This window comes from Rhodoferax sp. ZS1R8 (genome assembly GCF_056521325.1).
Map to the genome: position 1 here is coordinate 738,328 of NZ_JBWMBA010000002.1, position 225,795 is coordinate 964,122.

The following is a 225,795-nucleotide window of genomic DNA, read 5'->3' on the forward strand; positions in this document are numbered from 1 at the left end:
TGCAAAACCGACCGCTTCCGCCAGACCGGCGAATGCATCCGTTTCAAGGAAATGGAAAGAAAGCGCGAAGAAGATCGCAACATCCAGCAGCGCTGAGGCTATCTGGCGGTGCATCGCGGCGGCGTAATTTCTGCACTGCTTCATGGCGGTGGGGTCCCCGCTTTGTGGCACACTGGACCGCTAAAAAGCGCGACGCCGTCGTTGATAACTGAGGAGAACGCTGCAGTGAATATCAAAAGCCAAAAAGACTTTTTTTCCGGCCTCATGTTCATGGGGGTTGGGGTAGCCTTTGCGTGGGGTGCCAGCGGCTACACCATAGGTAATGGGGCCCGCATGGGGCCGGGGTACTTTCCACTGGTGCTGGGTGTGTTGCTGGCCTTCCTGGGCGGCATCGTCACGTTCAAGGCACTTGTCGTAGAAACTGTGGACGGCGACAAGATTGGCGCCTTTGCCTGGAAACCGCTGGTCTTCATCATCTTGGCCAACCTGGTCTTTGGCGCCTTCCTGGGGGGGCTGCCCAGTATTGGATTTCCGTCGATGGGCCTGATCGCTGGCATTTATGCGCTGACCTTTATCGCCTGCCTGGCTGGTGATGAGTTCAACGCCAAGGAGGCCGTTGTGCTGGGCACCGTACTGGCCATCTTCAGCTACTTTGCCTTCATCAAGTTGCTGAACCTGCAATTCCCCGTGTGGCCTGCCTTCATTGGCGCCTGATTAAAGGACTATTCCATGGACTTGTTCAACAATCTGGCGGTGGGGTTTGGCGTGGCGTTCACGCCAGTCAATCTGATGTATGCCTTCATTGGCTGTTTTTTGGGGACGGTCATCGGCGTGCTGCCGGGCATCGGGCCTTTGGCAACCATTGCGATGCTGTTGCCGGCCACCTATGCCCTGCCTCCGGTTGCCGCATTGATCATGCTGGCGGGTATTTACTACGGCGCGCAGTACGGCGGTTCCACCACCGCCATCCTCGTTAACCTTCCCGGAGAATCCTCATCGGTGGTGACCACCATCGATGGCTATCAGATGGCGCGTAACGGCAGGGCCGGGCCGGCCTTGGCGGCTGCCGGTCTGGGCTCGTTCTTCGCCGGTTGCGTGGGCACATTGATTTTGGCGGCCTTTGCCGCGCCGTTGACCGAGTTGGCCTTCAAGTTCGGCCCGGCCGAGTATTTTTCGTTGATGATCTTGGGGCTTATCGGTGCCGTTGTGTTGGCATCCGGTTCGCTGATCAAGGCTATCGCCATGATTGTGCTCGGCCTGCTGCTGGGCGTAGTCGGCACGGACGTGAATTCCGGCGTGCCACGCTTTAGCTTCGGGATCCCCGAGCTGACGGACGGCATAGGATTCATCGTCATCGCCATGGGTGTGTTCGGCTACGGCGAAATCATCAGCAATCTGGGCAAGCACGAGAGCGAGCGCGAAGTATTCACCGCCAACGTGACCGGCTTGTGGCCGACCCGTGACGATTTCAAGCACATGATTCCAGCTGTATTGCGTGGCACGGCACTGGGATCGGTGTTGGGCATTCTGCCGGGCGGCGGTGCCGTGATGGCAGCTTTTGCGGCCTACACACTTGAGAAAAAAATTCCGCTAAAACCAGGCGAAGTTCCCTTTGGAAAAGGCAACATCCGTGGCGTAGCGTCACCCGAATCGGCCAACAACGCGGGTGCCCAGACGTCCTTCATTCCGCTGCTGACGCTGGGCATACCGCCAAATGCCGTGATGGCGTTGATGGTCGGTGCCATGACTATCCACAACATTCAGCCCGGCCCGCAGGTCATGACCGGTAACCCCGAGCTGTTTTGGGGCCTCATCGCTTCGATGTGGATCGGCAATTTGATGCTGATCATCCTGAACCTGCCGCTGATCGGCATCTGGATTCGGCTACTGAGCGTACCGTACCGTTGGCTGTTCCCGTCCATCGTTTTGTTCTGCGCCGTGGGCGTGTATTCCACCAACAACGCGACCTTTGACATCTGGATGGTGGCGCTGTTTGGCTTTATCGGGTACCTGTTCATCAAATTGGGTACCGAGCCGGCGCCGCTGTTGCTGGGTTTCATCCTGGGGCCGATGATGGAAGAGTATCTGCGCCGTGCACTCTTGCTGTCGCGTGGCGACTGGAGCGTGTTTGTGACGCGGCCACTGTCGGCAAGTTTGTTGGCCGCGGCAGCCCTGCTGTTGGTCGTAGTGCTGCTGCCTTCGGTCAAGTCCAAACGGGAAGAGGCATTTGTTGAAGACTGATGTGTTGTTGCCCCAGCACGCGCAGCGGGTAGCGCTGCACAATGAGATCCATGCCAGGCCTCCCGAGGCCATGGATGTCCCGCTCAGTATTTCCCATGTGGTCATGGTCTGCGACGCCAGCCAGCGTGAGGCTAGCTGGGGTCACATGGCGGCTCTGGCGCGTGACCACCACTTGCCCGAGCCGGTGGCGGGCTCCACCCATGTGCGCATGGATGTGGGCCCATACCGCGTGCGCTGGGAGCTGCACACCGAATTTGTAACCTGGACCTTTATGCGCCGGCTGCAGACCGAGCGCTTTGGCGAACGTGAACCGGAGACCGCGCTCGACGCCGTGCCCCAGCGCTGGTTCGCTGCGTTGCCTGGCGAATGCCTGGCCAACCTGCACCTGTGGGTGCTGCCCAGTGCAGCGTTTGAATCTTCGGGCGCCATGGTAAAGGACGTGTTGTACGAGGACACGCTGGTAGCTGCCACGGTGGCCGACGGCTTTGCCGAGGTCTATACCGACTTCGCGGTGCATGCCGACGGGTTCTCGCGCATGGTGCTGCTGGCCGGTGCGATGGCCCCTCGCAGGCTGGGGCGCCTGGTGCAGTGCCTGTTGGAGATCGAAACGTACCGCATGGCCGCGTTGCTGGGCCTGCCCGCCGCGCGCGAAGCGTCGTTGGTGTTAGCGACTGCGGAACGCGAATTGGCTGAGCTGGCGCAGGCTATACGTTCGGCCACGCGCAATGACGAGCCCATGCTGCTGGACCGCCTGACGCGGCTGGCAGGTGCGGTGGAGAGCCAGCACGCCGCCACGCACTCTCGCTTCTCGGCCAGTGCCGCTTACTTCGAGCTGCTGGACAAGCGCATTGCAGACATTGCCGAGTCGCGTCTGGCTGGTATGCAGACCATTGGTGAATTCATGGACCGACGTCTGACGCCTGCGCGCAGTACCTGCGCCTGGTCGGCGCGGCGGCAAGACGCGCTGTCGCAGCGCGTATCGCGCATCAGCAACCTGCTGCGCACGCGGGTGGAAATCGAACAACAGCAGAGCAGTCAAGCCCTGCTGGCGGCGATGAATAGCCGTCAGGATATCCAGATCAAGCTGCAGGCCACGGTGGAGGGGCTGTCGGTTGCGGCCATCACGTACTACATCGTCGGCCTGGTCAGTTACTTGGCCAAGGGCGCGCAGCACTGGGGTTGGCTGTGGAGCCCTGAATTGACGGCTGCAGGCGCCATTCCAGTAGTTGCAGGCGGCGTGTGGTGGTCTCTGCGCCGTATGCACCAACGCGTATTTCGTAATAAATAGCTTTTGGCAATCGAAATCATTTAGTTAATCAACCCACTAAATGATCCAGAACGCCTAAGATTCAACCTGTTCAGCTTTTAGAACAATCAATTCAAGAGGAAAAAACCATGTCTTTGATCAATACCCAAGTTGTGCCGTTCAAGAACGAAGCCTTCCACAATGGCAAGTTCACTACCGTGACGAACGAAACCCTGAAGGGCAAGTGGAACGTGTTCATTTTCATGCCTGCAGCTTTCACGTTCAATTGCCCCACTGAAGTGGAAGACGCTGCTGACAACTATGCAGAGTTCCAGAAGGCAGGCGCAGAGGTCTACATCGTGACCACCGACTCCCATTTCGCCCACAAGGTGTGGCACGAGACTTCTCCCGCCGTGGGCAAGGCCAAGTTCCCGCTGATCGGCGATCCTACCCATGTGCTGACCCGTGGTTTTGGCGTGCATATTGATGAAGACGGCATGGCACTGCGCGGCACCTTCATCATCGACCCTAGCGGCACAATCAAGACGATGGAAGTCCACTCCAACGAAATCGCCCGCGACGTCAAGGAAACCGTGCGCAAGCTGAAGGCAGCCCAGTACACCGCCGCCCACCCCGGCCAAGTGTGCCCCGCCAAGTGGAATGAAGGCGCCAAAACGATCACTCCATCCCTGGATCTCGTCGGTAAGATCTAAAGCTAGCGATATTGGCAAGACCCCAAGTCCAGGGGTCGGATCCGCGCAGCGAAGCGCAGACCGCTCTGACCCCCATATCGCGGGTCGTTGCAAAGAATCGACCTGGCAGCAAGCCGGACAGCGTCAAGGTGCATGTGCACCTTGCCGTCCGGCTTTTTTATTGGCGAAATATGCCGCTAGCCCTCATGGGCCGCGCGTAAGCCGCTATCAAATTTATAGTGAAAAAGGATCCCGCCATGCTCGACCAAGAACTCAAGACACAGCTCGCCAGCTACCTGGAACGCGTGAAACTGCCGTTTGAGATGCTGGCGTCGCTGGACGACAGCGAAACCGGACGCGACATGCTGAGCCTGTTGCAAACCATCCAAAGCCTGCGCAGCGACATGATCACGCTGCGGCTGGACGGCCAGGATGCGCGCAAGCCATCCTTCACGCTACAGCGCACAGGCTCTAGCAGCAGCCTGCGCTTTGCTGGCCTGCCCCTGGGCCATGAATTCACATCCCTGGTGTTGGCCCTGCTGTGGACCGGCGGCCACCCACCCAAGGTGGAGCAGAGCGTCATCGACCAGATCACCGCGCTGGAGGGCGACTTCAATTTCGAGGTCTACATGAGCCTGACCTGCCACAACTGCCCAGACGTGGTTCAGGCACTGAGCCTGATGGCGATCCTGAACCCCAAGGTCAGGACCACGGTCATCGAAGGCGGCGCCTTTCAGGATGAGGTCAAGGCCCGCGAAATCATGGCCGTACCCATGGTGTTTTTGAATGGCCAGATGTTTGGCTCCGGCCGCATGATCCTGGAAGAAATCGTTGCCAAACTCGACACTGGCGCCGCTGCTCGCGATGCCGAAAAGCTGTCGGCCAAGGCTCCTTACGACGTGTTGATGGTCGGCGGCGGCCCTGCCGCAGCTGCTGCGGCTGTGTACGCGGCCCGCAAGGGCATACGCACGGGCATTGTGGCCGAGCGCTTTGGCGGCCAGGTGAACGACACGCTGGCGATCGAGAACTACATTTCAGTGCTTGAGACCGATGGCCCCAAGTTTGCGATGGGTCTGGAGGCACACACACGCGCCTACGACGTGGACATCATGAACCTGCAACGGGCCGAGACAATCGTGCCCGGCACTCTGCCCGGTAGCCTGATCGAAATCAAGCTGGCCAATGGCGGGTCGCTGAAGGCCAAGACCGTGATTCTGTCCACCGGCGCCCGCTGGCGCAATGTCAACGTGCCCGGCGAGCAAGAGTACAAGAACAAGGGCGTGGCCTACTGCCCGCACTGCGACGGACCGTTGTACAAAGGCAAGCGCACGGCCGTGATTGGTGGCGGCAACTCGGGTGTGGAGGCCGCTATCGACCTGGCAGGCATCGTGGCCCATGTCACGCTGGTGGAATTTGCCGACCAGTTGAAAGCAGACGCCGTGCTGGTCAACAAGCTCAAAAGCCTGCACAACGTCACCATCCACACCAATGCGCAAACGACCGAGATCACGGGCGCAGATGGCAAGGTCAACGGCCTGCGCTACAAGGATCGTGCCACTGGCGCCGAGCATCTGGTCGCGTTGGAAGGCGTGTTTGTGCAGATCGGCCTGGTGCCCAATACCGAGTGGATGAAAGGCACGGTCGAGCTCAGCAAGTTCGGCGAGGTCATCGTGGACGCCAAGGGCCACACCAACCTGCCCGGCGTGTTTGCAGCCGGTGATTGCACCACCACGCCGTACAAGCAAATCGTCATTGCTGCGGGTGAGGGCGCCAAGGCGGCGCTGAGTGCTTTCGACTACTTGATCCGCACGCCAGCAGTGGCCTGATTGCCGTAAGTGGGCGCGCGGCCCCCCCCCGGGGCTGCCGCCTCGGTTGCGGGATCGAAATAGAATCTCAGTGAGCAGGTAGGGCCGCGCAACTGGGCCGTGGACGCTGCTTCGCCAACCCTGGAGATCGCAAATGCACGAAGGTTCATGCCACTGTGGCGCAGTTCGGATGAAATTACCCTCCACACCCGAAGTGGCTACTGACTGCAATTGTTCACTTTGCAAACGCATTGGTGGGCCATGGGTCTTCTATGAATTCGGCACGGTCGAAATCACGGGCCATCCCGAGGCTACCGCATCGTATGTCTGGGGCGACAAAACACTGCGCACCGTCCATTGCACAAGCTGTGGCTGTGTCACCCATTGGGAGCCCCTGGAGCCGACTCCGGGCTGTAAGCACGGCGTTAACCTCGGCAACTTTGATTCGGCGCTGATGGAATCTGTCCGCGTTCGCAAGTTCGACGGTGCAGACACCTGGAAATTCCTCGACGAATGAGCGCTTGGCTCAAAAAAATGCTTGGCAGCTTCGTACGGGTCGCCCGTCTGTCGCGTCAGTAACTGTATGCGTATACAGTTATGCGGTTTGGCGCACATGCGCCGAACCAACCAGAGGAGTGATTCACGATGCTCGACCACATGACCTTCCGCGTGACCGATATTGCACGCACCAAAACCTTTTACAGCGCTGCTCTAGAGCCCCTGGGTTACAGCGTCTGCTTTGAAGGCAACTACGGTACGAATATACTGGGGTTTGCCTATCCGGATCCTTCCGAACCGGATGGCAAGAAGGCCGATGTCTGGTTCCTGGACGGCCCTTCGCCGTATGGTGGCCCATCAAGCAGCTCTGGCTGCCACCTCGCCTGGCGGGCAAAGAACCGTGCGCAAGTGGATGCGTTTTACAAGGCTGCGATCGCCGCTGGCGCAAGGGACAATGGCCCCCCAGGACTGCGGCCGGACTACCACGCCCATTACTACGGGGCGTTTGTCATTGATCCGGAGGGCAACAATATCGAGGCAGTTTGCCATTTGCCTGAGTAGGCAACACTCGGCAGGGCGGACTACAGGGCTGCGCTACCATTCAAGGCCGGACCAGTAGCGCCGCCACACGACCACATGCCACCTTCGATATGGCTATCTTTTGCCATAGCGACCACAACCTTTCATGCCCGCCAGAATTTACCTTGCCCCTATGGAAGGGCTTCTTGACTTTGTGTTGCGCGACATCCTGACCCGCGTGGGTGGGGTTGATCGCTGTGTGTCCGAGTTCATCCGCGTGACCCACACGCTGCTGACCGAGCGTACATTTTTGCGCATCATGCCCGAGCTGGCCAATGGTGGATGCACGCCTTCGGGTGTGCCGGTGCGCGCGCAGTTGCTGGGGTCAGACCCTGTGAGCATGGCCGAAAACGCCGCTCGGCTGGCCGAGCTGGGGCCGCACGGCATTGATCTGAACTTTGGTTGCCCTGCCAAGGTCGTCAACCGGCATGGCGGTGGCGCCATGCTCCTGCAATACCCCGAGCAACTGCACGCCATCGTCAACGCCGTGCGCCGTGCCGTGCCCGCGCAGATGCCAGTCACGGCAAAAATGCGCTTGGGCTTTAACGACGATTCGCGCGCCGTGGAATGCGCGCAGGCGCTAGAGGCTGGCGGTGCCGAAGAGCTGGTGGTGCATGCCCGTACCAAGGCCGACGCCTACCGCCCTCCTGCGTATTGGGAACGTGTTAACGACATCCGCCTTGCCGTAAAGATTCCGGTGGTGGCCAACGGCGAAATCTGGACAGTAGACGACGCCCGTCGCTGCCGCCAAGCCTCCGGCTGCGACAGCCTCATGCTGGGTAGGGGGATGGTGACTGACCCTGGGTTGGCGCTTGCCATACGCCTTAGTGATGCTGGGCAAGAGGGCTCCGCTGACCTGCAGGTACCGTGGACCGACATACTGCCGCTGATGGGTGGCTTCTGGCAACTGGTTGTCGCCCGCCTGGAGCGGCGCCAGCAGGCTGGGCGCTTGAAGCAGTGGCTAAATTTCATGCGCCACCGCCATCCACAAGCGCAGGACGCTTATGACACTTTGCGCACGCTGCATGACCCGGAGTTGGTAACGCAGTGGCTACATGTGCAGGGTGCTTTGGATGCGAAGTTGCTACAAAAACAGTAGCACCTGTCAAGCGCGCCTGGCGATCCATACCGCCATTCAGTTAAGCCTTGATGACCTGCGACACCCAGCGGCAAGTTCAGAAAAACGCTGGGCTCTCAACGCAAGTTCCATGACGGCAACCGCATCGCTTGTATGTGATGTATCGCACATACTCCGCGCAACTTAGCAACTACCGTTGCGTCTCATCAACTGAAGAGCTTGTATTTACAAACCCTTACAGAGGTTACCAAGTGTTCGATCGACTTGTCACAAACTTTAGCAACTTCCACACATAAACTAACCGGCAGTAACAAACGGTAATAACAAATGAAGCATTACAAAAAGCTCGTGGGAGTCGCTCTAGCTGCAGCTTCTGGTTTGGCGTTTGGCGTCACCATCAATGGCAGCAACCAACAAAAAGTGACAGTCACTGGTGGTGCAGTCAACACGGCTATCGGCGCTGGAAGCCAGGCCACCATGAACCTCGGGTCCAACACCGGTGCACAGGTCATGGGTTCCAACTCACAAAGCGTGGATGTCAAGGGCGTGGTCGTCAACAGCGCGATCAACGGTGCCTCCAGCACGCTCAATGTCGCATCTAAAACACGCGCTGGGTCCTCGGGCAGTCAGCACGTGCAAATCAATGGAGCTGTGTTCACCACCGCTACGGGGCGCGGTGTGCATAGCGAGGTTAATTTAGGTGGCAAATAGCCGCCGGTTAACCAAAAGAATCGGGGTGGGGCCCTTCTAACGACCCCACCCTGGTAAAGGCGGTTTAGCGCGGGGTTAGTCGCAGTTAAACCAAGATAGTCCTCTTTTTGTTCTAAGGGAAATTGTATGAAAATTATCGCAACAGCTGTATTTACTTCCATGGTTTTGGTATCCGGCGCTATGGCCGAAATCAAAATTGGTCAGGAGAACAACCAAAAGGTAACAGTCCAGAACGGCGCTGTTGCCAATATGGCTATCGGCCCCATGGCTACTGCCAAACAAAACCTTGCTTCCAACAAGGGCAACGTCAATATTGGCGGTAGCAACAAGCAGGAAGTCACCGTCAAGAATGGTGCTGTCGCCAATATGGCTATCGGCCCTGGTGCCAAGGCCGAGCAGAACCTGGCCTCCAACGACGGCAAGTAATTCCTTTACAGGGTGTATCTGATTGCCCCTGCGGGCTTAGGCCAGGCGGGGGCAGTTTTTTGTTTGCTGGAGGTGTCTCATGTTGTTCAAAGTGTTCGGTATTTCGCTGGCTTTTGTCGCTGTCTCGGGCGTGGCTATAGCGCAGCAAAAGCCGCCGGCCGGACGGGTGGGCCTGGACCCCTCGGCCAACTCCAAGTTGTCCACCGTTCAGTCACGCGCCCGCATTGAGGCCGACGGCACCGAGGCCGTGGTTGAGAAGTCTCTCGTTACTGGCCCTAGCGGGTCCAGCTGCACGACCAACGTTGGCGGCAAGCCAAACAATGCAGCGCCCCAGACTGGCGACCGTTTCGGTCCCAACAAAGGGTCCGACCAAATAGTGGTCGTCAAAGGTCCGGTTATCAATCTTTGCAAATGAACGTTCGAATAATTACTTTGGAAAAAGGGGCGCAGTTTTGAATCACATTTTGCGGGTCTGTACGTTGGGCCTGGGCGTTGCCGTTTCGGGGTGCACACTTACTTCGGGTCTGGAGCATCGGGTGGATCTGATCGAGAAAGGCTCGATCGAGCAAGCGCCTCTGGTCGCACCGCTTAAGTCGGTTTCGATCCTGCGGGACGGCTTGGCGTGTATGGATCAAATGCTGCGCGAAGAGGGCGCTCCCACCACGCTGATCGCCATCAAGAATATTCCAGATTCCTCAGGCCTGTTCAGCACCGGTACAAAGGACATGCTGATCACCGCTCTGTCGCGCATGTCCCGTACCAGCGATGCTTTCCGGGTGGTTGATTACGAAACCGATCCATTGCGCCAGGACACCGTGCAGACGATGACCAACCTGCTGCTGTCGGCCGGGTTGATTGATTTGCAGAAGCCTCAGATATACATCAGCGGTTCCATCAGCTTTGGGGATAAGACTGTCATCTCCAAACGCAAGAGCATAGGCGTGTCCACCGCAGTTACGGATACCGGCTACAGCTGGGACACGCTGGGATCGGTTGTCGGTATGGACTTGCACCTGGGCGACATGACGACGCGAACGCTATATCCTGGGTTGGATTCAGCGAACGAACTGGTAGTTGCCACCGGAGGCCGGGCGATCGAGATCGGTGCCAAGGCGACTGGCTTGCCCAAGGACGTTGAACGGATCGGTGTGCAGTTTGACATGTCTGCTGACAGCAACCAGGGCGCGGGCGCCGCCATTCGCGCGCTCGTTGACTTGGCCGCCATCGAGTTGGTGGGCAAATGGTCGCGCGTACCCTATTGGCAGTGTGTGCAGTACGACCACAACCATCCCGAGTTCGCGCGCCAGATGCGCCAATGGTATGACGACATGTCTGTGTCGCAACGGGCGTACAACCTGCAACGCGCTTTGACCGCGTTGGGCTACTGGAAAGGTGTGCCAGACGGCGACATTACCGATGACATGCGCACTGCGTTGATGCGGTACCAATCTGCGGTTGATTTGGTCCCCAACGGTCGCATCACCTTTGAAACCTATATGCGTCTGCTGTCCAGCTACGTGGTGGCGGGGAAAGATGGCAAATTTGAGCGCGTGGGCTGGGGCAAAGACGCCGACGGATCGGCGAGCGAAACCCGTGTAGAGGCTGCTCTACCACTGCCCCAAACCGTAAAACCCAAAATGCTACGCCCATGGTCAGAGACCAAAATCACGTTGATTAACAACAACAAAAATAGCCTTAGGGTCGGGGACCCGGTTACGTTGCGCGTGGTGCCATCGCGCACCGGCTACCTCTATTGCTATTACAGGGACGCGGGCAACGTGGTCAGCCAAATCTATCCCAACCCCTTGCAAAAAGCCAAGCAGGTGCAGGGCGGGCGCAGCGTATTGATACCCGACATTACCAACCCCAATACATTCCTGATCGAAGCCACCAAGCCTGGCGACGAAGAAGTTCTTTGCGGTATTGGAGAGTTGCCGGCCGATGCCTATTTGCCCGATCCTTATTCGGCGGCAAACCTTGAGCCTATCGTCTCGACCCGCGATCTCGATGTCGTAAAAGCTTCATTGGCCAACCCGGCGTTGGCCGGCAAATTGTTCTCCACCGGTCTGAAGTGGCAAGTTGTAGGGCTGCCACCTGGCAGCGCAAAAACTGGAGCGAAAAGGGGGTCATCAAAAGGGAGTACGCCATGAGCCGATCCACAACCATGTTGATGCTCTTCTTGGTGCCCATGATTGGCCAGGCAGCCGTCGTCCAGCAAAGTTCCACGGTGAATCCGCATGAGGAAGCAACGTGCCGTGGCAATCTCAAAGCCAATAACAGTCACGGTCGCTCGCGTGGGGTGATCCGGTCAAACGGCAGACTCTACCGACTGCACCAAGTCGACAGTGGGGGCATGTTGGCTATGGGCTATACATACTACGGTGCGCAACGCCCGCATCGTAAGGCCGCTGCGCGCAAGGCGTTCGGCCTCAGGGCTGTCAGAAAGAGCCGCCGCAGCGTGCTGTCGACCGGTTACACCTACCGCACACGACACAGCGGCATCCAGTCCGCGCGCTGTGCAACCCGCACCCGCAGGGTAGTGCCATGAGGCGCACTTTATTGGCGTTGTGCGGCTTCTTGGCGGTGGGTGTTCACGCAGCCATCATTAATGCACCCGAAGCCGCAAGCGCGCAGACAACGGACGCTGACGCACCCGCGGCCCCAAGGAGTTCCATCCAGATGAACAGGGGCGGTGGCGGCTCCCTAAGGCAACAAGACCTCTTGCGCCGTGCGAACGAAGGGGATCTGGATGCCATGGTGGGGCTGGGGTACAGCTACTACGTCGGGCGCCAGCCTCAAAATATGGCGAGCGCGCGCAAATGGTTCAACTTGGCCGCCGACGCAGAAGACCCGCGTGCACTGATGGCGTTGGGGTACTTGACTAGCCTGAGTTACGGCGGTACGCGCGACTTGGTTGAGGGCAAGGAACTGTTGCAGCGCGCTGCGCTTCGAGGTTTGCCCCGCGCCACCTATATTTTGTCGGTGCTGGAGGCAAAGGTGCCCGGTAGCCGAAAGCGAGCCGAGGCGCGGCGCCTGCTGACGCTGGCCGCACAGGCCGGCGACTACGTTGCCCAAAACGCGCTGGGCATAGAGTACGAAATGGATGGTGACGTTCGCAACGCCCGCACCTGGTACACCACTGCCCTTGCCAGCGGCAGTGTGGTGGCAGAGGGCAACTTGGCGCGGTTGGAGAACGCTACCCGCAGCGGTAGACGGGCCCAGTTTGATCGGTTGCGCGATGGCGTGGCTGATGGCGATCCATCGCTCGTCTACGAGCTTGCGGTGCGTTACCACAAGGGAGATGGTGTGCCGCGCGACCTGAATGAGGCGCTACGCCTGTACCGCCAGGCGGCGGGCTTGGGTCACCGTGGAGCAGAAGAAATCCTGTCCTTGATCTTGAGCAAACCCCCTGCTGAGGCAGGGCAATCCTTCTCTCCAGCATGGATGATTGAAGTTGGTGCCAAGATTGGCGGCGTATCCGACAGGAACGATCGAGCCATGTCGAGTCTGGAGCGACCGAAACGCCACGAAGACCTGCTGGAAGGCCTAGTCGATATGGTTTTCGAGACTTTGCCTGAAGCCGGTGCAGACACTGCTTCAGCCAATGCAAACGCAGCAACAGCCGCTAAACCAGACGCCAAGTCTGCAACGGTTCCCCGGCCGATCAAGGCCGAGAAAGTTCGTAAGTAAGAAGGAGAATTTCAATGGCATTTTTTCGCAAGACCCAAATTTTCGTCATTTTGGCAGCCTCTTTTGGCGCAGCCTACAGCCAGTCCGTCGTGATTGACGGCGGCAATATCCGGGTGGACGCAGGTACCGGCAGCAAGGCAACGGTCACTACCAACAAGGCTACCGCCAGCAAGAAGAGCAAGACCGAGGTTATTGCCGGCGACTCTTCAAGCAGCGTGGTGATCGATGGTAAAAACGTGGTCACTACTGCAGTCGGTAATGGTGCAACTGCTGAAACTACTATCGGAAGCCATCGTACGGTCGTAAGCGGAAGTGGCACAACCACTGTAACGAATGTTGGCAGGTCGGCCAGTGTGTCCACCATGGGCAAGGGCGGCAAGGTGTTTGTGAACAGTGACTTCTCAGGGCAGGATTTGAGCCGTGCCAACTACGCGGGTGCATCGTTCACCAATGTGGAGTTGGTTGGAACCAATTTCAGGGGGGTGGATCTGTCCAGGGCTACGTTGACCAATGTTGATCTCTCCAACGCGGATTTGCGTGGAGCGAATTTGGCGGGCGCACAAATGACCAATGTTGACTGGGAGGGGGCACTCCTGGACGGAGCGATCTGGGTGGATGGCCGCCGTTGTGGGCCCACGTCCGTCGGCCGCTGCAGGTAGGCCACCAAACGCGGCTTCGGCGAATGTGGGACGGGCGGGCATAGCCGCGGTATTGGTCGACCCGCGGGTAAAAAATGTCTGTTGAAGCGCATGCCCCATTTTCTGCAGTTGCGACAAGAGTCGCAGAGTCCTCAGACGCCGTTTGCATTGCCGTCCTAGCCACACAGGTCTTTTTGGACACCTATGCGACCGATGGCATCCGGCTATCCATTGCCCAAGAGGCTCTTGAACACTTCTCTCCAAGCGCAATCTCCGCGCAGATTGGGCAGCCCCATGCTACCTTCATCGTTGCAGAGCTGTCGGGTCACATGGTTGGATTTGCGCAGCTCACCGTTGGCTCCAAGCATGTACTGGTCCCCGCAGAAAAAGTAGCGGAGTTGGACCGGCTCTATGTGCTGGAGCGGTTCAGCGGCAAGGGTATCGGCACGCTGTTGCTGCGCTGCGCGGAAGATCGCGCAGCATTGCAGGGGGCATCAATGCTATGGCTCACGGCCTGGGAGGGCAACCATCGCGCACTTGCCTTCTACGCCAGGTGCCGTTACTCCGACCTTGGAGCAACCATGTATGTCTTTCAGGACGAGCAATTTGGGAACCGGGTGTTCGCCAAGGCGCTACATGCTTCAACCGAAAGTTGACCTACCCTTTACGGACTTGTCCGTCAGTCCTCATGCCCATCCATCGCCGACGCATTGTGCTCGCCGGAGCATCCCTCCCGTTTATCACGTCCTGTGCCACGGACATCCACTTGCTCCGTGAGCGGCCCGTTGTGGCGCTGGCCCAAGACTTGGGCGTTTGCTCCGCGGTATACGCCATGCTGCGAAGGGGCACACCGGCCGTGCCTATTGCAGTCTCAGCATGCGATACACAGCCCGATAGGAGCAAAATTACGCGGCTGGTCGGGTATTGGCCGGAACCTTACGTAGCGCCTGCGAACCGGGCGCACCCTGTTGAGACCATCGAGTGAATGAGCATGTCCCAGAAAATTTTGTCATCCCTTTTTGCCCAAAAGTCTTGGGCCAACCGCGAACTGTTTGATGTTGTGGCTTCGGTCTCGCCAACGGAGCACGGGGATCGCTTGCACGCTGCGATTCGCACGTTGAACCACATCTATGTCGTCGATCGCATCTTCCGCGCCCACCTGTTGGGCGAGATGCACGGTTACGCTGCCACGAACACGACGGAAACGCCCGAGTTGGGCGAGCTGCACTTCGCTGTTGCCGAAACCGACGGTTGGTTTGAGAAGCATGTTGCGGACATTACAGAATCCGACCTCGCACAAAGCGTGGTTTTCCAGTTCACCGATGGCGACTCGGGCACCATGACACGTGAAGAGATGCTGTTCCACGTGCTGACCCACGGGTCTTACCACCGCGGCAATGTAGGCCAAATCCTCAAAGACATTTCGGTCTCGCCCCCACGTGATTTGTTGACCAAGTTTTTGCACGTTCGTGAGCCATCGCGCCGGCATGCCTGAACGTGGCGCTTCGGGGTAGCGCGTCAGCGCTGGACGTGCTATATTTTTAGTAGCGTATTACGCCCATCGGACGAGGGCTGCGGGCTATTTTCTTAAAAATATTCCTGGGTATTGGTGCAAATACCAGTCCACCACCTGCTCATGCCCAAGGCTCAAGAATTCCTTCAGGCGCGGCACCCACATAAAACCCAGCACGCTGGTGGCCATCAGCAAACCGAAGGCGGTGTAGACAGCATCCACGCTCCAATGGGCCAGCGCCAGGCCAACCAATGCTGGGCCCAGGGCTCCAGCTGTTTGCGCGGCCATGGACGATGCAGCAAATATGCGTACCCGGTGGGTTTGTGGAATCGCCAGCGCGCGGTGCGTGGCGCCCACCAGGCCCATGCTGGCGTTGCAAAAGCCTGTGAGCGCCAAGCCCATGACCACCAGATACGGTGACGTGGCAAACCCCACCATCGCCAGCGCAAGACCCTCGCAAAACCCCAGACCCAGGCGCACCCGGTAGCGCCCAAACTGCTGCACCAGTAACTCTGAACCAAAGACGCTGCCCATCAGCACGCCCACTGACAGGGCACCCAGGCACACCCCCAGCCAGTTGCCGCCCAGACCCAGCGCATGCACCTTGATGGGAATCAGAATACCAACGGCCGGGCCCTGGAAGATCCACACCACAAAATTCACCGCCGTCCAGCCGCGCTCCATTGGCACCTGCCACTTGGCGGATATGCCGCTGCGCAGTCCTTGCCACCACTGGGCAAGGCCCACACCGTGCATTGCCGGCATGGCACGGGTAGGGATGCGGGTAGCGCCGACTATGGCAAACACCAGCAGCACGGCATAGACGCCCAATGCTCCCACCACACCGCCCACACCCAATGCCAAGCCTGCCAGTAGCGGGCCGCCAATGCCGCTCAACGATTGGCAGGTTTTACGCATGCGTATCGCACCGGCCAGTTTGTCTGCTGCTAGCAACTCGGCCAGGATAGTTGCGCGCGCCTGATCCACAAACGCCGCCGCTACAGCCTGCGCTGCTGCCAGCGCCATCAGTAGCGGAAGGCTGAACTTTCCCCATGCGGCCAACACGATATAGGCCAGCGCAATGGCAAGCATGGCAGCCAAAGCAAACTGGATCTGCCGTGCCTTGCAGATACGGTCACCAAACGGAGATGCCAGCGGAACTGACAGCAGCATAGCGACGGCCAGTGTGGTGCCGTAGATGGCAACACCGCTCGCGCCGGCGCTGCTGGTCACCCACCAGGGGATTACTACCAGCGCGCAAAGCTCTGCCAGTTGTACCAGGGCATCTGTGAATAGAAAACTGCGCAGCGCAGTAGGCAATTGGGGCACGGGGGGTATCAGCTCACTGCAAAAACGGTGGGTAAGTCTTTTTTGGACTGGGGCAAATATACTGCGGCTTTGCTGCCTTCCCGCGCTACGGTCTCGCTGGGCTACGCTGCCAAGTCGGTACCATGTCAGCTGCTTTCATCGACACCAATACAACGAGGAGACTGCCTTGCCCACGCTATTGAAAACTGCCACCGTGCTCTCTGCCATGTCACTTGTTCTGGCTGGTTGCGCCCAGACTGTGAATGTGCCAGAGGACACGCGCCCACACGACGCCCGCAACGACTTCGTGCCCGCCAATAGCGAGTTCGCGGCGATGGCTAATAGCTCCACGCCCACAGACCGTTGGAACGGTGTGCTGGGTGGTGCGGCCTACCGTGTAGAGGTGCCCACTACCGGGTGGAATGGCAAGCTAGTGATGTACGCGCACGGCTATGCGGGCACCGGCAAAAGCCTGGTGGTGCAAGACCCGCCGATACGCCGCTACCTGATCGACAACGGCTACGCCTGGGCGGCGTCCAGCTACAGCAAAAACTATTACGACGTGCGTGCTGGCGTGGAAGACACGAATGCGTTGGCCCTGGCCTTCAACGACATCGCCGCCCGCAACGGGCGTCCGTTGGCAGCTCCTAGCAAGACCTACATCTTTGGCCGCTCGATGGGCGGCCACATCGCTGCTGCGGCGGTAGAGACCGAGACCTTGGCCACTGCGCGAAACAAGGTTCGCTACGACGGCGCCGTGCCCACTTGCGGCGTGCTGGACGACGAAGGCCTATGGGCCTATTTCGGTGGCTACCAGTTAGCCGCGCAGCAGTTGGCGGGCCTGCCGGCGGCGTCGCTGCCCGTGAGCAACTGGCAACCGATCTCTGCCCACGTGCGCATGGCGTTGTTCAACAGCACCACGTCCTTTGCCACCCCGACACCCCAGGGCCTGCTGCTCAAGAGCATTGTCAAAAATTTGACTGGTGGTGAGCGCCCGTTGTTTGATGAAGGCTTTGCCAACGACAGTTTGCAGAACGTGGTCTGGGGAACTTTTGGTGACGATGGCACCGTGCGCGGCATTCTCAATGCCAATGGTGTCGATACGCGTGGCCTGCGCTACCGCTTTGATGCGCCTGAAGCCGTGGTGGCTGCGTTCAACGCGTCCATCGGCAAGTCCACGCCCGCGCCCGATGCCAACCGCCTGCGCCGCGATGGTCTGCGCTGGATTCCCAAAGTGCATGCGGATTTCAATGTACCGGTATTGACCATCCATACGCTGGGCGACATGTACGTGCCCTTCGGCCAGGAGCAGAGTTACGCCGCGCGCGCCACGGCCAAGGGCCATGCCGGCCTACTGGTGCAGCGCGCCATACGCGCGCCCAGCCATTGCGACTTCACCGTGGCAGAGCAGGCACGGGCATTTGCGGATTTGGCCCGATGGGTAGAGCAGGGTGTCAAACCCGCCGGCGATGACGTCACCACACCCCCCACCATTGCCAGCGCCAACTACGGTTGCACCTTTACCGACAACACGCTGGCCGCGGACGATACCGCGGCCGTAAAGGCGGCGCGTACCCCTGGCAAATTACCGGCGTGTAACGCCCGGCCTGCGGCAGGGGTCACCACACCGACCAAGACATCTTCATGAAAACCGCCACGTTTGCAGCCTGCATTGCGCTTGCAATACCCGCGTTCGCACAAACCACTTCACCACTAGTCTCTGGCATAGATACCAAGGCATTCGACACCTCGGTGCGCGTGCAGGACGATTTCTACGGCCACATCAATGGCCTGTGGGCCAGGACCACGACCATCCCGGCCAGCAAGGCGCGCTGGGGCACGTATGACCAACTGCGCGAAACCGCCCAAGAGCAGGTGCGCACCATCCTTGACGAAACGGTAAAGAACCCAGGCGCCGCGGGCAGCGAGACGCGCAAGATCGCCGACCTGTACATGAGCTTTGTCGACGACAAGGCGCGCAACGCTGACGGTATCAAACCGCTGCAGGCGGACCTGGACCGCATCGCTGCACTGCGCGACAAGAAGGACTTGCCGGCGCTGATGGCCTACCTCAGCCGCAGCGACGTAGCAATGCCGTTTGGGTTGGACATTCACCAAGATGCCAAAGACGCTACGCGCCACGCCGTATACGCAAGCCAAAGCGGTCTGGGTCTGCCCGACCGCGACTACTACCTGAAGGACGATGACACCAAGCTGAAGGCTGCGCGCACGGCCTACCTGCAGCATGTGCAGACCATGCTGGCCATGGGCGGCGATGCGCAGGCAGCGGCCCACGCGTCCGATGTGCTGACGCTGGAAACCGCGTTGGCCAACGTGCAGTGGAGCCGGGTGGAAAGCCGCGATGCACTGAAGACCTACAACCCCATCGCCTTGGACAAACTTGCAGAGCTGACACCAGGCTTTGACTGGCAGGCGTATCTGGACGCTGCTGGTCTCAAAGGCAAGACAGACTTTGTGGTTGTGCGCCAGCCAAGCTACTTCGCGGCCATGGCCGGCGTTGTCAACACGCAGCCACTGGAGGCCTGGAAGAGCTACCTGACCTGGCATCTGCTGGCCAGCTACGCACCGTATCTGTCGACCGCTTTTGTAGAAGAGCGCTTTGCCTTTACCGGCAAGACACTGCGCGGTGTACCCGAAAGCGAGCCGCAGTGGCAGTTGGCGCAGCGCTTTGTCGACAACGCCATGGGTGAGGCGGTAGGCAAGCTATATGTCGCCAAGTTTTTCCCGCCAGAGAACAAGGCCAGGGTGCAGGCCATGGTCGATAACTTTCTGGCGACCTTCCGCGAGGGTATAGACGCGCTGGAGTGGATGGGCCCAGGCACCAAGAAAGAAGCCCAGGCCAAGCTGGCTGGCTTCCGCGCCAACATTGGCTACCCCGACAAATGGCGCGACTACTCCGCGCTGCAGACCCGGCCGGATGACCTCGTGGCCAATGTGCGGGCCACGTACCAATTTGCGTACCAACGCAGCGTGGGCAAACTGGGTCGGCCGGTGCGCCGTACTGAATGGTCCATGCTGCCGCAGACCGTTAACGCGCAGTTCAGCCCACTGAAGAACACCATCACCTTCCCGGCCGCGCTGCTGCAGCCACCGTTCTTCAATGTGAACGCTGAAGACGCCGTCAACTATGGTGCGGTCGGCACCAGCATCGGCCATGAGATCAGTCACGGCTTTGACGACCAGGGCAGCCAGTACGACGGCCTGGGTAATCTGCGCAACTGGTGGACGGCCGAAGACCGTGCCAGTTTTGCGACCCGAGCCGAAGGCCTGGTGCAGCAGTATTCGGCCTTCAGCCCGGTGCCGGGGTATTTTGTGAACGGTAAGCTGACGCTGGGCGAGAACATTGGCGACAACTCTGGCGTGGCCGTTGCTTACAAGGCCTACCGCCGATCGCTGGGCGGCAAGCCGTCCCTGGTGTTGGATGGCCTGACGGGGGAGCAGCGGCTGTACATCGGCTTTGGCATCAAATTTCGCTCGCTGCAGCGAGAGGATGCGGCCATTGTGCAGGTCAAGACCGATCCCCATTCGCCCGGTGAATTCCGCGTGCGCGGCACGGTGGCCAACCAGCTTGGCTTCTACGAGGCCTTTGGCATCAAGCCTGGTGACAAGATGTACTTGCCGCCTGAACAGCGCGTCGTCATGTGGTGAGTTGCCACCAGGAATTGCCGACCATGAATCCACTTGCAGAAGCGTCCACCCCCACCATCCGCGGCTACCACGCCCACATCTACTTCGCGCAAGACACCGTGGCGCAAGCCCGCGCACTGTGTGAGGCCGCGGAGCAGCGTTTTCGCGTGGCCATGGGTCGTGTACACGAGCGGCCGATAGGCCCGCACCCGGATTGGAGCTGCCAGCTCGCCTTCTCGCCTGCCGTGTTTGCCGAACTGGTGCCATGGTTGTCCATGCACCGCGGCGGCCTGGTGGTGTTTGTGCACCCCATCAGCGACAACGAGGTGCTGGACCATACCGACCGCGCGATGTGGATGGGCGCAGTGCGCCCGCTGGACTTGAGCGTGCTGAGCGTGGGGCCGGGGAGCCTGGATTAGCCTCCACGTTCGCCCACTGCACGGGGCTATCTGCTCCCCCGTGGAGGCGGTTACCTTTTCTGGGTTCGACCCAAAGTGGGCGTAGACTAGTGCGAAATTGGCGCCCCGAAGCAGGCTTTGAGTGCCTTGAAAACCGGTGGCTCACCTATTTTGAATAGTTATCATGAAATCGCCATGGACTTTTTTTCTGACCATATCTCCCGCCTTGTTTCTAAGCGTCGCACTAGCGAGTAGCGTCCCGGCTATCGCGCAAACTCCAGAGAAGACGGCTGCCAAGGGTATCTTGTACGAAGTCAAATCGGCGACGAATACCGTTTATTTGTTCGGTTCCCTTCACGTGGGAAAAGCAGATTTCTATCCTCTATCTGAGACTGTCGAGGTGGCTTATCGCCAGACCGATGTGCTGTCCGTGGAGTGGGACGTTTCTGACAACGCCGCAGTGATGAAGTTGCCGCCATTGAGCATGTATTCCCCACCAGACAAACTGGAGAATCATGTGACCGCAGCTACATGGCAAAAGCTTCGGTCGGCGACGGGACCCGCAGCTGAAACTTTCCAGTCGCTCAAGCCCGCGTTCCTGTCGATGAAGTTGATGATGCAGGCGTACACGCGGCAGGGTTACGATCCCAAAATGGCGGTTGATCTGCATTTCATTGAGCGTGCAAAAATCGATAAAAAGAAGGTTGTCGAACTTGAGGGCTTCGACCTTCAGTTGCGAATTCTGGGTGGTTTGAGTGATGAGGATGGAAATGCGATCCTTGATCAAACGCTCGATGGATGGCGTAGCGGTGAGGCGCTGCGTGAAATAGCTGACGTGGTTAGTGCTTGGAAATCTGGTGACGCGGCCAGGGTAGCGACGCTGGTGCGCGATGCTGCCAACAAAGATGCTGGCTCAAAAAAAGTCTGGAAGGTCTTGCTTGATGATCGAAATGTCGGCATGGCAAAAAAAATTGCCACGGCGCTAGAACATGGCGATAAACTTTTCGTAGTCGTTGGTGCAGGCCATTTGGTAGGTGAGAACAGTGTGACGGATTTGCTGATGAAACACGGACTGCAAGTGCGGCAAATCAAGTAATTACACGATAGCAAAGTTGCGAAGAGCTGCATCTAGTCGCAACGCTAGACACGTTACCGGCGTGCTATGGCAAGACGTTTTTTTGCCACTGCGCGATGCGCTGCGCATGGGGTGCTGTGAATTGCCCGCACATTTTCCTTCTCGTGTGGACGTGAAGCAATGAAGCCGCCGGTCAGGGGGCGCCAAGTAATGCATGTTTACTTCCAATGACCAGTCATTCACAAAGGACCGCATCTGCCCCTAAGTGTCTGAGGGACCTGTCCCTGAGCGTCATACTCGACGCCCGGTCCTGGACGTTCAATTAGTCCGAGCGCCCTACAGACCTTGTACGCGGCTCCAGAAGCCCATCTGCACGCTTCCTGGTTCCATTAGCGACAGGTAGTGCTGGCAGGCCTTCGCAAAACCCCCAGGCTCGTTGCCGCTGTGCCAACTCTGGCACAGGGCTTCGGCGCGGGCGGCGCTTTCGGCCAGCACGAGATCCACGTACTCGCCTCGGCCGTTGTGCAGGATGGCATGTTCTACAAACCCTGGCTGGCCTTCGTACAGGCCCTGCACCATCTCGCGGGCGGCGGACGGCAACTCTGCGGCGGTAGAGCCCGCGCGCAGCCGGAAGTGCGAAAACTCGAGTCCTCCCCAGGTCGGGCCTGTACCGTGCACGGCCACCGGCTGACCGATGCGTGGCGCGGCGTCCGCCTGCATCAATCCGAAGTACGCCCCGCAGGCGGGAAAGGACGTGGCCTTTCCAATGGCCTCATGTGCGGCTTCCAGTGAGCGCCAGGTCACTAGATCGGCGTAGTGCCGATCAGCCAGCTTCAAAGTCTGGCGGGCGATGAAGCCAGGCTGTTGGTCCAGGAACTCGCGTTGCATGGCTGTAGAGGCTTCAAGCAGGGCAGCTTCGGTGGCATGGGGGTGCAGGGCGAACTCGGCCCATTCGGTGGTGTGCGGCATGACGATGTATCTTTTGTGGGTTGAACAAGACGTAGATGTTGCGCACTTGACTGCCATAACACGGCAGTCAAGTTGGGCACAATGCGGCCATGACCCTTGTCCCTCGCGCTACGGCCGGCAATCCGTCGCTTCTGAATCGGCTGGAGCGGCTGGACGCACTCACCGCCTTGCTTTCCGACGGACTGCCACATGCAGTGCCGGAACTGGCTGAAATGCTGCGAGTGAGCGAACGGACGCTCGCGCGCGACCTGCAGTTGCTGCGCCAGCGCGGGTTGTCGCTCGAGAGCACAAGTGGACACGGCGGAGGGGTGCGCCTGTCGCGCGATTCGGTTCATTTGAGCTCACTGCTGTTGCGCGAGGAGCAGGCGGTGGAACTGCTGCTGGCCATGGCGGCTAGCGAGGCGCTGGGGTTGTCGCTTTCGGCCGAACTAGCCGGCGTGCGCGCGCAGCTGGCGAGAGCCTTTGCACCGGCGGACCGGGCGCGCATCCGCGAACTGCGCCAGCGCATCCGGGTGTGCACGCCCGCGTCGGATGCGGTGCGGCAAACCCTGCGCCCAGAGGGCCCACGCGTTCGCCGCGTGGTGCACGCCGCGTTCGTGCGCTACCAGCGGCTGGCGATTGCCTATCGCGCGGTGGACGGGCGCAGCAGCCAGCGTCGTATCGAGCCACACGCGCTGCTTCTGGCTTGGCCGTTCTGGTACGTGCTAGCCTGGGATCTTGATCGCAACTTGGTGCGCACCTTTCGCTTGGACCGCATTGAAAGCTCGGAACTACTGGAAGAGACCTTTCGCCCCAGGCCGCTGCAGGCTTTCTGGGACCATTGTGAGGGTGTCGGTTTAACACTTTAAGGTCCTAGAATTTGCCCATTGGGTCGGAGCCCGGCAACTCTTTCACCACGGGGCGTTGCACTTTGAGGGCGGTGCGATGGTGTAGAAAATGTTTGTCCATGACCGCTGATCCATTGAAGCTTTATCTGATGTAGACGGTTTTAGACGGCTGCTCTGCTCGGATGCTGTCGAAAGTGAGTGGGCCTGAATTTACTCATCTGTTTCCGTAAGCAGTCCTACGAGAACGACTGCAGTTGGGCCTGTGGACACCCAGGCGTCCAAAATCGTGCGCAGGTAGCTTACGCTGCCGGTACCAACATTGGGTTGGTCATAATCCGGTCCAACCAATGGGAGCCCCAAAACGAGTGTTTTCTAAATGATCTATCGGTGCTTTAAGGTGCTTATTGGGCTGGGTGCGGCCGTTCTGGTGGGGTGTGCGACACCTTTGCCCGCCGCAGTTCCGCCGCCAGCGAGCCTTGTTCCGCCGCTCCTGGTTTACGCCACCCCGGCGGTGCCGCCAGCTCCGGCGCGACCCTCCGCACCCGCGGGCAGTGACACGAGCGCGCTAATGGGTGATCAGACCCAAACGCCTCTGGTAGCCGGTGAGCCCTGGAGGCAGCGGGGAATAGCCTCCTGGTACGGTAAAAGGTTTAACGGCCGGCGCACGGCCAGTGGCGAGCGCTTCAGCGCTGGGGGTTTTACCGCTGCGCACCGCACCCTGCCCATTCCCAGCTACGTGCGAGTGCGCCGGGTGGCCAGCGGGGAGGAGGTCACTGTGCGTATCAATGACAGGGGGCCGTTTCATCCGGGGCGTGTGCTGGATCTCAGCCACGCGGCGGCAAACAAACTCGGCATCTTGGGATCAGGCAGTGCGGAGGTTGAGATGGAGCTCATGACTGAAGAAGAATGGAGATTCTCGGGGAGTAACACCAACCCCAGCATCTTGCGCAAATAGCTCACGCCACCTTTGTATTGACTGGCGGTATGCATGAAACCTAGGCAAGCTTTTCCCAGCCCACCAGGGCCGCGTGCTGCAACAGCATGATGGTCTTGCCGTCCTGAATCGTACCGGTCCCGATCTGTGCCAGCGCGTCTGGCAGCGTCAGTTCGATCACTTCAATATCCTCCCCCTCGTGCACATGTCCGCCACCCTGTGAAAGCTGGTCGGCCGCCTCGTACGCCGCGGCGAAGAAGTGCAGCTTCTCGGTGACGGAGCCTGGGCTCATATAGGCCTCAAACAGCTTGCGCGGGTTGCGGATCCGGAAACCCGTTTCCTCCGCTGCCTCGCGGCGTATGCAGGTCTCGGGGTCCTCGCCGTCCAGCAGGCCGGCGCAGGCCTCGACCATCATGCCGTCTGCGTTGCCATTCACAAACGTCGGAAAGCGGAATTGGCGCGTCAGAACGACGGTGTTGCGGCTGGCGTTGAACAGCAGCAGCACGGCGCCGTTGCCACGGTCGTAGGTCTCACGGCTCTGGCGCTGCCAGCTACCGTCGCGGCGCAGGTAGTCAAACGTGGTTTTCTTCAGCACATACCAGTTGTCGGACAGCAGTTCGACATCCACAACTTTGACACGGGAAGGGGTTTCTGGGGTATGGACTGGTGTGGTGGATGGCAGGGTAGGTGGCATGGTGGTGATTCGTGCAAAAACGTGCAGTTTAGTATAATTTCATGCAAGTAAAACGAAACGCCATGCTGACCACCCAACGCAAAAAACTGATTCAGGACCGCCTGTTGCAAGACGGCGAAATCATCGCCAAAAGCCTGAGCCAGGAGTGGGGTGTGTCCGAGGACACGATCCGCCGCGACCTGCGCGAGTTGGCCCAAGAGGGCAAGCTGCAGCGCGTGCACGGCGGCGCGCTGCCGGCGTCCAGAGCGCTGGCCACGCTGGATGCGCGCGAGCATATTGGGGCGGCCGACAAGCAGGCGCTGGGGCGGGCCGGCGCGGCCATGGTCAAGTCCGGGCAACTGGTGTTTCTGGATGGCGGCACGACGGCCCTGCAGTTGGCCCGGCATCTGCCCCACGACCTGCGCGCTACCTTCGTCACGCACAGCCCCACCGTAGCGCTGGAGCTGGCGACCAAGCCGCTGCTGGACATCATCATGCTGGGCGGCACGCTATACCGGCACTCCATGGTCAACGTGGGTGCGGCCGTGGTGGCCGCGGTGGCCGGCTTTAGCGCCGACCTGTACTTCATGGGCGTAACTGGTGTGCACGCGACGGCCGGCCTGAGCACTGGCGACTTTGAAGAGGCGGCGGTCAAACGCGCGCTGCACGCGCAGGCGGCCGAGACCATCGTGCTGGCATCTGCCGAAAAGCTGGGCACAGCGTCGCCCTATGTGGTGGCGGCCGTCGGGGCGGTGTCTGCCATCATGGTGCAGCCAGGGGTGTCCGCAGATAAGGTCCAGGCGCTGAACGCCGCTGGTGGCCGCGTGGTGGTGCTGGAGTAAGTCCTAGGATTCGATACAGTTTTGATAGCTGCTTACGCTTGTTGCACGAGGGCTACAGCCCCATTTGTCATATGACTTCAGCTGAAAAGGGCCTCAAACCCCGCCACCGGTTCGAAGCGCTTGTTGCGAAACAGCAGCCGCGTCACGCCTGGCAGCGCGCGCTGCGCGACCGAGTGCCGCGGGTCGCCTGGGTAGCACAGCACGCGTGTGCCGTTTTCGTCAAATGACTCGGGCAGCACCAGCGGCGGCGGCTGCTTGCGCGCTGCATCCATGACGCTGGCCACCGTGTGGTGGCGGGACAGGTGCGACAGGCTCATGATCTGCGGTGGCGCCAGTTCGATCTGGCCATCCCAGTACTGCTGCAGCGCGGTGCGCGGCGCCAGCCACACGCTCTCGGTGGCCTCGTAGGCATCGTGGGTAGCTTCTTGCTCCGCTGGCACGGCCGCCACAAAGAAACGGGTGTCAAAACGCTTGTTGGTAACCGACGGCATGCGCGGCGTGATCCAGCGGCTCCACGGCAACACGTGCTGTGTCTGCAGCCGCACCTGTAGCTCGGCCAGCAACTGGTTGAAGGGCTTGGCCGTGTCATGCAGCAGCGCGGCGCGGGCGGTGGCGATGTCGGGGGTGAACAGCACGCGGGATTCTTCAAAGGCCTCGCGTAGCGCTGCTACGTACAGCCCGGTCGCCGTACTGACCGGCGTTTGCGGCTCGCCCAGTGCGGCGTGCAATTGGCCCGGGTCCTGGTCCAGGTGGGCGGCGGCGTCCAACAGGGCGTCGTTGGCATCGAGCTTGCCGCCAGGGAACACGTAGGCACCGCCCAGCACGTCCGACAAACCGTGGCGTTTGACGAGGAACACCTCCAGGCCACTGGGCGCATCGCGCAGCATGACGACGGTGGCGGCGTCGCGGGGTGGGGCGGTGGGTACTTCGGAGTTCAGTTCCATGGTGTTATGACAGGGTGTCTCGGTGTTGACGCAACGGCGGCCAGCGGTGATTTACAGTGTTTGCTGAATCGCGATTCTGCGCCGCAGATCTGCCTTGCTGTGTTGTTTGCCAATAAAAGGAAGTGTGTCTATGACGATCGATTTCAAAGGGCGTGTTGCCATTGTGACGGGTGCGGGCGGCGGCCTGGGTCGCGAACATGCCTTGGCACTGGCGGCGCGTGGCGCCAAGGTGGTGGTCAATGACCTGGGCGGCGCACGTGATGGCTCTGGCAGTTCGCTGAGCGCCGCCGAGGCCGTGGTGGCCGAGATCCGCGCTGCGGGCGGTGAGGCCATTGCCAACGGCGCATCCGTCACAGACTGGGACGCCGTGCAGGCCATGGTGAAGCAGGCGGTGGACACCTGGGGCCGCGTCGACATTCTGGTCAACAACGCCGGCATCCTGCGCGACAAGAGTTTTGCCAAGATGGAGCTGGCTGATTTTCGCCTCGTCATGGACGTGCACCTGATGGGTGCCGTGCACTGCTGCAAGGCCGTGTGGCCGCACATGGTGGAGCAGAAGTACGGCCGCATCCTGATGACGACGTCCAGTTCCGGGCTGTACGGCAATTTCGGCCAGTCTAACTACGGCGCGGCCAAGCTGGCAGTGGTGGGCCTGATGCAGACTTTGTCCATTGAAGGTGCCAAGTCCGACATCCGCGTCAATTCGCTGGCGCCCACGGCCGCCACGCGCATGACACAAGACCTGATGACCGAGGCCGTGCTGGCCGCGTTGAAGCCCGAGGCGGTGGTTCCCGCCATGCTGGTGTTGGTGTCCGAAGGCGCGCCCACGCGCACCACGCTGTGCGCTGGCGCCGGCAGTGTGGAGGCCGCCCACATCACGATGACACAGGGCGACTGGATTGGCGTTGGCAGCGATGCGCCGGAGCGCTTGGCAGCCCAGCTGCAGACCGTGCTGGACCGCAATGGCGAGACCGTGCCGCCCAACGGCTCCGCGCAAGGCTCGCACGAGGTGGCCCGCGCGATGGCCAAGCTGGTTTGAAGTCTGCCTAAGAACTGAGCGGCCCTGCTACGGTGGGCCGCATGTCGGGCTGTTCGCTGGCGGACAGGGCCATGCGCTCGGCCTGGTCGATGATGGCGGCGGCGTCGGTCTTGTCGGCGTGTATCGATACGGCGCCGATGCCGAACAGGGGTACAAAAGAGTGGTAGTCGCCATCGGGCCCCAGTATGTTCAAGGGCTTGCCCATCAGGTAGTGCAGGCGCTGCAGGGTTTTCTCCACCAGGCGCGTCTTGCTGTCGGTGGAGATCACGACCACAAAGCAGCGTGGGTGGTAGAGCCCCACCACGTTGCGGAAGCCCACCGAGCGGCGCAGCCGGGCCGACATCGCTGCCAGTATCTGCTTGTCGGCGTTGTGGCCCGCGGCTTCGGCCAGTTCGTACAGGTTGCGCACATGCAGGCAGATAACCGTGCATTCCTGGTGCCGGCGCGCGCTGCGCCAGAACGCATCATCCATCTTGGACAGCAGCACCGAACCCTTGGGCAGGCCGGTGGCGGCGTCGTCCCCCTGATCGAGACCCGCCAGGCGTACCAGGCGGCGGTTCAGCCGGTCACGGCGCAATCCCAGGTAGGTGCCCACCATGAAGTAGCCCACCGTGCAGACCGCGGTCAGTGTCCACATGCCCATGCCCAGGTCGGCGTGCAGCGCGTGCGCATACAGCCCGGCGATCATGCAGGCAAGCAAAGCGCTGGCACCGAGTATGCCCATAGCCAGCCGGTCTCCCAGCGCAACAGCACGCAAGGCAATCACTACGCTCAGCAGCACGGCTAGGGCAGTGATACCAAAGGCAATGGCCAGCAGGCTGGGCCAATCTTCCGGCGGGCGTAGCAGCGTCAGCACGACCATGACCACGCCCGCCCCAAACTGGGTCCAGGCGCCCCAGCGCACGGTGTGGCGCACGACGCGGTCTTCGGCCGCAACCCCCATCCACAACCCCAGATAGCTCAATGCCAGCGCGCCGCTGAACAGGCCTAGGCTGTTTTGCAACAGGTGCAGTATCTGGGATGAGAGCGTGGGGAACAGCGCTTGCGCCAGATCGGTCAGCGCGACGCATGCCGCGCCGGTCAGCACCACGAACACAAAGGCGCGGGCCGATGCAATGCTGCGCCGTATCACGGCATCCGCCAGAGCGAACGCAGCCAGTGTCGCCACGCCTCCCAGCATGGCCGACCAAAGAATGAGTTCGGCGGGCTGCATGCGGGATTATGGTGGTAACTTAACCTTGGCCAGCAACGATTTTTGGGCTGTGGTAACTTTGCGCCCCACAGAAAGTTAAGGGCCATCGGCATGCATTCAATTTCACAGGCCCTGGGGTCGCTTACCGCATCGCGCATACACGGCATCCGCCGTGGTGTGGAAAAAGAAAGCCTGCGCACGCTGCTTAATGGTGGCCTGGCGACCACGCCCCATCCGAAGGCGCTGGGCTCGGCGCTAACGCATGCCAACATCACAACAGATTTCAGCGAATCGCAGGTCGAATTGATCACCGGTGTGCATGCTGGCGTGCAAGATTGTGTGGATGAACTGGTGCAGGTCCAGCAGGCAACGATGCGCGCGCTTGGCGACGAGATGCTGTGGGTGTCCAGCATGCCGTGTCGACTTCCCGAAGACGACGCCATACCACTGGGGCAGTACGGCACGTCTAATGTGGGCCGGTCCAAAACCGTGTACCGCATGGGCCTGGGCTACCGTTACGGCCGGCGCATGCAGACCATCTCGGGCATCCATTACAACTGGTCATTGCCCGATGTCAGCAGCGAGCAGTATTTTGGCCTGATCCGAAATTTTCGCCGCCATGCCTTCTTGTTGTTGTACCTGTTTGGCGCGTCGCCTGCCGTGTGCTCCACCTTTGTCGCCGGGCGCCCGCACCAGCTGCAGGCGCTCAATGCACACACCATGTACTTGCCCTATGCTACGTCGTTGCGCATGGGGCGCCTGGGCTACCAGAGTGATGCGCAGGCCACGCTCGCCGTCAGCTACAACAACCTGCAGGGCTATGGCGGCTCGTTGGAGGAGGCGCTTACGCAGGCCTATCCGGCGTATGAAGCCATCGGTGTGCGCGGACCGGACGGTGAATACCGCCAGTTGGCCACCAGCCTGTTGCAGATTGAAAACGAGTTCTACGGCACGATACGCCCCAAGCGTGTCATCTTCCCCGGCGAGCGCCCGCTGCATGCATTGCGCGAGCGTGGCGTGGAATATGTCGAGGTGCGCCTGATGGACCTGGACCCGTTCGAGACGGTAGGCATCAACGCCCAGACCATGCGTTTCCTGGACGTTTTCCTGTTGCACTGCCTGCGCAGCGACAGCCCGAACGATTCGCCCGAAGAGATTGTTGCACTGGCGTACAACCAGCACAACGTAGCCGAGCGCGGCCGCGAGCCGGGGCTGCTTTTAGAGCGTGGTTCGGGCACCGTCACGTTGAAGGACTGGGGACTGGAGTTGGTGGAGCAACTGGGCCCCATCGCCTTGGCGCTGGATGCAGCGCACGGCACTGGTGACTACAGCACCGCGGTGCAGGCCGCCGTTCACGGCTTGCAGCACCCCGACACACTGCCGTCGGCCCGTGTGTTGCAGGCGATTACCGAACAATTCGACGGTTCGTTTGGCGCCTTTGCGCGGGCGCAATCGCTGCTCATACGCCAAGCCATGCTGGATATGCCGATGTCCGAGGAGCTCCAAGCGCGCTTTGAGACGCTGGCACGCGAGTCCTGGGAGGCGCAGCGCAACATCGAGGCAGCCGACACCATGCCGTTTGACATCTACTTGCAGGAGTATTTGTCGCACAACCGCCTGGGCGCGGCCAAGGCGGCGTAGTCACTGTTGGCGTGAATGAAAAAAGGGTCTGAGCGCATGGCACTCAGACCCTTCTCTACTGCGGTCCTGCCACTTTGCAGTGGCCGGATGCGTGGCTGTGATTAAGCAGCAACCTTGGCTGTGCGAACGGCCTTCTTGGCAACCGTAGCGGTCTTGGCTGGTGCTGCTTTCGCAGCCTTGACAACCTTGGCTGTCCTAACTGCCTTGGCGCGCGCGGGCTTGCCTGCCAGTTTGATTGCCAGTTCGCCGGATTTGGCTTCGATTTTGGCAGCGACCTTGGTCACGGCTTGGGCGGCTGGCACAGCGGCGGTAGCCAGGCTGCTCAGCGTGGTGACGCCGGTAGACTTTTCGAAACGGCCGGCGTTGGCAGACACTTGCACGACGCCCTTGCCAGCCAGTTCCACGGCCTTGTTGACGACCAGGTTAGCGTTGTCAGAAGTCACTTCCACGCCACGGACGTAGTAGGCAGTCAGCTTTTGCTCAGCAGACAACGCATTCTTGCGGGTCTTGGCGCTCAGGCGCGAACCGGCCTTTTCCAGGGCAGCCACAAAGCTTTGGTCCATGAACACGGCAGCGCGCTCATTGCCCACGCGGTAGGCGTTGATGACGTTCTTGGCAGTGTTGCCATAGGATTCGATCAGTTCGTTGGTGACGGTTGCGAGTTTTTGGTTGGCCATGAAAATGCTCCTGAAGAAAAAATGAAAAAGATGAGAAACCTCTTTGCTGGGTTGGATTCTGTCGGGTCGTCCTAGTGCAGGCACCTTAATTCGGGCAGTTTTCCTAGAGGCGTGTGCCTAGTACGCCTCCACGATCCACCGCTACGCGGGGCGCTGCCCATAGGGGACTAACTCATCGTGGGTCGGCCCGGGCGGAGATTTGGCCCAGTCTGCGCAAACTGTCCGACAATCGAGTGTTCCCCCAATCAGCATCCAAGAAGAGGTTTTAGGCGTATGGCGATTCAGTGGTTCCCAGGTCATATGCACCTGACGCGCAAGGCAATCGAAGAGCGCATCAAAGAGATTGATGTGGTCATCGAACTGCTGGATGCACGCCTGCCTGGCTCCAGCGCCAACCCTATGCTGGCGCAGTTGACCGCTGGCAAGCCGGCGCTCAAGGTGCTGAACAAGCAGGACCTGGCTGACCCGGCCCGCACGCTGGAGTGGCTGGCCCACTTCAATGCTCTGCCCGGCACGCGTGCGATAGGGTTGGACGCCAGCATGACAGCACCCGCCCGCGCACTCATAGATGCCTGCTTCGCCCTGGCTCCCAGCCGTGGGCAGAGTATGACCAAGCCCATGCGCGTGCTGATCTGCGGGATACCCAATGTGGGCAAGTCCACGCTGATCAACACCTTGAAGGGCAAGCGCTCGGCGGTGACCGGCGATGAGGCTGGCGTCACCAAGATCGAGCAGCGCATCGTGCTGCAGGACGGTTTCTACCTGTTCGACACGCCCGGCGTGCTGTGGCCGCGCATCATCGTGGCCAAGAGCGGCTACAACCTTGCGGCCAGTGGTGCCATTGGCCGCAATGCCTTTGACGAAGAAGAGGTGGCGCTGGAACTGCTGGACTACCTGCGCCAGCATTACGCCCCGCAGGTGGAGGCGCGCTACAAGATCACGGGCGTGGCGCAGCAGACCGACGAGCAGATTCTGGAGGCGATAGGGCGCAAGCGTGGCGCGCTGCTGCCCGGTGGCAAGATCAACCTGCAAAAAACTGCGGACCTGGTGATCCACGACTTCCGCTCGGCCGTCATGGGGAGCGTTACGCTGGAGACGCCCACAGAATTCGCACAATGGCTGGCCCACGGCCAGAAGCTCGATGCCGAGCGTCAGGTCAAGAAAGAGGCTATCGAATTCGACCGCGCGATACGTTTCAAGAAGGTACCGCGGCCACCCCGCAAAAATGGTTCCGACAACGAGTCTTCAGATTGAATCGGCCGCTAGCCCTTGTGGGAAGCGCGTAAGCAGCTACCAAATTTATAGCTACTTGGTCCCCTTTTCGCTACGGTGGGGAGTCTTCGCGGGAGATTCGCCCTGGGCGCGGGACACCGGGGCGTTGCATGGGCGACAATCCACGGCCCATGAGAACCCTATTGCCCCTGCAACTGCTGTTTGCCCCCGACAGAAATGACCCCGATCCGCTGATCATCTACCACGGCCATAGCTGCCCTGATGGTTTTGCGTCCGCGTCGGCTGCCTGGTTATTTTATGAAGGCAAGGCCGAGTTTCTGGGGCTGGACCATGGCAACGTGCGTACGCTGGACGACCTGCCGGCGCTGCAGGGCCGGGCGGTCTATATCCTCGATTTTTCGTTCTCGGCCGACATCCTGCGCGGCATTGAAGAGCGCGCCGCCAAGCTGGTGCTGCTGGACCACCACAAGAGCGCTGCCGAGCAACTGACCGGCTTCGCTTGCCGCTGTGGCGTCGTGCACTTCGACATGGACAAGTCCGGCTCGCGTCTGGCGTGGGAATTCTTTCAGCCCAACCGACCCCTGCCAGACCTGGTGCGTTTCATTGAAGACCGTGACATCTGGACCTGGCAATACCCCGAGAGTGCCGGTTTCCTGGCCGCCCTGGACATGGAGCCGTTTGATTTTGCCCACTGGGCAGCGATGGCCGCCTTTACCGAGGAACAGGTCGCCGCATTCATGGCCCGGGGTCAGGCTATGGATGAGAAGTTCAACAAATTGGCCAGTGGTATTGCAGAGGGCGCGCAACCCCTTTGTTTCAACGGCCAGCACGGGCTGATGGTCAATGCGCCGGGCGTCTTCCACAGCGTCGTGGGTGACATGCTGTCGCGCCAAAGCGGCAGTTTTGCGCTGCTGTGGTGTGTATCGAAAGAGGGGATTGTGAAGGCTGGCTTGCGCTCGCAGCGTGACTTTGACTGCATCGCGCTGGCCCGCAGCATGGGCGGCGGCGGCCATGCTCAGGCCTGCGGCTTCAAGATGGGCAAGGAGCGCTTGCCCGAACTCTTGAGCGGCGTGTTTACTTCGTCTTGATCTTGCCGCGTGGAATCACTGCGGTGACCGGAGCCATCGGGCGGTCCGATGTTGAGTTTTTGGGCTCAGACGTGTCCTTCTTGGGCTTTTTTGCCATTTTTTCCTTGCGCTGATCACCTTTAGCCATATGTCCTCCGAATTCAATCCCGACATGGGATTCAAGGGAGGATATTACGGCAGAAACAGGCCAATATGCAGATGCCCCCGCTTGTTGTGGCGGACGCTTGCGTCTACCATGCGCATCCACACCATTTACGGAACGCGCGCCATGGCCCAAGACCTGATCCCCAGCACCCAATGGCAGGAAAACGTGGCCCCCGATGAAACCGAGCGCTATGCCCGGTATGGCCAACAGTTCGCCGAAATACAGGCCAGAAAATCAAAAAAGTATGGCAATGGCCGGGCACTGCACCGCAAGCAATTGACTGCGGCCAAAGGCACGCTGGAGGTGTTGGCCGTTGTGCCCGAGTTTGCGCGCCACGGCTTGTTTGCCAAGCCCGGCAGCTTCGAGACATGGGTGCGGTTGTCCAACGGCGGCCTGGACAAGGCCCCTGACCGCACACCCGATATCCGTGGATTTGCGCTGCGCGTGCTTGGCGTGCAAGGTGAATCGGCATTGGGCAACGGACTTGCCGTAAGCCAGGACTTTGCGCTGATCAACCAGGAGGTGTTTGGCTTTAGCGGTTCGGATGATTTCGTGCAGTTTGTTGTGGCGGCTTCGCAGGGCGGCGGCAAGCTGCTGAAGCATCTGTTTGCCCGGTATGGTGTGTTCGGCGCACCGGTGCGTCTAGTCAATATGGTCAAGACAGTTGGCAAATCCTTTAGCGGGTTTGCTACCGAGCCCGTATTCAGCGCTGCGCCTATGGCCTGCGGCCCCTACGCCGTGCGGGTGCGCATCCTGCCCGCTGCCGGCAATGGACCGGCCCGTGCCGACGCCAAGCAGGACTGGGGCGCGGACTTTACCGCCAAGCTACGCGAGCAGAGTTTGGAATGGGATCTGCAGTTGCATCCGTTTGTGGATGCCCAGCGCACACCTATTGAAGATGCCTCTGTCAACTGGCCCAGCCCCTACACGACGGTGGCGCGTTTGACGCTGCCCAAGCAAGACAACAGCTCTGCGCAGGGGCAGGCGTTTGTCCAGCAGGTGGAGTCGGCTATCTTTGACCCGTGGCAGGCGTTGGCAGCGCACCGGCCGCTGGGCGATGTGATGCGCGCGCGCAAGGCGGTATATTTCATCAGCCAGCAGGCGCGGGGCGCTACTTGAAATAGTGGGTTTGGTGCCCAGCTACAGGGTCTGATAACGACGTATGGACTGGAGCGTGCCATGGCTTTTATTCTTTTGTGTGGCTTGGCGCTGCTCCTGATTGCAGGCTTGCTGGGCCAGCCCTATTGGCTGGCCTACCGCCGCAGCCGCGTGCGCGCCGCGGCTTTTCCTGCCACCTGGCGCAAAATCCTGCAGCGGCGCGTGCCGCTGGTGCGCAAGCTTCCGGCCCATCTCCAAATGCAGTTGAAGAAGAACATGCAGGTCTTCATCGCCGAGAAATCTTTTCTAGGGTGTGCGGGCCTGCGCATTACCGAAGAGATGCGTGTGGTCATAGCCGCGCAGGCTTGCTTGCTGATATTGAACCGCGCTACTGATTACTTTGCCAACGTGCGCCAGGTGCTGGTCTACCCCGGGGCTTTCTTTGTCAACCGCACCTCTATGGACTATGCGGGTGTGCAGCAAGAAAACCGCCAGGCGCTTGCTGGCGAATCATGGTCCCAAGGGCAGATCATTTTGTCGTGGCAAGACACGGTGGAGGGCGCAGCCGTGCCCGACGATGGCCGCAATGTGGTGATCCACGAGTTTGCCCACCAACTGGACCAGGAAAATGGCGCTGCCCGCGGCGCACCGCCGCCCACCTTGGGGGACCGGGAATACGACGCGCGGCGTTGGTCGCAAGTATTCCACGCTGCGTACGCCCAGCTGCAATCCGAAGTTCTCAACGGCGTGCAAGGGCTGCTCAACCACTACGGTGCGCAAGACCCGGCCGAGTTCTTTGCGGTGGTGTCCGAAGTCTTTTTCGAACAGCCGCGGGAGCTTGCAACCGAATATCCCGCGCTGTACCGCGAGCTCAGTGGCTACTACAAGGTCGACCCGGCAGGGTGGTGAAGCGGGTCTATATCCCTTCAAGCATGACCATGGTGCGGCGCGCGGATTCGCGGCTGATCGGCAAGATCGCTTGGTATTCAGCAGAGTCGTAAAAACGGTTGGCCGAGTCGGCATCTGGGAAACGAATGAGCACCATCCGCGTCGGAGACCACAGATCGGTTTCCTTCAATGTCAGGTTGCCGCCACGGGCCAGGTATTCGCCGCCATACTGTTCTACCAGCGGTTTGGCCTTGAGCTTGTAAGCTTCATAGCGCTCCGGTTTGTCAAGCAAGGTATCGACGATGAGGTAGGTGGCCATGGAAGTTTCCTTTTTTTCAGTTGGTCAATTTAAAAGTTTTCTCGCGGTGGTGTGGACGCTCAGTACAAACCCCGGACACGGGCCTGCAAACGGCTCAGGCCCAGCAAGGCGTCGGTGAAGGGCGTTGCTACGGCGGTCAGTGTGCCCAACTCTTTTACTACCGTGACCAAGGCATCGAGTTCCACTGCCTTTCCCGCTTGAATGTCTTGCAGCATCGATGTTTTGAAAGCACCTAGCTTCAATGTCACCTGGTGACGGTCCGACGGCTGCTGCTCAATCGGGATACCAATGCGATTGCCGATCTCTTTGGCTTCCAGCATCACGCTGGAGACAAAGTTTCGCACCAGCTCGTCGCCCAAAATGAGGTCGGTGGTGGCGCCTGTCAGTGCGCTGATGGGGTTAACCGTCATGTTGCCCCAGAGTTTGTACCAAACGTCTTTTTGGATTTGTGGTGAGACTGAGGCGGCAAACCCTGCCTGCACCAGTAGCGCTGCCAGGGCCTGTGCGCGGGCGCTGACGTTGCCCGAGGGCTCGCCGAGAATCAGGCCATTGCCGAAGTGGTGGTGTATGACGCCGGGCGCATCTACCGAGCAACTGGCATGCACGACGCAGCCGACGACCGTGGCCGCGGGAATGGCGGCGGCGATATCGCCGTTGGCATCAACCGACTGCAACTGTGTGCCAGACAGTGCGCCGCCGAAGCCCTCGAAAAACCACCACGGCACGCCGTTCATCGCGGTCAGCACCACAGTGTCCGGGCCTATCAATGGGCCTATCTGCAGCGCAACTTCGCGCAAGGCCGGCGCTTTTACCGACACAATGACAAGGTCCTGCGGACCGAGCTCCGCTGCCACATCGCTAGCCCTGACGGGGTGCTGTTCGGTGCCGATGCGCAGGCCTTGGGATTGGAGGGCCGCGAGTGTAGAGCCGCGCGCAAATACGCTGACCTTGCAGCCCGCCCGCGACAGACCCGCCCCTATCCAGCCACCTATGGCGCCGCACCCGACGATGCATGCAGTGTTAAAGGTGATGTTCATGTCATGTGGCTTTCAAGTCGACAAAATTTGCCGCAACGCCGTTTTTTGCAAAAACTGTCAAAAGCGTGCCTTTGAAACATTCGCGGAAGTGCATTTGGGCTTGGCTGGATGCGTTATGAACAAAGTTATCCACAAAGTGCTCCACAAAAATTGTCGAGGCTGGCATCACGGTGGTTCCTTGTCGTAAAACTGGTTGGGAGATAATTTTCCCTATCACGGACATACGCGTCATTGGTAAATTTGGCAACGAACTCCCCGGGTTAACCCTGTATTGGAATGGTGTTTCAAATGCTGGTATGTTAGAAAATCCAGAAAAGGCGCGAGCCGTGGTGCTTTGTTATCCACAATGCTGACCGAGCGGGGAATGGGACACAGGTCAGGCAAATGTTAAAAGGCCAAGCCGGGTTGCGTCAGGAATTCAAGCTCTTCTGGGGTCGAAAGACGCCCCAATATCGCGTTGCGATGCGGGAATCGGCCAAATCGGTCAATGATGGCTTTGTGCCGTAGCTCGAATGCCAGTGTTCCCTCCATTCCTGGCTGCGCAAACAACGCCATCCCCTGGGCATGAATCAGCTGGGACTCACTGTGCATGTAGGGCATATAAGCAAAGGTGCGTCGTGCGGGTTCGAGCACATAGTCTTGACCACTGGCGACCAGTTCCTGTGCCAGCGTCAGCGCTTGAGCGTCCTGAAGGAAAGATGTGGGGGTGTCGCGGTAGATGTTGCGCGAAAACTGGTCCAGAACAATGATTTCGGCCAGTCGCCCTTGCGGCGTGGCGCGCCATGAGAATAATTCTCCTCTGGACGCAGACGTCAAAAGCGCCCCAAACCGTTCACCCATTCGGGCGTCCAGCAGGCTGTCTTTTGCAAAACGTTGTGCTGCGCTCAGTTCTTCAAACCAAAATTGGAGGATATCTTGTGCTTGCATGGGGTTGCGTGGTACGTGCGGCGCCGCGAGTTTGCCGATGGTAATGCTTAGATGCCCCGGGCAAATGGCCTCGCCCGACTTTTGTGGCAGAACTTTGGGCACGCGTCAACGCTTGTGCGGACTACAGCGTTGCTACAGTTAGACACGACGAAGATGAGCTCCCAGAGGCGGATACGCCAGCTTGTATACTGGTTTTGACGGTTCTTCTCGTTCGGACGGTCGCCGTGTTTTTAGAAGTTATCAATTTTCACTTTGGAGTTCTTATATGAATAAAGTTCTTGTCGCTCTGTTGGCTGGTATGGTTGCTGTGGGCGCGTACGCTGCTGACGACGCTAAGAAGACCCGCGCTGAAGTCAAGGTCGAAGCTGCTGCAGCAACCAAAAGTGGCGAAGTTGCCATGGGCGAAGCCAATGGCATGGCCAAAGCCGCTGAAGCCAAGCTGACCAAGGAAGAAGCTGCTGCTGTACGCGCCAGCGTCAAGGCTGAAGCCAAAGACGCCAACAAGAAGGGCGACACCGCCGGTGGCGAAGCCAACGGTTTGGTAGCCAAGGCTGAAGCGAAGCTGTCCAAGGAAGAAATGGCTGCTCTGCGCGCCAGCGTGAAGGCTGAAGCCAAGGACGCCGTCAAGAAGGGCACCGTCAAGATGGGTGAAAAATAAACAAACAGACCTCGACCCGCTCGAGGCGTTTGTTTCCAAGAAGGGCCTGCGGGCCCTTTTCCTTTTATAGCTGTTCTTCAGGCACCAGCGGGCTCAGTATCCACGCCTTGAAACGCAGCCAGAACGACGTGTCGGGTTCGGTTGTCAGAAGCACTTCCCTGTCGTCATCCATGCCCAGCCATTCAATACCATTGCCGCTCTTGGCCAGGCGTACCTGGTACGCGCTTTGTAACCTGTCGATGTCTATGACCCGTATGATTTCGCGGGCGATTTCAGGGCAGTCGATGACGGCACCGAATTCGGTGTTCACAGTGGCTGATCTCGGGTCCAGGTTCATGGAGCCGATGAACGAGGTCTGGCGGTCCATGACGAACAGCTTGGCATGCAGCCGCCCTAAAGATTTACCGAACAGGAAGGGCCGCTTATTGTCCTTCACCCGTGTCGAGCTCAGTTCGTACAACTCAATCCCTTCTGCAAGCATCTGTTCCCGGTAGCGACTGTATCCCGTGTGCACCACAGGCTCGTCGGTAGACCCCAATGAGTTGGTCATCACCGTTACCTTGACCCCTCGCTCGCGAAGTTGCTTCAAGAATTTCATTCCCTTAACGCCCGGAACGAAGTACGGAGAGGAAGCAACCACTTCGCGTTTGGCCCTACCGACAGCTTCCAGCACGTTATAGGTCACACTGGTCTCCAGCAGTTCGCCGCCGGCAGTCCCCTCAAACGGTTTGTCGGGATGGTCCGCAAATACATAAGCCGTGCCCCAATGCAAACCCAAACGGCCAGCGTCCAGGTCGTCTGCTATGGGCGCATAGCCAAGCACGTCTGTTGTGGCAAGGGGAAGGGGCGCCGGTGTCTTGACCGGGCCTGTTTCGTTTTCAAAGAAGGCCAACAACTCTTCTTTCGTGTGTTCAGTCTTGGCAATGGATTCCAACGGGTACACGGCCCGGCTGTTCCAGTAGCGGTCAAACAATGCGCCCATGGCGGGCAACACGTTTCCGATGACAAACGCGTCGAGGTCCACGAAGTTTTCGGCCGCGCCGCGCAGGTAGTATTCATTGGCGACATTGCGCCCTCCAATCACCGCCATGGCACCGTCCGCAATAAAGAGCTTGTTGTGCATGCGGTGGTTCACCCGCGAAATGTCGCCTAGCGATGCCAGGAAGCGGCTAGTTTGACCACGATCTCTGGCGCAGCAGAACGGGTTGAAGAGCCGCACCTGAATATTCGTGTGGGAGGCCAGTGCGAGGAACAATGGATCCAGGCCACCTGTATAGAGATCGTCGATGAGAAGGCGAACCCGAACACCGCGCTTGGCAGCATCTCGCAGCGCACGCAAAAACCAGCGCCCGGTTTCATCATTTTCAATATGGTAGTACTGCACATCCAGTGACTCTTCGGCGCGCTCGGCCAGCTGCACACGCGTGTCCAATGAAAATGTGCCCAGCGGCATCAACCGAAAACCCGACAACGCGGGTCCGGGCAAGGATGCATTTGCGATGCGGCCGAGTGTGGTGTTGTCTGAACCTTCAATCGCCTCAGAGGTAATGGCTTCACGGTTTACGCTCGGCAACGCGGTGGCGCAGCCTGTCAGGATCGCGCCGAGCCCCACCAAAGTCAGTACGACCAGTAAGCTGCGTAGAAGGCCCTTGCCACCCGTTCCGCTATACTGGTTTTGAACTCTTCGATATGTGAGGCTGCGCGATGGGACCATGGTCTAAAGTAGTTGTGTCGATTGCTCTGGTGGCTGGCAATGCTTGCGCACATGCGGCTTTGGACGTTGGAGAGATCGCTCCGAAGTTTACGACACAAGCCGCCATCGCAGGCAATGTGATCAAGTACTCACTGGCCGAAGAACTGAAAAAAGGCCCAGTCGTTTTGTACTTTTTTCCGTTGGCATTTTCTGAAGGCTGTTCCATCGAAGCCCACAATTTTGCAGAAGCTATCGATCAGTACAACGCGCTGGGTGCCACGGTGATTGGCGTGTCGCGTGACGATATTGAAACCCAGAAAAAATTCTCTGTTTCGGATTGCCGTGGCAAGTTTGCCGTAGCGTCTGATGTCGACCAGAGCATCATGAAATCCTATGATGCGGTGCTATTTTTTCGCAGCGACTATGCCAACCGCGTGTCCTTCGTCATCTCGCCCGAAGGCAAGATCATCTACCAATACAACAGCCTCAACCCGGCCAAGCATGTATCCAACACGATGGCCGCGCTTAAGTCCTGGCGCCAGTTTGGCGTTGTGAAGTAAAGCCAGCATGCGGTGCCTGGACCGTTTGGGGTAGATCCCGTTTATTGCACGCTCGCTGGGTAGCGCTCGCCTACCCAGCGCTCAAACTGCTGGCACATGGCCTGGTCGGATTCGCTGTTGTCGGCAATCAGTTCTGCACCATGCACGATGCGGATCGTAGCGTCCAGATTTGGAGCGGGCGGGGGTGGGTAACTACGCGAACGCGCCTGTGCGATCTTGGTCTGCGCCTCGGCCCAAGCCTCCTCCACAGTCTGGTTGCAACTGTCAGCCAGGTATTTGGCGTTAAATGGCTCGCCGGTCAGGCTCATCAGCGTGTCGTTATGGCTGATGCTGTTGCCGCGTGACCAGTAGTGCTGGGACAGCGCGGGGCCAATGGCGGGGTTGTCGGTCAGATAGCCATAGGTGCGCTCAAAGTAGGCGCGGGTCTGGTAGACCGCCATGTTGGCCAGCAGGTAGCCATGGTAAGCAGCTGCAGATTCCTGGTTCAACAAATGCGGGATCGCCAGCAGCGGGCGGGGACCTACGGCCACACCCAGGATGCGCAACTCAGTCGCACGGGCCAGCGCCAACACCGTGTCCGGAGTCAGTTCATCATCGTTCAAGCGGTACAGCGCGCGCTCAAAGTAGGGCACGACCAGAATGCTGCGCTCACCAAACGCGGCGAAGGGCTGCGTGGTCTGGATACGGGCGTGGATCAACTCATCCGGAACCGGCTCTCCCTTGGCGTTGTGCGCATAGCGTTTGAGCCAGTCGGCATCGTCCAGCAAGCTGTCGCAAAACATGGATTGCGTCTCGGCATAGGCCATGGATGTAGGCGCGAATTCTTGTGAGAAGCAGGGCGCGTTCTGCGTCACGTTGGCAAAATGTGCAGCGTGGCCGCCCTCGTGGAACAGCGTGTTGATGGCGCGCGCGCCGCTGCCGATCTGGTCTGGCTGCGCACCTGCCGTGAAGTTGATCTGCCCGGCAACCCACTTGTTTTGCGCGTCATAAAACGGGGGAATGGGCCCATGGCAAAAACCGTTCTGGTACTTGCCTTTGCGCTCCAGCAAGTCCAGTTGCATCGTGGCACCGCGGTAGGCAATGCCCAGTCGGCGAAAGCTCTGCAGCCAGCGCTCCAGGCCCTTGGCAAACGACAGGTAGGGATCGAACTGGCGCGTGACGTCGCCGCTGACAAAGAAGCGCAGGTTCCATGGCTCGGTGGCGGTCGATCCGTGGGCCTGGGTCAGGTCGTCCAGCGCGCGCGTATTGGCCGCGCGGGTGCGCTCCTCAAAATCGTCCAATATCGTGAACAACTGGTCGGCGGACATCTGCTCGTTCTTCTGGACCTTGTAGTCAAAGTAGTTGGGGAAGCCCTGGGCACGCGCAAAGGCGTTGCGCTTTTTCACAATATCCAGCCAGCCATTGGCCAGCACCCAGCGCTCCAGCTGCATCAACGCGTCGTGTGAACTCTTGCGTGCTGCCTCGTCGCGGTTAGTGCCGATGTTCGTGGACAACATGCTGAGCGTGGCGTCTTCGACCTGGCCGGCCTCGTTCGTGTGCTGCAGCACCAGTTCGCGGCGCTTGGCAAAGAGGTCGGACTCGAGCTGGATCAGTTCAGCCATCATCGTGCGGGCGGCGTCGCTGTCGATGATGTTGCTCTCAAACAGCGCCAGCCAGCCTTTAAGACCGTGGCGCAGGGCGGCCGTGGCCTCGTCCACGTCCCCCAAACTGGCCAGCGCCTTGCGCACCGTGGCTAAGCGGGCTGGATCGGAGATGAAATTCTTGTACGCCCCTTCTGCTCGGGCAAAACCTGCGTCATCGCTGGAGACCGCCATGTAGGTGTCCCAGAACAGGTCTTCTTTGGTCTTGTGAACGGCCAAATATTCAGTGTTGAGGGTATCAAACACCGTGCGTGCGTTGTGCATTGTTGTCAGTCTCCTTGCGGGAGTTCTGATTCTAGACCTCGCCGGTACCCGTGGCACCGGTAGGGTGCTCAGGCCTTTGTCTGCAGGGCTTTGCGCTTGGAACGGGCGCGAATATTCAGCACCTCCACCCCCAGCGAGAACAGCATGGCCACATAGACGTAAGCTTTGGGCACGTGCACATCAAATGCCTCAGCGATCAGCAAGGTCCCCACCATCGTCAAAAAGGCCAAGGCCAGCACCTTGATGGACGGGTGCGCGTCGACGAAATCCCCAATCGGCTTGGCCGCAAACATCATGACGGCCACCGAAGCAATCACTGCCGCCACCATGACGCCGATCTGGTCCACCATGCCGACGGCGGTGATCACCGAATCCAGCGAGAACACGATGTCCACAATGCCGATCTGCACAATGGTTCCCCAAAACAGTGCCGAGCCAGTCTTGGCGGACTTGTCGCCGGCATTGACCTCGTCTGAGTCCATGGCCTCCACTTCCATGAAGATTTCATGCGAAGCCTTGTACAGCAGGAACAACCCTCCGCCCAGCAGTATCAAATCGCGGCCGCTGATCTCTTGGCCCAGTGTGGTGAACAACGTGGTGGTCAGTGTCATGACCCACGCCAGACTGAATAGCAACGCAATGCGTGAAACCATTGCGAAGCCCATGCCCAGGCGTCGACCCAAATCGCGGCTCTCGGGCGGCAGGCGCCCCACCAGAATGCTGATGAAGATGATGTTGTCGATACCCAGCACGATTTCCAGTGCTGCCAGCATGAAGAAGGCTATCCAGGTGTTGGGATCAGTCAGGAGTTCCATGGCAAAGCCGTCGCGTGTAGAGATAAAGAGAAGAGTCTAGTGGCGCGGTTCTGGTGCCGTCCCCAAATCGGGTGTTGTGTCCTCAACACCCTTGGGGAATTGGCCGCGTGGGCATGTTTATTGACTACCTTCCATTAGGTAGGTTATACTGCACCCATGGAAACCAAAGAACACATACTCGCCAGCGCCCAACGGTTGGTGCAGCAGCGCGGCTTCAATGGCTTCAGCTACGCCGATGTGGCCGACGAAGTGGGTATCCGCAAAGCCAGCCTGCACCACCATTTCGCCAGCAAGGCGGACCTGGGCGTTGCTCTGGTCGAAGCCTATGCGGCGCAGTTTGACCAGGCCTTGGCGGCGATAGAGCAAAGCCGTGGCAGCGCTGCCGACAAGTTGAAGGCCTACGTGGCTATCTACCGCGCTACGCTGGACAGTGACCGCATCTGCATGTGCGGCATGCTGGCCACCGAGGTGCTGACGTTGGACGCAGCCATGCTGCCCCGGTTGCAGCGGTTCTTTGCCCGCAATACCGAATGGCTGGCGCAGCTGCTCGCCGAAGGCCGCACGCAGGGTGTGCTGGGCTTTGACGGCGCGGCCGCGGACCACGCCCGCGCCGCGTTGTCGATGTTGCAAGGCGCATCGCTGGTGTGCCGCTCCAGCGGTGACATGGATGCGTTCGACCGCACCACAGCTATTTTGATCAATGGTTTTATGAGGAAGGGCTGACCTTTTTTTTGGCCCAAAAGACTACCTACTGGTAGGTATAGGAGTGAATATGAATCAGGATTTTTCTGGCAAGAGCGCATTGGTTATCGGGGGCTCCAGCGGTATAGGCCGCGCCGTGGCCCATCGCTTGGCAGACGGCGGAGCGCAGGTGTTGGTCGCCGGGCGCAGTGCGCAGAAGCTGGCGCGCACAGCTGCCGAGCGCGAGGCGTCTATCAGCACCTTGCAGGTCGACATCGCGACGCCCGGGGGCTTGCAGGCGTTAACGGATGCGGTGCAGTCCCGCAGCAAGCCGTTCGACCTGCTGGTCAATGCAGCCGGCGTGTTCTCGCCCAAGGCCTTTCTGGACCACAGCGAGGCAGACTACGACAGCTACCTGGCCATCAGCAAGGCCTTGTTCTTTGCAACCCAGGCGGTGGCGCGGCGCATGGTGCCCGCGCAGCGCGGGGCCATTGTCAACATTGGCTCCATGTGGGCGCAGCAGGCGATACTGGCCACGCCGTCCTCGGCCTATTCCATGGCCAAGGCCGGCATTCACGCGCTGACCCAGCACCTGGCCATGGAGTTGGGCGCGCACCGTATCCGCGTGAATGCAGTGGCGCCCGCCATTGTCGATACCCCCGTGTACGACAGCTTTGTGCCGCCGGAGCAACACGATGCCGTGCTGGCCAGCTTCAACGCCTTCCACCCGCTGGGCCGCATTGGCCAAGTCGATGACGTGGCCACCGTGGTTGCTTTTTTGCTATCGGACAAGGCCAGCTGGGTGACCGGCGCCGTGTGGAATGTGGACGGCGGCGTGATGGCCGGGCGCAACAGCTAATCTGCAGGCCGTTGTGTCACTGCGGCTGTACGGCAACCAGCGACGTGACCGTATCTCCTGCACCCGGCGTACAACCCGGGGCGATGGGCTCCCAACCCCGGTGCACGACGATGTGCCGGGGCGTGTAGCACAGCTCCAAGCGCTCTGCCTGGGGCCATCGGGTGCGTACAAACGCGTCGATGGAGGCTGGCATGCTGACCTGGAACTGTGCAGCCTCGATGTTGTGCGCTGGGTGGTCGTCGGTATGCAGCCAGGGCAATAGCCCCGCCAGTGCCGCCACGGGACCCCAGCCCAGGTTGAAGATACTGGGCTGGTAGTTTTGTTCGCGCAGCCATGTCTGTGCTTGACCCCGCGCTTCGCTGCCAATATCCAGCGCTCCCCAAGCCGTGGCCATCAGTTCTGCCAGCCACTGGTTGCAATTCTGATAGCGCTGGTCAAAGGCGTAGGCATTCGCGCTGTAGCTGCCGCCCAGGAGCTGCAAGGCCTGCTGCTCATCGATGGCAGAGCGTTCCAGCGCCAGGGCGGCATCCTCGGGTAGCAGCACGATGGACACATAGCCCTCTGCCGGGTCCAGCGCACCCATCACAAAGCCCGACATCCCCTGGTCAAAAATGCGGGGGCGCTTCTCGTCGCACGCGTAGTACAGCTGGCGCACTGACCACGGGATATGGGGGCTGGCCTTGAGGCTCACGCCGGCGTGGGAATAGCGGTGTCCAAAGCGTTGCAGCGCAAGACCTGAACGCGCCACGATGGCCACCGTATGGCCCGAACGGTCCAGCTCTGTCTTGACCGCCGCTGCAACCTGGATCAGCCGATCTTGGGTTCCGGCCCCCGGTTCGGTCTGGCCTTGGCAGTAGGCGAGGGAGCCAGCCCACACCCCATGCGTCACCACGGTGCAGGCAAGGAACACAAGTGCACTGCGTACCGTGCGCACGCTACACGCCAAGCGGGCGGCTCTCCAGTTCACCGAACCATGCGTCATCCAGCACCAGGAAGAACGGCGTTGCGGCCCTGTCTGTCGTAGCCGAGGCAAAGGCCAGGCCATAGGGCCGGTGCTCTGCCAACACGACCTGGCCCACCGCCAACTGGCCGCGCTCAGCCGCCTGGCGGGGGAGCAACAAGAAGAAGGCGCTGGCCGGATCAGCTGCGGGTGTCTGGGCCTGCAAGCGCACACGCAGCATGTCCGGACGGTCCGCCACTGCCACCATCTCCACCACGGTGTAGGGACCTTGCGCAACCTTGTCCTTGGTAGATGAACTGTTGCTGGATTTCTCAATGGACGCCGATGAACTGCCTACCGATGTGGACGACGCACTGGACGCAGACGAGGTACTGTCGGCCAGGGCAGCGTGGCTTGCCAGCGCAAATACGAGGGGGAGGGCGAGTGGGAGGCCAAGCGCGCGCGCCAAGGAAAGGCTTGCCTTGAGAAAGTTTTGCATGGGGATGGTCTGCAGTGATGTGCTGCGGCGAGCATAGCCGCATTTGCGCGTACTCGGCCATCAATGTGCGGTGTTGCACAGACCCTAAATGCCTGCAAACGTAAATTTGCTCCGTGGCTCCGCATCAACTTCTGTTTGCGCTGCTCTCACAACGAAAGGACACCCTATGAACGAAACAGTTTTGTCACCCAGCGATGTGATCGACACACTGAACGGTCTCATCGAATTGAGCCGTGACGCCCAAAAGGGCTTCCAGGAGGCCGCTGAAAAGATTGACTCTCCGGATACCAAAACGTTCTGCCTGGAACAAAGCCGCGTGCGCGCCCACTTTGTAGGCGAGCTCCAGACCCTGGTCCACGTACTGGGCGAGGAGCCCGAGAACAGCGGTACGGTCACAGGCGCGTTGCACCGCGGTTGGTTGAACCTGAAGGCCGCCCTGGGCGGTGGTGATCACGCCATTTTGTCCGTCGTTGAAACTGGCGAAGACTTGGCCGTGCGCGCTTACCAGAAGGCATTGGCGTCAAAGCTGCCTTCCGATGTGCGTGAAATTGTTCAACGCCAAAGCTACAGCGTCAAGCAGGCGCATGACACCATCCACGTGATGCGCGATCGCCTGTCGACCTAAGTCTACAGCCTTGCCGTCACCTGTTGGTTAAAGGCCTAATCGGCCGCTAGCCCTCGTGCAATGTGCGTAAGCCGCTATGGAAAACGTAGCGGCTTTTTCATTGGCGCGTTTGCTTGAGTTCCCGTTCCAGCTTGGCAAGCACACCCCTGATCTCGTGGCCCACCGCGATCTGCGGGTTGGAGAATCCATCCGTTTTGTGGCCTTCAATCTCACGCTGCTGGATGATGGGTCCGGCCGCCGCGAAAGCCTCTTCAAATGAATAGGTTTGGCGCAATTGCTCATCAAATAGCGCGCGGCCGAAAAAGGTCAGCTCAGACCGGCTGCCACAACCATACGAAGTGTGGGTTGCATCGGCAGCGGTCATGACCAGCGTGCTGTCGCTGGCCAGTGGCTCTACCCAGCCCCCCGCATAGCAAGCTGATACCGCAATCACGCGGTTGTGTACGCCGGCGTCGTCCAGCATGCCCCGCAGCATGTGCGGTGTCAGCTCCGCCACATCCAGCGGCCAGTGCTGGGTGGCCAGCTTGAAATCAGACCCGCCGTGCGAGCTGAGGTAGACCACCAACACATCGTTTTCGCGATCCATCTGCCGGGCCAGCGCCTGCAGGCTGGCGCGCAGGTTCTGGTTGGTGGCCCAGGGAATGCTGTCGGTCACCGACGGGTGGTTGACCAGTTGCACGACATGGCCCCCAGCGCCAAAGCGCTGCCGCAACACGTCGGCGACCATGGCACTTTCGCGAACAAACACACTTTGTGAGTAGGGCGCGTAGACCAGTCCGAACACGTTGATGCGGTCTGCCTGCCGCGGGGTCACGGCGGCCAGCGTCTCGGTCAGCAGGGTTCGTTGGTCCTCAAAGACGTCCTGACTCAGCGTCAGTGTTTCCGATGTGCTGGCTTGTTCCTGCTCTGCGTAGTCGGCCTGCCAGGGACGGCTGTCGATTTGGGCGGTGGCGAAGCCTTCGATCAGCAACACGCCAACGATGATCAAGGTTTGGGCACTGCGGGATGTGGTCACAGCAGCGCTCACGCGCCACGCCACCAGCATGGTCCACACCCAAACCAGGGAATACAGCAGCCACGCCAGCCATGCGCCTTCCAGCCACCAGGTCGGCAATTGCTCCCGTGCGGCCAGCGCATTCATCAGCGCGCCGACGGCCGCCATCGGCACAACGGCCATGCTCCATAGCCCGAACCATGCTGGAACCGGCGCAGGGTGCGTCTGGGGCCTGCCTGAGCCCCCCAGACTCGCCCACACCGCAAATAGCAAAAAACTCGCGGTGCACAGCGGATAGAGCCAACCCAGTAGCTGGAAGGAGGCGTCACCCTCAATCTCCAGCCGTGCCATCCCCACCTGGGCCGCTGCGGAGAGGGCAATCAGCCAGAACAATTGCCGTGGGCTGGGCGTGGCGCGTCCTATAGGTGCCGGCAGGCAGCAAGCTGCCCTGAGGCCTGCAACTATCCATCGCAGCAAACTCAACTGCTCGGGCGGGGGAGGAAGGGAAGTCGGAGGCCCGCCAACTGGTACAGGGCCGGCGAAATCTGGAGAAGTGGCTGTTTGCGGGGAATCTTCGGACGTAGGATGCATGGCGGGCTTGGCTAATGGCGGGTTCAGGACAGTATTGTCCCCGACCGCGCCAGGCCTCCCCTTTACAAGCCTATAGGCAACGGTGACATGATCCGAAGTGTGAATTGGTCCTTGAATGTGATCGTCCAGAACACGGGTTCATGCGGCGTGTTGGGAACGATGGACGCGATGTTGAACGGGTAGATGTGGACGACGCTTTCACCATCGGCCGGGGCGCCCGCATGGTAGTGGCGGTACGCAGCTACCGAGCCCGGCAGCATCTGCAGAACCTGAGACACGGACTCCACCACGCGGATGCCTTGTTCGGTCTGGCCAAATACTTGCACCAGCGTGTGGCCGACCTGGTTCTCCGGCATGCCCTCTGCAAAAAGAATGGCGCCGGAATTGATGTGTACCGCCTCCATGGTAGGAGGATTGGTCGCGCGGAAAAATGGAACGATAGCCATAGGGTGGACTTTAGGAATCAGTTGACAGTTCTGCAGGGCTGGTTTCGCGTGCGTGCTCGCGTTCCCAGTACGTGGGGCGACCGTAGTGGCTGTGGAGTTCAAGTTCACGGCTGCGGTTGATGTCATCCGTCGACTCGTAGCGCGGCCCGTTTTTGACCGTCTCGCGGCTTAAGTTGACGCTGACGCTGGAGTCGGCCCAGTTCACAGCAGTGATCCACTCGGGGGGCACCAGCACGCTATGGCCCAGCCACCAGTTGCTGGTGTCTACCACCAGGTAGCGGATGGCCCAGGTCCCCTCGTCAACCAGCAGGCTTTGGACATGGCCAATATCGCCATCGGTCGCGTGGATGTGGTAGCCGACAATGGCTTTGCAACTGCGCAGATGCGGGTCGTCACTGTGCTGGCGGGCACGCTCGGCCAATGCATCCAGTTCGGCGGTGACCGCCTGTTCAGCCTCCAGCGGGGGGTACAAGCCCTCGCCCCAGCCGTCTGTTGCCCAGTAGTAGGGGTAGCGGTAGTAGTCGGCATAGGCTGCCTCGTGCTGCAGCGATACCGGCCGGTCGGTGTCGATGTCCGGACTGTTTTTTACCTGTTCCCTGTTGAGGCTGACGCGCAAACGCTTGCTGTTCCAGTCCGCACGCTGCGCCGCGTACGGCGAGATCAACACCTTGCGGCTGGTCAACCAGGAGCCTGTGTCAACGACAAGGTAGCGCACCACCCACGACTTGTCGTCAAAGAAAACGTCAGCCACGTTGCCGACCTCACCGTCGGTCGCCGCTATGGTGTAACTATTGAGTTCTTGCGTATTGCGCAGCATGGAGCACCTTCGGATTGTTGGCAACAAAATGGCCAACGTATGACAGTGCGCCGATGGTGTCGGTGGGCTGGACAAGGGTCTGTGCGGCGCCACACGCAAACCTGTGAGGCGCACCTTTGTTGTGCGCCGTACAGACCTTTGGGTTCACCATCCACAGACTTGCATACACATCTGAACAATGATCGGCCACGGCCGCTCTGTGCAACCTTGTGGAGGGAAACCATGCGACACATCACCCATAGCGCCCGCGTTACCACCCCCATGCCCTATGTGGCGGTGGGCGGTCGCATGCAGAACATTCCCGTTGGCCCCGTGTTGGTCGAGTCCTTTGGCGCCCGCTCAATGGATATCGTCTGGGGATCGGATGGGCAAAACTTTGTTTCGCTGCCGATTGAAGTGGTGGAGAATGCCCGAGACGATGGCAAGCTGATCTTGCTGGATTGATGTTGGCCGTGGCGGCGCAAGTTTGCGCTACAACGCCATCATTTCCCGACGGAAGGGTATTGCATCCAGCGGCGCGTCTGGCGCATCAACATTGCGCGCCGCCCTGTGTCCCGCATACACCGCGGCAGCCACAGTGCCAGGCGCCAACGCGTCGCCGACGCACTCCACCGTCTTGATACCCGCGTTGTGCCATTCGTCTTGCCGTGCTTGCAGCGCCGTAAACAAATCATCAACCGGGTCCCGCATCGTGACCAGTAGCAGGCTGGCGCATTGCAGCGGCCTGCGCCTCTCGGTATAGGTGTTGGCCAGTTCCACGTGCAGTCCACCATCTGGTGTAGCCGACACGCTGGCTATGGATGTGGAGGTGTGAACATCCACATCCATATTCAACAGCCCGGCCTGTATGCGTTGCTGCTCCATTGTCAGGTCCGTGAACTCAGACACCTTCACCGATGGCGTGACCAGATGCACCTCCAGCCCTTGCTTGCGCAAGCGCTCAGCCAATGCACCGGCCATGTAGTAGTGGTCATCGTCATAAACAAGCACAGGCGAGGGCAGCTGGCCTCCGGCAAACACATCGTCGGGGCTGAAGACTCGGGGCAGCACTTGCGCGTCATCAACGCCCGCAATGGCTGTGCGGTGCTGGCGACCCAGGCCATCCTTGCGCCAACGGGCGCCGGTGGCGATGAAGACGCGGTTGAAGCCAAACTCCAGCACTTGATCCGCCGAGACCCGGCTGTCCAGGTAAAGGCTCACATTCACCATTTTTTGTATCTGCAGCATGCGGTGGTCGGCTACACGCATCCACGTGGCCAAGCCCGGCAGGGCGGCGTCATGGATAAGTCTGCCGCCGACACGCTTGCCAGCGTCGGCCAACGCCACTGCGTAGCCGCGTTGGCCTAAGGCACGGGTCAATTCCAGGCCGGTAGGCCCGGCGCCGACCACCAGCACGGTGTCTTTGGATTGCGCAGGCGCAATGCGCTCCGGGTGCCAGCCTTTGCGCCACTCTTCGCCCATGGTCGGGTTTTGTGTGCAGCGTATCGGAACGCTCAGGTTGTCGCCCGTCACGCAGATGTTGCAGCCTATGCACTCGCGGATATCGTCAAAGCGACCTTCAAAAATCTTGCGCGGCAAAAAGGGATCGGCAATCGAAGGGCGGGCTGCACCAATCAAATCCATGACACCGCGTTTAATGGCCGAGACCATGGCGTCCGGCGATGTGTACCGGCCCACGCCCACCACGGGCTTGGTGGTCAGCGACTTCACATGGGCGATGTATTGCTCCTGGTAGCCCTCGGCCGAGAAGCGCGCGGTCTGGCTGTCGTTGGACCAGTCGGCGATATTGACGTCCCACAGGTCGGGCAGCTCTGCCAGCAGGGCGATGGCATCGCGCCCTTCGTTTTCGGATGTGATGCCCAGCGGCCCCAGCAGTTGGTCCACGGCCAGGCGCACGGCAACGGCGCAGCGGTCACCCACGGCGTCCTTGGCGTCCTCGATCAACTCGCGCAAAAAGCGCACGCGGTTTTCCAGGCTGCCACCATATTCATCGGTGCGGCGGTTCGTGCGGCGCGACAGGAAATGCATGGGCAGGCCCAGGTCGTGGCCGGCGTATACGTAGACGATGTCAAAGCCGGCATCGCGCGCGCGCAGCGCGGCGGCGCGGTGCCAGCGGCGCACGTTGGCGATGTCGGTCTTGTCCATGCTGCGCGCCTGGATGGGGTCGGTAGCCTTGACCGGCGTGTGCGACGGCGCCATCGGTATCTCGCGGCTGTAGCGGTTGGGCGTGGCGTAGCCGTTGAAAAACAGCTCGGCCCCGGCCAGCGCACCGTGGGCGTGGCAGGCGTCCGTCATCAAACGCTGCGCGGGGATGTCGCTGTTGTCCCACAGGCGGCCTTCAAAGTGCGGCGCGATTTCGGAAAACGGGCTGATCTCGATTTCTTCGGTGCAGACCACGCCCCACCCGCCCTCGGCCTTGACGCCACGCATGGCCGCCAGAGACTGCGGCTTGCCGTGGCCCATGCCGTTGCAATGCGGCACCTGGTAGAAGCGGTTTTTGGTTTTGACTGGGCCGATCTGTATGGGCTCGAAGAGAATGTCGTAGCGAGGGTCGCGCTGGGTCATGCTGCGAAGAAAAACGGAAGGCTAGGGCGCTGTGTTGCGGCAGTATTTCTGGAACAGCTCGTCGGCCTTGGTGTGCAGGCCTTCGGCTCGCTCTGCGTCGGTAGGGGTGTCGATCAGGCGCAGCAGGTCGACCGAAATGCCGTGTGCCAGGTCGCCAGACTCGCTGACGATGTGGTCCAGTACCACGCGCTTCCACTGCTCGTCTTGCGACTGCAACACGTAGCGCACGTGGGGTACCAACGGGGCGCCGATGCCGGCCAGAAAGGGCAGGAATACCTTGGCCACGGGCCAGTTGGCGTCTTCCACCCATTCGAATATTTCGGTCAGCACTGATGCGACCGCCGGGTAGCCCAAGGCGACCAGTTTTTTGGCGTTGTCGGTCTCGTCCTTGGCGCCAGGGACGAGCTCTGGCAGGCTACGTCCCATGGTGCTTGGCGACGGGGTGTCGCACTACCGTATGTAGAGATAAGGCGATGACGGTGTAAGCCATATGCTGTGCTCCTGCTGCGAATGCTGCAGTTCGGAATGAACCGCAGAGCCAGAGGTTAGCTGAATTTAATGCGCCTGTCGTGTTTCTGCGCGCATTGGCCCCGGTGCGGCGGCGTCTCCAGCAATTCTTCAGTGCCAAATGGGGCGCTAGCCCTCGTGGAACGAGCGTAAGCCGCTATTAAAAATATAGCGGGCTCAGAGCGGCTGTAGGTCCGCAAACTTCTGCGCCAAAAAGTCTACGAACGCTCGCACGCGGTTGGGTATGAAGCGGCCGCTGGGCAGCAGCGCGTGCAGCGGGTAGGGCTCGGTCTGCCAATCGGGCAGCAGGCGCACCAGTTGGCCATCTGCCAGATCGTTGCGCACGTCGACCGCAGATTTGAGCAGCACGCCCATTCCAGCCACGGCCCAGTCGCGCGCCAGGGATGCGTCGTCGACACTGCGGTCGCCGTTGACACGCACGTCGGTCCAATGGCCATGCTGCGCAAAACGCCACAGCCGGTGCCGCTGGCCACCGCGCTCGAACACCAGGCAGTTGTGCTGCAGCAGGTCCAGCGGCTTGTGCGGCGCAGGGCGGCGTGCCAGGTAGTCGGGTGACGCGCACAGCACTGGGCTGGAGTGTGCCAGGGTGCGCGCCACGAGGCGCGAATCGGGTGGTGTGCCAAAACGCAACGCCACGTCCACCTCGTCGCGCACCACATCCAGCGGGCGGTCCCCGACACTCAAGTTCAGTTGCAGGCCCAGGTGCAGGGCCAGGAACTCGCTGAACCACGGCAGCAGCGTATTGCGCGCCAAGTCCGACGGCGCGGCCACGCGCAGCGTACCGACCAGCGCGCCGCGCGCTTCGGTTATGTGCGATTCGCCTTCAGCCAGCAGGTCGAAAGCCCGTTTAGCGTAGTCCAGCAGCGTCTGCCCCTGGGCGGTCAGACGCATGGCGCGCGTGGAGCGCTCAAATAGCCGCGTACCTAGCTGCGTTTCCAGTCGTTTCAGCGTGGCGCTAGCCGCAGCAGGTGTGATGCCCAGTGCGCCGGCAGCACCGGTCAGGCTGCCACTGCGCGCGGTGTGGATCAGCACATTGAGGTCGGCTAAATTTTCAATTTTCATTTGTAAATGATACTTTTGTTTTGCACTTATCAAAATTGAATTGGCAATCTACAGTTGCGTCTTCTTCCACTTATTCCTACAAGGAACCCTCATGAAAGCTGTTGGTTACCACCAAGCCCTGTCCCTCGACAACCCCGCTTCGCTGCAAGACCTGGAGTTGCCGGATCCCACGCCCGGTGCGCGCGACCTGCTGGTGCGTGTCAAGGCCATTTCCGTCAACCCGGTGGACACCAAGGTGCGCGCCAACACCGCACCCACATCCGGTCAAAGCAAAGTGCTGGGATGGGACGCCGTGGGCACCGTCGAAGCCGTTGGCAATGCCGTCACCCAGTTCAAGGCGGGTGACCGTGTGTACTACGCGGGTTCCATCACCCGCCCCGGTGCCAACAGCGAACTGCACGCCGTGGATGAGCGTATCGCCGCCAAGGCGCCGGCATCGCTGACCGACGCCCAAGCCGCCGCACTGCCGCTGACGACCATCACCGCATACGAGCTGCTGTTCGATCGCCTGCGTGTGGCCAAAGGCGGCGGCGCCGGGCAGACGCTGCTGGTCACGGGCGGTGCCGGAGGCGTGGGCTCCATACTGATCCAGCTGGCGCGCCAGTTGACGCAGCTGACCGTGGTTGCAACCGCATCGCGGCCCGAGACCCGCCAGTGGTGCCTGGACCTGGGTGCGCATGCCGTCATCGACCACTCGAAGCCGCTGGCCGCCGAGCTGAAGGCCGCTGGCATGGGCCCGGTGGACTGGGTGGCCAGCCTGACCCATACGCCGCAACACTATGCGCAAATCATCGAAAGCCTGAAGCCGCAGGGCGCGCTGGCAGTTATCGACGACATGGCTGGGCTGGACTTGATGCTGCTGAAACCAAAGTCGCTGGCGCTGCACTGGGAAATGATGTTCACCCGCGCTATGTTCGAGACGCCGGACATGGGGGAGCAGGGCAAATTGCTCGCCGAAGTGGCGGCACTGGTCGATGCGGGTCGCATCCGCACCACAGTGCAGGCCAACTTTGGCACGATCAACGCAGCCAATCTGCGCAAAGCCCACGCGCTGATCGAGAGCGGCAAGGCCCAAGGCAAGGTGGTACTGGAAGGCTTTTAAAGCCCGGTAGCGCGCCGATGGGGTGCGGATTTTTCGGCGGATGTTCACCTTCAAAATAGGCGGAGAAGTTCTCTTATACTGTAATTATTAACAGTATTTGTTTTCCCCGAATCCGGCGGTATGGTCTGTGTTGGGCGTGTGACCGGGCCCGGCATGAGAACCGTTGGCCGTTCTTATATTTTGGAAGTGCTCCATGCTCGACGACACCACTGCGCCAACAGGACTCTTTACCGACGATAGCCGCGTCACGCGGTGCGTGTGGTGCCGCGCAACCCCCCACTACCAGCGCTACCACGACGACGAATGGGGTATCCCTGTCCACAACGACGAACGCCTGTTCGAGAAGATTTGCCTGGAGGGTTTCCAGGCCGGCCTGAGCTGGCTGACGATTCTGAACAAACGCGAGGCCTTTCGCAAAGCCTTTGCGGATTTCGACATGGACAAGGTCGCCAAATTTGACGACAACGACACCAAGCGGCTGGTGCTGGACGCCGGCATCGTACGCCACCGCGGCAAGATTGCATCGACCATCAACAATGCCCAGCGGGCCCAGGAACTGCGCCAGGAATTCGGATCGCTGGCCGCTTACTTCTGGCAGTTTGAGCCGCAGGCCACGACACGGCCTGGCCAGATCACGCACCAGACGCTCAGTGGCATGACCACATCGCCGGAGTCCATCGCGCTGTCCAAAGACCTGCGCAAGCGCGGCTGGACTTTTGTGGGCCCGACCACCATGTATGCCTTTATGCAGGCCATGGGGCTGGTCAATGACCACCTGGAAGGCTGCAGCGCTCGGGAGCGGGCCTTGGTCGCGCGCTCTGCCTTTAGCGTGCCGGTGGCATCGCGCACCGGTTGACTGGGGCGCGATACGCACCACCCATGCAGACCAAAGCATTCTCGTTAGAACACAGGTTCTTCTCCTGGCTTGCCGCAGGAGTCGTGGTCGCGCTGGTGATCGTGACTGTGCTGGTGGTCTATACCTTGTTGTTGGGCAGAAGCCAGTACATCGCCACTGCCAAAGAGACTTCCAAGACCATTGCCGATCTGATGCAGTCCAACCTGCACGCCAGCGTTCGCGATATTGACTTGGCACTGCGCCGGGCAGAGGTGGAATTCCGAAGCCAGCATGCGGAGCAGCGATTTGGCACCGAAGCCTTCAGTGCCTACGTGCGCGGGCTGAAAGAGCGCATACCGGATGCGGCGTCCATCCGCGGCGCCAATGCTGATGGTCTGGTCGTTTACGGGGAGGGTGTTGACCCCGCACACCCCGTGCAGCTGACGGCCAACAACACCGGCAAGGAAATGTTTGAACATACGCAGGTCGACCGTAACCTGGTGTTGGGCCTGCCCGTCAAATCCCGCATCACCGGCCAGTGGGTTTTGCCAGTGGCGCGTGCGCTGAGTTTTGAGGACGGCCGCTTTGGCGGCATGGTGTATGCCAACATCAACATTGCGCAGATCGCCAGCATGTTTTCTGCGCTCAGTGCGGGCACCCATGGCGAGATCACGCTGTTTGACGCCACGCGCAGGGTCCTGCACCGGTCTGGGGCTGCTCCGGGCGATGTCCAGGGGTTGTTCGAACTGCCCCCCGGGATCGAACCCCTGCTGCTGGGTGGGCAAAACATTGCGCCATACCTCGGAGACGCCGGCAAGGATGGCCAGCAATACATCACCAAGCTCAACGCCATCGCGCCGTACCCGATGTACCTGGCGGTGCGCTCGGGAGTGGATGGTGTGCTGGGGCAGTGGCGGCAGAGGGCCCAGTTTTCCATCTTGGCCCTGCTGATGTTGTACCTGATGGCGGGCGCCATGCTGTTGATGGTCAAACGCGCCATGCGTCGCCAGCAGCTGGCGCAAGACCAGGTGGAGCAGCAGACCCGCTTGCTGGACGAGGTGATCAACCAGCTGCCCTTTGGCGTGGTGGCGTACGACGAACGGCACGTCGTGCGGTTGCGCAACCGCAGGTTTGGTGAGTTGCTGCAACTTTCGCCGGAATTCTTGCAGCGCGAGCCGCTATGCCTATCCGATGTGGTGGCCCTGCTGTACGCGCGGGGGGAATTTGGAACCACGGACAGTGTTGAGTCGGTACTGAGGCGTTATGTGGATTTGATCGATGCGCGCCAGACCATTTTGCTTGAGCGTCGGCTGCCGGATGGCTCCCACATCGAAGTCCGTGGCGTGCCCATCTTTTCAGGCTGGACATTGCTGACCTACACCGATATATCAGCCCACAAGGCATCCGAGCATTCATTGCAGATGGCGCGCGATGCGGCTGATGCGGCCAACAAGGTCAAGGGCGAATTCCTGGCTGCCATGAGCCATGAAATCCGCACCCCGATGAATGGTGTGCTGGGCATGCTCAAGCTGCTGCAGCACACCGAGCTGTCGCGCCGCCAGCTGGACTACACCCGCAAGGCCGAGGGCGCAACGCACGCGCTCTTGGGCATCATCAACGACATCCTGGATTTTTCCAAGGTGGAGGCCGGCAAGCTGGAGCTGCACAACGAGCCGGTTGTGCTGGGCGAGCTGATGCGAGATCTGTCGGCGGCGGTGTCGGCCAGTGTGGCCACCAAGGAGGTGGAAGTGCTGTTTGCGCTGGCGCCGGATGTGCCGCCGGTGTTGCTGTGCGACGCGCTGCGGTTGCGCCAGGTTTTGTTGAATTTGCTCGGCAATGCAATCAAGTTCACCGCGCAAGGCGAGGTCGTGTTGGGTGTCTCAGTGGTGGAGCGCCGTGCGGACCAGGTAGTGTTGGAATTTTCGGTACGCGACACTGGCATTGGTATCGCCGCTGACCAGATAGACCATATTTTTGAAGCCTTCCAGCAGGCCGAGTCATCGACCACACGGCGCTTTGGTGGTACCGGCCTGGGGCTGGCCATCAGCCGGCAATTGGTCACCCTGATGGGGGGCACGCTGGAGTTGACCAGCGCGCTGGGCCAGGGCAGCCGTTTTTACTTCAGCGTGCCGCTATCGATAGCGCCGGACGTACCCATTCCCACTCCGGTGCAGAAGGTGCCAGCTGGCCGCGGGTTGCGGGTGCTGATCGTGGACGACAACGCGCTGGCGCGCGAGATCTTGCAGAACATGGCCACATCCATGGGCTGGCTGGTGGAAACACTGGACAGTGGCGAAGCAGCGGTACGACGACTGGGCACCGAAGGTGCAGAGGGCTATGACCTGGTGCTGATGGACTGGCGCATGCCCGGCATGGACGGCTGGGAGGCTACCCGCGGAATTCGCCAACTCAAACGCAATGGCAAACCGCCGGTGGTCATCATGGTCACTGCAGTGGGTCGGGAACTGCTGGCCGAAAAAGCCAAGCAGGACTCCGATCTGCTGGATGGCTATCTGGTCAAACCCATTACCGCGTCCATGCTGTACGAGGCCGTGTCAGATGCGATGGTCGACCGCACCGGCGAGCGCCCACCGCAGTTGGCGCAGCTGACAGGGCAGCAGCTTCAAGGCCTGCGGCTGCTGGTGGTGGAAGACAATCTGTTGAACCAGCAGATTGCCCAGGAACTGCTGCAAAGCAATGGCGCGCAGGTAGAGATCGCCGTGTGCGGCCTGGACGGAGTGGAACAGGCGCTGGCGGCGCAGCGGCCCTTTGACGCCATCCTGATGGATTTGCAGATGCCCGATATTGATGGTCTGGAGGCTACGCGCCGCCTGCGCAGCCATGCTGCCATGCAGGCCGTGCCGATCATCGCCATGACGGCCAACGCCATGCATTCCGACAAAGAGGCATGCCTGGATGCGGGCATGGTCGACCACGTGTCCAAACCCTTTGACCTGGAAAGCCTCATTGCAACCATTCTTCACCATGTCCAATTGCGTCGGTCAGCCACTTTTGTCGACCCCGAACCACGACGGGAACCCGCCGCTACGGTCGTCATTGACGTGCAGGGGGCCGTCAGTCGTCTGGGCGGTAGCCGGGAGTTTTACGACAAGGTGGCGCACTCGTTTCGGGAAGAGGCCGCACAACAGCTGACCAGCCTGCACAGCCTGGTCGCTCGTGGGGATTACCAACACGCCATGCACTGTGCGCACACCCTCAAGGGCCTGGCCGGAACGGTAGGGGCCATGGGCCTGTCGGCCCACGCTGAGCAAGTCGAAAACGCGTTGAGTCCCTTGCACAACGCACCGGCTGATGCGCAGTCCGCAGAGGGTGAGCCGGTGCTGTTGGCCAGCCTGCTGGAAGGCCTTTCCGCAGAGCTCACGCGCACGTTTGCCGCGCTGGACGGTATTCGATAGGCACTTGGCTTACCGCCTCGATCCGGTGAGTGCTACGCGGTGGCCCCCCCCGTTGCCGCTGCGCGAGGCCTTCGGCAAGGCCTGAGCTTGTGTTGGCTCAGCGGTCATCCTTGTCATCTATTACCACCAGTTCGTTGATAACGGCCTCCACGTCGTCGATGGAGCGTACCGTACGCTCTATGCGTTCGGACTGGTCGGCATCACGCACACAACCGGTGATCCACACCCAGCGGCGTTGCCCTTCAACCCACACGCTGGTATTGGCAAAGCTGCCATCAGCGACCAGGGCCTTGTGCACCCGGGGGATGATTTCCTGGTCGTACTGGTAGGCATTGGGCAAGCGGCAGCGCCCGGATTGGTAGCAACTTGCGCCGCGCTCTGCCCGGTAGTGGGCCGCAGCCCGCATCTCGTTCAGCGTGATCTGTGGGCCTTTGGACACGGGGCAGGCAGCTATACCGCTGGTTACCTGTACAAAAGGGTCGTTGAAATAGTTGCGGCGCTCTTCCTGTGCGTGGGCGCAGGGGCTACCGGATAGCAGTAGCGCGACGGACATTGCCCACAGCGGGCTGGGGCATGGGCAAGTCAGAAGATAGTGATCGTGTTGCCCAGGAGCGCCCGGTACGGCACGCAGTAGGTATTGGATCATCGCTGGGGTCCGATAGATGTGCGTCCTTGAGGTGGGTCAGGGGGTATTAAAGGCCCACCATGTCTTCCCGCTGCCCATTGATGTACAGCCTTTTGCCCTGGCGCGGGTATTCACACACATCCTGCTCCAGCCGCTGGCCGGCGACCAGGCACACCAGGGGCTCAGTGCCGGTGTTGGTCAGGCCGTGTGCGGCAGATTGTCTGCCGAAGCCCATGAAGTCCCCCGCCGCCACCGGATGCAACTCGCCATCAATGTCGGCTGTTCCGTGGCCCGACAACACGTACAAGAATTCTTCCTCGTACCAGTGGCGGTGGTACTCGGTGCTGTCATGGCCGGGCAGTATGGTGACCAGGTGCACGCCGACATGGGCCAGGCCGACGGCATCACCCAGCGAACGGCTGCTGCGAACCGCGTTCGGGTTGAGTGCATGGACCTTGGTCTGTGCGGGCAGGGCGGCAATGGCTGCTGCAGTCAAAAGTTCGCGGGGGGATATCGTCACAGTGTTCCTTGGCAGCCAACGCGGCTTGGCAAATTATGGCGCCGCGGCGCACAGACGCGCCATTTAAAATTGTGACCTGTCGTTCCCTTGCTCCCTTGAAAGCGCACCCGCTCATGCCGTTCCCCTTGTCGATTTCCCCCCTGTGGTTGCGCCGGGCACAGTGGTTTGCCGGAGTGCTGTTGGTGGTATGGGTCGTGGGCTGGCTCGCTGTGCCGCCACTGGTCAAGCGGCTGGTGGAGGAGAAGGGCAGCCAGGCGCTGGGCCGCGCCGTCTCGGTGGGGTCTGTTACGTTTCGACCCTGGTCTCTGGAGCTGATGCTGTCCGATGTAGCCGTGGCCACGACCGACGGCAAAGCCAAGCAGCTGACCGTGGCACGGGTGTATGCGGATGCGGAGCTGGAGTCGGTGCTGCGCCTTGCGCCGGTGCTGGATGCCATCACGGTCGATGGCCCCGTGCTGCGCGTCACTCACAACGGCGAGGGGAAATACGACATTGACGACATTCTGGAGACGCTGAACAAGGCACCGTCTTCCCCATCGGGGCCGCTGCAGTTTGCGCTGTACAACCTGAGCCTGAACGACGGTGCGGTAGATTTTGTGGACCACACGCCGACTGGCGTGCGCCAGCACAGCGTGCGCGCACTGCATCTGGCCGTGCCGTTTTTGAGCACGTTGGAATCCAAACGTACGGTCAAGGTGTTGCCACGCCTGGCGTTCACGCTCAATGGCAGCGCCTTTGATACGGCGGCTGAGGGCACGCCTTTTGCACAGACCAACAAGGGGGACGCTTCGCTGAAGATCCGCCACCTGAACTTGGCGCCTTACGTGCCCTATCTTCCCAGCGGCCTGCCGGTCCGCTTGCAAAGCGCAGTGGTAGACGCAGATCTGCGCTTGGCCTTTGAGCAGGCAGCCAAGCAACCCAAACTCAAACTGAGTGGCACCTTCAAGCTGTCGGGTCTGGCGCTGGCTGACGCCATGGGTACGCCGCTGCTGGCGGTGGATTCGGTTGCCGCCGAGCTGGCCGATGTGCGGCCGCTGGAGCGGGTAGCCAAGCTGGCCTCGCTGGAAGTCGTGGCACCCCGTCTGCAGGCGAGCCGCGACCGTGCCGGGCGAATCAACCTGGCGTTGGACCGCGCTGGCTCCGGGCCGAAGGCCACCAAAGATGCTACCAATTCAGTAGCGGCTTACGCGCATCCCACGGGGGCTGCAGGCTTAAAAGGCATACAGTCTCCAGCGAAGGAGCTGCCCTGGATGGTGTCGCTGGATCGTTTCACGCTGCACCGCGGGGAAGTGGCGTGGGCCGACGACAGCACCCCCCAGCCCGCACGGCTTGCGCTGGCGCAGCTGGAGCTGCAGGCCCATGCACTGCAATGGCCGCTGACGGCGGCGGCTGCCCGCTTCGAAGGCTCAGCCAGCGTGCCTGCCAAGGGCGGCCAGACCGCAACACTGGCGTTCAACGGCGAGGGCACGGTGGCGCAGGCAAGGCTGCACGCCACGGTGGGTGATGCTGAACTGGGACTGGCGGCACCGTACGTCGCACAGTTTCTGCTCCCGGGCGTGCAGGGCCTGCTGGACGCCGAGATCGAAGCACGCTGGGCAACTGGCCCCAACGGCGACACGCTGCAACTGGCTGCGCCGCGCCTGGCCGTGCGAGACTTTGCGCTGAAGATGGCCGGCAAGGAAGCTGGCGCTACCGGCAGCACCGCCGCTGAGCGTGCGGCGGCCGAGATGCCCCGCTTCAAGCTGCTGGAAATCACTGGTGCGCAATTGGACCTGACTGCCCGTAGTGGGGCGGTCGCCAAGGTGGCGCTGCGCAACCCCAGCGCGATGCTGCACCGTAGCGCCGAGGGTCAGTGGACAGTGCAGCGCTGGTTGAAGGCGCAGCCGACCACCGCAACTGCAGCTACGTCGGCCACAGCAGAAGCCGCGCCTGGGCCCTGGCAGGTGCGCCTGGGTGAACTTGTAGTGGACGATGGGACCGTCAAGCTGGATGACCGCAGCCTGGCCCGGCCGGTGCGGCTGGAGCTGACGGGCCTGAAAGTGCAGCTTACATCTGCGGCGCTGGATGGCAGCAAGCCAGCACCACTGGCGCTGTCGGCCCGTGTCAAATCCGGCCGCACCGAGCCCGGCACGCTGAGCTACCGCGGCACTGTGATGTGGGCACCGGTGGCAGTGCAGGGTAGCGTGGATGCCGTTGATCTGCCGCTACACGCGGTGGCGCCATATCTGGCGGAGAAGCTCAATATCGCCGTTCTGCGGGCCGACGCCAGCTTCAAGGGCCAGGTGCGCTATGCAGCCACCGCCACAGGGCCCGAGGTACAGGTGCAAGGCGATGCCGCGCTGGAAGATTTCCGCGCCAACACCGTTGCGGGATCGCCCAGCGCCGGCATGCCCACGGCGGAGTCGCCAGACCTGGGTATGACCGAAGAATTGCTGAGCTGGAAGTCGCTGACCGTGCCTGGCATTGCACTGAACATGGCACCCGGTGTTGCGACCCGCGTGCAGGTGCGCCAGGCGGCGCTGTCGGATTTTTTCGCCCGTGTCATTGTCAGCCCGAGTGGGCGTATCAACCTCCAGGACCTCGTCAAAACGCGGCAGTCCGAGGCTGCGAATGCCGCTATTGCCGCTGCACCCACAGTGCCTGCGAGTGTGCCCACACCAACAGCCCCTTCGCCGCTGGACCCGGTCATCAGCATAGGGCCGATCACGCTGGCCAACGGCAAGGTGCTGTTTTCAGACCGCTTCATCCGGCCCAACTACTCGGCCAACTTGAGCGAGCTGCAAGGCGCGCTGGGCCGCTTTGCATCCCAGGCCACAGACGGCAGCGTGCAAATGGCCGAGCTGGAACTGCGCGGCCGGGCGGAGGGCACTGCGTCGCTGGAGATCACCGGCAAGGTCAATCCCTTGGCCAAACCGCTGGCGCTGGACATCAAGGGCAAGGTGCGCGACCTGGATCTGCCGCCACTGACTGCCTACTCCATCAAGTACGCGGGTTACGGCATTGAACGCGGCAAGCTGAGCATGGACGTCAACTACACCGTGCTGCCCAACGGCCAACTGACTGCCAGCAACAAGCTGGTGTTGAACCAGTTGAGCTTTGGCGACGCAGTCAAGGATGCACCCAACAGCCTGCCGGTAAAGTTGGCGGTGGCGCTGCTAGCCGACAGTGATGGCGTCATTGACATCGATCTTCCCATCAGCGGCTCGCTAAACGACCCGCAGTTCAGCTTTGGTACGCTGGCCTGGAAGGTCATCACCAATCTGATCGGCAAGGCGCTGACATCGCCGTTCAGCCTGTTGGCCCACGCCATGGGCGGCGGTGGTGTCACCGGTGATGAGGCCAGCACGGTGGCCTTTGCGCCTGGCAGCAGCAGGTTGTCGCCCGAAGCTGGCCAGGGCTTGGACCAGATTGCGAAGGCCTTGGCTACACGACCCGCACTGCATGTGACGGTGGTGGGCACGGCGAGCCTGGAGCAGGAGCGCGATGCCCTCAAGCGCGAGCGACTCAAAGCCTTGGTGCTGGTTGAGAAACGCCGCCGGGCCGTGGTCTCTGGCCAAGATGACGGCGCTGCGGCCGACGTACTGGGCGATGCGGAATACCCGGCCCTGTTGGCACAGGTTTACCGCCGCGCCGACATCAAGAAACCGCGCAATGTGGTGGGCCTTGCCAAAGACCTGCCGGTGGCTGAAATGGAGACCCTGCTGCTGGCCAGCATTCCGGCCAACGAAGACGCGATACGCGAGTTGGCATTGCAGCGTGGCGTGGTAGTCAAGGACTATCTGGCCAGCCGCAAGCTGCCGACGGAGCGTTTGTTCGTTGGCGCCGCCAAAACGGTGTCGGGCGACGCAGACTGGAAGCCGCGCGCCGAACTAAGCGTCAGCCAGCGTTGAGCAGCTGTGGTCTGTTAATGAAAGCCGTTGCCAAAACGCAGCCGGTGCAGCTCGGTCAACAGCCCTGGCGGAGGGGGGGGCGATGAGGCCGCAGCGATGAAGCGGGTGGCATCGCCATCCAGCGCAATGGTGTAGTCCGCCGCGCCGCAGTGCACGAACACACTGCTCAGGTCATAGCTGCGGTTGGTGTAGATGCACTGGGGCGCGCGCTCCACCGTTGGCAAAAACACGCCCTGGTTAGCACCTGCACAGTCCTGGCCGTTGCCCATGGCACGGCGCAGCGATGGCAGCAGGTCGGATTGAGAAAATCCTGCCGATTCTTCCCGTTCCACCAGCCCGGTACCCAGCACCGCCATAGGGATGCGCGCAAAGCCGCGGTCACCGTACAAATTCTGCTCTTTGAGGCTCAGCGGCACCATGGCCCTATGGTCCGCGGTGATGATCAGCGTGCCATGGTCAAAGAAGCCGCGGGCGCGCAGGCTGCGCACAAAGTTGCCCAGCTGCCGGTCCGCATAGCGGTAGGTCAGTTCCTGCGAATGGGCGCCGGTTTCAGGGTCGACGTTGGGCAGGTGCGTGGTCACGGTCTCCAGCGCCATGAAAGTGGGCGTGGCCTTGTGCGCTTGCAACTGGGCCAGTGCGCGGGCATACAGCGCATCGTCCGATGCGGCGTCGAACTGGTAGCGTTTGAGCCCTCGGTAGGCTGGCGCTTCGTGGCCTTCTACGGTATCAAATCCTATGCCCTTGAGCCATTTTCCTTTGCCCAAAAAGTCCAGGTTGCCGGTCGTCAAAAATACCGTGTCATAGCCCAGCCCGTGCAGCATGCGCGGTACGCTGTCTGCCGGGTTGCGGAACTGTTCAAACAGGGTGCGGGTTTCCTTGCCTTTTGGAATGGGTGGCTCGCCGGTCAGCAACGCCACCAGGCCTTGCTCGGAGGTCACCCCATTGGCGTAAAAATTGGTGAAGCGAACGCCGGTCTTGCTAACCGCGTCAAACTCCGGCATCCAGTCGTTGATACCGGAAAAAAGCGCGCTGTGGTACATGGACAGCGACTCGAACACCAGCAGGATGACATCACCACGCCCGTGGGCCGCCTTGGAGCAACTGGCGCTCTGGGGCGGTGGTGCTGCAGCCACGGTACTGGCGAATGCCTTGGAATACGGTGTGTTACTGGTCTGGCGACTGAAGAAAACCTGGATCGAATTTTGTAGAAAAGCGTCGTGGTATTCGCGCGTTTCTACCAGTTCACAGCCGACCACGCCGGCGGCAATCAGCAGATACAAAAACACCGGTGGCACGGAGCCGCGGGTGTCCCTGAGGTAGCGCACAAAAATCACCAGCACCAGGGCCAGTAACACAATGCCGGCGAGCAGTGTCCAGGCGTTGTGCAGCACTTGCTGCAAGAAGCCCCAGACGGCCCCCAGCTCGCCAGCGAACTGGCGCAGTTCGGACCATGTGAGGCGGGTCCACAGCGCATTCGTTACCACCAGATCTACCATCGCAATCACAAGGCAGAGCACTAACGCCAGCCGCAGCATCAGGCGGGGAAGACGCAGTCGAGAGATGCACGACAGCAGGTGGATGGTGAGCAGCAGCAAGACAAGTTCAAATTCGTGTGTCACCGCCTTGGGAGACAGGCACCACTGGCAGTCCAGGTAGGTGCGCGACACCACTTCGAGCGCAAACAATTTGTAGCCAACCATTGCCAGCACCAGCAGAAGAACATGCAGGCATGGGTCGCGCCATAGCTTGCGCGTCGTGCGTTCATGGCCCCCGGCTGGGTTACTACTACCCTTTAACTGTTTGGAATGCAAAAACCAGCCCTCACCTACCGCGAAATGTTGTCGTCGCGTGCTGCGCGTGGAGATCTGCAGGCTCGGTAAGCCGTCCAGGCGCGCGGGTGTGAACTATATGCGAGGGAAGAGCCTTCTACCTCCCATAGACGGGGGATTTACAAAGGTATTGGTTACGAGTTGCTAATGCGCAAACACGCAAATTTTGTGAAATTGCGTTCCAGGGCTGAGCGTGCGGATACCTCAAGCACCCAAGAACAGCGCTGGGTCCACCATCTTGCGGTTCAACACTACGCCCCAATGCAGGTGTGGGCCGGTTGCGCGTCCGGTTGCGCCGACGGAAGCTATGCGGTCACCCGTGTTGACGGTATCGCCCACCTTGACATGGATGGCACTCAGGTGGCCGACCATCGTCAACAGGCCGCCGCGGTGGTCCAAAAACACGGTGTTGCCGCCAAAGAAATAGTCAGCGGTGTCGATGACACGCCCCGGCATCGGCGCCAGCACCGGCGTGCCCGCGGGTGCTGCAATGTCCATGCCGCTGTGCGGGCTGCGGGGCTGGCCATTGAACACGCGACGCAGGCCAAATGAACTGGAGCGCCGTCCCGGTACCGGTGCTGCCATACGCGGCAGGGCGCCTCCGGGTGAAGGCTCGCTGAAGGTTGCCAACACAACAGCCATGTGCTCGCGTTCCCGCTCAAAGCGTGCCTCATCGGCTGTCGACAGGTCGACTTTGCCTGGGGCTACCTTGAGTTTCTGTGTTGGGTAAAACTTGGGCACGACCGTGAAATCCACCTGACGCCGTGCTGCGTTTTCGGACTGCACCACGATGCTTGCGGGCCCGGGTTCTGTGGTCAGCGCGATGCCAACCCATGCGGTCCATTGCTGGGCATTGCCCAATACGAGCAGCGGTACGTCGCCCCAGTGTGCGGTTGGGCGAAGCTGGGCGGGGCCAAGGTCCAGGCGGGCAATGCCGCCAGGGACGGCCGAGGCCTGGGGCCACTGTGTTGGCTGGGCAGGCGCTGCTTGCGCGGTCCGAAGTGTCAACAGACCCAGGCCGGCGATTACAGCGCGGCGCCGGGTTGGCCCAGGATGGGCGGGGAGTTGTGGAGCAGAAGATGGCACGGATGTTGTCAGGATGAAAGCGAGACACACCATCCCGCGGCGCCACCGAGAATACCAGCGTCTGGTGTTTCCCCCGACGCTATGATGCTTAGCATCCCCGTATTTCCACACTCATGTTGTGACCACCATGCACATTCCAGTACCCTTTTGGGGACCCACGTCGCGCAGCGTTCTGAACCACGCGATCCGGCATTTGACACATTTTGTAGCGCTCGCAACGGTGGCCACTGCGGTCGGCGCACAGACCCGGTGGAATGCCGATGTGGGGTTGGTCATGGTCGGCAAGGTAGTCACGATGAATGACGCGGGGGATGTGCTGCCTAATGCCCGGGTCTGGTTGGCTGGCGGCAAGATCATGGCCATTGCACGTGCCGGCGAGGCATTGCCAGACGGTGCCAAGGATGCGCCGGTGGTGGACAGCAAAGGCGTGATCTACCCCGGCATCATTGACCTGCATAACCACCCTGAGTATGCGATTTACCCGCTTTTTCCCATCCATCGCAAGTACCGTGACCGCTATGAATGGCGTTGGTACGACGACATCTACAACAAGCGCATCACCTTCCCGCAAGAGGTGCTGACGCGCCCGTACTACCTCGATCTGGGTATTGAGATCGGTCGCTACGGCGAATACAAGGCTCTGGCCGGTGGCACCACCAGCTTGCAAGGCGGTCGCACCAACCTGGCCTACTCCAAGGAAGAGTGTCTGGTGCGCAATATCGAAAACTCTCCGGTGGAGTCGCGCGTGGCCGCCAGCCGCGTGGATATCGGCCGCAGTGCCAAGGAATGGACGGCCATGCAGACCGAGCGCGCTAAGGGCCCGCTGGTCGTGCATTTGGCTGAAGGCCCGTCGCCCCGCATGGCCACCGAATTTGGCGCCATCAAGGACAGCAACCTATTGGGCCCTGAGTTGATTGCCATCCACGGTGTCGGCCTGACCGAGCCGCAGCTGCAGGAGATGGCGTCGGTAGGCGCCAAACTCGTCTGGTCTCCGTTGTCCAACTTCATGCTCTATGGCCAGACCGCCAATGTGGCGGCCGCCAAGCGTGCAGGTCTGTCCATCAGCCTGGCGCCGGACTGGGCGCCTTCGGGCAGCAAGTCGAGTCTGGGTGAGCTGAAAGTGGCTGATCTGGTCAACAAGCATGCGCTGCACGGACTGTTCAGCGACCGCGACCTTGTCGAAATGGTGACGCGCAAGCCTGCCGATGCGATGGGCTGGGGCCAGCGCCTGGGTCAGATCAGCGAAGGCTACCTGGCCGACGTGTTGGTGGTTGATGACCGCCAGGCAGACCCGTACCGCAACCTCATCACTGCCATCGAAGACAACGTCCAGTTAGTGACCGTGCGGGGGGAACCCTTGTATGGCGATGTGGCCTTGCTCAAGGAGGTGCGCGGCGGTGACGACATTGAGACCGCGGCCACCTTCACCCGGGCCAAACGCAGCAAGGCGATGACGCCCAACTGCCCCACCACCAGCCTGCCGCCCATGGGCGTGGCCGAAACCCGAGCCCGCATCCAGCAGGGCCTGAAGTTTGACGCCGCACAACTGGCCGCCAAGCTCACACCCGAGCAACTGGCCAAGGACTTTGCGCAGTGCAGTTTGCCGGTCCCTTCGGGTGCGGCTGCCACAACGGCCGATGCCAAACGTCTGCTGGCCTGCCGCTTTGGCCTGCCGTTCGAGAAGACTCGCCTGAGCCCACTGACCACGAATGAAGACCCCGAGTTTCTGTCGCGTCTGATGAAAAACCCCAACCTGCCCAAGTACCTGAAGGCATTGCCTTCCTACTACCGGCAATAGAAACACCCCATGGCACACATTCTGATCGCCGAAGACGATGACTTGCTGCGCGATGCGCTGTCCGCCCAGCTGACACAGGCCGGCCATAGCGTGGCCAGCGCGGCCCACGGTTTGCAGGCCCGCGAACTGCTGGAGAGTACCCGCTTTGACGGTGTGATCCTGGACCTGGGCCTGCCCAAGCTGGACGGCATGGCCGTTCTGCAGTGGATACGCCAACGCGTGCTGGCCCTGCCGGTGCTGATACTGACGGCCCGCGATGGCGTCGATGACCGTGTCCTTGGCCTGAACGCCGGCGCCGACGATTACCTGACCAAACCCTTCATCATGGCCGAGCTGCAGGCGCGGCTGGCCGCCATGCTGCGCCGCTCGCGCATGCCGGCCTTTGGTGGATCGTTGGAGATTGCTGGCCCCCACACCAGCAAGCTGCGGCTGGACGCGGTTCAGCCCCGCGCCTGGTTGGGCGACGACGAGATGGAGCTGACGCAGCGGGAATGGTCGCTGCTGTCCCTGCTGGTGGCCAACGCCGGCCAGGTCGTCAGCCGCGAGGACGTGTTGAACGCCTGGCAGTCCGAGCCCGGTGAGCCCACGGGTGGCGTGGCATCGAACGCGCTGGAGGTCTACGTGCACCGCCTGCGCCGCAAGCTGGCCGACTCAGGCCTGGGCATACGCAATGTACGCGGCCTGGGCTATCTGTTGGAAACCGACGGCAGCTGATGCATCTATGAAACCAGCTGGCCGCTCTGTGTTGCCAGGGCTCTCCCTGAAGCGCCAGTTGCTGCTGTGGCTGCTGTTGCCGCAGCTGCTGCTGTGGTCGGTAGGTGGACTGCTGGCCTGGCGCATTGCGCTGAGCTATGCCGACACGGGCATCAACCAGTCTCTGAAGCAATCCGTGCGTGCGCTGGCCCGGCAGGTCAAGCCGGTGGGCTCCGGCCTGTTGGTGGATTTTCCACGCGCCGCGCAGGATGTGCTGGAGCAGGACCCGACCGACCGCATGGGCTATATGGTGTCGTCCCCGCCCGGCAGCTTCGTGCTGGGCAATGGCCAGCTGCCGCCGCCGCCAGAAGGCGTGCTGATACAGACGGGGGAACCCCTGATCTACGACGCCCGCCTGGACGCCAAGAAGGTTCGAGTGGCTGTGCTGGAGGTGACCTACGGAGAAGCCAATTCGCCGCAGCGCCTGCGTGTGCAGGTGTCCAAGAGCCTGGCCGTGCAAGAGCGCGTTGCGCGCGAACTGGTGTTTGACATGCTGGTGCCGCTGGCTGCGTTGGGTGTGCTGCTGGGTCTCATCATCAACGCCGGCATTGCGCGCGGCCTGCACCCGCTCAAGCGCCTGGAAGCGCAGTTGGGCGACCGCGCGGGGCTGGCCCTGTCTGCCCTGCCGCCCATTGAATTGGCCCAGGCCCCGCACGAGGTGCATTCGCTGGCGCTCGCGGTCAACCAGCTGCTGGACGCCGTGCGCCGCAGCCTCAGCCAGGAGAAGCGCTTCGTCAACGACGCCGCCCACCAACTGCGCACCCCGCTGGCCGGTCTGGTCAGCCAGACCGAGTTGGCGCTGAACGAAAGCGAACTGGGTGCCGTGCGGGAGCGTCTGGGCAAAGTGCATGCGGGCGCCTTGCGCAGCGCCCACCTGGTGCACCAGCTGCTCTCGCTGGCGCGAACCGAGGCCGATGTCACGCTGCAACCGCTGGATATGGCGCAGCTTGCACGCGAGGTGGCGCGTGAGTGGACGCCACGCGCACTGACTGCCGGCGTGGACCTGGGCTACGAGGGCGAAGGCAGTGTGCAGGTGCAGGGCGAGAAGCTGCTGCTGCGCGAGGTACTCAACAACCTGATCGACAACGCGTTGCACTACGCTGGCACCGGTGCCACGCTGACCGTGCGTGTTCGGCGTGAGGCGGCCAACTGCGTGCTGGAGGTGGAGGACAACGGCCCCGGCCTGTCGAGCGCCGATCTGCCCCGCGCATTCGAGCGCTTTTGGCGCGCCAGCGAGTTGCCCGGTGGCTGCGGCCTGGGCCTGGCCATCGTTGCCGAGATCGCGCACCGCCATGGCGGGCGGGCTAATGCCTTGGCGACACAGCCCACTGGGCTTACGGTGCGGGTGGAGCTGCCCCTGCCCGCCTAACCGATACATTCAATGCCTAATTGGGCTGTAGCCCTCGCCAGATGAGCGTAAGTAGCTATCAAATATATAGCGATATTTCGCCGTGGCTGTTCATCCCTTCGATCCGGCTGTAACCACAAAGAACTCGGTTTCATGCCCGGTTAACGCCGGGGCGCCGCTATGCTCAATGCCAACCGTTCCCGGTTGACCGGCTTCTTTGCCGCCACCGCCGCCACTATTGCAGCCACCTTTGCCCATGCGCATTGACCACTCCGCGTTCTTCTCGTCGCTGTTCCTGTCCCGCCTGGCCGACCAGATCTTGCTGTTCCTGGTGCCACTGGTTGTCTTTCAGACGACGCAGAGTGCAGCGTGGTCCGGCATGGCGTTCTTTGTTGAGACCTTGCCGCGCTTCCTGTCCTTTCCGGTGTGTGGTGCGCTGTGCGACCGCATCGCTCCGCTGCGCCTGCTGCGCGGCAGCCAGACCTTGCGCGCCGCCGTGTGTTTGGGCGGCGCGCTGGCATCGGCGCTGACCGGCGGCGTCGTGTGGCTGGTGTTGCTGTCTGCCGTGTGCGGCGTGCTGACCACTCAGGGCCTGATGGCGCGCGAGGTCATGCTGCCGCAGATCTTTCGGGACGAGCGCATGGACAAGGTGCTGGCCCACGCCCAGATTGCCGACCAGCTGGGCATGGTGCTGGGGCCCATGCTGGCGGCGCTGGCTTTGCAGTGGTGGCATTGGGAGTGGGTCGTCGCGGTCACTGCCGTGCTGTTTCTTGCTGCTGACGGGGCCATGCACCTCTGGCGCACAGCCAGCAACGCGCAACTGGTGGAACCCCAGCCTGCAGATGGCATGCACTGGCTGCAGCCCTACCGGACCGCGTTGGCGCATGTGCTGCGCCTGCCCGGCCTGGCGCCGCTGGTTGTGCTGACGTCGGGCGTCAACCTGGTCATTGGTGTGACGATGGCCACTGCCGCGGCGGTGGTCACAGGCCTGTTGCAGCAGCCCACCCAGACGTATGCGCTGCTGCAAACGGCCGGCGCGGTGGCGACGGTTGCTATCTTGCTGATAATTGCGCGCAAGGCGATGGCGTTGCGGACCCTGGGACTGCTGTCCTATGCTTGCATCTTCGCCGGTGCGCTGGTCATGGCTTTGAGCCACAACATCTGGGTGTATACGCTGGGATTTCTAGTCGTCGTGGGGTTTGACAAGATGTTCAGCGTCTATATCCGCGTGCGCCGCCAGAGCGTCATTCCGTCCCCGGACCTGGGTAAAACAACCGGACTCGTGGTGATGCTGAACAACCTGAGCCAGCCGCTGGCCGGTTTGCTGGTGGGCTTGTTCGCCCGCAGGGTGGATGCGCAAGGCGTGATGCTGGCGCTGACGCTGGGCATGGGTGTGCTGGGTGCTGTTGCGTTGGTGTTGGGCCGGCGTATCGGTACAACTACGCATTGATTGGCCACCGGGCGGGCCGCACACTGGGCTTTTACCCATGCTGATGATCGCCGGCCAGGCACTCCGCAAGGTCGCCGCTGGCGAGGCTTTTGTCATACCCGGTGGCGTAGTGCACAACGCCGGCGTGAGCGGGATGTCGAAAGCGATGGGGCTTGGCCTAGCGTGGTTTGGTACTGGCAGCCGGCACCAGCTTGGACATGGCGTCGCTAACAGCGGTCTTGTCGTTGTTCCAAAACTCACTGACGACCCCGCGCAGTGCTGCCTGCGCTGCGGTTGAAACGGCCATGCCGTGGGCAACCGATGGCACCAGGGTAGAGGCCTTGGACGCGGCCACAAAATCTTTGCTGGAGACCTTGGCGCAGGCATCGAACTTGTCCATGTCCATGTGCAGACGTGCGGGGATCGAGCCTTTGCGCAGATTGAATTTCTCCTGAAACTCTTGCCCCATCAGAAGGTAGGCCAGATAGCCCTGGGCCTTCTGCGCCTCCCAGGCTTTGAGCTGGAACATCGCAAATGAATCCACATTGAAGGTGTAGGCCTTGTCCGTGCCCGGCGCCGCAGAGCAGCTGAAGTCCACGCCGGGTTGCTGCCCGGCTGCCAGAAACTCGCCCTTGGCCCAGTCACCCATGAACTGAAACCCGGCCTTGCCCTTGATGACCATGTCCGTCGCCGCGTTCCAGTCGCGCCCGCTGGTTTTGTCGTCTGTGTAGGATTTGATACGGCGAAACGCTTCCAGCGCCTGGCGCATGGTGTCGCTGGCCAGGGCGCGCTTGTCCAGCTCAACCAGCGCCTGGTTGTAAAAGGCTGCGCCGCCAACGCCCAGCACCACAGACTCGAAGACCGTAAAGTCCTGCCAATCCTGGCCACCGTGCGCGACAGCCACAAACCCGGCGGCCTTGATCTTGTCGGCTGCCGCAAAGAACTCGTCGTAGCTGGTTGGCAAAGCGGTGACACCCGCCTTGCTCAGCACTGCGGAGTTGGCCCAGAGCCAGTTGACGCGATGTACGTTCACGGGTACCGCCACATAGCGGCCCTTGTGCTTCATCTGGTCGGCAATGACCTTGGGTAGCAGCGCGTCCCATTTCTCAAAGGCGGCCATCGCGTCCAGATTGGTCAATACGTTCAGTTCCGCCCACTCCTGTATGGCCGGCCCCTTGATCAGGGCGGCCGCCGGTGCTGTGCCGTTGAGCACGCGCTGCTTGAGCACGGTCATAGCGTTTTGTCCTCCGCCACCGGTCACGGTGAAGTCTTTCCAGCTGTGGCCGCGGTTGGTCATCATGCCCTTGAGTTCGGCCAGCGATTTGGCCTCGCCGCCAGAGGTCCAGTAGTGCAAGACCTCGACCTCTCCAGCATGGCCCACTGCGCTGATCCACAGCGCCAGACAGAGCATGGCACAGCGCACGCAATGGCGGTTTGTGAATGGCAGGGCGGCGTTGTCTTTCATGGATTATTCCGGTTGAACATGAACCTTGGGGGAAAGATCAACAAGTGTTTGTGCTGAGGGGGGTGTGGCACCAGCGGCCAGGCAGGCGCCAGCGCCAGCGGCCACAGCTGCGCGCAAATGCACATCCCAGCCCGCATGGGGCGCGTGCATGGCACTGCTGAGAAGTCCGGCCAGGCTGCAGTCGCCCGCGCCTATGGTGTCGACGACGGTAATGCTGGGCGGGGTTGCGCGCAAAGCCCGGCTTCCTGCATACAACACAGCGCCTTGCGCACCCAGCGTGTAGAGGAAGGTTGCCGAAGGCCGCATGGCGCGCAATTGCAGAAGGCCCGCTTGCGCATCGTGCGTGCGAAACAGTCCGCACACGTCCTCCTCGGAAACTTTGACCAGGTCGGCAATGGCAACCATGCGCGACAGGATGGGGTCGTAGTTGCGATCCATCACCTTGCGAAAGTTCGGGTCGTAGCTGATTTTCACGCCACGTGCGCTGAGGCGTTCAGCCAGTGCCACCAGGCGTTCGGCCAGTGGCTGGCGGGTCAGGCTGATGCCACCGAAATGCGCCCAGCGCACGGCTTCTTCCCAGCTTTGCGGCAAAGCGGCCTCATCGAAGTGCAGGTCGGCACTGTCATCGCCGACAAAGAAGTAAGCCGGTGGCTGCGTTTGGTGCACGATGGCCAGTAGCGGTGATTTGGCAACGCGCTGCAGGAATCGCAAGTCAAGGCCGGCTTGGGTGCTGGCATGCCACAAAGTGTCGCCAAAACAATCGGTGCTGATGGCGCCGCCGAATGCGCTGGCAATGCCAAAGCGGGCCATGACCTGTGCCGCATTCCACGGTGCGCCGCCGGGCACACTCTTCCATGTGTTCGAACCTGTGCGCAGCATGTCGGTAAGAGCTTCACCGAAGGCTACAAAGTGGGGCAGGGCGCGGTCGCTGTTCATTGCGTGTGAACCGTAAAGGAACCCATGGCACGCAAGACATCGCAACACGCGCCAATGGTGTGGTAGTCGACCTTGCCCGCCGGACTCTTTTCACGCGTGTGGTTCAGGTTGGCTGGGTCCAGGATGCGGAACCAGGCGCCATGCTGGTGGTCTACAAAATGCTGCCAGCAGTAGGCCCAGATGGTGTCGTACCGAACCCAATACTTTGCGTCGTGGGTACGCATGGCCAGCAGTGCCGCTGCGGCCAGTGATTCGGCTTGGACCCAGTGGTATTTATCGGCATCGCAAATCCCGCCGTCGGGCCCGAATCCATAGTGCAGTCCGCCATGTTCGGCATCCCAGGCCTTGTCGATACCGGCGTCAAAGAGGGCTATCGCACGCGGCAGATGCCAGTCTGCGGGGGCATGCGCGTCCAGCTGCAGCAGCAGTTTAGCCCACTCGGTCAGATGGCCGCTCTGGTAGCCCCAGGGCCTGAAGATATTGGACTTGTCGTGCAGGTTGTAGTCCCAGTCCACCGACCAGTCTTGGTGGTAGTGCTCCCAGACCAGGCCATTGGCGAGAGCAGCCTGGCGGCAGGTGATGTTGTACGCCAAGCACTCGGCACGTTCGATGTAGCGCGACTCGCCGGTCGCGGCGTACGCGGCAATCATGGCTTCGCAGGCATGCATGTTGGCGTTCTGGCCACGGTAGGGCGCCAGTGTCCAGTCCTGCGTTGCCTCATCGGCGTAGAGGCCTGCAGCGGGCTCCCAGAAGTGCGTGCCGGCCAAATCAAACGTCTCGGCCAGCCAGCCACGCGCCGCTTCAATGCCACAGGTACTTGCATGGGCGTAAGCCAGCATCACAAAGGCCATGCCGTAGCAATGCCGCGTGCCATCTAGCACCGTTGCCCGGCCTTCGTGCCAGTCGATCATCCATGCGTATCCACCGGTGTGCGGATCGTGAAAGGCGTTACGCAGGAAATCTACCGCATGCCGCACGCTGCTTTGGTAGTGCGCCGCACCGGTGAGCTGGTACAGCATGGAATGCGTGATGACAAAGCGCGTGGCGTTGACCAGGTGGCGCGTGCGCTTGTCGTACACCGTGCCGTCGTCCAGGTAATAGTGGTACATGCCGCCACTGGCGTCATGGGCCCTGGGGGTATAAAAGTCCATGATCCAGCGGGCATGCTGACGCAGGAAGGCGGCCGAGCGGAAGTCAGGTGGTGCGGGAACCGTCACAGTGGAATTCTCCCGCAAGCGGCGCTCAGATGCGCACGCCGGTGCCCGCGTCGAACCAGCTGACATGGTCTGCCGCCACGCCCAGACCGATACGGTCACCGGCCTTGACCCGGGTCTGGGCCGACACCCGTACCGTGACGTCACCTGCGCTGGTCTTGACGACCATGTAGGTGTCTGCCCCCGTAGGTTCGACCACGCTGACCTCGCCACGCCAGGGTGCATCGTCCACCAGCGACAGGTGTTCGGGCCGCACGCCCAGCAGCACATTGCCGGCCTGCGGTGCGGACATCGGCATTTGCGCGGACGCGATTTGGAAACCTTTGTCGCTCTCTGTGGTGCCGTTGTGGCCGGGAATCAGGTTCATCGTTGGCGAACCAATGAAAGTGGCCACATAGGTGTTGGCCGGGCGGTTGTAGATTTCGTCTGGCGTGCCCAGTTGTTGCAGCACGCCACCCTTCATGACAGCAATGCGCGAGCCCAGCGTCATGGCCTCGATCTGATCGTGCGTCACGTACACGCTGGTGATGCCGCTCAATTGGTGCAGGCGCTTGATCTCGGCGCGCATCTCCACGCGCAGCTTGGCGTCCAGGTTGCTCAAGGGTTCGTCAAACAAGAAGATCTGCGGTTGGCGCGCCAGCGCGCGGCCCATGGCAACCCGCTGGCGTTGCCCGCCGGAGAGCTGTGCGGGCCTGCGGTCCAGCAGCGGCTCGATCTGCAGCATGGCCGCCACCTCGCGGATGCGCTGGTCGCGCTGCGCCTTGGGCACCTTGCGCATTTCCAGCGCGAAGCCGATGTTGTCGTAGACGCTCATCGTGGGGTACAGCGCATAGCTCTGGAACACCATTGCAATATCGCGCTGGGCTGGCGCTACGCCAACCACATCTTTGCCGCCAATGCGCACTTGGCCCTCGGTCGGGTCTTCCAACCCAGCGATGATGCTGAGCAGCGTGGATTTGCCGCAGCCGCTGGGGCCGACCAGTATCAAAAACTCGCCGGGCTGTACATCGATATCGATGCGTTGCAGCACTTCAATCGCCTTGTTGCCGTTGCCAAACGCCTTGCGTACGCCAGAAATTTGTAGAGAAGCTGCCATGTCTGTGTTGTTGTGATGCGATGAAAATGAAGGGGGATGGAGGGCTTAGCCCTTCACAGCGCCGGCTGTGAGTCCCTTGACGAAGTACTGGCCGGCCAGGATGTAGACCAGCATCGTGGGCAGGCCGGCAATCAGTGCAGCGGCCATGTCCACGTTGTAGCTTTTGACACTGCTGGTGGTGTTGGCCATGTTGTTCAGACCTACCGTGATGGGCTTACTGTCGGCACCGCTAAAGGCCACGCCGAACAGGAAGTCATTCCAGATATTGGTGAACTGCCAAATCAATGTGACCATCAGGATGGGAATGGACAAGGGCACCACAATGCGAAAGAAGATGCGCCAGAAGCCCGCACCGTCTATGCGCGCGGCGTTGACCAGCTCCTTGGGGATGGCTGTGTAGTAGTTGCGAAAAAACAGGGTTGTGCCGGCCAGGCCTGCAATGCAGTGCACCAGCACCAAGCCTGTCAGCGAACTGGACAGGCCCAGGTAACCGAGTACCTGGCTCATCGGCAGCAGCACCACCTGGAAGGGCATGAATACGCCAAACAGCATGAAGCCAAACAGCAGTTCACTGCCCCTGAACCTCCACATGCTCAGCACGTAGCCGTTGATCGCGCCCCAGGCGGTTGAGATCAGCACGGCGGGCACAGCAATGGCGACCGAGTTCATGAAGTACGGCTGCAAGCCACGGCAGTCCACACCGGTGCAGGCTGTCGACCAGGCCGACAGCCAGGACTCGACATTCAAGCCATGTGGCAGGCTCAACAGGTTGCCGGTGCGAATCTGCTCGGCGTCTTTGAACGATGTGGCCAGCATCACATACAGCGGGGCCAGAAAGAAGCACGCGGCCAGCAGCAAGGTGCCGTAGATCAGAACGCGTGGCAGGTGTTTGGCAATCATGGGAGGGTTTTCCAGAAGCTGATCAGCGGTCATGCGGCTTGGCACGCAACTCGCTGTAGAGGTAGGGGACGACAATCGCAGCTACTGTGGCCAGCATCATGGTGGCGCTGGCAGCCCCGAGGCCAATTTGCCCGCGGGTAAAGCTCATCACATACATGAAGGTTGCAGGCACATCGGTCGCGTAGCCGGGGCCACCCGATGTAAGCGCCATCACCAGGTCAAAGCTCTTGATGGACAGGTGCGACAGCACCAGCACAGTCGAGAACACCACAGGCCGCAGGATGGGCAGAATGATGCGCCAGTAGATCCGGGGCAGCGATGCGCCGTCGATCTGCGCGGCCTTGATGATGCTGTCGTCAATGCCACGCAAGCCTGCCAGCGACAGCGCCATCGCAAATCCGGCCGATTGCCAGATGCCTGCGATGACGACGCAGTAAATGGCGGTGTCGGATTGCACCAGCCAATCAAAATGGAAACTGCTCCAGCCCAGGTCGTGCATAAGTTTTTCCAAGCCCAGGCTTGGGTTCAAAATCCATTTCCATGCAGTGCCGGTCACGATGAAGGACAGGGCCATGGGGTACAGATACACCGTACGCAGCACGCCTTCAAAGCGCACTTTTTGATCGAGAAAGATGGCCATGCCCATGCCCAGTGCCATGGAGCCGCCGACATACATGGCGCTGAACAGGCCCAGGTTCTTGAGGGCCACATACCAGCGGTCCGAGGCCCACAGCTTGGCGTACTGGTCCAGTCCGACAAAGGCGTCGTAATTGGGCAGCATGTTGGAGCCGGTCACCGACAGCACCGCATTCCAAATCATGAAGCCGTAGATGAATGCGAAGCCGATCACGAAGCCGGGTGCAATCACCAATTTGGGCAAAATATTTTCAAAAGTTTTCATGAAAAAAACGGCGGTCGCGAGACCGCCGTGTAAACGCCTAACCCCCGAGAAAAATTAAGAAATTACCACCAGATTTCGTACTGCACACCCGCAACTGTGCGCGATGTCTTGCCACCGGCGCCAAAGCTGCTGGCGTTGGCCGCGGCGGCTGCATCGTTCCAGTTTGCCATGGTCACATACAAGCGCAACTCTGGACGGCTGTAGAAGTTGGGGCCAACCGACAGCGTTGGTGCAATCGTCAGCTTGTCCAGACGTTGGTCTGGGCCATTGCCCGTGCGGGTGGTGGTTGCAGCGTCGACCAAAAGCTTGAAGTTCTTGGAGAACGCGTAGGAGATACGGCCACCGATGGAGGTGTCCTTGGTCTCGATACCGGTTTTCTCATCCTTGTTGGTTTGGTAAGACAGCACGGTTTGGCCACCCAAGGCACCCAATTGCCAGCTCAAGGAATCTGCAATGCGTGTAACCTTTTTGCCAGCCGACACGCCGTCGATACCCTCGAACTCACCGTCGATACGTGCATGACCGCTGGAGGTTTGCAGGAACAGTGCGTTGTTCAAACCTTGGGTCAAGAAGTCGGACTGGTTGTGCACCAGAGAGATACCCGCACCGGTGCTGGAGTCGGCCAAGCCCGAACCGTTGACACCGGTCATCAAAACACGCAGTTTGCCGCCGGGGTTGGTGGCAATGTCCGAGATGTCGGCATTGAAGCGGGTGGCGTTGACGCCGGCCACGGCTGCGGTGTCAAACTTGTCGCCGGTGAAGACGCCCAAGCCCAGCTTGGCGCCACCCAACGGGATGTCCGTCACGCCAGCGCCCTGGTTATCGCCGTAGTTGAGCAGGATGTAGTCCAGGATGTGGATGTCTTGCAGACGCAGGCGGCGCTGGCCAACCCAGAACTTTGCTTCGGGCGCAAAGCTCAGTCCGCTGATTTCAACGAAAGCCTGCTCGGTGCCCACATTGCCGCTGTTCCATTTGGCAGGCATGTACTGCACCTTGTAATTGGCGCCTTCGGTCTTGAAAGTCTTGATCAGGTCGATTTCAATGCCGTTGTCGCCTTCGTTGCCCAGGCGGTAGCCTTGCATGTCGCCGCCGAGCTGGAATCTGCCCTTGATGCCGTCCGACGTGCTGAACACGGGGCCACCGCGCGAGTAGCCGTGGAATTCAAATGTGCCGTCGTCAGCTTGTGCGCCGGTGGCGCAGAGTGCAGCGGCCACTGCAATGGCGCTGATGGAAAAAGTATGTTTCATGATGGGATGTTGTTAAATTTTGGAAAAAAGTGTCCCCGGAGGACGGCTTGCGCCGTCCTCGGACCTGCCTTGCGGATGGGGTTGGGCTACTTGGTAGCGGCTGCGGCGATCAGGCGTTTTTGCCCTTCGGCGACGGAGATCTTGTCGTCGTTCCAGAACTGGCTGACCACGTCCTTGATCGCGCCTTCGACTGCTGGTTTGATGGCCATGCCGTGTGCCACGGAGGGCTGCAGGCTGCCAGTCTTGGCGGTGTCAACAAAGTCTTTGCTGGAAAGCTTGGCGCAGTCGTCAAACTTGTCGAGCTTCATGTTCAGGCGCACGGGGATGGAGCCCTTGTTCAGATTGAACACTTCTTGAAACTCGGGGCCCATGATGGCGGCAGCCAGGTCGCCCTGGGCCTTTTGCGAATCTGTCGACTTGAGCTTGAACATGGCAAACGAATCGACGTTGAAGGTGTAGGCGTTGGCCGTGCCCGGTGCAGCTGCACACAGGAAGTCTTTGCCCGGCACCTTGCCAGCCGCCAGGAACTCGCCCTTGGCCCAGTCACCCATGAACTGGAAGCCGGCTTCGCCTTTCATGACCATGGCGGTTGCCAGGTTCCAGTCGCGGCCGGGGGAGGCAGCGTCGGTGTATCCCTTGATCTTGCGGAAAGTTTCTAGCGTCTTGGTCATCGTGTCGCTGGAGAGGGCCTTGGGGTCCAGGGACACCAGCGCCTCGTGGTAAAACTTGACGCCACCGATACCCAGCGCAACGGACTCAAAGGTCGTGAAGTCTTGCCAGTTCTGGCCACCGTGGGCCACGGCGATCAGGCCAGCCTTCTTGATCTTGTCGGCGGCTGCGAAAAACTCGTCGTACGTCTTGGGCATGCCAGCCACGCCTGCTTTCTTCAGCACTTCGGGGTTGGCCCAGACGAAGTTGACGCGGTGCACGTTGACCGGCGCGGCCACGTAATTGCCCTTGTACTTCATGCCATCGGCTACGATCTTGGGCAGCAGGCTGTCCCATTTTTCTGCTTTGGCGACAGCGTCCAGATTGGCCAGAACGCCTTCAGATGCCCACTCCTGGATGGCGGGGCCTTTGATCTGTGCGGCAGCGGGTGGGTTGCCCGACACGACTCGACTCTTCAGCAGGGTCGCAGCGTTGTCACCGCCGCCGCCAGCCACTGCAAAATCTTTCCACACATGGCCCTTGGCCTGCATGATCTTCTTTAGCTCAGCGACCGACTTGGCCTCGCCACCGGAGGTCCAGTAGTGCAGCACTTCGACTTCGCCAGCGTGCACCGCAGCGGCTGCCGCCATGGCCAACACGGCCATCGACAGGCCCGTCAGGCGCATACGTGAAACTTTCAACATGTCGTCTCCTTGTGTGCTCATCTGGCGTCTAGGCCACGAGCGGGGTTGAATTCGAAGAACACCGTTGTTCTTGAATTAATTAATTGTTAATTAATATTTAATGCACCAACATAGGACTAACCCTAGGCCGTGCAAAACCGCCACAGTTTGGGTTGGCGCATGGCGGAAAAAAATCAATCAACCCGCGCGCCGGACGCCTTGACCACCTGCGCCCACTTGGTGTGTTCGCTGTCAATCAGCGCCGCAAACTGCGCGGGCGTGTTGCCGCTGGGTATTGCGCCCTGGGCCAACATCTTCTCGTTGATCGCCGGGCTGCTCAGCGCGCGGGCAACCTCTTGCTGGATGCGGCCGACAACTTCGGGTGGTGTGCCAGCCGGGGCCAACAGGCCAAACCAGCTGGTGGCCTCAAAGCCCTTGAGGCCGGCCGCTTCTTCGATGGTGGGTGCGTCGGGCAGGGCGGCTGAGCGTGTAGAACTGGTCAGGGCCAGGGCCTTGATCTTGCCGCTCTTGATGAGTTGCATGGCGGAGGGCAGGTTGTCAAACATCACGTCCACCTGGCCACCCACCAGGTCCAGCAACGCGGGGCCGGAGCCGCGGTAGGGAATGTGGGTCATGAAGGTGCCGGTCTGGCTTTTGAACAACTCGCCGGCCAGGTGGATGGACGTGCCATTGCCGCTGGAGGCCATGTTCAGTTTGCCGGGCCGGGCTTTGGCCAGCTTGATGAAATCACGCACGCTGTTGATGCCGTTGGCGCGGGCTAGCTCGGCGTTGACCACCATCACATTGGGCACGCTGGCCACCAGCGTCACGGGTGCAAAGTCCTTGATGGGGTCAAAGGGTAGCTTGGGGTACAGCGCGCGGTTGATGCCATGCGTGCCCACCGTGCCCATCAGCAATGTGTAGCCGTCTGCGGGAGATTTAGCGACCGCCTCGGCCCCCACATTGCCGCCGGCGCCAGCCTTGTTTTCCACAATGAATTGCTGGCCAAAGGCCTTGGACAGCTCAGGCGCCACGGCGCGCGCCAGGATGTCGGTGGTGCCGCCCGGTGCGAAGGGTACGACGATGCGCACTGGCTTGTTGGGCCAGGCAGTTTGTGCATGAGCCGCCATGCCATTCACACCCAGCATGGCGCAGGTGCTGGCCAATGCGGCGAGTTGTACAACGAGTCTCCGGTTCGAACGCATGGGGCCCACGGCTGTCTCCTGTAGAAATGGTGTTGGTGGTTCATCATAGCGAGGCAGCTCCCTGCGGTTGTCTGCACTTTGTGTGATCATGGCTGCATGAATCTTGATTGGATCAACCCCTACGCATCTGCCCGTTCGGCCGTCATGGGCCGCAATGTTGTCAGCACCTCACAACCCCTGGCGGCGCAGGCTGGCTTGCGCATGCTGCTTGCCGGGGGCAACGCGGTGGACGCGGCGCTCGCTGCGGCCATGGCCTTGACAGTAGTGGAGCCCACCGGTTGCGGGTTAGGCAGTGATGCCTTTGCCATCGTGTGGGACGGCAAGGAACTACATGGCCTCAATGCATCAGGCCGCGCGCCGTCAGCGTGGAGTGCTGACCGGTTCAAGGGCCAAGCGGTGATGCCGGACAAGGGTTGGGATACGGTGACCGTGCCCGGCGCGGTGTCGGCGTGGAGTGCGCTGTCGCGCCGCTTTGGCCGTCTGCCGTTTGCTGACCTGGCCGCGCCGGCCATCGCCTATGCGCGCCATGGCTTTGCGGTGTCGCCGACCATTGCGCGGCAATGGGCCTTGGGCGCGGCGCGCCTGGGTGACCAGCCGGGCTTTGCCGAATGCTTCATGCCGCAGGGCCGCGCGCCGCAGGCCAGCGAGTTGTTCCGTAGCGAAGCCCACGCCCGCACACTGGAGGCCATCGCCGACACCCACGGCGAGGCGTTCTACCTGGGGCCGTTGGCCCACGCCATGGCTGCGCACGCCAAAGCCTGCGGCGGCGCGATGACCGCAGATGATCTGGCCGCGCACGGCGTGGACTGGTGCGGCACGCTGGCACAACCTTTTGCCGCTTCAATGGTGCACGAGATACCTCCGAACGGTCAAGGTATTGCCGCGTTGATGGCGCTGGGCATGCTCAAAGCCCTGGGTATCGGCCGGCAGCCGGTGGACCATGTGGACACGGTGCACTGCGCGATAGAAGCCATGAAGCTCGCGTTGGCCGACTTGAACCACTACAACGCCGACCCCGCTTCCATGCGTGTGGCGCCCAGCGCATTGCTGGACCCCGCATACCTGGCCGAGCGCGCCACGTTGATTGACTTGCAGCGTGCCGGTGACCCCGGCTACGGCGCCCCCAAACCTGGCGGCACGGTGTATGTGGCTGCGGCCGATGCGTCGGGAATGATGGTGTCCTTCATCCAATCCAACTATATGGGCTTTGGCTCGGGCGTCGTCGTGCCCGGCACTGGCATCAGCCTGCAGAACCGGGGCAATGGCTTCTGTGTGGAGCCGGGCCACGCCAACGAAGTCGGGCCGGGCAAGCGGCCGTCGCACACCATCATCCCCGCATTCGCCATGCATGCAGACGGCACACCGCAGATGGCGTTTGGCGTCATGGGTGGCCCCATGCAATCGCAAGGCCATTTGCAGATGGCTTTGCGCGTATTGCTCTACGGCCAAAACCCGCAAGCCGCCGTCGATGCACCGCGTTGGCGGGTAACTGGCGGCCGCGGTGTGGCCGTAGAGCCCAACTTTGACCCCGATGTCGTGCGCGCACTTAAAGAGCGTGGCCACGCGGTGCAGACGGAAGGCGGGGCCGGCATGTTTGCGTTTGGGGGCGCACAGCTGATCCTGAAACACGGCGACACCTATATCGCCGGTTCGGACCCACGCAAGGACGGGCAGGCTGTGGCCTATTGATAGGTTGCCAAATCGGGCTGTAGCCCTCGTGCAGCGAGCGTAAGCAGCTATAAAAAGAGTAGCGTTTTTTCCGGCAGAAGGGCAGGTTTCTCCTAGCACAATTCGGGCGCGCAAAACGCAGCCAGCGCAAGGGTGCACAAAAACGAGGCACGGTCTGCACAGCCAATCCTGGCGCGGCTTTCCGGGCTTGTGAACACGCTTATCCACAACCTAGCCCACAGCGGGCAGGGGCAAGTTTATTTTGCGTGAAAGCGGTTTCGGCCGCGCTGGCACTAAACTTATCGGATGAGTAAACCTACGACAAAGAGCAGTGCCAAACCCGGCTCGACACGCGACCCTGGGACGGTGACCATTGAAATGGTGGCGCAGCTGGCGGGTGTGTCACCCAGCACCATCTCCCGCATCCTCAATGGCACGGCCGTTGTCAGCGAGGTCAAGCAGCAGGCCGTAAAGGATGCCATTGCCAAGCTGGGCTACGTACCCAACCCGGTGGCCCGCGGCCTGGCCGGCGGGCGTACCTACAGCATTGGCGTCATCACGCAAACCATCGACAGCCCGTTTTACGGCGCATCCTTGCGCGGCATTGAGGAAGAGCTGGATCCGGTGGGCTACAACCCACTGTTCGTCAGCGCGCACTGGGACGCTGCAGCCGAAGCGCGCTGCATCGACGTGCTGCGCTCGCGCCGCGTGGACGGCATCATTGTGTTGACGGGGCGGCTGACCGACCAGGCATTGAAGGCCTGCGCCAAGCACCTGCCGGTGGTGGTGACCGGCCGTACCTTGAAGGGCCCCGGTGTCTTTTCGCTGGATTTCGACAACTTCGCCGGTGGGCAAATGGCCACCGAGCACCTGATAGGGCTGGGGCACCGCCGCATTGCGCTGATCACCGGGGACCCCTTGCACCCCGACTCCAACGAGCGCACCCGGGGCTATCGGGCTGCATTGGACAAGGCCGGCATCGCCTACGACCCGGCGCTGGTGATTGTTGGCGACTATACGGAGAGCAGCGGCTTGCGCGCCGTAGAGCGGTTGACGGAAGGCGGGCAGTCGTTCACAGCCATCTTTGCCGCGAATGACCAGATGGCGTCGGGGGCGGTGCTGGGTTTGCACCGCAAGGGCGTGCGGGTGCCCGAGGATGTCTCCATCGTCGGATTTGATGATTTGCCCACATCGCGCTATGCGGTGCCACCGCTGAGCACGATCCACCAGTCGTCATACGAGCAGGGGCGCCTGTCGGCCCACGCCATGCTGCAGTTGCTGGCTGGCGCGCGCCCGACCGTCACGGTTCCGCTGCCCCGGCTGATTGCGCGTGAATCGACCGCGCGTTTGTCAGGCAAAAGCAACACAAAAACGGCTTTTTAGGGGCTGCTGGCCGAGGTATAGGGTTAGCCCCAAGTTGACACTTGAAAGCGATTTCAACGATCATGAAAGCGCTTTCAAGAATCAGTCCCAAAGTGAGGATACATAAAGGACTGACGATTTAGCTTCTGACCGTATCCGCTCGCTTCATCCATGAAAATCTGGAGACATTGAATGAATAAATCACCCTCGCCGCTGCGCATGCGCAACGGGCGCCCACTGTTTCGCCTGGGGACGCTTGCTGCGGCGTGCGCATTGCTCATGGCCGAGTCCGGCGGTGTCTATGCCCAGCAGGCCGCAGCTGCGTCGCCGGCCGCCACTGACACGGGAGCGCTGCAAACCGTGACGGTAACGGGCATTCGCGCCAGCTTGAATTCTGCGATGAACCTCAAGCGCGACGGTCAGGGCGTGGTCGACGGCATCAATGCTGAGGAGATCGGCAAATTTCCCGATACCAACCTTGCGGAGTCATTGCAGCGCATCAGCGGTGTGTCGATCGACCGCTCCATTGGTGAGGGTTCCAAGATCACGGTGCGCGGCGTCGGCCCTGACTTCAACATGGTGTTGCTGAACGGCCGCCAGATGCCTGCGTCCACGCTGCTGGACACCAATGCGTCCAGCTCGCGCGCCTTCGATTTTGCCAATCTGGCATCCGAAGCTATCTCGGGCATTGAGGTTTACAAGACCAGCCGCGCCGCCACACCGGCCGGTGGCATTGGTGCCACGGTCAACATCAAGACGGCGCGTCCGCTGGGCAGCCCCTCGGTGGCGAGCATCGGTTTCAAGGAGGTGCTCGATACCTCCAACAACAACCTGCCCAGCCATCTGCAGGGCAAGAATGCAACGCCTGAGATCTCTGGCATCTACAGCGAGACGTTTGCCGATGGCAAGTTTGGCATTGCTATCACCGGCAGCCACCAGGAGCGTAGCCTGGGCTACAACCAGGCCGGCGTGCCCAATGGTTGGCGCGCGATCAATGCAGGTAGCAATGACTGGGGCTCCGTTGCCCCGTCCCAAAGGCCGGGCTCCGATGTTCAGCTGTACTCCACCCCGCAGAATCCCAACTACTCGATGACTGGCGTGCAGCGCCAGCGTGACAACGGCCAGTTGACGCTGCAGTTCGCACCCAGCGCCGATATCAAGGCTACGGTGGACTACACCTATTCCCAGAACAAGTTGCAAAGCAAGCGCAATGATCTGGGTGTTTGGCAGAACTTTGGCGGCGACGTAACCAAAGCTACATGGTCGGCGGGCCCAGTTGCAGGCCCGCTGATCTACACCGAGGCCTATGCAAACCCCAGCGACATCGCGATGGGTGCGGCAGAGTTCGCTACCAAGAGCGAGAACAAATCGACAGGCTTCAATGTGGAGTGGAAAGTTTCCAACCGTCTGAAGCTGGAGTTCGATACCCACCGCTCGTCGGCAGAATCAGGCGCAGACAGCCCCTACGGCTCCAGCTCGGTCCTGGGGGGCGCGCAGTTCACCCGTACCGGCAACACCATCGATTTCAGCCGGGACTTTCCCGTCATCAGCATCACGGGCGGGGATGTGGACCCGTCCAAGATGCTGGTCACCGGCTCATCGTTCCGCAACAGCTACATGCTGTCCAAGGTTGACCAGACCCAGGTCAAGGGTGCATTCAAGATTGACGAGGATTCGGGCCTGAACTTTGGCCTTGCCAGCACACGGGTAGACAACCGCTCAGCCTACGCCAACGTAGACAACGGCGCCTGGGGTGGCCAAGGTACGCCGGCCAACTATGCTGACAGTTCATGGCGTCGCGACACCCTGCGCCAGTATTTCTCCAAGATCAGTGGTAGTGACAACCCAGCGCTGTTCAACCAGATACTTTTTGGTGACTTCGCGGCGCTCCGTCAGCAGGCTCTCACGCAGTCTGGCCATCCCGAGTGGTACAAGGCGCCAACCGAGTTCACAACGGACCGGCGCGTCACCGAGAAGTCCATGAGCGGCTTCGTGCAGTACAACCGTGACTTCGACACCGCACTTCCCATGCGCGCGGCCGTAGGTGTGCGTTACGAGAAGACGGACATCGTATCTTCGGCGCTGGTGCCCACGGCCACTGGCATCATCTGGGGTAGCAACAATGAGTACACCGTCACGTTTGGTGCGCCAGGCTTCACGACGTTGGAAGGCAGCTACAGCTACCTGCTGCCCAGTCTGGACTATGACGTCGACTTGTCGAAAGACCTCAAGTTCCGCGCCAGCTATGGCGAGACCATCGGGCGCCCTGGTTGGGGTGATATCCAGGGGGGCCAAACACTGGATGCGTTGGCGCGCGTAAACGGCGGAACCGGTAGCCAGGGCAATCCAGACCTGAAACCGTTGAAGTCGCGCAACATCGACCTGTCGCTGGAGTGGTATTACGGCAAGGGCAGCTTTGCATCGATCGGCTATTTCCGCAAATCCATCGAAAACTACATTGGCAATTCCCAAGCCGTGGCGACGCCGTTCAACCTTCGCACGCCGGCCAATGGCCTGTTCTGGAACGAAGCGGTCGCCAAAGGTTGTGCAGCAACGGATGTCACCTGCATCCGCAACTACATCTTCAAGAACAAGAACGGCCAGCAAGGCGTTGTGCGGGGACCGGATGACGCCAACGGCAATCAGACCGGCACCATCGCGGGGCAGGCTGGTGATCCGGTCGCAAACTTCCTGATCAACACGCCGTCCAACCAGAGGGCCGATACGCTGACCGGCTGGGAGCTGAACGTGCAGCATATGTTTGGCAACAGCGGGTTCGGCGTATCCAGCAACTACACCAAGGTGGGGTCTGGTCTGAAGTTCGACAACAGCCAGACGACTGAGCAGTTTGCGCTCTTGGGCGTCAGCGACTCTGCCAACCTGGTCGGCTTTTACGAGAACGAAAAATGGTCGGTGCGGGGAGCCTATAACTGGCGCGGTGAATTCTTGTCGGGACTCAACGACGGCTCCGGAGCCAACCCGTTGTACACCGAAGCCTATGGCCAGCTGGACCTGAATGTCTCCTATAAATGGGACAAACACCTGTCGCTGCAGTTTGAAGCCATCAACCTGAATGACGGTATCCAGCGCCTGCATGGACGCTCGCAGTCGCAAGTGAACTACGTGACCCAGACAGGGCCCCGTTACATGTTTGGACTGCGCTACAAGCTGTGATGATGAGCGGCCATTGCAGCAGCCGCTGCAATGGCCGCACAATGGGATTGCCATACCGAGCCGCTGAACCCCGAGAAATCCCATGTCCCTTCCTGCCTTGCTCAACAACGTAGACCACAAGGACCTGCGCATCATCACCACGCGCGGTGCCCTGTACGGCGACAACGTGATGACCGCCTTGTCGTTTCCGCATGAGTTCCGCAACCTGCAGGCTCATTACCCCATCGTGTTCTTCAAGTCTGAGGACGGGACCAGCTTCCATTCGGCAGCGCTCCTGGGTTTTCAGGAGGGAGAGAACCTTTTTCTCGGGGATGGCAGCTGGGACGCTGCCTATGTGCCACTGACAGTTGCACGCCAGCCCTTCCTGATTGGCAACGTCAAGGGTGAGATGCTGTTGCACGTGAACCTGGACAGCCCGCGGGTGAGCAGCACCGAGGGGGAGCCGGTTTTCCTGGAGTACGGGGGGCACACGGATTTTTTGGAGCAGGTGAGTTCCATGCTGCGCGCCATCCACGACGGCCTGGAGCAGGCACCGGCATTCAGTGCCGCGTTGGTGGAGTTAAATTTGCTGGAATCGTTTGTCTTTGATGTGGAGCTGATGGACGGATCGCAGCACCGCCTGGCCGGTTGCTACACGATCAACGAAGAGCGCCTGCAGGCGCTGGATGGTCAGGCCCTGGAGCGGCTGAGCCGATCCGGGTTTCTGCAGCCTATTTATATGGTGATTGCGTCCTTGTCGAACCTGCAAGCACTGGCAGAACGCAAACGCCGTGTTCACGATGCTGGCAGCCGTTAAGCCGGTCCGCACGCTTTCGGGTCTGGATCCGCAGGCGTTACCGGACGCGGTGCTGCACTCCACAGAGCCATTGGTCCTGAAGGGCTTGGTGGCGCACTGGCCCATGGTGCAGGCCGCGCAGCAGTCGCCGCCGGCGGCAGGGCAGTACCTTCGCCGCTTTTACCGAGGAGCCGTTGTCGAAGCCTTTGTGGGCGCCCCCCAATTTGAGGGCCGTTTTTTTTACAACGACGATTTGACGGGTTTCAACTTCCGCACAGAACGGCTCAAGCTGGATGCCGTGCTGGACGACCTTGACCGCCATGCCTCAGACGCGCAACCGCCTGGCCTATACGTGGGGTCCGCCACGCTGGACAGTTGCCTGCCGGGATTCCGTGTGCAGAATGACGTGAACCTGGGCGACAGGGACGCGCTGGCCAGTGTCTGGATCGGCAACCGCACGCGTATTGCCGCCCACTACGATGCGCCCGACAACCTGGCCTCTGTGGTTGCTGGGCATAGGCGCTTTACCGTGCTGCCACCCGAGCAATTGGCCAACCTGTATGTCGGCCCTTTGGATCTCACACCGGCGGGCCAGCCTGTAAGCCTGGTCGACTTTGCCCGTCCGGATCTGGAGAAATTCCCCAGGTTTGCAGACGCGATGGAAAGCGTGCAGGTAGCCGAATTGGAGCCCGGCGACGCCATCTTCATCCCCAGCATGTGGTGGCACCACGTCGAGGCACTGGACTGCTTCAACGTCCTGGTGAACTACTGGTGGAAGCAGACGCCGGACTATATGGACCCGGCAATGAATGCGCTGATGCTGGCCATCATGAGCGTGCGCCATTTGCCGCCCGCGCAGCGCGAAGCCTGGGCCAACCTCTTTGACCATTACGTGTTTGATGCCGATAGCGAATCCCTTGCACATATTCCTGCAAACGCGAGGGGCATTCTGGGCGCCTTGGATGCGAACACCACACGCATGCTGCGGGCGTATCTGCTCAAAAAAATGAACCGCTGACAGGAGACTGAATTGAACGAACAAGGCTACGCCGATAGCGACGCCAAACCCATCAAACGCATCGTGATCGCAGGTGGAGGTACGGCCGGCTGGATGGTGGCCGCGCTGATGTCCAAAACGCTGGGCAAGTCGCTGCATATCAAGCTGGTTGAGTCGGATGAGATTGGAACCGTGGGTGTGGGAGAGGCCACGATCCCCACACTGCTGACTTTCCACGAACTGCTGGAAATCAACGAACAGGAGTTCATGGCCGCCACCCAGGCAACGTTCAAACTGGGTATTGGCTTTGAGAATTGGCGCAATGTTGGCGAAAACTACGTCCACTCTTTTGGTACAACAGGTACGGACCATTGGACCGCCGGTTTTCAGCACTTCTGGCACAAGGGCAGAGAGCGCAAACTGGCGGGCGATTATGGCGACTATTGCCTGGAACTGAAGGCGGCACTGGCAGGCCGGTTCGCCCACCTGCCGCGCACCGGTATGAACTACGCTTTCCATCTGGACGCAACGCTGTACGCGCGATTTTTGCGCAAGTTCAGCGAAGGCTTTGGCGTGCAGCGTGTGGAGGGCAAGATTGTCCACGTGAACACACACGCGGACAGCGGCCACATCCGGTCCATCACGCTGGACTCAGGGGCGGACATTGAGGGCGATCTGTTCATCGATTGCACCGGCTTTCGGGGTTTGTTGATCGGTGAAACCTTGAAGGTCGAGTACCAGGACTGGTCTCACTGGCTCTTCAATGACGGCGCTGCGGCCGTTCAGACCGAGTCGGCTGGCGATGCCGTGCCTTATACCCGCTCCATCGCCCACGCTTGTGGCTGGCAGTGGCGCATTCCGCTGCAGCATCGGGTTGGCAATGGTCTGGTGTACAGCAGCCGCTACATCGACGACGAACAGGCCAAGACCACACTGATGGGTAGCCTGCAGGGCAAGGCCTTGATGCAGCCTCGGGTGCTGAAGTTCCAGCCCGGCCAGCGCCAAAAAACCTGGCACAAGAACTGTGTCGCCATCGGCCTCGCAAGCGGTTTTATTGAGCCACTGGAGTCCACCAGCATCCACCTGATCCAGCGCGGCATCATCCGGCTGATGCGCTTGTTTCCGGTGCGCGGAATCTGCCAGGCCGATGTGGACGAGTACAACCAGCAGACGCTGAACGAGATCGAACACATCCGCGATTTTGTGGTGTTGCACTATAAGGTGACGAACCGGACTGATTCGCCCTACTGGAACGCCTGCCGCAACATGGAGGTGCCGGCGTCGCTGCAGCACCGCATAGACCTGTTCCGCGAAACCGGGCGCGTGTTCCGCATTCCCAACGAACTGTTTGCCGAGAACTCCTGGATACAGGTGATGCTGGGGCAGGGCATCATGCCCAAGCAGCACCACCAATCGGCAGACCTGATGGGAGATGCCGAACTGTCGCGCTTTCTGGACGGTATCAAGTCCAGTATCGACAGGACGGTGGCGCAACTGCCCACGCACCAAGCCTACTTTCAAAAATACTGCGGCGCGCCCAAGGTCTGACAATGCACGACTTTCACAAACCCTCTAGTCTTAACCGCCGCACGGTGCTGGCCACCGGTGCGCTCGCCGCCGCTGGCGTGCGTGCCCAAGCGCCCACTGTGCTCAATGTTGCAGCCTTTCCTCTGGTTGATGAGATCGCCCGTGCTGCGCTGCCGCAGTGGAAAAAGCTGCACCCGGATGTGGAAGTCAAGATTCAGACCCGGCAATACCAGGACCACCACACGGCCATGACAACGGCGCTCTCAACATCCGGCAATTTGCCCGATGTCATGGTGCTGGAGGCCAGCTTCCTGGGCCGCTTCTCCCAAGGGGCGGGGCTTGAGGACCTGTCCCGAGAGCCGTTTGCCATCGGACGCTTCCAGGACCGCATGGTGCCGTTCGCCTACCAACAGGCGACCAACAGCAGGGGTGCCGTGGTCGGCATGCCCACCGACATCGGCCCTGGCACCTTGCTCTACCGCAAGGACATTCTGGAGCGTGCAGGCGTCGCAGAGGAAGAGTTGACGCGCTCTTGGGACAGCTATGTGGCCGCGGGTGTGCGCATCAAGGCCAAGACCGGTGCGTATCTGATCGGCACCGTGCAAAGCGTCAAGGATATTTTGATCCGCTCTGGCATCCAGCCTGGTGAGGGCCAGTATTTTGACAAGGATTCCAATGTGCTGGTCACGTCTGATCGATTCGTGCGCGCCTTTGAAGTGGCCCGTGAGGCCCGCAGCCACAAGCTGGATGCACGCACCACCGCATGGTCCAACGAGTGGTCCGAAGGCTTTAAGCGCGGTACCGTGGCGACTGAGGTCACCGGCGCCTGGATGGTGGGACAACTCAGCAACTGGGTGGCTCCCAAAACCGCGGGCCTGTGGCGCGCCGCGGCGCTGCCGGAGGGCTCTACCGTCTCGTATGGCGGCTCGTTCTATTCCATTCCGCGCCGCTCGGACCCGGCGCGCAAGGCACTGGCGTGGGAGTTCATCCAGTTCATGACGCTGAACCGTGACCGCCAGTTGGAAGCATTCACCCAATACGATGCTTTCCCAGCGCTGCTGGACGCCCACAATGCAGCATTTTTCGAAGAACCGGTGGCTTTCCTCGGGGGGCAGCAGGCGCGCATGCTGTGGCGCGACACCGCGCGCAAGATCACCGCGGTCCAGGTGCACAAGCAAAGCTCGTTTGCCGATGAGGTCATCAACACTGAACTGGACAAGGTGATGCTCAATGGCAAGAACATCCGCACCGCACTCGCCGATGCACAGCGTCTGCTGGAGCAGCGCGCACACCGCTAGCCGCCTGAAGGTAAACCATGCAAAGACTCTTCTCTCTGTCCGCTTCTCTTGTGCTGCTGGCCCTCACGGCCTGTAGCGGTGCGGGCAGTACCTCCGCTAAAGCGCCCGAACCTGCAATGCCCACCCCTATGATCACCAACCCCACCACGCTTTCCGTACCTGCCGACCACGTTCTGGTGTGGTCGGATGAATTTGCGAACGATGGCTTCCCGGATGCCAGCAAGTGGGTCCACGAAACGGGACGCAACAAAGAAGGCTGGTACAACAATGAAAAGCAGTATTACAGCGGCCCGCGCCTGGAGAACGCGCGCGTCCACGATGGCGTACTGACCCTCACCGCACGCAAGGAAACACGCGCCGACCAGGCAGACTGGGGCGGGCAGGCCTACTCGTCGACGCGGCTGGCAACATTGGGCAAAAAAGACTGGACATACGGCTTCTTTGACATCCGCGCCAAGCTGCCCTGCGGCAAAGGCACATGGCCCGCCATCTGGATGGTGGGCAGCCAAGGCACATGGCCCGCAGGTGGCGAGCTGGACATCATGGAGTGGGTCGGTAGCCGGCCCGAGCGGGCGTTCAGTACCGTTCATACGACGGCCGGCAGTGGCGGCAATGGAAAAGGTGCAGACACCACTGTGGTGGACGCCTGCAATACCTTCCACAACTACCAGATGTACTGGACGGCACAGCAGATTGTTTTTGCCGTCGATGGCAAGGTGCACTTCATCTATAAGAACCCGGGAACCGGTGTGGATGCCTGGCCCTTTGACGCGCCGCAATTCATGATCCTCAATGTGGCGGTTGGCGGGGACCTGGGTGGTGCGGTGGACGACAGCATTTTCCCAGTCCAGATGGACGTGGAGTACGTTCGGGTATACCAAAAAGCTCGGTAACATGAACACCCTGCCCCACGGAAGAGAAAATGTCTAACGCACAACTGTCGGTTGTATTCTTCATACAAATGTTTGTCGTGCTGGCTACTTGCCGGGCAGTAGGCTGGTTCGGCCAAAGGTATCTGCACCAACCGCAAGTTGTCGGCGAAATGATTGCCGGTGTTCTGCTGGGACCAACCCTTTTTGGCCTTCTCGCACCGCAGTGGCACCATGTGCTCTTTCCTAAAGAATCTATCACCGTGCTCTATGTCGGGGCGCAGTTGGGCGTAGGGCTTTACATGTTTTTGGTGGGCCTGGGCTTTCGTACCGACCAGTTCAAAGCCAACGCTGGCGCCGCCGCTGCAGTGTCTATCTCCGGTATGGCTGCACCATTCCTCGTCGCTGTTCTGATCACCCCGTGGTTGATGACTGTGCCCGGCCTATTCTCGGGCAGTGCTAGCCAATTTAACGCCACGCTGTTCATGGGCGCGGCTATTTCCATCACCGCGTTCCCAATGCTGGCCCGCATCATCCATGAGCGCGGCTTGAGCAACTCCAAAATGGGAACCCTGTCTCTGTCCGCAGGCGCGATTGATGACGCCGGTGCCTGGTGCGTGCTGGCCATCGTGTTGGCCAGCTTTGGTGCCGGCCCAGAGCTAGCTATCAAGACCATCGGGGGGGGTGTTGTATTTGCAAGCGTGGTGTTGCTGTTGGGCCCGCGGTTGCTCGCGCCCTTGGGTCGCACCGTGGAGCGCGACGGCAAGTTCAGCTCGACCACGATGGCGATGACGTTGATGGCATTCATGTTGTGCGCTTTTATCGCCGATGGCATCGGTTTGCACGCTGTGTTCGGCGGCTTCCTGCTTGGTACAGTGATGCCACGCGGTCTGTTTGCCACCGAACTGCGAAAGCAGATCGAACCCTTTGCCGTGGTCGTTCTGTTACCGATGTTTTTTACTTTTTCCGGCCTCAATACCCAGCTCACGATGATCAACAACCCAGAGCTGGCACTGATTGCCCTGGCTGTTCTGGCGGGATCGATCCTTGCCAAAGGAGGTGCCTGTTATGTGGCCGCCCGGCTGTGCGGGCAGGACAATCGCACCGCCCTGGGTATCGGTTCGTTGATGAACGCGCGTGGGCTGATGGAGCTGATCATCATCAACATCGGCTTGCAGAAGGGCGTGATCGGCACTGGTCTCTTTTCCATGCTGGTGCTGATGGCTATTGTGACTACGTTGATGGCTTCCCCTGTATTTGAGTGGGTGTATGGAAGGCAAGCCCGCGAAACCGGCGAGCTGGAATCTTTGGATTGCGTTGCCGCCGCCAACGCTTGAGCTTGCAGTGGTAATTCTTGCCCGTTGTATTACGGCGCTGTTAGCCGCGGCCGCGTGGGTGGTATCCGTTGCGGCGGTAGCGCAAACCACTCAACAGCCCTTGGTGTGGCCCCAGCAAGTGCGCGCCGCCGTCAGTCTGGCCTATGACGATGCGTTGAGCTCGCAGTTGGATGTAGCCGTGCCTGCGCTGAACCGGCATGGCCTGAAAGCCAGCTTTTATCTCACGCTGGGCAGTGACACCGTAGCCAGGCGCTTGGCCGATTGGAGAGAGGTCGCAGCACAGGGTCATGAACTCGGGAATCACACGCTGTTTCACCAATGCTCCGGCTCGGCACCCGATAGGAGCTGGGTAAATGTGGACAACGATTTGGACACGACCAGCGTCGCACAACTCGTCGCGCAAATACGCTTAGGAAACACCCTGTTGCGCGCCATCGATGGCCGGCAGGCACGCAGCTTTGCCGCGCCGTGTGGCGACTTGAAAGCGTCGGGAGAGCCCTACCTGCAACAACTGCAGGGTGACTTCGTCGCGATGAAGTCCGCCTTTGGAGGCCTCGTGCAGGATATGCAAGCACTCGACCCCTATACGGTCGGGGTCGAGGCAGTGTCAGACGTCAGCGGTGCCCAACTCATTGCCCTGGTGCAGCGCGCCGCATCGGCGGGCACGATGGTCAACATCACCTTCCACGGCGTGGGTGGGGATTACCTGTCGGTATCGCGCGAGGCGCATGAAGAGCTGCTGGCCTACCTTGCCAGCCACCGCCACATTTACTGGACTGATACCTTTGTGCGCATCATGCAGTACGTCAGGGCCCAGCGCGTCACGCCAGTACATACGTCGCAATAGCCCGCGCTGGTAGTTCCGTGGCGCAGTGGGCGTCTCGCACGCGCAGCGTAAAAGCTATAGCGTTCTCGGTACGGTTCAAGACCACCACGGCAGTGCTGCCGTCCGGGTTGACGAAAGCAGTCGTTTCCAGGTCTTGCCGGCTGGCCGCGCACAGTACACGGTACGCGCCTGGCTGGACGAAGCGGCTGAAGTGTCCAATGTAGGCAAATGAGTTTTGGTGTTGCAGGGTTCCTGTGGCGCGGTCCGCCAGAATCGGCGCGCTGCACAGGTTGCCAACATGGTTGGGCCCGCCGGTTTCGTCCAGCAGCAGGTTCCAGTCGATCCAGCCGGTGGTCCAGCGGTTGAGGTCATTGACCATTGAGCGCGCATACCGCTCGCCCAGGGCCCATGAGCCGTGGTGTGGACCGCCCTCTTGGCATCCCTCGGTGAACAGCAGCGCCTTGTCTGGCCAGGCATCGTGCACCAGTTGCACGTGGTCGAAGTGGTCTTCGCCGTACCAGTGGAAGCCACAGCCCCACACGTACTGCGCCGCCAGTGGATCGGAGTACACCACGCTGGCGCGCTCCACCATCAAGTCGCGGTTGTGGTCCCAGATGACGATCTTGATGTGTCCCAGACCGGCATGGGCCAGCGCTGGCCCCAAGTGGTCGCGCACAAAGTCGCGCTCTTCTTCGGCGGTGTAGATGCAGGAATCCCAGCGCTGCGTGGCCATGGGTTCGTTTTGCACTGATACACCCCATACCGGGACACCTTCGGCTTCGTATTCGCGTATGAAGCGCACGAAGCATTGGGCCCAGGCCGGGGCGAAGGCTGGCAGCAGTTTGCCGCCGTGGTTCATCTCGCCGTTCGATTTCATCCAGGCGGGGGGACTCCAGGGCGACACCAGCAGCTGCAGTGGCCGTGCAGATACCCTCTGTGCTGCCTTGATGAACGGCAACAGCGCCTTGCGGTCTCGGTCAATGCTGAAGTGTTTCAGATCGACGTCGCCGGCCACTTCGGTGTGGGCATAGTTACCCAGCGCAAAGTCGCAACTGTTCATGTGCACGCGGCACAGGCTGTAGCCGTGGCCAAGGGTGGGGTGGAAGTAGTCTTGCAGCACCTGGTCCCCCTGGGCGCTGGGCAGGGCTTTCCAGGTGACGGCAGCGGCTTCGGTGAAGGCGGCGCCAAACCCCAACACGACCTGGAATCGCCGATCCGTGTTGACCAGCACATGCGGCATGTCCTGAGGAGCCGGTTGGCTTCCATCCAATACCAACTCGGCTTGTGCAGCAAGGTACGGGCCCTTGTCTTTGGCGGTTAAGAAGTAGCGAACGCGGGTCATCGGGTGCCCATCAAAACGCCTTGCTGGTCAAATGCCAGCGCCTTCAGTGGCGCCCCCACCACGAGGCCCACTGTCTGACCCGCAACGAGCATGGCTTCGTTGCTCGCTACCTTGGCAATCAGCAGTGCGGTGATGCGGTCAACCCGCAGGTGCACCATGGCCGAGTCTCCCAGTTGCTCCACCAGTTCTACGGTAGCCGGTATACCTTGTTCGGGCGCGCCCACGCCCAGGTGTTCCGGACGAATGCCAATGCGGTGGGCGTCGGCGTGCGTGCCCTGCGCCAGGCTTTTCCACAGTTCGGTGTGCGCAGCAGACGCGGTGCCGGCTTGCGGCCGGTCAATGAAGTTGATGCGCGGCGAGCCGATGAAGCCGGCAACGAATTCGTTGGCGGGCCGGTTGTAGAGATCCATCGGGCCGCCAATCTGTTCGATCCTGCCCTGGTTGAACACGGCGATGCGGTCGCCCATGGTCATGGCTTCCACCTGGTCGTGCGTCACGTAGACCATGGTCGTACGCAACTCCTTATGCAGGCGCGACAACTCGATGCGCATGTTGACGCGCAGCGCAGCGTCCAGGTTGGACAGCGGCTCGTCAAATAGAAAGACCTTGGGTTTGCGCACGATGGCGCGGCCAATGGCGACGCGCTGGCGCTGGCCGCCCGAGAGTTCCTTGGGGTAGCGCTCCAACAGATCGGTGATGCGCAGAATCTCTGCCGTACGGCCTACCTGCTCGGTGCGCTGGGCCTTGGACACGCCGGCCATCTTCAGCGCAAAGCCCATGTTTTCAGCAACCGTCATGTGCGGATAAAGCGCGTAGCTCTGGAACACCATGGCCGCACCCCGGTCGGCTGGGCGCATGTCGTTGGCCCGCACACCGTCGATCAGCAGATCGCCGCCAGAGATTGTCTCCAGCCCGGCAATCATGCGCAGTGTCGTGGACTTGCCGCAGCCCGAAGGTCCTACAAAGACGAGGAATTCGCCCTCCCGAATGTCCAGGTCAATGCCCCGGATGACTTCTATCGTGTCAAAGTTTTTGCGGATGGCCCGCAGCGAAACCTGGCCCATGGTGGTGTCCTTGTTGGAAATTGGCGGGGGTCAGCGTGAAGCCGCAGCGTGCTGCGATTGGGCTGTGGCGAGAAAGTCCCGGTACCAGCGGGCGCTGTCCTTGAGTGTGCGCTCCTGGGTTGCGTAGTCCACATGTACGATGCCGAAGCGTTTCTCGTACCCAGAGGCCCATTCAAAATTGTCCATCAGGCTCCACACCATATAGCCCTGCATGCGCACGCCCTGTCGCATGGCCTCTGCGACCGCCGCAACGTGGTGCTGGATGTAGCGGGTGCGTGCCTGGTCGTGCACGCGTCCGCCCTCTAGCACATCCTTGAACGCGCCGCCGTTTTCGGTCACGTACAGGGGTGGTACAGCGTAGTCACGGTGCATGCGCACCAGCAGTTCGGTCAGGCCCTCGGGGTAGACCTCCCAGCCCATGTCGGTAATTTCCAGGCCGCTGGACTCGGCTTTCCAGGACTTGTCCGCACTGACCACCGACCGTGTGTAGTAATTCACACCCAGGAAGTCGATGGGCACCGCGATGTTTTTCAAATCATCCGCTTGCATGGCCGGGGCATCGGGCCCCAGGTGGTCAAGCACATCTTGCGGATAGCGTGCCTTGAACAACGGGTCCATGTACCAGCGCAACAGCTTACCGTCTTCCAACTGGGCCTGCGCCTGGTCGGCGGCGGCCGTGGTGGCCGGGTGCATCGGCGACAGGTTCAACACAATGCCTAGCGTGGCCTTGCTGTCTTGTGCACGCAGGGCTTGTACCGCCAGCCCGTGGCTCAGCAGCAGGTGGTGCGATACCTGGGCGGCCGTGGCGCGGTTCTTGATGCCAGGGGCGAACACGCCGGTCTCGTGGCCTAGTACTGCCACGACCCAAGGTTCGTTGTGCGTAGCGATCGAGGCCAGGCGGTCTCCCATGCGCGCCTGTATGCCCTCTGCATACTCCACAAAGCGGTGCACTGTGTCGCGGTGTGCCCAACCGCCTTTGGCTTGTAGCGCATCCGGCAGATCCCAGTGGTTCAGCGTCAGGTAGGGTTTGATCCCCCTGTCCAGCAAGCCGTCGACCAGGCGTTCATAAAAGTCCAGACCCTGCTCGTTCCACGCACCTTCACCGGTAGGGCGTACGCGTGGCCATGCGATGGAGAAGCGGTAGGCATCCACGCCCAGGTTGGCAATCATGTCCAGATCCGAGGCACAGCGCAGGTAGTGCTCGCAGGCCGCGTCGCCGTTGCTGTGGTCGGCAATCACGCCAGGCTGGCGGCAGAAGCTGTCCCAGATGGAGGGGCCTTTGCCGTCCAGCGCAGCCGCACCTTCGATCTGGAAGGCACTGGTTGCAACGCCCCATACGAAGTCGTCTGGAAACTGGGATTTGGTAAGAGAGGGCACAAACGTGGTCATGGATTCGAAAAATGAAATAGGGAAGGGCGCAAGCGGGCTTACTTGACAGCGCCTACGGTCAGCCCGGAAATCAGCTGCTTGGAAGAAATGACGAACAAAACAATCAGCGGCAATGTGGCGATTGCAGAGCCTGTCATCAGCGCGCCCCACTCGGTGTCCACCGGGCTTTGCAGGCTGCGCAGTGCCAATGGCAGCGTGTACATGTCGGGTGAGCGCATGACGATCAGCGGCCCGATGAAGTTGTTCCACGACGCAATGAAGGTGATCAAACCCAGCGTGCCCAGTGCAGGTTTGAGCAGCGGCAGCACGATGCGCCAATAGATGCCCAGCTCGCTGCAGCCATCCATGCGGGCGGCCTCCACCAATTCACGTGGGATGGACGATGTGACAAACTGCCGCATCAGGAAAATGCCGAACGCACTTGCAGCGCCTGGTATGTACAGCGCACGGGGCTGGTCAATCCAGCCCAGCATGTCCATGATCATGAAGGTCGGAATCATGTTCATGAATGAGGGCAGCAGCATCGTGCCCATGACCAGCCCGAAGAATGCGTTCTTGAAGCGGAAGTCAAACATCGCAAAGGCATAGCCGCCCATGGAGCAAAACAGCAGCGTCAGCGCCGTGGATGCCAGCGCCACGTACACGCTCCAGCCCAGGTTGCGCCAGAAGGCGATCTTCTTGGTCAGGATGGCCAGGTTGTTGAAGAAGTCATCACCAAAGAAGACAGGCGGTGGCAGGCTGAAGATTTCGGTGCGCGAGTGTCGCAAAGACAAACATGAAATAGAAGGGCGCCAGCATGAACAGCATGCCGATCCCCACCACGCAATAGGCGGCCCAGGGGGCCAGACGGTCGGTTTTCATTGGGTTTTGCATGCCTGTGTCATTGGCCGCGCTGGCGGAAGATGCGGTTGGTGATCCAGGTCAGCAGGGCCACTACTACGAACAGCAACCACGACATGGCGCTGGCAGCACCAAAGTCATTGAAGTCAAATGCCATGCGGTACAGGTAGACGGCCGTTGTCATGCCGGCCTGGTCTGAACCGCCCTTGCCACCCGTCAAGATGAAGGGCTCCTCGAACAACTGCAGGCCGCCGATGACGCTTAGGGTCACGCCAAAGAACATCATGGGTTTGAGGCTGGGCAGCGTGATGTACCAGAACTTCTGAAAACGGCCGGCGCCGTCCATCGTGGCAGCTTCGTACAGATCGGGCGGTATGGTCTGCAACGCTGCCAGGTAAAGCACCAGGTTGAAACCCACATAGCGCCAAAACACGATCAAAGCGATGGCAGGCTTGATGTTGTCGGGCTGGTTCAGCCAGTCGACCGGAGTGCCGGGCACCAACCAGCCCAGCACCGGTACCTGGTGCAGCATCTGTAGCGCCACATTGATCAGACCGAAGTCGGTAGAGAACAGCGAACTGAACAGAATCGCAATGGCCACCGATGACGTGATGTAGGGCATGAAGTAGGCGCCGACCACACCGTTGCGCAAGCGCCTGAACGAGGAGTGGATGAAATAGGCCAGCGGTATAGCCACCAGATGCTGTGGTACGCCCGATACCAGCGCCAGCCAGGCCGTGTTCTTCAGCGACTTCCAGAACCATTCGTCGCGCAGTGCAAATGCAAAGTTGTCCAGGCCAACAAAGGCCATGGCATCCAGGCCGCTGGTGGGCTCCCAGGTCTGGAATGCCAGGTACATCGAGAAGCCCAGCGGAAATACGCCGAAGACCACAAACAGAATCACAAATGGGCTTAGCAGCACATAGGGCGTCCAGGTCGGCGACAAGCGCAGGGGTGCCGGTAGCTTCATAGTGGGATCGGTAAGAACATGGACAGTGATAAACGATTTGCCTTCATTTTGAAAGCGCTTTCATAAATGTAGCATTGAGCGCAAGCAATGTGACCTAGGGTATCTACCCGGTTAGTGAAAGACCCCGTGCACCCGAGAACAAATGACCGCCTATCGCAGGGTGCGAATGCAGGCTAGGGAAAACCATAGCTTGGATTGTGACGTCAATGCTAGAAAATGAAAGCGCTTTCATGAATAGGGCATTGAAAGCATTGCGTAACGCCGTCGGCCACGCGAACGCGTGAACTTCGGCAGATGTTTTGATCGGGGCTGGGGCCAGTGCAGCGGGGGCTGCCTGGCCCTTTTTTTTTGTTCAGGTGGCGTCTTGCGGCAACTGCCGAGCCCGCTTCCAAAACAGGCCCAGCAGCGGCTTCACACTGGTGCCATGCAGACAGATGGACAGCGTGACCACGATCAGCGTAAGCTGCATCAACTGCAATGCCAGTGGCTCTGGCAAGCCGTGCTGGATGGCGAACATCAGATAGTACAAAGAGCCCACACCGCGAACACCAAACCAGGCCGACAGGCCGCGTATCTTCCACGTGGTGCCGGTGCCCACCAGACCTACCATCACACTGAGCGGGCGCGCCACGACAAACAGGAACATGCTCAAGCCCACGGCTGCCCAAGTCCACGAATTGGTGAACAGGGTGCCGCCAATCAATATGACCAGGACCATTTCGGACAGGCGCTCTAAATGCTCCTTGAAGACCAGTGAGCCTTCGCTGACGGTCTCCAGTGGTTCTTCACCCTGTTGCGGCTTGTTCGCTTTGGCCAGCCGCTGTTCGGTTTGGCGCAGCGCCACAGCGGCAAAGAACACCGCCAAGAAACCCCAGGCATCTACGAGCACGCAAGCACCATAGACCACGCCGATCAAGCCCAGACCCAAAAAGTCATCCATCAGCGCCATTTGGTTCGGACCCTGGCGCAACTTCCAGCCAATGCGCGCCAGTGCAACGCCGCCGACGACTCCGATGGCTATGGCACCTACGGTGGCCCACAGCACCTCCACCAGCGCCCAGCGCATGCCGGATTCGCCCAGATCATGCAAACCCAAGAGGCCCAAGCCCAGCATCACAAACGGGAAGGCGCTGCCGTCGTTCATGCCGGCCTCGCAGGTGAGCGTAAAGCGCAACTGGTCGCGGTCACCGGGGTGGCGGATTTGTACATCGGTGGCCAGCACCGGGTCAGTGGGTGCCAGTATGGCCCCCAGCAGCACGCCGGCGCCCAGCGGCAAACCCAGCACCAGCACGGCAAAAGTTGCTACCAGTGCCACCGTCACCACCATGGACACTGTGGCCAGCAAGATGGGCGCGCGCCAGCGGGCAAAGGTGAATGCGCCTGGCATTTTGACGCCGGCCGAGAACAGGGATATCAGCACCACCACTTCGGTCAGCACTTCCAGCAGCGCAGACTCCTTGAGCGGGTTGAAATGGAACAGGTGCAACGCACTCGGCCCCACCAGCATGCCCACGCCCAGGTAGATGATGGCCGGTGTCACCGGCAGCCGCTGGACCAGGCTGGCCGTCAGGCCGCGCACCAGCAGCAGGCCTCCGATCAACATAAACCATTGGGGGTTAGTCATGGGAGGGCAACCAGGGTGTCTGGCAGAGGACGTCGATGGTAGGTGGGCATGGTGGTAATCGGATACTAGTAACGCGGGCGCAGTCGGCGCTCCAGCAACTCAAACACGGCTTCACTGACAAAGGCTAGCAGGGCAGCGGGCAGGGCGCCTGCCAGCAGCATGGCGCGGTCATTCAGGGCCAGGCCGGTGACGATGCGTTCGCCAAAGCCTCCGGCGCCGACAAAGGCGGCAATGGTAGCGGTTCCTATGGCAATGGCGGTAGCGGTGCGGATGCCGGCCACGATGGTGGGCAGTGCCAGCGGCAACTCCACAAAGCGTAGCTGCTGCCGGGCTGTCAGGCCCAGCGATTGGGCTGCCATGCGCAGGCCCGGCGGCACCTGGGCCAGGCCGGTAGCGGTATTGCGCATGATGGGCAACAGCGCGTACAGCGTCAACGCTATCAGCGCGGGCAGTGTGCCTATGGTGCTGAGCAGCGAGATCAGCACGGCCAACAGCGCAATCGACGGCACAGTCTGCAGCAAACCACTGCTGCCCAGCACCACGGCTGCCAGCCGCGGATGCCCGTGTGTCAGCACGGCGATGGGTACGCCCAGTAGCGTGGCCAGGGTAACGGCTACCAGCACCAACAACAGGTGCTGCGAGGTCAGGCGCGCCAGGTCGGGTGCGAACAGCTTGGCCCAGAAGCCGCGCTGGCCGGCATCGGGCCCAGGCCCGGCAGGCGTGGCGGTGGCCGTAGTGCTGTTGCGCGCCATGGCCGCCAGATGATCCCGTGCGATCACATCAAACGCCAGGCCCTGCAGTTCGGCGCGCGCGTTCATCGCGATCATCGCGGCCTCGTCCACGCGGCCGGTTAGCATTTGAAGGGATTTCCATTCCTGTGGATGGCGTTGGGGCACGTCCAGGCGATACAGCAGCACGGCGTCGTAGCGCGGGAAATACTGCAGATCGTCCACGAGCACGCGCAGACCCAGCGATTCGATCTTGGCATCGGTGGTGTAAATGTCAATGACGTCCACCTGCTTGGCCCCTATCGCGTCATACGCCAGGCCATGGTCCAGCCCCTGCGGGCTGTGCGGCAGTTTGTACCGCGCGGCAAGGCCGCGCCACCCGTCGGCCCGACCGATGAATTCGTTGGACAGACCTAGTTTCAGTTCCGGGTGGGCGGCAAGGGCACTCAGCGTGGTGATGCTCTTGGCATCCGCGGCGCGCATCGCCAGTGCGTAACCATCGTTAAAGCCCAGCGGCACGGCCACCCCCAGACCCAAGGGCGCCAGGGCCTGGTGCATCTGCTCCAGTGTCAGCGGCGCGCTGCTCTTCAGAATCTCCTGGCTGATCGTGCCCGCATATTCGGGGTACAGGTCGATCTGGCCGGCGCGTAGCGCCTCATAGACGATGGCAGTGTTGCCCAGACCCGCACGGACCTGGGGTGGCGTGCGTGCGTGGGGTGCGGCTTGCTGCGCCAGCAATTCCGCCAGGATGTAGGATTCAGTGAAGCGTTTGGACCCGATGCTCAGCGGCGTTCCGTCACCATCCGCGGCCGTGGCCTGCGTGCTGCCGCCCAACAGCACCAGCAACGACACCAGCGCCGCCGCCAGGCCGCCGAGCCAGCGCAGTATGAAGTAGCGGTAGGGTCTGTTGTGCATGGTGTGGCGCTGCTTAGAGCCTGCGATTTAGCCGCACAGCCGGGCGTTGAGCTCTGCGGCGTCTGGTGCATCCAACGCCGTGTTGTGGTGCTCCGTCAGCGGCCCGCCGCCTGGTAGCACGCCGCCGTCCGCTTCATAGCCCACGGCCTTGAACTTCCAGATGCTACCGATGTGCTTGAGGTTGCCCACGTGCAATCCATCTGCCGCGTGCACGCTGTACACGTTGGCATTGACGGCATGGAGCGCCAGCGGTCCCATGGGCGGGCAGGTAGTGGGGGCTTAGTGCGTCACAAACTCGTAGACCACTTCTTCGCTCTCTACCATGTCCAGAATATCGTTGAGTGTGTCATTGTCTTCGGTGCTGCTCCAGGTATCTTCTGGATCGCCGGCGAACAGCGGTTCGATTGCCAGGTCCAGGTACTGGGCATTGGACAGCTTGAGAACCTGCCCGCCTTCGGAGGTAGTGGAAAGCTCCCAGTCATCGGGTACGGACATTTCCAACTGGATGGTGACTTTGAGTTTTTTCATGGTGTGACTTTGTAATGTGAGGCGGCGAGATTAACCTAACTGGCCTGTACCATGCCACAAAACATGGAGAGGCTGTTATGGCAATCGATACAACCCTGGCAGCACGGTCGGCGCGCCTCGTTCAGACCCTGCAAATCGACCCCGCGCAACACCCGCGCGGCAAGGCCTACCTTAGCGCGGCCAGCGGCTTGGTACGGGTGCGCGAACGGCTGTACGTGGTGGCAGACGATGAGCTGCACCTGGGTGTGTTCGACGGGTCTGCAACCGGCTCGCTGCTTCGCCTGCTGGACGGCGAGCTACCCCAGGGCAAAGACAAGCGCAAAAAGGCCAAGCCCGATTTCGAGAGCCTGGTCCACCTGCCGCCGCTGCCGGGTTGCCCAGCCGGTGCTCTGCTGGCCCTGGGCTCTGGCTCCAAGCCCAACCGTGAGATCGGCGTGCTGGTCGCGCTAGACGTGCACGGCCAGCCCAATGGCCGCATGGCGACCGTGGACCTGGCCGCGCTGTATGCGCCGCTGCACAAACGCTTTGCCGATCTCAATATCGAAGGGGCTCTGCTCGTCAGTGGCGAGCTGTTGTTGCTGCAACGGGGCAACAAGGGAAACGCGCTCAATGCCAGCATCCACTTCGATTGGAACCAGACGGCGCCCTGGCTGGCAGGCTTGCAGCCCAGTCCCCCACCGCCCAAGCGGGTGCAGATGCTCGACCTGGGCGGTGTGGACGGGGTGCCCTTGGGCTTTACCGATGGCGCTGCGCTGCACGGCGGTGCCTGGGCGTTTACCGCGGTCGCAGAGCGCACCGACAACAGCTACGTGGATGGTGCTTGCGTGGCCTCCGCCATCGGCACAGTCGGCGCAGATGGCCATCTACAACACCTGTATTTGATAGAAGGCGCGCCCAAGGTCGAGGGTCTGGCCGTGCGGGCCGATGGGGACACGTGGGTCTGCACGCTGGTGACCGACCCGGATGACCCCAGCATGGCTGCCCAGGTGTTGGAGGTCATGCTGCCCGCCTCAGGCGTTTCGCCCGGCTCGGAGCGAGCCGCGCAGGGTCGGTAGGAGGGGTATGCAAGCGGAAGGCTTGCGTGTCAGGTGCATCGGCTTTTGCGAGCTGGGCGTCCTGAAAGCCCGGTGGCGATTTATCCTTGGCTATTGCTGGCGACGTGCCCGGCGGTCCACCACATACCAGGCCAGGGCGCCCACCACCGCGGCCACCATGCACACCACATGCAAGTCATTGATGAGGATGATGCCGCGCAAGGGGCTTTCGCGGCTGATGGGCAGCAGCGGTAACACGTCCACATGCATGATGCTGTCGATGAAGATGTGGCTGTAGGTACCGATGAAGGCGCTGGCAAAGGACACGCCCCAGCCAATAGGCAGGTGCCGTGGCTCGCGCAATATGTGCAGGCCCAGCTCACCCAGATGTTTGCCGGTGGCGCCACACAGCAGACCGATCAGGGTTGCGCCCAATAAAGTGTGCGAGAAACCATGCAGCTCGCCCCGCCCTGTGGTCAGTACGAACAGCGGCTGCAGGTCAATGACGATCTGCGACCAGCCAAACACCATCAGCGAAAACCGCTTGTTCAGCACGGCCTTGAAGGTTAGGCCAGGCCCCATGTGCAGCGGCGTAAACGGCATCTAGGCAGGCACCCAGCCCAGCGCAGCGACCGGTGGCAGGTCTCTGCTCACGCAGTGCCAGTGCTCTGCGGCATCGGCGCTGATCCACAGGCCGCCGGTCGTGGACGACATGGCCAGCGTTTGCCGATCAGGAGCCAGCTCCAGGCTGTGGCGGTAGACCAGGTGGTAGGCGTGCTCCTGCGGCAGGCCGCTGGCGAAGGTGGTGAAGGTCTTGCCGCCATCGTCCGTGCGGTTGACGACCATTTTTCCTTCCAGCGGATAGCGGTGCGTGTCGGCCTGGGCCGGCACAAACCAGGCGCGCAGCGGGTCCACCGGATCACAGGCCACGGCAAAGCCAAAGCCGGAGGGCTTGGGCGCAGCAATGCTGTTCCACAATTTCCCCCCATCGGTCGAGCGGTACAGGCCGCAGTGGTGCTGCGTCCACAACACATCGGGCTGGGCGGCGCACTGCACGATGCGGTGCGGGTCTTGGGTGTTGGGGTCTTGCTCACTGTCAGGCGGCAGGTAGTCGGCTTTCATGCCGTCGGCGGTCAGGCTCCAGGTCCGTCCGGCATCGGTGGTTTGCCAGACGCCGCCGCATGAAATGCCCAGCGTGATGTGCTGCGCATTGCGCGGGTCTACCAGCACCGAGTGCATGCCGGGGTAGTCGTTGCCGCCGCCAAACCAGCCCAGGCGCTTGGGGTGTTCCCATAGCGCGGTGTTCAGCTTCCAGCTCTGGCCACCGTCTTCCGATTTGAACAGCCCCGCGGGCATGCAACCGGCCCACAGCGTGCCGGGCTCTGCAGCAGATCCGGGCGCCAGGCTCCACAGCATTTCCACATTCCATGGCGTGGGGTCGTCAGCCAGCGGGCCTTCGGTTGGTTTGATCGGGAAGGCCGGTGCGGCCATCTCGGTCCAGGTCGCGCCCTGGTCGGCGCTCTTGCGCAGCTTCACGCCAAAGTGACCCATGCGCAGTGCCGCGTACCAGTCGCCGTTGCGCGGATCTGCCAACACCTGACTGACAGGGTCACCGGCAAAGTGGTGTGCGGCAACGGCCCATTGCGTGCCTTGGCCGCGGACAACGAACAGGCCCTTGCGGGTGGCTACCAATAGTGTTTGCATTGTTGTGTCTTTCGGTAATAGATCAGCCACCTGTCAGCGCCTGGATGACCAGCACGGCGTCGCCGTCGCTTAGTTCCTGGTCCAGCTTCTGGCGGTTCAGCACCATGGTCTGGTTGATGAAAACGGCTACGTGCTTGCGGATGTGGCCCTGGTCGTCCAGCACGTAGTGGCGCAGCTCCGCAGGGGCGGCGGCGAGCGCCGCGTCCAGCACCGCGCGCAGGCTGCCGGATGGCACGCGTTGCGGCGCACATTGCACGTGGCGGCGCAGGCTGGCCGCAAATTCCACATTCACCACACAAGCCCCTCTCGTCCAGACCGCGCAGTATCGCCATCGCGGTCTGGCTTGGCAAGCGACAGGCGCATCACACCAGAGGCAGGGCGGTGCTGCTTTTAATCTGCTCCATGGAGAATGCCGAAGACACGCCGGCCAGGTCCACCAGACTTATCAATTTTTTGTAGAAGCGGTCATACCCATCGATGCTGGAGGCCGCGACCTTCAGCAGGTAGTCGACATCGCCGCTCATGCGGTGGAACTCTTGCACCTCGGGCAGCGTGCTGACCACGGCGGCAAAGCGGGCCAGCCATTTCTCGTCGTGCTGGCCGGCACGGATGCTGACAAACACCGTAACCGGCAGGCCCACCTTGTGCCGGTTGATGACGGCCACGCGCCGCTCGATAAATCCTTCGTCCTCCAGCCGCTTCACGCGCTTCCAGCATGGTGTGCTGGATAGCCCCACCTGCGCGCCCAACTGCGCCATAGACAGCGTGGCATCGCGTTGCAGCGCATCCAATATCTGCATATCGAGTCGGTCTAGCATGATTTTCTCAATATTTGATTTGGCAAAGGATATTTATGCTCTATTGTCCGGCAATTCGGTGAAATTTGGAATGCTTTCTCCACCGCAGTTTTCTACACTTGTGCCACACCCGCCAGCAACTGCACTGACACCATGACCCATACCTTGTACCTGGATTCCAATGCCACCACCCATGTGCTGCCCGCAGCATTGGATGCCGCTACCCGAGCCATGCGCGAGCAGTTTGGCAACCCTAGCAGCAGCCATTCGCACGGCATCGTGGCCAAGGATCTGCTGGAGCAAACCCGTGCCACAGCGGCGCAGGTCATAGGTGCGGGTGATGGCCATGTGGTGTTTACCAGCGGCGCCACCGAAGGCATACAGACGGCCGTGTTGTCGGCCCTGCGCGCCATTGGCCCGCGCCGCACGGAGCAGGGCCGCCAGCTGCTGGTGTATGGCAGCACGGAGCATAAGGCTGTACCGCAGGCGCTGGAGCACTGGAACCACGTGCTCGGGCTGGGTCTGGAATTGCGCGTCTTGCCGGTCGACAGCCAGGGCGAGCACGATCTGCAAACGTTGGCCCAGTGGCTGCCCGACACCGCGTTGCTGTGCACGATGGCTGCCAACAACGAAACTGGCGTTATCACAAACCTCTCGGCCATAAAAGATTTGCTGGTGCAATCTCACAGCGAGGCCCTGTGGCTGGTGGATTGCGTTCAGGCGCTGGGCAAAGTCGATCTGGACCTGCAGCACAGCCGTATCGACTATGCGCCGTTCTCCGGCCACAAACTCTATGCGCCTAAAGGCGTGGGCATGCTGTATGTACGCCGCGGTGCGCCGTTCACGCCGCTGATGGCCGGCGGTGGGCAAGAGGACGGCATGCGCAGCGGCACCGAAAACATGCCCGGTATTGCGGCGCTGGGCGCCGTGCTCCACGCCCTGCAGCAGGGCGACACCTTTGCAAGCCACGCCACGTTGCGCGGCTACCGTGACCGCCTCGAGCACAGCCTGCGCACTGCCTTCCCTGCCATCGTGTTCAATGTGCCGCTGGCGCGCAGTCTGCCGACTACGTTGAACTTCTCTGTGCCTGGCATCAGCAGTAAGGCGATGCTGGATGTGTTTGATGCTGCAGGCGTCCGCGTCAGCGCTGGCAGTGCCTGCAGTTCTGCCAAGGCTGCGCCCAGCTATGTTCTGGAGGCCATGGGCCTGCCCCAGTGGCGCACCACATCAGCGGTGCGCCTGTCCATTGGCCCCCTGGCCAGCACGCAGTTGGTAGACGCCGCCTGCGCTGCGATTGCCCGCTGCGGCCAAGTGCTGATGGCCATGCACGAAGCCGACGTAAATGCGCCGCTGCCGTCCGAGTCGGCTTTGGTGGACGCAAGTTCTTGTAGTGCAGAAGAGGTCGCAGCCATGACACTGCAGTGGAGCCAGCTGGGTGCGTTTCTGTCTGCCCACCCCAGGGCGCGCCTGCTGGACGTGCGTGAGGCATCCGAGCACCATGCGGGCCGTGGCATGCGCTACGGCAATCTTGCCGCGATCAACGTCCCGATGAGCACCATCTCCACGCTGCCCGCCGCCTGGATGACGACCAAGGGCGCCCCGGTGGTACTGGTCTGCCGCAGTGGCAAGCGCAGCCTGAAAGCCGCGCAATGGCTGCACAGCCAGGGCTTTGCCCAGGTGCGGCATCTGCACGGTGGTCTGGCGCTGCGTCCCGCGTCCGTCACGGCTGCCTTAACACACTTGTCCACCTAAAAAATCGCAGACGCTACTGCCGCCTAAAAACAAGGCACGGTCTGGCAGGCCTTGGCTGGCGTGGGTTTTTGGGCTTGTGAACATGCTTATCCACAAGCCTGCCCACAGAGGGCAGGGGTAAGTTTCTTTTTGTATTTGGCTATTGACTTATCAAGGCAACGTGAAGTCAAACGTATAGACATGTTGCCCAGCGGTGATCTGTATGCCCATCTGGCCCGTCAGACCCGTCAACTCGTCTGTACCCGAGTCCGGCACCACTTGCACCAGCAATTGCGGCGTACCGCGGTGCATGACACCGGTGTGCATCAGCACAAAACTGCCCTTTTTGCCCATCAGGTTGCCGGTAACGCGCTCAATGGCTACGTAGCCCGCAGAGCCTTTGACCTCGGTGGTGGCGGCCAGCATCTCGCCGACGCTGTGTGCGTTCAGGTCGCCGTGGAAGGTTTTGTCCAGTGTGTTGCGGCCGAGCTTGGCAGATTCTGTTGCCTGTGTGGCGGGCTGGGGTACGAGCTTGACGTCGAAATTTCCGGTGATGTGTTGTGTTTGTTGCATGCAGTCTTCTTTCAAAGCGCCGTTTTTGGCACAGTGCGGATTACACAGGCCCGAGCCCGTGCATGATAGGAAAAACGCGACAGCGGTTTCTGACCACCCCCAATGACATCGTTTTCATCCGTCCCCTCTGCCCAACCACGCGGCGTGCTGCGACCAAGCTTCAGCCAGGGGCAGTTTGAACACCACCGACAACTGCCGTGCGCTGCCCTTTCGATTCTGGTGGAGCATTACTGGCATGTGCGCTGGGATCTGCGTGGATTGCCCGCCCAGCAGCAGGCCACGCTGCCGCATCCCAATGTGCACCTGGTCGTGGAGCATGGCCAGGCGCGCGTATGGGGTGTGCACCACGGCCGGTTTGTGCGGCAGTTGCAGGGTCAAGACCAAGTGTTTGGTATCAAATTCAAGGCGGGTGGTTTCTATCCGTTTTACCGCCAGCCGGTGGCCCAGTTGCAGAACCAGTCGTTGGACGTAGGTGCCTGTTTTGGACCTAACGGTGCCGACCTGACGCACCAGGTGCTGGCCGCGCCCGACTTTGCGGCGATGTGCGCAGCCGCAGAACACTTCTTGCTGCACCACCTGCCACCCACCGACCCGCAGGTTGCACGCGTCAGCAAGCTGCTCGTGCGCATTGCGCAAGACAGCGCCATCACTTCGGTGGAAGACGTGCTTGCCCTTTGCGGTCTGAACAAACGCGGTCTGCAGCGCCTATTCCAGAAGTATGTGGGCGTAAGCCCCAAGTGGGTGGTGCAACGCTACCGCCTGCACGAGGCCATTGCCCGGGTGCAGGCTGGCCAAGTGCTGAACTGGGCCGAGCTGGCACTGGAGTTGGGCTACTTTGACCAGGCGCATTTTGTGCGCGACTTCCGTCAGCTGGTGGGCATGGCACCGGGCGAATACCAGAAGAGTTTGGCCGACCCGCAGGGTCAATAGGCACAAGCGTATATTGGTGCGATGCATACCCACCACAACCCCAGACCCCACCAACGCGCCGACCTGGTTCGCATTGCCACCAACGCCATGACCGAGCGCGGCTTGTTGCCCGAATTCTCGGACCGTGTGGAGCAGCAATTGGCCACCATCACCGGCACGCGTGCCGATGACGACCCCGCCATCCATGACCTGCGGGACATGCTGTGGTGCTCCATCGATAACGACGACTCGCGAGACCTGGACCAGCTCACCGTGTCCGAACCCTTGACCGGTGGCGCCGTGCGCCTGTGGGTGGCCATTGCCGATGTGGACGCACTGGTGCCACGCGACACCCCTATTGACCAGCACGCCAGCACCAACACCACGTCGGTCTACACCTCGGCCCGCATCTTCCCCATGCTGCCCGAGCGCCTGTCTACCGACCTGACCTCGCTCAATGCCCACCAGGACCGCCTGGCCATGGTGACCGAAATGGTGTTCAACGCCGACGCCTCGCTGGCCGGCTCCACCGTGTACCGTGCGCGGGTGCGCAACCAAGCCAAGCTGGCCTACGACGCCGTGAGCGCCTGGCTTGATGGCAAAGGTGCGCTACCCGCCGCTGCGGCCGCGGTGCCGGGCATGGACACCCAGTTGCGCACGCAAGATGCGCTGGCCCAGCAGCTACGGGCGCGCCGCCATGGCGAGGGTTCGCTGGAGTTTGAAAGCTTCCAGCCGCGCGTCACGTTTGACGGTGAGCGCGTGGCCGACATACACCTGCAGGTGCACAACCGAGCCCGCCAGCTGATTGAAGAGGTGATGATCGCCACCAACACCTGCACCGCGCGCTACCTGGCCGGGCAGGGTGTGACCTCGTTGCGCCGCGTGGTGCGTTCGCCCGAGCGCTGGCTGCGCATCGTGGGTGTGGCCAAGGACTATGGCGAGGTCTTGCCGGCCGAGCCTGACTCCAAGGCGCTGGAGGCTTTTCTGGCCAAGCGCCGCCGGGCCGACCCGTTGCGTTTCCCCGATCTGTCGCTGGTCATCGTCAAGCTGATGGGCCGCGGTGAATACGTGATGGAATCACCCGGTGCCGAGCCTGTAGGGCACTTCGGCCTGGCGGTCACGGACTACACCCACTCCACCGCGCCCAACCGGCGCTTCCCCGACCTCATCACCGCGCGCCTGCTCAAAGCGGCGCTCGCCAAACAGCCTGCGCCGTATTCGCATGCCGAGCTGGAGGCCCTGGCGCTGCACTGCACACGCCAGGAAGACGCGGCCCAAAAAGTGGAGCGTCAGGTGCGCAAGTCCGAGGCTGCGCTGTTGCTGGAGTCGCGTGTGGGCCAGCGTTTTGATGCCATCGTCACGGGGTATGCCTCAGACGGCGTGTGGGTCCGTCTGCTGAACCCGCCGGCGGAGGGCAAGTTGCTCAGGGCAGTGGATGGGCTCAAGGTAGGGTACAAACTGCGCATCAAGCTGGTGTCTACCAACGTGGAGCACGGGTTTATTGATTTTGAGATGGGCTAACAGGCCTGTAGAAGATCAAAACTATTGAGATAGCGTAGAAATCCACGGAACACCTATCAGTTGCGCCGAGCACATGCTTGGATGCGCTAAGCGCTCTGGCGCACCGATGGACCGGGTTTAAAGATGCACTGTCGCTAGCAACGTCACTATGGCGTTGTCTGGAGACCTATTATGACGATTGCCGCACAACCCGTGACCGACGACGACGGTCCCCTGTCACCCTGGTGGATGCGCGCGGTGCTCATCGTCATGGTGATTGGCTTCTGCGGACTGATGGCCATCACCCTATTTGCCTACCGCAACGCGCCGCCCGTGCCCGAGTTGGTGCAAAACGCACAGGGCGGTACCGTCTTCACAGGCGATGATGTACGTGAAGGCCAGACGGTCTTCCTCAAATATGGCCTGATGGCCAACGGCAGCATCTGGGGACACGGCGCCTATCTGGGGCCGGACTATTCAGCCGATGCACTGCACCGACTGGGCCAACACATGGCCGAGACGGTTGCGCAGCAGCGTTTCCAGCGGGCCTTTGCGGCGCTGACACCGATCGAGCAGGCTGCGGTCACGGGTGAGGCCGCTGCCACGCTGAAGACCAACCGTTTTGATGTAACGACCCAGACGCTGCGGTTTACGCCAGCCGAGTCCGCCGCCTACCTGGCCCAAATCAGCCATTGGAAAAATTACTTTCACGATCCCGCGCGCAACGGGGGCCTCAAGCCCGACCTGATCACCGACCCCACCGAGCTGCGTCAGTTCGCCGCCTTTGTGACCTGGGCGGCCTGGGCCTCGGTGGCCCAGCGCCCGGGCGAACCCTATTCCTACACCAACAACTTTCCGTATGACCCCAGCGTGGGCAACGTGCCCACCTCGGGCGCGCTGTTGTGGAGTGCGCTGAGCCTGACCGTGCTGCTGGCCGGCATTGCGGTGGTGTTGATGGCCTTTGGCAAGTTTGACTTTCTGGGCTGGATCAGTCACGAGCCCCGCAAGCGCCTGTTCCTGATGCCAGGTGGTGCCAGTGCTGGCCAAAAGGCGCTACTGAAGTTTTTTGTGGTGGTGGCCGTGCTGCTGCTGGCGCAAGCCCTGGTGGGCGGCGCCGTAGCGCACTACCGTGCGGACCCCGGCAGCTTCTACGGTTTTCAGCTTGAGAAAATATTCCCCAGCAACCTGCTGCGCACCTGGCATTTGCAAACGGCCATCTTTTGGATCGCTACCGCCTATGTGGCTGCGGCTTTGTTCCTCGGGCGCACGCTGCGCAGTGACGAGCCTGGCTGGCTCGCACCCTGTACGCACATTTTGTTTGTCGCGTTCGCGCTGGTTTTTGGCGGCAGCTTGTTCGGCGAGTGGCTCGGCATCAATCAAATGCTGGGTGACTGGTGGTTCTGGTTCGGCAACCAGGGTTGGGAATACCTGGAGCTGGGCCGCGTGTGGCAGTACCTGCTGGTGGGTGGCCTGTTCGCGTGGTTTGCGATGGTGTTTACGCTGGTGCGCTCCGGCACGCTGGCCGACTCGGCCGTCAAACCCATTGTCAAAATGTTTTTGGTGGCGGCGCTGGCCATACCGGTGTTTTATGTGCCGGCGCTGTTTATCGGCGCCAAGTCCAACTACACGGTGGTCGACACCTGGCGCTTCTGGATCATCCATTTGTGGGTGGAGGGTTTCTTTGAATTCTTCGCCACCACCATCGTGGCGCTGACCTTTTACCAACTGGGCTTGACCCGGCGCAACGTAGCACTGCGCGTGATTTACCTCGATGCGATTCTGTATTTTCTAGGCGGGCTGATGGGCACGGGCCACCACTGGTACTTCACGGGTCAGTCCAACGCCACGATGGCGGTATCAGCCATCTTCTCGGCGCTGGAAGTGGTGCCGCTTACGCTACTCACCTTGGATGCTTGGGACTTTATCCGCACCACGCGCGGCGATCGCGATGCTGAAGGCGCCACAGTGGTGGTGCCACACAAGTGGACGTTTTACTTCTTGATGGCGGTGGGTTTTTGGAACTTTGTCGGCGCTGGCATGCTGGGCTTTTTGCTGAACCTGCCCATCGTCAGTTACTACGAGGTGGGCACGCTGCTGACCCCCGCCCACGGCCACGCGGCGCTGATGGGCGTGTTCGGCATGCTGGGCATCGCGTTGATGGTGTTTGTGTTGCGCCAGTGCAGTGAAGACCGTGTCTGGGCGAGTCTGGAGGCATACATAAAGGTGGCATTCTTTGGCACCAATGTTGGGCTGGCCTTGATGGTAGGCCTGAGCCTGTTTCCAGGTGGCGTGTTGCAGGTCTGGGACGTGCTGCAAAACGGCTATTGGCACGCCCGCAGCCTGGACTTCATCGGTACGGAGCGCGCCCACCTTATCGAATGGATGCGCATGCCGGGCGATGTGATTTTTATCGTCTTTGGCGCCGTGCCGCTGGTGATCGCAACGCTCAAGGCCTATTGGGGTATGCGTAGTGCGCCGACAAGCGGCCTTTAGACTGGTTCTCTCGTGCACGTAACCGTCTATAGCACCCGCACTTATGACCGCCAGGCACTGGAGCACGCCCCAGGCTTTGGCGGCCACAGTTTCAATTTTTTGGAGGCTAGGCTGGAAGCCAGCACAGTGGCTACAGCCGCCGGAGCGGACGCCATATGCACGTTTGTCAACGACCAGTTAGATCGCACGGTGCTGCAAGGCCTGCATGACTTAGGTGTACGTCTGGTGGTACTGCGCTGTGCGGGCTTCAACCAGGTCGACCTGGTGGCTGCGCAGAAGTTGGGCATCGCCGTGGGGCGCGTGCCCGAGTATTCGCCCCACGCCGTGGCCGAGCACACGTTGGCCCTGTTGCTAACGCTGAACCGCAAAATCCACCGCGCCTACGCCCGTGTGCGCGAAGGCAACTTCGCGCTGGATGGTCTGATGGGTTTTGATGTGCACAGGCGCACCGTGGGCGTGGTCGGTACCGGTCGTATTGGCGAAACCTTCTGCCATTTGATGACCGGCTTTGGTTGCACGCTGTTGGCGCATGACCCCGTGCCCAACCCGGCTTGCCTGGCGATGGGTGTGCAATATGTACCCCTGTCCGAGCTGTTGGCGCGTAGCGATGTGGTCAGCCTGCACTGCCCGCTGACACCCCACACCCACCACCTGATCAACGCCCCCGCCTTTGCGGCCATGAAACGCGGCGCCATGCTACTCAACACCAGCCGTGGTGCGGTGGTCGATACCCGAGCCGCCATTGCCGCCCTCAAGTCTGGCCAGCTGGGTAGCCTGGGGCTGGACGTGTACGAGGAAGAGGGCGGTCTATTCTTCCGCGACCTGTCTGGCGCGGGCATTCAAGACGATGTGTTTGCCCGCCTGCTGACGTTTCCCAATGTCGTGGTGACCGGGCACCAGGGGTTTTTCACCGAGGACGCGCTGGCCGCCATAGCCAGCGCCACACTGGACAATTTGGATGCCTTTGCGGCTACGGGCAAACCCAGACACCCTGTGGTGTTGGCTTAGCGCGAGGATGGTACCGGCCTCAGTCGGCTAGCACGCCGGCCACCAGCGCAATGCCCAAAGACCACAGATCCACACGGTCGGATGCGGCCTCGGCCTGCTGTTCGCGCAGCGTGCGTTGGCGGTCTCGCTCCAGCATGATCAATGCGTCGGCCAGGTCTGGCCGTTTGCCGCCGTCGGCAGATCCAACCGCCGGCGCTTTGCTGGCTTTGGCATAACCCTGCAGGGCTTGCTCCACGGCCTGCGGGTCCAGCAGCGAGAAGGCCGAACGGCAGTGCGGGCAGGCCGCGTCTTTGCGGATGTCCACCGGCGCACCGCAGCTGCTGCAGTGGATCACGGCAACGCGCCGGGCCAGGTCTTCGATCTCGGGGCGGGTCAGCTGGCGGACAAAACCTTTCTCTACCATGAACGACGAAAACGGGCTAAACCGCCCGTGGCCACTGCCGCACCGGTAGGTGATGTAGCGCCCGCTGCGTACCAGGTCAAAGCCCTGCGTCAGCGCGCCGCGGCAACGTGGACAATCCAGATGGTTAGCCAGCGGCTGGTGCGCCGCGCCACGCTGCTCGTGCAGCAGCTTGAACAGGTCCGCCACTGCGGCTGGCGACAGCTTCAGGTTCTCTTGCGGGTCAAACCACATGCCTTGGCACTGGAAGCACAGGTCTATCTCCACGGGATGGCCGTTGTTGCCGGGCAGCGCCTGAGTCTGCATGGATGCGCGGCACGAGGGGCAGGCAGTGGTGACATGTTGCATGGGCCGGTATCTTATCCCTTGATCGCACAGCAGCACTGGTTACACTGATCTGCATGCGACCCAGCAACGAACGACCGATTCGTCGCCAAATATTTTGGCTGGCAGCTTTGCTCGTGCTTGGGTCCGGCCTGCTGTTGGCTGCCAACCTGTATTACGAACGCAACCAAGCCGTGCAAACTGGTTTGCGCGCAACGGAATCACTCGCTTTGGTGTTGGCAGAACAAACCACACGTACGATTCAAACGGTAGACCAGCGCCTTCAGCTGGCAGCCAGTAGCTTGACCCAATTGAAAGCCAAGCAAACGCTGAATGAAGACTCCGCGCGTACATCGTTACGCCAACACCTGAAGGAAATGCCGTTTGTACGGGCGATATGGGTGCTCGACGCACAGGGTCGCATCCAGTACGACACGGATATTGGAAACATCGGCATCAGTCTCGCGGACCGCGCGTATTTTCAAATCTACAAGAGCCAACCGCAGACTGTTTTTTTCCTGGGTAAACCGATCCGCAGCCGATCTACCGGTACTTGGCTCATCAGCGCCGCCCGGCCCATGCTGTCCGAAAGCGGGCAATTCGAAGGCGTCATCGTCGCTGCGATAGAGCCACCCTATTTTGATGAACTGTGGCGCCAAGTAGAGCTGGGCGAGGGCGGCTCGGTGGCGCTTTTGCACCGCGACGGCGAACTGGTCATGCGCAGCCCATTCAACGATGCCGCCATGGGCAAGAGCTTTGCCAACAGCCCCTTGTTCAGAGAGCACTTGCCTAAGGCCGCGTCAGGACATTTCCTGGACCCAAGTCCCATCGATGGGCTGCACCGCCTCTTCGTATTCCGCACCTTGGCCGTGCAGACGGACTTTCTGATCATTGTCGGCACGTCACAGGACCGCCTGCTGGCGCCTTGGCGTCAATACGTGGTGATGTCTACTTGCATTTGGCTGGCTGCGTCCACCCTCATAGCACTCTTGTGCTGGACCCTGGCAAAGAGTTGGCTGAAACAAGATCGGGCGCGCGCCGACGTCGAACACATGGCGCGGCGGCTGAGTATGGGTACGGATGCGGCAGGCGTCGCGGTGTGGGATTGGGACATCACAACAGACGTTTGGTACACGACGCCGACCTACTTTACGATGCTGGGATACGAGCCTGAAGAAGGGCTCGGCAATCGCCAGCAATGGCTGGAACGGCTGCACCCCGAAGACCGTGACGCGGTGACAGCCAAAATCCAAGACGTTCTTGCCGGCCACGATACGCCTTACCAATACGAAGCGCGGCTTCGGCATGCCGACGGATCTTGGCGGTGGATGAGTGTTGTCGGGCGTGTGCTGGAGCGCGGACCCGATGGCAGAGCCACGCGCTTGTTGGGCGTGCGCACAGACATCACGCAAGCACGGCTGGCGAGCGAGCAATTGCGTCTGAGTGAAGAAAACCTGGCGATCACGCTGCAGTCTATTGGTGATGGGGTTATCGCCACGGACCGATCGGGCCGCATCACACAAATGAACGCCATGGCTGAGCGCTTAACGGGCTGGACGTTTGACGAAGCGCGGGGTCGGCCTCTGGCAGAGGTTTTTCATATTGTCAGCGCGCAGACCCGGCTACCAGCCCCCAACCCTGTTGAAATGGTGATGCAGCACGGCCGTGTCGTTGGGCTCGCCAACCACACCGCACTGATTGCACGTGACGGGCGCGAGTACCAGATTTCAGATAGCGGCGCGCCTATCCGTGATGCCCAGCAAGCGATTGTCGGTGTCGTTCTTGTTTTCAGTGATGTCACGGAGCAGTACCGCGTACGCCAGGCGCTGGCCGAGAGCGAAGAACGTTTTCGCACGATGATTGAATGGACACCAGGCCCTATTGCCGTACACGTGCGCGGCGTCATCGTCTACGCCAACCCCGCTGCGCTGCGCCTTTTTGGCGCCCAAGCCCCGCACGAGTTGGTAGGCCAGCCCATTCTCGACCGCGTGCATCCCGACTTCCGGGATGTGGTGATGCAGCGCACCCAGGCGGTAGCGCAGACCGGAATTGCGGCGCCGATGTTGGAGGAAGTGTTTTTGCGTCTCGACGGTTCGCCGCTGTATCTCGAGGTTCAAGGAATTCGCATCATGTACAACGGCGAGCCTGCCGTACAAGTTTCCATGCATGACACCAGCGCCAGGGTGCAGGCGGAGCAGGCATTGCGGCATACCAAAGAGACCTTGCGCCAAGCAGCCTTGCACACGCAGACCATCCTCGACAATTTGATGGATGGCGTCATTACCATCAATCCCCGAGGGGTAGTGGAGTCCGTCAACGTGGCGGCCGGTGTGGCGTTTGGCTATACGGCGAGCGAGATCATTGGGCGCAACATCTCCATGTTGATGCCCGAGCACCACCAACTGCGCCATGACGATTATTTGAACCACCATGCCCGAACGGGCGAACGAAGGGCCATAGGCAAGACACTGGAGCTGGAAGGGCGTCGCAAGGGCGGTGAGCTGTTTCCGATGAGTCTGCAGGTGTCTGAAATATCGGTCGGCGGAAAAACGACCTACGTTGGTGTGGTCCGCGACATTACACAACACCGGCAGGATGTGGAAGAAATCCGCAGATTGGCCTTCTTTGACGCGTTGACCGAGCTGCCCAACCGGAGACTGCTTACGGATCGGTTGCGCCAGGCAGTCTTGAGCGCAACCCGCACTGGGCAGCACGGCGCTTTGATGTTTTTGGATCTGGATCACTTCAAGCAATTGAATGACACCCGCGGTCACGACGTGGGTGACCTGCTGCTGCAACAGGTTGCGCACCGTTTGCAGGGGTGTGTGCGCGAGGGAGACTCTGTGGCGCGGCTGGGTGGCGATGAATTTGTTGTGCTGTTGGAGTCGTTGAGCCAGCACGAACCCGAGGCCGCAACGCAAGCCGAGCAAATTGCCAACAAGATTTTGGATGCGCTGGGGCAGCCCTATGTATTGCGCGATGCAAATTACGAGAGCACGCCGAGCATTGGCATCGTGGTGTTTTCGAAAGAGCACGAAAGCATCGAGGAACTGCTCAAAAAGGCCGATGTGGCCATGTACCAGGCCAAATCCGCCGGACGCAACACCGCCCGATTTTTTGATCCGACCATGCAGGCGGCTGCCACGGCGTATGCCGAGTTGGCGGCCGATCTGCGGCGCGGCTTGGCAGACCGTGAGTTCGTTCTGCATTATCAAATTCAAGTCGACAGGGCCGGACAAACGATTGGTGCCGAAGCCCTGGTCCGCTGGGCGCACCCCACGCGGGGACTGGTGTCGCCCGCGCACTTTATTGCACTGGCTGAAGAAACTGCATTGATTTTGCCCTTGGGGCAATGGGTATTGCGTACTGCGTGCCATCAACTCAAGCAATGGGCGGCACACGATGCCTCCCGGACGTGGGCTATGGCGGTCAACGTCAGTGCCTCCCAATTCGCGCAAGCTGACTTTGTTGCCAACGTCGCTGCTGCGTTATCAGAGTCCGGCGCGGCCCCGCACTTGTTAAAGCTGGAGTTGACAGAGAGCATGTTGGTAGACGACGTCATTGACGTTATCGCCAAGATGAACCAGATCAAAGCCATGGGTGTGGGTTTCTCGCTGGATGACTTTGGCACCGGCTACTCGTCACTGTCATACCTGAAGCGCCTCCCACTGGACCAATTGAAAATCGACCAGTCCTTCGTGCGGGACATATTGAACGATGCCAGCGACGCTGTCATAGCGCGCACCATCATTGCATTAGGCCGCAGCCTGGGGCTTAAGGTCATCGCGGAGGGCGTCGAGACAGCAGACCAGCGAGATGTCCTGATTGAAATGGGGTGCGAGGCTTTCCAGGGTTACTATTTTGGGCACCCTGTCTTGGCCACGCAGCTTGTTTTAGGTGGGCCGGGCCCACGTTGAACCCTGGGTCTGCGCCGCCTTCCATGCATCAAAGCCGCCGCGCAATGGGTAGGCGTTGCGGTAGCCCTGCTTCTGCAGGCTTTGCGCGGCCTGCACGGCGCCTGCATCCTGCGGGCAGGCGCAGATGGTCACGATAGGGTAGTTCTTGTCGACACCGGACAAGGACAGCGCCAGCGCCTTGTATTCGGTCAAGTGGGCATTGGGGATGTAACCGGCTTCTGCGGCCAGACCTTGGGTGCGCAGGTCGATGATGTGTGGTGGGTGCTGGCTGGCAACTGCCCGCAGAAACTCGTCCAGATCAATGTGGCGCATGGACGCCAGGCGGTCGAATTGCAGCTTGCGCCAGTATTTCCAGCCGATGATGGCAGCCACCACAGCGCCCCCAATCACAGCCAGATGGATGCCGTGCGCAGCCGTCCATGCCAGCAGACCTTCAATCTGCGCCTGGAAGGCGTAGCCTGCCACCAACGCCAGCCCAGCCCACAAGCCCGCGCCGACGGCCGATGCCATGAAGAAAGACGACGGCGCCATGCCCAGCGCTCCGGCAACCGGTGGCGCCACAGTGGCAAAACCGGGTATGAATTTGCCAAACACCAGCGACCATACCCCCCATTTGGTAAAGCGTGCCTCGGTCTGGTTGACGCAGGAACTGGGGTTGATCGACATTCGGCACAGCAGCGACAGCACGCTGTAACCAAAGCGTCGGCCCAACTGGTACCAGACCCAGTCCGCCAGCAGCGACGCGACTACCGCCGCCAATAACATCGTGGACAACGCCGCCATGCCTGCAGACTGGCTGCCGGCCAGCACCATGGTGGGCACCGACGGCACGGGCAAGCCCAACTGCTGCAGCAAGACGTTGACAAAGACCAGCAGTCGGCTGTCCTGCTGCAGAAGTTGGGTAATCCAGCTACTGTCCATGCGTGTTTTTCAGAAAGGGCATGGACCGAGTATCACACTGCCAAGGTCTGCGCCGTGAAAGCGCAGGCGGTGTCAGTTCTCCAGCGTGATCTGTTGGTGCTCTATGTATTGCTTGTATTCGCTCAGCGGAATGGCGGTGACGCCAGCGGCGCCGTTCTCTTCGCGCCAGCTCAGTGTGGCGCTGTCGGGCGCCAGTTCTATCTCGGCGGGGCCCTGAGGAATCTCGATGGGAACGCCGTCGCCGGCGCGGTAGGTAACGTTGTCGTGGATCGTGGCGTGCTGGGTCATCGTCGTGCTCCTTGGGGTGCTTGGTGGTTAAGGGGCGCACTGCGGCGCGACAGAATTTGATTACATTCCCGCCGCACCCCAAAGTCTGTGGGACGCCGCACCGTTAGAGGTCGAATTGGGCTGTAGCCCTCGTGCATAGCGCGTAAGCCGCTACCAAAAACATAGCGGTTTTATGGCGGCTAGCGGCTCAAGGGCATTTGACTGCGCTGAGCGTGGCCACCGCCGCCTCAATTTCCGCCGGCTGCAGCGCCGCAAAGCCCAGCAGCCATCCGTCGTCAGCCGCTTCGGGCTGGCTGTAGAAGACCATGAGCCCACAAGCCGCTGCCGCATCCCAAGTCCTTGACTTTGCCCCTGCCAGCCCAGCCCAGACCGCCGACTACATGCGGCACAAGCTCAGCTTCCATGCCGACGCCTGGGATGTGGCCGAAGACCTGCGCAACGGCGTTGACACGCTGGTCGTCGTCGACACCCGCTCGCCCGAGCTATACGCCAAAGGCCATGTGCCCGGCGCGATCAACTTCCCGCACCGGCTGATGGACGCGCAAAGCAACGCCAAGCTGGACCGCAGCAAGGTATACGTGACCTACTGCGATGGCATTGGCTGCAACGGCTCTACCAAGGGCGCCTACAAGCTGGCCGCGCTGGGCCTGACCGTCAAGGAAATGCTGGGCGGACTGGACTTCTGGTTGCGCGATGGCCAACCGGTCGCCACAGGCAGCGCCCCCAGTGCGATGCCTGTGGACGCCCCCGCCATCGAGTGCGCCTGCTAGAAGCTGCCATCGCGCCGCCAACCCTGCAGCACGTGCGGGCGGCGGTGCCGGCTTATGCCGAAGCGCTGGCGCCGCTGTGCGCAGCCCATGCTGCGTATGAGCGCATGCCCTACAGCGCAGCAGGCCATGCGGACCGCTTGCGCGCCGCGCTGGCGAGCGGCCGACTGCATGCGTGGTTGTTGCTAGAGCAGGGCGGTGGTGGGGCTGCCGTCGGTTACGCGAGCGTCACGCTGGATTTTGCGACGCTAAGCGGCCATCGTTTTGCACACCTGGATTGTTTGTACCTGGCTGCGGCGGTCCGCAGCCAGGGTGGAGGCCAGCTGCTGGTGCAGGCCGTAAAAGCCTTTGCCCATACGCAGGGCTGCAGCACGCTGCAATGGCAAACGCCGGATTGGAATGCAGGTGCCATCCGTTTCTATGCGCGTCTTGGGGGCTACGGCATCGACCAAGCAGCGGTATGCGCTTGTGCTGTAGGGTTGAGTGCCAAACTGGCCGCTAGCCCTCGTGGGATGTGCGTAAGGCGCTACTAAAAGCGTAGCGTTTTCTCAAGCCAAGCGCGACATCTAGAGTTTCAGCCTCGGCTGGTCATGCTGGATTTGCCGGACCGTTGCATCTTCCATCGCTCTGGCGCCTCCCGTCGTGCGGGCGGCATGGTCTTGCAGCGGGTATCTACAGCTTGATTTCGACCCCAAAATTCAGGCTGCTGCGCCCACTGCGCAAGCTGCTGGTGGAATAGCCATCGCTGGTTTGCGTCAGCGATTCGCCGTCCACGGGTGCCAGATTGTTCACCGACACGCGCGCCGACAGTTTGGGGCTCATGACGAACTGGGCAAACAGGTCCACGCTGCGGCTGCGCGATGTGTCCAGCGTTTGCGACAGGGTTTGCCGTGTGGTGTAGCCCGGCGTAAACGCCAGGCTGCCACCCAGGACCACGGGCATGCCGCCCATCGCAGTCATGCGGTAGTCAAAACCAAAGTTGCCCGACCAGGGTTGTTGGCCGTCCAGCCGGTTATCGGGGCCGGGCAGGGCGTCCACACTGGATTGGTAGAAGTTGACCGAGGCGCGCAGGTTCAGCGGCAGCTTGGCATCAAACAGGTCGGGCAGCAACTCGCCGCCGCGGCCTTTGACTTCAAACTCCAAGCCCCGGGTCGTGGCCTTAGAGAAGTTGAGGGGCTGCGACACCCAGCGCGGTGCAGTGGACCAGCCCACGCTTTGCAAACCGGTCACATTGCGGATCAGGTCATCGACCTTGCGGTAGAACACGCCCACGCTGATCAGGCCGCCAGCGGGCAGGTATTTCTCGAACGCAATATCCAGCCCGGTGGCCAGCTCGGGCAGCAAGGCGGGGTTGCCGGTGCGGTCGGGCGACTGCTCGGTATTGGTCTTGCTGGTGTCGGAGAACTGGCTGCTGATCGAGGGGCGTGCCATCAGGGCCGACAAATCAGGCGCCTTGTAGCTTCGGGTAATGCTGGCGCGGATCAGGTCGCGGCCCGTTGGTGTAAGTTTGTAGTTCAGGTGCACCATCGGGGTCAGCACATCGCTGGTGTTGCGCAAGGTGGCGGCAATGCCATCGCTTTGGCTGACTATTTGCTCCGAGCGCACGCCCAGGTAGGTAGACCACTGGGGGTTGATCTCCCACTCGTCTTGCACGAACAGGGCCCGCCGGGCAATGCGGGCTGCGAAGGGCTGGCCCTCAAATTCTGAAACCAAGGGAACGCCCTTCTCGGTGACGGCGCGCGTCTCTTCGCGTTGGCGCCATTCCAGGTCCCATCCGGCGGTGAGGTTGTGTTCGGTATTGAGCAGGCGGCTGTAGTTGCCCGCCTGCGTGACGCTCTGGTCTGCAGTGTCTGCAACCGTGCGCCGCTGGGGTGCACCCAGGCGCACGGTCTGGCCGTCAAACGACCCTTTGGAGTGGGATACGCCAGCCTTCAGCTCCAGCCGCTCACTGGTGCTGAAGTGGTTGACCCACTGCAGATTGCTGCGCACATTTTGCCAGCCGCCGCGGAATTCGCCGTCGTCTTCCAGCGCCGGGGTGCCCGCAAACACCTGGCTCTGGTAGGTGTTCTGGTTGTTCCAGATGCCCTTTTGCAGAAAACTCTGCCAGGTAAGGGTTTCGTCATCGCTGATACGCCAGTGCAGTCGGGGTCCTATGTTGATGCCATGGCCAAACACCAGAGTTTCGCCCTGTTGCCGCACGAGCGATGCCTGGCCATCCAGCCCCGGGGCGTTGCGCCAGGCAATGCTGTCGTTGCGGTTGCGCCATTGAAACAGCGAGACGGGCAGCGACAGCGAAAACCCGTCCCACTTCTCACCCAGCGTGAAGCTGCCCGACACAGTGGGCCGGTCTACGCTGTAGCCCCCACCCACCCGCAGATCGCGCTGCGACACCTTGGGCGCGTCCTTCAGAATGATGTTGATGGCACCGGCCACTGCCTGTGCGCTCTGGTTGGCCGTGGGGCCCTTGGTCACCTCAATGCGCTCCACCTGCGCCGGGTCCAGTTGGTCCAGTGCAAACCCCGGTGGGGCCGGGTCGCCGTTGAGCAGAATCAGCGTGTAGCCCGACCCCAGGCCCCGCATGCGCGGCGCATTGCCCTGCATGGTGATGCCGGGCAGGCGTTTAAGCACATCGGCCACGTTGGTGTCGCCGTATTTGTCCAACTCCTCGCGGCCGTAAATCTGTTTGGCGACTTGCGAGCGGCGTCGCAGGTCGTTGTCGCTGGCCGGCTTGCCCAGAATCTCCACGCGCTCCAGCTTGCCGCCCGGTGGGCGGCCTCCCGGCTCAACGGCACCGCCGGGAATCTCTTGTGCCCAGGCAGACGCCAGGGCGAGGCTGAGCAGGGTCATGGTGCACGCACAGGTGCTGAAATGTGGCTTCAAAAGTGAACTCCAGATTGGGAATGGTTGCGGGGCTCAAGAGAGCCGATGGGCGTGATTGTGAATGCGCTTTATTGCAATTTCTGCGTCGCACGCACAATCGTCATCGCGTAGATGGTTTTTAACTGGTTTGCATCACGGAGCAGTTGCGCCCTTTGGCCTTGGCCGCATACATTGCGTTGTCGGCGCGGCGCAGCATGTCTTCGCGGTTCTGGTCGGATGCCAGCCAGCCCGACACGCCAAAGCTTGCGCTCAGCGCAATCGCCTCGCCACCCGGGCTGGTGAGCGCCATCCCCGCAACGGCCTCGCGCAGGCGCTCGGCCATGGTCATGCCATCGGTCTGCACGTTGGCCTCTGGCATCAAAATCAAAAACTCTTCACCACCGCAGCGACTGACCTGATCGGTCTCGCGTGCGCTGGCTTGCAGGGCCTGAGCTACGGCGATCAGCGCCGTATCTCCCATGGCGTGGCCATACTGGTCGTTGATGCGCTTGAAGTGGTCCACATCAACCGCTATCACTACCATGGGCTTGCCGTAGCGCACCGAACGGTCCCACTCCAATTGCAGCCGCTGCTCCATGGCGCGGCGGTTAGGCAGACCGGTGACGGCATCGTGGCTGGCCTGGCGGCGCAGGTCTTGCTGCGCGCGAAAGCTCACCAGAAACATGAATAGAAAATTGAACGCTGCCGCACTCACCAAAGTCACCATCCAAGTGGCCGCTGACGCCGTGCCCGACCCTGCGAGGTCTAGCCCGCTTCGCGATATGCCGCGGGATAGGAAATACCCATTCAGGCACACCAAAGCCAGCGCCGGGAAAGCGGCCACCGCCGATACCGGCCAGCCAAATTCTCGGATGAAGGGTTTGGCACATTGCACAAAAATAGCGATGAGCACAACGATGTTGAAGAAGCCCATGACGGCCAATCGGTGGTCCGTGTTGTACGGCCCGACCCACCCAAAGCACACGGCGGCCGCGGCTGCAATGGCGAGCAAGACTCTGTCTGGGGGACGCAGTTTTAAAAACAGCACCACACCCCGGCCCGCCAAGATCAGGCTCAGCAGCGTGGTCGCGCTAGACCCTGTGTGTGTGAGCCAAACCGGACCGTCTGGCCGCCAGCCCAGCAGTGCGGCCGCAGCAGCGGTGGCCAGTGCGTAACCCGTCCACTGAGCAATGGCTGGGCGTGCGTCCTTGACTGCAAAGCCGATCAGGGCCCACAGCAGGGCATACAGGGCGAGTTGAAGGCTGACGAGCATCGGCATATTTGCTATCGTACCGCTTGCGCTCTAACGCATCTACCCCCGCAATGCCACCAGGGTTAAGCCTGCCACACGCCAAATCCTGCGGAGCGCAGATCGATGCCGATATCGATCTCCTTGTCCACCGCGTCCTTGTAGCTCATGGGGTTGAAAGCCTCGTACAGATCGGGCAGCAGGCGCAGGCCGTAGTGCTGCACATAGCTGTTGGACTGGATGCCAGCCTTGTGCTTGTCGAAGCGCACGTCCGGGTCCAGGCCCGTCATGCCTACGTACACACAGGGCTTGCCATCGATGTAACCGGGGTTGTTTCTGCGAAAGCGCGGCTCCAGCAACACGTCTTTGGAGAGTTCGACCACATAGACGTGGTGGTGCTTACGGCGGGGCATGGCGAACGAGGGAGCTGGGCGTCAGCCCCGATCCAGATCGCGGATCAGGCTCGTCACCTTGGTGGTGATGATGTCCACCGCCGGCCCGTTGGCGCCGTGCGGCAAGATCACATCGGCATTGCGTTTGGTGGGCTCGATGAACTGCTTGTGCATGGGGCGCACCGTTTCCAGGTATTGGTTGATCACGCTTTCGGCGCTGCGCCCGCGCTCGGCCATGTCGCGTTGCAGGCGGCGGATGAAGCGCACATCGGCCGCGGTGTCGACAAAAATTTTGAGCGACATCATGGCGCGCAAGTCGGCGTCATACAGCGCAAACAGACCTTCGATGACGATCACCGGAGCGGGCTTGACGGTGATGGTCTTGCTGGAGCGGTTGTCTGCCGCAAAGTCGTACTCGGGCATTTCAATCGCCTGGCCATTGCACAGCGCCTGTACGTGCTGGAGCATCAAAGGCCAGTCAAACGCTGCAGGGTGGTCGTAATTCGTCTTGCGCCGGTCGGGCGGCGACATATGCGATTGGTCGAGGTAGTAGTCGTCTTGCATCACGACCGCAGCCATCTCCGGGCCGATGGAGGCCAGCACCTCGCGCGTGACGGTGGACTTGCCGCTACCGCTGCCGCCGGCGACACCGATCACGAAAGGCTTGTTGTTGGGTGGGGTCATGGGGGTGTCAGTGTCCAGGCTGGCAGAGGCCACGATTTTACAAGCCGGATGTTTTGCACGCAGATGTGGCGCATGCCCCGGTAGACTCGGCTCCAACAGCGCATCAACACCGTGAACACTCTAAAACCCGCACCACCCACGCCCCGCATGCTGTACCGCAGCCTATGGAACCTGGCGACGTTGGCCATCGGAATCGTGCTTTTGATTGTGGGCTCTTTTTATTACCAGGCGCCGGATTGGGACATCCCCATCAGCCTGATCATGGCCGGGTTTTCTTACCTGTCAGCGGCGTGGTCGCTGCAGGTCATTGTGTTTCGTGCCTGGAAACATTGGCCGTTGATGTTGTTTGCAACATGGTGGACCGTAGACGGGTGTTATGCGCTGTACTGGAGTTTTCAGAACCCCGCGGCGCTGGAGCTGATGCGCGACGTGAACTGGCCCGCTTCGCTAGCCTTGTATTGGATGTGTGGTTTGGTCTGGTCGGTAGATCGATGGAAAGACATTCGTCCACACTAGCCAGCGGCTATTGGCTGAAAGACGGTGCGCCAGAGCCCTTCAAGAATTGATGTGAATGTGAAAACTGTAGCCATTGCCCTGCTCAGCGTGGCCCTCACGGGCTGCGCTACCCAAAAGTTTGCGCCTGTGCCTGTATTGGTATCCGGCAAGACGGTTGTCTTTCAGGGCCTGATCTCTGCCAGTACGGCGGACGATTTCATTCGTGCCGTCGAGCAGCATGACGCCAACAGGGTGCTCATCGCGTCGGGCGGCGGCCACGTGGCGCCCGCCTTGCGCATGGCGCGCGTCATTCACTACCGCGGTATGGATGTCGAGGTCTTTGGACAATGCTTTTCTTCCTGCGCGAACTACATCTTTCCGGCGGGTAAGAACAAGTCCATCACCGCCCTCGGCCTTGTGGGCTGGCACGGCAACATGCAGCACCTACTGCACCTGCACCGCACCGGCCAGGCGCCAATAACCGGCGGCTGGCTGGAAGAAGTTACCACGCTGGCCGCGCAAGAGGCGGAGTTTTACAAAACCATTGGCGTGGACCCTTTCATCACCTGGTTTGGAAAACTGCCGCCCTACGACGTGCGCGACACCTACTTTTTGGCTCCGTCTGACATGGCCCGCTTCGGCATACGCGACGTGGCCGTACGCGCGGACTACGCCCAGACAGACCTGGCCCCGTACAACGCATCAGGCTTGGAGAAGGTCCGCTTTGTTCACGTCCAGTGGGAATCCTTGCGCCCGCCGGCGTCTGTGTCCCCCTGACGTTATTTTGAGAATGATGAACCCTTTGGTGAAAACCGCGCCTCTAGGTAAGAGTCATCCACTCTCCAATGCACTTTCACCATGTATTGCAGCACTTCAGTCTCGGTTCACCTACTGCGCGGCGGCGCCGCCATTGGTTTGATTTTTGCGGCCATTTACATGAGTCCCTATGGCATCGTATGGTCCGCCCTTGCGGGCATTGGGGCGGTTGTGCTGCTACGCGGTTGCCCCATGTGCTGGTTGATGGGATTGTTTGAGACCATGCAGCGCAGGCAGCGCTAGGTTGGTGGCGCAATGCGCCGCAATGCGCGCACCTTCTGCCACAGCACGGCCTTGGGCAAATGCATGGACATAACCTGCATGCAACGCTCCAGCCAACCCGCCCGGTTTTGCAAGCGTTCGATGGCCTTGCCCAAGTCGCGCGCGACCGAAGGGCCATAGGCCTGCTGCGCCTTCTCCAAAGCGGCGCGCAACGTGGGCAGCGGCAGGCCCATCATGGCAAGGTCAATGACATCGCGGCTGAACACGCCGTCATCGGCTTGGCGGTCTGAATTGGCCAGCAGTTTGGAGGTAGCCAGGTCCAGGCGGGTGAGGGTGCTTACCCCGCAGATGGTGTCGTTGTCGGCCGCATCCGTTTGCTCCAGCGTGATGCGCGCCTCGCGCACGATTTCGAACTTGATGGCTTGCCCGTCCATTTGCACCTGGGTGCGAATGCCGTATTGGTCTGCGCGGATTTCTCGCAGGGCCACAAGGGGCAAGGCGTTTGCGTGGGTGATGGCTGCCAGACCGTCGGGGCCGGTCAAAAGCTGCCGCAGTTCGCGGTAGCCCGCAGCGTCGGACACCAGGAAGTCGATATCCACCGACTCGCGGTATTCGCCATACATCAGCGCGATGCAGGTGCCGCCGCCAAACAGGCAGCCGTGCTGGAGCAGCATGGCACCGTCGAGGGCGCCCAGCACATGGGCTATGCGCTGGTGGTGGGGGCGTTCAAACTGCATGGTTTTCACCGGAGCCGCTGCTAGCACCGGGTGTCAAGGCCAACCTCAGCGCTTGCAACAGTGCATGCTCGTCGGAGGACATGGCTTGCAGGTCAATATGACGGGCGTTGCGCTCGTAAATGTCGAGCGCTTCTGTGGGCGTGAGCGTGTCGGTGCCATGCACTTGCCACGCGAGCGACCGCAACTGCGGGTAGTCGGCCAGCGGCACACGTGCTGGTATCCAGCCCGCGCGGTCTGTCTTCTGCGCCGTGGCCGCGGCATTGCCGTCAGACGCCAGGCCCGCACGCAGCGCCATGCCCAGCGCAGCCATCACGCTGCCCCAGGCGCCCATGGCAACTGATGGTTCGCCATTTTCGATGCGGTGCAGCGTGACCCGCGACACCGCTGCAGCTTCGGCAGTCACCGTGGCGCTCAGGCGCAAGGCCTTTCGCTGGCCGCGGATCTGCTCGCCTAGCGCTTGCAACTGGGCAGCAAGAGGGTCGCCGGGAATCGCTTCGTCTTGATCCATTATGTTTCTTATTATTTACAAAAATTGCTTTTTGTCAACTATGAGAAACACTTTATGATGGGGTCGAACCCTTAAAGAATTGATTCCAATGTGAAGACTGTAGCCATTGCCTTACTCAGCCTAGCCCTCACGGGCTGCGCAACTCAAAAATTTGCACCTGTGTTGGTCTCCGGCAAGACCGTTGTATTCCAGGGCCTGATATACGCCAGTGCGGTGGACGAATTTGTGCGTGCCGTCGAGCAGCATGGCGCCAACCGGGTGCTCATTGCATCCGGCGGCGGCCACGTGGCGCCCGCCTTGCGCATGGCGCAAGTCATATACGACCGCGGTATGGATGTAGAGGTCTTTGGCCAGTGCTTCTCGTCGTGTGCGAACTACATTTTCCCGGCAGGCAAGAACAAGTCCATCACCGGCCTGGGCCTGGTGGGCTGGCATGGCAACATGCAGCATCTGCTCTACCTGCACCGCACCGGCAAGGCACCCCTCACCGGCACTTGGCTGGAGGAAGTGACGACGCTCGCCGCGCGCGAGGCCGAGTTTTTTAAGACCATCGGTGTAGACCCCTTCGTCACCTGGTTTGGGAAGCTTGCGCCCTACAACGTGCGTGACACCTATTTTCTGGCTCCGCAGGACATGGACCGCTTCAGCCTGCACAACGTGGCGGTGCGCCCGGACTACGCGCAGACAGACCTGGCCCCGTACAACGCGTCCGGCGTAGAGAAAGTCCGCTTTGTTGAAGTGCAGTGGGAGTCGTTACGCGCACCGTTGTCAGAGTCACCAACACCATGATGTACAAGCAGATGATGGTAAAAACACCATTCATTGTTCGGGTCACGCGCCCACGGTTGCTTGCAGCTATGTTGGCATTGACTCTGGGCGGTTGCACCACCCTGCGCGGGGGAAAGCTGTGGGCACCCGAGACATTTGGCTTGGTCCGCGTGTCGCAAAACTTATACATCGAGGCTGGTGCAGATGCACCCACCCAGGCGACACTGCAAGACGCCATGCGCCGCGCCGAGGCGGCCATGCAGGCAGCGTATGGTGAGGTGTTGTCGCGCCCCGTAGTTCACGCCTGCCTGACTGAGCAATGCCTCTACCGATTTGGCGGTCAGGGTACCTTTGCCAAGGTTTATGGCAACCGCATTCTGCTGTCGAAGCGGGGTATGAACTGGCATTTCATTGCGCACGAATGGTCGCATGCAGAACTGAGCAAACGCCTTGGTCTTTCAGCCTGGCGGGGGATGCCACAGTGGTTTGATGAGGGCGTGGCGGTGGTGGTGAGCGAGGCGCCTGAGCATTCTGAGCAGCATTGGCAGTATCTGGATGCCCGCGGTATTGCCAAACCCGGCCGGGACGAACTGCTCACCTACAAGAAGCTGGCCCAGTGGCTAGCGGCGGGCGAACGCTTTCAGGACGGCAAGAATGCCGAGCGCCGCGCGCGCGGCGAGCCAGAAATTCACGCGCTGTATGCAGCGGCCGGCCATGAAGTGCGACCCTGGCTTGCGCAGGTGGGCACTGCTGGTTTGCTCGAGTTGATTGCCCAGTTGAACGCAGGGGAAGATTTTTCCGCGGTTTACGCCAAAAGATGAAGCCTTTGGCGCAAGAACGCTTCGGCCAATCTTCGAGATTGGCTTTTGCGTATTGCTCCTATTTATGTATCAAATGGGCCTCTAGCCCGCGTGGGACTCGCGTAAGCAGCTACTAAAAGCGTAGCAATCCCAAGGCAAACTAGACCAGCGCCAGAACTTGTGCCTTGAGTGCCGGCAAATCGTTTTGAATGGTTTGCCAGACTATCGCCAAGTCCACGTTGAAGTAGCCGTGAGCCAGCGCATTGCGCATTTCGTAAACGAAACCCCATGGAACTGTTGCGTGTTGTGCGGCAAAGTCGGGGTGATTCTTGGAGACGTTATTGCAGGCCTCGCCGATAACTTCCAGATTGCGAATCACCGCATCGCAAGTCCTGCGATCCGCCATGAATCCAGCTAGATCCATTCCCGCCGTGTATTCCTGGATATTGGCTATTGCTTCATGGATGTGCTGCAGGTAATCCGCTACTCGCAACGGGTGCGCACGACTCATACGGCGATGGCCTCACGCAGAACCTGATCGCGAAAGCTGGCGGGCAGGCTGTTGGGAGTGAGGACGTCTACTTCGATACCCAGCAACTTCTTCAGTTCAAACCGGATAGCGCCAATGTCCATCAGAGTGGTTTGCGCAGTGGGTTCAACCAGCAAGTCCAGGTCACTACCCTGGACATCATCGCCATGTAATGCGGAGCCAAAAACCCGCACGCCGCTAACGCGGTGGCTCAGCGCAATTTCCCGGATGCGGGTGCGGTGAAGGGACAGGGCATCGGAGGGGCGCATGGGTGGAGTTTAACGTTGCTGGGTTCCTTTGTGTCAAACAGGCCTCTAGCCCTCGTGGAATATGCGTGAGTAGCTACCAAAAGCGTAGCAGATCAAACCTTGTACCATGGCGAAAAGCAAGGGATAGTCCGCCATGGCCACCAACACCAACCAGAAGCTAGCCGTCCTGATCGACGCCGACAAGCAACCCCGCTTTTGATCCGCGCAACTATGGCGTTGCCACACTGGGGGAGCTGATACGCCAGCAGGCGACGTATCTGGAGGTGAAAGAAGTGAAGTCGGGGAAAGGGGATGCGGCGCAGACGCATTTGCATGTGCGGCGGAAGGCCGCTGGGGCCAAAGTCTAGGATCGCTGGAGAGAAATAGGCCGGCAGCCCTCGTGCAATATGCGCATGCAGCTACGAAAAACGTAGCAAATCAAGTAGTACAGGAAGTCAGTATCAACCCGCAGTGTGTGTGCGGCTGGTTGCCTTGGATTTGCTATACGGGACGACCAAGCCGAATGCATCTGCCATTTTTTGCGCTTGTTTGGCGGATTGCTCCAAAGCCTTTTGCAACGCCTTCGGCGTGGGCGTCAGACGATTTTGCCGAGTTTGTTTAGTTTTCGCCATGTTGTAGGTTCCATCACTGTGAGTTGGTCAGCGGACTTCGCCGCTATGGCCCGAGCATGGGGAGTGTTTGAATTATCGAACAATGTCCACTCGTCTGCCAACGGTACGTACAAGTCGAAAAAATTATGGAGGCTCCGCCCGAACCGTCGCCGCACAACGTCCGCAGGCACATCATGCCCACCCTGCGCCACGCGATGCTTGACTCGTCGAACGGCCAGTTGCGCATTGGACAAAGAGAAGTAAAAGATTGCGACGGCGTAGCCTTGCAGTTTGAGCGCGCTCAGAAACGCAGCAAATGTGCGGCTGGATAGCGTGGACTCAAAAGCGAAATCGGCCTTCGCTTCGCCCAACTGCCGCAAGCGCGTGAGCATGATGCGCCCAGCTTCAAACGCTACGGCATCCGTGTTGCGGCCCGACAACCCACGCGCGATGTAGTCGGCATTTACAAAGGTCTCAATGCCGAGCGCCGCCAGGATGGCGTCAGCGTGCGTTGATTTGCCAGCGCCGTTTGGGCCAGCAAATATCACAACGCGTGGGGCTGGTGTGGTTTGGCTTGGCATAGTCAGTCAAACTGACGGGTCTAGCCCGTAATACCCACAACTTGGCGCTTGGCGCCGTCCAATGTTTGGCCTTGTTCGGTCTTCCATTCAATCCACCCGTTTGCAGAGCGACCCAACACAGCAATGGCGGCCATGCTGGGGCTGGAAAACAGGTGGTCGCGGGTGAATTTGTAGTGACTACCGCTCAGTTGTAAAACGCCGTCAGTAACTAACTGCTGGCGAAATCGTTCTTGCGAAGTGCCTTTGATGGAGGCAACGATCTCAATTCGTGCAGTGGAATCTTTGTGAACTACAAACCCTTCCGAGGTGTATTCGCCCACGCCATAGGCCTCTGGACCCTTGCAATAGAACAGCTCGGGTGGCCTAAGCTCGACACCTAACCGCGCAGGGGTACCGGTTAGTGGTTCAAAAACGGGTTGGCCCAGTGTTGCCAGCAAAGTAGCGGCGGTTTCATGGATCTCGTGGCAGTCCGCCTCAAGCGGGGCGGGTGTGTGGGGTCGAGCGCCGGCGTTGCCGTTTTCCAGGTTGTAGCGCCCAGCCTTGGTAGCCTCGGCAATGGCAAACCATTCCAGAAACAGCGCGTGCGTCTGCGTCATGCTGTTGGTGAGCGATATGACCACCAGCGCCCGGTTCCAGAAGTCTTTGCTTTGGTTGTGTTGAACCAGCCGATTGCCCACGTTGCCAGACTGGCCGATGTACACCCGAGGCAATCCAGCCTCCGATAACTCGCCCATCAAAAAGTACACGCCAACCTGCTGAGCCTCCGGCATCTTGAGGAAGTCTGCCAATTGGCTGCGTGGCACTTCGATGACGCGGACGATGCGGGTTGTGATTTCGGCCACGCGCATGCCGCGCGGGTCACCAGCGGGGAGGAAGATTTGGATGGTTTGGGGGCGAGGCATCACAGTACAGCAGCAACAAGTATTTCAAGGCGCTTTAGCTCGGGAAGAATTTGCATGTAAATTAGATCTTGCTCGGTTTTTGGATCAATCGGTTGAGTAGCGCGACGAGAGTTGTGCGCATGCCCTCCACGAATCTCACCATAGGTATCCATTGTTTGAAGCCAAAGATTGTCCAGGTGCGTCCCGTTTAGGCCTACTGGTTTTAGTAGGGAGAGCACATTTTTGCTCTTCACCCCATTGTTACTTCGCACCTCTTTTCGTAACTCCTTGTCCATATGCGAAACTAGCGAGTCCACGAGTTGTGAACTGCAACCGGCGGTCTTCCATGCCAAAATATTTGCAGTAAAGCGCGACAGCGCATCTTCTATCAATAGTTCGATAAAGCGCTCAATCTCCGCGTGAGCGAGAAGCCTGAATGCACTCATGCGGTCATACTCCGCGTCGGTGTAAGTGCCCGTAGGATCTAAGGGCGGAACGAATCGAAAATGCAGGTCATCGATACGCTCATTTAGCTCCGCAAATCGCGGGGTCAAACTCGTATCCGCAAATCAATTCGACCTGTTTCTGGGTCGATGGCTGGTGTTCTTACTTTTACTTGAAGGACGGTCGATAGGCTTTCACCCCACAGTTGAAGCCTTGTCGACAGAGCTCCGATGCTTTTTGTGGTCGTTTCTACGGCAGTCCTAAAAGGACGTGAACTCTCACAAAGACGTTTGAACTCAGTGACAATGATTGCGGGGTTTTCTTGCGCTTTTTGCCGTATCCCTATGTCACGGAAATAGTAGACCATCACATCGAATACTGCACGATTAAAACGGCGCTCGAAATCTTTTCCGTTCCACTTCCTGAAAGCGTCTTCGGCGAATATTTCCCAAGTGGTTTGAATCGCGGTTTCAAGTTCAGTGCTCTGTGCGCGCACTAGGCCCTCCATTGCGGCCCAGTTCTTGTTGAGCTTTAGGCTGGTCTCATCAAGGAACAACTTGAGATTGCCTGTGTAGTCTTGTAAATAGTTAACGAGGCCGAAATATCGAATAGTTAATTCGACATCACGCATTCGAAAATCGGGCAGTTGTTTCGAGTTGAATAGTCCCATGACAGCGGCACTTTGGGTTGTGAAGTCAGTGGCAAATTCTGTAAATTGGCCAGGGCTTACCACTTGCCGTAACTCTTGAGGAGAAAGAGGAAGGCTGCCACTATTCAGTCGAAGAAAAACTAAATATAGGTATTCCTCGGATGGCCAGTTTCTGAGAACAACCGTGCGAATTGTCTGATTTTCAAAAAATCGCAGATCATCATTTAGTGTCTGATCCTCGGTTGCATCGACAAGCGAAATGTCATTCAAATCTGGGCGCAGTGCAAGCCCGCTTAGTCGAAGTTGTTTGAATTCGGGGTCTTGAGAAGTGGCGCTGAACTGGCGCAAGGTGAGTAGTCGTTGCTTGCCATCCAAGACGATGTACGCCCCCTTTTTTTCTTTACTTTCGGCAAGAACAATTTGGGGTACTGGTAGCCCTAAGAATAGGGATTCAATAAATTCACTCTTCCTCTTTGAAGTCCACGCGTCTCGGCGTTGAAAACTTGGGTCGAGTTTGATGTTTCGTTTTTTTAGTTGAGAAATAAGTGTTTCAACTGTCCAGTCCGTAGACGTGACAACAGCGTCATAGTTCTTTCCGGCGAGTAATGCGCTGGCATCCTCTTGCGAAAGAGTGTCTTCGTCTTGATAGTCTTCGTCATCGAATGACGCTTGCTGATGTGCTGCTTTCACTTTTTCCCTTTAGTTCGTACTACTTCCCCCAACTATCCTTCAACCCCACCGCCAAGTTAAACACCGGCTTGGACCCCGTCACATGGTCCACCCGATCCGCCACAAAGTACCCATGCCGCTCAAACTGAAACTTTTGATCAGGTAGCGCATTGGCCAGCGATGGCTCAACAATCGCAGTCACCACCTTCAAGCTGTTCGGGTTCAGGCTCTCGATGAAATCCTTGCCACCCGCATCGGGTTGCGCGTCCAAGAACAGCCGGTCGTACATGCGCACTTCGGCGTTGACGCCGTTGGCCACGCCCACCCAGGTGATGGCGGCTTTCACCTTCACGGTTTCGCTGCCGGGGGTGCCGCTCTTGGTGTCGGGCACTAGACTGGCCAGCACGTCGGTGATGACGCCGTCGATGTCTTTGATGCAGCCGGTGCATTCGATGACATAGCCGCCCTTCAGGCGCACCTTGTTGCCGGGGAACAGGCGCTTGTAGCCCTTGGGTGGCACTTCTTCAAAATCTTCCCGGTCAATCCACACCTCTTTGCCGATGGTGAAGTGGCGTGGGGGTGGGGGCGTCACGCCCTCGGGTGGATGGGGCAGGGTGGGCTGGGTGCAGGGCTCCAGGTGGCCAGCGCCCATCACCTCGTCCCAGTTGGTCAGCGTTAGCTTGACCGGGTTCAACACGGCAAAGCCGCGGTGGGCTTTGGCTTCCAGGTCTTCGCGCAGGCAGCCTTCCAGCGTGCTGTAGTCGATCCAACTGTCGCTCTTGGTCACGCCAATGCGTTCGGCAAACATTTGCAGGCTTGCAGGTGTGTAGCCACGGCGGCGCAGGCCGACTATTGTTGGCATGCGGGGGTCGTCCCAACCGTTGACCTTGTGGTCGTACACCAGTTGCGCCAGCTTGCGTTTGCTGGTGATGACATAGGTGAGGTTGAGCCGTGCAAATTCATACTGGCGCGGGGGCGGGCTGGCCAGCAGGCCACCCTCGGTCAGGCGCTCCAGCAGCCAGTCATAAAACGGGCGTTGGTCTTCAAACTCCAGTGTGCACAGGCTGTGAGTGATCTGCTCCAGCGCGTCTTCAATAGGGTGCGCGTAGGTGTACATGGGGTAGATGCACCAGGTGTCGCCGGTGTTGTGGTGGGTGGCGCGGCGTATGCGGTAGATGGCCGGGTCGCGCATGTTGATGTTGGGGCTGGCCATGTCGATCTTGGCGCGCAGCACCATCGATCCATCCTCATGCCTGCCGTCGCGCATCTCGCGGAAGATGCGTAGGTTTTCTTCGGGCGTGCGGGTGCGGAACGGGCTGTCGGTGCCGGGCTTGCCGAAGTCGCCGCGGTTGATGCGCATCTGCTCCACGGTTTGCTCGTCCACGTAAGCAAAGCCTGCAGTGATCAGGTACTCGGCGGCCTGGTACATAAAGCCAAAGTAATCGCTGGCCTGGTAGGGCTCGGCGGTGGCGCTGCCGTTCCAGTCAAAGCCCAGCCATTTGATGGCGTCGCGGATGGAGTTGACGTATTCAACGTCTTCCTTCTCGGGGTTGGTGTCGTCAAAGCGCAGGTGGCAGACGCCGTCGTAATCGCGCGCCAGGCCGAAGTTGATGCAGATGCTCTTGGCGTGGCCTACGTGCAGGTAGCCGTTGGGCTCGGGCGGAAAGCGGGTGCGGATTTTGGCAGGGTCGGGCTGGCCTGCCGCGTGGTGGGCGGCGTCCCCTGGGCTGCCAGCCCAGCGGCGCTGGGCGTAGGTGCCGTTGTCCAGATCGTTCTGGATGATCTGGCGCAGAAAATTGCTGGGTTTGGCGACGTCGTTGCCGCCAGGAGTGGCCGTGGTGGTGCTGGGCGTAGGTGTGGGAATGCTCATCCGCCCAATTTTAGGCGTGCTGAACCTTCAAGTCGGCCCAAATGGGCGTAAGTTCGGTCTTTTCTGGCTCGCTTAGGCTTTCTGCCAACAGCATGCATTCGCGTTGCAGCTCAAACACGCGCAAACGCAGTTCGGCCCAGGCCAGGTCCATCTCAAAATGGTCTTGTGGCGTCAGTTGGTCCGGGGCCAGGCCCCACACGCCTAAGGCGTTCCAGGCCATGCGCAATCTGGCCAGGCGCTCTTCGGCCAGCAGCACAATGGCCGAGCGCGTTTTGCTGCCGTTGGGCGATTGCAGGGCTTGGGTGGTCCGCTGGGCTTTTTCCAGTGTGGCGTTGATGTGCTGCAGGGCATCGGCTGGCACGCGAATGTTGGTGGGTATCTTCTCTTTTGCGTCCCGCGCCATGTTGAACACCACGCTGCTGAAGCGTGAAGGAAATTCGCCAGGAACCACCCTTAGCGCGAAGCTGGCGCGAAATAGTGGCGCTGTAGGCGACTGCGACAGGCCCATGGTGGTCTCCACCGCAGCCAGCAGCATGCCCAGGGGCGAGATGTCTTCGCCGTGCAGGCGGGCGGGGTAGCCCGCTCCATTGGAGCGCTCGTGGTGTTCGCCCACGGCGCGGCACAGCGTTGCGGGGTAGTCGGTAGTGGCGTCCAGCAGCAGTTGGGCGATACGGGGGTGCACCATCATGTGCTGGTGGCCGGTCAGGTCCAGCGCCTCTTGTCCGTCCAGGTATTGGGGTTGGATATAGGCTTCGCCAATGTCATGCAGCAGGCCGCCCAACATGGCTAAGCGCATATCTACGGGCAGGCTCTGGGCTTGTGCCATACCACCGGCCAGTGCCATGGCTTGCACCGCATGCTCTACGGCACCGGGGCGGGTGGCCAGGGCCGTGGTCAGCAGCAGCTGGGCCACCGAGTGCAGTGGGATCTGCTTGAGCTGCTTCTCCAGGATCGTGCCCCATGGGCGCAGGGCATGGGCCATGCTGTGGTCGCTGTCCAGAAATTTTTTGAGCTGTTCCATCAGGTAGAAGGGCGTGACGCCGTCTTCGGCCATCAGGCAAGCTTCTATGGGGTTGAGCAGCTTGCGCTCCAGCAGGCGCTGTTGCAGCGCGGCGGATACAGGCAGGCCCTTGGCCCACAGCTTCAGTCCACGCACATCCACGATGTCTTGCGAGGCAACGATGGAGTAAGTCTTGCTTGCCCTCAGGATGGCGTCCAGAAAGTCCGGGTGGGCTTGTGAGTCGCCCGGTGCAAAGTTGACAGCTTGCATGTGTATTCGACCTTCTAAACAGCCGCTTCGGGGCCAGCAAATGTGTAAACAGTTGTAATCCGCTATGGAGAGTTTCGTCCGCCTCTTGCGGTTTTTAAAGGCCGTCTGGCGTGGCAGCGACACCGCCCATCCGGTATGGCTAAAAAAAAAGGGCGCACCCATGGGGGTGCGCCCTTCAGCTTTAGGCAACCGGGGTTGCCTGCGCTGAGCTGTTATTAGCGGATAACGGCCAACTCGGTCAGCTTGCCACCCTTGATGGTCTTCAGTGTCAACGCGCCGTTCTTGATGTCGCCCTTTTCATCAAATGTGATGGGGCCGGTCACGCCTTGGAAGTCTTTGGTAGCAGCCAAGATAGGCAGGTACTTGACTGGGTCAGCAGAACCGGCCTTGACCATGGCAGCAACCATCACGTTCACAGCGTCATACACGTAGGGTGCGTACACTTGAACTTCGGTACCGAACTTGGCTTTGAAAGAAGCCTTGAACTTGTCCATGCCAGCCTTGCCTGCACCTTCAACACCACCGGCTTCCGCGCAATAGACTTGGTTGTCAGCAATAGCGTCGCCGCCCAGCTTGACCAGCTCTGTGGAGCAGATGCCATCGCCGCCCATGAACTTGGCGTTGATGCCCAAGGATTTCATCTGGCGCAGCATCGGGCCGGCAACAGCGTCCATACCGCCGAAGAACACGACGTCAGCCTTCTTGCCCTTGATGGTGGTCAGGATGGAGTTGAAGTCGGTAGCTTTGTCGGTTGTAAATTCGGTGGCAACCACGCTGCCGCCAGCGGCTTCAACAGCCTTCTTGAATTCTTGCGCCACGCCTTGGCCGTAAGCGGTACGGTCATCGATAACGGCGATAGCCTTGCCCTTGAGGGTGTTGACAGCGTACTTGCCCAGTGTGCCGCCCAGTTGTGTGTCGTCAGCAACCATACGGAAGGCTGTCTTGAAACCTTGGCGTGTGTACTTGGGGTTGGTAGCGGAAGGAGATACTTGGGGAATGCCAGCGTCGCTGTAAATGCGCGATGCAGGGATGGTGGTGCCGGAATTCAAGTGACCGACCACGCCAGCAACCTTGGCGTCAGCCAGCTTTTGGGCAACTGCAGTACCTTGCTTTGGATCAGCAGCGTCATCTTCAGTCATCAGCTTCAGAGTGACTTTCTTGCCACCGATGGTGACGCCCTTAGCATTGAGTTCTTCAACGGCCATCTTGGCACCGTTTTCATTGTCCTTGCCCAAGTGGGCAATGGCACCGCTGGTTGGGCCAACGTGAGCGATAGTCACAACTTCTTGCGCCATTGCAACGCCGGAAGCCAGTGCAACAACGGCAGCGGCAACGATATTCAACTTCGACAGCATAAATTCTCCAGTAGTAAGAGTGTGAACACACAGAGTGTCACTTCCTACACGATAGCGCATCTGAATCACCCGACGCTTAGGGATGCTACCAATATTGCGTATTTATTGAAATGGCTAATGAGGTATTAGCAATACTTCTGCGATGTGCCTTCGCTCGTGCACAGCTTTCGTGCGGGCTGCGCACAGCGCGGTTGCATTTGTGACCGGAGTCGCACATTAGTTGGGCGCACTCACCGTACTGGGGCGCGGGCGCCAGGGGCGCCATCGCACTCAGACGAGCAGTGTGGCGGCGAATGCGTTGACCGCATCCACATCGGTCGGCAGCAGGGTGTAGGGCAGCGCTTCGCGGTCCATCAGCTCCAGCATGGCGCGGTCTATGGCGCGCGCCTGGTCTTCATCCTGGAAGCGGCCGGTGTGTATGTATTTGCGGTCACCACGGGCCACAACGATGTTGACGTTGTTGCACTGCTTGTACCACTCCAGTATGTGGGTGCGCGTCTTGGCAATATCGCAGATGTTGTCCAGGTAGTTCTCGTTGTAGTACAGCACCTGGGGGAGTGAGCATTCGGTGATCAGAAACTGCACCTGGCCGTCCAGCAGGCTCAGCATCTGGTACTGGCGCTGTGCGATGAAGTATTGGTTTTTCAACACCTCGAAGTTTTGCTGCCACACCAGCGATTTGGCAAAGTCGGGTATCACCTCTACCGTCTTCTCGCGCAGTTTCAGGTACAGCACGATGGCCGACGTGATGACGGATTTCTCGCACCCAGGGCCGCCTATGACATTGATCACCTGCGTGGGGTAGAGCCGCATTTTGCTCTCGGGCAGGTGGTTGGCAACAGAGGTGTATTGGATCGTCATGGTTGTCATCGTAGCCGCGTTACATAGCCTTGAACAGGTGTGCGTACAGCCGGCTGACTACGAACTTTTCTTTCAACCCCTGCAGTGTGAGGAATGTCTTGCCGGCTTCGTCGCGCGTGACCCCTTCTATGGCCAGCGCCCGCACGATGGTGCCGCGGTGGATCTGCCAAAACACATTCGTGTCGATCTGCTCCTGCAGTTCCTTGAGTGGCGTGCGTATCAGGTACTCGCGCTCGGCGGTCAGTACGCGGACGTATTTGTCCGCGGCCTCGAAGCACAGCACATCGGCCACCGGCACCATGCGTATGGCATTGCCGACGCTGGCTTGTATAACCGTCAAGAGGGTGGGCGCGGCGGTGGACGCCAGGACAGCGGTCGGGGCCGCAGGGCTGGCCAGCAGACCGCGCAGCTGGCTTAGTGTTGCTTCGAAATCGATAGCGCCTCGCCCAGGTTTGGCGAGGGCTAGCTGCAGTTTTTCTATAGTCTTCAGCAGCCGGGGGGCTTGTACGGGCTTCAGCAGGTAGTCCACCGCCTGGGCTTCAAAAGCCTGCACCGCGTACTGGTCGTAGGCGGTCACAAACACCAGCTGCGGGAAGGGTCGTGTGTCGGGGCCGGTGGTGATCGGCCACTGCTCGGCAAGCTCGGTCGCGGCTTCCAGGCCGCTGAGGCCGGGCATGCGGATGTCAAAGAACAGCACATCGGGTTGCAGGGCCAGGGCCTGGCGCACGGCGCTGGCGCCGTCTCCGACTGTTGCGACCACCTTCAGCGCGGGCCAGGCGCGGGCCAGTTCGGCTTGCAGGGCCTGGGCCAACAGGTGTTCGTCTTCGGCGATCAGGGCGGTGGGGGTTGTCGTCATCGGCGTCAGGGTCAGGCTTGGGAAGGTGTGGCCAGCGGCAGGTGCAGCAGTGTCGTAGCGCCCTGGCCGGGGGCGGAGGTTTGCTCTACACGGCCCTTGCTTTCGTAGGCTGCAGCCAGGCGCTCGCGCACCTGGGCCAGGCCAAAGCCGGTGAACGCTGATGCGCTGGCGTCAAAGCCGACACCGGTGTCGCTGACCTCCAAGCTAAGCATATTGCCGGCACGCCGGGCTCGGACGGTAATGGTGCCGCCTTCCACCTTGGGCTCCAGGCCGTGTTTGATGCTGTTTTCCACCAGCGGTTGCAGCAGCAGCGTGGGCACACTCTGTTCGGCCAGCTCGGCGGGCAAGTCCAGTTCGTAGTGCAAGCGTGGGCCCATGCGCACGGCCATCAGCTCCAGGTAGTCGCGCAGGCGTTCGAACTCAAGGCTCAACGCGTGATTGCTCGCGCGCGATGCGCTGAGCGTGGCCCGCAGGTAGGCCACCATGCGGTCCAGCATGTCTTGGGCACGTTGCGGGTCTAGCGCGATCAGCACGCGCAGATTGGCCAGCGTGTTGAACAGCATGTGGGGTTCCAGCTGGGTCTCTAGCAGCTTAAGTCGTGACTCGGTTGCCAGCCGGTCGGACTCTACGATCTTCTTCTCCAGGTACGCGCTCTTACCCTTGCTGTGAAAGTAGTAGGTAATGATGATGCCGATAATGGCTGCAAGTACACCTGACAACACCAACTGTTTGTGCGATGACGAGGCCCATGTAGACCGGCCGAACCACCAGTCGCCCAAGGTAGTCCCGATGGTGAATCCAAGTGCGATGGCGATCAACGGAAACACCTTGCCCCATATTCCATCGGGCCACTGCGTGTCGGAATTGGGTGCTATGAAGTGGCGTCCAAAGTCGACCAAAGCCCAAGTGCAAATACCGATAGCCAGCGAATAGACGAGCGGTCCTTCGTACGAGCGGTAGGGCTGAAATGCATATTGGATAGCGGCAATGCCCAGGCAAAAAGCCAGCGTTTGCAGCAAGTTCTGCAGCTTCTCGATCCAATCGATCTTCATGGTGTGTTCTGCTGGTCTTGTTCGCGCTGCAAACGGGCGCGCTCTTTTTGCACCATGCGTTCTCTCAGACCACCGCCTGCCCCCAGCAGCCAGACCGACGCGCCGTGCAGTGCCAGGCCCAAGCCCCAGGCCAGGAAGGGCTTGATGGACCAGGGCCGGTCACCAAAGCCGTACCGCGACATCGAGAAAACGAACAGGTTGACGATGACGAACACCGTGGCGTGGAAGAACCAGCCCAGCTTGGCGCAAGCACGCTTGCGGGCCAGGCGGTCTATTTCCTCGGGGCTGAGGGGCGTATGGGTGGGCGGTACGTCAGCCATGGAAGGGTTGTCCCGAGAAAACGTGGCGGGCCATCAGTGGCGATATGCGGTAGCGGTCTTCACCATAGCTGGTGCCCAGGTTCGCCAGTACAGTGCGGATCGCGGGCAAGCCCACGCTGTCGGCCCAAGCCAGCGGGCCCTTGGGGTAGTTGACGCCCAGCCGCATGGCTGCATCAGCGGCTTCGGGGGAGCATACGCCCTGGTTGACGGCGTCAGCGGCCTCATTGGCCAGCATGGCGACGGTGCGCATCAGCGCCAAGCCCGGCATATCGGCCAGACGAGAGACTTGAAAACCGGCGGCTTGCAGCAAGCCTATGCCTGCGTCTGCCGCTCCATCGGCACACTGCGCGGCACTGGTCAGCGCCAGCCGGGTGGCCGTGCGGTAGTCCAGCGCCAAGTCCACCAGCACGACGTTGGCAAAGTTGGTGTCGGCCGCGCGTTGAGTAGCCGTGCGGCCATCGGTGACATAGAGCACGGCGCCGTTCACCTGGGCAATGCGGCCGTCAACGGATGGGGTGGTGTCGAACTGGATGGCAGCCTTGGTCAGGCGCTCGGCCAGCGCCTGCGCTGCGGCGGACTCGCCGCACAGCGTGATTCCGGTAGGCACAGCGCGCGGGCCTTGCGTTTGCGGTACGGGCTTGGCAGCGCCTTCCCGGTAGTCAAAGAATCCCCGGCCGCTTTTCTTGCCCAGAAAGCCCGCGTCGAGCAATTCCTTTTGCACCAGCGAGGGCAGAAAGCGCGGGTCGTTGTAGAAGGCGTTCCACACCGAGCAGGTGACCGCGTAATTGACGTCATGGCCGATCATGTCCATCAGCTCAAACGGCCCCATGCGAAAGCCACCGGCTTCGCGCATGACGGCGTCGAGGGTGGCGCAGTCGGCCGCGCCTTCGGTCAACAGGCGCAGCGCCTCGCCATAGTAGGGGCGGGCCACGCGGTTGACGATGAAGCCGGGCGTGGACTTGGCATACACCGCGGTCTTGCCCCAGGCCGTGGCGGTGGCAGACAAAGTGGTGGCCACGTCGGGGTCCGTGGCCAGGCCGGAGACGATTTCCACCAGCGCCATCACCGGCGCGGGGTTGAAGAAGTGCAGCCCGGCCAGGCGCTGGGGGCGCTTCAGCGCGGCGCCTATGGCGGTGACAGAGATGCTGGAAGTGTTGGTGCCGAAGATGCAGTCATCGCCAACGATGGCTTCCAGTTCGGCATACAGGCCTTGCTTGGCCTGCAGGTTTTCGACAATGGCTTCGATAACGAGGCCGGCGCCTGCCAGATCCGACAGCTGCTGCACCGCGACCAGGTTGGCGCTGGCTTGGGCCGCGCGCTCGGGGCTCAGCTTGCCTTTGTCGGCCAGCTTGGTGATCTGGGCGCGGATGCCGCTGATGGCTGCATCCGCGGCCCCGGGTCGGTTGTCCAGCAACTGCACTTGGTGGCCGGCCACCGCGGCCACTTGCGCAATGCCGGCTCCCATGGCACCCGCTCCGACGACGGCGATGGTGGATGAGAGAGGCAGGGCTGCGGTCACGGTGGTCGTCCTTATTCCTGGTGTTGGGGCGACGCAATGGTAATGGGTATCAGCCGAGTAGTCAGGCCAGCACAGTCTTCTGGGCGTCTGCGTTGGATTGCACCACCGCGATGCGCCACAGCTTGGCGGCACGGGCCAGAAAGATGCCACTGAACGCACCGTACAGGGCACCAACGGCCAGCGCAAAGCCGCTGTTGTGTGCCAGGGCGGGCTGCATCCCCATGCTGGCGCCCACGGCGTACTTGGTGAAGAAGATGCCCATGAACAGGGCCAGTGGCACCGCACTGCCAGGCATTTGGAAGCGGCGGCTGGCCACGTCGTACTGGATGCGCGGCGAGCTGCCCATCTGGAAGTTGATGGCGAACGCCACAGCAGCGCCAGCCAGCCAGGTCAGCAAAGCCTGGGGTGTGTCGCCAAATGCGGATGTGACGCCGTACAGCGACAGGCCGGTCATGGCCAGCGACAAGATGGTGATGCGGTTCAGGCCGACGCTGCGGGGCAGCATTTGCTTGACGCCCAGCCAGACCAAAGCGGCGAACAGGACAAAAACGAATTTGGGTGTGTTGGTCAAGATTTGCAGGAACATGGCGTTTCTCCTAAAGGGTTGGTGTTGCGATGGCTGGACTTTGCCAGCGCACAACCTAGAGGAGAACCGCCTTGCGACGGTATCGCGCCTGCACACCGCGAAATGGCGGCGTCGCGGCGCGAAATGCAGCGATCAGTACCTGACCAGGCTGCGGTAGACCAGCTTGGTATTGCCTTCTGCCGGTACCGACACCTTCCACACGGCGGTATTGCTGGAGCCCTTGGTGTGCGGCTGGCTGCTGGACAGCACCTGCCAGTCGCCGGGCATGGGTTCCTGTACGGTGACGACCACGGGCTCTTTTTTGGCGTTCTTCAGCACAATCTCATACGCGCTTTCGAACACATAGTTGTACTTGCCGGTGCCGCTGAGCTTCTTGAAATCGGTCTGCTTCTTGTCGGCGGTCACGTCAAAGGCATCACCCAGCTTCAGGCGCACGGTTTCGTTCTTGGGCGTGTGGTCTACCTTGTCTTCACCAATGAACTGGGCGTTACCAGCCTTGTCCTTTTTGTAGACGCGAATGATCCCCTTGGGCAGCGGCATGCCCAGCTGCGCGGCTTCCTTGTTGTCGAACTCGACAAACACGCCGACCTTGATCTTCTGGCCCAGGTCGCCGGCACTGCTCTGGTAGTAGTAGTCACTGCCCCTGAGCAGCAGTTCCTTGCGCGCCGGTACGCCGGAGGCTGACAGCAGCGATACCTGCTTGGTCTGGTTCTCGGCAATGGTGGTGGGGCGGGTCAGTGTGTACAGGTGGTATTCGAAGAGGGATTCTTCGACCATGTCATTTCTGGCCTTGGCCATGGGAGCCGCAGGTGCCGCCATGGCGAGCATGCGCCCACGCATCTCCGGCGCAACCTGGTTTACGTCGCCCGCCACCAACTGCAGCTTGGCATTACGGTAGGTGGCGCCACTGGTATTGGTTAGTGTGACCCAGCCGGATATGTCGAGCTTGTCCTCGGCCGGGTTGAGTTCGACTACGTAATCCGCCTTCCAGGCCAGGCCGCCGGTCAGGTAGCTCAGCTCCAGGTCTTGTTGCTGCGCGCCGGTGTTGTCCAGCGCCATAACCAGCGTGGGGCGGTCCCGCAGGTTGGCTGGCACGTCGCCGTAGATGATGCGGCCAGGGATGCCCGTCTCGATACGGTTGCCAATCCTCATCACCACGCCTTCGTTGGCCGACAGCACCTGGGCCTGCTCGGTAGTCTCTTGGCCGGTGGCCGTGTTGGTCCGGATGACGCTGACGCTGCGGCCCACGTACTTTTCCAGCAGCTTTTGCGGGGTGAGTAGGTCAAAGTCAAAGTTTTGCTCCAGCACCGACACGCTGCCGGGCGACGTGGTGCTGCGAAGCAGCGCAGTCTCGGGCCGCATGCGGGCGCTGACATCGCGAAACGCCAGGTTGGAGGCACCGCGCTTGAGCTGCAGCTTGCGCTGGTCCTTTACCAGGGCCAGGTTTTCGTTGTAGATGGTGACAGCCACTTCCTGCTGATCGGCCAGCGTGCTGCGCTGTTCTTCCACCTGGGCATGGGCAAGGCTGATGCCGCCGGCTATCAGGGTCAGCGTGAACAAAGAGTTGCGAAAGGGTCTGTGCATAAGGGTCTCGGGCAATGTGGGTAGGGGAGAATAGCGGGTTGACTGTAGCCCAAGCCCAGTTGTGGCGCTAATGGCTGCTGTAACTGCTATCAATATATGAGCTGCTTACGCGCGCTGCGCGGGGGCTGCAGCGATTTTTTACTTAAGGAGTAGGTGTTGGACATTGCATTGCTGATCAAGGCCGCCATCATGGGCATTGTGGAGGGGTTTACCGAATTTTTGCCCATTTCGAGCACCGGCCATCTGATTTTGGCGGGTGAGCTGTTGAATTTTCTGGACCATGACAAGCGCCAGGTGTTTGAAATCTCGATCCAGACCGGCGCGATCTTCGCGGTGATTTTGGTCTACTGGCAGAAGATTCGCAGCACGCTGGCCGATCTGCCCACGCAAGCCCAGGCGCAGAAGTTTGCGCTCAATGTGTTTGTCGGCTTCTTGCCCGCCGTGGTGCTGGGCCTGCTGTTTGGCAAGGTCATCAAGGCGCATTTGTTTACGCCGGTGGTAGTGGCCACCACCTTTATTGTGGGTGGGTTCATCATTTTGTGGGCCGAGAAGCGCCAGGCGGCGGGCGGAACGGCCGTGCGCGTGCTGGAGGCAGACGACATGGACTGGAAAGACGCGCTCAAGGTAGGCCTGGTGCAGTGCCTGGCCATGGTGCCGGGCACCAGCCGCAGCGGTGCCACGATCATTGGCGGCATGCTGTTGGGCCTGTCGCGCAAAGCGGCTACCGACTTTTCCTTCTACCTGGCCATTCCCACGCTAGTGGGCGCGGGCGTGTACAGCCTGTACAAGGAACGCGCGCTGCTCAGCATGGCCGATGTTCCGCTGTTTGCCGTGGGGCTGGTGGTGTCGTTCCTGAGCGCCTGGGTGTGTGTGCGCTGGCTGCTGCGTTTCATCGCCACCCACAGCTTTGTGGGCTTTGCTTACTACCGCATCGCCTTTGGCATTGTGGTGCTGCTCACCGCCTGGACCGGCGTGGTGCACTGGGCGGCTTAGCCTATTTCGGGCTTTTAGGCCCCCATATTGCGCAGGGCTGCCTCGATAGCGGCTGCGGTGGCAGCGGGTTTTTCCATCGGGAACAGGTGGGTGCCGTCCAGCATCGTGATGCGGCCTTTGGTGACTTTCTCGGTAATCGCCATGCCCACCTGCTTCATCTCGTGCGATGCAAGTCCGCCGATGAAGGCGACCGGGCATTTGACCGGGTGGCGGGTCAACAGGCGCTCCAGGTTGTCGGGCAGCGTGTTGTAGAACTGGGTTTCCACATCGCGGTCAAAGCTTAGTACGCGCTTGCCGTCGTGGGCCAGTGTGCCGTGGGTCACGTAGTCCATCAGCACCGCATCGTCCCACTTGGCAAAGGCCTTCTTGTGGCGAAAGTGCTCGTAGGCCGCGTCCACCGTCGGCCAGGTGTTGCGCCGCTTCTGGCTGACCGCGCCGGGAGATAGCGAGCCGAACATCTGCGTGGTCTTCATCACGCCCAGCGCCGTGGAACGCCAGCCACCGACGATCGGTGAGTCCACCAGCACCACACCGCGGGCCAGCCCGGGCTTGCGGGCCGCGGCCATCAAACTCAGAAACCCGCCCAGCGAATGGCCGACCAGCCACGCCGGTTCACCAGTTTTGACCGTGACGTCCTCTGCAAAATCCAGCAACTGTTGCACCACGTTGGGCCAGTTGTTGCTGACGGGGTAGCGCGGGTCGTGGCCATACTTTTCAATGGCCTTGACGGCAAAGCCGCGCGAACGCAAGTCCTTGAACAAGACCTTGTAGGTGCTGGCCCCAAAGCTGTTGGCGTGCGAAAAAATGATGGTCGACATGAATTGCGAAATGGCGAGCCGCAGGCTTAGATTAGTTTTTCTTGCGGTGTCGTGATCTTGCGCAGTGGCAGGCTGCGCATGGAGCCCACCAGTAGTGGCACATAGGTCTGGCCGCCGCTCCACATCGGGTCTTCTATGCTGTCAAACACCTCGCGCAGCTTCTGGCCCCAGCTGTCGTGCAGCATTTTGAAATACGGGTTGTTTTCGTCGATGCACACAATGCGGTCGGTCTGGAACTGGTCGGCCTCATAGACCACCATGTCCAGTGGCAAGCCCACCGACAGGTTGGATTTGAGCGTGGAGTCCATCGACACCAGAGCGCACTTGGCCGCCTCGTCCAGCGGCGTGTTGGGTGTGATGACACGGTCCAACACCGGCTTGCCGTACTTGGATTCCCCGACCTGGAAGTAGGGCGTCTCGGGCGTGGCTTCGATGAAGTTGCCAGCCGAATAAACCTGGAACAGGCGCATGCCCTCGCCATTGATCTGGCCGCCAAAGATCAGCGATACATTGAAATCCACACCGGCTTGCTGCAGCGACACGGCATCACGGTCGTAGACGCGGCGGATGGCGGCGCCCAGCACGCGGGTGGCGTCAAACATGCTCTTGGCGTTCCAGATAGTGATGCCCTCGTCACTGTCGTTGTCTTTAAGTTTCTCGACCTGCAAAATCTCTCTAATGGATTGCGAAATGCTGAGGTTGCCGGCCGACAGCAACACCATGAACCGGTCGCCAGGGCGCTCGTAGACGATCATCTTTCGGAAGGTACTGATCTGGTCCAGTCCGGCATTGGTGCGGGAGTCCGAGAGGAACACCAAGCCGGCATTGAGTTTGATGGCTACGCAATAGGTCATGGGATGGTCTGTGTCGCTTAGGGGAAATACTTAGAGTGTATCGATGGGCCCGCGCCGGACGAGAACTTTTGCGCTCCGCCAGCTTTTGTGCAATGCTTGCTAAAAGTAGCCCTTCCGTGTTTTCACCGAAAGCAAGTCATGAAAAATCTCAAGATATCCGTGCGGCTCTACATGCTGATTGCCGTCGTGTCGGCCATCATGCTGGTTCTGGGACTGTTTGGTTTGCGCGGGTTGGACCAAACCAACGCCGGGTTGAAAACCGTGTATGAAGACCGCACGGTTCCCATGGGCATGCTGGCGGATGTGCAGGCGCTACTGCTGGAAAATCGGCTCGCGTTGCTCAGCATGGTGGCTAATGCGACGCCGGAAGAACTGCAACGCGGCGTGGGCGAGCTGGAAAAAAATGTGTCCGAGATCGACCGATTGTGGAAGGATTACTCGGCGACCAAGGCGACTCCTGAGGAAGAAAAAGTCGCCAAACAGATGGCTGTGGACCTTGCCAAGTTTCGAGCGGAGGGCTTGGGTGTCACCGTCGCGGCTGTAAAGGCTGGGAACTACGACGAAGCCAAGAAGCTCAGCTTCGAGAAGGTGCGCCCGCTCTACGTACCCGTCCGCAAAGCAATTGCTGCCCTGAACGACCTACAGCTGGCCGAGGCCAAGCTAGAGTATGAGGCCGCGCAGTCCCGCTACGAAACGGCGCGCATCGTGTCTTGGGCGCTTGTTCTAGGCGGAGCTGCTTTCGCCGTATTGTTTGGTTGGGTTCTGGTACAGGGCATTTCGCGCGACTTGGCCCAGGCTATGCAGGCCACCAGCGCAGTGGAGCAGGGCGATCTGACCTTTCCCATACGCGTCGAAAGCAAGGACGAAATTGGCCAACTGCTGCACTCCTTGCTGGGCATGCAGACCGGGCTGGTCAAGGTGGTCACGAATGTGCGCAGTGGCTCGGAAGGTGTGGCTACTGCCAGCGCAGAGATTGCCCAGGGCAATAACGATCTGTCGGCCCGCACGGAGCAGCAGGCCAGCGCACTGGAGGAAACTGCGGCGTCCATGGAAGAGCTGTCGGCCACAGTCAAACAAAATGCAGATTCGGCACAGCAGGCCAACCAGTTGGCTTTGAATGCTTCGACCGTTGCCATTCGGGGTGGCGAGGTGGTGGGCAAAGTGGTGGAGACCATGAAGGGCATCAACGACGCCAGCCGCAAGATCAGCGACATCATCAGTGTGATCGACGGGATCGCGTTTCAAACCAATATTCTGGCGCTCAATGCTGCGGTGGAAGCGGCCCGTGCGGGCGAGCAGGGCCGTGGCTTCGCGGTGGTGGCGTCTGAGGTGCGCTCGCTGGCTGGCCGCTCTGCAGAGGCAGCCAAGGAAATCAAGATGCTGATCAACGCCAGTGTGGAACGGGTTGAACAGGGCACTACGCTGGTCGACCAGGCCGGTACCACGATGACCGAGGTGGTGAGTTCCATCAAACGTGTAACGGATTTGATGGGTGAAATCAGCGCCGCCAGCAACGAGCAGTCGGCGGGTGTTTCACAGGTGGGCGAGGCCGTAGTTCAGATGGACCAGGTGACCCAGCAAAATGCAGCGTTAGTGGAACAGATGGCCGCCGCAGCCAGCAGCCTGCAGAATCAGGCCGCTGATCTGGTGCAAGTGGTAGCCGTCTTCAAATTGGGCGCGGCCGACTCTGTAGGCTCGAGTGCAGTCCGCCGCACGTCGACCGCACCCAAGCCACTTCAAAAAGTCGCACCCGGTAGGACTACCCCTCCAAAGGCCGCACAGCGCACCATCCCCAAGCCCGGGGGGAGCAGCGCCAAGCCATTGGGGCTTTCGCAGAGCAAGGCCGCAGACAAGGGGAATGACGATTGGGAGTCGTTCTGATCAGGACGTCTGGCCCCCGCCCGCCAAGGCCTTCAACTGGTACAGCGCCTCCAGCGCCTCGCGCGGGCTCAATGCATCCGGATTGATGGCCGCAAGCCGCATATCGAGCGCTGAAGCCGCGATGGTTTCCGCAGCGGGCGGCGCGGCAAACAAATCTACCTGCGCCTGGGACTCGGTGGCTTGCAGTTCCAGCGCATCCAACGTGTGACGTGCCTGGTTCAGCACGGCAGCCGGCATGCCGGCCAGGCGGGCGACCTGGATACCGTAGCTTTTGCTGGCTGGGCCGCTCTGGATCTCGTGCAGGAACACGATGGCGCGGCCCGATTCGGTGGCGCTGACGTGCACGTTCAGCGCGCTGTGGTGCGTGGCTGGGAACTCGGTCAGCTCGAAATAATGCGTGGCAAACAGCGTGAAGGCCTGGGTCTTGTCGTGCAATTGCGTGGCAATTGCCGAAGCGAGCGCAAGACCGTCAAACGTCGACGTGCCGCGGCCAATTTCGTCCATCAAAACCAGTGAACACGGCGTGGCCGAATGCAGAATCTGTGCGGCCTCGGTCATCTCCAGCATGAAGGTGGACTGGCCGTTGGCCAAGTCATCGGCCGCACCGATACGGGTGTGGATGGCGTCAATCGGCCCCAGGCGGCAGGCGCTGGCCGGCACATAACTGCCGATGGAGGCCAGCAACACGATCAGCGCGACTTGGCGCATATAGGTGGACTTGCCGCCCATGTTCGGGCCGGTGATGATTTGCAGGCGCTGTTTGGGGCCCAGGCGGGTGTCGTTGGCGATGAAATTGCCGCTGCTCAACTCGGCCAGACGCGCTTGCACCACCGGATGGCGGCCTTGTGTGATGTCTATGCTCGGCTCCACTACAAACTGCGGGGCGCACCAGTCCAGCGTCAGCGAGCGTTCGGTCAGCGCGCACAGCGCGTCCAGCGCGGCCAAGGCGCGTGCCGTGCGGGTCAGCATAGGCACGTATGCCTGCAACTGGTCCAGCACCTGCTCAAACAGCCATTTTTCGCGCGCTAGCGCACGCTCCTGCGCGCTCAAGGCTTTGTCTTCAAAGGCTTTTAGCTCGGGGGTGATGAAACGCTCGGCGTTCTTCAGCGTCTGGCGGCGGCGGTAGTCGTCGGGCACCTTGTCGGCCTGGCCGGTCGTGACCTCGATGTAAAAGCCATGAACCTTGTTGAACTGCACGCGCAGGTTGGCAATGCCGGTGCGGGCGCGTTCACGGGTTTCCAGGTCCAGCAGAAAATCGTCGCAATTGGTCTGGATAGCGCGCAGCTCGTCCAGCTCGGCATCAAAACCGGTGGCAATGACGCCGCCATCGCGCACCAGCGCGGCGGGTTCTGCGGCAATGGCCTGCAGCAGCAGTGCGGCGCAGCCCACGGGAGTCTGCAGATCGTCAGAAATAGTAGCCAAATAGGCCTCTAGCCCTCGCAGGGAGCGCGTAAGCAGCTCCGTTTTTTGTAGCGTCACGACGAGGGCAACCAGCTCGCGGGGGCGCACCTGGCGCAGCGCAACGCGGGCGGTGATACGTTCCACATCGGCGCTGCCTTTGAGCTGCTGGCGCAGGCCCTGCCACAGCGCCAGCGAAGACGATTGCAGGGTGCCGCTGCGCAGCGTGGCGATGGCATCCAGCCGCTGCTGCGCCTGTGCACGGTCCCGGCGGGGTGCCAGCAGCCAGCTTTTGAGCATGCGGCTGCCCATGCCGGTCATGCAGGTGTCTAACAGCGAAAACAGCGTGGGAGAATCCTCGCCGCGCAGCGTCTGGGTCAGTTCCAGATTGCGCCGCGTGGAGGGCGGCAGGTCGATCAGCTCGCCATCGCGCTGCACCTGCACGGCACTGATGTGGGTCAGTGCGCGGCCCTGGGTGTGTTCGGCGTAACCCAGCAGTGCGGCGCAGGCGGCGTGTGCCAGCGGCAGGTCTTGTGCGTTCCAGCTGGCCAGGCTGGCGGCTTGCAGCGCGTCCAGTAGCTTGCGCTGGCCCAAGGCGGGGTCAAACTGCCATTCGGGCCGCGCCGTGGTGTAGAGCGCAGTGGTGCCGCCGGTGTGCATGCGCAGGCGCTTGAGCCGGTCTTCAAAGGCTTGGGTGGCGCCGGCGCTGTAGGCCAGCTCGCTGGGGCTGACGCGGGCCACCCACTCGGGAACGGCGTCGGGTGCGCATTCGGCCAGGTGCACCACGCCCTGGGTCACGCTGAGCCAGGCCAGGCCGCAGCGGTTGCGCGGGCCTTGGTGCACCGCCATCAGCACGGATTCGGATTTTTCGCTGAGCAGTTCGGCATCCACCAGCGTGCCGGGTGTGACCACGCGCACCACCTTGCGCTCCACCGGCCCCTTGCCGGTGACCTCGCCCACCTGTTCACAGATGGCAACCGACTCGCCGTGCCGTATCAGCTTGGCCAGGTAGCCTTCCATGGCGTGGAAGGGCACACCGGCCATGACCACCGGCTCCCCGGCGGACTGGCCGCGCTGGGTCAGCGTGATATCCAGCAGGCGGGCGGCCTTCTCGGCGTCGGCGTAAAACATCTCGTAAAAATCACCCATGCGGTAGAAGAGCAGGGTGTTGGGGTGGGCAGCCTTGAGTCCAAGGTACTGCTGCATCATCGGGGTGTGTTGCTTGTCGGCGTCGCTCATCGCAGGGAGTCTATCAACAGTAGCAGCCGAAGCGCCGCCGGGCCGCACCCAAGGCCCTTACGACCCCTGCAGGGGAGGGCAGGGAGCACGTCTCCCGCAACTATCACGATGTCCTTTCGCCGCAATCGGTGCTACGCTTGTGGCAGCGTGGTGCCGCAGTTTGCGGCCATGGCGCCATCTACCGCAGGAGCAGGCCTTGAACCCCGACATCGCACCGTTGACGACCGCAAGGTCTCCCGACTGATTCGAAAGCTTTGGGTGGACGCCATTTTTCACGCCATCTTCATGGAAAGCCCGGAGGCCATTGCGCTGACGCGGGCCCGCGACAGCGCCATCATTGCAGTTAATGAAGAGTGGCTCCGGTTGACCGGCTTTCGCCGCGATGAGGTGGTTGGGCGGACCGCCGTGCAGATAGGCCAGTGGCCTGATGAAGCGGCGCGGGCGAAGGCGCTGCAACCGCTGCAGGAGGGGCGGCGTGTGCGCGACCTGGACATCACGATGGTGATGGCTAACGGCGCGCACCGGATGATCTGCATCAACGCGGTGTTGGTGGACGTGCAGGCCGAGTCTTACGTCTTGTTTTACCTCAGAGACGTGACGGTGGAGCGGATGTCCCAATCCGCGGCACTGGCTGGCGAGCAGCAGTTGGCACAGACCAATGAAAAGTTGAACCGCCAGGTCACGCTGCACGAGATGACCGAATCGGTGGCGAAGGTCGGGCACTGGGTGTTGTACCCCGGCGATGCGCTGGTGCGCCTGTCCCGCGGCTACAGTGCTATCGGCAATCTGGGCGACGTGCAATCCGCACCACTGGGCTCGCACCTGGAGGGCGTGGCGGCGGATCATAAGCCGCTGGTTCAGCATGCTATCGAGCAGATGAACGGTGACATTGTGGAATACCAATGGCACAGGCCGGATGGCAAAGTGTTGTGGATGCGCTCGCGCATGCACCGCCAGGTGGAGTATGGCGTGGTGAAGGCCGAATTTGGTGTCGTGCAGGACATCTCCACCGAGCGCGCAGCAATGCAGGCTGCCGCCGACCAGTTGGCCGCCGCACAGCAAAGTGAGGCACGTTTTCGCAGCCTGACTGAGCTGAGCTCGGACTGGTACTGGGAGCAGGACGCCGAGTTTCGCTTTGTTCGGATCAATGGCAAGCAATCCTCGACGCGCACCGTATCGGCCGACAACTATCTCGGCTTGACACGCTGGGAATCCGGCGTGGAAGGCGTTAGCCAAGCCCAGTGGGCGGCGCACCGCGCGACGCTGGACGCACACCAGCCATTCCGCGACTTTGAAATGGTGCGCCGCCGCCCGGACGGCAGTGCAATGTGGGTGTCTATTAGCGGCGCCCCTATATTTGATGACAAGGGAGTACTCACCGGCTACCGCGGTACCGGGCGCGAGATCAGTGCACGCAAGCAGGCCGAGGCTGACATTGAACGGCTAGCCTTTTATGACGCGTTGACAGGGTTGCCCAACCGGCGTTTACTGATTGACCGGTTGAACCAGGCCGTGGCCACCAGTGCACGCAGGGCCTGCTTTGGCGCGCTGCTGTTTATTGACCTGGACAATTTCAAGGTGCTCAACGACACCCGTGGTCACCACATGGGCGATGAATTGCTCAAGCAGGTGGCAACCAGGCTGACCGATTGCGTACGCGCCGTCGACACCGTGGCCAGGCTGGGTGGAGACGAGTTTGTCGTCATGCTCGAAGACCTGGGCGCGGTTGAGATCGAGGCGGCCGCGCAGGCCGAAGCCATCGGCAAGAAGATACTGGCCTCCATCAACAAGCACTTTGTTTTGGGTGATCAGCAACACCACAGCTCGCCCAGCATCGGTGTCACGCTGTTTTTCAACCATCTGCAAAGCGTGGACGAGTTGTTGCAACGCGCCGACCTGGCCATGTACCAGTCCAAGGCGGCCGGGCGCAACACGCTGCGCTTCTTTGACCCAGTGATGCAGGCTGCGGCCAGCGCTCGCGCGGTGCTGGAGATCGATTTGCGCCACGCGCTGCAGCACCAGGAATTCAGCCTGCACTACCAGCCGGTGGTCGACGAACACAGCGCGATGACCGGGGTGGAAGCGCTGCTGCGCTGGCGGCATCCGCAGCGCGGCATGGTGTCACCGGCGGAGTTCATTCCGGTGGCCGAGCAGGCCGGCCTGATCATTCCGCTGGGCCAATGGGTGCTGCAGGCCGCCTGTGCGCAATTGGTGGCGTGGAACACCAGCGCCGCCACGCGCAAACTCACGATGGCAGTCAACGTCAGCGCACGCCAGTTTCGCCACCCGGATTTCACGGCGCAGTTGCTGGATTTGCTACGCGTCAGCGGTGCCAACCCCTACCGGTTGAAGCTGGAGTTGACGGAGAGCATGCTACTCAGCGACTTTGACGACGTCATCGTCAAGATGGGGGAGTTGCGATCGATTGGTGTCAACTTTGCGCTGGACGACTTTGGCACCGGCTACTCGTCGCTGTCTTACCTGAAGCGGCTGCCGCTGGACCAGCTCAAGATCGACCAGTCGTTTGTGCGCGATGTGCTGACCGATTCGAACGACGCGGCGATAGCCCGCACCATCCTGAGCCTGGCCCACAGCCTGGACCTCAGCGTGGTTGCCGAGGGGGTGGAGACGGCCGGGCAGCGCGACTTCTTGCTGAAGATCGGCTGCAAGGCCTTCCAGGGCTACTTCTTTGGACGTCCGGTGGCCGTAGATGTACTAGCCCTGCCGGTGTAATTTCCGATATTTCCTAAAAGGGGGCGCTGTCAGTCGCAGGAGCCTCGGGGGCTGCATCGTCGGCCGCTGCGTTGTCATCGGCGGCGGCATCTGCATCGGTAACGGGTGCATGGCGAGCCTGGCGCAGCGCGGCTTTTTCGCCGGCGCTGGCAAATTTGCTGTATTTGCCCAGGATGCTGATCAGCTGTCCATAGATGCGGGGATTGCCAGCCAGGCATTCTTGCTGGTCCAGGAAATCGGCCTCACCCGTGAAGTTGCCGACCAGGCCACCGGCCTCGGTCACCAGCAGCGAGCCGGCGGCCACGTCCCAGGGTTGGAGGCCAGTTTCAAAAAAGCCTTCGGTGTAGCCGGCGGCCACATACGCCAGGTCCAGCGCGGCGGCACCGGGGCGGCGCAGGCCGGCCGTGCGCTTCATGACGTCGCCCATCATGGTCAGGTAGTTGGCAAAGTTGTCGCCCGGGCGGAACGGGAAGCCCGTGGACAACAGCGCGTCCTTGAGCTGGATACGTTTGGAAACGCGGATGCGGCGGTCGTTCAAGAAGGCGCCGCGGCCCTTGGTGGCGGTGAACAGGTCGTTGCGGGTGGGGTCGTAGACGACGGCCTGCTCAACCTTGCCCTTGACGGCCAGCGCGATGCTGACGCAGTACACGGGCAGGCCGTGGATGAAGTTGGTAGTGCCGTCCAGCGGATCGATGATCCAGACGAATTCGGAGTCTTTGGCGCCGTGCTCGCGCCCGGATTCTTCGGCCCAAATGCCGTGGCCGGGGTAGGCCGTCAGCAGGGTTTCTATGATCGCTTGCTCTGCAGCGTGGTCCACTTCAGTGACGAAATCGTTGGCTTTCTTCTGGGAAATGCGAACGGATTCGATGTCCAGCGCGGCGCGGTTGATGATGGATCCGGCGGCGCGGGCGGCCTTGACGGCCACATTGATCATGGGGTGCAGATTAAGCGACATAAATTTTGGGGGAAGAGCGGAGGGACCGTCTGGCGATGCAGACGGCGACAATAGCCGCTATTTTACTGGTTTACCCTCATCCGCGCCATGCTTACCCGCTTCATCCTGATCAATACCAGCCACGCCGGCAATGTGGGGGCAGCCGCCCGCGCCATGAAAACCATGGGCTTTGACGATTTGGTGCTGGTGGCGCCTCGCTGGGCCAACGTGCTGCGCCGCGAAGAAACCATTCAGCGCGCCAGCGGCGCGCTCGACGTGCTGGACAAGTGCCGCATCGTGGATACGCTGGACGAGGCGCTGGACGGCATGACCCACCTGTGCGCGACCGCGATGACCCCGCGCGACTTCGGCCCGCCGACGGTCGCACCCCGCGAGCATTTTGAGGTGCTATCAAAACAGGAGCTGCTTACGCGCGCTGCACGAGGGCTAGAGGCCGATTTGGCATATGGGAATACCCTGACACCACCGCAGCAGGGTATTGCCTTCCTGTTTGGTTCAGAGCGCTTCGGCATGCGCAATGAAGACGTGTACCGCTGCCACGCCTGCCTGAGCATCCCCAGCAACCCCCAATTCGGGTCGCTGAACATTGGCGCTGCGCTGCAGGTCATTGCCTACGAGTGGCGGCTGGCGCTGGGCGGCTTTGGCGGGCAAGCCGCCGCCGGGCCGGGGGGGCCGCAATTTCCCGCCGGGCCGCCCCAAGGGAAATTAGCTCTCTCGGGGGGCAGCGACCCGCGCAGCGGCGGAGCGTGGGGGCTACAACTAGCCGACGCCGCCCAAGTTGCCGGCATGCTGGCCCATCTGGAGCAATCGTTGGTGGCGCTGGGCTTTCTGGACCCTGCGGCACCCAAGAAGCTGATGCCGCGCCTGAACCAATTGTTCAACCGCGCCGGCGTCACGCAGGAGGAGATCCACATTCTGCGCGGCATTGCCAAGGCCATATTGCAGCAATCGGCCGAGAAAAAATAGTCGGTAGGTATTGCCGATGGGCCGCCCCGAGGCAATACGCGCCCCCTCGGGGGGCAGCGCAGCACACGCAGTGGCAAGCGTGGGGGCACACATTTAGCCTCGGCGACAACGCGCCTACAACGCAACAGTTAGACTCAGACGCATGTTTGCCCGCCTACGCTCCGACATCCAATGCATCCTGGACCGCGACCCCGCTGCGCGCACGACCTGGGAGGTGCTGACGTGCTATCCCGGCCTGCACGCACTGGTGCTGCACCGCAGGGCGCACTGGTGCTGGACGCACGGCTTCAAATGGCTGGGGCGTTTTATCTCCCATCTGGGGCGCTGGGCTACGGGGATTGAAATCCACCCTGGGGCTGTCATCGGCGAGCGCGTGTTTTTTGACCATGCAATGGGCGTCGTGGTCGGCGAGACTGCCGAAATCGGCGATGGCTGCACCATTTACCAGGGCGTGACGCTGGGCGGCACCTCGTTGTACAAGGGCGCCAAGCGCCACCCGACCTTGGGCAAGGACGTGGTGGTCAGCGCCGGCGCCAAGGTGCTGGGCGGTTTTGTCGTCGGTGACGGGGCGAAGATCGGCAGCAATGCTGTCGTCATCAAGCCCGTGCCGCCGGGTGCCACCGCAGTGGGCATTCCGGCGCGCATCATCCCCAGCAAGACTGGTGAGAGTGCGGATGTCACACACACCGAGCCCAAATTCAGCGCCTATGGCATCACGCTGGAGGACGATCCGGTCAGCCAGGCGCTGCGCGGATTGATTGATTCGGCATCCGGCCAGGAACACCAGATTGCGTTGCTGTGGAAGGCGATAGAGACTTTGTCTGCCAACCGGCGTGATAGCTCCGATTGCGTGCCGGACTGCGTACCGGGTGATGCTGCCCGCAAGGAATGCTTCGAGGCCGAACGCCTCAACCAGCTGGTCGGGAAGTAGCAAAGGACCGGATGGCGGTCTTGGGCCGGAAGCCCTTGCACACGGCGTCCACCGTTTCCAGGTAGGGTCCGCCAATCAAATCGATGCAATAGGGCACGGCGGCGAAGATGCCGTTGACCTTTTGCTTTCCGTCAGCATCCTTCAGGCCTTCCAGCGTTTCGGCAATGGCCTTGGGTTGACCCGGCAGATTGATGATCAGGCTGTTGCCGCGGATGACCGCCACCTGGCGCGACAAAATGGCTGTTGGCACAAATGCCAGGCTGATCTGGCGCATCTGCTCGCCAAAACCCGGCATCTCCTTGTGTGCCACGGCCAGCGTGGCTTCGGGTGTCACGTCGCGCAGCGCAGGGCCGGTTCCGCCGGTGGTCAACACCAGGCTGCAACCGGCATCGACCAGATCAATCAGCGTGGCACTGATCGTCGCTCGTTCATCCGGTATCAGTCGGGCTTCGAATTGCAAGGGGTTTTGCAGGGCGCTGCTAAGCCAGTCTTTCAGTGCAGGCAGGCCTTTGTCTTCGTAGACGCCAGTGGAGGCTCGGTCGCTGATCGAGACGATGCCGATCTTGACCGACTCTAGTGGAGGCAGGGGGGCGTCAACAATCACGCATCCGCCCCGGGGTTGTTGGGGAAATCATCTTCCGGCCCAATCGGGTCTGGCACGTCGCTACCATGCAACAGGTGTTCACGCACGAGCTGGAAAATATCGCGGTAGGCACGGCCATGGCGTACTGCTTCTCCGGGTTTCTCTGGCTTGGCGTCTTTGCGGGCCTGGCGGACCAGGGCACGCAGCTGCTGTATGTCGGTGGCGGGGTTGATATTGACCCACTGGCCGACGGCATCGTCATCGGCAACCAAGCGGTCGCGCCATTGTTCTGCAGCGTGCAGGGCCAACGTTTCCTTGGCGGATGGGGCATGTTGCTCCTCAATGGCCACACGGATGGCGTCCAGGGTTGCGGGTTCCAGTTGCCGCATGCGCTTGCCGATGGACTGCAGAAGGCGACGCCGGCCTTCGAAATTGGTAATGCGCTTGTATTCCGCGATAGCTTCCAGTAGTTTGTCGGGGAGTTCCAAACGCTTCAATGGCTCCGCACGGAGTGTCAACAGGTCTTCACCCAGCTTTTGCAGCTCGGTGCTTTCGCGTTTGAGGTCGGTGCGGCTTTTATCATCGGTTCCCTTGAGCTCGCGCTTGAGTTCCAGGTCCAGTTCACTGCCTTCCGCCACAAATTTACCTTTGACGAAATAGCCTTTTTTTAGTTTGCTCATATAGACAAGTATCATAGCCTCCGCTATGAAGACCCCCCAATCCTCCCTCCCATCCTCGCCCGCAGGCGCTACATCCACCAAGCCGGCCGACAGCGGTTTTGCGTTTAGTCGGCCCTTTTTTGAATCTTTGGTGGACAAAGCCCTTGCCCAAGCCAAAAAGCTGGGCGCAACCGATGCGGGTGCGGAGGTGTCTGAGGGCTGTGGTCTGAGCGTCTCCGTACGAAATGGCGAGCTGGAAAATGTGGAGCGCAACCGCGACAAGTCCCTGGGCGTCACGGTGTACGTTGGCCAGCGCCGCGGCAATGCCAGCACGTCGGATTTTTCGGACGAAGCGATTGCACAGACGGTAGCCGCCGCCTATGACATTGCCCGTTTTACCGCTGAGGACGCATTCGCCAGCTTGCCCGACCTGAAGGACATCGCGCCAGAGGCCGACCGCGAGCGCAATTTGGACCTCTTCTTCCCCTGGGCGCTGACCAGTGAAGATGCCATGCGCCTGGCGCTGGAGTGTGAAGCCGCGGCTTTAGCCACCAGCAAGAAGATTACCAACAGCGAAGGCGCGGCCGTGTCGGCCCAGCAGTCGCATTTTTTCAGTGCACACACGCACGGTTTTCGCGGCGGATATGCCAGTTCGCGCCATTCCATGTCGGTGTCGCCGATTGCCGGCCGCGGCAAGGACATGCAGCGGGACAGCTGGTACAGTTCCATGCGCCACCCGGACGCGCTGGCATCGCCTGCAGTCATTGGGCGCTACGCGGCCGAGCGGGCGCTGAGCCGCCTCAAGGCGCGCAAGATCGCCACGCTGGAGTGCCCTGTGCTGTTTGAATCTCCGCTGGCTGCGGGGCTGGTGGGCACCCTGGTGCAGGCATTGAGTGGCGGGGCCCTGTACCGCAAGAGCACTTTCCTACTCGACTCGCTGGACAAGATGGTGTTGCCCAAGCATATCGATGTGCAGGAAGATCCGTTTGTGCTGCGCGGCAAAGGCAGCTCGCCATTTGACGACGAAGGCGTCAGCGTACGCCCCCGCCAAGTCATCGAAGGCGGACGTGTCAAAGGCTATTTCCTGAGCAGCTACACGGCCCGCAAGCTGGGCATGCAGACCACCGGCAATTCCGGCGGGTCGCACAACCTGACCTTCACATCACGACTGACCCGCGCTGGTGATGATTTGGACGCAATGCTGCAGAAGCTGGGCACCGGCCTGTTTGTGACCGAGCTGATGGGGCAGGGCGTTAATTACGTGACCGGTGATTATTCTCGCGGCGCGAGTGGCTTCTGGGTGGAGAAGGGCCGCATTGCCTATCCGGTACACGAGATCACGATTGCCGGCAACATGAAGACCATGCTCAAGGGCATTGAGGCAGTGGGTGCGGATATTTACAACTATGGTGCCAAGACTGTGGGCTCAATCCTTATCAACCGGATGAAGGTGGCTGGTAGTTGAGAAAGCGCCGTACCGACAATAAAAACGGGGCCGATGTGGCCCCGTTTTGTTTTAGCCTGCCAGCGCAGTCTTGACGGCTGCCGATACGGTGCCCATTTCAGCTTTGCCAGCGAGGCGGGTCTTCACGACGCCCATCACCTTGCCCATATCGCCGGAGCCCACAGCGCGTCCTAATTCAGCGCCCAGTTCGGCGACGATAGCCTTGACCTCTGCCAGCACCTCGTCGGCGCTGAGGCGTTGTGGCAGGTAGGCCTGCAGCACCTTAATCTCGGCGGTTTCTTTGTCCGCCAGCTCCTGGCGTTCGGCCTTTACAAAGGCTTCCACGCTGTCCTTGCGCTGTTTGATCAGCTTGTCGACGATGGCCACCACGGCTGCGTCGTCCAGCACAATGCGCTCGTCCACCTCGCGCTGTTTGCAGGCCGCCAGCAGCAGGCGAATCGTGCCCAGGCGCTCGGTGTCCTTGGCGCGCATGGCGGTTTTCATGTCTTCGGTGATTTGGTCTTTGAGTGATGACATTGCAGGCTTCCTGAAAAGGGGGCTCAGTAAAAAGGTGGAATAAAAAAAAGCCCGCCGGAGCGTCCCCAAGCGAGCTTTTTTTGGGCCTTGGAAGGCTGTACGTTTAGTACATCTTCTTCGGCAATTGCATGCTGCGGATGCGCTTGTAGTTACGCTTGACGGCGGCTGCCTTCTTGCGCTTGCGCTCTGCAGTGGGCTTTTCATAGAACTCGCGTGCGCGCAAGTCAGTCAGCAAACCCAATTTTTCGATAGTGCGCTTGAAGCGACGCAGAGCGACGTCAAACGGCTCGTTTTCTTTTACACGGATGGTTGTCATTACGTAATGTTGTCCAAAAAGTGCTGCCGCCAGTCACGGGGGGAGATCGAGCCCCACATGCCACGTTCAGCGATTTCCCCGTCTGTAACTAGTATTTGGCCGACGGGGGAATGCCAGAAAAGCCTTGGATTATAGCGTTTTTGAGCAGCTCTATTGCAGAATTTGGCCGCAATAAGTCCTGGGGCCACTTAGAGGCGCACCGTAAACCGGGTGCCCTCTCCCGTAGCGCTGGCTACGCAGATGCTACCGCCATGTAGGTCCACGGCTTTTTTAACAATCGCCAGGCCCAGGCCGGTGCCCTGGATGTCGCCCACATTGCTGGCGCGGTGGAACGATTCAAAGAGATGGGGGATTTCATCAGACGGGATGCCAATGCCGTGGTCAGACACCTCAAACACGGTGTGCGCTCCGTCCGAAGCCACGCGAAAGTGCACGCCTCCACCGTGTGGCGAGTATTTCAGCGCATTGGACAGCAGGTTTCCAAAGATGTGATTTAGCAGCTTCTCATCAAACAGTCCGTGGTCTGCGACGTTCAAGAAGTCCGTCGTGATCTCGCTGCGGGCCAGCGGATGCTGGGTGCGCGTGTCCTCCACCAGATCCTTGCAAATCTGTATCAGATTGACGGCCTGGGGCCGGAACTCCAGCATATGGGCTTCAACCTTGCCCAGCAACAACACCCGGTCCAGCATGCGCTTCATGCGCTGCACGCCGTCTTCGATGGTCTTGATGATTTCCAGCTTCTCGGCCTTGGGCAGGCGCTCGTCATAGTATTTGAGCAACTCGGCAGATGACAGGATGGTCGACAGCGGCGTGCGGAACTCGTGGCTTGTCATTGCCACGAAACGGGAACGCAGGGTGTTCAATTCCTTTTGCTGCTCCAGCGCTGCTTGCGTGTCGTGCTCGGCCTTTAGCCGTTCGGTGATGTCCAGAAAGGTCCAGATCACGCCCGCGTCGGGATCGTTTTTGTGGACGCACTGGCCTTCCATGTGAACCCAGAACAGTTCGCCATTGCGCCGTTTGAGTTGGCGCACGCTGGAGCTGGTACTGGTTGCCAGCAGCGCTGCGCGCTGCTCGCGCCCCAGCTGTATCCACACCTCGCGATCGGGGTGCAGCATGGCCGAAGGCACGCCTATCAGTTCCTCGCGGCTGTAGCCCACCATCTCGGCAAACTTGTCGTTGACCCATTGGTTGTGCCGGTCTACCGAAAGCACGATGCCTACCAAGGCGTTGTGCAGGATAGCTTCTCGCTCCGAAGAGGCGCGTTGCAAGTCTTCATGGGCCCGTTTGCGTTCGGTGACATCCGAGAAGAAAGTTAGCGTGGCCGGCGTGCCACCCCATGGAATCATCGCGACGCCAATATCCAGCCAGCGCACATCACCATTGGCCAGCACGGCTCGCATTTCATAGCGGTTGGGGACTTCATGGCCAGCGAGGCGTTGTTTGCGCCGCTCTTCTACCCAGGGTCTATCTTCGGGGTGAACGCGGTACAGGTATCCCTCTGCCATCACTTCCTCGCGTGTGGTCTGGAGGAGTTCCATTGCGCGGTTGTTGGCGAACACGAACTGGTCGTTCTGGATCACGAGAAGGCCTTCGCCACAGCGTTCCACAACGGCGCGCAGCCGTGCCAGTTCTACCTGTTCAGCATCCATGCTTGAATTCCTGTGAGCGCATGCCGGCTACCCCTCCCTGGCTGGATCTTACCCACTTCACGCCGGGAAAACCACGGCAATTTAACCGATTGCCGATGGCCCGCCGCTCAGTACAATCCTTCATACACCCGTGGAATCACCATGCATGACATCCCGTTGAGCCGTCGTACCTTTGCTACCACGGCCGCCCTGTCCACTACAACGCTCATTGCGCCCGCGTTGCTGGCGCAGGGCAGTCTGGAAAAGTCAAAAATAGCGATCGCAGTTGGTGGTAAGGCTGCTTTCTACTATCTGCCTTTGACGATAGCGGAGCAGCTGGGCTATTTCAAGGCCGAGGGGCTGGACGTGGAAATCAGCGATTTCGCAGGGGGCTCCCGGGCCCTGCAGGCGGTAGTGGGTGGCTCGTCGGACGTGGTTTCCGGCGCCTATGAGCATACGATCAACCTGCAGTCAAAAGGCCAAAAATTCCAGGCTTTTGTTCTGCAAGGCCGTGCACCGCAGATATCCATGGGCATTTCACCCAAGGCCATGCCAGACTACAAAACGATTGCAGACCTACGGGGCCGCAAGATCGGCGTGTCGGCGCCTGGTTCGTCAACCAATATGGTTGCCAATTTGATACTGTCGCGTGCCGGGCTCAAGCCTGCTGACGTCAGTTTCATCGGCGTGGGCACGGCGGCTGGCGCGCTGGCCGCCTTTCGCTCGGGCCAGATCGATGCGATGAGCAACACCGATCCGGTGATGACCATGCTGGAGCAAAAGGGCGAGATCCGCATCATTGCCGACACCCGCACCCTCAAAGGCACGGTCGATGTGTTTGGCGGCGCTATGCCGGCCGGGTGTCTGTACGCACCGCTTGAATTCGTTCAGAAAAATCCGAACACGGTGCAAGCGCTGACTGATGCCATGGTGCGCAGTTTGAAGTGGTTGCAGAACGCAGGCCCTAGCGACATCGTCAAGACCGTGCCCGAAGGGTATTTGCTGGGAGACCGTGGGCTGTATCTGGCAGCTTTTGATAAAGTGCGCGAGGCAATTTCTCCCGACGGACTCATCGCCGACGAGGGTGCCCGCACGGCGCTGCGCACGCTTGCCAGCTTTGATACGGCGATCAAGGCCGACAAGATCGAGCTGGCGCAGACCTATACGAACACGTTTGCCCGCAGGGCCAAAGAGCGTTTCAAGGCATGACGTGCCGCCGTGCTCGTTGCGTACTGCATGACTGACTACGCACTCGAATTCGTCGACATCTCCTGCGTATTCCGTTCGCGCGACGCATCGGCGCAGCGCTATGCGGCCGTTGCCGACGCCACGCTTCGGGTGCGCGCCGGCGAGTTCGTGTCGGTGGTGGGTCCCACGGGCTGTGGCAAATCCACGCTGCTTAATATTGCCGCTGGATTGTTACAGCCCTCGGCGGGCGAAGTCCGCGTGTTTGGGCAGCCCCTGCAGGGTCTCAATGCCCGTGCTGGCTATATGTTCCAGTCCGACGCGCTGATGCCTTGGAGCACGGCCCTGCAAAATGTCATGCTGGGTCTGCTGTACCGTGGGGTGCCCGATGCGCAAGCGCGCGCACAGGCGCAGGAGTGGTTGCAACGGGTGGGCCTAGCCGAATTTGCAGAAAGCTATCCGCACCAGCTGTCGGGCGGAATGCGCAAGCGCACGGCGCTGGCCCAGGTGCTGGCTTTGGACCCGGACATCATACTTATGGACGAGCCGTTCAGCGCGCTGGATATCCAGACCCGCCAGCTAATGGAGAACGAAGTACTGTCACTGTGGGCCGCCAAGAAGAAAGCGGTGCTGTTCATTACCCATGATCTGGATGAAGCCATTGCGCTCAGTGACCGTGTTGTCGTGCTGTCTGCCGGACCGGCCACCCGTCCCATAGGCGAATTCGACATCGATCTGCCGCGCCCACGGGATGTAGCGGAACAGCGCACGCACCCGCGTGCGATTGCCTTGCACACACAGATCTGGGGCGTGTTGCGGGAAGAAGTGCTGAAAGCCTACGCACAGCAACGGAAGAAAGCGGCATAACGGTGTGGTCGCTCGCATGCTGAATTTCCTGAAGCCGTCCGAGGCCAATCTGCGGGTTTGGCAGGTCGCCGTGCTGGTGCTGGTTCTGCTTGCGTGGCAATGGGCTTCGCGCGACCAGCAGATAGCTTTTTTCATCGGCGAACCGATTCAGGTGCTGGGACGGTTGTGGTCGTGGTTCATGCCGTTTCCGCAGGGTGCCAGCGCATTGTTCCCCGATGGCTTGGCCGGCCGGGCAGATATTTATCCGCACCTGGGCATCACGCTGCTGGAAACCGTATTGGCCTTTGGGTTCGGCACGGTGATGGGCCTGGCCGGCGGTCTCTGGCTGGCCCTTGCGCCCATGGCCAGCGCGATCCTGGAACCCTACGTCAAAGCCGCCAATTCGATGCCGCGCGTCATCCTCGCACCTATTTTTGCGCTGTGGTTTGGCCTGGGCATCTGGAGCAAGGTTGCGCTGGCGATCACGCTGGTATTCTTCGTCGTTTTCTTTAACGTCTACCAGGGCGTCAAGGAAGTCAGCCCGGTGGTGCTGGCCAATGCGCGCATGCTGGGTGCCAACCGGCGCCAGCTGCTGCGCACGGTTTACCTGCCCAGTGCCATGGCGTGGGTGTTTTCCAGTTTGCACACCTCGGTTGGTTTGGCCTTTGTCGGCTCGGTGGTCGGTGAGTACCTCGGTTCGGCCCGGGGCGTGGGTTATCTGATCCTGCAGGCCGAAGGCACTTTTGACGTCAACACTGTGTTCGCCGGTATCGTCGTACTGACCGCCTGCGCACTGTTGCTGGATGGTGCGGTGGGCAAACTGGAGCGGCGTTTGATGAAGTGGCAGCCGCGCCAGGGTGAGTCTGAAAAGTTGTAGTGGCTAACGGCGCGGACATTGGACCGTAGGTAGAAGCGCATCTGGGCGCGCAACCGTCATGGCTTGGGAATACGGATGCGGCTGATCATCAGCGAGCCGGACAACCCAAACAGCAGCGCCAGAGGGTGCAGCATGAAACCACCGATCGTCACGACGCCGAACCACAGGTTTTGGCCGACCGCTCCCATATTCGCCGCCACGGCCAGCACGATTACCAGCAGGAAGGACGTGGGAATGGGCGTGCCCTCGAAGTAGGTCACCTTGCCCGTGCCTTGGGATATCTCTTCCGCCGTGATGTTGTAGCGTGCCAGTCGAGACACACCGCAAGCGACAAAATAGGCCAGCAGCACACGGTCGTACAGACCGCGCATGCCGCAACCATAGGCAAGAATTGCCGGTGCCACGCCAAAGGAAATCACGTCCGCTAGTGAATCCAACTCGCGACCCATGGCAGAAGATTTGTTGCGCCAACGTGCGATACGACCGTCAAGTATGTCAAACACCAAAGCTGCAAACACCAGGGCCGCTGCATAGTAGATGTGCGTGATGTCACTGCTCAACACGTAGGTCATCGTGGAGAAGATGGAGCCTATTCCGCACACAGCATTGCCCAGCGTGAACCAGTCGGCAAGGTGGAATTCGCGAATCATGGAGAAGGGTTTCATGCCTGTCCTTTCAATTTAGAGTTGTTGCGCTGCGGGGCAAATAACGTGCAACGCCTTCACTCCATATATGCCACCGTTGTTAGCTTTTGTCCACTTGCTGGCGCGCATAGGCTGCGCCGGTCCCATTCGGGGCAAGCTCCAGGTACGTGCCGAAGGCCTTCTTTGCCTTATCTGCCTGGCCTACTTTGGCATATGCGTCGCCCAGATTCAGATACGCCACGGCGCGCGAAGGGTCGATCTTGACGGTGTTCTCGAACCAGCGCGCCGCCTCCGCAAACTTGTCCTGCTTGTAGAACACAAAGCCCAGGTTGTTGGCAGCCAACGCAAAGTCAGGCCTGAGTTTCAGGGCTTCGGTGAACTGGGCTTCTGCCTCCGCGTAGTGTTTTTCCTTGTAGAGCTGCAGCCCGCGGTCATTGGCGCGCTGGGCCAACTGACGCGTGGAGCTGGGCACTGCGACCGGCGTCACAATCTTCTGCTCGCCACCCTGGAGGTCTTTGATGACTACGGCAACCGATGGCGCAACCGCCGCAGGTTTGTCGCCCGTTGCTGGCGCGGTAGCAGCAGGGGCAGGGCGGGTGGCGTCCAGCTTGGTGTTCATCGCAATGGCGTCACCCGACAGCTGGCTGGAGGTTCCGCTCAAGAACTCGTCGTTGGCAGCCAGTTCGAACACAAAGTCTCCGCCCTCTGAACCCGGTAGGCTCCCAAATGCTGGCGTCTGGCGCGACACCGCGGATACCGCGGGTGCCACATACGCTGCCAGCTCGGTCGCGGTGATGATGCCGTCGCCATTCAGATCGCCCTTTCCAGCCAGGCCTTGCAGCAACGTCCATGTGAACACTGAGTGCCCGTTAGGCCCGCCGTCGGCTACCAACTGGTCCGCGCCGCCAGCGGTCAGCATCTGGCGCCCCATGCGCTTGGCGTTGTCGCGCAGGAAGTTGCTCGCATTGCCACCCCCACCGCCGCGGGTCAGGCCCAAGCCGCTGTAGCAGGCATCCATGACAAACAACGCATGCTTGGCGGTCAGGCTCTCCGCAATGTTTTGTAATTCGGTCATCGGTATCGCGTCGGTGGCGATTTGGTTGGGGTCCGAGTCCACCGGAATGATGTAGCCCAGGTCGCGCCCCGAGCTGAGTTGGCGCGTCGCACCGTGGCCAGCAAAAAATACAAACAAGCGGTCATTTTTTGTCATGCCGCTGTGGGCCAGCTTGTCATGGAAGGCGGCCAGTATGCCGGTGCGGGTGGCTTCTTTGTTGCTCAGCGACACGATGTGTTCGGGTGCAAAGCTGAACTTCTGTATCAGGGTCTCGCGTATGGCTTGGGCATCGCGCGCCGCGTACTGGAGCTTGGGCCATTTCGCGTAGTCGTCAATGCCAATGACAATGGCCCAGGAGTCGCTGTAGCCGGGATTGCCGGCAACCGGCCGGGCCACTGGTGCGGCGCCCTTGGCTACTGTAAAACCATTGCCGTCCCAACCGGCAAACTGGTAGCCCTCTGCCACCAACCGGTCCAATATCGCTGGCAGGGCCTTGACGGTGCGCTCATGGATGTCGTGGAACAGCACAATGCCGCGGCCTTCCTTTTCGACAGTGCGCAGCACGCGGTCGGCAATCGAGCTGGGCACCGGGTCGGCCCAGTCCAGCGAGTCGATGTTCCACATCACGGAGCGCAAATGTGCCGCATCCAACAGGGCCAGGCCTTCGTCGTTGCGTGCGCCATAGGGAAAGCGGAACAGCGGTGAGCGTCGCGCATCCACTGCTTTCAGTAACTCGTCGGTACCGACAATCTCGGTCTTCAATGCTTCGCCGGTGCGTTTGGACAACTGGGCATGCGTCATGCTGTGGTTGGCCAGCGTGTGGCCCGCATCCAGCAACTTGCGGCTCACGTCGGCCTTGGGCAGTAGCTTTGCCTTGCCGTCAACACCCATGGCGCCCAGGTTTGTACCCACCTGGAAGAATATGGCCGGTGCACTGTACTGCTTGAGGATGGCTGCAATCTCGGCGGTGTAGCTGCCATGGGGGCCATCGTCAAAGGTCAGCACAATAGTTTTGGCGGGCAGGCTGCTTCCAAAGATTTCGCCTTCGTCTTCGGACTTTGTCTTGCGGACCGTTTCCTTGGGCACAGAGTAGGGCAGCACCACGCCATAGTCTTTGAGAATTTGCTCACGCGTGTAAAGCTTTTTCAGGCTGGCCACATAGTCCTGCCAGCGTTCGCGCTTTAGTTCTATGGCACGTGTCGTGTCAAAGCGACCAAACACCAGCCGGATCTCCTTCTCGTAATTGCGCTCTATCTCTGCCAGCGCATCCAGGTCTTCGCCTATGCGCTTGTGCAGCTTGATCGCGGGCAGCGACGAATCACGGGCCACTGTTGTTTGCAAACTGCGCAGTAGCTCACGAAAGGCCAGGCGGTCGGCGTCAAACAGGTCGGCGCTGCTCTCTACGTAGTCCAGCAGGCCCGCGATGGCCCCCAGCCGCTGAGGATTGCCGGTGCCCGTCAACCCATCCAGCTTGGCTTCTACTGCTTGCACGCGCTCCCTGTTCTCATGGAACAAACCCTGTCCGACCTGATTGGCCAGGGTGCGCTCGTTGGCACTTAGCGTCTTTTCGTCGGCGAACAGCACAATGATCTTGCGGTAGGCTGCCAGCACGTCTTTGAAGCTCGCCAACAATGCGCCGGTGTCTGGTGCGGACGGCACTGCCACGGCAGGCGCGGGCGTTGCCAGAGTTTCTGGCTGGTTGCGCAACAGGGCGAAACCGGCTGCTGCCGCGACTGCGACGGCCGTTACGGCCACGATGGCAAGGGTACTTTTTTTGGTCATGGTGTCATGGATTGAGGGCCGCGCAGCATCTGCACACCGGCAACGGCGATCAAAGCGCCACCACGGCGCTAGAACTTGCTGTTTTCGTTGTTCTCTTTGCTGCGTTGCAGGTTCTTTTGCAACTCTACGCAGGTGGCCGTTCCCGACAAGTCTGGTCGCTGGCAAGCGCGGAACATGCACATCGGCCGGGTCAGGAAATTCGCGTCGGAACACAGCCTTTCGGGTGTTGCCGCCGGCGGCGCAGGTTTGGCTTCGGAGGCAGGTGAAGCCGCAATTGCTGGAGTGGGCGCGCTGGCCGCGTCGGCAACTACGGGCGTGCGGGGACCATCTACCTTGTTCGGTTTGGATGCGGAGTTGCGGGGCCGCTCAAGCGCTTTGGCGTTCTTATCGGGGATTGCCGATGCAGGGCGAGCAGGCGCGCTGCTCTCGACGATGGTTTCGACTGGGGCGGCTTTAGGGACTGGTTCCACTGCAGTAGCGGCCACTCCAGCCACCTCACTGCTGGCCGGGCTGATCGGTGGTGGGGGCGTGAGAAAGGTTTCTTCCGGCAGGGCCGGCGCAGTTGTGGCGGCAGTAGCCGCGACCACCTTCCCCTTAGCAGACCAGCCGCGCCAACCCCAGCCTGCCGCCACGATAGTCAGCAATGCCAAAGACGCCACCAGCACCCAGACCATGCCGGGACTGACCCGTGCCGTATTGCCCTCTTTGCTTGCAGCGCCTTTGCTTTTCTTGCGCCGCGCCGTGGAGGAACTTTCAATGGGTGCCGGCACGCTCACCGGTTCGCGCGACCGGTTTCTGCGCTCTGCGGGTTTCTGATTCTGCACCGGGGTACTGTCAGGGCCCCAGTTGGCGATAGCGTTGGCGGATTCAGAATCCGGATCGTCATCGTCACCATCATCGCCAATGAACTGCGTGGGGGCGTAATCAGGATTGGATGTGTTGGGCCGTGTTTTCTCAACAATGCCGGTGTGGCCGGTGGAATTTCGCGGCATATCTCCCAAGGGCAGACAGGCTGGGCCCAGTTCCGCACGCCAATCGAATGACGACATGCCTTGCGGCGTGACCAGTCCCAAACTGCGGGCAAATTCGCGCACCGATTGCGGCCGGTCCTGCGGCTGGATATTCAGTGCCGTTGCTATGGCATGCGTGAACTGCTCGGAATAGCCCTGCCCAAATTCCGATGCCACTGTTTTGACGACGTTGCCAAATGGCGGCATCTTGTCATTGACGACGCGAATCATGGCTGGCAAAGGCGCCTCGTTGCACAGCAGGCCATGCACCACCGCAGCCAGCGCATACAGATCTGTCCACGGGCCCTGGGGCACGCCCTGACTGTCGGCGTATTGCTCTATGGGTGCGTAGTTGATCTTCAGTATCGCGGTGTGCTGCTTGGCGTTGTCGCCAATGGCAAGCCGTGCCGCGCCCAAGTCCAGCAGCACGGGTGGGCCACTGTCCTGCAAAAAGATATTGTCCGGAGACACGTCGCGGTGCAACGCGGTGCCGCGGTGCAAGACCTTAAGCGCACCCAGAATGCACCACAGCACCTTGCGCAGCCAAGCCTCAGTAGGAGGCAGGCGCATGCACTGGCGGGCCTGTTTGAGCGTCATGCCACGGTACAGCGGCATAACCATATAGGCCGTCTCGTTGGCCTCCCAGAAGCGGAAAACCCGTACCAGAGAAGGGTGCTCAAACTTGGCCAACATGCGGGCCTCTGCCACAAAGGAACGCAGGCCTTTTTGAAAGGTTTCTTGGTCGTTGGAGGTGCGAACGGAGATGTGCAGGCCCCCGTCAGCGCGGCCAGCCAGCGCCGTCGGCATGTACTCCTTGATGGCTACGTCCCGCTGCAGCGAATGGTCGTAAGCGCGGTACACCATGCCGAATCCGCCAACACCGATCAAGCCGCGGATCTCAAACTCCCCCAATCGGGTACCTTCGGCCAATGCGTCTACATGGCTTACGTTCGGTGCAGCAACGCTAATCGGCAATTCAATCATGTGTCCTATATCTGGAAAACACCCACGGACCACCAATCGAGGAACTCGATTATTGAGATTTACATTCTATGGCACTGGCTTCGCACCGCCAGTCCATCAATACGTAACAAGTTGCAGGCTGGTACAAACCCTGTGCTCTTATGTGGCGCGCTGTACACGCTGCAGTCCCAGCACCAGGCTGACTCCCTCATCGGTATTGCGCGCAGCGATCGTTCCGCCCATCTTGGCCATATAGGTCTTGGCCACGAACAGTCCCTGGCCACGGTTGCCGTTAGCGCCCGGTTCCGGCTGGCCCGATACGCCGTATTCAAAGACTTGTTCCAGCAGGCCATCGGGGATAGGCGCCCCTGTGTTGTGGATGGTGACGGTGGCATCCGTTTCGGTAGTCTGCAATGCAAGCGTGATCGCGCTGCCGGGTGTGCGGTGGCGCTCGGCATTGCGCAGCACATGGGTCACCACGTCCTCCAGCGCGTACTCCTCGGCGCGCACCAGCACGGCTTCGTCGGCGCCGCCAACGTACCGTACACCCTCAATTCCGACACTGGCGGCGTTGGCGGCGACGTTGTGCAGGAAGCGGTTAATCTCCACCGTCTGCACCGCCAGTGTCGTGGACTGGAAGGCCTCGCTGGGGCTGGCGCTGCCGTACAAGACCCGCACCGCCTGCTGCATGCGATGGATGTAGCGCTGGCTGGGGTCGTCCTCGGCGCCATGCAACACCATCAGCGACTGCAGTGGCGACATGATCTCGTGGCCCACGGCGTGCCACATGTCCTTCTCCTGTTCGGCACGGATCTGCTCGCGCTCAGCGTCTTCCTTGACGCGGCGCAACAGGTCGTTGAGGCAATTGGCCAGTATGCCCAGTTCGTCGCTGCCGCGCAGGTCTGCCAGATCAAACTGGTCTAGCCCAGCCGTGGTTTTGACGGTTTTGGACAACTGTATGGAGCGATTCGTTAGCCGTGCGATGCGCCGGATGATGCCCACTTCAATCACCAACCAGGCCAGCGCAATGGCCAGCAGCATGGCTGCCACAAACCACGACAGGCGCGTGGCCACCACGCTCAGGCTCTTGTTGACGCTGCGCGCATCACCCTGCAGTTGAACCGTGTAGTTGCCCAATGGGGTGGCTACATCTTCGGCGAGCGATAGGGGGGCGTCATAGCTATCCACCGGCAGGCGGCGGATCAGACGCGTCAGCAACGGCGATGACTCGGCCGTAGCCGCCTCGCTGCCGGCCAGGTGGACCAGCTCCGCGCCGGCGGTTTGGCCGCTTCTACGGATGCTCAGTGCCTCGCCGGGCAGCAACTGGGTGCGCAGGTCCCCTAGTGAGAACGGGGCAACTGCCCCTTCAGCATTGCTGTCGAATAGGGCCAAGCTGTCCCCTGGCGGCAGCACTTCGACCCGCACCTGCATGTCGTTCAGATCGGCTGGCGGCCAGACTGGCTTTTCCTTTTGAAATAAAGCGTCGCGCAGCACATCGACCGGCAGACGTAGCGAGAAGAACGATTTCTTCTCGCAGCCATTGGCCTGTGCGGCGTCGTTGGGCGTAGCGTCGTTGAGACAGTTTGCACCTTGCCAGACCCAACCACGGAAGTCGCGCACAGTGCGGGCGTTGGTGTAGTCGCGCCCGCCGGTGTCCATATAGCCGGTGAATCGTCCGCGCAAGCCCTCACGCTGCGGATTGCCGGACTGGGCCGGCGTCTCGAACGGTGCAATCCAGCGGTAGGTCTGGCCGCGCATTTTGACTTCTACCCGTATGCGGTGGGCCGTGTCCAGGTACTTGTCGCCTATGGCGTGCGGCACCAGCGCCGTACTGGCAAAGGTGCCGGCGGCATAGATGAATCCTCCCGCCCATGGGTTGCTGCCTATGGCCACGCACAGGCTACCGTAATGCGGGTACTGCACCAGGCAGCCCGTCATCTCCACCGCGTTACGCACCTTGCTCTGGTCGTCGAAGTCAATGGCCGAGAACGGCAGTACCACCGGGTGCAGCGGCGTAGTTGGTGTGCTGGGGTCTGCCGGGTTAAGCAGCGCTAGTTGCCCGGTGGGATGGCGCAACTGGGCCGCGATCTGCTCCTTGGTCTTGGCAAAACTTTGCTGGTAGTTGTCATAACTACGCTGCTTTTCTTCTTGCAAAACATAGACCGTCATCACCAGCGTAGCTAATGCCAATAGCAGGAAAGCGGTGCGGAACAGCACTCGTAGCCGGAACGATGCCAGCCACGCTAGGGATGCATCGAATGGGGAGGCTATGGAGCCACTCACTTGCGCACCTGCCCTATATCGTCAGACCAGCGAAAGCCACGCATGGGGATGTTCTCAATCCGTTCAAAGTTTTCGTCCAGCTCGCGAAACGCTTCACGAATGGTGCTGATATGTTTGCGGATGTTGTCGCGGTTGCGGCCACTTTTGACCACTTCAAACAGCTCGTCATACGACACTACCTGACCCCGTTTCTGGTACAGCGCTGCCAGGATGCGTTGGGCCGTCAGCGGCAAATTGATGCGTTTGCCGCGCCATAGCGCACTGCGTTGGCGCAGTGGGTCTATGGACAGTTCGTCGCTGGCGGGTGCGGCAGTGGGCGCCGGGTCACGCTCCTTGGCCGCGCGCAATATTTCCAGGAAGGTGTCGACAAAATCGCTCTCTTCAAACGTAGTTTTTTGCAGATAGTCCCAGGCGTCCAATGCCTTCATGATGCTGCGGTAGATGGCGGCCGGCATGGCGGACACCACCAGCACCGGCGTGCCTTTGCGGCTCTTGTTGATGGCGTTGATGATGGCAATGCCGGCGTTGCGCTCACGTCCCAGTTCAATGTCCAGCACCACGACGTCATAGGTCTCGCGGGCGATGGCTGCCTCGGCATCGTCGCGGCTGAACCAGTTGTCCACCTGGATGCCGGGGCGCGCGGCCTGTATCCATGCCGTGAGTTGCTGGCTGGTGGGGATGTCATCTTCGATGACGGCGACCTTGAACATGGATGTTTCCTTGGGGCTTGTCGGGTTGCGACGCGGGAGTATCGCCCCGAGTATCCGCTGTCCGCATGGCCGCTGCGATTGGTCGGTGTGAGTGTTTCTTCACGCCCGGTGAGCAGACTTACCCCGGGCCGCCATTGTTTGCTCGTGGGGTCTGCGCGCACGATTGCACCCATCCCAACCACAACCCAGGAAGCCACCATGTCAGACCGTTTCAACCACATTGCCAGAGCGATTGCCACCCAGTTTCGCCGCATCACTCGGCGCTCGGCCAGCCAGGTGGGGGCGTTGTCTCGCAACACCGCTGCCCGCATGCCAGGGCGCGCCAGCCTGATCGCACTGGGGCTGCTGGCAGCCGGCGGCTATGCCATTTACACCCACCCTCCGATGCAGAGCATTGCCCGCGGCGAGATGGGCATGCGTTTGAACCAGTTGACCGGATCATCGAGCGAAGTGCGCGATGGTGCGGTGCTGATCATCCCCGGCCTGCACGAGCTGCGCCGCTTCTCGCTGCGTGACCAGGTCTACCGCCCCACGGCCAACGCCAGCGCCAGCGGCCAGGCACCTTTCCAGTCGGTAGAAGGTTTGTCGATTGGCGTCGATATTTCGGTGCGTTATGCGCTGGACGCCAACAAGATTGCCGCCATGGCCCGTGATCTGCCCGAAGACATCAACCGCGAAATTGTCGAACCCGTGGTGCAAGGTGTGCTTTACAAAACATTGGCTCGCTATACGGTTCGCGAGATCTTCTCCAGCAAACGCGCCGAGATCCAACAGTTGATAGAAGCCGAACTGAAACCCCGTCTGGCCAAGGACGGCATCAAGCTGGAAGCCGTGACCATGGGCAAGGTCGATCTCCCACGGGATTACAAGGCGGGTATGGAGAATCTGCTGGCCGAAGAACTGGCTACTGAGAAGATGCGCTACACGCTGGAGCTGAAAGAGAAGCAAGTCAAGCAAACCGAGCTGGAAGCCCAGGCCGACAAGGTGCGCCGCGAAACGTCCGCCCAGGCCGCCGGTGAAGAGCAGATCATCGCCGCGAAGGCCCAGGCCGAGGCCATGAAGCATGTGCTGCCCTTCAAGCAAAAACAGATCGAACAACGTGCGCTGGAAGCCGAGGCCGAAAAGGTCTCACGCATCAAGACCGCCGAAGGCACAGCCCAGGCCCGCCGCATTGAAGCCTCGGGCGAAGCCGATTCGCGCAAGAACCTGGCCGACGCCGAAGCCTACCGCCAGGACCGCATCGGCAAGATCACCAGCGAACAGTTGGCACGTGACGGTGCATTGATATCGAAGAACCCACTGCTGATCCAGAAGACCATGGCCGACAAGTTGTCGGACAAGATCACCGTCATCATCGCGCCGACCCCGTCTGATGGTGGTTTCATAGGCTCCGCGTTGTTGGGTGCGGGCAAACCAAACACCGCACAAACCGTTCGTACCACCCAAGCGCCAGAGGCGAATGCAGAGACTGCCCAGGCCGACCAAGACACGACCGAAGGCGGTAAATAACATGATCGCCGCATCCCTATTGGTCATTGCCATCGTCACCCAAGACCAGTCTTCTTTGCGTTCGGCACCGCGCGATTCCGCACCCCAACAGGCCGTGCTGGCCCAGGGCGATAGCCTGGAGATACGCGGCCAGAAGGGTGATTACCTGCAGGTCTATGACCACCGCCGTGAACGCGCTGGCTTTATCCGCGCAACCCAGGTGCGCAGCCAGTCGCTGAAACCAGAGGCAGCGCCGGAGCTGTTGTCGGTCGTGCGCTTTCTGCGCGACACGCCGGGGTCCGAGTCCCTGGGCATTGGTTACGCCGCCGCCTACCTGCGCGCGGCTCCCGCAGAGGCGATCAATGGCGAAGCGTTTGACGCACTGGGTGCCATGGCCGAGAGGCTGGCGCGCCGCGCGTCCGCCCGCCAAGGCAAGCCAGGCGGCGACGCATTGGCCGCACATCTGGAAGTGGCCGCGGCCTACGGCGTGGAGATGCTGAGTTTTGAGCGCGACGGCCAGGTTCAGCTTTGCTACAACGGAGACGCGCACCGCCGCGTGCTGGCACTACCGGCGACCGACAGCCAGAAGGCGCTGGCTGCCTTGGCGCTGACCAAGCACGAATGCGTGGCGCCGAATCTGAATCCGATCGAGCGCTTTGCGCAAGACAACTGGCGCGCCGACGTGTTGGACCGCGTGGAGATGCGCGACCTGCCCGAAGTGCTGAAGAACCGCATGCACTTGCGCAGGGCGGGCGTATGGGCAAGCCTGGCCTTTCAGCGTGCACGGCGCAGCGAATTTGCGCCCGCCACCGTGCAGGCGGCGGCGGCCCGTGCTCTGCAAGAGTTGGCTGCGGTGAATAAAACCGAACTGGCGGAGGCAGACGCTGCCGCCTATAGCGATGCTGCCATTCGTGTCGGTGCCTCGCGTTGGGGTGCAGAGCCGGCCTTGTCGGATGGTGCTTCCGGCAGCGTGGCACAGCCCATCACCAAGCTGTCGGTACGCCTGAGCACCGGCCAGCCTGGCGAAACCTGTGTGCACGTGGTGGATGCCAAGCACGACACCAAGGACCCGCTGTTCACCCGCTGCACCTATGGTGTGGTCTGGGCCGCGTCCGCCACGGTCAACCGCCAAGGCACTGCGCTGGCACTGGCCGTGCAGCCACTCGACACGTGGCGCGAGATGTGGGTGTTCCAGCAAAGCCCCAAGGGTTGGGGCGTGGACGTATTGCCCCCGGCCTTGGACAATCCCAACCTGGGGTACGTGGAATTTGCCGGCTGGGTGCCGGGTACGACCCAGATGCTGGCGGCGCGTGAAGCCAAGATCGACGGCCGCTACAAGACCAGCTTTGAAGTGCTGCGCACCGCAAACCTGGAAGTGGAGAAGCAGGCTGACCAGCCGAAAAACCTCAGCACGTTTTACCGTTGGCAAGACCCGGCTTGGAAGGGGCAAACGGTGAGTTTGCGGTAGGCGCTCTCGACGCCGAAGTTACATGTGGTGTAGTTGACGCTGCCAGTAAGTCGACAGATGTGCGAAACAGCGCGTTTTCAATGCTGCGTTTGGAACGCGCTGCGGTATTTGACGAATCCACGCTTCTGCGAACCCGCAAACCCCGCATGCGCAAAGAAACGGTGGGCTTCTTCTCGGCCGATGGAACTCAGCAACATGATTTTTGAGCAGTCGCCGGCCAGGCAGAACGCTTCTATGTGTGAAAGCAACGCCGAACCCACGCCTTTGCCACGTAGTTTGTCGTTGACCACGATGTTTTCGACAACGGCGAAAGGCTGCGTGCCAAACATGACGTCGGCGCACAGCGAGACCATTGCCGTGCCTTCGACTTCGCCCATTTGCTCGCAAACAAACAGGCCCGTGTTGGGGTCTTTGGATAGCGCGGCGATCCGTTGCGACAATACGTTTACAGCAGGATGCGTGACCAGCTGGCGATACAGCTCAGCGATCCGTTGGGCGTCGCTGGGCAGTGCGCTCCGCACCAGAAGCCTTGTGTGCGATCCGTTCATGCCAGTCGCGATTTATCCCCTTTGGAGCGCCACTTCTGCAGTGAAATGGCGTCACCAGAAACCGGATCTTGTACCAACAACCGCTTGCCGTTGTTCGCCTCCACATAGAAGGTATGCCACAACTCAAGGCGTTCGGGCCGGTTGGCGTACACCGATACGGTCCAGTAGCAACGGCCCTCTAGCCGTTCCTGCTTGTCAAAGGACTCGCCAAATGCAACCGGGAACGCGTGGGTGCGGGACCAAGTGGTCAGCTCGGGAAGATTACGGACCGATTCGAGGGCGTGCGCGTAGCCGGGCGAATTCAAAGCCTCAGCGTTGCAACTGCCGGCCGCATGGCTGGCACCACTGACGCAGCACAGCAAATTCCAGCACATGGCGTACATCAGAGCGTGGGGGTTTCGCATGGTGTGTCTCCTTTCATTCACCCAGTTATAGCCGTTGCAACAGGGGTGCAAGACTCGGCCAGGCAAAGCACAACTCGGGCACGCAGTTGCCATCGGGGGCGTCCCACACAGATTGCTGGACCGCGGTGGCGCCCATGCGCCCGTAGAAGCCTTGTGCTGCAGTATTGCCCTGCAATACCCACAGGTGCAAGCTGTCAGAAGATTGTGTCTGTGCGCACCACCCGGCGATATGAGCCACCAACTGCGCGCCGATGCCTGTACCTTTTAGTCCCGGCGAAACATGCAAGTTTTCCAACAAGCTGCCCCATTGGGCATCGTAGTCCCCGAACGCACAGGCCAGTCCAGCGATGGACTCACCCATTTCGGCAACCACAATGGTTTGGTTGCCGGCAGGCGTGTTGAACCTCTCCTCCCACAATGCCATGCGATCCGCAAGCAGATCGCCGTCGAGGTAGGCGTCGCTGAGTACGCCCCGGTAGGCTGTACGCCAGCTCAGCACATGCAGTTGGGCAATGCGGCCGAGGTCGGATGGTTGTGCTTTACGTATTCGCATAGAGGCGGTAACTTTATTCGACATTGGCGTTCACCGACCCAGTTTGCAACAAGCCCTACCGATTGGCATCCATCAGTGCGCATGGCTTTTGACATGGGCTGGAGACGGATCAGAAACACATTGCACCCATCTCGGCGCACGCTTGCGTGCAAGCGTGTTTGCATCATCCTCGTGCGGATACACGTATTGGGCCAGCAGTTTCCCGTCAGCGATGGCGCGGCGCTCAAAGTGTTCGAGATAGCTGCCGTGCACCGTTGTTTGTGAGTAGGCCACCTCTGCGGAATTTGGGAGAAAGCACCAGTTAAACATTGCAAGTTTGACACCGTCAAAGCTGTGCAACTGCCCAGTCGCATCCAGCACAACTAGGCCCAGGGGGACGGGGTAAGACGTACAGCAGTTGGGGTACAGCGCAAGCCAGCCGATGTATTTTCCGTCAGCGGAAATCTGAGGTTCACTGAAACCGACCTGATCTGCGTACTGTGGTGCCGGCGCGCGCGTGCCGTCCGACGATTGAATGTGCAAGGCGGTTCGATCGTCCGACAGCGCAAATGACTGAAAAATCCCAGCAAAGGCCAGGCTCTGTAAGAACCAGAGCACCAGAAGTACTACGCTCTTCTTCATAAATGCCACCGTGCTCTGCTGTGATTTAGTTAAACAGCGCGGCAATCAGCAGCCCCATAGCCGTGATCTGCGTATTACGCTTGGCGATCGCATCTACGGTTGATTTGCCTGTTCCAGTGAGCGACGCACATGCCCAGCGCCATGCGTAAAAAGCTAAAGATGCAATGGCTCCGGCAAGAAGCACACTAGCGTCCTGCAACGCACTGCTCGCAAAGCCGGCCATCGCCAGCAGCAAGATCGAACCCACCAATATGCCGCCGGAGACCGCATGCGGAACAAAGCTTTGGCCATGGCAGGTGCTGCAGCGCGCCGGGCGAAACTGGCTGGCTCTCCACTTCGCCCAGGTGCCGATGGTGGCGTTGCCGCAGTGGGGGCACTTGTTCATGGACGGATTATGCGCGCCGCCAACCCCTGCGCGCATGCGAACCCGCTGGCCCATGCCCATTGGAAGTTGTAGCCGCCCAGCCACCCGGTTACGTCTACTACCTCACCAATGAAATAGAGGCCGGGTTGTTGGGTGGCCTCCATGGTTTGGGACGACAGGGCGCGGGTGTCCACGCCACCGGCGGTCACCTCGGCTTTTTTGTAGCCTTCGGTGCCGATGGGGCCCAGTTCCCACTGGCTCAGGCGCTCGGCCAACGCGGTAAGCGCTTTATCCGATGCCTCGTTGATAGGGCGTGCCCAGTTGTGGCCCAGCGCAGCGCCTTGGGCCACCCAAGTGTCGGCCAGGCGGGACGGCACGAGGGTTGCCAGCTCGTTGGCGATCAGTTTGCGCGATGTTGTGGCCTTGGCGTGGCTCAGGCGCTCGGCGATGTTGGTGTCGGGCGCGAGATTCAGGCGGATCGGCGTGCCGGGCTGCCAGTAGCTGGAGATCTGCAGCACGCCAGGCCCGCTCAGGCCGCGGTGCGTGAACAGCAGGTCCTCCATGAAGCTGACCTTCTCCTTCTTGCTGCCCGTTTCAATCTTGACTGGCAATGACAAGCCGGAGAGCTGTGCAAATGGCGCCCAGGCCGCCTCGTCAAATGTCAGTGGTACCAGCGCCGGGCGCGGCGTCACCTGGGGCAGACCAAACTGTTTGGCCACGCGGTAGCCAAAATCGGTGGCGCCCATCTTAGGAATGGACAGGCCGCCGGTGGCGACGACGATGGCCCCGCAGTGGACAGTCCCACGGGCACTATCAATTTCATAGCTGCTTACGCTAGTCCCACGAGGGCTAGAGGCGGAAAAGCGTATGGAAGTCACGGCGCACGGCTGCCAGCGCGTGACGTTGCCAGATGCCGTGCATTCGGCCAGCAGCATCTGGATGATGTCATCAGCCGAGTGGTCGCAAAACAGCTGGCCCTTGTGCTTCTCGTGGAAGGCGATGCCGTGTTTTTCCACCAGTGCAATGAAGTCGCGCGACGGGTAGCGCGATAGCGCCGAGCGGCAGAAACGCGGGTTGTCGCTGATGAAGTTGTTGGGCCCCACGTCGCGGTTCGTGAAGTTGCAGCGCCCACCGCCCGAAATACGGATCTTGTCCGCCACCTTTTCGCTATGGTCCACCACCAGCACCTTCAGGCCGAGTTGGCCGGCGACCCCGGCGCAAAACAGACCGGCCGCGCCCGCGCCCACAATGACAACGTCAAAACTATGCATGGGTTTCTGGTGCCGACCGGCCTCCTGTGTTTTGGGGAGTGGCTAGTGTAGGGCGGGGGTTGCGTAAGCGAAGAGATGCTACTATAGTGATATCACTTTGATTTCACTTTCATCGGTTTGAATCGGTCAAAGCAGCTCCAGCCCCATGGTTGGAGCAACACTTTAGGGGAATGACATGGTGGATAAAAAAGCGTCTGACGAATATGTAGCGACAACGGCCAATGGATTTGTGGCGGTGTTGGGGGGCTTGGGGTTGCTAGGGCTGGCCGCGGTTCTGGTCACCCGCGCGCCCGGTTTGACAACCCTGGTACTGGCAGGAATCGCCGTGGTAGCCGGGTTGTGGTTTTTGTCGGGTCTGTACACGCTGAACCCCAACCAGGCGGCAGTGCTCAAGTTGTTTGGCAGCTACCGCGGTACCGACCGCAACGAAGGCCTGCGCTGGGCCAACCCGTTTCTGAGCCGCAGCAAGGTCTCGACCCGGGCGCGCAACTTCAACAGCGAAAAGCTCAAGGTCAATGATCTGCGCGGCAACCCGATCGAAATCGCCGCGGCCATCGTCTGGCGCGTCAGCGATACGGCACGGGCCAGCTTTGACGTTGAAGATTTCGAGTCCTACGTGTTCACGCAGGCCGAGGCAGCAGTGCGGCACTTGGCATCCACCTACGCCTACGACAACCTGGATGACACGGCCGGAGCAGTGCACAAAGAGGTCACGCTGCGCTCCGGCGGAGAGCAGGTGGGCGAAGCCTTGGTGGATGAGTTGCAGGAGCGCTTTTCGCTGGCCGGTGTCGTCGTCGTGGATGCCAAACTGACGCACCTGGCCTACGCGCCCGAGATCGCCGGCGCCATGCTGCGCCGCCAGCAGGCCCAGGCCATCATTGCGGCGCGCAGTTTGATCGTGCAGGGGGCAGTGGGCATGGTGGAGCTAGCCCTGACTGGCCTGCAGGAGCGCGGCCTCGTGGCTCTGGACGACGAACGCAAGGCTGCGATGGTGACCAATCTGTTGGTGGTACTGTGCTCGGACCACGACGCCCAGCCCGTGGTCAATACCGGAACCTTGTACAACTGAGGCTGTAGTCACCCGGTTGTTTGTAGACTTCCATCCTCCATGGCCAGTCCCGATAAGAAATCGTTCGCGTTGCGCATAGACCCCGTGCTATGGGCGCAGATCGAGCGCCTGGCCGCGGCGGAATTGCGCAGTGTGAATGCGCAGGTGGAGTACCTGCTTCGGGAGGCCGTTCGGGCGCGCGTGGGTGGGCAAACTCCGGGGGCAAAGCCCAACGGCGAGGACGACAGCAGCAGTTCGTAGGAGTCTGGGCGGCAAAGCGTTTTGCTCCGTGTCCCCCGCCCGCTACGCGGTCTCCTCCTTTACCTGCGCAAAACGCTTTGCCGCCCAGACCCCTAGTGCGCTTCTTCTTCCCGGGTCATGCAGCCCGGTGTTTCAGTGGCAGTTGGCCAGCCTCCAGGCCCGAAGCCAGCAGACCTTGCAGCACATCACCGATGACGATCACGCTGGGACTGGCCAGTTGCTCGCGGGCAATGGTCGACTCCAGCTCAGCCAATGTGCACACCGCCTGGCGCTGGGCAGGCAGGCTGGCGTTCTGGATGACGGCCACCGGCGTGTCGCCCGGCAATCCGTGCATCAATTCACTTTGGATGGTCGCCGCACCGCTGACACCCATGTAGACCACCAGCGTCAGCTTGGCCTGGCGTGCGGTGTTGGCCAATGCGCGCCAGTCGGTACCGGCTGAGCCTGGCTTGGCGTGGCCGGTGACAAACACCACGCCATGCGCGTACTCGCGGTGCGTCAGTGGCACGCCCAGTGACGACACAGCGGCAATACCTGCCGTGATCCCGTTGATGACGCTGATGCGTATGCCAGCGGCTTGCAGGGCTTCCATCTCTTCACCGCCACGGCCGAAGATGAACGGGTCGCCGCCCTTGAGGCGCACGACGTTTTCACCTTCGAGCGCGGCCGTGATCATCAGCTTCTCGATAAAGGACTGGGGTGTCGATTTGCAACCGCCGCGTTTGCCCACGTAGACGATGCGAGCGGTCGGCTGTGCAAACGCGACGATGGCCTCGTTCACCAGGTCATCGACCAGTACCACGGTGGCCTGCTGGATGGCCTTCAGCGCTTTGATCGTCAGCAGCTCGGGGTCGCCAGGGCCAGCGCCCACCAGGGTGACGTGGCCGCGTGCGCTGGAGCTGGATAAATCGTGTTTCGTTATCGTCATAGTAAATCCACCAGATGCAATATATGGGCCACTTGCTGTGCAATCGGCGTCGGCACGGGCAGGGCGCCGTCCATCACACTGCGGATATAGGCGGCGGTGCTGGCGGCGTCCAGGCCCGGTGGCAGATCGGGCAGGCGGGTCAGTGTGCCGTCCTGGTGGTCCTGGCGGTCGACGATCTGGCCGTTGATGAAACCTTGCATCTTGGGCGTGCGCCGGGGGTCGGCCACGGCCTCGCCCTCGGTGCCGCGCAGCAGCAGCGCGTTGCCGTTCACCACGGTCAATGTTTCGGCCATCGACACCGCGTATTCGGGATGCGTGTAGCTGCTGACCAGCAGGCTCCTGCCTTCGACCGGGCTCATCAGCTTGACCAGGCTGTGCGCAGGATTGCGCAGGCCGACCACGCGGCGCACATCCAGCAGGCGCTGCAGGCCGCCGTGCAGCAGCGCAGTAGGAACAAAGGTCACCGTGCCCGGTGCTATGGATTCAATAGCTTCCTGCGCAGGAATGGCGAGGGCTAGCAGCACTTCTGACGTATAGACACGGCGTGATTCGGTGGCCGTGCCGTGCACCAGCACCGGCAGACCTTCGCGGGCCAGCAGTAGCGCCAGCAGCGGGGTCAGCACCGGCAGCTTGCGCGCACCGTTGTAGCTGGGGATGACGACGGTGGGGCGTGTGGTGCTGGCCGGCAGGCGGTGCAGGCGCTGGTGGGTGGCGTCCAGAAAACCCGCCATCTCTTGCGCGGTCTCGCCCTTGATGCGCATCGCCAGGCAGAAGGCGCCCACTTCCAGATCGGTCACCGCGCCGTCGAGCACCTGGCCAAACAGATCGGCTGCCTGCTCACGGCTCAGTGGCCGGGCGCCCTGGCTGCCGCGGCCAATTTCTTTGATGTAGTGTGCGATGCCCATGCTGTCATTGTAAGAACTTGAACTTGCCTTCAAGCCGCCCGGTGGCGCGTTGTCGCTGCACTTGGACTATGGCTGCAGCGCAGGGTTGCGCGCAGGCATGGCCATACGCACGATGCGTTTGACTTCCGGGAGACACGATCCGCAATTCGTACCGCACTTCAACGCAGCCTGTAGCTGGCCCAGTCGCTGGTCTTCGTTGCCTTTGCACTGGGCCAGTTGTGTGGATATATCAGCATCGGTCACATTGAAGCAGGTGCAGATCTGTTTACCGCGTGACTGCACTGCCACTGGCGGCTTGGCGCCCGGCACCAGAAGCATGCGCCCATAGGCCTGGGCAGGCAGCTCGTCTTGCAGCAGGGTCTTGATCCAGCTTTGTGCGCTGGTGTCACCGGCCAGCAGGAATGCGTTGAGCCGGGTTTCACCCTTGCCATCACCCGCGCCTGTTGCGGGCACCAGTTGCACGGCACGACGCTGGCCGCGCTTTTTGTCGGCATAGCGCAGCACATGCGCGCCGTCCATGCCCAGCAGCGCCTCGATACGGGCTACGACGGCGTCATCCGGCGTCTCGTACGCAGCGGCGCGGAACAGCAGCCCGCTGCGCTCGCGGCCAAAAGGCGTGCAGCTGGCGAATGCAAACTGACCCATCAATTCCTTCAGCGCCTCGCGGGCCTGCAGTGCCACATCGTCAGGCAGCCAGGCAATGCCCAACAGCGACCACGGCAGTTCGGCCTTCAGCACCTTTATGGCGGCGTGTTTGAACTCGGGTTGTTTGGACGTGGGGCAGTAAGCCGGGTTGGTCAGCGCGTTGACGCCTGCCAGCCGTTCGCCGCTGTTGCTGGCACCACTCAAAAACTCTTCGCCCCAGTGCATGGCCATAAAGGTTTGCTGCGGTGCCAACGAGGCGCTGGCAACCGCCGGCACGACGATGGAGCCGCGTTTGCCGGTCACATGCACCAGATCACCGTCTTTGAGTTGGCGGCGTTCCATGTCTTGCGCGTTCATCTCAATGCATGGCTCGGCCACGTGGCCGAACAGGCGGCCCAGCGTGCCGGTGCGGCTCATGCCGTGCCACTGGTCACGCAGGCGGCCAGTCGTCAGCGATAGCGGGTAGCGGACCTCGCGTGGCTCGGCCACGGGTTTGTATTCGGTGTTGGCGAACCTGGCTTTGCCATCTGCAGTGGGGAAGATGCCGTCTTCGTACAAGCGGGTTTTGCCGGTGGCTTCGCCGGCGAGCAGCGGCCATTGCTGCGGACCACGGGCGTCCAGCATCGCGTAGGACATGCCGGTGATGTCCAAGTCCTGGCCGCGGGTGGATTCGCGGTGCTCGTTCCACACCGATTCGGGCGTAGGGTAGGGGAAGAGCGTGGGTTTGGATGGCGACAGCAGGGCTTCGAGCCGCTGGGCAAAGTCCACGGCGATGGACCAATCGTGGCGTGGTCCGTTGTCCAGTGGCCCTGGCGCCGGCACGGCGGCGCGCACGCGGCTGATGCGGCGTTCGCTGTTGGTGACCGTGCCTTCCTTCTCGCCCCAGGTGGTGGCGGGCAGCAGCAGGTCGGCGTAGCGCGCGGTGGCTGTGGTGGAGAAGGCTTCCTGCACGATGACCAGTTCACAGCGCTCCAGAGCGCGGCGCACGGTGGCCTGGTCCGGCATGCTCTGGGCCGGGTTGGTGCAGGCGATCCACAGCGCCTTTATCTCGCCATCGGCCGCGGCCTGGAACATGTCCACCGCCGTCTTGCCAGGCTTGTCGGGTACCGATGGCACGCCCCACAGCGCGGCCACTTCGGCGCGGTGCGCGGGGTTGGCCATGTCGCGGTGGGCGCTGATCAGATTGGCAAGGCCACCCACCTCGCGCCCGCCCATGGCATTGGGCTGGCCGGTCAGCGAGAACGGGCCGGCGCCGGGCTTGCCGATCTGGCCCGTGGCCAGGTGCAGGTTGATCAGCGCAGCGTTCTTGGCCGTGCCGCTGCTGGATTGGTTGAGGCCCTGGCAGTACAGGCTCAGTGTGGGCGTGCGGAGTGCGCCGCCACTTTGCACACCTGCAAACAGCCGTGTGGCCTGCAGCAGCGCCTCTTTGCTGATGCCACAGGCTTGGGCCACCGTGTCGGGTGTGTAGTCGCGCACCGTGGCCTTCAGCGCGTCGAAGCCGGAGGTGTGCTGATCTATGAACGCCTGGTCCAGCCAACCCTCCCACGCCATGACGTGCAGCATGCCGTTGAACAGCATGACATCGGTACCGGGCTGTATCGCCAGATGCAGATCGGCGATGCTGGCCGTGTCGGTAGCGCGCGGGTCGCAGACGATGATCTTCAGCCGCGGGTTGGCCTTTTTGGCATCCTCGATGCGCCGGAACAGGATGGGGTGCGCAAACGCTGTGTTGGAGCCGGTGATAAAGATGCACTGCGCGTGGTTGACATCGTCATAGCAAGCCGGCGGTGCATCGGCCCCCAGCGTCTGCTTGTAGCCAGCCACGGCGCTGCTCATGCACAGGCGCGAGTTGGTGTCGATGTTGTTGGTGCCTATCAGGCCCTTGGCCAGCTTGTTGAAGACGTAATAGTCTTCAGTCAGCAACTGGCCCGACACGTAGAAGCCCACGGCGTCCGGTCCATGCTCGCGGATGGTGCGGGCAAAGGCTTCGCTGGCACGGTTCAGGGCCGCATCCCAGCTGATGGGCTGCGGTGCGGCGTTGCGTTGCAGGCGCTGCATGGGTTGCAGCAGGCGTGTTTGCATTGTCACCGCGGCGCTGGCCGTCAGGTGCAGTGTGGAACCCTTGGTGCACAGCCGCCCGAAGTTGGCCGGGTGGTCCGGGTCGCCGCGCACGCCGGTGATCTGGCTGCCCGTTGATTCAATGATGACGCCACACCCCACCCCACAGTAGGGACAGGTCGATTTGGTTTCTAGGGTGACCGTCATGGGTGCTGCGGATGGCGCTGTGGCTGTTGCTTAAGCGGGTTGCCTAGGCAGATTGAGCTTCGGCGTTGGCCAGGCGACCGTTTTTGGGACCTGCTATGGGACGCGTCTGGTCAAGCGCGTGGCCAGCCAGCTCGGCCGTCTTCAGCGAGACCTGGCCGTCCACCACCTGCACCGCAAACTTCGGCGTGCAACCTTCGTCGGGCGCAGATGCCTGGCCATCGCACAGGCCGATGGTCCAGTTGTGCAGCGGGCAGGCCACGCTGGTGCCAAACACAATGCCCTGGCTCAAGGGGCCGCCTTTGTGCGGGCAACGGTCCAGTAGCGCAAATACCTCACCCGCATCGTTGCGGAACACCGCCACGTCCAGGCCCCGGCTGCGGGCTACGCGGCGCGCGCCCAGCACGGGGATGTCTTCGACTTGGCAAATTGGGGTCCACTCGTTCATTTTGCTATTCCTTTTATAGCTGCTTACGCACGGCCCGCGAGGGCTGCAGCCTGGTTTCTCATATGGTTTAGGTCTTCAGTGCCGAATACATGTCGGTCACCCGGTCCATTACTGACAGCAGGTTCTCGCTGGCCATGAAGATCTCGCTCAGGGCGCGGGTGGAGCCCGCGTCTGCGGCTGCGCTGCGTTTCAGCGCCGCGTCAAAGAACACCCATTGGCCCTCGGCCAGTTGCAATTGTTCCTGGATGGGTGATGTGGATTGCGGCGCATTGCGTAAAAAGGCCAAGGCGGTTACAAATTCGCCGCGCGCCTTGTTGATCTCCGCGGCGGCTACTGGCTCCTCCACCGGCAGGCGGGCGGCCAGGTAGTACATAGCCATGCGCTGGCTCAGCATGCGCTGCCGCCCGGCAACGTTGACCAGCTTGCCATTAGGTTTGCCCTGGGCTGCTTCAAACTGCTGCGTGCCCTGGTGGGCCAGCGCCAGCACGCTAGCGTTGAGCTGCAGCATGATGGCCGCGCTGTCGCGCGAGGGAGCGTTGCCGACCAGCGCCGCCTTGTAGCTGCTCCACGACGCCTCCAGTTTGCTGTAGGTGGCTGCAATGTCGCTGGACGCGGCGAAAGCCTTGAGTTCCACCAACTGACGGTCAAACAGCGCCAGCGATTTGTCCAGCACCTGCTGGGCCATGGGCTTCTCGACTCCGTGGACGAGCGCCAGCCAGGCCTTGCCCATGCGCTGGCTCAGCATGCGCTGGCGGCCGGCCTTGTTGATGGCGTCGCCCATGTCGTGCACCTGCGCCTGGGCGCTGAGCAGTGGCAGGCCCGCGCCGGCCAGCAGCAGGGTTCTGCGCGTGAACAGTGTGGGATTCATGGCGTGCACTCTTGCGTTGGCAAGTTCAAACGGGCAGGGCGGTGAACTGGCGCGTGTCGACAGAAGCCTCCTGGAAGTCGAACCACGGATCGGGCTCACCCTCCAGCGCAAACTGCAACTGCTCCCACAGTGCCTTGCGGCCTTCATGGTCTTCCAGGATGCGTTTCTTCACATGGTCCAAGCCCACGCGGTTCACGTAGTGCACGGTGCGCTCCAGGTACCAACCCTCCTGGCGGTACAGCTCGCAGAATGCGCCGGTGTATTCCAGCACCTCGGCCGCGGTCTTGACCTTCACCAAGAAGTGCGCCACCTCGGTCTTGATGCCGCCGTTGCCGGCGATGTACATCTCCCAGCCGCTGTCCACACCGATGACACCCACGTCCTTGATGCCGGACTCGGCGCAGTTGCGCGGGCAGCCACTCACGGCGAACTTGACCTTGTGCGGTGCATACATGCGCCACATGGCACGCTCCAGGTCCTTGCCCATCTGCGTGCTGTCTTGTGTGCCCATGCGGCACCACTCGGAGCCCACGCAGGTCTTGACCGTGCGCAGCGCCTTGGCATAGGCATGGCCCGATGGCATGCCGATGTCCTTCCACACGTTTTGCAGGTCTTCCTTCTTGACGCCCAACAGATCGATGCGTTGACCGCCGGTCACCTTGACGGTGGGGATCTTGTACTTGTCCACCACGTCGGCAATGCGGCGCAGTTCGCTGGCTGTGGTCTCACCGCCCCACATGCGCGGGATCACGCTGTAGGTGCCGTCTTTCTGGATGTTGGCGTGGCTGCGTTCGTTGATGAAGCGGCTTTGCGGGTCATCCTTGGCGGCCTTGGGCCACGTGGAGATCAGGTAGTAGTTGACGGCAGGGCGGCAGCTTGCGCAACCATTGGGCGTCTTCCACTCCATGAACTTGAAGGTGTCGGCAATCGTCAGCAGCTTGTTGTTGCGAATCGCATCGCGCACGCCCTGGTGGCCGTGGTCGGTGCAACTGCACATGGCCTTGGTCTTGGGCGTGGCGGAGTAGTCGCCGCCGGCGGTGAACATGATGATCTGTTCCACCAGCCCGGTGCAGGAGCCGCAGGAGGCGCTGGCCTTGGTGTGTTTCTTGACCTCGTCCAGTGTGAACAAACCTTTTTCGCGGATGGCCTTGCAGATGGTGCCCTTGTTGACGCCGTTGCAACCGCAGACTTCTGCATCGTCGGGCATGGTCGCGGCCTTGCTATGGCCTTCGTGGCCGGCATCGCCAATATTCGATTCGCCAAACATCAGCTTGTCGCGGATGTCGCTGATGGAGCGGCCGTCGCGCAGCAGCTTGAAGTACCAGCTGCCGTCCACCGTGTCGCCATACAGGCAGGCGCCGACCAGCTTGTCGTCTTTGATGACCAGCTTTTTGTAGACACCGCCGTAGGGGTCGCTCATCACCAGTTCTTCGGTGCCCTCACCGCCGGTGAAGTCGCCCGCGCTGAACAGATCAATACCCGTGACCTTGAGCTTGGTGGATGTCAACGAGCCTTGGTAACGACCAATACCGAACTGCGCCAGGTGGTTGGCCGCCACCTTGGCCTGTTCAAACAGCGGAGCCACCAGGCCGTAGGCAATGCCGCGGTGGGCCGCGCATTCGCCCACGCTGTAGATGCGCGCGTCGGTTGTGGTCTGCATGGTGTCGTTGACCACAATGCCCTTGTTGCAGTGCAGGCGCATTTTTTCGGCCAGCTCGGTGTTGGGGCGGATGCCGACCGCCATGACGACCAGGTCCGCGGCCACTTCGGTGCCGTCCTTGAACTGGATCGCTTTGACACGTCCATTCTCATTTCCGACTAAGCCTTGTGTTTGCGCGCCGATCAGGAACTTCAGGCCCCGGTCTTCCAGTGACTTCTGCAGCATCTTGCCGGCCACGGTATCCAACTGGCGTTCCATCAGCGTGGGCATCACATGCACCACGGTCACGTCCATGCCGCGCAGCATCAAGCCGTTGGCCGCTTCCAGACCCAGCAGGCCGCCACCGATGACGACAGCGTTCTTGTACAGCGTAGCCGCTTCGATCATGGCGTTGGTGTCGGCAATGTCGCGGTAGGCGATGACGCCTTGCAGGTCCTTGCCGGGCACAGGCAATATGAAGGGGTTGGAACCGGTGCACAGCAGCAGGCGGTCGTATTCCGCCTCGGTGATGTCGCCGTTGGCGTCCACGGCGCGCACGATGCGCTTGACACGGTCTACCTCAAACACTTTTTTACCCGCGTGCAGCGTGATGTGGTTGTCGGTGTACCACTCCCAGGAGTTCAGCACGATCTCGTCCAGCGTCTGCTCACCGGCCAGCACGGGCGACAGCAGGATGCGGTTGTAGTTAGGGTGGGGCTCTGCCCCGAACACGGTGATGTCGTACAGCTCGGGTGCAATCTTCAGCAACTCTTCCAGCGTGCGAACGCCCGCCATGCCATTGCCTATCATTACCAACTTGGATTTTTTCATTGCGGCCACTCCTGTATCGGAAACCTTCAGCACGTGGATGCGCCACCTGCCAAACAAAAGAGAAAAAGGAAATAGTTCAGACACGGCCATGCGGCCGGTACACCAAATACAACCGTGCATACGTCGTTGTATGCAGAACCCGCAGTGCAATCGCTAAGGCTCAAGGCGCTCCGTTACGCCCGCAACCGTTTACGCAAGAGCTGTGCCATATCATGGTGTTAACCCTTGTTGTGTTGCCTGCGGTGCTGGGGGCTGGTGTGCGTCTTGCATGCCCGGCACCTGTTTCTCCTCTCAAAACCGTGTTTTTATGACGTCTGCCCTGGTCCATGTGAATGGTTTGAAAACGGCCCACCCGCTGCAGGCTGACTTGGCTGCGGCCGGTATCGAAGTACTGGCCACGGTGCAAGACCGTGCCAAGCTGCTGCAGGAAGTGGTGCGTCATGCACCAGATGTGCTCATTTGCGACGCGCCGGTGCCCGACGAAGCGCTGTTCAAGGCCACGGCGGCCATTGCCGAGACGGCACCCTGCGCCGTCATTGTGTTCACGGCCGATGCCGATGTGGCCCATATGGACCGCGCCATTGCATCTGGCATCCACGGCTACGAGGTCAACGGTTATGGTGCGCCGCGCCTGCGGTCATTGGTGCACCTGGCCCAGGCCCGCTTTCGCCAGGCAGAGGCCCATGCCCAGGCCCTGGCTGACATTTCCACCCGCTTTGAAGAGCGCAAGATGGTGGAACGGGCCAAGGGCATCCTGATGCAGGCCCAGCATCTGTCGGACGACGACGCCTTTTACATCCTGCGCACCGCGTCCATGCACACCAACCAGCGGCTGGGCCAGGTGTCGCAGCACGTGGTGCAGTCCGCACGCAACGCGGAGGATGTGAACCGCTGTGGCCAGCTGCGCATGCTGTCGCAACGTCTGGTGACGCTGCAGGTGCTGCAACAGGCGGTGCCGCATGCCGGCGCACCGTGGGTGCAGCAGTTGCAGGAATCCGTGCAGCGCATAGACGCCAACCTCGCTTACTTGGGCAAAAGCCTGTCTTACGCCACCTATGGGGACCTGCTGGGCCAGGTGCAAAAGACCTGGTCTGAACTGCAGCCCGTGCTGCGCACCAGCCCGGGCGTTGATGCGACGGCATCGGCCTATGCACGGCTGGACGCGTTGGCCGAGCACCTGCTGCAAGGTGCCGAGCGCCTGACCACCCAGTTAGAGAGCGCCAGCCCAGCGCCACCGCTGCGCGTGCTGAACCTGGCCGGCCGCCAGCGCATGCTGTCGCAGCGCTTTGCCAAGGATGCCGTACTGGCCCTGCTGGGCGATGCGCCGCTGCAGGAGCGCAGCGCCCTAGGCATGGCCGCGTCGCGGGCTGCGTTTGAAGAGGCGTTGACCTATCTCAACGGTCTGCCGCTGAGTACGCCGGACATCCATACGGCGTTGGAAGCTGCGGGTGTTGGCTGGTTGAAGCTGGTGGCGGCGACCAAAACGGCGGAACTGAATGGCCTTGCCGACGCCAGTGAGAGTCTATTGGCGGTGCTGGAGCAGTTGTCTGCCCACTACGAACACAGCATGCAGATGCTGACCGGGGGCTAGATGTTGGAAGTATTGGGAGTGACCATAGGAATGCTTAGGTGACTTGATCATCAATTAACTCCAGCAGATCGTTTGCACTTTGGGCGAGCGCATCCGTTCCGTGGACCAACTGCGCAACTCGGGGGCGCATTGAATGGACAAATGCCTGAAGCGCTTCTTGGACTGATAACCCGAGGTAAAGCGCATGGCCGTTTTCGGGGACGAAAGAACCGCAAAGATCGATCAGTGATTCCATCGCAGCGCGCTTTGCCCAATCTCCTCCCTCTTTGAGGATTTGTTCGATTTGCGGCAGGACAGCCAAGATAACCGGATAGAAAGTACCTGCGTGATTGTTTCCCATCGACCAAAGAAACTTGTCGTACGCATCCTCTGCGGAAGCCAGATCGTGTGCGCTCCAAAGTGCCTCAAGGGCATCATCGACGCTGCTGGATTCGTTCGACTCGGGTTGCGGGAATTGGTTGAAGTCTGGCGATGTCATATCCGCTGGTTACTCGATGAAAACGTAAAGACGGGAGCCTTTGCGCGCGAAACGATTTTATGGCCAGGTCCGTTTGGCATTGCTACAGCGCGCCTTAAGCTGCAATGCACCAAACTAGGGAATACCCACCCTAGAGCTCCCCATGCACGGGCACCGATATTGCTTACCCTTGGTGCATATGGCATTTGAACTCGACATCGGCTTCGCATCCAGCGCCGGCACCAAGGACAGCAACGAAGACTTTTGTGGCGCGCTGATGCCCGAGCCGGGGCTGGAGGGCATGGGTGTAATCGCCGCCGTGGCCGATGGCGTCAGCCGGGGCGGCATGGGCAAGGAGGCGGCGCAGACTACCGTGGTCAGTTTGCTGCGCGACTACTTCGGCACACCCGAGACCTGGGACGCCACCGTGGCGCTGGACCGTATCATCTCCAGCCAGAACGCGTGGCTGTGCGGCATCAATAGGCGCCGCCAGCCGGCCATGGGCATGACAACGCTGACGGCGGTGGTGCTGCGCGGCCAGTCTTACGCGCTGGCCCATGTCGGTGATTCGCGCGCCTACCTGCTGCGCGGGGGGCATATCCAGCAGATCACGCACGACCACGTCGTCAACCACCCCGATTTTCAGCACCAGCTGGTGCGGGCTGTGGGGCTGGAGGACCGGGTGGTCGTGGATTATGTGCAGGGCGATCTGCAAGTGGGCGACGTGTTTGTGTTGCTGACCGATGGCGTGTACGGCTCCCTGAGCGACAAGCGCTTGAAGGCCCTGGCAGAAGGCGACAGCGCGCAGGCCGCCTCCCAAACGGTATGCGAGGCCCTGCTGGACGCCGCGCTCAAGGCCGGCAGCAAAGACAACGTGACCGCGCTGGTGGTGCGTGTGCTGGGCCTGCTGGACGCCACGTTGCAGGACGAGAACCGCGCGGCCCAGAGCTTGCCGGTGCCGCCGATGCTCAAAGTGGGCGACTTGCTGGATGGCTTAACCATCACCGCCGCCGTGGCCGACAACGGCATCAACGTCGTTTACCAAGCTACGGTAGCGAACTGTTTGCCGGATAGCCTGAGCGGCAGAGTGCTCCGCGCAGGTAAAGGAGGAGCCCACACGGTGGGCGGGGGACACGGAGCGGAGCACTCTGCCGCTCAGGCTAGCCCGACAGCCCCTGCCGACCCCAACAAGCACTACATCATCAAGGCCCTGCACCCCGCGCGCGCCCACGACCGCGAAGAGCTGGCCATGCTGGCCCACGAGGCTTGGCTGGCCAAGCGCATGCAGTCGTCCCGCGCGGCGGACAACCTGGTCCATATCCACACCGATCTGCCCAGCGGGCGGCCTCGCAGCGCCTTCTACCTTGTCTACGACTGGCACGGTGGCGAGACGCTGCAGCACGCGCTGGCCCAGCAAAAGCGCTTCAAGCTACCCCAAGCCTTGGCCGTGGGCCTGCAGGCGCTCAAAGCCTTGGGCCGCCTGCACCGCCAGGGTGTCATACACCGCGACATCAAACCCGCCAATCTGCACCAGGGCGAAGACGGCGTGCTGCGCCTGTTGGACCTGGGCGTGGCCTTGAGCGGGCGCGAGCCCGCCAGCATGCGCGAGCTGCACGCCGGCACGCCCAGCTATGTGAACCCCGAGCAGTGGGGCTTCAACTGCAAGACCACCGCCCGCACCGGCGGCCAGCGCACCGATGTGCCTACCGAGCTTCCCGATGCCCAGAGCGACCTGTTCGCGCTGGGTGTCACGCTGTACCAGCTGCTGACCGGGAAGCTGCCCTATGGCGAAGTGCTGCCCTACCAGTCAGGCCGCTATTACCGAGACCCGGTGGCACCCAGCCGCCACAACCCCGAGATACCGATCTGGCTGGACCACGTATTGCTCAAAGCTGTGGCGCGCGACAAACGCCAGCGCTTTGAGACCGCCGAAGAGTTCCGTCTGGCGCTGGAGCGCGGGGCGTCACGCCCGTTGTCTGCTCCGGCAGCCACCCCGCTGCTGCAGCGCGATCCGACGGCGCTGTGGAAGGCGGGATTGGCGGTGTCGGTGCTGCTGAACCTGCTATTGGTTTATTGGCTTTTGTTTTTGCCAAAATAGGCTGTAGCCCTCGTGGATATAGCGTAAGCAGCTACGGAATTTGTAGCATCTTTCAGGCCGGTAGAGGCGAATCCTGCCTCCGTGCGCCATCCAACGGACCGCTCGATCCGACCGGTCTAAGCTGCCTCCCATGGCCGACACTAAACCTCCTTCTTCCCCCAGCGCGACAGGCACAACCCCTATCTACGAAGACGCTGACTCGCGCCCGGCGCAGCCGCTACCCATCAAGGGCCCGGCCAATGTGGGTAATTCTCCGGTGGGGCAGGGCTCTGCATCGCCTAAGGGCGGGCACGACCTACCGCTGCCCCATGAGCGCGACGAATCTGCCGCCACCGCCGTAGCACGCGAGCCCGACCCCATCATCCAGCAAGCCAAACGCGACCTGGATGCCGGCATGGTCGACACCGACATGCGCGCAACCCCAGGCCTGGACGCCGCCCGACGCGAGGCGTTGGTGCCCGGTCCCGGTGGCACGCCCCCGCCCGCGCGCGGCGGCGTGTAGGTTGCACCGCTAAATGGGCCGGCGCGCCAGCGGCAGCAAGGCGTGGTCGCGCCTGGTCCGCCAGCAGACCCGTTGGGTCATGCGCCATGCAGTCAGCGAAGGAAAAAAGGCGCTGAAACGTTCCACTGCGCGCGTTACCACTACCAACACCAAGGCCCGAGTGGCACGCAAGCGGCCCGCGGCCGTGTCCGCAGGGGGAGTTTGGGGTGTGGGCATCGCGACCGGTCCGGCTGGGGTGCGACGCTACCGTCTGTTTAAACCCGCGGGCTTGTCAAGAGCGAAAAAGCACCCTCTGATCGTGATGCTGCACGGTTGCGGGCAAAGCGCCAACGATTTTGCAGCCAGCACCCGCATGAATCGATTGGCCGCGCAATACGGGTTCATGGTTTTGTACCCCGAACAGGACCGACTGGCCAATGCGCAAGCGTGCTGGAACTGGTTTGACAGCCGCAACGGGCGCGCCCAGCGCGAGGCGGCCAGCATCGTCGCCGCGCTGGACCATGCCAGTTCCATGCACGCCGTAGACCCCGGCCGCGTCGCCATCGCCGGGTTGTCGGCTGGTGCCAGCATGGCCGCCTTGGTGGCACTGCTGTTTCCGCAGCGTTTTGCGGCGGTTGTCATGCACTCGGGGGTAGAGCCCATGTCTGCCAACTCATCCGCCACCGCACTGGGGGCTATGCACGGGCGTTACAGGGTGGCGAGCAGACCGACGGCTGGCAAAGTGGCGCAGGTCTTACCCGCCTTGCTGGTGATACAAGGCAGTGCAGACCATGTGGTGCTCAAAGCCAACGGAATGCGCGCTGCACAGGCCTGGGCCGCGCGCACGCATGCGCAGCCCAAGGCGGCCAAGGTGTTACGCCGTGGCAATCGCTATCCGTTCACGACGATGGACTGGCTCGGGCCCAAACGGCGGCTATTGGTGACGCTGAGTGAAATCAATGGCCTGGGGCACGCGTGGAGCGGCGGCGGCGCGTCGCAGGCGTATTCGGACCCCAAGGGGCCGGACGCTTCGCGCATGGTTTGGGCGTTTGCGCAGAGACAGTTCCAGACACCAGCCCTGCTGCATACACCGTAAACAGCAATTAATATTGCAGCGGTGCACTTGCTGCAACTATTATTGGGTCTTAAAACACTCCGGAACATCGCTTGGGTTGCACTGGAAGACTTGCCGCCTGTGTTGAAGGATAAAGCGATGGCAATTCAGCAAGCGAATGGCTCTTCGCCACGGTATTGACATAAAGGGAAAAATCCCTTTAGCCCTCGTCGAACATAGGTACCTTGCTACAAATTATGTAGCTATCTATATTTCAAGCAGTTCTCGCCCTGCCACCCTTCTCGGCCCACGTCCGCGTCCACCGAATCTGCATCACCCGCAGCATCGCCAGCATGACCACCGCCAGCACGGCAAACAAGAAGAAGCCGCCCGAATAGCTGCCCATATATTGCTTGGACAGGCCCATCGCATTGGGTACCAATCCGCCGCCCAGCGCGCCGATCTCGCCGATCATGGAGCCAGCTACAGCGGTGGCCAAGGGCCAGCGCAGCGGCACCAGTTGGAAGACCGCGCCGTTGCCAGCACCTAGCGCGGCAAAACAAACGATCACCAGCAGCGTCGTCACGGCCAGCGAGCCGGTGGACAAACCGCACAGCACCAGCGTGGCGGCCACCGTGCACAACACCACGTTCAGCGTGTTGACGCCGCCCCAGCGATCCGATATCCAGCCGCCCAGCACGCGCACGGCCGCACCCATGAAGGCGGCCAGCATCGTCAGTTGGCCGGCCTGGACCTTGCTAACGCCGAACTGGTCGTAGTAGTAGGTGGGCAAGAAGGTGGCCAGGCCGATGAAGCCGCCAAAGGTCACGGCATAGATCAGGCTGAAGGCCCAGCCGTCTTTCTCGAACAGGCAGGCGATGTGTTCCTTGAAGGATGCGTGCGCATCGCGGTCGTCCGGCTCCTTGGCAAAGATGACCATCACGACCATGGGTATGGTGATGGCAACTGCTGCGATGCCGTACACCGTGACCCAGCCAAAGGCCTGGGCCAGCGGTGGTGCGATCAGCACCGAGACGGCCGTGCCCACGTTGCCCGCGCCTACCAGACCCATGGCCAGTCCCTTGTGGCGCGCCGGGAACGAACCCGAACCCAACGAGAGCGCTACACCAAAGCTGGCTCCGGCGATCCCCAGCAGCACGCCCATGGCCAGCAGGTCGTTAAAGGTTTTGACGAAGAAGAAGCCAAACAGCATGGCCACCATGATCATGCCCATCTCGACCAGCGTGGCCTTCTTGCGGCCTATGTACTGCGACAAGATGCCCAGTGGAAAACGCATCAGCGCGCCAGCGATGATGGGTATGGACAGCATCAGGCCCTTTTGCGCGGGGCTCAAGTTGAAGGTCTCGGAAATAAAGGGCGCCATCGCGCCATTGAGCACCCAGATGCAACAGGAGAACGCAAAGTACAGGAAGGATGCAAACAGCGTGGGCGCATGACCGCTGTTCAGAAAGCTACGAAATCCCGACATGGTGCACAGTTCCTAAAAATGGGTTTAACCCATGCACCAAAGCGAAACCCGTGCCAGCTAGCTCTCGGATTGGTGCGTACTGGCGCCCTGTAGTGGGAGGTAGCGGCTGAACTGCTCGATAGGGACCGGATTGCCAAACAAAAAGCCCTGGTAGGCGAAGCAGCCTATGCTGGCCAAGAAGTCGCGCTGCGCCTGGGTCTCTACACCCTCGGCCACCACGGACAGGCCCAAAGTGGTGCCTAGCGCCACAATGGTGCGCGCGATGGCGGCGTCATTGGCGTCGTGCAGCACGTCCTGCACAAAGGATCGGTCGATCTTCAGCAGGTCCAGCGGCAGTTGCTTCAGGTAGCTCAGTGATGAGTAACCCGTCCCAAAGTCGTCCAGCGAGAAGCCCACGCCGTGGGACTTGAGCTCGTTCATCTTGCCGATGGTGTCGTCCGCGCGGTGTGCGAGCACGCTCTCGGTGAGCTCTATGCGCAACAGGTTGGGTGGCACCTTCCAGAGCTCTAGAAACCTCAGTACGCCAGGCACAAAGCCGGGTTCACGCAACTCGCGCGCGCTGACGTTCACCGCCAGGCTCAGGTGGGCAGTCTCCGGCGACTGGGCCCAGGTCGCCAGTTGCTCGCAGGCCATGTTCATGACCCAGCGGCCCAGCGGCACGATGAGTCCGGTGGACTCCGCCAGTGCGATGAAGTTTTCGGGCATGACCAGGCCCCGGGTGGGCTGCAGCCAGCGCACCAGGGCCTCGGCGCCGGTGATCTGGCCCTGGGCGCCTACGGTGGGTTGGAAATACAGCACCAGTTCTTCACCGCCCTGCAGGCCATCGCGCAGGTCAAACTCCATGGCCACCCAGCTCTCCAGATCAGTCTGCATGCTGACGTCAAAGAAGCGCAGCGTGTTGCGGCCCGCGGCCTTGGCCTGGTACATCGCCAGGTCGGCCTGTTTGAGCAGATCTTCGACGCTGTTGCTGTGCGCATCAAACAGCGTGATGCCCATGCTGGGCGAGCTGTGGTGTTCGCGTCCGGCCAGGTCGTAGGGTTGGTTCAGTGTGGACAGAATCTTCTTGCCTACGCTGTCGGCCTGCATGGCGGCAGCGTGTGATTCAGGTTCTAGGTCTTCCAACACCAGCACAAATTCATCACCACCCAGGCGTGCCACGGTGTCGGCCTCGCGCACGCAGCCCGACAGGCGCTGGCCCACCTGTTGCAGCAGCAGGTCGCCCACATCGTGGCCCAGTGTGTCGTTCAGTGTCTTGAAGTTGTCCAGGTCGATGAAGAGCAGGGCGCCGCGGCGGTGGTGGCGGGCGTTGGTGTGCAATGCGCGCTTCAGTTGCTCCAGCAGCAGGCGGCGGTTTGGCAGACCGGTCAGCGCGTCGTAAAACGCCAGGCGGTGGATCTCTTCGCCGGTCTGCTTTTGCTGCGAGATGTCGCGCCCTATACCGTGGTAGCCACGGAATCGCCCGTCGGCATCGAACATGGGTGACCCGCTGACGCTGGCCCAATGCGCCTTGTCACCGGTATTCGGGCGGCGGATTTCCAGATCCCTAAAAGACTCGTGGGCGTTCAAGGACTTGCGGTGGGCGTCCCAATCGGCCTCGCTCATGTTGAGGCAGGGGATCTCCCAGCGGGTCTTGCCCAGGTGCTGGTCCATGGTGAGCCCGGTGCTGTGGTAGACCTTGCCGCCCAGCACGGTGAACCGGAAGTTCTCGTCCTGCTCCCAATACCAGTCGGATGACAGCTCGGTCAGCGCCCTGAACCGCGCTTCGCTTTCGCGCAGCGTAGTCTCGGTTTTTTCGCGCTCGGTCACATCCACAAAATTGACCTGTATCGCGGGCATGCCGTTGTGCGTGATGGGCGATGCCTGGATTTCTACGTCGATGCCGCGGCCATCGCGTCGTATAAATTTCTCCACTTGCACGGGCATCGGTCTGCCGGTGGCCAAGCTTTTGGCGACGCGGTCGGCCACCATGCCGCGGTAGCGCGGGTCCACCATGTCCATCATGGGCAGGCCCACCAGCTCAGCTTCGTCCCTGGCGCCCAGGATGGAAATGGCCGCCGGGTTGGCATATACCACCAGCCCATTCTGGTGGATGCCAATGCCGATGGGCGACCATTCCACAAGTGCGCGGTAGCGGGCCTCACTGTCCTGCAGCTCTGCCTCTACGCGTTTGCGTTCAGTCAATTCGGTGTTGCTGCCCGATAGCCGCAATGGCTCACCTTGCGGGCCACGTTGGATGTGCGCGCGCAAATCCACCGGCACGTAGTGGCCCCGCTTGTGGCGTAGCCGACATTCAATCTGCCAGATGCTTCCCGTGCCCTGCAAAGCGGTGGTGAAGCTGTGGTCTATGGCCGTGGCGTCCTCCGGGTGGAACACGCTCGCCATCAACTTGGAAGTTGCAGGCAATTCGGAATCTACATACCCCAGCATATGCCACCAATTGGGGGAGAAGTAGACCTCTCCCGTGCCCAGATCCCAGTCCCATGGCGCCGCATCCATGCCGCGCAGGATCAGGTCCCAACGCGCATGTTTATGCGTGTTTGTCGTCGGTTGCCCAGCCAGGGTGTTTTCCATAGCTGGGCATTATGGCGTCTCCCGATGTACGTGTCGGTGGCTCAGGCAGCAGTCTTTTCGACGTGGCCCTGGCGGGTGTACAGGAAGTCTATGACCGCTTTGCGGTAACCCAGGTACTGGGCGCTGTCGGCCAGCGCCACGCGGTTGCGCGGGCGCGCCAGCTCCACGCTGAGCACATCGCCAATGGTGGCGGCCGGGCCGTTGGTCAGCATGACGATCTTGTCGGACAGCAGCACGGCCTCGTCCACGTCGTGCGTCACCATCACCACCGTACTTTGTGTGCGGGCAACAATCTCCAGCAACTCGTCCTGCAGCTTGGCGCGGGTCAGTGCGTCCAGCGCGCCAAAGGGTTCGTCCATCAGCAGGACTTTGGGTTCCATGGCCAGCGCCCGTGCAATGCCCACGCGCTGCTTCATGCCGCCACTGATCTCGCCGGGGCGTTTTTGCGCGGCAGGGGTCAGGCCCACCATGGCCAGTGCGGCATCAGTGCGGGCCATTAACTGGGCCTTGTTCTCGGATGGGGCTCCTGCGTTTTTGGAGCCCGCGCCAAACACGCGTTCCACGCCCAGGTAGACGTTCTCAAAGCAGGTAAGCCATGGCAACAGCGAATGGTTCTGGAACACGACCGCGCGCTCGGGGCCGGGGCCGGCGATCTCGCGGTTGGCGCACAACAGCGCGCCCTCGGTCGGCATGGTGAGTCCGGCAATCAGGTTCAGCAGTGTGGACTTGCCGCAGCCGCTGTGGCCGATCAGCGTCACAAATTCGCCCTTGGCAACAGTCAGGTTGATGTTGCGCAGCGCGGGGAACAGGCCCTTCTTGGTTTTGAAGGTCTGGGCGACGTTCTGGATCTCGATGTATTTCAGGCTGCTCATGACTTCACCTCTTCAAACGTAAATGCCGTAGCGATCTTGATCAGCGCGTATTCCAGGACCAGGCCGACGATGCCGATCACAAAGATCGCGATGATGATGTTCTTGACGTTCAGGTTGTTCCACTCGTCCCACACCCAGAAGCCAATGCCCACGCCACCGGTCAGCATCTCGGCCGCCACGATGACCAGCCACGCGGTGCCCACGGCCAGGCGCACACCGGTCAGCATGTAGGGCAGCACGGCGGGGAACAGAATCTTGGTGACAATCTTCCACTCCGACAGGTTTAACACACGCGCCACGTTCATGTAGTCTTGCGGCACGCGCTGCACGCCCACCGCCGTGTTGATGACCATGGGCCAGATCGAGCAGATGAAGATGGTCCAGATGGCGGCGGGGTTGGCACCCTTGAACACCAAGAGGCCAATCGGCAACCAGGCCAGCGGCGACACCGGGCGCAGCAGGCTGATCAGCGGGTTGAACATGCGGCCCAAAAATTCAAAGCGGCCAATCGCAAAACCGGCAGGGATGCCCACCGCCGCGGCCAGACCAAAGCCCAGCGCCACGCGCTCCAGCGACATCAGCACGTTCCAGCCCACGCCCTGGTCGTTGGGGCCCTTGCGGTAGAAGGGATCGCTGAACAGCACCACGGCCTGTTTCCACGTTTCCCACGGGCTGGGGATGCTGCTGGCCGTGCCGATGCTGACCAGCGCCCAGATGCCCACGAGCAAGCCCAGGCCCATGACAGGTGGCAGCACGGCCATCAGCGTGGCGCGCCAGTCCCACGGGGCGCGGGTGGCAGTGCGGGTTGCTGCTGGAGCGTCCGCAGCTGGAACCTCTAAGTCTTTTAGGCCGCTAGCCCTCGTGGAATGCGCGTGAGCAGCTTCTTTTTTGATAGCAATATTTTCGCTGGCTGCGGCGAGGGGGGAGTGGAAAACTGCGCTGACCATGGTGATCTCCTTAAGCTTTGATCTTGAAACCGTCGGCGTATTTCTTGGGGTCCTTGCCATCCCAAACTATGCCGTCCATGAACTTGGCTGAGCGCATTGCGTCCTTTGGAATCGGCGCCTTAGCAGCGGTAGCGGCCTGCTTGTAGATGTCGATCTGGTTGACCTGTTTGGCGACCGCCAGGTAGTCGGGGTGGTCCTTCAGCAAGCCCCAGCGCTTGTGCTGGGTCAGGAACCACATGCCGTCGGACAGGTAGGGGAAGGTCACCGCGCCGTCGTTGAAGAACTTCATGTGGTTGGGGTCGTCCCAGGTCTTGCCCAGGCCGTTCTGGTAACGGCCCAAAATGCGCTGGTTGATCGCGTCCACGCTGGTGTTCACATAGCTCTTGTCGGCAATCGTCTCGGCCATCTTGTTCTTGTTGGACAGGCTAGCGTCTATCCACTGGCCGGCTTCGATAATGGCGGCCGTCACGGCGCGGGCAGTGTTGGGGTACTTCTTCACGAACTCGCCGGTGGTGCCCAGCACTTTTTCGGGATGGTCTTTCCAAATGTCTTGCGTCGTCGTGGCGGTGATGCCGATGCCGTCGATGATGGCGCGGTGGTTCCACGGCTCACCCACGCAGTAGCCGTCCATATTGCCGACGCGCATATTGGCCACCATCTGCGGTGGTGGCACGGTGATGACCTTGGCGTCTTTCAGCGGGTCAATGCCATTTGCCGCCAGCCAGTAGTACAGCCACATGGCGTGGGTGCCCGTGGGAAAGGTCTGCGCAAAGGTGTACTCGCGCTTTTCAGAAGCCATCAACTTGGCCAGGCCGGGTCCGTCCACGGCACCCTTGTCGGCGAGTTTTTTGGACAGTGTGATGGCCTGGCCGTTGTGGTTCAACGTCATCAGCACGGCCATGTCTTTCTTGGGGCCGCTGATGCCAAGGTGCACGCCGTAGATCAGGCCGTACAGCGCGTGGGCAAAGTCCAGCTCGCCGTTGACCAGCTTGTCGCGCACGCCGGCCCAGCTGGCTTCTTTGCTGGGGATGATCTTGACGCCGTATTTCTTGTCGAAGCCCAGCACGGAGGCCATGACCACGCTGGCGCAATCGGTCAGCGGGATAAAACCGATCTTGACCTCAGTTTTCTCTGGCGCGTCCGACCCGGCGGCGTAGACCACAGAGCGCAGTGCGGGCGATATGCCAACGGCGCCTAGCGCGGCGGATTGCAGCACTTTGCGGCGGCTGAGGTGGTTGTGCAGGAAGTCAGTCATAGCAAGCAGCTTTCATCAGTAATAAAAAGTTGGCGTTCAGGAACGAAAAAAGGCGTCCTCACACGGCACGCAGCTTGTTGAAAAGCCGCGTACCGGTGGGGACGCCTTTGTCCGGGGTTGACGCGCGGTGCCCGACGTTGGGCTCCGCTTGTCTATGACCATCCTTGGTCTCGTAGGGGTATACGCAATGAGCGTGCCAGATATTTTTAAGCTCTGAGGCCAGATCGGCAAGCTAGCCACCGGGTGGGGTGCAACCAGCACCAAGCTTGTGCGCAGCAAACGCCCAAAGCAGTGCAGGCCTCAAGAAATGCCCGCAACCTGCCGAAAACAAATCCATGACCTCCAAGATCGAAACCATCCGGCCCCACACCAACCGCAAGGTGCCCGTTGAGCAGTGGCCCGAGTCGCTGGAAATACTGCGCCACCTGGCCGCGCAAAACAAGGCGCTGACGATACGGGAACTGGCGCATGACGTTAGTGCACCCGAGATCTCCACGCGCAACCGGCTGGCGCGGCTGGAAGTGTTGGGCGCTGTAGAGGCCACACGGTCCACCGCCGCACTGGGACCAGGCCGCTACGTGACCTGTGCGCACTATGCGATCACGCAGTATGGGCGGGACTGTGCGGTGTCGCGCGGCAAGCCAGCGGATGCCATGCCCAGGCTGTGCGTCAACAGCGTGTTTGCGCTGGCTCGGGCGATGAATTTGGGCTAGCCCAACAAATCCATCGCGTCGAGCATGCGCTGGGACACGTCCACTACTTTCAGCCCCTTGTCCATTGCGGACTTGCGCAGCTTTTCATAAGCGGCCTGTTCGCTAAGGCCCTGGCGCTGCATCAGCAGGCCCTTGGCGCGGTCGATGATGCGCCGGTTCTTCAGCTCAGTGTTCAGGTCTTGCACCTCGGTCTTTGCATCGGCCAGCTCGGCACGCAAGGCTTGGTCTTGCTCAAAGCGGGCCATGGCCACATCCAGAATCGGACGTATGCGCTCGGGCGACAAGCCCGCAACGATGTAGGCTGATACACCGGCCGCCACAGCAGCGCGCGCATTGGATGTGTCGCTGTCATTGGTAAACATCACGATCGGGCGGCGGGCGTCTCGCGTAGCCATGACCACGTGCTCCAGTGCATCACGTGCCTCACTTTCGGCATCCAGGATGATGATGTCGGGCTGCAACTGGGCCAGGCGCTCGTGCAAAAAAGTGTCTGCCGGCAACACAGCAATCAGATTGAAGCCACTCTCGAGCAACCCAATGCGCAGGCTGCGTGAGCGCTCGGCCTGATCTAGCGCCTGGGTGTCGCCAGGGTCAGCGATGACCAAGTCCGGGGCAATAACGACGATGCGAAGGGCTTCTTGCATGGCGCTCTCCACGCAATATCCGCGCCAACCTAAGGTTTGCGCCAGTAGTGGTATCGCCATGCGGTCGTGAAACCGGCGCGCCGGTACAGCGCCAGTGCTGCGCCGTTTCCTTCTTCCACCTGCAGAAATACGCGCGTCAGGCCTTTTTGTGTCGCTGTATCGGCAAGACCGCCAAGCACGCGGGCGGCCAGGCCACGGCCACGGCTATTCGCGGCGGTGCGCATACCGTGGATGCTGGCCCAGCCCTGACTGAGTGATGCTGTGCCTGCAGCGACCGGTTGGCCGGCCTCTTGCACACTGGCGTAAATACCATAGCGACTGCGGCTAAGCGCCTGTACGCGGTGCGCGCCGTCGACCGGGTCAAAGCCGTCGCCGAGGTAGACCGCAGACCAAGCCGGAGTGGGCGTGGGGCTGACATAGGCGGGCGCGGCGTGGCAGATGCTGCGCATCTGCTGCACCGTGCCCACTTGCACCAGCGTGGGCTGCTCGGCACGGTAGCCGCGGTGGCGCAGTTCGGCGTGGATGTTGTCCAGGCCCGTTACATCGGCGACGCGAAAGGCTGCCTGCAGGCCTCGATCGGCGTACAGGGCTTCGATGTTGGCAATGTGCGCCGTATCCAAGCCGTGATGGCGTAGCGGCACGGCGCTCTTGGCGCGACCTATGGTGGAGTTATCGAGGGGCAGCAGCCAATTCTTTATTTCCACAACCGTTGGTGGGGCCACTGCGTCCAGGGTTGCGCGCTCAAGTTGCGCAATGTCGCGGTCGGATAGCGGGAGTGAAAAGGTGGACATGGGCATATTTTGCACGCTGCGGGTGCGGCTGATGAGGGCCTAAACTCTGGGGGTATGGCTGATGAAAATTTTCTGGTGTTGGGTATCGAATCATCGTGTGATGAAACCGGCGTGGCACTGGTGCAGGCGCGCACTGAGGGTGTGCCCGTTTTGTTGAGCCATGCCCTTTACAGCCAAATCGACATGCACCAGGCCTTTGGCGGTGTGGTGCCCGAGCTGGCCAGCCGCGACCATATCCGCCGCGTGTTGCCGCTGACACAGGAGGTGTTGGAGGGCAGTGGTCGTTCATTGGCCGACGTAGACATCGTGGCCTATACCCGCGGGCCGGGTCTGGCGGGTGCGCTGTTGGTGGGGGCCGGTGTGGCCTGCGCGTTGGGTGCGGCACTGGAGAGGCCAGTGTTGGGTGTGCACCACCTGGAGGGGCATTTGCTGTCGCCATTTTTGAGTGCCGATCCACCGCAGTTTCCGTTTGTAGCCTTGTTGGTGTCCGGCGGGCATACCCAGTTGATGCGGGTGGATGGGGTAGGGCGCTACGCGTTGTTGGGAGAGACGATTGACGATGCAGCCGGTGAAGCCTTTGACAAATCCGCCAAGCTAATGGGCCTGGGTTACCCCGGCGGGCCGGCGCTGGCGCGCATGGCAGAGCAGGGCGACCCTGCGGCCTACAAATTGCCGCGGCCTTTGCTGCACAGCGGTGATCTGGATTTTTCGTTCGCAGGGTTGAAGACTGCGGTGCTGGTGCAAGCGCAGCGCATGGTGGCTGCGCAGGCCGCATTGGCGGCCGGACTGCCCGCGCCGACTGTGCAACCCAATGGCGGAAGCACTGAAGGTTTTGATGCGCTAGGGGTGCAGCAACGCAGCGATTTGGCGGCCTCCACGCAGGCAGCTATTGTGGAGGTACTGTTGAAGAAGTCGATAGCCGCGTTGAAGCAGACCGGATTGCAACGCCTGGTGGTGGCTGGCGGTGTAGGTGCTAACCGCAGCTTGCGAGAACACCTCAATGCGGCGTGCGCCAAACGCAATGTGCGCGTGCACTATCCGGAACTGCATTTGTGTACCGACAACGGCGCCATGATTGCCATGGCCGCTGCGATGCGCCTACAAAGCGGTTTGCAGCAGGCTACCAGGACCTACGCGTTTGATGTCAAGCCGCGTTGGCCGCTGGATAGCCTTTAGAAAGGGCTTACAGAATGGTCAGTTCGGCAGCGTTGCTGACGGGAAGCTTCTTGACCAGTTTCAGGGTCAAGACGCCGTTTTCGAGCTTGGCTTCGCTGGTTGCGGTGTCAATCTCCAGTGGCAGCTCATAGGCGGCGCTGTAGCGGCGCGCGGCTCCTTCCTTGCTGGCCATACGGACGATGGCGCCTTCGACGGAAATGCTCAACTGGTCCTTGGCAATGCCGGGCATGTCCAGGGTCAGCGTGAAGCTGGTTTCATCCTGGGTATAGCTGACAGCTTTGTTCGCACTGGTGTGCAAGGCTTGCTCCATGAAGCGCTCCAGTGCACGACCATTGTTGGCATAGGCTTGGCGGTGCAGGTGAGGATGGGCGGTAGTCGCGAAAAACATGGTGGGTACTCCTAGTACACTGCGCGGCTCTCACAGCGATCGCCGCATGAATCTAAGCTGCGACTCGTCTTCTATTTTTCAAGAAAAAAATCACATGTTTATTCTTCACCGTTGGGTCTTGAAAACGGTATCGACGGCGTTATCTATTTTGCCGTTTGCCGTCAGTAGCGCACTAGCGCAATCCCCCGCAGCACCGGCCATCAAGCTGGCCATGGTCGAAGCCCTGAGCGGCCCCAACGCCAATGCGGGGGAGGCTGTTTTTCGCAACCTGGCTTGGGCGGTTGAGCGTGTCAATGCACGCGGTGGTGTGAAGTTGCCCGCGTCCGCCGGCGGCAACCAGATGTTGGTGCTGGAGCGCTACGACAGCAAGGGGCAGAACGAAGAGGCTTTGTCGGTACTGCGCTCAGCCATCGACAACGGCGCACGCATCGTGTTGCAGGGCAATTCTTCGGCCAATGCAGCGGCGCTGATCGATGCGGTCAACAAGCACAATGAACGCGACCCCGCGCGCCGCATGCTATTCCTGAACTACTCCGCAGTGGACCCGGTGCTCACCAACGAAAAGTGCAGCTTCTGGCACTTCCGTTTCGATGCCCATGCCGACATGCGCATGGCCGCGCTGATGGACGTTATCAAGGACGACAAGGCGCTCAAGGGCGTGTACCTGATCGGGCAGGACTACAGCTTTGGCCAATCGGTTCTGCGCGAGGCGCGGCGCCAATTGGCTGTGCTGCGGCCAGATGTGGCCGTCGTCGGTGAAGAGTTGCACCCCATGGCGCGCGTCAAAGACTTCCTGCCCTATGCCAACAAGATCAAGGCCAGCGGCGCTGGTGCGGTCATCACCGGCAACTGGGGCAATGACCTGACACTGCTGATCAAGGCCGCCAAGGAGGTGGGCTTTGAGGGCAAGTTCTACACCTTTTACGGTAATGCGTTGGGTGCACAGGCTGCCATTGGCGATGCGGGTATCGGCAAGGTCGTAGCAGTTGCTGACTGGCTGCCCAATGTGCAGACGGCGGGCAGCGAGGCTTTTTACAAGTCGTTTCGCACGCGCTACCCATTGGCGGCAGACGACTATGTGCACATGCGCATGCAGTTGATGATCGAGGCGTTGGCGCAGTCCATCGAGTCCGCTGCCGGCAAACAGGCTGGCCTGGACATTGCAGCAGTAGCCGCGCAGTTGGAGAAAACCAAGGTCAACTTAGCCGGGCAGGCCGGCAGCATGCGCGCTGCTGACCACCAATTCCAGCAACCACTGGTGGTGGGGGTCATGGACCGCCAAGGCACGCCGGGCGTCAAATTTGACGTGGAAGGCTCGGGCTACGGCTTTCGGGTGATCAAGACCCTTGCACCCGAAGCAGCCGAGTTGCCAACCAGCTGCAAAATGCAGCGCCCGTAGAGCAGAAGGGCGTGGTGGGAGGGTGTTTGTACACAATACCGCCAACCGGGCTATAATCGACAGGCTTTGTATTCGGCAAGGCGCACGCCAGGAGCAGTTCCAGCACCTGGCGCAAGTTCAGAAACCAGGGACCCGCGGCTAATCAATGGCCAGCATGGGTCCCGACATGACAGGAAAATCGACATGATCGCATCCAGCATCAAAGCCGCTGTTGTCAAAGACAACGCTCGCAGCCCATCCGATACCGGCAGCCCAGAAGTGCAAGTTGCATTGCTGACCGCCCGCATCAACGAACTCATGCCCCACTTCAAGACCCACGCCAAGGACCACCACGGTCGCCGCGGCCTGGTTCGCATGGTGAACACTCGTAAGAGCCTGTTGGCCTACCTGAACCGCGTAGACCACGACCGCTATGTTGCTCTGATCGCCAAGTTGGGTCTGCGTAAGTAAGCTGCGTACATTAGCGCTGCACCAAATGACAGACGCCTGAGTTAGTTCACTAGCTCAGGCGTTTTTTACTTCGGAGACGGCAAAAACAGGGCGAAGCTGTGTCATTCCACGGAAATTGGCGGTTCTTTCAACCGCAGTTTGAGTTTCTCTGGAATGGCATCGTGTTCTGCGTTGTTGCCTCCGGGCTTGGCAGGTGGCCTTTACCTGCCAGCGGGTTCCCGCACTATCAGGAGATAAAACAATGAGCATTTTCAACAAAGTCACCAAGACCTTCCAATGGGGTCAACACACCGTCACGATGGAAACCGGCGAAATCGCGCGGCAATCCACTGGCGCCGTGCTGTTGGACATGGACGGTACCGTCGTTTTGGCCACCGTCGTTGCCAAGACCGAAGGCAAGCCCGGCCAGGATTTTTTCCCCCTGACCGTTGATTACCTGGAAAAGTCTTACGCCGCTGGCAAGATCCCCGGGAGCTTCTTCAAGCGCGAAGGCCGCCCTAGCGAATTTGAAACCCTGACCAGCCGCCTGATCGACCGTCCGATCCGCCCACTGTTCCCCGAAGGTTTCTTCAACGAAGTGCACGTGGTTATCCACACCGTGTCGTTGAACCCTGAAGTCGATGCCGACATCGCTGCCATGATTGCCGTGAGCGCTGCTCTGTCCATCTCTGGCGTGCCGTTCAACGGCCCCATCGGCGCAGCCCGCGTGGGTTACGTCAATGGCGAATACGTATTGAACCCTGGCCAGACCGCGCGCAAAGATTCCATCATGGATCTGGTTGTGGCCGGTACTGAAGCCGCTGTGCTGATGGTCGAGTCCGAAGCCCAACAGCTGTCCGAAGAGATCATGCTCGGTGGTATCGTTTACGGCCACGCGCAAGGCAATATCGCCATCAACGCCATCCACGAGTTGGTGCGCGAAGCTGGTAAGCCGGTGTGGGATTGGAAGACGCCTGCCAAGGACGAAGCCCTGATCGCCAAGATCGACGGCCTGGCCAAAGCCAAGCTGGAAGCCGCTTACCAAATTCGCAACAAGCAAGCCCGTACACAAGCCTGCCGCGCCGCTTACTCCGAAGTCATGGCTGCATTGAAGGCCGACGGCGCTGCGTTTGACAACGTCGCCATCGAAGGCCTCCTGTTTGAAATCGAAGCCAAGATTGTTCGCGGCCAGATTCTGGCTGGTGAGCCCCGTATCGACGGTCGTGATACACGCACTGTGCGCGCTATCGAAATCCGCAACAGCGTGCTGCCCCGTACCCACGGTTCGGCCCTGTTCACGCGTGGCGAAACTCAGGCTTTGGTTGTCACTACGCTCGGTACCGAGCGTGATGCACAACGTATCGACGCTTTGAGCGGCGATTACGAAGACCGTTTCATGATGCACTACAACATGCCTCCGTTCGCCACTGGCGAAACCGGTCGTGTGGGCACGCCCAAGCGCCGCGAAATCGGCCATGGTCGTCTGGCCAAGCGCGCACTGGTTGCAGTGTTGCCAAGCAAGGAAGACTTCCCTTACACCATGCGTGTCGTGTCCGAAATCACTGAATCCAATGGCTCCTCAAGCATGGCCTCGGTCTGCGGCGGCTGCCTGTCGTTGATGGACGCCGGCGTGCCGATGAAAGCTCACGTGGCAGGTATCGCCATGGGTCTGATCAAGGAAGACAACCGCTTCGCGGTGTTGACCGACATCTTGGGTGACGAAGACCACCTGGGCGATATGGACTTCAAGGTTGCAGGTACCACCAACGGTATTACCGCACTGCAGATGGACATCAAGATCCAAGGTATCACCAAGGAAATCATGCAAGTCGCTTTGGCCCAGGCCAAAGAAGCGCGCATGCACATCCTGGGCAAGATGCAAGAGGCGATGTCGGAAGCCAAGACCGAAGTGTCCAATTTTGCGCCGCGCCTGTTCACGATGAGGATCAACCCCGAGAAGATCCGCGACGTGATCGGCAAGGGTGGCTCCGTGATCCGTGCGCTGACCGAAGAAACCGGCACCCAGATCAACATCGACGAAGACGGCACCATCACCATCGCATCCGCCGATCCAGCGAAGGCCGAAGAAGCCAAACGCCGCATCGAGCAGATCACCGCCGAAGTCGAAATCGGCAAGGTCTACGAAGGCCCCATCACCAAGATTTTGGACTTCGGTGCATTGGTCAACCTGCTGCCCGGCAAGGACGGCCTGTTGCACATCAGCCAGATCGCACACGAACGTGTCGAGAAGGTGTCCGACTACCTGACCGAAGGCCAGATCATCAAGGTAAAGGTCATGGAAACGGACGAGAAGGGTCGTATCAAGCTGTCGATGAAAGCTTTGATGGACCGTCCGGCCCAATCCTCAGACCAAGGTTGATACATCAATTTGCTAGCAATTCGATAGCTGCTTACGCTCGCTGGGCGAGGGCTATCGGTTGAAATAGCTATGAAAGTTATCGAAATTTCCTCCTTTGGCGGCCCGGACGTTCTGCGTTTGGGTGACCGCCCCCTGCCGGTTGCCGGCGCGGGCGAGGTGCTGGTACGCGTGCGGGCGAGCGGCATCAACCGGCCAGACGTGTTGCAGCGCGTAGGCATGTACCCGGCGCCTGCCGGTGCTTCGGATATCCCGGGGCTGGAAGTTGCGGGCGTCATCGAAAGCGGTGACGTACAGGCCATGGCGCAAGCCGGGCTGAACGTGGGCGATAGCGTGTGCGCATTGGTGGCGGGTGGCGGTTACGCAGAGTATTGCGTGGCGCCCATCGGCCAATGCCTGCCGGTTCCGCAGGGCTTGAGCGATGTCGAGGCGGCTTCGCTGCCCGAGACATTCTTCACCGTATGGAGCAACGTGTTTGACCGTGGCGGTTTGCAAAGCGGTGAAACCCTGCTGGTGCAGGGCGGTACCAGCGGCATAGGCGTCACGGCCATCCAGATCGCCAAGGCCTTGGGTGCCAAAGTGATTGCCACGGCTGGTAGCGATGAAAAACGCGCTGCGTGCCTGGCCTTGGGTGCTGACCACGCCATCAATTACAAGACGCAGGACTTTCAGGCCGAGGCTTTGCGCCTGACCGATGGTCGTGGCGTCGATGTGGTGCTGGACATGGTTGCTGGCAGTTATGTCGCCAAGGAAGTGCAGTGCCTGGCGGAGGATGGTCGTCTGGTCATCATCGCCGTGCAAGGCGGTGTGCAGGCAGAGTTCAATGCGGCCTTGGTCATGCGCAAGCGCTTGACCATCACCGGTTCGACCTTGCGTGCGCGTCCGGTTGCTTTCAAGGCCGCCATTGCCAAGGCTTGTTTGCAAAAGGTGTGGCCTTTGTTGGCTGCAGGACGCGTCAAATCGGTGGTGCACAGTGTGTTCCCGGCGGTGGATGCTGACCATGCCAGCGGCAGTGGTGCGTCAAGGGCCCATGCGCTGATGGAATCCAACCAACATGTTGGCAAGATTGTTTTAACTTGGGGTGCAGCATGAAAAAACAGCTGATTGCAGGTAACTGGAAGATGAACGGCTCTTCGCAGTCCAACGCGGCCCTGGTGTCGGCGCTGGCGGCGGGTGCTGCGAATGCCCAGTGCCAGATCGCGGTTTGTGTGCCAGCACCGTATTTGGGCCAAGTGCAGTTGCTGGTGGCGGGGACCCGTATCGATTTGGGCGCGCAAGACGTGTCTCAGCACGAATCGGGTGCCTTCACCGGCGAAGTGTCTGCCGGCATGTTGCGCGAATTCGCAACCCGTTATTGCCTGGTGGGTCATTCGGAGCGCCGCCAGTACCACGGCGAAACCGACGCGGTGGTTGCGACCAAGGCCCAGCGTGCTCTGGCGGCCGGCATCACGCCCATCGTTTGCGTGGGTGAGACGCTGGCAGAGCGTGAAGCAGGGCGTACCGAAGAAGTGGTCAAACGCCAGTTGGCGGCGGTGATCCATACCAACGGGCATTGCATCAGTGAAATCGTCGTCGCTTATGAGCCCGTATGGGCTATCGGTACCGGCAAGACTGCGAGCCCGGAAGAGGCGCAGCAGGTGCATGCGGTTTTGCGTGCGCAGTTGCATGCAGCAACCGAGCACTCTGATCGGGTACTGATTTTGTACGGCGGCAGCATGAACGCAGCCAACGCGGCGCAATTGCTGTCTCAGCAGGACATTGACGGCGGACTGGTCGGGGGCGCGTCCCTCAAAGCCGCAGATTTTTTAACCATCATTGCTGCGGCGCGCTGAGTAGTTCAGCGCCCACAGCGAATTTCCCGTTTTTAGGAGTAGAGAATGAACGTTGTTTTGACAATTATTTTGACGGTTCAAATGTTGGCAGCCCTGTCCATGATCGGACTGATACTGGTGCAACATGGCAAGGGCGCTGACATGGGTGCGGCTTTCGGCAGTGGCGGTTCGGGAAGCCTGTTTGGCGCCAGCGGCAGTGCCAATTTCCTGTCCCGCGCGACCGCGGTAACCGCTACGATTTTCTTTGTTTGCACATTGGCGCTGGCTTATTTCGGCAACCTGCGCACGGCCACGTCCAGCAGCGTTCTGGAAAGCACTGCAGTAGTGGCACCCGCTGCTGAGCAGGCGGCCCCTGCCCCCGCGGTTGCAGCCTCGGGCGTTGGGCAGATTCCCGCCAAGTAAAGCCTTGTATCCCTGTTTTAATTGCCTTGCCCCCAAGGGGCGAGGGGTAAATTCAGGGTAAACTCTATGCTTGTCTGAAAAGCGAAATACCTCCGGGTTCCTCATGCAACGCAGACGCATATAAAAGCCGCCGTCGTGGTGAAATTGGTAGACACGCTATCTTGAGGGGGTAGTGGCGAGAGCTGTGCGAGTTCGAGTCTCGCCGACGGCACCAAATTGGTATATGACCTGCTGGCAATCTAGCCAGGTCTGAAGCGGTGATAAGAAAAGCACAAGATGAACCTCGATCAATATCTTCCTGCACTCTTGTTCATCTTGGTTGGTATCGGCATCGGTGTTGCACCGCAGGCCATCGGCTACATCCTAGGCCCCAACAAGCCGGACCAGGCAAAAAACTCCCCGTACGAATGTGGCTTCGAAGCGTTTGAAGACGCACGCATGAAGTTTGACGTTCGCTATTACCTGATCGCGATTCTGTTCATCCTGTTCGACTTGGAGACTGCGTTTTTGTTTCCTTGGGCTGTTGCGCTCAAAGAATTGGGTTTGTTCGGCTTCTTGATCGGTGTCGAGTTCGTTGGCGTGCTGACCATCGGCTTTGTGTACATGTGGAAGAAGGGTGCCCTTGACTGGGAGTAACAAATGATTGAAGGTGTACTAAAAGAAGGTTTTGTCACCACCAGTTACGACTCGGTGATGAACTGGGCTCGGACCGGCTCGGTATGGCCCATGACATTCGGCTTGGCATGCTGCGCCGTCGAGATGATGCATTCGGCAACCGCGCGCTACGACTTGGCTCGATTCGGCGCCGAGGTCTTCCGCGCCAGTCCCCGCCAGTCCGATTTGATGATCGTTGCCGGTACGCTGACCAATAAGATGGCTCCTGCATTCCGCAAGGTGTATGACCAGATGTCTGAGCCACGCCGTGTCATCAGCATGGGTTCGTGTGCCAATGGTGGTGGCTACTACCACTACAGCTATTCTGTGGTGCGCGGCTGCGACCGCATCGTGCCCGTCGACGTATACGTACCTGGCTGTCCGCCGACGGCCGAGGCTCTGATCTACGGCATCATGCAACTGCAACTCAAGATTCGCCGCACTGAAACCATCGCGCGGGCCTGAAGGGTTTATGACAACATTTTCCGTAACGCCTGAGACCACTCAGGCGGCCGTTCTTGCGGCCTTGGGTGACAGACTGAAGCGCAGCTCCATCTCCCTTGGGGAGGTCGAGGCCGTGGTGTCTGCTGATGACTACCATGCAGCGGCGCAGATGCTACGTGATGCACCGGGCTGCAAATTCGAGCAGCTGATGGATCTGTGCGGAGTGGACTATTCTGAATACAGGGGCGGTGCCTACGATGGGCCGCGTTTCTGCGTGGTCATCCAATTGCTGTCCGTGAGCCTGAACCAGCGTTTGCGCCTCAAGGTGTTTGCAACGGACGACACCATGCCTATTCTGAAATCTCTGACCGATGTGTGGGCCGCAGCCGATTGGTACGAGCGTGAGGCTTTCGATCTGTTTGGCATCATGTTTGATGGCCACAGTGACCTGCGTCGCATCTTGACGGACTACGGTTTCATTGGCCATCCATTCCGAAAAGACTTTCCCACCAGTGGTTACGTGGAAATGCGTTATGACGCCGAGCAGGCCCGTGTTGTGTACCAGCCGGTCACTATCGAAAGCCGAGAGATTACGCCACGGATCATTCGTGAAGACAACTATGGGGGCCTTAACTAGGTTTGATCCATGGCTGAAATAAAAAACTACACCCTCAATTTCGGACCGCAGCACCCTGCGGCACACGGCGTGTTGCGCTTGGTGCTGGAGTTAGACGGCGAAGTGATCCAGCGGGCCGATCCGCACATCGGTAATCTGCACCGCGCCACGGAGAAGCTAGCCGAAACCAAGACCTATATTCAGAGCCTGCCCTACATGGACCGCCTGGACTATGTGTCCATGATGTGCAGCGAGCACGCCTATTGCCTGGCCTTGGAGCGGATGCTGGGCATTGAGGTGCCCATCCGCGCGCAGTACATCCGCGTTATGTACGCCGAAATCACGCGCTTGCTGAACCACCTGATGTACCTCGGTTCGCACGGTAATGATTGCGGAAGCTCCACCATCCTCATCTACACCTTTCGTGAACGCGAAGACCTGTTTGACATGTACGAAGCGGCCAGTGGTGCCCGTATGCACGCGGCCTATATCCGCCCAGGTGGCGTGTACCGCGACCTGCCGGACACCATGAATCAGCATAAGGCCAGCAAGGTTCGCAACGCCAAGGCCGTTGAGGCGCTCAATCGAAATCGCAAGGGGTCCTTATTGGACTTCATTGATGACTTCACCCAGCGCTTCCCCAAGTGCCTGGAGGAGTACCACACACTGCTGACGGAAAATCGCATCTGGAAGCAACGCTGTGTGGGTATCAGTCCGGTGACGCCCGAGCGCGCGTTGAACTTGGGTTTTACCGGTGCCATGCTGCGTGCGACCGGCCTTGCCTGGGATTTGCGCAAGCAGCAGCCCTATGACGTCTACGACAAGCTGGATTTTGATATCCCCGTTGGCAACACGGGAGACGTGTACGACCGTTACCTCGTCCGCATGGAAGAGATGAAGCAATCCAACCGCATCATCAAGCAGTGCGTGGATTGGCTGCGCGTCAACCCCGGCCCGGTAATCACCGACAACCACAAGGTGGCCCCGCCGTCACGCGAATCCATGAAGACCAGCATGGAAGAGCTGATCCACCATTTCAAGCTCTTCACGGAGGGCTTCCACGTGCCCGAAGGTGAGGCATATGCGGCTGTGGAGCACCCCAAGGGCGAGTTCGGCGTCTACATCATCAGTGAAGGTGCCAACAAGCCCTATCGGTTGAAGATCCGTGCGCCTGGTTTTCCGCACTTGGCGGGTCTCAATGAACTGGCCAAGGGCCACATGATTGCCGATGTGGTGTCCATCATCGGTACCCTGGATATCGTTTTTGGAGAGATTGATCGATGATCTCTGAATCTACCAAGGCACGCTTTGCCAAAGAAGTAGCAAAGTACCCGGCTGAGCAGGCCCAATCTGCGGTGATGGCCTGTTTGGCCATCGTGCAGCAAGAACTGGGATACGTGAGTACCGACAGCGAAGCCGAAGTTGCGCAATACCTGGGCATGGCGCCCATGGCCGTGCACGAAGTCACGACGTTTTACAACATGTACAACCAGCGTCCCGTTGGAAAGTACAAGCTGAATGTGTGCACCAATCTGCCGTGCCAGTTGCGCGAAGGCCAGAGCACGCTGCAGTATCTTGAAACCAAGCTCGGTATCGCCATGGGGCAGACCACGGCAGACGGCATGTTCACACTGCAGCAGAGCGAGTGCCTGGGCGCGTGCGCCGACTCTCCAGTCATGCTGGTCAATGACCGCTCCATGTGCAGCTTCATGACACCTGAGAAGCTGGACCAGTTGGTGGACGGCTTGCGGGCGGTGGAGAACAAATGATGACGGCCCAGCATATGCTTTCCCAGTTTCGCGCCACAGGCGTGCAGACCTGTTTCCATGACCGCCACATCAATCCGCAAATTTTTGCAGGTTTGAATGGTGCGAACTGGCGTTTGAAGGATTACGAAGCGCGCGGTGGCTACCAGGCGCTGCGCAAGGTTTTGGGTATCGGCGGTGGCGAGCCCATGACACAAGACCAGGTCATTGCAACGGTTAAGGAATCCGCCCTGCGCGGACGTGGTGGTGCCGGCTTCCCGACCGGTTTGAAGTGGAGCTTCATGCCCCGCCAGTTCCCCGGCCAGAAGTACCTGGTCTGCAATTCTGACGAGGGTGAGCCCGGCACGTGCAAAGACCGTGACATCATGGAGTTCAACCCCCATATCGTGATCGAAGGCATGGCCATTGCCGCCTTTGCGATGGGTATAACGGTGGGCTACAATTACATCCACGGCGAAATTTTCTCGACCTACGATAGGTTTGAAGAAGCATTGGAAGAAGCGCGTGCAGTCGGCCTGTTAGGCAACAATATCCTGGGCAGCAACTTCAGCTTCCAGTTGCATGCAGCCCATGGCTTTGGTGCCTACATCTGCGGCGAAGAAACTGCTTTGCTGGAATCGCTGGAAGGCAAAAAAGGCCAGCCCCGCTTCAAGCCCCCGTTCCCAGCCAGTTTTGGCCTGTACGGCAAGCCGACCACCATCAACAACACCGAAACCTTTGCAGCAGTCCCCTGGATCATCCGCAATGGTGGCCAGGCCTATCTGGAATGCGGCAAGCCCAACAACGGCGGAACCAAGATCTATTCGGTCAGCGGTGATGTCGAAATGCCGGGCAACTTTGAAGTACCCATGGGTACGCCATTCTCCAAATTGCTGGAACTGGCGGGTGGCGTTCGCGCCGGCCGCACGCTGAAGGCGGTCATCCCGGGCGGATCCTCGTCACCCATCCTGCCCGCATCCATCATGATGGACTGCACGATGGACTACGACTCCATTGCCAAGGCCGGCTCCATGCTGGGTTCCGGCGCGGTCATCGTGCTGGACGACAGCCGTTGCATGGTCAAGAGCCTGCAGCGCCTGAGCTACTTCTACATGCACGAGTCCTGTGGCCAGTGCACACCCTGCCGTGAAGGCACCGGTTGGTTGTCACGCGTGGTGGACCGTATTGAAACCGGCCATGGCCGGCCTGCCGATATGGACCTTCTGGACAGCGTGGCCAATGACATCATGGGCCGCACGATCTGTGCGTTGGGCGATGCGGCAGCGATGCCGGTGCGCGCCATGATCAAGCACTTCCGGCACGAATTTGAGCACCACGTCACGCACAAGACCTGCATGGTCCCCGCGTACGTTTGAGCGAGTAATACATGATAGAAATCGAACTCGACGGTAAGAAGGTTGACATTGTCGAAGGCAGCATGATCATGCATGCGGCCGAGAAGGCAGGCACCTATATTCCCCATTTCTGTTACCACAAGAAGCTCAGCATTGCGGCCAATTGCCGCATGTGCCTGGTCGATGTGGAGAAGATGCCCAAGCCCATGCCGGCGTGTGCGACCCCCGTTACACAGGGCATGATCGTCCGCACCAAGAGCGACAAGGCGATCAAGGCACAAAAGTCCGTCATGGAGTTTTTGCTGATCAACCACCCGCTGGACTGCCCCATTTGCGACCAGGGCGGTGAGTGTCAGCTGCAGGATTTGGCCGTGGGTTATGGCGGCTCCTCGTCGCGCTACGAAGAAGAGAAGCGCGTCGTGTTCCACAAGGATGTAGGCCCGCTGATTTCCATGGAAGAGATGAGCCGTTGCATTCACTGCACGCGCTGCGTGCGCTTTGGCCAGGAGATTGCCGGCGCCATGGAGTTGGGCATGTCGCACCGGGGCGAGCACGCCGAAATAGAGGCCTTTGTTGGCCTCTCGGTGGATTCTGAACTTTCGGGCAACATGATCGACATTTGCCCCGTTGGCGCGTTGACCAGCAAGCCATTCCGTTACAGCGCCCGCACCTGGGAACTGTCGCGCCGTAAGTCTGTCAGCCCCCATGACTCCACGGGAACCAACCTCGTGATCCAGGTGAAGAACAACACCGTGATGCGGGTTGTGCCACTGGAAAACGAAGCGGTCAACGAATGCTGGATTGCCGACCGTGATCGCTTCTCCTACGAGGCGTTGAACGGCCCCGAGCGGCTCGCCGCGCCCATGCTGAAGCAGGGTGGTGTATGGAAGAGTGTCGATTGGCAGACCGCACTGGAATATGTGGCCCATGGCCTCCAGGGCATCAAGGCCTCCCATGGCGCTGCGTCTATCGGCGCCCTGGTCAGCCCCCACAGCACGCTGGAAGAGCTGTATCTGGCCGGTGCACTGGTGCGTGGCCTGGGCAGCGAGAATATTGACTACCGTCTGCGCAATGCTGACTTTGCCGCCAGCCAGGACGGCGTCCGTTACCTGGGTATGCCTATTGCAGAGCTGTCCAACTTGGAGCGCGTGCTGGTCGTTGGCTCCAACCTGCGCAAAGACCATCCACTGTTTGCCCAACGTATTCGCCAAGCAAACAAGCGCGGATGTGTGGTCAACGTGGTCAACGCAAAGTCTGCCGATTGGGCCATGCCCATCCGCAACAGCGTCTTGGTTCCTGCAGCCCAATGGGTGCAGGCCTTGGCCGATATCGCGTCGGTCATCGCGGCAGAGAAGGGCGTTCCTGCCCCTCTGAGCGGTCAGGCTACTGACGCGGCAAAAAGCATCGCCCAGTCCTTGTTGGGCGGCGAACGGAAAGCCATTTTGTTGGGCAATGCCGCGGCGCACCATGCACAAGCTGGTCAACTTTTGGCCCTTGCCAACTGGATTGGTACGCAAACGGGTGCAGCTTTCGGCTACCTGACCGAAGCTGCGAATACCGTCGGCGCCCAACTGGCAGGCGCTATGCCCGGTGCCAAGGGCCTGAACGCTGGGCAAATGCTGTCGGGTGGCCTGAAGGCGGCTATCCTGCTGAACAACGAACCGGAGTTCGACTCGGCCGCTGGTTCCGCAGCTGTGTCGGCGCTGAAGCAGTGCGAGATGGTTGTAACGTTGAGCCCATTCCAGGCCAATATGGAATGCAGCGATGTGTTGCTACCGATTGCTCCCTTCACAGAAACGCCAGGTACCTTTGTCAGCGCCGAAGGGCGGGTGCAAAGCTTCTATGCCGTCGCCAAGCCCCTGGGTGAGACCCGTCCCGCGTGGAAGGTGTTGCGGGCCTTGGCCAATATCCTGAATCTGCCCGGGTTTGAATTTGAGTCTGCGCAAGAGGTTTTGCAGCACATGCATGCCGACAACGC

General features: G+C 60.8%; 209 protein-coding genes and 1 tRNA gene (2 of these 210 cut by a window edge). 101 read left to right on the top strand and 109 right to left on the bottom strand.

Annotated features, from left to right (window positions below; all coding sequences use genetic code 11):
• The 18 genes from AC097P_RS09420 to AC097P_RS09505 all read left to right on the top strand — a co-directional run.
• A protein-coding gene (locus AC097P_RS09420) for a serine/threonine-protein kinase (protein WP_479610133.1) crosses the window boundary here: on the top strand, window positions 1-96 show its 3' end. It extends 1,845 nt beyond the left edge of the window; only the last 96 of its 1,941 coding nucleotides appear in the window; its start codon lies beyond the left edge, outside the window; the stop codon is at window positions 94-96.
• A gap of 129 nt (window positions 97-225) precedes the next feature.
• Window positions 226-714 carry a tripartite tricarboxylate transporter TctB family protein gene (locus AC097P_RS09425; protein WP_479610134.1) on the top strand — a complete coding sequence of 163 codons (489 nt, stop codon included), beginning with the start codon at window positions 226-228 and terminating at the stop codon, window positions 712-714.
• Window positions 715-729: 15 nt separating this feature from the next.
• A complete protein-coding gene (locus tag AC097P_RS09430) occupies window positions 730-2,241 on the top strand; it encodes a tripartite tricarboxylate transporter permease (RefSeq protein WP_479610135.1) in 1,512 nt (503 codons plus the stop codon).
• Window positions 2,231-3,529, top strand: coding sequence for a DUF3422 family protein (locus tag AC097P_RS09435; RefSeq protein WP_479610136.1), 1,299 nt, complete (start codon window positions 2,231-2,233; stop codon window positions 3,527-3,529). The genes AC097P_RS09430 and AC097P_RS09435 overlap by 11 nt, the downstream gene beginning before the upstream one ends.
• 107 nt (window positions 3,530-3,636) lie before the next feature.
• A complete protein-coding gene (ahpC, locus tag AC097P_RS09440; RefSeq protein ID WP_479610137.1) occupies window positions 3,637-4,200 on the top strand; it encodes an alkyl hydroperoxide reductase subunit C in 564 nt (187 codons plus the stop codon).
• A gap of 236 nt (window positions 4,201-4,436) precedes the next feature.
• A complete protein-coding gene (ahpF, locus tag AC097P_RS09445) occupies window positions 4,437-6,005 on the top strand; it encodes an alkyl hydroperoxide reductase subunit F (protein ID WP_479610138.1) in 1,569 nt (522 codons plus the stop codon).
• Window positions 6,006-6,138: 133 nt separating this feature from the next.
• Entirely contained in the window at window positions 6,139-6,501 is a 363-nt protein-coding gene (locus AC097P_RS09450) for a GFA family protein (RefSeq protein ID WP_479610139.1), read from the top strand.
• 128 nt (window positions 6,502-6,629) lie between these two features.
• Window positions 6,630-7,043 (top strand): VOC family protein, encoded by a 414-nt coding sequence (locus AC097P_RS09455; RefSeq protein ID WP_479610140.1) that lies wholly within the window; start codon window positions 6,630-6,632, stop codon window positions 7,041-7,043.
• Window positions 7,044-7,194: 151 nt separating this feature from the next.
• The gene (locus AC097P_RS09460; protein WP_479610141.1) at window positions 7,195-8,160 is read left to right on the top strand and encodes a tRNA dihydrouridine synthase; all 966 of its coding nucleotides are present in this window, start codon (window positions 7,195-7,197) and stop codon (window positions 8,158-8,160) included.
• A gap of 306 nt (window positions 8,161-8,466) precedes the next feature.
• The gene (locus tag AC097P_RS09465; RefSeq protein WP_479610142.1) at window positions 8,467-8,850 is read left to right on the top strand and encodes a hypothetical protein; all 384 of its coding nucleotides are present in this window, start codon (window positions 8,467-8,469) and stop codon (window positions 8,848-8,850) included.
• A gap of 126 nt (window positions 8,851-8,976) precedes the next feature.
• Entirely contained in the window at window positions 8,977-9,276 is a 300-nt protein-coding gene (locus AC097P_RS09470) for a hypothetical protein (RefSeq protein ID WP_479610143.1), read from the top strand.
• A 79-nt stretch (window positions 9,277-9,355) separates the two neighbouring features.
• Window positions 9,356-9,691, top strand: coding sequence for a hypothetical protein (locus AC097P_RS09475; RefSeq protein WP_479610144.1), 336 nt, complete (start codon window positions 9,356-9,358; stop codon window positions 9,689-9,691).
• A 37-nt stretch (window positions 9,692-9,728) separates the two neighbouring features.
• The gene (locus tag AC097P_RS09480; RefSeq protein ID WP_479610145.1) at window positions 9,729-11,426 is read left to right on the top strand and encodes a DUF4384 domain-containing protein; all 1,698 of its coding nucleotides are present in this window, start codon (window positions 9,729-9,731) and stop codon (window positions 11,424-11,426) included.
• Complete coding sequence (locus AC097P_RS09485; RefSeq protein WP_479610146.1) at window positions 11,423-11,824, top strand: hypothetical protein; 402 nt, start codon at window positions 11,423-11,425, stop codon at window positions 11,822-11,824. The genes AC097P_RS09480 and AC097P_RS09485 overlap by 4 nt, the downstream gene beginning before the upstream one ends.
• Window positions 11,821-12,966, top strand: a complete 1,146-nt coding sequence (locus tag AC097P_RS09490) for a tetratricopeptide repeat protein (protein WP_479610147.1) — start codon at window positions 11,821-11,823, stop codon at window positions 12,964-12,966. The genes AC097P_RS09485 and AC097P_RS09490 overlap by 4 nt, the downstream gene beginning before the upstream one ends.
• 14 nt (window positions 12,967-12,980) lie before the next feature.
• On the top strand, window positions 12,981-13,625 hold the full coding sequence (locus tag AC097P_RS09495) for a pentapeptide repeat-containing protein (RefSeq protein ID WP_479610148.1): 645 nt from the start codon (window positions 12,981-12,983) through the stop codon (window positions 13,623-13,625).
• Between the two features lie 173 nt (window positions 13,626-13,798).
• A complete protein-coding gene (locus AC097P_RS09500) occupies window positions 13,799-14,260 on the top strand; it encodes a GNAT family N-acetyltransferase (protein WP_479610149.1) in 462 nt (153 codons plus the stop codon).
• A 335-nt stretch (window positions 14,261-14,595) separates the two neighbouring features.
• The gene (locus AC097P_RS09505) at window positions 14,596-15,099 is read left to right on the top strand and encodes a DinB family protein (protein ID WP_479610150.1); all 504 of its coding nucleotides are present in this window, start codon (window positions 14,596-14,598) and stop codon (window positions 15,097-15,099) included.
• Window positions 15,100-15,183: 84 nt separating this feature from the next.
• Here the strand turns inward: AC097P_RS09505 and AC097P_RS09510 are convergent, their stop codons facing one another.
• A complete protein-coding gene (locus tag AC097P_RS09510) occupies window positions 15,184-16,446 on the bottom strand; it encodes an MFS transporter (protein ID WP_479610151.1) in 1,263 nt (420 codons plus the stop codon).
• 166 nt (window positions 16,447-16,612) lie between these two features.
• Here AC097P_RS09510 and AC097P_RS09515 point away from each other — a divergent pair, with 166 nt between their 5' ends.
• The 4 genes from AC097P_RS09515 (at window position 16,613) to AC097P_RS09530 (ending at window position 21,567) form a co-directional block, all read left to right on the top strand.
• A complete protein-coding gene (locus AC097P_RS09515; protein WP_479610152.1) occupies window positions 16,613-18,073 on the top strand; it encodes an alpha/beta hydrolase family protein in 1,461 nt (486 codons plus the stop codon).
• Window positions 18,070-20,094, top strand: a complete 2,025-nt coding sequence (locus AC097P_RS09520; protein WP_479610153.1) for a M13 family metallopeptidase — start codon at window positions 18,070-18,072, stop codon at window positions 20,092-20,094. Before AC097P_RS09515 ends, AC097P_RS09520 begins: the two co-directional genes overlap by 4 nt.
• Window positions 20,095-20,117: 23 nt before the next feature.
• Complete coding sequence (locus AC097P_RS09525) at window positions 20,118-20,492, top strand: DOPA 4,5-dioxygenase family protein (protein ID WP_479610154.1); 375 nt, start codon at window positions 20,118-20,120, stop codon at window positions 20,490-20,492.
• Between the two features lie 163 nt (window positions 20,493-20,655).
• Window positions 20,656-21,567: a TraB/GumN family protein gene (locus AC097P_RS09530; RefSeq protein ID WP_479610155.1), complete on the top strand. Its 912-nt coding sequence runs from the start codon at window positions 20,656-20,658 to the stop codon at window positions 21,565-21,567.
• A gap of 315 nt (window positions 21,568-21,882) precedes the next feature.
• Here the strand turns inward: AC097P_RS09530 and AC097P_RS09535 are convergent, their stop codons facing one another.
• Window positions 21,883-22,515 (bottom strand): hypothetical protein, encoded by a 633-nt coding sequence (locus AC097P_RS09535; protein ID WP_479610156.1) that lies wholly within the window; start codon window positions 22,513-22,515, stop codon window positions 21,883-21,885.
• A gap of 89 nt (window positions 22,516-22,604) precedes the next feature.
• On the opposite strand from AC097P_RS09535, the gene AC097P_RS09540 reads away from it, so the two are divergent.
• Together AC097P_RS09540 and AC097P_RS09545 are read left to right on the top strand one after the other, a co-directional pair.
• Window positions 22,605-23,363, top strand: coding sequence for a helix-turn-helix transcriptional regulator (locus tag AC097P_RS09540; RefSeq protein ID WP_479610157.1), 759 nt, complete (start codon window positions 22,605-22,607; stop codon window positions 23,361-23,363).
• Window positions 23,364-23,910: 547 nt separating this feature from the next.
• Window positions 23,911-24,297 carry a septal ring lytic transglycosylase RlpA family protein gene (locus AC097P_RS09545; protein ID WP_479610158.1) on the top strand — a complete coding sequence of 129 codons (387 nt, stop codon included), beginning with the start codon at window positions 23,911-23,913 and terminating at the stop codon, window positions 24,295-24,297.
• Between the two features lie 40 nt (window positions 24,298-24,337).
• Here AC097P_RS09545 and AC097P_RS09550 read toward each other — a convergent pair whose 3' ends face one another.
• Entirely contained in the window at window positions 24,338-24,970 is a 633-nt protein-coding gene (locus tag AC097P_RS09550; RefSeq protein ID WP_479610159.1) for an NUDIX domain-containing protein, read from the bottom strand.
• A 62-nt stretch (window positions 24,971-25,032) separates the two neighbouring features.
• Here AC097P_RS09550 and AC097P_RS09555 point away from each other — a divergent pair, with 62 nt between their 5' ends.
• On the top strand, window positions 25,033-25,791 hold the full coding sequence (locus AC097P_RS09555) for a DeoR/GlpR family DNA-binding transcription regulator (protein WP_479610432.1): 759 nt from the start codon (window positions 25,033-25,035) through the stop codon (window positions 25,789-25,791).
• A 77-nt stretch (window positions 25,792-25,868) separates the two neighbouring features.
• Here the strand turns inward: AC097P_RS09555 and AC097P_RS09560 are convergent, their stop codons facing one another.
• Complete coding sequence (locus tag AC097P_RS09560) at window positions 25,869-26,735, bottom strand: NUDIX hydrolase (protein ID WP_479610160.1); 867 nt, start codon at window positions 26,733-26,735, stop codon at window positions 25,869-25,871.
• A gap of 130 nt (window positions 26,736-26,865) precedes the next feature.
• Between AC097P_RS09560 and AC097P_RS09565 the strand changes: the two genes are divergently transcribed.
• Window positions 26,866-27,774 carry an SDR family NAD(P)-dependent oxidoreductase gene (locus tag AC097P_RS09565; RefSeq protein ID WP_479610161.1) on the top strand — a complete coding sequence of 303 codons (909 nt, stop codon included), beginning with the start codon at window positions 26,866-26,868 and terminating at the stop codon, window positions 27,772-27,774.
• Window positions 27,775-27,781: 7 nt separating this feature from the next.
• On the opposite strand, the gene AC097P_RS09570 is transcribed toward AC097P_RS09565, so the two are convergent.
• On the bottom strand, window positions 27,782-28,987 hold the full coding sequence (locus tag AC097P_RS09570; RefSeq protein WP_479610162.1) for a diguanylate cyclase domain-containing protein: 1,206 nt from the start codon (window positions 28,985-28,987) through the stop codon (window positions 27,782-27,784).
• A 90-nt stretch (window positions 28,988-29,077) separates the two neighbouring features.
• On the opposite strand from AC097P_RS09570, the gene gshA reads away from it, so the two are divergent.
• On the top strand, window positions 29,078-30,607 hold the full coding sequence (gene gshA / locus AC097P_RS09575) for a glutamate--cysteine ligase (protein ID WP_479610163.1): 1,530 nt from the start codon (window positions 29,078-29,080) through the stop codon (window positions 30,605-30,607).
• A gap of 101 nt (window positions 30,608-30,708) precedes the next feature.
• Here the strand turns inward: gshA and AC097P_RS09580 are convergent, their stop codons facing one another.
• Window positions 30,709-31,284: a hypothetical protein gene (locus AC097P_RS09580; RefSeq protein ID WP_479610164.1), complete on the bottom strand. Its 576-nt coding sequence runs from the start codon at window positions 31,282-31,284 to the stop codon at window positions 30,709-30,711.
• Between the two features lie 273 nt (window positions 31,285-31,557).
• Between AC097P_RS09580 and ylqF the strand changes: the two genes are divergently transcribed.
• Together ylqF and AC097P_RS09590 are read left to right on the top strand one after the other, a co-directional pair.
• The gene (gene ylqF / locus AC097P_RS09585) at window positions 31,558-32,538 is read left to right on the top strand and encodes a ribosome biogenesis GTPase YlqF (protein WP_479610165.1); all 981 of its coding nucleotides are present in this window, start codon (window positions 31,558-31,560) and stop codon (window positions 32,536-32,538) included.
• 149 nt (window positions 32,539-32,687) lie between these two features.
• Window positions 32,688-33,605 carry a DHH family phosphoesterase gene (locus tag AC097P_RS09590; protein ID WP_479610166.1) on the top strand — a complete coding sequence of 306 codons (918 nt, stop codon included), beginning with the start codon at window positions 32,688-32,690 and terminating at the stop codon, window positions 33,603-33,605.
• Here the strand turns inward: AC097P_RS09590 and AC097P_RS09595 are convergent.
• Window positions 33,592-33,732, bottom strand: coding sequence for a hypothetical protein (locus AC097P_RS09595; protein WP_479610167.1), 141 nt, complete (start codon window positions 33,730-33,732; stop codon window positions 33,592-33,594). The genes AC097P_RS09590 and AC097P_RS09595 overlap by 14 nt on opposite strands.
• Before the next feature lie 108 nt (window positions 33,733-33,840).
• Here AC097P_RS09595 and AC097P_RS09600 point away from each other — a divergent pair, with 108 nt between their 5' ends.
• Both AC097P_RS09600 and AC097P_RS09605 read left to right on the top strand, forming a co-directional pair.
• Window positions 33,841-34,869, top strand: coding sequence for a catalase family protein (locus AC097P_RS09600; protein ID WP_479610168.1), 1,029 nt, complete (start codon window positions 33,841-33,843; stop codon window positions 34,867-34,869).
• Between the two features lie 60 nt (window positions 34,870-34,929).
• Complete coding sequence (locus AC097P_RS09605; protein WP_479610169.1) at window positions 34,930-35,757, top strand: M90 family metallopeptidase; 828 nt, start codon at window positions 34,930-34,932, stop codon at window positions 35,755-35,757.
• A gap of 7 nt (window positions 35,758-35,764) precedes the next feature.
• Here the strand turns inward: AC097P_RS09605 and AC097P_RS09610 are convergent, their stop codons facing one another.
• The 4 genes from AC097P_RS09610 to AC097P_RS09625 all read right to left on the bottom strand — a co-directional run bounded on the left by AC097P_RS09610 (window position 35,765) and on the right by AC097P_RS09625 (window position 38,019).
• Complete coding sequence (locus tag AC097P_RS09610) at window positions 35,765-36,055, bottom strand: DUF1330 domain-containing protein (RefSeq protein WP_479610170.1); 291 nt, start codon at window positions 36,053-36,055, stop codon at window positions 35,765-35,767.
• A 59-nt stretch (window positions 36,056-36,114) separates the two neighbouring features.
• A complete protein-coding gene (locus AC097P_RS09615) occupies window positions 36,115-37,092 on the bottom strand; it encodes a 2-dehydropantoate 2-reductase (protein WP_479610171.1) in 978 nt (325 codons plus the stop codon).
• A gap of 1 nt (window position 37,093) precedes the next feature.
• Window positions 37,094-37,258, bottom strand: a complete 165-nt coding sequence (locus tag AC097P_RS09620; RefSeq protein WP_479610172.1) for a hypothetical protein — start codon at window positions 37,256-37,258, stop codon at window positions 37,094-37,096.
• A 221-nt stretch (window positions 37,259-37,479) separates the two neighbouring features.
• The gene (locus tag AC097P_RS09625) at window positions 37,480-38,019 is read right to left on the bottom strand and encodes a DUF924 family protein (RefSeq protein ID WP_479610433.1); all 540 of its coding nucleotides are present in this window, start codon (window positions 38,017-38,019) and stop codon (window positions 37,480-37,482) included.
• 265 nt (window positions 38,020-38,284) lie between these two features.
• Between AC097P_RS09625 and AC097P_RS09630 the strand changes: the two genes are divergently transcribed.
• Window positions 38,285-38,677 carry a hypothetical protein gene (locus tag AC097P_RS09630; RefSeq protein WP_479610173.1) on the top strand — a complete coding sequence of 131 codons (393 nt, stop codon included), beginning with the start codon at window positions 38,285-38,287 and terminating at the stop codon, window positions 38,675-38,677.
• Between the two features lie 64 nt (window positions 38,678-38,741).
• Here the strand turns inward: AC097P_RS09630 and AC097P_RS09635 are convergent, their stop codons facing one another.
• Entirely contained in the window at window positions 38,742-40,391 is a 1,650-nt protein-coding gene (locus AC097P_RS09635; RefSeq protein WP_479610174.1) for a phospholipase D-like domain-containing protein, read from the bottom strand.
• Here AC097P_RS09635 and AC097P_RS09640 point away from each other — a divergent pair.
• On the top strand, window positions 40,382-40,930 hold the full coding sequence (locus AC097P_RS09640; RefSeq protein ID WP_479610175.1) for a peroxiredoxin: 549 nt from the start codon (window positions 40,382-40,384) through the stop codon (window positions 40,928-40,930). The genes AC097P_RS09635 and AC097P_RS09640 overlap by 10 nt on opposite strands.
• 41 nt (window positions 40,931-40,971) lie before the next feature.
• Here AC097P_RS09640 and AC097P_RS09645 read toward each other — a convergent pair whose 3' ends face one another.
• Window positions 40,972-42,834, bottom strand: coding sequence for a M3 family metallopeptidase (locus AC097P_RS09645; protein WP_479610176.1), 1,863 nt, complete (start codon window positions 42,832-42,834; stop codon window positions 40,972-40,974).
• A gap of 68 nt (window positions 42,835-42,902) precedes the next feature.
• Complete coding sequence (locus AC097P_RS09650; RefSeq protein ID WP_479610177.1) at window positions 42,903-43,649, bottom strand: TerC family protein; 747 nt, start codon at window positions 43,647-43,649, stop codon at window positions 42,903-42,905.
• A 156-nt stretch (window positions 43,650-43,805) separates the two neighbouring features.
• Here AC097P_RS09650 and AC097P_RS09655 point away from each other — a divergent pair, with 156 nt between their 5' ends.
• Window positions 43,806-44,372, top strand: a complete 567-nt coding sequence (locus tag AC097P_RS09655; protein ID WP_479610178.1) for a TetR/AcrR family transcriptional regulator — start codon at window positions 43,806-43,808, stop codon at window positions 44,370-44,372.
• 49 nt (window positions 44,373-44,421) lie between these two features.
• The gene (locus tag AC097P_RS09660; RefSeq protein WP_479610179.1) at window positions 44,422-45,189 is read left to right on the top strand and encodes an SDR family NAD(P)-dependent oxidoreductase; all 768 of its coding nucleotides are present in this window, start codon (window positions 44,422-44,424) and stop codon (window positions 45,187-45,189) included.
• 16 nt (window positions 45,190-45,205) lie between these two features.
• Here the strand turns inward: AC097P_RS09660 and AC097P_RS09665 are convergent, their stop codons facing one another.
• Window positions 45,206-46,123 carry a DUF2145 domain-containing protein gene (locus AC097P_RS09665; protein WP_479610180.1) on the bottom strand — a complete coding sequence of 306 codons (918 nt, stop codon included), beginning with the start codon at window positions 46,121-46,123 and terminating at the stop codon, window positions 45,206-45,208.
• Window position 46,124: 1 nt separating this feature from the next.
• A complete protein-coding gene (locus AC097P_RS09670; RefSeq protein WP_479610181.1) occupies window positions 46,125-46,628 on the bottom strand; it encodes a hypothetical protein in 504 nt (167 codons plus the stop codon).
• 166 nt (window positions 46,629-46,794) lie between these two features.
• Here AC097P_RS09670 and AC097P_RS09675 point away from each other — a divergent pair, with 166 nt between their 5' ends.
• Window positions 46,795-47,253 carry a ferritin-like domain-containing protein gene (locus AC097P_RS09675; RefSeq protein ID WP_479610182.1) on the top strand — a complete coding sequence of 153 codons (459 nt, stop codon included), beginning with the start codon at window positions 46,795-46,797 and terminating at the stop codon, window positions 47,251-47,253.
• A 97-nt stretch (window positions 47,254-47,350) separates the two neighbouring features.
• Here the strand turns inward: AC097P_RS09675 and AC097P_RS09680 are convergent, their stop codons facing one another.
• The 3 genes from AC097P_RS09680 to AC097P_RS09690 form a co-directional block, all read right to left on the bottom strand.
• Entirely contained in the window at window positions 47,351-48,640 is a 1,290-nt protein-coding gene (locus AC097P_RS09680) for a C13 family peptidase (RefSeq protein ID WP_479610183.1), read from the bottom strand.
• Between the two features lie 260 nt (window positions 48,641-48,900).
• On the bottom strand, window positions 48,901-49,284 hold the full coding sequence (locus AC097P_RS09685) for a hypothetical protein (protein WP_479610184.1): 384 nt from the start codon (window positions 49,282-49,284) through the stop codon (window positions 48,901-48,903).
• 10 nt (window positions 49,285-49,294) lie between these two features.
• Window positions 49,295-50,101 (bottom strand): PRC-barrel domain-containing protein, encoded by an 807-nt coding sequence (locus AC097P_RS09690; protein ID WP_479610185.1) that lies wholly within the window; start codon window positions 50,099-50,101, stop codon window positions 49,295-49,297.
• A gap of 222 nt (window positions 50,102-50,323) precedes the next feature.
• Here AC097P_RS09690 and AC097P_RS09695 point away from each other — a divergent pair, with 222 nt between their 5' ends.
• Window positions 50,324-50,545, top strand: a complete 222-nt coding sequence (locus AC097P_RS09695) for a hypothetical protein (RefSeq protein WP_479610186.1) — start codon at window positions 50,324-50,326, stop codon at window positions 50,543-50,545.
• A gap of 27 nt (window positions 50,546-50,572) precedes the next feature.
• Here AC097P_RS09695 and AC097P_RS09700 read toward each other — a convergent pair whose 3' ends face one another.
• The 3 genes from AC097P_RS09700 to AC097P_RS09710 all read right to left on the bottom strand — a co-directional run bounded on the left by AC097P_RS09700 (window position 50,573) and on the right by AC097P_RS09710 (window position 54,256).
• Entirely contained in the window at window positions 50,573-52,666 is a 2,094-nt protein-coding gene (locus AC097P_RS09700; protein WP_479610187.1) for an oxidoreductase, read from the bottom strand.
• A gap of 21 nt (window positions 52,667-52,687) precedes the next feature.
• Complete coding sequence (locus tag AC097P_RS09705; protein ID WP_479610188.1) at window positions 52,688-53,092, bottom strand: DUF5071 domain-containing protein; 405 nt, start codon at window positions 53,090-53,092, stop codon at window positions 52,688-52,690.
• Between the two features lie 258 nt (window positions 53,093-53,350).
• Complete coding sequence (locus AC097P_RS09710) at window positions 53,351-54,256, bottom strand: LysR family transcriptional regulator (protein WP_479610189.1); 906 nt, start codon at window positions 54,254-54,256, stop codon at window positions 53,351-53,353.
• A 91-nt stretch (window positions 54,257-54,347) separates the two neighbouring features.
• Between AC097P_RS09710 and AC097P_RS09715 the strand changes: the two genes are divergently transcribed.
• The 3 genes from AC097P_RS09715 (at window position 54,348) to AC097P_RS09725 (ending at window position 59,609) form a co-directional block, all read left to right on the top strand.
• Window positions 54,348-55,358 (top strand): zinc-binding alcohol dehydrogenase family protein, encoded by a 1,011-nt coding sequence (locus AC097P_RS09715; protein ID WP_479610190.1) that lies wholly within the window; start codon window positions 54,348-54,350, stop codon window positions 55,356-55,358.
• 193 nt (window positions 55,359-55,551) lie between these two features.
• Window positions 55,552-56,214, top strand: a complete 663-nt coding sequence (locus AC097P_RS09720) for a DNA-3-methyladenine glycosylase I (protein WP_479610191.1) — start codon at window positions 55,552-55,554, stop codon at window positions 56,212-56,214.
• A 23-nt stretch (window positions 56,215-56,237) separates the two neighbouring features.
• On the top strand, window positions 56,238-59,609 hold the full coding sequence (locus tag AC097P_RS09725; protein WP_479610192.1) for a response regulator: 3,372 nt from the start codon (window positions 56,238-56,240) through the stop codon (window positions 59,607-59,609).
• Between the two features lie 97 nt (window positions 59,610-59,706).
• Here AC097P_RS09725 and AC097P_RS09730 read toward each other — a convergent pair whose 3' ends face one another.
• Both AC097P_RS09730 and AC097P_RS09735 read right to left on the bottom strand, forming a co-directional pair.
• A complete protein-coding gene (locus AC097P_RS09730; protein ID WP_479610193.1) occupies window positions 59,707-60,162 on the bottom strand; it encodes a BON domain-containing protein in 456 nt (151 codons plus the stop codon).
• Between the two features lie 139 nt (window positions 60,163-60,301).
• Window positions 60,302-60,754: a cupin domain-containing protein gene (locus tag AC097P_RS09735; protein ID WP_479610194.1), complete on the bottom strand. Its 453-nt coding sequence runs from the start codon at window positions 60,752-60,754 to the stop codon at window positions 60,302-60,304.
• A 125-nt stretch (window positions 60,755-60,879) separates the two neighbouring features.
• Between AC097P_RS09735 and AC097P_RS09740 the strand changes: the two genes are divergently transcribed.
• Entirely contained in the window at window positions 60,880-64,644 is a 3,765-nt protein-coding gene (locus AC097P_RS09740) for a DUF748 domain-containing protein (RefSeq protein WP_479610195.1), read from the top strand.
• A gap of 14 nt (window positions 64,645-64,658) precedes the next feature.
• Here the strand turns inward: AC097P_RS09740 and AC097P_RS09745 are convergent, their stop codons facing one another.
• Together AC097P_RS09745 and AC097P_RS09750 are read right to left on the bottom strand one after the other, a co-directional pair.
• Window positions 64,659-66,344: an LTA synthase family protein gene (locus AC097P_RS09745; protein ID WP_479610196.1), complete on the bottom strand. Its 1,686-nt coding sequence runs from the start codon at window positions 66,342-66,344 to the stop codon at window positions 64,659-64,661.
• Between the two features lie 333 nt (window positions 66,345-66,677).
• Entirely contained in the window at window positions 66,678-67,481 is an 804-nt protein-coding gene (locus tag AC097P_RS09750; RefSeq protein WP_479610197.1) for a peptidoglycan DD-metalloendopeptidase family protein, read from the bottom strand.
• Between the two features lie 205 nt (window positions 67,482-67,686).
• Here AC097P_RS09750 and AC097P_RS09755 point away from each other — a divergent pair, with 205 nt between their 5' ends.
• From AC097P_RS09755 to AC097P_RS09770, 4 genes are all read left to right on the top strand, one after another.
• A complete protein-coding gene (locus AC097P_RS09755; protein WP_479610198.1) occupies window positions 67,687-69,357 on the top strand; it encodes an amidohydrolase family protein in 1,671 nt (556 codons plus the stop codon).
• Between the two features lie 9 nt (window positions 69,358-69,366).
• Window positions 69,367-70,071, top strand: a complete 705-nt coding sequence (locus AC097P_RS09760; protein WP_479610199.1) for a response regulator transcription factor — start codon at window positions 69,367-69,369, stop codon at window positions 70,069-70,071.
• A 7-nt stretch (window positions 70,072-70,078) separates the two neighbouring features.
• Window positions 70,079-71,479: a sensor histidine kinase gene (locus AC097P_RS09765; RefSeq protein WP_479610200.1), complete on the top strand. Its 1,401-nt coding sequence runs from the start codon at window positions 70,079-70,081 to the stop codon at window positions 71,477-71,479.
• A 235-nt stretch (window positions 71,480-71,714) separates the two neighbouring features.
• Window positions 71,715-72,908: an MFS transporter gene (locus AC097P_RS09770; RefSeq protein ID WP_479610201.1), complete on the top strand. Its 1,194-nt coding sequence runs from the start codon at window positions 71,715-71,717 to the stop codon at window positions 72,906-72,908.
• A 157-nt stretch (window positions 72,909-73,065) separates the two neighbouring features.
• On the opposite strand, the gene AC097P_RS09775 is transcribed toward AC097P_RS09770, so the two are convergent.
• The 9 genes from AC097P_RS09775 to AC097P_RS09815 all read right to left on the bottom strand — a co-directional run bounded on the left by AC097P_RS09775 (window position 73,066) and on the right by AC097P_RS09815 (window position 83,182).
• Complete coding sequence (locus tag AC097P_RS09775; RefSeq protein WP_479610434.1) at window positions 73,066-74,298, bottom strand: ABC transporter substrate-binding protein; 1,233 nt, start codon at window positions 74,296-74,298, stop codon at window positions 73,066-73,068.
• Window positions 74,299-74,355: 57 nt separating this feature from the next.
• Window positions 74,356-75,288, bottom strand: a complete 933-nt coding sequence (locus tag AC097P_RS09780) for a carbohydrate kinase family protein (RefSeq protein WP_479610202.1) — start codon at window positions 75,286-75,288, stop codon at window positions 74,356-74,358.
• On the bottom strand, window positions 75,285-76,505 hold the full coding sequence (locus tag AC097P_RS09785; RefSeq protein ID WP_479610203.1) for an AGE family epimerase/isomerase: 1,221 nt from the start codon (window positions 76,503-76,505) through the stop codon (window positions 75,285-75,287). Before AC097P_RS09785 ends, AC097P_RS09780 begins: the two co-directional genes overlap by 4 nt.
• A 25-nt stretch (window positions 76,506-76,530) precedes the next feature.
• Window positions 76,531-77,598, bottom strand: coding sequence for an ABC transporter ATP-binding protein (locus AC097P_RS09790; RefSeq protein WP_479610204.1), 1,068 nt, complete (start codon window positions 77,596-77,598; stop codon window positions 76,531-76,533).
• A 45-nt stretch (window positions 77,599-77,643) separates the two neighbouring features.
• On the bottom strand, window positions 77,644-78,498 hold the full coding sequence (locus AC097P_RS09795; protein ID WP_479610205.1) for a carbohydrate ABC transporter permease: 855 nt from the start codon (window positions 78,496-78,498) through the stop codon (window positions 77,644-77,646).
• 22 nt (window positions 78,499-78,520) lie between these two features.
• Window positions 78,521-79,399 (bottom strand): carbohydrate ABC transporter permease, encoded by an 879-nt coding sequence (locus tag AC097P_RS09800; protein WP_479610206.1) that lies wholly within the window; start codon window positions 79,397-79,399, stop codon window positions 78,521-78,523.
• 62 nt (window positions 79,400-79,461) lie between these two features.
• Entirely contained in the window at window positions 79,462-80,646 is a 1,185-nt protein-coding gene (locus tag AC097P_RS09805; protein WP_479610207.1) for a carbohydrate porin, read from the bottom strand.
• Window positions 80,647-80,732: 86 nt separating this feature from the next.
• The gene (locus AC097P_RS09810) at window positions 80,733-81,998 is read right to left on the bottom strand and encodes an ABC transporter substrate-binding protein (RefSeq protein ID WP_479610208.1); all 1,266 of its coding nucleotides are present in this window, start codon (window positions 81,996-81,998) and stop codon (window positions 80,733-80,735) included.
• Between the two features lie 173 nt (window positions 81,999-82,171).
• The gene (locus tag AC097P_RS09815) at window positions 82,172-83,182 is read right to left on the bottom strand and encodes a Bug family tripartite tricarboxylate transporter substrate binding protein (RefSeq protein WP_479610435.1); all 1,011 of its coding nucleotides are present in this window, start codon (window positions 83,180-83,182) and stop codon (window positions 82,172-82,174) included.
• Window positions 83,183-83,278: 96 nt separating this feature from the next.
• On the opposite strand from AC097P_RS09815, the gene AC097P_RS09820 reads away from it, so the two are divergent.
• The 10 genes from AC097P_RS09820 to AC097P_RS09865 all read left to right on the top strand — a co-directional run bounded on the left by AC097P_RS09820 (window position 83,279) and on the right by AC097P_RS09865 (window position 97,036).
• Window positions 83,279-84,871 carry a gamma-glutamyltransferase family protein gene (locus AC097P_RS09820; protein ID WP_479610209.1) on the top strand — a complete coding sequence of 531 codons (1,593 nt, stop codon included), beginning with the start codon at window positions 83,279-83,281 and terminating at the stop codon, window positions 84,869-84,871.
• A 285-nt stretch (window positions 84,872-85,156) separates the two neighbouring features.
• Window positions 85,157-86,233: a LacI family DNA-binding transcriptional regulator gene (locus AC097P_RS09825; protein ID WP_479610210.1), complete on the top strand. Its 1,077-nt coding sequence runs from the start codon at window positions 85,157-85,159 to the stop codon at window positions 86,231-86,233.
• Window positions 86,234-86,404: 171 nt separating this feature from the next.
• Window positions 86,405-89,386 carry a TonB-dependent receptor gene (locus tag AC097P_RS09830; protein WP_479610211.1) on the top strand — a complete coding sequence of 994 codons (2,982 nt, stop codon included), beginning with the start codon at window positions 86,405-86,407 and terminating at the stop codon, window positions 89,384-89,386.
• Between the two features lie 82 nt (window positions 89,387-89,468).
• Window positions 89,469-90,182: a SapC family protein gene (locus AC097P_RS09835; protein WP_479610212.1), complete on the top strand. Its 714-nt coding sequence runs from the start codon at window positions 89,469-89,471 to the stop codon at window positions 90,180-90,182.
• Window positions 90,166-91,179, top strand: a complete 1,014-nt coding sequence (locus AC097P_RS09840; RefSeq protein ID WP_479610436.1) for a cupin-like domain-containing protein — start codon at window positions 90,166-90,168, stop codon at window positions 91,177-91,179. Before AC097P_RS09835 ends, AC097P_RS09840 begins: the two co-directional genes overlap by 17 nt.
• A gap of 12 nt (window positions 91,180-91,191) precedes the next feature.
• Complete coding sequence (locus AC097P_RS09845; protein WP_479610213.1) at window positions 91,192-92,706, top strand: tryptophan halogenase family protein; 1,515 nt, start codon at window positions 91,192-91,194, stop codon at window positions 92,704-92,706.
• A 2-nt stretch (window positions 92,707-92,708) separates the two neighbouring features.
• The gene (locus AC097P_RS09850; protein WP_479610214.1) at window positions 92,709-93,983 is read left to right on the top strand and encodes an ABC transporter substrate-binding protein; all 1,275 of its coding nucleotides are present in this window, start codon (window positions 92,709-92,711) and stop codon (window positions 93,981-93,983) included.
• A gap of 128 nt (window positions 93,984-94,111) precedes the next feature.
• Complete coding sequence (locus AC097P_RS09855) at window positions 94,112-94,876, top strand: glycoside hydrolase family 16 protein (protein WP_479610215.1); 765 nt, start codon at window positions 94,112-94,114, stop codon at window positions 94,874-94,876.
• A 29-nt stretch (window positions 94,877-94,905) separates the two neighbouring features.
• Window positions 94,906-96,189, top strand: a complete 1,284-nt coding sequence (locus AC097P_RS09860) for a cation:proton antiporter (protein ID WP_479610216.1) — start codon at window positions 94,906-94,908, stop codon at window positions 96,187-96,189.
• Between the two features lie 7 nt (window positions 96,190-96,196).
• Entirely contained in the window at window positions 96,197-97,036 is an 840-nt protein-coding gene (locus tag AC097P_RS09865; protein WP_479610217.1) for a polysaccharide deacetylase family protein, read from the top strand.
• Here the strand turns inward: AC097P_RS09865 and AC097P_RS09870 are convergent.
• The 9 genes from AC097P_RS09870 to AC097P_RS09910 form a co-directional block, all read right to left on the bottom strand.
• Entirely contained in the window at window positions 97,011-98,357 is a 1,347-nt protein-coding gene (locus AC097P_RS09870; protein ID WP_479610218.1) for a glycoside hydrolase family 30 protein, read from the bottom strand. The two genes, AC097P_RS09865 and AC097P_RS09870, sit on opposite strands and share 26 nt — an antisense overlap.
• Window positions 98,354-99,421 (bottom strand): ABC transporter ATP-binding protein, encoded by a 1,068-nt coding sequence (locus tag AC097P_RS09875; RefSeq protein WP_479610219.1) that lies wholly within the window; start codon window positions 99,419-99,421, stop codon window positions 98,354-98,356. Before AC097P_RS09875 ends, AC097P_RS09870 begins: the two co-directional genes overlap by 4 nt.
• Before the next feature lie 30 nt (window positions 99,422-99,451).
• A complete protein-coding gene (locus AC097P_RS09880; RefSeq protein ID WP_479610220.1) occupies window positions 99,452-100,810 on the bottom strand; it encodes a GH1 family beta-glucosidase in 1,359 nt (452 codons plus the stop codon).
• 38 nt (window positions 100,811-100,848) lie between these two features.
• A complete protein-coding gene (locus AC097P_RS09885) occupies window positions 100,849-101,583 on the bottom strand; it encodes a carbohydrate ABC transporter permease (protein WP_479610221.1) in 735 nt (244 codons plus the stop codon).
• Window positions 101,584-101,690: 107 nt separating this feature from the next.
• Complete coding sequence (locus AC097P_RS09890) at window positions 101,691-102,620, bottom strand: carbohydrate ABC transporter permease (RefSeq protein WP_479610222.1); 930 nt, start codon at window positions 102,618-102,620, stop codon at window positions 101,691-101,693.
• A gap of 352 nt (window positions 102,621-102,972) precedes the next feature.
• Window positions 102,973-104,244: a cation:proton antiporter gene (locus AC097P_RS09895; protein WP_479610223.1), complete on the bottom strand. Its 1,272-nt coding sequence runs from the start codon at window positions 104,242-104,244 to the stop codon at window positions 102,973-102,975.
• A gap of 65 nt (window positions 104,245-104,309) precedes the next feature.
• Window positions 104,310-105,887: a glycine betaine ABC transporter substrate-binding protein gene (locus AC097P_RS09900; RefSeq protein WP_479610224.1), complete on the bottom strand. Its 1,578-nt coding sequence runs from the start codon at window positions 105,885-105,887 to the stop codon at window positions 104,310-104,312.
• 27 nt (window positions 105,888-105,914) lie between these two features.
• Window positions 105,915-106,145: a hypothetical protein gene (locus AC097P_RS09905; RefSeq protein WP_479610225.1), complete on the bottom strand. Its 231-nt coding sequence runs from the start codon at window positions 106,143-106,145 to the stop codon at window positions 105,915-105,917.
• Between the two features lie 21 nt (window positions 106,146-106,166).
• Complete coding sequence (locus tag AC097P_RS09910; RefSeq protein ID WP_479610226.1) at window positions 106,167-106,415, bottom strand: hypothetical protein; 249 nt, start codon at window positions 106,413-106,415, stop codon at window positions 106,167-106,169.
• Between the two features lie 77 nt (window positions 106,416-106,492).
• On the opposite strand from AC097P_RS09910, the gene AC097P_RS09915 reads away from it, so the two are divergent.
• Window positions 106,493-107,470 (top strand): DUF6929 family protein, encoded by a 978-nt coding sequence (locus tag AC097P_RS09915; protein ID WP_479610227.1) that lies wholly within the window; start codon window positions 106,493-106,495, stop codon window positions 107,468-107,470.
• A gap of 90 nt (window positions 107,471-107,560) precedes the next feature.
• Here AC097P_RS09915 and AC097P_RS09920 read toward each other — a convergent pair whose 3' ends face one another.
• The 4 genes from AC097P_RS09920 to AC097P_RS09935 form a co-directional block, all read right to left on the bottom strand.
• Window positions 107,561-108,031 carry a metal-dependent hydrolase gene (locus AC097P_RS09920; RefSeq protein WP_479610228.1) on the bottom strand — a complete coding sequence of 157 codons (471 nt, stop codon included), beginning with the start codon at window positions 108,029-108,031 and terminating at the stop codon, window positions 107,561-107,563.
• Window positions 108,032-108,052: 21 nt separating this feature from the next.
• Window positions 108,053-109,153, bottom strand: a complete 1,101-nt coding sequence (locus AC097P_RS09925; protein ID WP_479610229.1) for a WD40/YVTN/BNR-like repeat-containing protein — start codon at window positions 109,151-109,153, stop codon at window positions 108,053-108,055.
• A 22-nt stretch (window positions 109,154-109,175) separates the two neighbouring features.
• Entirely contained in the window at window positions 109,176-109,445 is a 270-nt protein-coding gene (locus AC097P_RS09930) for a MoaD/ThiS family protein (RefSeq protein WP_479610230.1), read from the bottom strand.
• Between the two features lie 70 nt (window positions 109,446-109,515).
• Window positions 109,516-109,971 (bottom strand): Lrp/AsnC family transcriptional regulator, encoded by a 456-nt coding sequence (locus AC097P_RS09935; RefSeq protein WP_479610231.1) that lies wholly within the window; start codon window positions 109,969-109,971, stop codon window positions 109,516-109,518.
• 132 nt (window positions 109,972-110,103) lie between these two features.
• On the opposite strand from AC097P_RS09935, the gene AC097P_RS09940 reads away from it, so the two are divergent.
• Window positions 110,104-111,702, top strand: a complete 1,599-nt coding sequence (locus tag AC097P_RS09940; protein WP_479610232.1) for an aminotransferase class V-fold PLP-dependent enzyme — start codon at window positions 110,104-110,106, stop codon at window positions 111,700-111,702.
• A 150-nt stretch (window positions 111,703-111,852) separates the two neighbouring features.
• Here the strand turns inward: AC097P_RS09940 and AC097P_RS09945 are convergent, their stop codons facing one another.
• The gene (locus AC097P_RS09945; protein WP_479610233.1) at window positions 111,853-112,254 is read right to left on the bottom strand and encodes a DUF3224 domain-containing protein; all 402 of its coding nucleotides are present in this window, start codon (window positions 112,252-112,254) and stop codon (window positions 111,853-111,855) included.
• A 102-nt stretch (window positions 112,255-112,356) separates the two neighbouring features.
• On the opposite strand from AC097P_RS09945, the gene AC097P_RS09950 reads away from it, so the two are divergent.
• From AC097P_RS09950 to AC097P_RS09965, 4 genes are all read left to right on the top strand, one after another.
• On the top strand, window positions 112,357-113,184 hold the full coding sequence (locus AC097P_RS09950; RefSeq protein WP_479610234.1) for a DUF6597 domain-containing transcriptional factor: 828 nt from the start codon (window positions 112,357-112,359) through the stop codon (window positions 113,182-113,184).
• Between the two features lie 21 nt (window positions 113,185-113,205).
• A complete protein-coding gene (locus tag AC097P_RS09955; RefSeq protein ID WP_479610235.1) occupies window positions 113,206-114,684 on the top strand; it encodes an RNB domain-containing ribonuclease in 1,479 nt (492 codons plus the stop codon).
• Between the two features lie 171 nt (window positions 114,685-114,855).
• Complete coding sequence (locus AC097P_RS09960; protein ID WP_479610236.1) at window positions 114,856-117,156, top strand: nitric-oxide reductase large subunit; 2,301 nt, start codon at window positions 114,856-114,858, stop codon at window positions 117,154-117,156.
• Window positions 117,157-117,168: 12 nt separating this feature from the next.
• Complete coding sequence (locus AC097P_RS09965; RefSeq protein ID WP_479610237.1) at window positions 117,169-118,164, top strand: 2-hydroxyacid dehydrogenase; 996 nt, start codon at window positions 117,169-117,171, stop codon at window positions 118,162-118,164.
• A 19-nt stretch (window positions 118,165-118,183) separates the two neighbouring features.
• Here AC097P_RS09965 and AC097P_RS09970 read toward each other — a convergent pair whose 3' ends face one another.
• Window positions 118,184-118,912 carry a zf-TFIIB domain-containing protein gene (locus AC097P_RS09970; RefSeq protein WP_479610238.1) on the bottom strand — a complete coding sequence of 243 codons (729 nt, stop codon included), beginning with the start codon at window positions 118,910-118,912 and terminating at the stop codon, window positions 118,184-118,186.
• A gap of 53 nt (window positions 118,913-118,965) precedes the next feature.
• Here AC097P_RS09970 and AC097P_RS09975 point away from each other — a divergent pair, with 53 nt between their 5' ends.
• Window positions 118,966-122,805 (top strand): bifunctional diguanylate cyclase/phosphodiesterase, encoded by a 3,840-nt coding sequence (locus tag AC097P_RS09975; protein WP_479610239.1) that lies wholly within the window; start codon window positions 118,966-118,968, stop codon window positions 122,803-122,805.
• Here the strand turns inward: AC097P_RS09975 and AC097P_RS09980 are convergent.
• A complete protein-coding gene (locus tag AC097P_RS09980) occupies window positions 122,782-123,726 on the bottom strand; it encodes a VTT domain-containing protein (RefSeq protein ID WP_479610240.1) in 945 nt (314 codons plus the stop codon). The genes AC097P_RS09975 and AC097P_RS09980 overlap by 24 nt on opposite strands.
• A gap of 72 nt (window positions 123,727-123,798) precedes the next feature.
• The gene (locus AC097P_RS09985) at window positions 123,799-124,014 is read right to left on the bottom strand and encodes a hypothetical protein (protein WP_479610241.1); all 216 of its coding nucleotides are present in this window, start codon (window positions 124,012-124,014) and stop codon (window positions 123,799-123,801) included.
• Window positions 124,015-124,319: 305 nt separating this feature from the next.
• Here AC097P_RS09985 and AC097P_RS09990 point away from each other — a divergent pair, with 305 nt between their 5' ends.
• Both AC097P_RS09990 and AC097P_RS09995 read left to right on the top strand, forming a co-directional pair.
• Entirely contained in the window at window positions 124,320-124,784 is a 465-nt protein-coding gene (locus tag AC097P_RS09990; RefSeq protein ID WP_479610242.1) for a rhodanese-like domain-containing protein, read from the top strand.
• Entirely contained in the window at window positions 124,772-125,314 is a 543-nt protein-coding gene (locus tag AC097P_RS09995; protein ID WP_479610243.1) for an N-acetyltransferase family protein, read from the top strand. Before AC097P_RS09990 ends, AC097P_RS09995 begins: the two co-directional genes overlap by 13 nt.
• A gap of 139 nt (window positions 125,315-125,453) precedes the next feature.
• Here AC097P_RS09995 and AC097P_RS10000 read toward each other — a convergent pair whose 3' ends face one another.
• From AC097P_RS10000 to udk, 4 genes are all read right to left on the bottom strand, one after another.
• Window positions 125,454-127,628, bottom strand: a complete 2,175-nt coding sequence (locus AC097P_RS10000) for a TonB-dependent receptor plug domain-containing protein (RefSeq protein WP_479610244.1) — start codon at window positions 127,626-127,628, stop codon at window positions 125,454-125,456.
• Window positions 127,629-127,779: 151 nt separating this feature from the next.
• Entirely contained in the window at window positions 127,780-128,913 is a 1,134-nt protein-coding gene (locus AC097P_RS10005) for a GGDEF domain-containing protein (RefSeq protein WP_479610245.1), read from the bottom strand.
• Window positions 128,914-128,975: 62 nt separating this feature from the next.
• Window positions 128,976-129,302, bottom strand: a complete 327-nt coding sequence (locus tag AC097P_RS10010; RefSeq protein ID WP_479610246.1) for a hypothetical protein — start codon at window positions 129,300-129,302, stop codon at window positions 128,976-128,978.
• Window positions 129,303-129,323: 21 nt separating this feature from the next.
• Window positions 129,324-129,983: a uridine kinase gene (udk, locus tag AC097P_RS10015; RefSeq protein ID WP_479610437.1), complete on the bottom strand. Its 660-nt coding sequence runs from the start codon at window positions 129,981-129,983 to the stop codon at window positions 129,324-129,326.
• A 93-nt stretch (window positions 129,984-130,076) separates the two neighbouring features.
• On the opposite strand from udk, the gene AC097P_RS10020 reads away from it, so the two are divergent.
• Window positions 130,077-130,481, top strand: a complete 405-nt coding sequence (locus tag AC097P_RS10020; protein WP_479610247.1) for a hypothetical protein — start codon at window positions 130,077-130,079, stop codon at window positions 130,479-130,481.
• Between the two features lie 57 nt (window positions 130,482-130,538).
• Window positions 130,539-131,237: a hypothetical protein gene (locus AC097P_RS10025; RefSeq protein WP_479610248.1), complete on the top strand. Its 699-nt coding sequence runs from the start codon at window positions 130,539-130,541 to the stop codon at window positions 131,235-131,237.
• Window positions 131,238-131,515: 278 nt separating this feature from the next.
• Here the strand turns inward: AC097P_RS10025 and AC097P_RS10030 are convergent, their stop codons facing one another.
• Window positions 131,516-132,235, bottom strand: a complete 720-nt coding sequence (locus AC097P_RS10030; RefSeq protein ID WP_479610249.1) for a nucleotidyl transferase AbiEii/AbiGii toxin family protein — start codon at window positions 132,233-132,235, stop codon at window positions 131,516-131,518.
• A complete protein-coding gene (locus tag AC097P_RS10035) occupies window positions 132,225-132,743 on the bottom strand; it encodes a helix-turn-helix domain-containing protein (protein ID WP_479610250.1) in 519 nt (172 codons plus the stop codon). Before AC097P_RS10035 ends, AC097P_RS10030 begins: the two co-directional genes overlap by 11 nt.
• 90 nt (window positions 132,744-132,833) lie before the next feature.
• On the opposite strand from AC097P_RS10035, the gene AC097P_RS10040 reads away from it, so the two are divergent.
• Window positions 132,834-133,532, top strand: a complete 699-nt coding sequence (locus AC097P_RS10040) for a hypothetical protein (protein WP_479610251.1) — start codon at window positions 132,834-132,836, stop codon at window positions 133,530-133,532.
• A 68-nt stretch (window positions 133,533-133,600) separates the two neighbouring features.
• On the top strand, window positions 133,601-134,332 hold the full coding sequence (locus AC097P_RS10045; RefSeq protein ID WP_479610252.1) for a hypothetical protein: 732 nt from the start codon (window positions 133,601-133,603) through the stop codon (window positions 134,330-134,332).
• 139 nt (window positions 134,333-134,471) lie between these two features.
• Here AC097P_RS10045 and AC097P_RS10050 read toward each other — a convergent pair whose 3' ends face one another.
• The 16 genes from AC097P_RS10050 to AC097P_RS10125 all read right to left on the bottom strand — a co-directional run bounded on the left by AC097P_RS10050 (window position 134,472) and on the right by AC097P_RS10125 (window position 150,196).
• Window positions 134,472-134,822: a HepT-like ribonuclease domain-containing protein gene (locus tag AC097P_RS10050; RefSeq protein WP_479610253.1), complete on the bottom strand. Its 351-nt coding sequence runs from the start codon at window positions 134,820-134,822 to the stop codon at window positions 134,472-134,474.
• Window positions 134,819-135,109, bottom strand: coding sequence for a nucleotidyltransferase family protein (locus AC097P_RS10055; protein WP_479610254.1), 291 nt, complete (start codon window positions 135,107-135,109; stop codon window positions 134,819-134,821). Before AC097P_RS10055 ends, AC097P_RS10050 begins: the two co-directional genes overlap by 4 nt.
• Window positions 135,110-135,683: 574 nt before the next feature.
• Complete coding sequence (locus tag AC097P_RS10060) at window positions 135,684-136,280, bottom strand: ATPase (protein WP_479610255.1); 597 nt, start codon at window positions 136,278-136,280, stop codon at window positions 135,684-135,686.
• Between the two features lie 20 nt (window positions 136,281-136,300).
• Window positions 136,301-137,182 (bottom strand): GIY-YIG nuclease family protein, encoded by an 882-nt coding sequence (locus AC097P_RS10065; protein WP_479610256.1) that lies wholly within the window; start codon window positions 137,180-137,182, stop codon window positions 136,301-136,303.
• Window positions 137,182-137,607, bottom strand: coding sequence for a hypothetical protein (locus tag AC097P_RS10070; protein ID WP_479610257.1), 426 nt, complete (start codon window positions 137,605-137,607; stop codon window positions 137,182-137,184). Before AC097P_RS10070 ends, AC097P_RS10065 begins: the two co-directional genes overlap by 1 nt.
• 104 nt (window positions 137,608-137,711) lie before the next feature.
• Window positions 137,712-138,944 carry a GmrSD restriction endonuclease domain-containing protein gene (locus AC097P_RS10075; protein ID WP_479610258.1) on the bottom strand — a complete coding sequence of 411 codons (1,233 nt, stop codon included), beginning with the start codon at window positions 138,942-138,944 and terminating at the stop codon, window positions 137,712-137,714.
• Between the two features lie 19 nt (window positions 138,945-138,963).
• Window positions 138,964-140,793, bottom strand: coding sequence for a glutamine--tRNA ligase/YqeY domain fusion protein (locus AC097P_RS10080; RefSeq protein ID WP_479610259.1), 1,830 nt, complete (start codon window positions 140,791-140,793; stop codon window positions 138,964-138,966).
• A gap of 10 nt (window positions 140,794-140,803) precedes the next feature.
• On the bottom strand, window positions 140,804-142,063 hold the full coding sequence (locus AC097P_RS10085) for an HD-GYP domain-containing protein (RefSeq protein ID WP_479610260.1): 1,260 nt from the start codon (window positions 142,061-142,063) through the stop codon (window positions 140,804-140,806).
• Window positions 142,064-142,278: 215 nt separating this feature from the next.
• Window positions 142,279-143,418 carry a branched-chain amino acid ABC transporter substrate-binding protein gene (locus tag AC097P_RS10090; RefSeq protein WP_479610261.1) on the bottom strand — a complete coding sequence of 380 codons (1,140 nt, stop codon included), beginning with the start codon at window positions 143,416-143,418 and terminating at the stop codon, window positions 142,279-142,281.
• A gap of 270 nt (window positions 143,419-143,688) precedes the next feature.
• Window positions 143,689-144,279 (bottom strand): hypothetical protein, encoded by a 591-nt coding sequence (locus AC097P_RS10095; RefSeq protein WP_479610262.1) that lies wholly within the window; start codon window positions 144,277-144,279, stop codon window positions 143,689-143,691.
• Between the two features lie 19 nt (window positions 144,280-144,298).
• Window positions 144,299-145,135 (bottom strand): LytR/AlgR family response regulator transcription factor, encoded by an 837-nt coding sequence (locus tag AC097P_RS10100; protein WP_479610263.1) that lies wholly within the window; start codon window positions 145,133-145,135, stop codon window positions 144,299-144,301.
• Window positions 145,136-145,146: 11 nt separating this feature from the next.
• Entirely contained in the window at window positions 145,147-146,187 is a 1,041-nt protein-coding gene (locus AC097P_RS10105; RefSeq protein ID WP_479610264.1) for a sensor histidine kinase, read from the bottom strand.
• The gene (locus AC097P_RS10110) at window positions 146,184-146,507 is read right to left on the bottom strand and encodes a 2TM domain-containing protein (RefSeq protein WP_479610265.1); all 324 of its coding nucleotides are present in this window, start codon (window positions 146,505-146,507) and stop codon (window positions 146,184-146,186) included. Before AC097P_RS10110 ends, AC097P_RS10105 begins: the two co-directional genes overlap by 4 nt.
• Window positions 146,500-148,026: a 3-hydroxyacyl-CoA dehydrogenase PaaH gene (gene paaH / locus AC097P_RS10115; RefSeq protein ID WP_479610266.1), complete on the bottom strand. Its 1,527-nt coding sequence runs from the start codon at window positions 148,024-148,026 to the stop codon at window positions 146,500-146,502. Before paaH ends, AC097P_RS10110 begins: the two co-directional genes overlap by 8 nt.
• 61 nt (window positions 148,027-148,087) lie before the next feature.
• Window positions 148,088-148,612, bottom strand: a complete 525-nt coding sequence (locus AC097P_RS10120; protein ID WP_479610267.1) for a DUF6622 family protein — start codon at window positions 148,610-148,612, stop codon at window positions 148,088-148,090.
• Between the two features lie 132 nt (window positions 148,613-148,744).
• Entirely contained in the window at window positions 148,745-150,196 is a 1,452-nt protein-coding gene (locus AC097P_RS10125; RefSeq protein ID WP_479610268.1) for a DUF4139 domain-containing protein, read from the bottom strand.
• Window positions 150,197-150,352: 156 nt separating this feature from the next.
• Between AC097P_RS10125 and AC097P_RS10130 the strand changes: the two genes are divergently transcribed.
• Window positions 150,353-151,189, top strand: a complete 837-nt coding sequence (locus tag AC097P_RS10130) for an undecaprenyl-diphosphate phosphatase (protein WP_479610269.1) — start codon at window positions 150,353-150,355, stop codon at window positions 151,187-151,189.
• A 14-nt stretch (window positions 151,190-151,203) separates the two neighbouring features.
• On the opposite strand, the gene AC097P_RS10135 is transcribed toward AC097P_RS10130, so the two are convergent.
• On the bottom strand, window positions 151,204-152,007 hold the full coding sequence (locus AC097P_RS10135) for an alpha/beta hydrolase (protein ID WP_479610270.1): 804 nt from the start codon (window positions 152,005-152,007) through the stop codon (window positions 151,204-151,206).
• A 26-nt stretch (window positions 152,008-152,033) separates the two neighbouring features.
• A complete protein-coding gene (locus AC097P_RS10140) occupies window positions 152,034-152,861 on the bottom strand; it encodes a proteasome-type protease (protein WP_479610271.1) in 828 nt (275 codons plus the stop codon).
• Between the two features lie 138 nt (window positions 152,862-152,999).
• Here AC097P_RS10140 and AC097P_RS10145 point away from each other — a divergent pair, with 138 nt between their 5' ends.
• The gene (locus AC097P_RS10145; RefSeq protein ID WP_479610272.1) at window positions 153,000-154,742 is read left to right on the top strand and encodes a methyl-accepting chemotaxis protein; all 1,743 of its coding nucleotides are present in this window, start codon (window positions 153,000-153,002) and stop codon (window positions 154,740-154,742) included.
• Here AC097P_RS10145 and mutS read toward each other — a convergent pair whose 3' ends face one another.
• Window positions 154,743-157,379: a DNA mismatch repair protein MutS gene (mutS, locus tag AC097P_RS10150; protein WP_479610273.1), complete on the bottom strand. Its 2,637-nt coding sequence runs from the start codon at window positions 157,377-157,379 to the stop codon at window positions 154,743-154,745. It abuts the gene before it with no gap.
• A 168-nt stretch (window positions 157,380-157,547) separates the two neighbouring features.
• Here mutS and AC097P_RS10155 point away from each other — a divergent pair, with 168 nt between their 5' ends.
• Window positions 157,548-160,112, top strand: coding sequence for a sensor domain-containing protein (locus tag AC097P_RS10155; RefSeq protein ID WP_479610274.1), 2,565 nt, complete (start codon window positions 157,548-157,550; stop codon window positions 160,110-160,112).
• A gap of 13 nt (window positions 160,113-160,125) precedes the next feature.
• Here the strand turns inward: AC097P_RS10155 and AC097P_RS10160 are convergent, their stop codons facing one another.
• On the bottom strand, window positions 160,126-161,067 hold the full coding sequence (locus AC097P_RS10160) for an inositol monophosphatase family protein (protein WP_479610275.1): 942 nt from the start codon (window positions 161,065-161,067) through the stop codon (window positions 160,126-160,128).
• An 87-nt stretch (window positions 161,068-161,154) separates the two neighbouring features.
• Here AC097P_RS10160 and AC097P_RS10165 point away from each other — a divergent pair, with 87 nt between their 5' ends.
• Entirely contained in the window at window positions 161,155-162,033 is an 879-nt protein-coding gene (locus AC097P_RS10165) for an RNA methyltransferase (protein ID WP_479610276.1), read from the top strand.
• A 142-nt stretch (window positions 162,034-162,175) separates the two neighbouring features.
• Window positions 162,176-162,964: a serine O-acetyltransferase gene (cysE, locus tag AC097P_RS10170; protein ID WP_479610277.1), complete on the top strand. Its 789-nt coding sequence runs from the start codon at window positions 162,176-162,178 to the stop codon at window positions 162,962-162,964.
• On the opposite strand, the gene mog is transcribed toward cysE, so the two are convergent.
• Both mog and yjgA read right to left on the bottom strand, forming a co-directional pair.
• Entirely contained in the window at window positions 162,942-163,565 is a 624-nt protein-coding gene (mog, locus tag AC097P_RS10175) for a molybdopterin adenylyltransferase (RefSeq protein ID WP_479610438.1), read from the bottom strand. The two genes, cysE and mog, sit on opposite strands and share 23 nt — an antisense overlap.
• Window positions 163,565-164,227 (bottom strand): ribosome biogenesis factor YjgA, encoded by a 663-nt coding sequence (gene yjgA / locus AC097P_RS10180; protein WP_479610278.1) that lies wholly within the window; start codon window positions 164,225-164,227, stop codon window positions 163,565-163,567. Before yjgA ends, mog begins: the two co-directional genes overlap by 1 nt.
• A 25-nt stretch (window positions 164,228-164,252) precedes the next feature.
• On the opposite strand from yjgA, the gene pmbA reads away from it, so the two are divergent.
• Window positions 164,253-165,671, top strand: a complete 1,419-nt coding sequence (pmbA, locus tag AC097P_RS10185) for a metalloprotease PmbA (RefSeq protein WP_479610279.1) — start codon at window positions 164,253-164,255, stop codon at window positions 165,669-165,671.
• Between the two features lie 51 nt (window positions 165,672-165,722).
• On the opposite strand, the gene AC097P_RS10190 is transcribed toward pmbA, so the two are convergent.
• The 3 genes from AC097P_RS10190 to AC097P_RS10200 form a co-directional block, all read right to left on the bottom strand.
• Entirely contained in the window at window positions 165,723-166,187 is a 465-nt protein-coding gene (locus tag AC097P_RS10190; RefSeq protein WP_479610280.1) for a GatB/YqeY domain-containing protein, read from the bottom strand.
• 103 nt (window positions 166,188-166,290) lie between these two features.
• Window positions 166,291-166,503, bottom strand: a complete 213-nt coding sequence (gene rpsU / locus AC097P_RS10195; protein WP_094477962.1) for a 30S ribosomal protein S21 — start codon at window positions 166,501-166,503, stop codon at window positions 166,291-166,293.
• A 188-nt stretch (window positions 166,504-166,691) separates the two neighbouring features.
• A complete protein-coding gene (locus tag AC097P_RS10200; RefSeq protein WP_479610281.1) occupies window positions 166,692-168,152 on the bottom strand; it encodes a sensor histidine kinase in 1,461 nt (486 codons plus the stop codon).
• A gap of 141 nt (window positions 168,153-168,293) precedes the next feature.
• Between AC097P_RS10200 and AC097P_RS10205 the strand changes: the two genes are divergently transcribed.
• The 3 genes from AC097P_RS10205 to AC097P_RS10215 are packed head-to-tail and all read left to right on the top strand — an operon-like array spanning window position 168,294 to window position 171,039.
• On the top strand, window positions 168,294-169,340 hold the full coding sequence (locus tag AC097P_RS10205) for an ABC transporter substrate-binding protein (protein WP_479610282.1): 1,047 nt from the start codon (window positions 168,294-168,296) through the stop codon (window positions 169,338-169,340).
• A gap of 27 nt (window positions 169,341-169,367) precedes the next feature.
• Entirely contained in the window at window positions 169,368-170,183 is an 816-nt protein-coding gene (locus AC097P_RS10210; protein ID WP_479610283.1) for an ABC transporter ATP-binding protein, read from the top strand.
• A gap of 16 nt (window positions 170,184-170,199) precedes the next feature.
• Window positions 170,200-171,039, top strand: coding sequence for an ABC transporter permease (locus AC097P_RS10215; protein WP_479610284.1), 840 nt, complete (start codon window positions 170,200-170,202; stop codon window positions 171,037-171,039).
• A 56-nt stretch (window positions 171,040-171,095) separates the two neighbouring features.
• On the opposite strand, the gene pssA is transcribed toward AC097P_RS10215, so the two are convergent.
• The 5 genes from pssA to AC097P_RS10240 form a co-directional block, all read right to left on the bottom strand.
• On the bottom strand, window positions 171,096-171,704 hold the full coding sequence (gene pssA / locus AC097P_RS10220; RefSeq protein ID WP_479610285.1) for a CDP-diacylglycerol--serine O-phosphatidyltransferase: 609 nt from the start codon (window positions 171,702-171,704) through the stop codon (window positions 171,096-171,098).
• Window positions 171,705-171,783: 79 nt separating this feature from the next.
• Window positions 171,784-174,519, bottom strand: coding sequence for a polysaccharide deacetylase family protein (locus AC097P_RS10225; RefSeq protein WP_479610286.1), 2,736 nt, complete (start codon window positions 174,517-174,519; stop codon window positions 171,784-171,786).
• Window positions 174,520-174,587: 68 nt separating this feature from the next.
• On the bottom strand, window positions 174,588-176,513 hold the full coding sequence (locus AC097P_RS10230) for a serine/threonine protein kinase (protein ID WP_479610287.1): 1,926 nt from the start codon (window positions 176,511-176,513) through the stop codon (window positions 174,588-174,590).
• A gap of 138 nt (window positions 176,514-176,651) precedes the next feature.
• Entirely contained in the window at window positions 176,652-178,661 is a 2,010-nt protein-coding gene (locus AC097P_RS10235; RefSeq protein ID WP_479610439.1) for a sensor histidine kinase, read from the bottom strand.
• Window positions 178,662-178,771: 110 nt separating this feature from the next.
• Window positions 178,772-179,485 (bottom strand): response regulator transcription factor, encoded by a 714-nt coding sequence (locus AC097P_RS10240; protein WP_479610288.1) that lies wholly within the window; start codon window positions 179,483-179,485, stop codon window positions 178,772-178,774.
• 198 nt (window positions 179,486-179,683) lie between these two features.
• Between AC097P_RS10240 and AC097P_RS10245 the strand changes: the two genes are divergently transcribed.
• Together AC097P_RS10245 and AC097P_RS10250 are read left to right on the top strand one after the other, a co-directional pair.
• A complete protein-coding gene (locus AC097P_RS10245) occupies window positions 179,684-180,994 on the top strand; it encodes a prohibitin family protein (RefSeq protein ID WP_479610289.1) in 1,311 nt (436 codons plus the stop codon).
• Between the two features lies 1 nt (window position 180,995).
• Window positions 180,996-182,441 (top strand): SH3 domain-containing protein, encoded by a 1,446-nt coding sequence (locus tag AC097P_RS10250; RefSeq protein WP_479610290.1) that lies wholly within the window; start codon window positions 180,996-180,998, stop codon window positions 182,439-182,441.
• 77 nt (window positions 182,442-182,518) lie between these two features.
• Here AC097P_RS10250 and AC097P_RS10255 read toward each other — a convergent pair whose 3' ends face one another.
• The 6 genes from AC097P_RS10255 to AC097P_RS10280 all read right to left on the bottom strand — a co-directional run bounded on the left by AC097P_RS10255 (window position 182,519) and on the right by AC097P_RS10280 (window position 186,202).
• Window positions 182,519-182,989, bottom strand: a complete 471-nt coding sequence (locus AC097P_RS10255) for an N-acetyltransferase family protein (RefSeq protein ID WP_479610291.1) — start codon at window positions 182,987-182,989, stop codon at window positions 182,519-182,521.
• Window positions 182,986-183,393: a hypothetical protein gene (locus AC097P_RS10260; protein ID WP_479610292.1), complete on the bottom strand. Its 408-nt coding sequence runs from the start codon at window positions 183,391-183,393 to the stop codon at window positions 182,986-182,988. The genes AC097P_RS10255 and AC097P_RS10260 overlap by 4 nt, the downstream gene beginning before the upstream one ends.
• Before the next feature lie 25 nt (window positions 183,394-183,418).
• Window positions 183,419-183,946 (bottom strand): N-acetyltransferase family protein, encoded by a 528-nt coding sequence (locus AC097P_RS10265; RefSeq protein WP_479610293.1) that lies wholly within the window; start codon window positions 183,944-183,946, stop codon window positions 183,419-183,421.
• Window positions 183,947-184,018: 72 nt separating this feature from the next.
• Window positions 184,019-184,567: a hypothetical protein gene (locus AC097P_RS10270; RefSeq protein WP_479610294.1), complete on the bottom strand. Its 549-nt coding sequence runs from the start codon at window positions 184,565-184,567 to the stop codon at window positions 184,019-184,021.
• Window positions 184,568-184,592: 25 nt separating this feature from the next.
• Window positions 184,593-184,952, bottom strand: coding sequence for a hypothetical protein (locus AC097P_RS10275; RefSeq protein WP_479610295.1), 360 nt, complete (start codon window positions 184,950-184,952; stop codon window positions 184,593-184,595).
• Window positions 184,949-186,202, bottom strand: coding sequence for a BaiN/RdsA family NAD(P)/FAD-dependent oxidoreductase (locus AC097P_RS10280; RefSeq protein WP_479610296.1), 1,254 nt, complete (start codon window positions 186,200-186,202; stop codon window positions 184,949-184,951). Before AC097P_RS10280 ends, AC097P_RS10275 begins: the two co-directional genes overlap by 4 nt.
• Before the next feature lie 175 nt (window positions 186,203-186,377).
• On the opposite strand from AC097P_RS10280, the gene AC097P_RS10285 reads away from it, so the two are divergent.
• Together AC097P_RS10285 and AC097P_RS10290 are read left to right on the top strand one after the other, a co-directional pair.
• Window positions 186,378-187,271, top strand: coding sequence for an SPFH domain-containing protein (locus AC097P_RS10285; RefSeq protein ID WP_479610297.1), 894 nt, complete (start codon window positions 186,378-186,380; stop codon window positions 187,269-187,271).
• A gap of 39 nt (window positions 187,272-187,310) precedes the next feature.
• The gene (locus tag AC097P_RS10290; protein WP_479610298.1) at window positions 187,311-187,511 is read left to right on the top strand and encodes a type II toxin-antitoxin system antitoxin; all 201 of its coding nucleotides are present in this window, start codon (window positions 187,311-187,313) and stop codon (window positions 187,509-187,511) included.
• A gap of 115 nt (window positions 187,512-187,626) precedes the next feature.
• Here the strand turns inward: AC097P_RS10290 and cobA are convergent, their stop codons facing one another.
• From cobA to nirB, 6 genes are all read right to left on the bottom strand, one after another.
• A complete protein-coding gene (cobA, locus tag AC097P_RS10295; RefSeq protein ID WP_479610299.1) occupies window positions 187,627-188,439 on the bottom strand; it encodes a uroporphyrinogen-III C-methyltransferase in 813 nt (270 codons plus the stop codon).
• Complete coding sequence (ybiB, locus tag AC097P_RS10300) at window positions 188,436-189,344, bottom strand: DNA-binding protein YbiB (RefSeq protein ID WP_479610300.1); 909 nt, start codon at window positions 189,342-189,344, stop codon at window positions 188,436-188,438. The genes cobA and ybiB overlap by 4 nt, the downstream gene beginning before the upstream one ends.
• A 66-nt stretch (window positions 189,345-189,410) precedes the next feature.
• A complete protein-coding gene (locus AC097P_RS10305) occupies window positions 189,411-192,254 on the bottom strand; it encodes a molybdopterin-dependent oxidoreductase (RefSeq protein ID WP_479610301.1) in 2,844 nt (947 codons plus the stop codon).
• Between the two features lie 43 nt (window positions 192,255-192,297).
• A complete protein-coding gene (gene nirD / locus AC097P_RS10310; RefSeq protein ID WP_479610302.1) occupies window positions 192,298-192,699 on the bottom strand; it encodes a nitrite reductase small subunit NirD in 402 nt (133 codons plus the stop codon).
• Between the two features lie 67 nt (window positions 192,700-192,766).
• Window positions 192,767-193,567, bottom strand: coding sequence for a type IV pili methyl-accepting chemotaxis transducer N-terminal domain-containing protein (locus AC097P_RS10315; RefSeq protein ID WP_479610303.1), 801 nt, complete (start codon window positions 193,565-193,567; stop codon window positions 192,767-192,769).
• 25 nt (window positions 193,568-193,592) lie between these two features.
• On the bottom strand, window positions 193,593-196,037 hold the full coding sequence (nirB, locus tag AC097P_RS10320; protein WP_479610304.1) for a nitrite reductase large subunit NirB: 2,445 nt from the start codon (window positions 196,035-196,037) through the stop codon (window positions 193,593-193,595).
• A gap of 307 nt (window positions 196,038-196,344) precedes the next feature.
• Here nirB and AC097P_RS10325 point away from each other — a divergent pair, with 307 nt between their 5' ends.
• Complete coding sequence (locus AC097P_RS10325) at window positions 196,345-197,628, top strand: type IV pili methyl-accepting chemotaxis transducer N-terminal domain-containing protein (RefSeq protein WP_479610305.1); 1,284 nt, start codon at window positions 196,345-196,347, stop codon at window positions 197,626-197,628.
• 34 nt (window positions 197,629-197,662) lie between these two features.
• On the opposite strand, the gene AC097P_RS10330 is transcribed toward AC097P_RS10325, so the two are convergent.
• Window positions 197,663-198,106 (bottom strand): hypothetical protein, encoded by a 444-nt coding sequence (locus tag AC097P_RS10330; protein WP_479610306.1) that lies wholly within the window; start codon window positions 198,104-198,106, stop codon window positions 197,663-197,665.
• 178 nt (window positions 198,107-198,284) lie between these two features.
• Between AC097P_RS10330 and AC097P_RS10335 the strand changes: the two genes are divergently transcribed.
• The 3 genes from AC097P_RS10335 (at window position 198,285) to AC097P_RS10345 (ending at window position 201,760) form a co-directional block, all read left to right on the top strand.
• On the top strand, window positions 198,285-200,183 hold the full coding sequence (locus tag AC097P_RS10335) for a bifunctional protein-serine/threonine kinase/phosphatase (RefSeq protein WP_479610307.1): 1,899 nt from the start codon (window positions 198,285-198,287) through the stop codon (window positions 200,181-200,183).
• Window positions 200,184-200,313: 130 nt separating this feature from the next.
• Window positions 200,314-200,685 carry a hypothetical protein gene (locus AC097P_RS10340; protein ID WP_479610308.1) on the top strand — a complete coding sequence of 124 codons (372 nt, stop codon included), beginning with the start codon at window positions 200,314-200,316 and terminating at the stop codon, window positions 200,683-200,685.
• Between the two features lie 13 nt (window positions 200,686-200,698).
• Window positions 200,699-201,760 (top strand): extracellular catalytic domain type 1 short-chain-length polyhydroxyalkanoate depolymerase, encoded by a 1,062-nt coding sequence (locus AC097P_RS10345; RefSeq protein WP_479610309.1) that lies wholly within the window; start codon window positions 200,699-200,701, stop codon window positions 201,758-201,760.
• A gap of 232 nt (window positions 201,761-201,992) precedes the next feature.
• On the opposite strand, the gene AC097P_RS10350 is transcribed toward AC097P_RS10345, so the two are convergent.
• Genes AC097P_RS10350 through AC097P_RS10370 form a run of 5 tightly spaced genes read right to left on the bottom strand, consistent with a single transcriptional unit; the run spans window position 201,993 to window position 208,852 of the window.
• Window positions 201,993-203,207, bottom strand: a complete 1,215-nt coding sequence (locus AC097P_RS10350) for a nitrate/nitrite transporter (RefSeq protein WP_479610310.1) — start codon at window positions 203,205-203,207, stop codon at window positions 201,993-201,995.
• 57 nt (window positions 203,208-203,264) lie between these two features.
• Entirely contained in the window at window positions 203,265-205,778 is a 2,514-nt protein-coding gene (locus AC097P_RS10355) for a sensor domain-containing protein (protein ID WP_479610311.1), read from the bottom strand.
• 41 nt (window positions 205,779-205,819) lie between these two features.
• The gene (locus tag AC097P_RS10360) at window positions 205,820-206,650 is read right to left on the bottom strand and encodes an ABC transporter ATP-binding protein (protein ID WP_479610312.1); all 831 of its coding nucleotides are present in this window, start codon (window positions 206,648-206,650) and stop codon (window positions 205,820-205,822) included.
• Window positions 206,647-207,597, bottom strand: a complete 951-nt coding sequence (ntrB, locus tag AC097P_RS10365; RefSeq protein ID WP_479610313.1) for a nitrate ABC transporter permease — start codon at window positions 207,595-207,597, stop codon at window positions 206,647-206,649. Before ntrB ends, AC097P_RS10360 begins: the two co-directional genes overlap by 4 nt.
• Before the next feature lie 10 nt (window positions 207,598-207,607).
• Window positions 207,608-208,852, bottom strand: a complete 1,245-nt coding sequence (locus tag AC097P_RS10370) for a CmpA/NrtA family ABC transporter substrate-binding protein (RefSeq protein ID WP_479610314.1) — start codon at window positions 208,850-208,852, stop codon at window positions 207,608-207,610.
• A 335-nt stretch (window positions 208,853-209,187) separates the two neighbouring features.
• Between AC097P_RS10370 and AC097P_RS10375 the strand changes: the two genes are divergently transcribed.
• A complete protein-coding gene (locus AC097P_RS10375) occupies window positions 209,188-209,565 on the top strand; it encodes a helix-turn-helix domain-containing protein (protein ID WP_479610315.1) in 378 nt (125 codons plus the stop codon).
• Here the strand turns inward: AC097P_RS10375 and AC097P_RS10380 are convergent.
• Together AC097P_RS10380 and AC097P_RS10385 are read right to left on the bottom strand one after the other, a co-directional pair.
• On the bottom strand, window positions 209,562-210,209 hold the full coding sequence (locus AC097P_RS10380; protein WP_479610316.1) for an ANTAR domain-containing response regulator: 648 nt from the start codon (window positions 210,207-210,209) through the stop codon (window positions 209,562-209,564). The two genes, AC097P_RS10375 and AC097P_RS10380, sit on opposite strands and share 4 nt — an antisense overlap.
• A 29-nt stretch (window positions 210,210-210,238) precedes the next feature.
• Window positions 210,239-211,000, bottom strand: a complete 762-nt coding sequence (locus tag AC097P_RS10385; RefSeq protein WP_479610317.1) for a GNAT family N-acetyltransferase — start codon at window positions 210,998-211,000, stop codon at window positions 210,239-210,241.
• Between the two features lie 54 nt (window positions 211,001-211,054).
• Here AC097P_RS10385 and tsaD point away from each other — a divergent pair, with 54 nt between their 5' ends.
• Complete coding sequence (gene tsaD / locus AC097P_RS10390) at window positions 211,055-212,176, top strand: tRNA (adenosine(37)-N6)-threonylcarbamoyltransferase complex transferase subunit TsaD (protein ID WP_479610318.1); 1,122 nt, start codon at window positions 211,055-211,057, stop codon at window positions 212,174-212,176.
• 7 nt (window positions 212,177-212,183) lie between these two features.
• Here tsaD and AC097P_RS10395 read toward each other — a convergent pair whose 3' ends face one another.
• The gene (locus AC097P_RS10395) at window positions 212,184-212,564 is read right to left on the bottom strand and encodes an Hsp20/alpha crystallin family protein (RefSeq protein WP_479610319.1); all 381 of its coding nucleotides are present in this window, start codon (window positions 212,562-212,564) and stop codon (window positions 212,184-212,186) included.
• A gap of 94 nt (window positions 212,565-212,658) precedes the next feature.
• Between AC097P_RS10395 and AC097P_RS10400 the strand changes: the two genes are divergently transcribed.
• The 14 genes from AC097P_RS10400 to nuoG form a co-directional block, all read left to right on the top strand.
• On the top strand, window positions 212,659-213,963 hold the full coding sequence (locus tag AC097P_RS10400; RefSeq protein WP_479610320.1) for a branched-chain amino acid ABC transporter substrate-binding protein: 1,305 nt from the start codon (window positions 212,659-212,661) through the stop codon (window positions 213,961-213,963).
• A 183-nt stretch (window positions 213,964-214,146) separates the two neighbouring features.
• A complete protein-coding gene (rpsO, locus tag AC097P_RS10405; protein WP_209395240.1) occupies window positions 214,147-214,413 on the top strand; it encodes a 30S ribosomal protein S15 in 267 nt (88 codons plus the stop codon).
• 241 nt (window positions 214,414-214,654) lie between these two features.
• Window positions 214,655-216,772, top strand: coding sequence for a polyribonucleotide nucleotidyltransferase (gene pnp, locus AC097P_RS10410; RefSeq protein ID WP_479610321.1), 2,118 nt, complete (start codon window positions 214,655-214,657; stop codon window positions 216,770-216,772).
• A 69-nt stretch (window positions 216,773-216,841) separates the two neighbouring features.
• Window positions 216,842-217,861 carry an NAD(P)H-quinone oxidoreductase gene (locus AC097P_RS10415; protein WP_479610322.1) on the top strand — a complete coding sequence of 340 codons (1,020 nt, stop codon included), beginning with the start codon at window positions 216,842-216,844 and terminating at the stop codon, window positions 217,859-217,861.
• Window positions 217,858-218,601 (top strand): triose-phosphate isomerase, encoded by a 744-nt coding sequence (tpiA, locus tag AC097P_RS10420; protein ID WP_479610323.1) that lies wholly within the window; start codon window positions 217,858-217,860, stop codon window positions 218,599-218,601. Before AC097P_RS10415 ends, tpiA begins: the two co-directional genes overlap by 4 nt.
• Before the next feature lie 45 nt (window positions 218,602-218,646).
• Window positions 218,647-219,003 (top strand): preprotein translocase subunit SecG, encoded by a 357-nt coding sequence (secG, locus tag AC097P_RS10425; protein WP_479610324.1) that lies wholly within the window; start codon window positions 218,647-218,649, stop codon window positions 219,001-219,003.
• Between the two features lie 129 nt (window positions 219,004-219,132).
• Window positions 219,133-219,217: transfer RNA gene (locus AC097P_RS10430), tRNA-Leu, on the top strand.
• A gap of 62 nt (window positions 219,218-219,279) precedes the next feature.
• Window positions 219,280-219,639 (top strand): NADH-quinone oxidoreductase subunit A, encoded by a 360-nt coding sequence (locus tag AC097P_RS10435; protein ID WP_479610325.1) that lies wholly within the window; start codon window positions 219,280-219,282, stop codon window positions 219,637-219,639.
• A 3-nt stretch (window positions 219,640-219,642) separates the two neighbouring features.
• Window positions 219,643-220,122, top strand: coding sequence for a NuoB/complex I 20 kDa subunit family protein (locus tag AC097P_RS10440; RefSeq protein ID WP_209395246.1), 480 nt, complete (start codon window positions 219,643-219,645; stop codon window positions 220,120-220,122).
• A gap of 7 nt (window positions 220,123-220,129) precedes the next feature.
• Window positions 220,130-220,738, top strand: a complete 609-nt coding sequence (locus AC097P_RS10445; protein ID WP_479610326.1) for an NADH-quinone oxidoreductase subunit C — start codon at window positions 220,130-220,132, stop codon at window positions 220,736-220,738.
• 9 nt (window positions 220,739-220,747) lie between these two features.
• Window positions 220,748-222,001 (top strand): NADH-quinone oxidoreductase subunit D, encoded by a 1,254-nt coding sequence (locus AC097P_RS10450; RefSeq protein ID WP_479610327.1) that lies wholly within the window; start codon window positions 220,748-220,750, stop codon window positions 221,999-222,001.
• Complete coding sequence (gene nuoE, locus AC097P_RS10455; protein ID WP_479610328.1) at window positions 221,998-222,486, top strand: NADH-quinone oxidoreductase subunit NuoE; 489 nt, start codon at window positions 221,998-222,000, stop codon at window positions 222,484-222,486. The genes AC097P_RS10450 and nuoE overlap by 4 nt, the downstream gene beginning before the upstream one ends.
• On the top strand, window positions 222,483-223,838 hold the full coding sequence (gene nuoF, locus AC097P_RS10460) for an NADH-quinone oxidoreductase subunit NuoF (protein WP_479610329.1): 1,356 nt from the start codon (window positions 222,483-222,485) through the stop codon (window positions 223,836-223,838). Before nuoE ends, nuoF begins: the two co-directional genes overlap by 4 nt.
• 11 nt (window positions 223,839-223,849) lie before the next feature.
• A protein-coding gene (gene nuoG, locus AC097P_RS10465; protein ID WP_479610330.1) for an NADH-quinone oxidoreductase subunit NuoG crosses the window boundary here: on the top strand, window positions 223,850-225,795 show its 5' portion. Its footprint extends 208 nt past the window's final position; the window shows 1,946 of its 2,154 coding nt (coding positions 1-1,946); it begins with the start codon at window positions 223,850-223,852; the stop codon falls past the right edge of the window.

What these genes read in the sequence shown, in the direction of transcription:
- ylqF (WP_479610165.1), top strand. Translation starts at nt 31,558, where the DNA reads ATGGCGATTCAGTGGTTCCCAGGTCATATGCACCTGACGCGCAAGGCA.
- AC097P_RS09450 (WP_479610139.1), top strand. Translation starts at nt 6,139, where the DNA reads ATGCACGAAGGTTCATGCCACTGTGGCGCAGTTCGGATGAAATTACCC.
- AC097P_RS09810 (WP_479610208.1), bottom strand. Translation starts at nt 81,998, where the DNA reads ATGTTGAAAGTTTCACGTATGCGCCTGACGGGCCTGTCGATGGCCGTG.
- AC097P_RS09960 (WP_479610236.1), top strand. Translation starts at nt 114,856, where the DNA reads ATGACGATTGCCGCACAACCCGTGACCGACGACGACGGTCCCCTGTCA.
- AC097P_RS09645 (WP_479610176.1), bottom strand. Translation starts at nt 42,834, where the DNA reads ATGCACAACGCACGCACGGTGTTTGATACCCTCAACACTGAATATTTG.
- AC097P_RS09955 (WP_479610235.1), top strand. Translation starts at nt 113,206, where the DNA reads ATGCATACCCACCACAACCCCAGACCCCACCAACGCGCCGACCTGGTT.
- AC097P_RS10140 (WP_479610271.1), bottom strand. Translation starts at nt 152,861, where the DNA reads ATGACCTATTGCGTAGCCATCAAACTCAATGCCGGCTTGGTGTTCCTC.
- tsaD (WP_479610318.1), top strand. Translation starts at nt 211,055, where the DNA reads ATGGCTGATGAAAATTTTCTGGTGTTGGGTATCGAATCATCGTGTGAT.
- AC097P_RS09905 (WP_479610225.1), bottom strand. Translation starts at nt 106,145, where the DNA reads ATGGGACCGCTGGCGCTCCATGCCGTCAATGCCAACGTGTACAGCGTG.
- AC097P_RS09830 (WP_479610211.1), top strand. Translation starts at nt 86,405, where the DNA reads ATGAATAAATCACCCTCGCCGCTGCGCATGCGCAACGGGCGCCCACTG.
- AC097P_RS09835 (WP_479610212.1), top strand. Translation starts at nt 89,469, where the DNA reads ATGTCCCTTCCTGCCTTGCTCAACAACGTAGACCACAAGGACCTGCGC.
- AC097P_RS10010 (WP_479610246.1), bottom strand. Translation starts at nt 129,302, where the DNA reads ATGCCCCGCCGTAAGCACCACCACGTCTATGTGGTCGAACTCTCCAAA.
- AC097P_RS10375 (WP_479610315.1), top strand. Translation starts at nt 209,188, where the DNA reads ATGACCTCCAAGATCGAAACCATCCGGCCCCACACCAACCGCAAGGTG.
- AC097P_RS09730 (WP_479610193.1), bottom strand. Translation starts at nt 60,162, where the DNA reads ATGTCCGTCGCGCTACTGCTATCCGGTAGCCCCTGCGCCCACGCACAG.
- AC097P_RS09540 (WP_479610157.1), top strand. Translation starts at nt 22,605, where the DNA reads ATGACCCTTGTCCCTCGCGCTACGGCCGGCAATCCGTCGCTTCTGAAT.
- AC097P_RS09460 (WP_479610141.1), top strand. Translation starts at nt 7,195, where the DNA reads ATGGAAGGGCTTCTTGACTTTGTGTTGCGCGACATCCTGACCCGCGTG.
- AC097P_RS10210 (WP_479610283.1), top strand. Translation starts at nt 169,368, where the DNA reads ATGACTGACTACGCACTCGAATTCGTCGACATCTCCTGCGTATTCCGT.
- AC097P_RS09890 (WP_479610222.1), bottom strand. Translation starts at nt 102,620, where the DNA reads ATGAAGCTACCGGCACCCCTGCGCTTGTCGCCGACCTGGACGCCCTAT.
- ybiB (WP_479610300.1), bottom strand. Translation starts at nt 189,344, where the DNA reads ATGGGCATCGCACACTACATCAAAGAAATTGGCCGCGGCAGCCAGGGC.
- nirD (WP_479610302.1), bottom strand. Translation starts at nt 192,699, where the DNA reads ATGAACGAGTGGACCCCAATTTGCCAAGTCGAAGACATCCCCGTGCTG.
- AC097P_RS10270 (WP_479610294.1), bottom strand. Translation starts at nt 184,567, where the DNA reads ATGAAGAAGAGCGTAGTACTTCTGGTGCTCTGGTTCTTACAGAGCCTG.
- nuoF (WP_479610329.1), top strand. Translation starts at nt 222,483, where the DNA reads ATGATGACGGCCCAGCATATGCTTTCCCAGTTTCGCGCCACAGGCGTG.
- AC097P_RS10090 (WP_479610261.1), bottom strand. Translation starts at nt 143,418, where the DNA reads ATGCTGTCGAAGTTGAATATCGTTGCCGCTGCCGTTGTTGCACTGGCT.
- AC097P_RS09465 (WP_479610142.1), top strand. Translation starts at nt 8,467, where the DNA reads ATGAAGCATTACAAAAAGCTCGTGGGAGTCGCTCTAGCTGCAGCTTCT.
- AC097P_RS09640 (WP_479610175.1), top strand. Translation starts at nt 40,382, where the DNA reads ATGGGACCATGGTCTAAAGTAGTTGTGTCGATTGCTCTGGTGGCTGGC.
- ahpF (WP_479610138.1), top strand. Translation starts at nt 4,437, where the DNA reads ATGCTCGACCAAGAACTCAAGACACAGCTCGCCAGCTACCTGGAACGC.
- AC097P_RS09985 (WP_479610241.1), bottom strand. Translation starts at nt 124,014, where the DNA reads ATGACCCAGCACGCCACGATCCACGACAACGTTACCTACCGCGCCGGC.
- AC097P_RS09860 (WP_479610216.1), top strand. Translation starts at nt 94,906, where the DNA reads ATGTCTAACGCACAACTGTCGGTTGTATTCTTCATACAAATGTTTGTC.
- AC097P_RS10235 (WP_479610439.1), bottom strand. Translation starts at nt 178,661, where the DNA reads ATGACGGTCTATGTTTTGCAAGAAGAAAAGCAGCGTAGTTATGACAAC.
- AC097P_RS10400 (WP_479610320.1), top strand. Translation starts at nt 212,659, where the DNA reads ATGTTTATTCTTCACCGTTGGGTCTTGAAAACGGTATCGACGGCGTTA.
- rpsO (WP_209395240.1), top strand. Translation starts at nt 214,147, where the DNA reads ATGATCGCATCCAGCATCAAAGCCGCTGTTGTCAAAGACAACGCTCGC.
- AC097P_RS09900 (WP_479610224.1), bottom strand. Translation starts at nt 105,887, where the DNA reads ATGCACAACAGACCCTACCGCTACTTCATACTGCGCTGGCTCGGCGGC.
- AC097P_RS10380 (WP_479610316.1), bottom strand. Translation starts at nt 210,209, where the DNA reads ATGCAAGAAGCCCTTCGCATCGTCGTTATTGCCCCGGACTTGGTCATC.
- cysE (WP_479610277.1), top strand. Translation starts at nt 162,176, where the DNA reads ATGTTTGCCCGCCTACGCTCCGACATCCAATGCATCCTGGACCGCGAC.
- ahpC (WP_479610137.1), top strand. Translation starts at nt 3,637, where the DNA reads ATGTCTTTGATCAATACCCAAGTTGTGCCGTTCAAGAACGAAGCCTTC.
- rpsU (WP_094477962.1), bottom strand. Translation starts at nt 166,503, where the DNA reads ATGACAACCATCCGTGTAAAAGAAAACGAGCCGTTTGACGTCGCTCTG.
- AC097P_RS10165 (WP_479610276.1), top strand. Translation starts at nt 161,155, where the DNA reads ATGCTTACCCGCTTCATCCTGATCAATACCAGCCACGCCGGCAATGTG.
- AC097P_RS09695 (WP_479610186.1), top strand. Translation starts at nt 50,324, where the DNA reads ATGCGACACATCACCCATAGCGCCCGCGTTACCACCCCCATGCCCTAT.
- AC097P_RS09600 (WP_479610168.1), top strand. Translation starts at nt 33,841, where the DNA reads ATGCGCATCCACACCATTTACGGAACGCGCGCCATGGCCCAAGACCTG.
- AC097P_RS09530 (WP_479610155.1), top strand. Translation starts at nt 20,656, where the DNA reads ATGAAATCGCCATGGACTTTTTTTCTGACCATATCTCCCGCCTTGTTT.
- AC097P_RS09765 (WP_479610200.1), top strand. Translation starts at nt 70,079, where the DNA reads ATGAAACCAGCTGGCCGCTCTGTGTTGCCAGGGCTCTCCCTGAAGCGC.
- AC097P_RS10265 (WP_479610293.1), bottom strand. Translation starts at nt 183,946, where the DNA reads ATGCGAATACGTAAAGCACAACCATCCGACCTCGGCCGCATTGCCCAA.
- AC097P_RS09470 (WP_479610143.1), top strand. Translation starts at nt 8,977, where the DNA reads ATGAAAATTATCGCAACAGCTGTATTTACTTCCATGGTTTTGGTATCC.
- AC097P_RS10275 (WP_479610295.1), bottom strand. Translation starts at nt 184,952, where the DNA reads ATGAACAAGTGCCCCCACTGCGGCAACGCCACCATCGGCACCTGGGCG.
- AC097P_RS09880 (WP_479610220.1), bottom strand. Translation starts at nt 100,810, where the DNA reads ATGACCACGTTTGTGCCCTCTCTTACCAAATCCCAGTTTCCAGACGAC.
- AC097P_RS10085 (WP_479610260.1), bottom strand. Translation starts at nt 142,063, where the DNA reads ATGCAAGCTGTCAACTTTGCACCGGGCGACTCACAAGCCCACCCGGAC.
- AC097P_RS09980 (WP_479610240.1), bottom strand. Translation starts at nt 123,726, where the DNA reads ATGGACAGTAGCTGGATTACCCAACTTCTGCAGCAGGACAGCCGACTG.
- nuoE (WP_479610328.1), top strand. Translation starts at nt 221,998, where the DNA reads ATGATCTCTGAATCTACCAAGGCACGCTTTGCCAAAGAAGTAGCAAAG.
- AC097P_RS10260 (WP_479610292.1), bottom strand. Translation starts at nt 183,393, where the DNA reads ATGCGAAACCCCCACGCTCTGATGTACGCCATGTGCTGGAATTTGCTG.
- AC097P_RS10145 (WP_479610272.1), top strand. Translation starts at nt 153,000, where the DNA reads ATGAAAAATCTCAAGATATCCGTGCGGCTCTACATGCTGATTGCCGTC.
- AC097P_RS10215 (WP_479610284.1), top strand. Translation starts at nt 170,200, where the DNA reads ATGCTGAATTTCCTGAAGCCGTCCGAGGCCAATCTGCGGGTTTGGCAG.
- AC097P_RS09595 (WP_479610167.1), bottom strand. Translation starts at nt 33,732, where the DNA reads ATGGCTAAAGGTGATCAGCGCAAGGAAAAAATGGCAAAAAAGCCCAAG.
- AC097P_RS10315 (WP_479610303.1), bottom strand. Translation starts at nt 193,567, where the DNA reads ATGAATCCCACACTGTTCACGCGCAGAACCCTGCTGCTGGCCGGCGCG.
- pnp (WP_479610321.1), top strand. Translation starts at nt 214,655, where the DNA reads ATGAGCATTTTCAACAAAGTCACCAAGACCTTCCAATGGGGTCAACAC.
- AC097P_RS10250 (WP_479610290.1), top strand. Translation starts at nt 180,996, where the DNA reads ATGATCGCCGCATCCCTATTGGTCATTGCCATCGTCACCCAAGACCAG.
- yjgA (WP_479610278.1), bottom strand. Translation starts at nt 164,227, where the DNA reads ATGAGCAAACTAAAAAAAGGCTATTTCGTCAAAGGTAAATTTGTGGCG.
- AC097P_RS10105 (WP_479610264.1), bottom strand. Translation starts at nt 146,187, where the DNA reads ATGAAGATCGATTGGATCGAGAAGCTGCAGAACTTGCTGCAAACGCTG.
- AC097P_RS09795 (WP_479610205.1), bottom strand. Translation starts at nt 78,498, where the DNA reads ATGATTGCCAAACACCTGCCACGCGTTCTGATCTACGGCACCTTGCTG.
- tpiA (WP_479610323.1), top strand. Translation starts at nt 217,858, where the DNA reads ATGAAAAAACAGCTGATTGCAGGTAACTGGAAGATGAACGGCTCTTCG.
- AC097P_RS10385 (WP_479610317.1), bottom strand. Translation starts at nt 211,000, where the DNA reads ATGTCCACCTTTTCACTCCCGCTATCCGACCGCGACATTGCGCAACTT.
- AC097P_RS10120 (WP_479610267.1), bottom strand. Translation starts at nt 148,612, where the DNA reads ATGTTCCTGCAAATCTTGACCAACACACCCAAATTCGTTTTTGTCCTG.
- AC097P_RS10350 (WP_479610310.1), bottom strand. Translation starts at nt 203,207, where the DNA reads ATGTCGGGATTTCGTAGCTTTCTGAACAGCGGTCATGCGCCCACGCTG.
- AC097P_RS09555 (WP_479610432.1), top strand. Translation starts at nt 25,033, where the DNA reads ATGCTGACCACCCAACGCAAAAAACTGATTCAGGACCGCCTGTTGCAA.
- AC097P_RS09820 (WP_479610209.1), top strand. Translation starts at nt 83,279, where the DNA reads ATGAATCTTGATTGGATCAACCCCTACGCATCTGCCCGTTCGGCCGTC.
- AC097P_RS09755 (WP_479610198.1), top strand. Translation starts at nt 67,687, where the DNA reads ATGCACATTCCAGTACCCTTTTGGGGACCCACGTCGCGCAGCGTTCTG.
- AC097P_RS10440 (WP_209395246.1), top strand. Translation starts at nt 219,643, where the DNA reads ATGATTGAAGGTGTACTAAAAGAAGGTTTTGTCACCACCAGTTACGAC.
- AC097P_RS09690 (WP_479610185.1), bottom strand. Translation starts at nt 50,101, where the DNA reads ATGCTGCGCAATACGCAAGAACTCAATAGTTACACCATAGCGGCGACC.
- gshA (WP_479610163.1), top strand. Translation starts at nt 29,078, where the DNA reads ATGCATTCAATTTCACAGGCCCTGGGGTCGCTTACCGCATCGCGCATA.
- AC097P_RS10135 (WP_479610270.1), bottom strand. Translation starts at nt 152,007, where the DNA reads ATGTCGACCATCATTTTTTCGCACGCCAACAGCTTTGGGGCCAGCACC.
- AC097P_RS09675 (WP_479610182.1), top strand. Translation starts at nt 46,795, where the DNA reads ATGAACGAAACAGTTTTGTCACCCAGCGATGTGATCGACACACTGAAC.
- AC097P_RS09895 (WP_479610223.1), bottom strand. Translation starts at nt 104,244, where the DNA reads ATGACTAACCCCCAATGGTTTATGTTGATCGGAGGCCTGCTGCTGGTG.
- AC097P_RS09850 (WP_479610214.1), top strand. Translation starts at nt 92,709, where the DNA reads ATGCACGACTTTCACAAACCCTCTAGTCTTAACCGCCGCACGGTGCTG.
- AC097P_RS09815 (WP_479610435.1), bottom strand. Translation starts at nt 83,182, where the DNA reads ATGCGTTCGAACCGGAGACTCGTTGTACAACTCGCCGCATTGGCCAGC.
- AC097P_RS09655 (WP_479610178.1), top strand. Translation starts at nt 43,806, where the DNA reads ATGGAAACCAAAGAACACATACTCGCCAGCGCCCAACGGTTGGTGCAG.
- cobA (WP_479610299.1), bottom strand. Translation starts at nt 188,439, where the DNA reads ATGACGATAACGAAACACGATTTATCCAGCTCCAGCGCACGCGGCCAC.
- AC097P_RS10340 (WP_479610308.1), top strand. Translation starts at nt 200,314, where the DNA reads ATGGCCGACACTAAACCTCCTTCTTCCCCCAGCGCGACAGGCACAACC.
- AC097P_RS09625 (WP_479610433.1), bottom strand. Translation starts at nt 38,019, where the DNA reads ATGCAAGCACAAGATATCCTCCAATTTTGGTTTGAAGAACTGAGCGCA.
- AC097P_RS10000 (WP_479610244.1), bottom strand. Translation starts at nt 127,628, where the DNA reads ATGACCCTGCTCAGCCTCGCCCTGGCGTCTGCCTGGGCACAAGAGATT.
- pssA (WP_479610285.1), bottom strand. Translation starts at nt 171,704, where the DNA reads ATGAAACCCTTCTCCATGATTCGCGAATTCCACCTTGCCGACTGGTTC.
- AC097P_RS09660 (WP_479610179.1), top strand. Translation starts at nt 44,422, where the DNA reads ATGAATCAGGATTTTTCTGGCAAGAGCGCATTGGTTATCGGGGGCTCC.
- AC097P_RS10335 (WP_479610307.1), top strand. Translation starts at nt 198,285, where the DNA reads ATGGCATTTGAACTCGACATCGGCTTCGCATCCAGCGCCGGCACCAAG.
- AC097P_RS09475 (WP_479610144.1), top strand. Translation starts at nt 9,356, where the DNA reads ATGTTGTTCAAAGTGTTCGGTATTTCGCTGGCTTTTGTCGCTGTCTCG.
- AC097P_RS09650 (WP_479610177.1), bottom strand. Translation starts at nt 43,649, where the DNA reads ATGGAACTCCTGACTGATCCCAACACCTGGATAGCCTTCTTCATGCTG.
- AC097P_RS10200 (WP_479610281.1), bottom strand. Translation starts at nt 168,152, where the DNA reads ATGGATGCTGAACAGGTAGAACTGGCACGGCTGCGCGCCGTTGTGGAA.
- AC097P_RS10125 (WP_479610268.1), bottom strand. Translation starts at nt 150,196, where the DNA reads ATGCACAGACCCTTTCGCAACTCTTTGTTCACGCTGACCCTGATAGCC.
- AC097P_RS10290 (WP_479610298.1), top strand. Translation starts at nt 187,311, where the DNA reads ATGGCCAGTCCCGATAAGAAATCGTTCGCGTTGCGCATAGACCCCGTG.
- AC097P_RS09910 (WP_479610226.1), bottom strand. Translation starts at nt 106,415, where the DNA reads ATGAAAAAACTCAAAGTCACCATCCAGTTGGAAATGTCCGTACCCGAT.
- AC097P_RS09545 (WP_479610158.1), top strand. Translation starts at nt 23,911, where the DNA reads ATGGGTGATCAGACCCAAACGCCTCTGGTAGCCGGTGAGCCCTGGAGG.
- AC097P_RS09825 (WP_479610210.1), top strand. Translation starts at nt 85,157, where the DNA reads ATGAGTAAACCTACGACAAAGAGCAGTGCCAAACCCGGCTCGACACGC.
- AC097P_RS09565 (WP_479610161.1), top strand. Translation starts at nt 26,866, where the DNA reads ATGACGATCGATTTCAAAGGGCGTGTTGCCATTGTGACGGGTGCGGGC.
- AC097P_RS09590 (WP_479610166.1), top strand. Translation starts at nt 32,688, where the DNA reads ATGAGAACCCTATTGCCCCTGCAACTGCTGTTTGCCCCCGACAGAAAT.
- mutS (WP_479610273.1), bottom strand. Translation starts at nt 157,379, where the DNA reads ATGAGCGACGCCGACAAGCAACACACCCCGATGATGCAGCAGTACCTT.
- AC097P_RS10100 (WP_479610263.1), bottom strand. Translation starts at nt 145,135, where the DNA reads ATGACGACAACCCCCACCGCCCTGATCGCCGAAGACGAACACCTGTTG.
- AC097P_RS10355 (WP_479610311.1), bottom strand. Translation starts at nt 205,778, where the DNA reads ATGGAAAACACCCTGGCTGGGCAACCGACGACAAACACGCATAAACAT.
- AC097P_RS09670 (WP_479610181.1), bottom strand. Translation starts at nt 46,628, where the DNA reads ATGCAAAACTTTCTCAAGGCAAGCCTTTCCTTGGCGCGCGCGCTTGGC.
- AC097P_RS10305 (WP_479610301.1), bottom strand. Translation starts at nt 192,254, where the DNA reads ATGACGGTCACCCTAGAAACCAAATCGACCTGTCCCTACTGTGGGGTG.
- AC097P_RS09870 (WP_479610218.1), bottom strand. Translation starts at nt 98,357, where the DNA reads ATGACCCGCGTTCGCTACTTCTTAACCGCCAAAGACAAGGGCCCGTAC.
- AC097P_RS09745 (WP_479610196.1), bottom strand. Translation starts at nt 66,344, where the DNA reads ATGGTTGGCTACAAATTGTTTGCGCTCGAAGTGGTGTCGCGCACCTAC.
- AC097P_RS09455 (WP_479610140.1), top strand. Translation starts at nt 6,630, where the DNA reads ATGCTCGACCACATGACCTTCCGCGTGACCGATATTGCACGCACCAAA.
- ntrB (WP_479610313.1), bottom strand. Translation starts at nt 207,597, where the DNA reads ATGGTCAGCGCAGTTTTCCACTCCCCCCTCGCCGCAGCCAGCGAAAAT.
- AC097P_RS10435 (WP_479610325.1), top strand. Translation starts at nt 219,280, where the DNA reads ATGAACCTCGATCAATATCTTCCTGCACTCTTGTTCATCTTGGTTGGT.
- AC097P_RS09875 (WP_479610219.1), bottom strand. Translation starts at nt 99,421, where the DNA reads ATGGGCCAGGTTTCGCTGCGGGCCATCCGCAAAAACTTTGACACGATA.
- AC097P_RS10445 (WP_479610326.1), top strand. Translation starts at nt 220,130, where the DNA reads ATGACAACATTTTCCGTAACGCCTGAGACCACTCAGGCGGCCGTTCTT.
- AC097P_RS10035 (WP_479610250.1), bottom strand. Translation starts at nt 132,743, where the DNA reads ATGGATCAAGACGAAGCGATTCCCGGCGACCCTCTTGCTGCCCAGTTG.
- AC097P_RS10095 (WP_479610262.1), bottom strand. Translation starts at nt 144,279, where the DNA reads ATGACGATCCAATACACCTCTGTTGCCAACCACCTGCCCGAGAGCAAA.
- AC097P_RS10225 (WP_479610286.1), bottom strand. Translation starts at nt 174,519, where the DNA reads ATGACCAAAAAAAGTACCCTTGCCATCGTGGCCGTAACGGCCGTCGCA.
- AC097P_RS10370 (WP_479610314.1), bottom strand. Translation starts at nt 208,852, where the DNA reads ATGACTGACTTCCTGCACAACCACCTCAGCCGCCGCAAAGTGCTGCAA.
- AC097P_RS09975 (WP_479610239.1), top strand. Translation starts at nt 118,966, where the DNA reads ATGCGACCCAGCAACGAACGACCGATTCGTCGCCAAATATTTTGGCTG.
- AC097P_RS09800 (WP_479610206.1), bottom strand. Translation starts at nt 79,399, where the DNA reads ATGAAAACTTTTGAAAATATTTTGCCCAAATTGGTGATTGCACCCGGC.
- AC097P_RS10285 (WP_479610297.1), top strand. Translation starts at nt 186,378, where the DNA reads ATGGTGGATAAAAAAGCGTCTGACGAATATGTAGCGACAACGGCCAAT.
- AC097P_RS10045 (WP_479610252.1), top strand. Translation starts at nt 133,601, where the DNA reads ATGTTGGCATTGACTCTGGGCGGTTGCACCACCCTGCGCGGGGGAAAG.
- AC097P_RS10450 (WP_479610327.1), top strand. Translation starts at nt 220,748, where the DNA reads ATGGCTGAAATAAAAAACTACACCCTCAATTTCGGACCGCAGCACCCT.
- AC097P_RS09840 (WP_479610436.1), top strand. Translation starts at nt 90,166, where the DNA reads ATGCTGGCAGCCGTTAAGCCGGTCCGCACGCTTTCGGGTCTGGATCCG.
- AC097P_RS09505 (WP_479610150.1), top strand. Translation starts at nt 14,596, where the DNA reads ATGTCCCAGAAAATTTTGTCATCCCTTTTTGCCCAAAAGTCTTGGGCC.
- AC097P_RS10190 (WP_479610280.1), bottom strand. Translation starts at nt 166,187, where the DNA reads ATGTCATCACTCAAAGACCAAATCACCGAAGACATGAAAACCGCCATG.
- AC097P_RS10330 (WP_479610306.1), bottom strand. Translation starts at nt 198,106, where the DNA reads ATGACATCGCCAGACTTCAACCAATTCCCGCAACCCGAGTCGAACGAA.
- AC097P_RS10415 (WP_479610322.1), top strand. Translation starts at nt 216,842, where the DNA reads ATGAAAGTTATCGAAATTTCCTCCTTTGGCGGCCCGGACGTTCTGCGT.
- AC097P_RS10070 (WP_479610257.1), bottom strand. Translation starts at nt 137,607, where the DNA reads ATGAGTGCATTCAGGCTTCTCGCTCACGCGGAGATTGAGCGCTTTATC.
- AC097P_RS10050 (WP_479610253.1), bottom strand. Translation starts at nt 134,822, where the DNA reads ATGAGTCGTGCGCACCCGTTGCGAGTAGCGGATTACCTGCAGCACATC.
- AC097P_RS09935 (WP_479610231.1), bottom strand. Translation starts at nt 109,971, where the DNA reads ATGCTAGACCGACTCGATATGCAGATATTGGATGCGCTGCAACGCGAT.
- AC097P_RS09770 (WP_479610201.1), top strand. Translation starts at nt 71,715, where the DNA reads ATGCGCATTGACCACTCCGCGTTCTTCTCGTCGCTGTTCCTGTCCCGC.
- AC097P_RS10160 (WP_479610275.1), bottom strand. Translation starts at nt 161,067, where the DNA reads ATGTCGCTTAATCTGCACCCCATGATCAATGTGGCCGTCAAGGCCGCC.
- AC097P_RS09780 (WP_479610202.1), bottom strand. Translation starts at nt 75,288, where the DNA reads ATGAACAGCGACCGCGCCCTGCCCCACTTTGTAGCCTTCGGTGAAGCT.
- AC097P_RS09605 (WP_479610169.1), top strand. Translation starts at nt 34,930, where the DNA reads ATGGCTTTTATTCTTTTGTGTGGCTTGGCGCTGCTCCTGATTGCAGGC.
- AC097P_RS09710 (WP_479610189.1), bottom strand. Translation starts at nt 54,256, where the DNA reads ATGAAAATTGAAAATTTAGCCGACCTCAATGTGCTGATCCACACCGCG.
- AC097P_RS09700 (WP_479610187.1), bottom strand. Translation starts at nt 52,666, where the DNA reads ATGACCCAGCGCGACCCTCGCTACGACATTCTCTTCGAGCCCATACAG.
- secG (WP_479610324.1), top strand. Translation starts at nt 218,647, where the DNA reads ATGAACGTTGTTTTGACAATTATTTTGACGGTTCAAATGTTGGCAGCC.
- AC097P_RS09630 (WP_479610173.1), top strand. Translation starts at nt 38,285, where the DNA reads ATGAATAAAGTTCTTGTCGCTCTGTTGGCTGGTATGGTTGCTGTGGGC.
- AC097P_RS10240 (WP_479610288.1), bottom strand. Translation starts at nt 179,485, where the DNA reads ATGTTCAAGGTCGCCGTCATCGAAGATGACATCCCCACCAGCCAGCAA.
- AC097P_RS09525 (WP_479610154.1), top strand. Translation starts at nt 20,118, where the DNA reads ATGAATCCACTTGCAGAAGCGTCCACCCCCACCATCCGCGGCTACCAC.
- AC097P_RS10345 (WP_479610309.1), top strand. Translation starts at nt 200,699, where the DNA reads ATGGGCCGGCGCGCCAGCGGCAGCAAGGCGTGGTCGCGCCTGGTCCGC.
- AC097P_RS10205 (WP_479610282.1), top strand. Translation starts at nt 168,294, where the DNA reads ATGCATGACATCCCGTTGAGCCGTCGTACCTTTGCTACCACGGCCGCC.
- AC097P_RS09945 (WP_479610233.1), bottom strand. Translation starts at nt 112,254, where the DNA reads ATGCAACAAACACAACACATCACCGGAAATTTCGACGTCAAGCTCGTA.
- AC097P_RS10280 (WP_479610296.1), bottom strand. Translation starts at nt 186,202, where the DNA reads ATGCATAGTTTTGACGTTGTCATTGTGGGCGCGGGCGCGGCCGGTCTG.
- AC097P_RS09615 (WP_479610171.1), bottom strand. Translation starts at nt 37,092, where the DNA reads ATGAACATCACCTTTAACACTGCATGCATCGTCGGGTGCGGCGCCATA.
- AC097P_RS10230 (WP_479610287.1), bottom strand. Translation starts at nt 176,513, where the DNA reads ATGATTGAATTGCCGATTAGCGTTGCTGCACCGAACGTAAGCCATGTA.
- AC097P_RS09760 (WP_479610199.1), top strand. Translation starts at nt 69,367, where the DNA reads ATGGCACACATTCTGATCGCCGAAGACGATGACTTGCTGCGCGATGCG.
- AC097P_RS10060 (WP_479610255.1), bottom strand. Translation starts at nt 136,280, where the DNA reads ATGCCAAGCCAAACCACACCAGCCCCACGCGTTGTGATATTTGCTGGC.
- AC097P_RS10030 (WP_479610249.1), bottom strand. Translation starts at nt 132,235, where the DNA reads ATGCAGTTTGAACGCCCCCACCACCAGCGCATAGCCCATGTGCTGGGC.
- AC097P_RS09790 (WP_479610204.1), bottom strand. Translation starts at nt 77,598, where the DNA reads ATGGCAGCTTCTCTACAAATTTCTGGCGTACGCAAGGCGTTTGGCAAC.
- AC097P_RS10395 (WP_479610319.1), bottom strand. Translation starts at nt 212,564, where the DNA reads ATGTTTTTCGCGACTACCGCCCATCCTCACCTGCACCGCCAAGCCTAT.
- AC097P_RS10065 (WP_479610256.1), bottom strand. Translation starts at nt 137,182, where the DNA reads ATGCCTCGCCCCCAAACCATCCAAATCTTCCTCCCCGCTGGTGACCCG.
- AC097P_RS10080 (WP_479610259.1), bottom strand. Translation starts at nt 140,793, where the DNA reads ATGAGCATTCCCACACCTACGCCCAGCACCACCACGGCCACTCCTGGC.
- AC097P_RS09685 (WP_479610184.1), bottom strand. Translation starts at nt 49,284, where the DNA reads ATGGCTATCGTTCCATTTTTCCGCGCGACCAATCCTCCTACCATGGAG.
- AC097P_RS09855 (WP_479610215.1), top strand. Translation starts at nt 94,112, where the DNA reads ATGATCACCAACCCCACCACGCTTTCCGTACCTGCCGACCACGTTCTG.
- nirB (WP_479610304.1), bottom strand. Translation starts at nt 196,037, where the DNA reads ATGAAAAAATCCAAGTTGGTAATGATAGGCAATGGCATGGCGGGCGTT.
- AC097P_RS09720 (WP_479610191.1), top strand. Translation starts at nt 55,552, where the DNA reads ATGCTCGACGACACCACTGCGCCAACAGGACTCTTTACCGACGATAGC.
- AC097P_RS10155 (WP_479610274.1), top strand. Translation starts at nt 157,548, where the DNA reads ATGGCGCCATCTACCGCAGGAGCAGGCCTTGAACCCCGACATCGCACC.
- AC097P_RS10255 (WP_479610291.1), bottom strand. Translation starts at nt 182,989, where the DNA reads ATGAACGGATCGCACACAAGGCTTCTGGTGCGGAGCGCACTGCCCAGC.
- AC097P_RS09925 (WP_479610229.1), bottom strand. Translation starts at nt 109,153, where the DNA reads ATGCAAACACTATTGGTAGCCACCCGCAAGGGCCTGTTCGTTGTCCGC.
- AC097P_RS09705 (WP_479610188.1), bottom strand. Translation starts at nt 53,092, where the DNA reads ATGGGACGTAGCCTGCCAGAGCTCGTCCCTGGCGCCAAGGACGAGACC.
- AC097P_RS09535 (WP_479610156.1), bottom strand. Translation starts at nt 22,515, where the DNA reads ATGCCGCACACCACCGAATGGGCCGAGTTCGCCCTGCACCCCCATGCC.
- AC097P_RS09805 (WP_479610207.1), bottom strand. Translation starts at nt 80,646, where the DNA reads ATGAAACATACTTTTTCCATCAGCGCCATTGCAGTGGCCGCTGCACTC.
- AC097P_RS09725 (WP_479610192.1), top strand. Translation starts at nt 56,238, where the DNA reads ATGCAGACCAAAGCATTCTCGTTAGAACACAGGTTCTTCTCCTGGCTT.
- AC097P_RS09490 (WP_479610147.1), top strand. Translation starts at nt 11,821, where the DNA reads ATGAGGCGCACTTTATTGGCGTTGTGCGGCTTCTTGGCGGTGGGTGTT.
- AC097P_RS10360 (WP_479610312.1), bottom strand. Translation starts at nt 206,650, where the DNA reads ATGAGCAGCCTGAAATACATCGAGATCCAGAACGTCGCCCAGACCTTC.
- AC097P_RS10110 (WP_479610265.1), bottom strand. Translation starts at nt 146,507, where the DNA reads ATGGCTGACGTACCGCCCACCCATACGCCCCTCAGCCCCGAGGAAATA.
- AC097P_RS10325 (WP_479610305.1), top strand. Translation starts at nt 196,345, where the DNA reads ATGACGTCTGCCCTGGTCCATGTGAATGGTTTGAAAACGGCCCACCCG.
- AC097P_RS09550 (WP_479610159.1), bottom strand. Translation starts at nt 24,970, where the DNA reads ATGCCACCTACCCTGCCATCCACCACACCAGTCCATACCCCAGAAACC.
- AC097P_RS09485 (WP_479610146.1), top strand. Translation starts at nt 11,423, where the DNA reads ATGAGCCGATCCACAACCATGTTGATGCTCTTCTTGGTGCCCATGATT.
- AC097P_RS09635 (WP_479610174.1), bottom strand. Translation starts at nt 40,391, where the DNA reads ATGGTCCCATCGCGCAGCCTCACATATCGAAGAGTTCAAAACCAGTAT.
- AC097P_RS09580 (WP_479610164.1), bottom strand. Translation starts at nt 31,284, where the DNA reads ATGGCCAACCAAAAACTCGCAACCGTCACCAACGAACTGATCGAATCC.
- AC097P_RS09940 (WP_479610232.1), top strand. Translation starts at nt 110,104, where the DNA reads ATGACCCATACCTTGTACCTGGATTCCAATGCCACCACCCATGTGCTG.
- AC097P_RS09950 (WP_479610234.1), top strand. Translation starts at nt 112,357, where the DNA reads ATGACATCGTTTTCATCCGTCCCCTCTGCCCAACCACGCGGCGTGCTG.
- AC097P_RS09915 (WP_479610227.1), top strand. Translation starts at nt 106,493, where the DNA reads ATGGCAATCGATACAACCCTGGCAGCACGGTCGGCGCGCCTCGTTCAG.
- AC097P_RS09430 (WP_479610135.1), top strand. Translation starts at nt 730, where the DNA reads ATGGACTTGTTCAACAATCTGGCGGTGGGGTTTGGCGTGGCGTTCACG.
- AC097P_RS09520 (WP_479610153.1), top strand. Translation starts at nt 18,070, where the DNA reads ATGAAAACCGCCACGTTTGCAGCCTGCATTGCGCTTGCAATACCCGCG.
- AC097P_RS10005 (WP_479610245.1), bottom strand. Translation starts at nt 128,913, where the DNA reads ATGCTCGTCAGCCTTCAACTCGCCCTGTATGCCCTGCTGTGGGCCCTG.
- AC097P_RS10245 (WP_479610289.1), top strand. Translation starts at nt 179,684, where the DNA reads ATGTCAGACCGTTTCAACCACATTGCCAGAGCGATTGCCACCCAGTTT.
- AC097P_RS09990 (WP_479610242.1), top strand. Translation starts at nt 124,320, where the DNA reads ATGAGCCCACAAGCCGCTGCCGCATCCCAAGTCCTTGACTTTGCCCCT.
- AC097P_RS09920 (WP_479610228.1), bottom strand. Translation starts at nt 108,031, where the DNA reads ATGGGGCCTGGCCTAACCTTCAAGGCCGTGCTGAACAAGCGGTTTTCG.
- AC097P_RS09775 (WP_479610434.1), bottom strand. Translation starts at nt 74,298, where the DNA reads ATGCTCTGTCTGGCGCTGTGGATCAGCGCAGTGGGCCATGCTGGAGAG.
- AC097P_RS09495 (WP_479610148.1), top strand. Translation starts at nt 12,981, where the DNA reads ATGGCATTTTTTCGCAAGACCCAAATTTTCGTCATTTTGGCAGCCTCT.
- AC097P_RS10055 (WP_479610254.1), bottom strand. Translation starts at nt 135,109, where the DNA reads ATGCGCCCCTCCGATGCCCTGTCCCTTCACCGCACCCGCATCCGGGAA.
- AC097P_RS09610 (WP_479610170.1), bottom strand. Translation starts at nt 36,055, where the DNA reads ATGGCCACCTACCTCATCGTCGATACCTTGCTTGACAAACCGGAGCGC.
- pmbA (WP_479610279.1), top strand. Translation starts at nt 164,253, where the DNA reads ATGAAGACCCCCCAATCCTCCCTCCCATCCTCGCCCGCAGGCGCTACA.
- AC097P_RS09570 (WP_479610162.1), bottom strand. Translation starts at nt 28,987, where the DNA reads ATGCAGCCCGCCGAACTCATTCTTTGGTCGGCCATGCTGGGAGGCGTG.
- AC097P_RS09560 (WP_479610160.1), bottom strand. Translation starts at nt 26,735, where the DNA reads ATGGAACTGAACTCCGAAGTACCCACCGCCCCACCCCGCGACGCCGCC.
- AC097P_RS09620 (WP_479610172.1), bottom strand. Translation starts at nt 37,258, where the DNA reads ATGCCAGCCTCGACAATTTTTGTGGAGCACTTTGTGGATAACTTTGTT.
- AC097P_RS09970 (WP_479610238.1), bottom strand. Translation starts at nt 118,912, where the DNA reads ATGCAACATGTCACCACTGCCTGCCCCTCGTGCCGCGCATCCATGCAG.
- AC097P_RS09715 (WP_479610190.1), top strand. Translation starts at nt 54,348, where the DNA reads ATGAAAGCTGTTGGTTACCACCAAGCCCTGTCCCTCGACAACCCCGCT.